Consider the following 228,971-nt stretch of genomic DNA (forward strand, 5'->3'; position numbering starts at 1 on the left):
GCATCGGCACCGAGGCACTGGCGAAGCCACGCCCGCGGACCAGGCAGCACAGACCCCGGGGCTCCGCCCCCGTGACCCCCAACCGCCCCCGCCGCGCGGCGCGCACACCGGCGGCATCGGCACCGAGGCACTGGCGAAGCCACGCCCGCGGACCAGGCAGCACAGACCCCGGGGCTCCGCCCCCGTGACCCCCAACCGCCCCCGCCGCCCGGCGCAGTGTCATACCCCGGCATCGACGCACCAGGGCACCAGGGCACCAGCGCGAAGCCAGCCCGTGCAACCGCCCGGATTCCCGCCGCGCTCGCCGCGCGGCGCAGTGCGCACACCCCGGGCAACGGGCACGGGGCGCCGAGCCACGCCCTCGGACCAGGCAGCGCCGGAGAACGGCACACAACACACCGGGCCGGGCCCCGCAGGGGCACGGGGGCGGACCGGGCCGCACCCGCGCAGGGCGGGCGTACACCGATCGGGTCGGCGGGCCGGGGCGCGGCGCAGCCCTACGGCTGGGCCGCAGACGTCAGTTCGCGGCAGCGCTTCACGTCGTCCGCCATCGCGACCAGCAGCGCGTCGATCGAGTCGAACTTCTCCTGGCCGCGCACGAACGCCAGGAAGTCCACCGTCACATGCAGGCCGTAGAGGTCGAGGCCGACCCGGTCGATCGCGTACGCCTCGACCGTGCGTTCCGTCCCGTCGAACTGCGGGTTCGTACCGACGGAGATCGCCGCCGGCATGCGTTCGCCGTTCGCCGTGAGCCAGCCCGCGTACACGCCGTCCGCGGGGATCGCGGTGTGCGGAAGCGTCTCCACGTTCGCGGTGGGGAAGCCGAGCTCGCGCCCGCGCTGGGCCCCGCGGACCACGACGCCCTCGACGCGGTGCGGGCGGCCGAGGATCTCGGCAGCGCCCGTCACGTCGCCCTCCGCGACCAGGCGGCGGGTCAGCGTCGAGGAGAACGGCTCGCCCCCGCCCGCCTCGCCGGACACGAAGAGGTCGACGACCTCGACCTCGTAGTCGTAAGTGGCGCCCAGCTCGGTGAGGAACGCGACGTTCCCCGCGGCCCTGTGGCCGAAGCGGAAATTCGGGCCCTCGATGACCGCACAGGCGTGCAGCTTGTCGACGAGCACTTTCACGATGAAGTCGGCGGGCGACAGCTTCGAGAACTCGACGGTGAACGGCAGGATGAGCACCGCGTCCACGCCCAGCTCCGCCATCAGCTCCGCACGGCGGTGGTGGGGCGCGAGCAGCGGCGGGTGGCTGCCGGGTCGCACGACCTCGCTGGGGTGCGGGTCGAAGGTGACGACGACGGACGGCACATCCAGCTCCCGCGCCTTCTCCACGGCACGACCGATGATCAGCTGGTGTCCGCGGTGCACCCCGTCGTAGGAGCCGATGGTGACGACGCTGCGTCCCCAGTCCTCGGGGATGTCCTCCAAGCCACGCCAGCGCTGCACTGTGACCGCTCCTCGCCCGAAACCCGTGTACGTCATTAACGATTACGCAGGTCTAAGACTGCCATGCCCGTGGCGCCCGCTTCGCATCGGCACCTGACTGGCGGGCCTCCACAGCGCCCGCCAGGTGTGCGGTCCGGCCACCAGGGCCCATTCCTCCGGATCCTCGGCGAGCCATCGGGCGATCGCGGCGGCGAAGCCGGGCGCGACCCGGGCCAGTTCCACGAGGCGCCGGTCCAGGCGGGCCGCGCCGCCGGGGCTGCGGACGAGCAGGAGACCGGTGCGGTGCAGCAGGGCCCTGTCCGTGGCCTCGTCGCGGAACCCGCAGCCGAGGGCCAGCGCCCGCAGCACGGCGTCGAGCACCTCCAGGTCGCGGGCCTCGTACTGCTCGTAGCACAGCAGCATGTCGAGCAGCTCGGCGCGCAGCGGGCGGGAGGCGGGGCTGCCGGGTGCGGCGAGTACGGGTGCGAGCGCGCTGCGTACGCGGGCGGGCCGGCCGCGCAGCAGGCGGGTGACGAGGGGGAAGAGGACGTCGCGGTCGATGGGCCGGTGCTCCAGGCGGTGCTCGACGTAGGCCGCGGCGTGTGCCGCGCCGCCGGGCCGGTGGTCGACGTACTCGCACACGAGGGCGGCGACGGGCCGGGCGGTGGTGGGGGTGGTGGCCTGGGCGAGTACGTCCAGCAGGTCGCCCGCATCGGTGGCACCCGGCGTCAGCAGCCGGGTCCGGAAGGCGGCGAGCACGGGGCCGGGGTGGGTGGAGAGCGCACCGGTGAAGGCGGCCGGGGGCAGCTGCGGGTCGCCGTCGGCGAAGCGGGCGAGCGCCCGGTCCAGGTGGTGGCCGCGGCTGACGGGGTCGCGGACGAGCAGGGCCAGTGCCGGACCGCTCAGCGGCCCGGGGCGGGCGAGCAGTGCGGCCGCGGCGCTGCGCAGCAGTTCGCGGTCGGCATCGGCGGTGATCGCGGCGTCGGCCGCCCGGGCGTGTGCGGCGGCCGCGGCTCTGCGGTCGGGGCGCGGGTCGCGGGCCCAGCGGTGGACCGCGCGGCAGTAGGCGGCGGGAAGCTCGTCGGCGAGGACGGCGAGCAGTTCGAAGGCCCGGGGGTGCGGCGTGGCGACGAGGGCCTCGGTGAGACCGTCGGCGTCGTGGCCGCGCCGGGCGTACAGCAGGGCCTGCGCGGCGGCCGAGACGGTGGGCCGCACGGCGGCGTCCGGTCCGGCGGCGAGCGGTGTGTCGTCGGTGAACCACCGGCACACCAGCGGCTGTACGGTCCGGGGGTCGGCGGCCAGTCGCTGGGCGGCCAGGTCGAGGTAGCGCGGCGGCGCTCCGCCGGCGCCCGGCATCGGGTCGGCGGGGACGAGGCGGCGCAGGAGGTCGAGGCGGGACGCCTCGCCGAGCGGCAGCCGTGCCCAGAAGGCGGGCCCGAAGTGCTTCCGATCGGCGGGCACGGTGACGACGCGCCGGGCGAGCTGCCGCAGCACTCCTGAATAGGGCTCGGCGTCCGGCACCCGGCCCAGCACCTCGGTGAGCAGCCGCACGGCCCACCAGCGGGCCTCCTGGCCCTCATCCGAGGCGTCGATGCGGTCCAACGTGGCGACGAGGCCGGCCAGTTCGGCGGCGAGCCGGTCGGGGCCGTGCTGCCGGGCGAGGAGCAGCAGGGCCTGCACCACCGGGCCGGTGCAATGGTGCGGTACGGGCGGTGAGGCGTCCGCAGCCCGGTCACGGCGGTGCACCAGCTGGCGCAGCGCGGTGGTGAGGTCCAGGTGGGCGCCCTGGATCCAGTCCGCGAACTCCTGGTGGGCGAAGCGGTAGCCCGCGCCGGCCGGGACGAGCAGTCCCTCGGTGAGCACGGCGGGCGCCCAGCCGGACGCCCAGGGGAAGAGCGCCTCGAAGGACCGGCGGTCCAGTGCGCCCGCTTCCGAGCCGAGGCAGCGCCGTGCGGCCTCGTGCACCTGGCCGGCCACCCTGGTCGCGAGCCGCCGCACCGCGGAACCGCGCAGGGGCGGGCTGCCGGCGGCGGCGACGCGGACCGCGATGCGCAGGCAGAGCAGGTCCAGCCAGGCGTCGAAGATCTCCTCGCGTCCCGGCCGCCCGACTGCCCCTACGGGCAGGGCCCGCCGCACCTCGGCCAGCAGCCGCAGGGCCAGCGGATGCTGTGCGTCCCGCTCGGCGAGTGCCTGCTCGGGCAGGCCGTACCGCTCCCGCATCAGCCGCGCCTGTTCGGGGCCGAGGTCGCCGATCCGTACGGCGGTGGTGTGCGTCGCAGGCGCGCCGGGCGCGTGCGCGCGGTACAGCGGCGCGGCCTGTTCCCAGTGCTCGGGGCCGCAGCCGACGACCAGGTGCACGCCGTGGCTGCCGACCCAGTCCGCGGTGCCAGAGGCCCATTGCGCAAGCCGGTGCGCCAGGGCGGGCGGCATCTCCTCGGGCCCGTCGAGGACGACGAGAAGGGGCCGGCCCGCCTCGCCGGCGAGCTGCGCCGCCCGCCGCGGGGTGATTCCCGCGAGGTCGTCCGTCCCTGCGGCGGCGGCCAGGATGCGAGCCGCGCGCAGCAGCGTCCGCGCCATCGCGTCGGCGATCGAGGTGTCGCCGGGGTGCAGGTCGGCACCGCGCAGCCAGAGCGTGGGGGCCGGTCCGGGACCGTGTGAGCGCCGCCCGGCGAGCGCGGAGAGTTCCGTCGTACGGCCCGTGCCGGGCGCGCCGACGAGCCCCAGCACGCCGGGCGCGGACCGGGTGAAAGCGGTGAGCTCCGCTGCGACCTCCGGCCGTTCGACCGGGTCGGGCCGGGCGCCGGGTCCCGGCGTAGGCGCGAGGGAGACGGCGGCGAGGTTGAGGACGGCGGCGAGGTTGAGGTCCTCGCCGTACGCGGGGACGGTGGCGGCGTTGTGCCGCAGCAGCGCGGCGAGCGGTGCCCCGGCCGGGCCGGGGCGCAAGGGGCGGGCGATCGCCGCCGCGCGGTTGCCGGGCGGCGGGGCGAGGAGGGCGAGGACCGCGCCGGTGGCCGCGTCGAGTACGGGTCCGCCGACTGCCGACCGCTCGCGCCGCAGCGCGTCGCTGCCGTCCGTCCCCATGGCCAGCTCCAGTGCTCCCGCGTCCTCGGCGCCGTGGGCGGCGCCGAGGACGCGGGCCTCGCGCCAGCCGCCCGCGGCGAGCCGTACGTATGTGCCGGGCGCCACCGGGTCACGTGCGCCGATGGGCAACGGGGGTACCGCGAGGCCGTGGGTGCGGACCAGGGCGAGGCCTTGGCCGGGGAGCAGGGTGACGGCCTCGGGCCCGGCAGTGTATTCACGGCCCCCCGGTGCCCTGATGAGCACGGCGTCCGGTCCGTCGACGGCCTCCCGACCGGTGACGACCGTGCCCGATTCGTCGGCGACGAAGCCGGTGCCCAGCGGCCGCCCGGCCAGATCGCAGATCCGTACCAATGTTGCCGAACTACCGCGTTCCATACATCCGACGGTAGGTCGCCGATGATCAGCGCGTGAGGGCTCGTTGCGAACGCGCCCCCAAGTGCGCCGCCAGGTACTCCGAGCGCCTGCACGATGAGGTGAATCCGGGTGGTGCTGTGGACAGACCTCTGGGTGGGGGAAGCGAGGGGGATCGTGGCACGGGCAGCGTCATCGCCCGTGCCACGAAGCGTCCCGCGCGGTCAGGCGAAGACGGCGAGGCTCTTGGCCTTGCCCTTCTGCTCCTCTACCAGCGCCAGGAAGCGTCCGCCGGGGCCGAAGACGGCGACCGGCGACGTGTCGTGGGCCGGCATGTCCAGCCGCACCCCGTTCGTGAGCAGCTTCGCCCGCCGCTCGTCCACGTCCCAGCGGGCGAAGGCGGCCGCGGCGGCCTCGGCGATCGGCATCACGGTCAGCTCCTCCTGGAGCTGATCGAGCGTCTTCGCCGCATCGATCCCGTAGGGACCGACCCGGGTCCGGCGCAGCGCCGTGAGGTGGCCGCCGACGCCCAGAGCCGCACCGAGGTCACGGGCGAGCGCCCGGATGTACGTGCCGGACGAGCAGACCACGGACACGACGAGGTCGACGACGGCCAGGCCGTCCTCGGTGGTCGCCTCCCGCACGTCGTACACCTGGAACGAGGAGACGGTCACCGGCCGGGCCGGGATGTCGAACTCCTCGCCGCCGCGCACGCGCGCGTACGACCGCTTGCCGTCGATCTTGATGGCGCTGACCTTCGACGGCACCTGCATGATGTCGCCGGTCAGCTCGGCGACACCCGCGTCGATCGCCTCCCGGGTGACTCCGGAGGCATCCGCCGAGGACGTGATCTCGCCCTCCGCGTCGTCGGTGACGGTGTTCTGCCCCAGCCGGATGGTGCCGAGGTACTCCTTCTCGGTCAGCGCGAGGTGACCGAGGAGCTTCGTGGCCTTTTCGACGCCGAGGACGAGTACGCCGGTGGCCATGGGGTCGAGCGTCCCCGCGTGTCCGACGCGCCGGGTCCTTGCGATCCCGCGCATCTTGGCGACGACGTCGTGCGAAGTGAAGCCCGACGGCTTGTCGACGATGACAAGTCCGTCGGGCGGTGTGATGCGCTGTGTCATTCCGAGGCTTCGTCCTCGGGCTTGCGGTACGGGTCGGCCTCGCCGGCGTACGCGGCGCCGGACGACGCCTCGCGCACCTTGGCGTCCGAGGCCCGCGCCTTGTCGAGGAGGTTCTCGATCGTCTTGGCGTTCTCCGGAAGGGCGTCGGCCACGAACGTCAGGGTCGGCGTGAACTTGGTGCCCGCCGCCGCGCCGACCGCGGAGCGCAGGATGCCCTTGGCGCTCTGCAGGCCCGCTGCGGCACTGGCCCGGTCCTCGTCGTCGCCGTAGACCGTGTAGAAGACCGTGGCCTCCCGAAGGTCACCGGTGACGCGGGTGTCCGTGATGGTCACATGCGAACCCAGGCGAGGGTCCTTGATGCCGCGCTGCAGCTTCTCGGCGACCACCTCCCGGATGAGGTCCGCCAGCTTCTTCGCCCGCGCGTTGTCGGCCACTGGTCCGTCTCCTTCTTTGCCTTGCGTTCAGTCTTCGTCGCTGTGGAGTCTGCGCCTGACCGACAGCAGCTCCACCTCGGGCCGGGCGGCGACGAGGCGCTCGCACCGGTCGAGTATGTCCGTGAGGTGCCCGGTGTCACCGGACACCACGGCCAGGCCGATCTCGGCCCGGCGATGGAGGTCCTGGCCGCCCACCTCCGCCACGCTCACCGCGTACTTCCGCTGGAGCTCGGCGACGATGGGGCGGACCACGGAACGCTTCTCCTTCAGCGACCGTACGTCGCCGAGAAGCAGGTCGAAGGACAGTGTCCCCACATACATGTATGTCCGGATGTCCCGCCGGTTCGGGGTCTGGGGCCCCGCCGCGGCTGCTTGGCAGGGACATCCAAACCGTACACGCAACGGCCGGGGCCGATCGACGGATATACATCCGCCGACCGGCCCCGGACCGTGCCGTGCGTCAGCCTCGCGGCTTCTCGCGCATCTCGTACGTCGCGATGACGTCGTCGATCTTGATGTCGTTGAAGTTTCCGAGGTTGATACCGCCCTCGAAGCCTTCGCGGATCTCGGTGACGTCGTCCTTGAAGCGACGCAGGCCCTCGATGTTGAGGCTCTCCGCGATGACCTTGCCGTCGCGGATGAGTCGGGCCTTGGTGTTGCGCTTGACCTCGCCGGAGCGGATGAGAACACCCGCGATGTTGCCCAGCTTGGACGAGCGGAAGACCTCGCGGATCTCCGCCGTACCGAGCTCGACCTCTTCGTACTCCGGCTTGAGCATGCCCTTGAGGGCCGCCTCGATCTCCTCGATGGCCTGGTAGATCACCGAGTAGTACCGGACGTCGACGCCCTCGCGCTCCGCCATCTGCGAGGCACGGCCGGCCGCACGGACGTTGAAGCCGATGACGATGGCGTCGGAGCCCATCGCCAGGTCGATGTCCGACTCGGTGACCGCACCCACACCGCGGTGCAGCACGCGGATGTCGACCTCTTCACCGACGTCGAGCTGGAGCAGCGAGGACTCGAGAGCCTCCACCGAACCGGACGCGTCGCCCTTGATGATGAGGTTGAGCTGCTGGACCTCGCCCGCCTTGAGCACCTTGTCGAGGTCCTCGAGGGACACCCGGCGGGTGCGCTTGGCGAACGCGGCGTTGCGCTCACGAGCGGCACGCTTCTCGGCGATCTGGCGAGCCGTGCGGTCCTCGTCGACGACGAGGAAGTTGTCGCCGGCGCCCGGCACATTGGTGAGACCGAGCACGAGGACGGGGGTCGAGGGACCCGCTTCCTCCACGTTCTCGCCCTTGTCGTCGAGCATCGCGCGGACACGGCCGTACGCGTCACCGGCGACCATCGTGTCACCGACGCGCAGCGTGCCTCGCTGGACCAGGACGGTCGCGACGGCGCCGCGGCCCTTGTCCAGGTGGGCCTCGATCGCGATGCCCTGCGCGTCCTGCTCCGGGTTGGCCCGCAGGTCGAGCGAGGCGTCCGCGGTGAGGACCACGGCCTCCAGCAGGGAGTCGATGTTGAGACCCTGCTTGGCGGAGATGTCGACGAACATGGTGTCGCCGCCGTACTCCTCGGCCACCAGACCGAACTCGGTGAGCTGGCCGCGCACCTTGGTCGGGTCGGCGCCCTCGACGTCGATCTTGTTGACCGCGACCACGATCGGCACGTCGGCCGCCTTGGCGTGGTTCAGCGCCTCGATCGTCTGGGGCATCACACCGTCGTTCGCCGCGACCACGAGGATCGCGATGTCGGTGGACTTCGCACCACGGGCACGCATGGCGGTGAACGCCTCGTGACCCGGGGTGTCGATGAACGTGATGGCCCGCCCTTCGCCGTTGACCTCGGTCGCGACCTGGTAGGCACCGATGTGCTGGGTGATGCCACCGGCCTCGCCCGCGACGACGTTCGTCTTGCGGATCGCGTCGAGCAGTCGGGTCTTACCGTGGTCGACGTGACCCATGACGGTCACCACCGGCGGGCGCGAGACCAGGGCCTCGTCGCCGCCCTCGTCCTCGCCGAACTCGATGTCGAAGGACTCGAGAAGCTCGCGGTCCTCCTCCTCCGGGCTGACGATCTGGACGGTGTAGTTCATCTCGTCGCCGAGCAGCTGCAGCGTCTCGTCGGAGACGGACTGCGTGGCCGTGACCATCTCGCCGAGGTTCATCATGACCGCGACGAGCGACGCCGGGTTGGCGTTGATCTTCTCCGCGAAGTCGGTGAGCGACGCACCGCGCGACAGGCGAATGGCTTCGCCGTTGCCGCGAGGCAGCATCACGCCGCCGACCGACGGGGCCTGCATGGCCTCGTACTCCTGGCGCCTCTGCCGCTTCGACTTGCGACCGCGACGCGCCGGACCGCCGGGACGGCCGAAGGCGCCCTGCGTGCCACCACGGCCACCGGGGCCGCCGGGACGACCACCGAAGCCGGGACGACCGCCGCCGAAGCCGCCGCCGCCACCGGGGCCACCGCCGCCGGGACGACCGGCGAAGCCGCCGCCACCGCCACCGGGACGACCGCCGCCGCCACCGCCGCCGGGACGACCGGCGAAGCCGCCGCCACCGCCACCGGGACGACCGGCACCGCCACCGGGACGACCGGCACCCGCGGGACCACGACCGCCGCCACCGGGACCGCCACCAGGACGGGGACCGGCAGCAGGGCGCTGCGGCATCATGCCGGGGTTCGGCCGGTTACCGGCCGGGCCGCCGCCGGGACGCGGTGCCTGCGGACGGGGCATGCCGCCCGGGGTCGGACGGGCACCGCCCTGGCCCTGCGGACGCGGAGCGCCGCCGGGGCCGCCCTGCGGACGCGGGGCACCGGGAACGGCGCCGCCGGGACCGCCGGGGCCGGGACGAGCACCACCCGGACGGGGCGCCTGCGGGCGCGCCATACCGGTGGAGCCACCAGAGGTGAAGGGGTTGTTGCCCGGACGGGGACCGGCCGGACGGCCACCCGGGCGCGGAGCACCCTGACCGCCGGCGGGACGCGCCGGACGCTCGCCGCCACGACCACCGTCACGCTGACCGCCGGCCGGAGCCGGACGGGCCGGGCGCGGACCGGGGGTGGCACCCGCGGGACGCTGCGCCTGCGGGGTGGACGGCTGTGCCGGGGCCGGAGCCGAGAACTCGGCTGCGGGCACCGGAGCCGCCGGAGCGGGCTTGGCCGGTGCGGGCTTGGGACCCGGCGTCGGACGCGGGCCGGGGGCCGGCGTCACGGGCTTCTCTGCCACCGGAGGCTTCGGCGCGGGGGCGCCGGGCTTGGGGGCAGCGGGACGTGCCGCCTGCGCCGATGAGGGCGCGGCAGGCTTGGACGGCGTCGCCTTGCGGGGCGCGCCGGGCTTGGCTGCGGTCTTGCCGGCGTTACCGCCGGGACCCTGCAGCGCGTCAGTCAACTTGCGTACAACCGGCGCCTCGATCGTCGAGGACGCCGAACGGACGAATTCACCGAGTTCTTGGAGCTTGGCCATGACGACCTTGCTCTCCACGCCGAACTCCTTGGCGAGTTCGTATACCCGGACCTTAGCCACTTCGCTCCTTTTAGGTCCGGGTTACCGCCGGACCGTCGCTACTTCATGGGCGTACTCATCGCGTACTCATCGAGTGCTCATCGCAATCTCGACCTACTTCCAACTCGCGAGGTACCTGACCGCACGGGGTTCCGTGCCGTACTTCTTTGTTCTTACGGTGCTGCCTGCTCGACATACCGCCTGACGTCGGCGGTCTCGAGCGGTCCCTTGGCCCGGAAGGCCCTCGGAAACGCCCTGCGGCGAACCGCCAGGTCGAGACAGACCAAGGCGGGGTGCACGTACGCACCCCGGCCGGGCAGCGTACCGCGATCGTCGGGGACGCACTCGCCCCCGATCACCACGATGCGCAGCAGATCGCTCTTGGCCGCTCGCTCCCGGCATCCCACACAGGTTCGCTCAGGGCACACGCGGGCATGCGTCCGACCAGACACGCTTAAGTCTACCTCCCCGCACCGACCTCACCCCTTTGGGGCAAAAATCGAACGGTTGTTGTCCTGATCCGTGCCGACCCATGCGATCACCACAGGGCCGCCCACGGTCTCATTCCTCAGCCCTGGTCGGAGGTCTGCTCCGTGTCGGGGCGGATGTCGATGCGCCAGCCCGTGAGGCGGGCGGCGAGGCGGGCGTTCTGCCCCTCCTTGCCGATCGCCAGCGACAGCTGGTAGTCCGGCACGGTCACGCGAGCGGAGCGGGCGCCCAGGTCGACGATCTCCACCTTGCTCACCCGGGCGGGCGACAGGGCGTTCGCCACCATCTCGGCGGGGTCGTCCGACCAGTCCACGATGTCGATCTTCTCGCCGTGCAGCTCCGCCATGACATTGCGCACCCGGCCGCCCATCGGGCCGATGCAGGCGCCCTTGGCGTTCAGGCCGGAGCGGGTGGAGCGGACCGCGATCTTGGTGCGGTGACCGGCCTCGCGGGCGATCGCCGCGATCTCGACGCTGCCGTCCGCGATCTCCGGAACCTCCAGGGCGAACAGCTTCTTCACCAGGTTCGGATGGGTGCGGGACAGGGTCACGGAGGGGCCGCGCACGCCCTTGGCCACCCGGACCACATAGGTGCGCAGACGCAGGCCGTGGGTGTACTCCTCGCCCGGGACCTGCTCCTGCACGGGCAGGATCGCCTCGAGCTTGTCGTCCAGCTTGACGAGGACGTTCTTCGGGTCCTTGCCCTGCTGCACCTGGCCGGCGACGACATCGCCCTCCCGCCGGGCGTACTCGCCGAAGGTGACGTCGTTCTCCGCGTCCCGCAGGCGCTGCTGGATGACCTGGCGGGCGGTGCTCGCGGCGATCCGGCCGAAGTCCGACGGGGTGTCGTCGAACTCCTTGGGCTCCTGGCCCTCCTCCAGATCGGACGGGTCCTCCTTCGCCCAGACCGTCACATGGCCGGTGTTCCGGTCGAGCACCACACGGGCGTGCCGACGGCTGCCCTCGGTGCGGTGGTACGCGATGAGGAGGGCGGACTCGATGGCCTCGACCAACAGGTCGAAGGCGATCTCCTTCTCCTGTGCCAAGCCCCTCAGGAGCTTCACATCGATATCCATGGCTACGCCTCCTCTTCCTTCTCGTCCTTCTCGCCGTGCTTGTCCTTGCGGCTGAACTCGATCTCGACGCGCGCCTTGGCGATCTCGTCGAACGCGACCCGGCGGGCGGTGGGCTTGCGCCCCTTCACGCCCGGGATCTCAAGGTCGAGCCCTTCGTCGTCCACGCTGAGGATGCGGGCGACCAGCTCCCCGCTCTCGTGCAGCTGCAGTCTCACCAGACGCCCGGTGGCGCGCACGTAGTGGCGGTGCTCTGTCAGTGGCCGGTCGGCGCCGGGGGAGCTGACTTCGAGGACGTACTCGCCCTCGCCCATCGCGTCCGTCTCGTCCAGCTTCGCGGAGAGGGAGCGGCTCAGCTCGGCACACGCGTCCAGTTCCACGCCGTCGTCGGAGTCGACGATGATCCGCAGCGTGCGGCGGCGGCCCGCCCGGGAGAGCTCGATCGCTTCCAGATCCAGTCCGACGGCGCTGACGAGCGGTTCCAGCAGCCCGCGCAGCCTCTCGCTCTGGGTGGTGCTCATCCGGGTGACTCCTCGGCCGCGTGTGCTGTTGTGGGATCGTCGCGTGTCGAAGGAAAGGGTATCCGGTCCCAGAGGGTGTTGCCGTCCACCGGCGCCGGACCCGCGGGTACGCTCGCCTGCGGCGATGATCACCAGAGGGCCGAGGAGACGCGCGTGGGGCGCACCGGGACGACGCGACGAGGTGCGCTGCTGGCGACGGGTGCGGCGGCCGCCGCGGCGATGACCGGCTGTACGGGAGGCGCTTCAGGACAGCGGCCCGCCGCCGGGCCGGCCGCTGATCCGGCACGGGCGGAGAAGGCGCTGCGCCGGCGTCACGCGGCGCGGAGCCAGGCGCTGCTCGATGAATACGACGCCGTGATCGCCCGCCATCCCGCGCTCGCCGAACGGCTGTCGCCGCTGCGCAAGGAGGTGGCCGCACATGTCCCGGCCCTCGCAGGCACCAAGGCGGTGCCGGCCTCCCCGTCGCCCTCGGGTACCGCGCCCGTGGTGGCCGACGGCCCGGCCCCGGACGACCCCGCCGCCGCGCTCAAGGCGCTCGCCGCGGCCGAGCGGCGCACCGCGGACGAACACACCGCGTCGCTCCTGAAAGCAGAACCGGAGCTGGCCCGGCTGCTGGCGTCGGTGGCCGCCGCCGGTGCCGTACATGCGTACTTGCTGACGAAGGGGGACGCGCGATGAGCGCGGTGGACGCCGTACAGGCCGCGCTCGCGGCGGAGCACGCGGCGGTCTACGGGTACGGGGTGGTCGGCGGCCGGATCGACGACGACCGCGCCCGCGAGGCCGCCGCCGCCCATGCGGCGCACCGCGCCCGCCGGGACGCGCTCACCCGCACGGCGCGCGACCTCGGCGCCGAGCCCGTCGTCGCCGAGGCCGCCTACGCGCTGCCGTTCGACGTGCCGGACTCCGCCGCGGCGGTCCGGCTCGCAGTGGAGCTGGAGGAGCGGGTCGCGGGTGTGTGCTCCGACCTCGTACGGGCGGTGGAAGGACCGCTGCGGCAGGAGGCCGCGGCGGCGCTGCGCGAGGCCGCGGTCCGTGCCGTGCGCTGGCGTGGCAGCGGCGTAGCCTTTCCTGGGCTCGCCGAGCGGGCCGCCGGCCGAAGCGGCTGACCTGGTCTGCAATCGGCTGAACCGGAAAGGGAACGCACCACGTATGGCTTTCGAACCGCCGCAGCGGCTGGTCCGGGCACTCGGTGAGAACGACGAGTGGCTCGGGCACCTGCCCAAGACCGTTCAGGAGGCGGTGGACCGGCGAAGGCTGGACGTCGAACGGGTGGTGGTGCCGGGCGGCCGGAGCGCTCTCGTCCTTCTCGTACGCCGTCCCGACGGTGCGCCCGCCGCGCTGAAGCTCGCCCCGCCCGCCGCCGCACCCGCCCTGGAGCGGGCGGCGCTCGCGCACTGGAACGGGTGGGGAGCGGTACGCCTGCTGGAGGGGGACGAGGCCGGGAACGGCCTGCTCCTGGAGCGGCTGCAGCCCGATGTCTCGCTGCGGTCGCTGCCGGAGGCGAAGGCGCTGCTGGAGGCTGCTGGAACGGTTCGCCGACTGTGGGTGGAGCCGCCCGCGGGCCACGGATTCGAGACGGTGGCCGAGCGTACGGCGCGGCAGGCGGAGGCGATGCGGGCCTTCGACGAACCGCTCGTCGCGGCGGCGCTCGCCGTGCGCGAGGAGCTTCTGGCGCTCTCGCCCGAACTGCTGCTGCTGCACGGCAACTTCCGCCAGGGCAAGGTCCTGGCGGGCGAGCGCGCACCGTGGCTCGCGGTGGGCCCGGAGCCGGTGGTGGGCGAACGCGCCTACGACCTGGCGCGCCTGGTCCGTGACCGGGTCGAGGACCTGGTGGCCGCGTCCGGCGGCGCGTCGTCGGCCCGCCGCCGGGTCAACCGCCTGGCGGACTCCCTGGAGGTGGACCGCGACCGCCTGCGCGGCTGGACGCTGTTCCGCGCGGTCGAATCGGGCACGCGGTCGTTGGCGGGGGGCCGGCGCGCGGAGGGTGAGCTGGCGCTGGAGTTCGCGAGCTGGTTGTAACGGGCGCGGCTGTGCCCCCTGCACCGCCCCTTCCCGAACCGGGACTTCGCCCCGGACCCCACGGCTCTGCGCCCTTGCGGGCGCGGCCTTCGGGGGCTCCGTGTCGGACCTGGTACCGCCTGAGTGGCGGCACTCCCCTGGCTTCGCCCGGGGGGGATCCCGGACCGGGCTGGTGTCCCGCAGCGAAATCCAGCCCCGCTGGGGGCGGTACTCCCTGGCTTCGCCGAGGGACGCGAACCCACCGCCGGCCGTAGGGGAATGCCCTCGAACCCACTCGTCTTCGCCCAGGCCACCGGACTGGGATGTTTCGCCCAGCGAAATCCAGCGCCCTGGTACTCCCCTGCCATCGCCGGAGGTCCCGAACCCAAGCGGGCGTCAGCCCCGTAGAGGGGTCCCCCACACCGCAGCGTGCGGGGAGGGCCCTCGGTACGGGCGTCAGCGCCACAGGGCGTAGAGGCAGAAACCCCGGGTACAGGCCTCAGCGCCATAGGGCGTAGGCAGAAGCCCCCGGTACGGGCGTCACCCCCGCAGAGGCGTGGGCCCCATGCCGCAGGGCAATGAGGGGGTGGGGCTCCACACCCCGCACGGCGTGCGGGGAGGGGCCCACGGCTAACGGACGTCAGCCCCGAAGGCGCGCCACCGCCTCCGCCACCGGGAGCTCCTCGCGCTCCCCCGTCCGGCGGTCCTTCAGTTCGACCACGCCCTCGCCCGAGCGGCGGCCCGCCACCAGGATCGTGGGGACGCCGATCAGCTCCGCGTCGGTGAACTTCACGCCCGGCGAGACGCCCGCCCGGTCGTCCACCAGGACGCGCAGGCCCGCGGCGCCGAGCTGCTCCGCCACGTCGAGCGCCAGCTCGGTCTGGAGCGCCTTGCCGGCGGCGACGACGTGGACGTCCGCCGGGGCGATCTCGCGCGGCCAGCACAGGCCCTTGTCGTCCGCGGTCTGCTCGGCGAGGGCCGCCACCGCGCGCGAGACGCCGATGCCGTAGGAGCCCATGGTCACGCGGACCGGCTTGCCGTTCTGGCCGAGGACGTCGAGCTGGAAGGCGTCGGCGTACTTGCGGCCCAGCTGGAAGATGTGGCCGATCTCGATCGCGCGGTCCAGCTTCAGGCCGGTGGCGCACTTCGGGCAGGGGTCGCCCTCCTCGACCACGACGACGTCCAGGTACTCGTCGACCTCGAAGTCGCGGCCGGCGACGACGTTCTTCGCGTGGGTGTCGGGCTTGTTGGCTCCGGTCACCCAGGCCGTTCCGGGCGCGACGCGCGGGTCGGCGATGTAGCGGACCTTGTCGAGGCCCTGCGGGCCGACGTAGCCGCGGACCAGGTCGGGGCGGTCCACGAAGTCCTCGGCGGTGACCAGTTCGACGCTCGCGGGCGCGAGGTGGTCGCCGAGCTTGCCGAGATCGACCTCGCGGTCGCCGGGGACGCCGACCGCGACGATCTCCCCGTCGACCTTGACGAGGAGGTTCTTGAGGGTCGCCGACGCCGGGACGCCGAGGTGCTCGGCGAGCGTCTCGATCGTCGGGGTGTCAGGGGTGTCCAGTTCCTCGACCGGGCCGTGGTCGGCGCTCTCGACGGGCGCGAGCGCGAAGGTGACGGCCTCGGTGTTGGCGGCGTAGTCGCAGGACGGGCAGTAGACGAAGGTGTCCTCACCGGCCGCTGCGGGCGCGAGGAACTCCTCGGACGCCGAGCCGCCCATCGCGCCCGAGACCGCGGAGACGATCTTGTGCTGCAGGCCGAGCCGCTCGAAGATCTTCACGTACGCCTCGCGGTGCAGGGCGTAGGACTCGGCGAGGCCCTCGTCGGAGGTGTCGAAGGAGTACGAGTCCTTCATCTGGAACTCGCGGCCGCGCAGGATGCCCGAACGCGGACGCGCCTCGTCGCGGTACTTCGTCTGGATCTGGTAGAGGATCACCGGCAGGTCCTTGTAGGACGTGCACTGGTCCTTGACCAGCTGGGTGAAGATCTCCTCGTGCGTGGGACCGAGGAGATAGTCGGCCCCCTTGCGGTCCTTGAGGCGGAACAGCTCGGCGCCGTACTCCTCCCAGCGGCCCGTCGCCTCGTACGGCTCCTTGGGGAGAACGGCCGGCAGCAGGACCTCCTGCGCGCCGATCGCGTCCATCTCCTCGCGTACGACGCGGGCGACGTTCTCCAGGACGCGTTTGCCCAGCGGCAGCCAGGACCAGATCCCCGCGGCGTTGCGGCGGACGTAACCGGCACGGACGAGGAGCTTGTGGCTGAGCGTCTCGGCGTCCGCCGGGTCGTCGCGCAGTGTCTTGACCATCAGACGGGACATGCGCTGGACCTGGGCCATGGTGAACTCCTGCTCGGAACGTGTGATGTGCAGGAGGTTAGCCGGGCGGCGGCGGGAGGCGGAAATCAGTTGCCGTGCGGCACTCGCCGCATGGCGGGGCGGCCGGGCCGGCTCACAGCCGCGCGAGCGGCAGCCACGCGCCCATCACCGCGTAGGGACTCGGCGCGCTCGGGAACATGACCCGCCGCGCCAGGTCGTGGTAGCCGAGCCTGCGGTAGAGGGCGCGTGCGGGGCTCTCGGTGTCGATGGCGGACAGGATGGAGCGCGGCTGGCCGGCGGTGTCGGTGATCGTGGTGATCAGCTCACGGCCGACGCCACGGCCCTGGAACGCGGGGTGGACGTGCAGCTCCGTGATCACGAACGAGTCGTCGAGCCAGGTGTCGCTGCCGTTGCCGCGCAGATAGGGCTCCACGACGGTGGACCACCAGTGGGTGCGGTCGTTGGGCATGCCGTAGACGAAGCCGACGAGACGGTCGTCCTCGGTGGTCGCGCCGAGCGCCCGCGCGCCGGCGTTCTTCAGATGCCGCAGCACGATGTAGCGGCGGATGTCGATCTCTTCGTCGCTGAGTCCGAAGGCGAGGGCCTGTACCACGAGGGCCTCGTCGACGCGCGCCGCGAGGTCGAGCGGTCCTACCACGACGCCGGGGTGTGCTGCCATGACGGGAACCCTACTTGCCGCGGCAGGCGGCCGGCGCCGTGTGGTCACAGGCCGCGGCAGGCGTCAGAACAGCACGCTCATGAAGGCTCCGACCTCGCGGAATCCGACCCGGCGGTAGGCGGCCCTCGCGGCGGTGTTGTAGTCGTTGACGTACAGGCTCACGACGGGCGAGACGTCGGCGAGCGCGAAGCGCAGGACGGCTGCCATGCCCGTCTCGGACAGTCCGCGGCCGCGGTACTCCGGTGCGACCCAGACGCCCTGGATCTGGCATGCCTTGGCGGTCGCTGCGCCGATCTCGGCCTTGAAGACGACCTTGCCGTCCTCGATGCGCGCGAACGACCGTCCCGTGCCGACGAGTTCGGCGACGCGAGCCTGATAGAGCAGGCCACCGTCACCGGCGAGGGGCGAGACACCGACCTCCTCGGTGAACATCGCCACGCAGGCCGGCATGATCACGTCCATCTCGTCCTTGCGGATGCGGCGGACGTACGGGTCGGGCTCGATGTCGTCGGGAAGCTTCTCCGTGACCATGAGCGGCTGGTGCGGGCGTATGTCCCTGGCCGGTCCCCAGGTCGGTTCGAGCAGCCGCCACAGCGCGGTGGTGGGTTCGGCGGGGCCGACGATCGACGAGCAGCGGCGGCCGGTCCTGCGGGCCCGGTCGGCGAAGGCACGCACGGCTTCGGGCGTGGCACAGACGGGGACGAGGTTGGCGCCGGAGTAGCAGAGGGAGCGCAGTCGGCCGTCCGCGTACCAGCCCCACATCTCGCCGCCGAGGCGCCAGGGATCGAGACCCGCTGCCTGGACCCGGGCGGTGACGAAAGCATTCGCCACGGGATCGCTCTCGAGGATGGCGAGCGCTGCGCCGAGTTCGCCGGGGTCGAGGACCCGGGTGGTGGTCTGCGTCAACACGAGGGGCCTCACCATGCGGTTTGCTGATCCTGGCACTGTACCTGCCGCCTCGACGTTGTGTCCGATTCCGGGAAAAGGGGCCGGATCCGGCGGCCGCGGCGCTTCCGCGGGAGAAGGCGAGCGGCGGCGCTTCGGCGGGGCGAGGCGAACGGCGGCGCTTCGGCGGAAGAAAGCGAACGGCGGCGCTTCGGCGGAAGAAAGCGAGCGGCGGCGCTTCGGCGGGAGAAAGCGAGCGGCGGCCGCGCCTTCCGCGTGGCACGCGGCCCCGGACAGCAAGAGGCCCCGCCGCCCGGTGAGGGACGGCGGGGCCTTCGGAGGCTTCGTACGCGGTCAGCCAGCGATGGAGATCTGGGGCTCGCCGGACGCGACGCCCTCCTTCTCCATCTGCTCGGCGATCTTCATCGCCTCGTCGATCAGCGTCTCGACGATCTTGGACTCGGGCACGGTCTTGATGACCTCGCCCTTGACGAAGATCTGGCCCTTGCCATTGCCGGAGGCGACACCGAGATCGGCCTCGCGGGCCTCGCCGGGGCCGTTCACCACACAGCCCATGACGGCGACGCGCAGCGGGACCTCCATGCCCTCCAGGCCCGCCGACACCTCGTCCGCCAGCTTGTAGACGTCCACCTGGGCGCGGCCGCAGGACGGGCAGGAGACGATCTCCAGGCGGCGCTGCCTGAGGTTGAGCGACTCCAGGATCTGGATGCCGACCTTGACCTCCTCCGCGGGCGGGGCGGAGAGGGAGACGCGGATGGTGTCGCCGATGCCCTCCGAGAGGAGCGCGCCGAACGCGACGGCGGACTTGATCGTGCCCTGGAAGGCGGGGCCGGCCTCGGTGACGCCGAGGTGCAGGGGGTAGTCGCACTGGGCGGCGAGCTGTCGGTAGGCGTTGACCATCACGACCGGGTCGTTGTGCTTGACCGAGATCTTGATGTCGCGGAAGCCGTGCTCCTCGAAGAGCGACGCCTCCCACAGGGCGGACTCGACGAGCGCCTCGGGAGTCGCCTTGCCGTACTTCTCCAGCAGCCGGCGGTCGAGCGAGCCCGCGTTGACGCCGATGCGGATCGGGGTGCCGCTCTCCCCCGCCGCCTTCGCGATCTCCTTGACCTTGTCGTCGAACTGCTTGATGTTGCCCGGGTTCACCCGCACCGCCGCGCAGCCCGCCTCGATCGCGGCGAAGACGTACTTCGGCTGGAAGTGGATGTCCGCGATGACCGGGATCTGCGACTTCCTGGCGATGGTCGCGAGGGCGTCCGCGTCGTCCTGGGTGGGGCACGCCACCCGGACGATCTGGCAGCCCGACGCCGTGAGCTCGGCGATCTGCTGCAGCGTCGCTCCGATGTCGGAGGTCCTGGTGGTCGTCATCGACTGCACCGAGACCGGTGCGTCGCCACCGACCGCGACGGAACCGACCTGGATCTTCCGGCTGACCCTCCGGTCGGCGAGCTTCGTCGGAACGGACGGAATTCCGAGAGAAATTGCAGTCATCTGCTGTGCAACCCCAAGGTATGGATCGAGGACCCGAGATCGGCGGGCTCCAGCACCTGAGATTACGGCACTGGCGTTCGGCCGGGCACATCCGCCGCCCCGGGTCCCCCCAAAGGTGACGGCCGGACACGAGGGGTGTCCGGCCGTCACCAGGGGTGATCCCGTCAGCTGATCTTCACCGGATTGACGATGTCGGCGACCAGTACGAGCAGGGTGAAGCAGATGAAGATCCCGGCCACCACATAGGCGACGGGCATCAGCTTCGCCACGTCGAACGGGCCCGGGTCGGGACGCCGGAACAGCTTGGCGATCCCCCGCCGCACGGACTCCCACAGGGCGCCCGCGATGTGTCCGCCGTCCAGTGGCAGCAGCGGCAGCATGTTGAACAGGAACAGCGAGAGGTTGAAGCCGGCGAGCAGCATCAGGAACGTGGCGACGATGTTGGTCGTCGGCATGTCGAGGTTGAGCACCTCGCCGCTGAGCCGGGCCGCGCCGACGACGCCGACCGGGGAGTCGTCCTTGCGCTCGCCGTCACCGAAGGCCGCGTCCCACAGGTCCGGGACCTTGGAAGGCAGCGCGATGATCGCCTCGGCGCCGTTCTCGATCATGTCGCCCATGCGGTCGACGGAATCGCCGAAGGAGAGGGGCAGGATCTCGGTCCGGGCGGCGAAGCCGAGATAGCCCGCGGGCTCGTAGCCCTCGACGACCTCACCGTCCGCGTCCTTCTTGACGACCATGTTCTCGATGAGCGTCGCGTTCAGGACCTGCTCCGTGCCGGCGCGGTCGACGGTGATGGTGGCAGGGCCGATCGTCTCGCGGATACGACTCGACAGGGTGCTCCAGTCCTCGATGCGCTCCCCGTTGAAGGCGACGATCCGATCGCCCTCCTTCAGGCCCGCGAGGGCCGCGGGCGACTCGGGATCGCCTGCGGCGCACTTGTCGCGCTTCTCGCTCTGCTCGATCACGCACTTCTGAACGCCCGCCACCTCGGTGGTCTGCGTCGGCGTTCCGAAGGTCATCATCACGCCGAGGAAGATCGCCACCGCGAGCACGAGGTTCATGAACGGCCCCGCGAACATCACGATGACGCGCTTCCACGGCTTGCGCGTGTAGAACAGCCGCGTCTCGTCGCCGGGCTGGAGCTCTTCGTACGCGGCGGAGCGGGCGTCCTCGATCATCCCGCGCCACGGGGAGGTGGAGCGGGCCTCGATCCGGCCGTCCTCGCCGGGCGGGAACATCCCGATCATGCGGATGTAGCCGCCCATCGGGATGGCCTTGATGCCGTATTCCGTCTCGCCCTTGTGCCGTGAGAACAGGGTCGGGCCGAAGCCGACCATGTACTGCGGAACCCGGATGCCGAACAGCTTCGCCGTCGACAGATGGCCCAGCTCGTGCCAGGCGATGGAGACCAGCAGTCCCACGCCGAACAGCACCATGCCGAGAACCGTCAACACCATCGTCATGCGCGAGCCTCCGCAGGCCGTTCTTCGCCGCTGTGTGTGTACGTCGCCGCCGTCTCACGGGCCCGGGCACGGGCCCAGGCGTCCGCCTCGAGAACGTCGGCCACGGTGAGCGAGGTTCCCGGCGCGGGGGTGCCGTGCTCGGAGACCACCTGGGTGACGGTATCCATGATGGCGTTGAACGGCAGCCGCCCCGCCAGAAACGCCTCGACGCACTCCTCGTTCGCCGCATTGAACACCGCAGGGGCCGTGCCGCCCAGCTCCCCCACCTGCCGGGCGAGTGCCACGGAGGGGAACGCCTCGTTGTCGAGGGGGAAGAACTCCCAGGTCGACGCCGTGGACCAGTCGAACGCGGGGGCCGCGTCGGGGACCCGCTGCGGCCAGCCGATGCCGATCGCGATCGGGCCCCGCATGTCCGGCGGGGTGGCCTGGGCGAGCGTGGAGCCGTCGGAGAATTCCACCATCGAGTGGACGTAGGACTGGGGGTGGACGACGACCTCGATGCGGTCGAAGGGGATGTCGTAGAGGAGGTGCGCCTCGATGACCTCGAGCCCCTTGTTGACGAGGGTCGCGCTGTTGACGGTGATCACCGGGCCCATCGCCCAGGTGGGATGGGCGAGGGCGTTCTCGGGTGTGACGTGTGCCAGCTCCGCCCTCGTCCGGCCCCGGAAGGGACCGCCCGACGCCGTGACCACGAGCTTGCGCACGTCGGCGCGGGTGCCGCAGGCCAGCGCCTGGAACAGCGCGGCGTGCTCGGAGTCCACCGGGATGATCTGACCGGGCTTGGCGACCGCCTTGACCAGCGGCCCGCCGACGATGAGCGACTCCTTGTTGGCCAGCGCGAGGGTGCGGCCGGCTTCGAGCGCGGCGAGGGTGGGCGCGAGACCGATGGAGCCGGTGATGCCGTTGAGCACCGTGTGGCAGGGCGAGGCGGCGAGCTCGGTGGCCGCGCCCGGGCCGGCCAGGACGGTGGGCAGGGGCTCGGAGCCGTACTGCGCCGCCAGCGCCTCGCGCAGCGGGGGCACGGCGTCCTCGCGGGCCACGGCGACGGCCTCGACGCGCAGCCGGTGCGCCTGCTCGGCCAGCAGGCCGACCCGTCCGCCGGCAGCGGACAGCGCGGTGACGCGGAAGCGGTCGGGGTTGCGCAGCACCAGGTCGATGGCCTGCGTGCCGATGGACCCGGTCGAGCCGAGGACGACGATGTCCCTGCGTCCTTCCAGCGCGTCGAAGGTCAGATGCGGGTCGGCGAGGGGTGATGGGCTGTCGCTCATCCCCCCATTGTGGCCGTTGATCCTCTCCGCCCGGACAGGGTGCCCCCCTGCGCTCCCACCAGGTGCGGTCGGGCCCCGCTCGCCGATCGCGGTCAGGACCCGCTCCGGGCGGCGGAGAACTTCTTCCACTGGGCGTCGACGATCTCCTGGGGCACGGCCTTGATGTCCTTCGTACCGAGGAAGTCGGCGCGGAAGGAGAGCGTGGTCGATCCGGACCGGACGACGGTCAGGTACTCGTACAGCCTCAGCTTTCCCTTCACATCGAGGACGGTGAACCGGAACGCCACGGCCTCGTCCCCGATCGCGGGCGCCCCGGCGGGCTCGACCTTCAGGACCCTGGCCCGTGCGATGGCACGTTCCTCGGTGTAGCCGCCGGCGCATGCCTCGCCCGCCGCGGCCAGGTCCTTCATGACGGCGGCGGCCCCGTCCCGCGCGTAGGAGCGCAGTTGCACGAGGACGCTCGTCCCGATCATCTCGTCGGCGATGTCCACCTGGCGGTGGACCTCGGCGGCCGGGTCGTGGGCGGTCGCGCCCGCGGCGAGGGAGACGAGCGGCCGGCAGCGGTCCGGGTCGGCGGTGTAGAGGTCGCCGAGCGGGGCCCCGTCCGTGCCCCGTGCCGTGTAAGGGCCGATCCGCTCGCCCTCGGCGAAGGCGACGTCGTTCAGGGCGGCCTCCGTGAGCGCGGTGCCGCCGCGCGCCGGTGCGGATCCGGAAGGGGGGGCCGACCGGCCGGCGCCGCCGCTGTCCGGTCCGCTGTCGTCGGCGCTGCTGCACGCGGCCGTGGTGACCATCAGCCCGGCCAGCACCAGGCCCCAGGCGCGCAGCCGCCTGCGGGCGTGCCGGTGGCCGCTGTTGACGTTTCCCGCCCCGAACATCCGTGCCCCGTTCCCCGGTTGAGCCGTCCGAAGGCCGATTGTGGGTCACGGGGCCGTGCCGCGCCACCTTCACGGGCCTGGGCCGACAGAAGCGGGTACGGCCGGGCGCCCGGCCGTACCCGCGGGTGGCTCAGCGGATCGGCCGGTGCACGTTCTCCCGCTCCGAGGCGCCGGGGGTGGCGTCGGCGATCCAGGGGCCGTCGCCGCTCGGGTCGATGACGCCCTCCTCCAGCCAGGTGTACGCGCCCCCGAGCACGCCCTTGACCACCGCGCGGTCGAGGTCGTCGGTGTTGCTCCACAGCCGCCCGAAGAGCTCCTCGACGCGGATGCGGGCCTGTCGGCAGAAGGCGTCGGCCAGCTGGTAGGCCTCGCGTCCGTGGTCCCCGGTGGTCCGCAGCAGTTCCGCCCGTACACAGGCGGCGCTCATTGCGAACAGTTCGGCGCCGATGTCGACGATCCGGCCGAGGAACCCCTGCTTGGTCTCCATCCGGCCCTGCCACCGGGACATGGCGTAGAACGTGGACCGGGCAAGCTTGCGGGCGGCTCGCTCGACATAGCGCAGATGGGTGGACAGGTCCGCGTGGCCGCGGGGGTGGAACTCGGCGTACGAGCGCGGGAGCTGGCCCGGGCCCGCGACCAGCTTGGGCAGCCAGCGGGCGTAGAAGGCGGTGGCCTGGGCACCGGCCCTGGCCTTGTCGCCGAGGGTCTTGTCGGGGTCGATGATGTCGCCGGCAACCGCGAGATGGGCGTCGACCGCCTCGCGTGCGATCAGCAGGTGCATGATCTCCGTCGATCCCTCGAAGATCCGGTTGATGCGCAGGTCACGCAGCAACTGCTCGGCGGGAACGGCCCGTTCGCCGCGGGCGGCGAGGGAGTCGGCGGTCTCGAAACCGCGGCCGCCGCGGATCTGGACCAGTTCGTCCGCCATCAGCCAGGCCATCTCGGAGCCGTACAGCTTGGCCAGGGCGGCCTCGATGCGGATGTCGTTGCGGTTCTCGTCCGCCATCTGGCTGGACAGGTCGAGCACGGCTTCGAGGGCGAAGGTGGTGGCGGCGATGAAGGAGATCTTCGAGCCGACGGCCTCGTGGTGGGCGACCGGCTTGCCCCACTGCTCACGGACGGCGGACCACTCGCGGGCGATCTTCAGGCACCACTTGCCCGCGCCGGCGCACATCGCGGGCAGGGAGAGCCGGCCGGTGTTGAGGGTGGTCAGGGCGATCTTGAGGCCGGAGCCCTCGGGCCCGATGCGGTTGGCCGCGGGGACACGGACCTGGTGGAAGCGGGTGACGCCGTTCTCGAGGCCGCGCAGGCCCATGAAGGCGTTGCGGTTCTCGACGGTGATGCCGGGAGAGCCTGCCTCGACCACGAAGGCGGTGATGCCGCCCTTGTGTCCCTCGCTCCTCGGCACCCTGGCCATGACGACGAGGAGATCGGCGACGACGCCGTTCGTCGTCCAGAGCTTGACCCCGTCGAGGACGTAGTCGTCGCCGTCGGGGACGGCGGTGGTGGCCAGGCGTGCCGGGTCCGAGCCCACGTCCGGCTCGGTGAGCAGGAACGCCGAGATGTCGGTGCGGGCCAGGCGGGGCAGGAAGGCGTCCTTCTGCTCCTGCGTGCCGAACAGTTTCAGCGGCTGCGGTACGCCGATCGACTGATGGGCGGAGAGCAGCGCACCGATCGCCGGGTTCGCGGAGCCGACCAGGGCGAGGGCCTTGTTGTAGTACACCTGGGTGAGTCCGAGGCCGCCGTACTTGGTGTCGATCTTCATTCCGAGAGCGCCGAGCTCCTTGAGGCCGTCGATCACCGCGTCGGGGATCATGGCGTCGCGCTCGATCTGTGCGCCGTCGACCTTCGTCTCGCAGAAGTCGCGCAGCTTGGCGAGGAATTCCTCGCCGCGCTGCACGTCGTCCGCGGCCGGCATGGGATGGGGGTGGATCAGGTCCAGCCGGAAGCGGCCGAGGAACAGTTCCTTGGCGAAGCTGGGCTTCCGCCAGTCCTGCTCGCGCGCTGCCTCGGCGACCTGGCGGGCTTCACGCTCGGAGACTTTGGGCTTGGTCGGTGCGGACATGAAGGGAGTCACCTCGCCGCGGTGTGGTGGAGTCCGTGGTGGAATCGGTCGAATCCATGGGGAACTACCGGTGGGTGCTACTTGTGAGTCTCTACCCGATCCGGCGGACTCTCACCAGTCCTCGCGCGCAGGCGGACGAAAGGTGACTCATCTGCCGCCCCTCGCCGGATGTCGCGGCACGGCAACGGCTGGAGCCCCCGCGCAGTATGCCCCTTACAGCACCTCTGACCTGGGGTTCCTTCTCCGACCTGCACAAACGCCGCTGTGGGCCGAGGTCACGCGCAGGGACGTGTCGCAGCCGCTTGGCCCTGGGCGCCTTCGATTTACCTCGACGTAGGAAGTCTCGAGAGCACCCTGGTGCTGCTTCGGGACCATGGCTGTCGCTCTGCACGGCGAGGGCTGCCGGGGTGCCGCCGAAGTCCAAGGTCGGTCTGTACGCGGCGATCCGCCGTGGCTCGCGTGCTGCCCTGTCGAGCCGCGCTCCGCAGCGGCAGTACGGCGTCGGCTTCCTGACGGTGGAGAAGGCCCTGATGTGGGCTTGGCCGGAGCCGCGCAAGCAGCGGCACACGGTGAAGCGGATCCTCGATCGGCTGGTGGGCGCGGGGCGTGGGGGCGTGCCTCGTGGGCGCCGCTGGCCTGCTCTACTCCTCGGTCATCAGCTGCAGCAGGTCGCGCAGGTCGCGGCGCTGGTCTTCGTTGAGTGCGGCGAGCGGGTCGCGGGCGAAGCGCAGGCGGCTGCGCAGATCCTGGGCCGCTGCCTTCCCGGCGTCTGTGGTGGCGAGAAGCTTGATTCGCCGGTCGTTGGGTTCGGGCCGGCGTTCCACCAGGCCCCGGTTCTGCAGGCGGTCCACGATGCCGGTGAGGTTGGACGGTTCAGCTCCCAGTCGTTCGGCGACGCGACGCATGGGCAGCGGGGCCTCATCCAGGGCGATCAGTGCCTTCACCTGCTGAGGGGTGAGGCCGTGGTGAGCCGCGGCGGCCTCGTACTCGCGGGTGTAGCGGTCGGTGACCTTCGCGAAAAGGTGGATCACCTCGGAGGTCAGGGGGTCGTCTGCCGTCATTGCTCCAGACTACGAAAAGTTATTCGAGCTGACAAAGGTTGACTACCATAATTATGTCGCATAACTTTATGGCGTGCGGCTCCGGCTGCACACCCGCCTCCATCCGCCACAGCAAGGAGCCACCACATGAAGCAGCGCACCCTGGGCATCGACGGACCGTCGGTCTCCGCCGTCGGACTCGGCCTGATGGGCATGTCCGAGTTCTACGGAGCCACCGACGACACCCAGTCCATCGCCACCATCCACCGCGCCCTCGACCTGGGCGTGAACCTTTTGGACACTGCCGACGTCTACGGCGCCGGCCACAACGAAACCCTGCTGGGCCGCGCCCTCGTGGGCCGACGGCGGGAGGAAGCCGTCGTGGCCACCAAGTTCGGCTCCCGCCTGCACGAGGGCACCTTCACCGTCGACTCCACCCCGCGGTACGCCAAGAAGGCCGTCGATGCCTCCCTCACCCGGCTGGGCCTGGACCACATCGACCTGTACTACCTCCACCGGCGTGATCCCGCCGTTCCGATCGAAGACACCGTCGGCGCCCTGGCCGAACTCGTCGCGGCAGGCAAGATCCGCCACATCGGACTCTCCGAGGTGAACGCCGACACCCTGCGCCGGGCACACGCCGTTCACCCCATCACTGCACTCCAGAGCGAATACTCCTTGTGGGAACGCGGCTTGGAGACCGAGATACTCCCGACCACCCGCGAGCTCGGGATCACCCTCGTCCCCTACTCACCGGTCGGCCGCGGCTTCCTGTCCGGCGCGATCGAGGACACCTCTTCACTCGCCGCAGACGACTACCGCCGCTTCGACCCCCGCTTCCAGGGCGACAACCTGCGCCACAACCTCCACCTGGCCGACCAGGTCCGCACCTTCGCGGCAGAGACCGGCCTCACGCCGACGCAGCTGGCCCTCGCGTGGCTCCTCCACCAGGGCGACGACATCGTCCCCATTCCCGGGACCAAGCGCATCAGTTACCTGGAAGAGAACAGCGCGGCCGCCGACGCCCGTCTCGACGCCGACCACCTCGCCGCTCTGGACGCAGCTCTCCCTCCCGGCGCCGCCGCCGGGCCGCGCTACCCCGATCAGCTCATGGACCGCGTCAACAACTGACTCCAGCCCTCCGGTCCGTCGGCTGCGCCCACCACCCAAGCCCTCAGTGGGGGGTGGGCCCGGGGGTCGCTGGTCTCGGCCTACTCCACGATCGCGATCGGGAACGGCGCACCGTCGGGACGGGGGATGTCCGCGTCCGACAGGGTCGCCCCCTGCTTCCAGGCGCGCCCCTTCGCCCGTGGCCGCATCCCGCAGCGGGCTGAACCGGATGCCGATGCGCTGCCGAGCGGTTTGAAGTCCGGCAGGCGGGCAGACGGATTCATGCAGGATTTATGCGTAGAGAAGGGGCGTGCCATGGGCATCATCAGCTGGATTCTGCTGGGGCTGTTCGCCGGCATCATCGCGAAGTTCCTGATGCCGGGCCGCGACCCCGGTGGCTGCATCGTCACGCCACTCATCGGCATCGCTGGGGGGCTTCTGGGCGGATGGCTCGGCAAGGTTATTTTCGGAGTCGAATCCATTGACGGCTTCTTCGAGCTCTCTACGTGGATCGCCGCCATTGTCGGCTCCCTCATCCTCCTGGGCATCTACAGGCTTGTAGTCCGCGCCAAGGATTGAGTAAACGGAGGTCGAGGGCGGCCGGACTGCGGGGTGTGGCGCGGCGGTGTCGCCACGCACGAGCCCCGACGGCAACAACACAAGCTCGAGGGCCGACGGAAGACCTTTCCGACTTCCGCCAGCCCTCGCGTACCGCTCGCGCCAGGCTCTCGTTTGCCGACGGCCTTGCCGGTGGTCTCCTTCAGTTTGCCCTCGGTGGTCTTCGTGACGTTCTTGATCTTCCTGCCTGCGCCCGCTCTTCTCACCTCCGCGTCTCCTGAGGGGCGTTGGGCTCAGGGTACCGATCCGACGCCGACCTGATATGACGGAGAACACGCCACTACCGAAAAATCGGTGGCTCCGAGGTTTGGAATCGGGTGGGTGGCGCAGACGGATTTATGCGTGGGTGCGCGTCGATAAGAGGCGCTCCATGGGTTTCATCGGCTGGATTCTTATGGGCCTGCCTGCCCGGCGGAATCATCATGAAGGTCCTGATACCGGGTCCGGACCCCGAGTAGATGATCCTGGGTGGCTCGGCAAGGTCACTTCTTTTGGCTGTCTGTCGTCTGATGGCCGACAGGAGGCACGCGTGATGTTCGCCTCGAGGCGGCGCGGACGTAAGAGGCGCAGGCGTCGGGCCCTCGCTCGCTGGAAGCCTCGATCCGTCCGCCGCCGCATGTTCGTGGGATTCGCGGCGTGGGGGGTGCGACTGACGCTGTGGGGCATGGGACTGGCGCTACGGCGTTTGCTGCGCGCCGCGTTTCGTGCCTAGTGGCGCCCGAGGTTCTTGATGGTGAGGGACTGATCGCGCCCATGGTCGTCAGGGGGCGAAGCGACCAATACGGGCGAGGCCAGGCCGGCGGGACCCGTCAGGCATGGTCCCGCCGGCCGCTGGTCAACCTCGGTCCTCAGGGCTGGTGATCTCACGGTGGGCCTGTTCGGGTCGGCCGCGACAATAGACAGCCGCCGCACGGTCCTCAGAACGTGCCCTTGCCCTTCTCCTTGGCCCGCCGCGCTTCGCCCCGGGCTTCCAGGGCGGCGCCCTTGGCTGCCAGGGTCTCCTTACCTATCGAATGGGCGGCCTTTTTCACAGCCTTGCCGGCAACTCGTTCGATCTCAGCCTTGGCTTTCTCTCCAGCACTCATGTCGGGTCCTTTCACGGTCCAGCCGTCTTTGCGTATGTCCGCGTAGCGGGCTCGCAAACGATGCGGACGGCTGGTTCTCGGTCGTCTCACCGTCGTGAGGACGGCACGAGGCGCAGCAGTGCGTGCAAGACGGCGTCGACGCCGTCATGGGCCGGTTCATCGAGGGTCGCGTGGGTGAGCACGCGGGCCAAAGCTCGCAGCAGCGGGGGCGAGGCCATGACGCGGGGGTGGAGGATCGGCCGGAAGCCGGTCTGTGAAAAGCAACGGCCGGAGCCCCCGCACAGTGGGCTCCTCACAGTGCCCCTGACCTGCGATCTTTCTCTCACCTGCAAAAACGCCCGGTGGCTTCGGCCCGCATCTTCGCTCATCCGGCCTAATCTCCCCGCATCCTCGCTCACCCGTGTTCCCGCGGGAACACACTCCGGGACACGCGAGACTCGCAGGCGCCCTTGCAGGGCGGCGCCGTACGTCCGATGCACTGGAGATCGGTACCCGCCAAGTTGTCCTGCGGTGCACGGTCACGCACCGGGCTCACCTTGCGCACCTTCACACGCCAATAGGGAGGACCCGGGAGGAAGGGGTTTCGAGTCGGCGCGCCGTGGTCATGAAGCACCCATGACAAGGTCATATGACCCGTGGAGCTGGGAGTGGCGGCGGCTCCGCTGTCTCGCAGGCTGTGGTGAACCCGTGAAGCGCGCCGTGCATGCGTGGGTGGAGTTGTACGGGACACAGTCGGGCAGTTGGCTCTCTGCGACCCGCATTGACGCAGGGCACGGACTCGCCGACCCTCTTCCGCCACCTCCCGATGAACGGCTGTACATGCTCGGAGCCGCGCACCGGGCGTGCCTGGACCCAGCGGTCGAGTTGCTTCGACAGGGAGTCGCTATTTTCGATCATCCTCTTCAGGAGGCGTTCGTCGACGTACCTCCTCATGGCCAAGCACCCGCGAATTGGCTACCAGCGCAGCGCGGCCGGTGCCCCTTCTGCCAGGACTTGGAGCCGAACCCCACCAAGGAGGACATCTACCCGCAGTGGCTGATCCGGGAGCTGCGCCGACTCGGCGTGAGGAACGGTTCGCCAGATCCACGACAGCGGAAGATCGAATGGCCAACCACTCCGGTCTGCCAGCAGTGCAACAACAACTGGATGTCTGTTCTCGAGAACGACGTCTCTTCGATCTTGCTGCCCATGTTCTTCAGCACGCGTCTCGTGAGTGAGCAAGAGCAGGTGACGCTGGCTCTGTGGGCAGCCATGAAGGCGGTGCTATTCGACTCCGCTGGCGAGGCCGTCATACCTCACGGGTTCGGTCAGAGCCTGGAGCTCTTCCGTCATCCGCACCCCGGTATGCACGTATGGATCGCCGCATACCACGACAGCAACCCGCTATCCCTAGTGGTTCGGCCTATCTACGCAGCCCAGGAGGTGGAAGGGGGCAGTGATCAGCTCGATGGATGGTGCGCCACGTTCTCCGTGCTGCGGGTCGCCTTTCAGGTGTTCATCCCGTTCGCGGAAGGAGACCTCGCTCCGCTCCCGGACTTCCACGGCTCCGTGGTCAAGCTCTGGCCCCCGTCAGGCGAGGTTCTGGACTGGCCGCCGGCGTACTACTTCGACAGCAAGTCCATAAACGGCCTCGCGGCACGGATCAACGACAACCGAGAGGTCATTCAAATGGAGGTCACCCTCACCGAGGCTGTTCGGGAACCCGGACCGCCTGGCCCCGCGCCTACCCCGTAGGCCGGGACCAGGCGGCTCCGGGTCTTCAGCGCAGGGCTTCGAGCACCCGAGCCCGCAGGGTCGCGTTCTCGATCGTGTCCGCGTAGCGCCAAGCCGCGGCCGTGACCTCCTCTTCCTGGAGCTCGACCACGTCGGTGTGGGTCCGGAAGAGGTAGCGGAAGTCGAAGTGGTGGTGACTCGGCTCGTCCTTGGCCGGGTTGGCGGGGATGTGGTGGGCATCGATGTGCAGGGGACGATGGCCGACGGGGACCACCACCGAGGCCGGGATGCCGGTCTCCTCGGTCAGCTCGCGCTGGGCGGCTTCGAGGAGAGTGCCGTCCTGGGGCTCCAGGTGGCCTCCGGGGAGGAGCCAGTGACCCAGCGCGCGGTGCTTGATCAGGAGGACGCGGCCAGCGGGTTCAATGAGGATCGCTCCGGCAGTGAGGTGGCCTTCGAAGGTCTTGCGGCTGGTGACGTCGTGACCGGCGTCGAGGAGCTCGCCGATGGGTGCGAGGCGCCACTTCTCGTCAGGGTGGGCGTCAAGGTACTCGTCGAGCGTCTCGCGGATGCGGGCGGGCTTGATGGGCAAGGCGTCTCCTCAGTGGTGGAAGTGGTCGAGCCACGTCGCGGCGATGGCGGCGCGGTCGGTGGGGCTGATCTCGTGCATGCCGGGCTCCAGGCTGCCGCGGGCAAGGACGGCGGAAGCGGCGAGTATCTCGGCCTGGACGAGGAAGATGAACGGGCCCACGCTGGCACCGTGCAGGAAGTTGACGGCATTGCCGCCGTTGAGCAGGTCGAAGTGGTGGTTGGCGGTCAGATAGCGGGTGACGTGCTCGCCGACATGGACGCGCTGGTATATGGGCGGCAGCCCGGCCAGGTCGAGCTCGTCCTCACTGCTGGTCACCGTGGCGACGTAGGCGCCGGCACGCAGTCGCGGGAAGTCCTGGCCCCGGAGTGCCAGGGAGCCGGTGGCGCACAGAACGAGTCCGGCCTCGGCGAGGCTGGCATCGCGGTCGGAGGTCACCACGAAATCCTGTGAGAGTGCCTGCGTGCGCTTGACGGGGTCGATGTCGTGGACGGTGACCTGTACGCCCTTGCCGTGGAGCAGGCGGGCGATGCTGGAGCCGAGCTTGCCGAAGCCGATGACGAGGGTGGAGCGGCCGATCAGAATGTCGCCACGGGACCGCATGAGGGCCTCGGTCGAGAAGACGATCGACTGTCCGACGAGGTAGTCCTCGGGGTCCTTCAGCGGCGAGCGGGCCACAGAGACGACCGGGCAGGGCAGCTTGCCGAGTTCGGCGTACCGGCGATGACCGTTCTCCGTGTCCTCGACGACGCCGAGGACTTGGCCGGAGAAGCGGTCGCAGAGCGCGCCGAGCGTGTGGGCGAAGTAGCCGCCGACATCGAGCAGGACGACCGGCCGGCCTGCGGCCCGTGCCTCCATGAAGCCGAGGGCCCGGTCGGGGTCGGCGAACAGCTCACGGGACAGTTCGGCGCAGCCGTACCCGTCGTCCTCGATCTGGCGCAGGGCGTGCGGGTCGACCGACTTCGGCTTGGGCAGGACGGTCCGCAGGTCGGTGACGGCGCCCACGCCGCGCACGAAAGCCGGCCGCTCGGGCAGCACGTGCGTGATCAGGACCGAGGCAGGGCGCTCAGCGGGCGTGAAGCGGCTGGCGATGCGCTCGAAGTAGGTGTCGAGACGGGCGCCTTCCAGGGTGTCCATGGCGGTGTCTCCTCCGGTACGGCGGTGAGGTGGCGCAAGGGGTCGGTTTGCTGTGGTTCCAGGGCGCGGCGGAGGGCAGCGGGGTCGGTGAGCGTCTCGTCGTCGGGCAGCTCGCACCATCCGCCGGTGTGCCCATCCGAGCAGTCCGGATCCGGGGCCACGAGCCAGGATCCGACGCCTAGAACGTGCACAGGCAGGTCCAGCCAGAGGCTGGCGCTCCCCGTGGGTACGGCGAAGTACAGGCGCTGGCTCAGGCGGTCGTACAGCACTGGGCCGATTTCCTCCTCGGCGGCCCGGAGCCGGGCGAGTGCGAGGAAGCCGGTCTCTGCCGGTACCCGCACCACGTCCCAGTCCTGGCCGAGAGGAAGGAGGCGGAGATCGGGGAGCTTCTCGACGTGGGCCGCGCCCCTCAGAGCGTCGCGGAATGACATCAGACCCCTCCCCGTTGCCGGACGACCGGCCGTGCCTCGGCGGGGCGCTCCCTCCCCAGTCGGGGGCTGCTTCCGCGGACGACGATCAATGAGGCCCCGGCCTCCTTGATGCGGCGCTCGCGCTCGGCGGCGAGCCCCTTGGGCCCCAAGTGGCTGCGCGAAGGCGCGACCACGCCGTACGTGCCGGCCAGGGCGAGGACGTCGAGGAGGCCGACAAAGGCCGGGGCAAGCGGGTTCGTGGTCGCCTCGCGCTCGGTGAAGACGCCGCGCAGCGTCAACTCGTGCTGGAGGCAGTATTCGGCGAGGGAGTCGACCAGGGCCGTGTGGCGGGCCGCCGAGCCAGTCGTATGGCGCAGGTAGCCGTAGACGTGGACCTCACCGACCTCGCGGTGTTCCGTGATGCGTTCCATGCACTGAGCGTCCCGGCGATTGAACGGCCTCGAAATGACCGCCTGTTGTACTTCCGTTGCACTTCCCGCCCGTCACATGCGCTCGGCGTGCTTCGATACGCGGCGGAGGGAGGTAGCCCATGGTCAGCGTGCAGCAATGGACCGGCCGAGAGGCCAAAGCTCTGCGCTCGGCACTCCGGATGAGCACCCGCGCCTTTGCGGAACACCTGGGCGTGGCGCTGCGCACCGTGGCCAAGTGGGAGAAGCACGGTGCGGATACCCACCCGCGCCCCGACACGCAGTCCATCCTCGACACCGCTCTCGCCCGCGCCGACGAGGCTGCGCACGCGCGCTTCGAGGAGGCGTTGCATGGCCGGCGGATCGCCCCGTCCGTAGATCATGAGGCATGGACGGAGGACATCGACCGCGCCATCGTCTGCCTCAGCCACCAGCGGTTCACCTTCGCCTCGGACCTGCTGAGCAGGTGGCTCAGCCGCCACGAGCCACTCGGTCTCGACGACAAGGGCGCGTACCTCTACGGCCGCTCTCTCGTCCTCCTCGGAGACTTACAGCGCGACCAGGGCGCCATCCTCGGCCCGCTCTCCGCGCGCCACTCCTACCTACGCGCGCACCGCGTGTTCCACGACCTGGCCATCCCCCGGCGCACGGCACAGATCGAGCTCTCCCTCGCCGTGGTCACGGAGATGGCCGGGCAGCTCGAAGCCTCGGCCCGCCAGTACGAACAATTGGCCAGCGACGACCGCCTCAGCCACCGCGACCGGGCCCGCGCCCGTCTCTGGGTGGGCACAGCACTCAGCAAGCACGGCAACAACGAGTACGCCACCAAGGTCATGCGCTCCGCGATCAGGGACTTCGAGGAGCTGGGCGAGCCCGAGGACTGGGCCGTTGCCCACCAAAAGCTCGCCCTCGCGCATCGCGGGGCCGGTGAACTCGGCCAGGCGCTGCACTACATCGACATCGCCCGCTCGACCGGATCCGTCGACTCCCCCATGCAACACGTTCGGCTGGACACCGCGTACTCGCACATCCTTCTGTCCGACCCGGCCACCCGCGATGATGGGTTGACCGTCCTCGACGACGCGGCGCGCATGGCCTCCCAGCACGGCCTGAGCCATCAGCTCCGCAGCATCGAGGGAATCCGGCGGTCGTACGACGACCCGCGGACCCTCGTGTCGAGGTGAAGGCAGCGATGATCGAGGGAGTCCCCCGTGCCGGACCGCGCAGAGCGCACCATCACCGACGAGCAGTGGAACGACGCCGTGCTGATCTGGCGCTATCACCAGATGGGCCACGAGGTACGCCCCTGCTCGGCGGCCATCGGCCTGGGCAGCCATGACCTCGGTGTCGCCACGGCCACCGCCGACCTCTACGACGCTGGCCTGTTTCCCGTCATCGTCTTCAGCGGCGGGAACAGCCCGACCACCGCGGCCCGCTTCCCGCGCGGCGAGGCAGTCCACTACCGCGAACACGCCCTCGACCTGGGCGTGCCCGACGAGGCGATCTTGCTGGAGACCGAGGCCGGGAACACCGGACAGAACATCACCCTGTCCCGTGAGGTGTTGCGCGAGGCCGGCGTGGAGGTGGAGTCGCTGCTCCTGATCTCCAAGCCGTACATGGAGCGCCGCTCGTACGCCACGTGCCGCAAGCTCTGCCCAGAAGTCGAGGTCGTCTGTGCCTCCGAGCCGCTGGAGTTCGACGACTACATCAAGTCCATCGGCGACGAGAAGCTCGTCGTAGACATGCTCGTGGGCGACCTGCAACGGGTGATCGAGTACCCGGCGCTCGGCTTCGCCGTCGAGCAGGACGTACCAGGGGATGTCCATGACGCGTACGAGCGCCTCCTGCGCGCCGGTTTCGACAGCAGACTCATCAGCTCCTGACACCGACACCGCCCCTCCGGGGGCGGTGTGCTCGATCCACCAGCCGAACTTCTTCCCACGGCTGTCCACACTGGCCAAGCTGTTTGCATCGGACGTGTGGATCGTCCTGGACGACGTCCAGGACGCCCGCCGGGACTACCAGCACCGCGCCCGCCTGGCCTGTCTCGCAGACCCTGGCGACAGGCGGTGGCTGTCCGTGGCCACCCACCTGCCGCAAGGCCGCAGCACCCTGATCCGCGATGCGTGGCTTGCCGATCCCGAACGCTCCGGACGGCGGGTCCAGCAGCTCACCCACCAGTTGTACGGGCGAAGCGCGAACTGGCCCGCCGTGAAGGCGGTCGTGGACCGTGCGCTGGAGGAGTTCAACTCCACGAAACGGACGGCTGCTGTCGCCGAGGCATCGACGTTGGCGCTTCTGGCGGCCGTGGGGTGGTCCGGGACGGTCGTCCGCAGCAGTGCACTGACCGCTCGCACCGGCCGATCCACACGCCTCGCGGACCTCACCGCAGCAGCGCACTGCAGGACGTACCTGTGCGGCCGCGGCGGCATGCGCTACGTCGAGCACCGTGCCTTCTCGGACGTCGACTTGGCCGTCGTGCCCTTCCTGCCGCCGGAGAGGTCGGGGCCGCCGTGGGAGCATGCGCAATCCATCAGCGCCCTGTGGGCCTTGGCAGCGGTGGGCGCTCGTGGAGTGCGCCAAGAGTTGCAGGACGCCGCTTCCCGCGCGCGTGGGGCGTAGCGACCGGTCGCGGAAGCAGGCTCACCTTGGCCAAGACCTTTGAGCCGGTGTTCCCACGTGTTCAGGAGATTCAGCCAAGATCCGACTCTTTTCGCAGGTCAGGGCCTGTAAAAGGGGGACGGCCGGAGCCCCCGCACAGTGGGCTCCGGCCGTCGGTCCAGGTGACGTACTACAGGGCCAGGCCCGTGAGGACCAGCACTCGCTCGTACGTGTAGTCGTCCATCGCGAAGGCCACGCCCTCACGGCCGACGCCGGACTGCTTGGCGCCGCCGTACGGCATCTGGTCGGCACGGTAGGACGGGACGTCGCCGACGATCACGCCGCCGACCTCCAGGGCGCGGTGGGCGCGGAAGGCGGTCTGCAGGTCGTGCGTGAACACACCCGCCTGGAGGCCGTACTTGGAGTCGTTGACGGCCGCGAACGCCTCGTCCTCGCCGTCGACCTTCGTCACGGTCAGGACCGGGCCGAAGACCTCCTCGCAGGCGAGGTTGACATCGGCGGGGACGTCGGTGAGGACGGTGGGCGCGTAGGTGGCACCGTCGCGCTTGCCGCCGGCCAGCAGCTTGGCACCGCCTTGGACGGCCTCGTCGACCCAGTACTCCACCCGCTTGGCGGCGTCCTCGCTGACGAGCGGGCCGACGTCGGTCGCCGGGTCGGACGGGTCGCCGGTGACCTGGGCCTCGACCGCCGCGACGATCTTCGGCAGCAGCCGGTCGTAGACGGTCGCGTCGGCGATCACGCGCTGCACGGAGATGCAGGACTGGCCGCCCTGGTAGTTGGAGAAGGTGGCGATACGGGTCGCCGCCCAGTCCAGGTCCTGCTCGCTCGCGAAGTCCGCGAGGACCACCGCCGCGCCGTTGCCGCCCAGCTCCAGGGTGCAGTGCTTGCGCGGGACCGAGTCCATGATCGCGTAGCCGACCTTGTCGGAGCCGGTGAAGGAGATGACCGGCAGGCGCTCGTCCTTCACCAGGGTGGGCATCTGCTCGTTCGGGACAGTCAGCACCGACCAGGAACCGGCGGGCAAGTCGGTCTCGGCGAGCAGCTCACCGAGGATCAGCCCGGACAGCGGGGTCGCCGGGGCGGGCTTGAGGATGATCGGCGCACCGACCGCGATCGCCGGGGCGATCTTGTGGGCGCACAGGTTGAGCGGGAAGTTGAACGGCGCGATACCGAGGACGACGCCCTTGGGGAAGCGGCGGGTCAGCGCGAGACGGCCCTGGCCGCCCGCGTCGGTGTCCAGACGCTGGACCTCGCCGCCGTTGAAGCGGCGGGCTTCCTCGGCGGCGAACCGGAAGACGGACACGGCGCGACCGACCTCGCCGCGCGCCCACTTGATCGGCTTGCCGTTCTCGGCGGAGATCAGCTGGGCGATCTCCTCCGTGCGCTCCACCAGGCGCCTGGAGACGTGGTCCAGAGCGGCGGCGCGCACATGGGCCGGGGTCGCGGCGAACTCGTCGATCACGGCGTGCGCCGCGGCGACGGCCTCCTCGACCTGCGCCTCGGTGGGCACGGAGACCCGGCCGACGAGCCGGCCGTCCCAGGGGGAGGTGACGTCGAAGGCGGCCTCGCCGGTGGCCTGGCGGCCGGCGAGCCAGAAGGCGTGGGTGGAGGTCATGTCCCGGCCCTTCCGAAGTAGATGGGGGTTGGTCTGTGCCCACCGTAGGACCGGCGGCCCACGGATGTGTTTGTCCGGCGTGTAGTGGTGGCCGGGCAGTCTGCGACGCTTTGGCGAGAGGGCGGGGTGGACGGGCCGGTCAGCGCCGTCTCTCGGTGCTGACGATGAGGCAGACACCCGCCACGACGACCGCACCGCCCACGGCGATCGGCCAGGACAGCCGCTCGTCGAGGACGAGTGCGCCCAGCAGCACGGCGACGACCGGGTTCACGTACGCGTAGGTCGCGACGAGGGACAGCGGAGCGGAGTGCAGCAGCCAGGCGTACGCGGTGAACGCGAGCAGCGAACCGAAGACGACGAGGTAGGCGAAGGCGGTCCAGGACCGAGCGGAGACGTCCTCCAGGCGGAAGCCGTGCTGCTCGCCGCGGAGGAGGGCGACGGCCGCACAGCCGAGGCCGCCCGCGACCATCTCGTAGGCGCTGGCCGCGAAGGGGTTGGCGGGCATCGGGATACGGGACGACGAGAAGGAGCCCACCGCCCAAAGAACGGTCGCCACGATCACCGTGAGGACGCCGCCGATCCGCACGTCGCCGCTGAGACCGGGCAGGGTCAGCACGGCGAGTCCGGCGAGACCCAGCAGGACGCCGAGGTAGGCGTCGGGGCCGGGACGTTCGCCGAAGGACCTGCGCAGGACGACCACCCAGGCGGGAACGACGGCGATCATCAGAGCGGTCAGGCCGGACGGGACGGAGGTCTCGGCGAGGACGACGAGACCGTTTCCGCCGAGGAGCAGCAGCAGGCCGACGAGAGCGGCGGAGCCGAGCTGGGCGCGGGTGACCTTGAGCGCCGAGGGCCCGTAGCGCCAGGCGACGAGCGCGCCGAGGACGACGCCGGCGACGACGAACCGGGCGCCCGCGGACAGGAAGGGCGGCATGGTCTCGACGACGACGCGGATACCGAGATACGTGGACCCCCAGACGACGTACACGATGGCGAGGGCTGCCCATACGGCCCCGCTGATGCGCCGCCTTCCGCCCCCACCGGGCACGACACCCTCGAAGGTCGCGTCCTCGCCGGCAACCCGTGCGCCCATCGGTGCTCCTCGCCTCCACGGCGACGCACCCCACGACGTGTGCCGGGGCGCGCCATCACAAGCGAGGAAGATAAGAAGTCACGGGGTGAACTGCAACGATTCTGCCCGGGATCGGGCAGGGAAGCGGGAAATTCTTCGCCGTAGGCGAGGTTTTCGGGTGACGTGGCCGGAACGCCGCGTCGCCGGCGCCGCAGGCGACTCCGTCTGACTCGGGACGGTGGCTACGGTCGCGGCACGGGCCGCGCACGGCGTCCGGCGGGGCCGCGCCACGACCGGGCGGCGGGACGGTGGACCGCTTCGTGCCGGTCGGGCGGCAGGCCGGTTGGACCGCTTCGTGCCGGTCGGGCCGCAGGCCGGTTGGACCGCTTCATGCCGGTCGGGCCGCAGGCCGGCTGCACCGCTTCATGCCGGTCCGGCCACGAGCCGGCTGCACCGCTTCATGCCAGCCGGGCCGCGCTCGGCTGCCGCCGAATGCGGCCCACCGGTCGCGTGCCGGAGGCTTCTTGCCCGGCCGGGGGCCGCCGGACCGGCGTAGTCCCTGCGGACTGTCAGGTCGTCGAGGGCGTCGACGTCGTCTTCAGGGACAGCCAGAGCTCCATCCGGACGTCCGGGTCATCCAGGGAACGGCCCAGTATCTCTTCCACGCGGCGCATCCGGTAGCGCAGCGTGTGGCGGTGCACGCCGAGGTCCGCCGCCGCCGCGTCCCACTGGCCGTGGCGGGACAGCCAGGCGCGCAGTGATGCCACGAGATCGCCCCGGCCCGTGGCGTCGTGCTCGTGGAGCGCGCGCAGCATGCCGTCGGCGAAGGCGCGCACCGCGTCGTCCGCGAGGAGCGGCAGGATCGAACCCGTCGCGAGCTCCTCGTGCTCGACCAGCGCGCGGCCGCGCCGCCGGGCCACCGACATGGCCTGTTCCGCCTGCTTGTACGCCCCAGCCGCCGCTATCGGTCCCGTCGGCGCGGAGAGCCCGACGACGGTCTCCGCGTCCTCGGCCGCCTTGTCCGCGTACGCGGCCGTGCACGAGGCGACGACCGCGCCGCCGTCCGCCGCGAGCACCACCAGGCGGCCGTCGGTGTCCGGAACGACCAGCACCGCCTCACCGGCCCGCGCCGCCGCCGACTCCAGCGATTCGGCGAACTCGGCGAGCGGGCCACCCCCGGCGTCGCCGTCCGTCTCCCCCGAGGCCTCGGCGATCAGCAACCGGAAGGGCGCGTCGAGCAGCCCGCCGTACAGGTCGCCGGCGACCGCACGCGCGTGGTCCGGCTGGCCGGCCAGCAGCATCCGCAGCACGGCGGCGCCCAGGCGCTGTTCCGCGGCCTGGAACGAGCGGGAGCGTTCCGTGGAGAGCGTGAGCAGGGCGACGGCCGAGTGGACCGCGTACCGCTCGGCGGTGCCGAGGGGCGCCCCGGTGCCGACGGCGAGCGCGCCGCGCACCCGGCGGCCGGAGCCGAGCGACTGGAGTTCGACCCGGTCGTCGTCCTCCGCGCCGCCTACGACCGCGCTCGCGGGCGCGGGCCGCTCCCGCAGCCGTTCCACGTCGGCCGTGAAGCGGGCAGCCCGGCGGGCCGCCCACTCGGGCGCGGCGGCCACGACCGCGCCGGAGGCGTCGTACAGGGCGGCCCAGCCCTCGACGTGCGCGGCGAGCCGTGCGACGACCGCCGCCGGGCCCTCGGCGAGCGCAGCGCGAGTCATCTCGCGCTGCGCCTCGAAACCGGCGGTCACGGCCCGGTACTGATCGGCGGCGATCGCCGCGGACACGGCCTTGGATATGGCGATGAACGGTGTACGGCGCGGCACCGCGAGCAGCGGAAGCCGCTCTTCCTTCGCCGCGTCGACGAGGGCGTCGGGCACGTCCTCGTAGTTGACCCCGACCGCGAAGCCGAGGCCGACCACGCCCGCCGCGACCAGCCTGCGCACATAGCGCCGCATCGCCTCGGGGTCCTCGGCGTCCAGGGTCATGGCGGTGACGAGCAGCAGCTCGCCGCCCTCCAGGTACGGCACGGGGTCGGCGAGTTCGCTGACGTGGGCCCAGCGCACGGGGGTCTCGAGCCGGTCCTCACCGGCGCGCACGGTGAGCTTGAGCGCCGAGTGCTGGACGAGCGAGGCGAGGGTGGGCGGCATGGACCTGGGGCCCTTCGAGCAGAGGTGCGGGATTTCGCCGTCCCGTATGAACGACCTACCTCGATTCTGCCAGGTCGTAGCAGTCCGGGGAGCCGCTCAGGTCCGCAGATCGACCAGGAGGGGCGGCGCGTGCTCGCCGCGGACGCTGGTCAGCGACAGGACCGCGTGTCCGGCGGGCAGCCCGTGCGCCAGGTCGGACGCCGACCAGCGGGCCCGCTCGACCTCGCGCACGGTCACCGCCTCCGCGGTGACCGCCCGGCCGGTGACCAGGCGGCGCATCATGTGCAGGGCCTTGGTGAACGGTTCGTCGGAGATGATCTGCCGGTTGGTGACGTCCCGGGTCTGGACCCACTCGGTGCCCCAGGTCTCGGCGAAGTGCCCGCCGTCCCAGGGCGCGAGCCCGGCGAACGCCATACGGCAGCCGACCGCGCCGAGCAGCGGGCCGCGCAGCGCTTCCGGCACGTCCTCCAGCGTCCGCAGCGCGAAAACGACGCCCGCGTTGGCGGTACGCAGGCGTTGCACCGCGCGCACCGAGTCGGCGGTGACCGTGTACGAGGCGTCGTCGAGTACCAGGCAGGCGAACAGCGAGCGGTCGGTGCGGGCGAGCGCGGCCTCGGTGAACTGGGCCAGCACCAGCCGCGCGATGATCCGGGACGCCTCGGCGTGGCCGCGCTCCGGAAGGTCGATACGGACCCGCAGCGGGTGCTCGATGGAACGCAGCGAGAACTGCCGGGCACCGCCGTCGGTGCGGAAGAAGTCCGCGAAGGCGGGCCGGTCCAGGAACGCGATCCGCTCGGCGAGCAGGACGCCGATGTCGTCGCCCCGCGCCGACTGCCGTTCGCGTGCGTCGAGTTCGCGGAGCTGGGAGGCCTCGCCCGCGGCCCGGAGCGCGGAGCGCAGCTCGTCCAGGGCCGAGGGCGCGCCACCGAGGAGTTCACGCAGCTCCGGGACGGCGGGGAAGTGGCCGTGGACGCACTGGTAGGGGCCGATGAGCTGGGCGAGCGCGGTCGCGGCGCGGCGGCTGTCGCCGCCGGGGAGACCGGCCGCGAGGTCGCCGACGAGCGCTTCCGCGAGCATCCGGGCGGCCTCGTCGGGGTCGTCGGCCCCGCCGTACAGGTCGAGATCGTGGGTGGTCCCCGCCCGGCCCACGGAGATGACGAGGTCGAAGTCGCCGTCCGGTGCGACGGCGGCGCCGTAGGCGGTGACCGCGACGACGGCGGCCCGGTTGGCGAGCGCGAGCAGGCACAGCGACTCGACGACGGGCCGCACGAGCCGCACGCTCTTGCCGGAACCGGAGGGCCCGACGGCGAGCAGCGAGGTCCCGAGCAACGCGGGCTCCAGGGCCACGCCGGTGGTACGCCGGGCGTAGGGGTTGCGGCTGTCGTCGACGACGGTGCCGATCTTGACCTGCCCGGTGACGAGATCGTGGGTGGCCGTGCGCACGGGCAGGTCCCGCAGGCCGGAGGGGTGGGCGCAGGCGGCGGGCCCGTGCCTGCGCACGGTGTCGGCGAAGGCGGCGAGCCGTTCGGGCCGGGCGTGGACGCCCTGCCAGGCGCGCCGGATACGGGCGTAGTCGACGTCACCGAGGGCCCCGGACCGGGCGGCTTCGCCCAGCCGCGCGGCCGCGTCGTCGAGGCCGGCGCTGCGCAGCTCGGGCCAGTCGGCGGGGTCGGCCGCGGGCGCGGGCACGGAGGGGGCGGGCTTGTGGCGGCGGACGACGTAGCGGTGCCAGATCTCGGGCACATGGCCGATGCGGGCGAAGAACACCAGCATGCCGCCGCCGACGATCGCGTAGTACACGTAACTGGCGTTGGCCCAGGTGGTGGCGTCGGCGCGCCACGAGTCGGGGGTGAGTGCGAGGAGGGGCCACAGCCAGTAGCGGCCGAGGTAGCCGTTCCACAGCAGGGACCACAGGAGCCAGCCGGTGAGCAGGGAGATGAGCGCGCCGGAGAACAGGCGCCTGGCCGGGACGAGTTCGGGCTCCTCGTCGGGGCGCCGGCGGTGGCCGAGACGCCAGATGCCGGGCTCGGCCTGGGGCCGCGGTGTGCGCAGCCACTCCAGCACGGCGGGGCGGGTCGTGGGCGCGTGTCCCGGCAGGGCCGGCGTGCCCGGCGGCATGGACGGGGTGTGGGACGACGGAGCGTCGGGCCACTCGGCGCGGGCCGGCTCCGGCGACGCTCCGGCAGGTGCCTCGGGCGGCGGACCGGCCGGACGGGGCACGGGATTGGCTCGTGTGCCGCGTGCGTCGAATGTGCCTTCGGATTCCATCAGACCTTCTTTCGAGGCGGCCACCGGATTTTGACCGGTAGGGAAATCGAATCCTTGGAGCGGGCCGTTTTTTGGAAGCGGCAGGGTCCGCTGCATTGTCAGTGGCCGCCAATAGAGTGACGGCATCAGCTTTGAGAGGATGAAATCAGGGGTGGGCCGCGGTGTTGCGCGCGTACGAATTCCTGCTGCGGCCCACCGCCCGGCAGTCCCAGGCACTCGGCGAGATGCTGCGGGATCACCGCTCGCTCTACAACGGGGCGCTGCAGGAACGCCGGGATGCCTACCGGCACGTGACGAAGACGAGCATCAAGTACGGTGACCAGTCCGCGCAGCTCAAGGAGATCCGGGCGTTCGATCCGGAGCGTCAGGGGCAGTGGTCGTTTTCCTCGCAGCAGGCCACCTTGCGGCGGTTGGATACGGCGTTCGCCGCGTTCTTCCGCCGTGTGAAGTCCGGGCAGACCCCGGGGTACCCCAGGTTCAAGGGGGTCGGGCACTTCGACACCGTCGTCTTCCCGAGGGACGGGGACGGTTGTCGGTGGGATTCCACCCCACACGATGCGGTGGTGACCCGCGTCCGGCTGCAAGGTGTTGGACACGTGCGGGTGCACCGGCACCGGCACGTCAAGGGCCGGGTGAAGACCGTCTCGGTGAAGCGGGAGGGCCACCGCTCGTACGCCGTCCTTGCCTGCGACGACGTCCTTGACGCGGGTTGGGGGCTGTTCCTGGGAATCCTGGCGAACAAGGCTGAGAGTGCCGGTCGCCGTGTGATCCCGGTGGAAGCCCGCAACACCTCCCGTACCTGCCCCGCATGCGGGCACGTCGCCAAGGAGAACCGCGTCACCCAAACGAAGTTCGAGTGCGTCAAGTGCGGCCGCGTCGCCAACGCCGACCACGTCGGCGCGCTCAACGTACTCAGCAGGGCCGGGCTGGCCCTCTGCGACGCTGCTCAGCCAGCGACGCAGGAAGCCCGCGACTTCAGTCGTGGGTGGAGTCACGAAACCGCTGCCCCCTGACCAGCCAGGCCCGTTCTGTGCACGACCAATCTAGTGCGTAAGCCGTTGGGCGGGCGGCGGACCGGGTCCACGCTTCCTGGCGTGGGCCCGGTTGTTCCGTATGGCGTCCCCTTGCCCCAAAGCCTCACCTTCGCTTCCGCCGATGGGGCGGGCGCGGGTGGGGCCCTCGCCGCTGTACCGATGTGCGGTCCGCCGAGTGCGGGCTCCCTCCGGACCGGGTGCCGCTCGCCGGGCGGTGTACTCAATCGGTGGTGGGCCAGTCCAGCCCCGTAGGTGATCGAGGCGCGGGGGCACGGGAGGAGCCAGCTGAAACCGGGTCCGGGGCGGAGCCCCGTTTCGGGAAGGGGCGGGGTGGGGGAGACCCCGCGCAGCGGCCACCGGCCCCCGCAACGCCCGGGGACCACACCCCACCGCCTCGCGCCCGCGCCCCGCGGGCCCGCGCGGAGGCGCGACTATGGCCGTCGAGGACAACGACACACCCCCAATACTCCCGAACGGCGCATGCCGCCATCCCTCCCCGGCCCCTAGCCTGCGGAGAAAGACAACAAGCGTCCGGATACACCCCCAGGAGCCCCGCATGACCGCAATCCCGCAGGAGCGCCGCGTCGTCACCGCCATCCCCGGCCCGAAGTCGCAGGAGCTTCAGGCCCGCCGTACGGCCACGGTCGCCGGCGGTGTGGGTTCCGTGCTGCCCGTCTTCACGGCCCGTGCGGGCGGCGGGATCATCGAGGACATCGACGGCAACCGCCTCATCGACTTCGGTTCCGGCATCGCCGTGACCTCGGTCGGCGCCTCCGCCGAGGCCGTCGTGCGCCGGGCGAGCGCCCAGCTGCAGGACTTCACCCACACCTGTTTCATGGTCACCCCGTACGAGGGCTACGTGGAGGTCTGCGAGGCGCTCGCCGAGCTGACCCCGGGCGACCACGCCAAGAAGTCCGCGCTGTTCAACAGCGGCGCCGAGGCCGTCGAGAACGCCGTCAAGATCGCCCGCGCGTACACCAAGCGCCAGGCCGTCGTCGTGTTCGACCACGGCTACCACGGCCGGACGAACCTCACCATGGCGCTCACCGCCAAGAACATGCCGTACAAGCACGGCTTCGGCCCGTTCGCGCCCGAGGTCTACCGCGTCCCGGTCGCCTACGGCTACCGCTGGCCCACCGGCCCGGAGAACTGCGGTCCCGAGGCCGCCGCCCAGGCCATCGACCAGATCTCCAAGCAGGTAGGCGCCGAGAACGTCGCCGCGATCATCATCGAGCCGGTCCTCGGCGAGGGCGGCTTCATCGAGCCGGCCAAGGGCTTCCTGCCCGCGATCTCGCAGTTCGCCAAGGACAACGGCATCGTCTTCGTCGCCGACGAGATCCAGTCCGGCTTCTGCCGCACCGGCCAGTGGTTCGCCTGCGAGGACGAGGGCATCGTCCCGGACCTGATCACCACCGCCAAGGGCATCGCGGGCGGTCTGCCGCTCGCCGCCGTCACCGGCCGTGCCGAGATCATGGACGCCCCGCACGCGGGCGGCCTCGGCGGCACGTACGGCGGCAACCCGGTGGCCTGTGCCGGTGCCCTCGGCTCGATCGAGACGATGAAGGAGCTCGACCTCAACGCCAGGGCCAAGCGCATCGAGGAGGTCATGAAGGGCCGCCTCGCCGCGATGCAGGAGAAGTACGAGATCATCGGCGACATCCGCGGCCGCGGCGCCATGATCGCGATCGAGCTGGTGAAGGACCCGGCGACGAAGGAGCCGAACGCCGAGGCCGTCGGCGCGCTCGCCAAGGCCTGCCACGCCGAGGGCCTGATCGTCCTCACCTGTGGCACGTACGGCAACGTGCTGCGCTTCCTGCCCCCGCTGGTGATCGGCGAGGACCTGCTGAACGAGGGTCTGGACATCATCGAGCAGGCGTTCGCAGGCATCTGACCAGGACCGATCCGGAAGGACGGAGCGGCTCTGTGAAGAAGCTGTGGGGGGCCGATGGCGGGATGGGAATCCGTCTGTCGGTCCCCCCTGCCTCTGCCGTACGGTTTCCGCAGATGGAAGAAACATCCAGCTCGCGGGCGACCGCGGGCGACCCCGGACCGGAGCCTCCCCAGCCCCGACCGGGTCGTGCCACCGCGCACACCGCTGGAGCCTCACGCTCCGGAACTCCTCACCGATCGGATGGCCGCTCGCCCCAAACCCCCCGGGGCGTGCGGCAAACCGGTCCGGCCGACCGCATCGGGACCACCCCCCCTGTTCCGATGCGGTCGGCCTCTCGGCGTTCCCGGGCCGCCGCGCTCGCGCTGTGCGGCACGCTCTTCGCGCTGATCACCTGGCAGGTCGCCGCGCACGGACCGCTGCGCAGGGCGGACGAACGCCTGGGGCGTGCCGTCTTCCGGGATGTGCCCGACGCGCTGACCCAACCGCTCGCCGATCTCGGCAGCATGGCCGTCGCCCTTCCCGTGCTCGCCGCCGCCGTCGCATGGACGCTGTGGCGCGGCAGGCGGTGGCGGCCCGCACTGGCCACCGTGCTCGCCATGGCGGCGGTACCCGCGCTGGTCATTCCGCTCAAGGTGTGGATCGCCCGTCCGGGACCGCTGGAGCCGGGCACGGGCTGGTATCCGTCGGGGCACACCGCGACCGCGACGGTCGCCTACTGCGGTGCCGCGCTGCTGGTCACCCCGTATCTGCGCCGGCGATGGGCGATGCCCGTCGCCGTGGTGCTCACGGTGGCGACGGGCATCGGGCTCGTGCTGCGCGGCTACCACTGGCCGCTGGACGTCCTCGGCAGCTGGTGCCTGTTCGGCGTGGTGCTGCTGGTGCTCAACTCCACCGGTAGGCATCGAAGTTCCGGGAGAATTCCCACTGGTTGAAGCGGTCCCAGTTGATCGACCAGGTCATCAGGCCGCGCAGCGCGGGCCAGGTGCCGTGGGTGGTGTAGGAGCCGCAGTTGGTCTTCTTCGTCAGGCAGTCCAGCGCCTTGTTCACCTCGGCCGGGACGGTGTGGCCGTTGCCGGCCTGGGTGGAGGCCGGGAGGCCGATGGCGACCTGCTCGGGGCGCAGCGCCGGGAAGACCTTGCTCTGGTCGCCCGCGACGGGGAAGCCGGTGAGCAGCATGTCGGTCATGGCGATGTGGAAGTCGGCGCCGCCCATGGAGTGGTACTGGTTGTCCAGTCCCATGATGGGGCCGGAGTTGTAGTCCTGCACGTGCAGCAGTGTGAGGTCGTCGCGCAGGGCGTGGATGACCGGGAGGTACGCGCCGGCGCGGGGGTCCTGGCCGCCCCACGGGCCTGAGCCGTAGTACTGGTACCCGAGTTGGACGAAGAACGTCTCCGGCGCCATGGTCAGGACGAAGTCGGAGCCGTACTTGGCCTTGAGGTTCCTGATCGCCGAGATGAGGTTGACGATGACGGGCGTGGTCGGGCTGCGGAAGTCGGTGTCGCCGGTGTTCAGGGACAGGGAGTGGCCCTCGAAGTCGATGTCCAGGCCGTCGAGCCCGTACTCGTCGATGATCTTCGAAACGGAGGAGACGAAGGCGTCACGCGCGGCCGTGGTGGCCAGCTGGACCTGGCCGTTCGCCCCGCCGATGGAGATGAGGACCTTCTTGCCGGCGGCCTGCTTGGCCTTGATCGCGGCCTTGAAGTCGGCGGCGGACTCGGCGTTCGGGCACTCCGCGACCGGGCAGAGGCCGAAGCGGATGTCGCCGGAGGTGGCGGAGGTCGGTTCGCCGAAGGCGAGGTTGATGACGTCCCAGGAGTCGGGGACGTCGGACATGCGGGTGTAGCCGGAGCCGTTCGCGAAGCTCGCGTGGAGGTAGCCGACGAGGGCGTGGGCGGGCAGGTCCGCGCCGCCGCCACTGCCACCGGGGGCCGTGGTCGCGCTCGCGGCGGCGGATCTCGGCGACTCCCCGGCCTCGTTGACCGCGGAGACCCGGAAGCTGTACGTGGTGGACGCCGTGAGCCCGCCGACGGTGGCCGAGGTGCCGGTGACGGTGGCGACCCGGGTGCCGTCGCGGTAGACGTGGTAGCCGGTCGCACCCGACGACGCCGTCCAGTCAAGCGGTACCGACGTCGTCCCCGGAGCTCCGGCGCGCAGGCCGGTGGGTGCCGCGGGGACGGTGGCGGGGTCGCCGCCGGGGCCGACGAGCGAGATGTCGTCCGCGTGGTAGGCGGAGGTGCCGTACCAGCCATGGGTGTAGACGGTCACCTGTGTCGTCGAGGGGCCGGTGCGGAACGAGGTCGAGAGCTGCTGCCAGCTGGTCGCCGATCCGGTCCAGGTGGAGACGTCGGTGGTACCGGTGCCGGACGCGCCGAGGTAGACGTAACCGCCCTGCACCCAACCGCTGAGCGAGTAGTCGGAGTTCGGTTTGACGGAAACGGTCTGCGAGCACCTGGCGTTGTCGTTGCCGGCCGGGGTGGCCTTGAGGGCGGACGTGCCGCTGTGGGTGGGCGAGGTGACCGCAGCCCCGCTGCCGGCGGTGCAGCTCCAGCCGGTCAGGCCGGCCTCGAAGCCCCCGTTGCGGGCGAGTTCGGTGTCGGCCGCGGTCGCGGAGTGGGCCGTGGCGAGGAGTCCTGAGGCGGCGAGCGCGACTGCCACGAGGGCAGCCTTGAATCCGGTACGGTCCACAACTGCCTCCGGGCATGGGGGATTCGGAGTGGGGCGGCGCGCACAACATGGTCCAGACCAATACGGTTGTCAAGACCTGTGGCACGTTCCGCCCTCACTGTCCTCGTCCGTCCCGTTCCCTTTCGCCACGCGGAATGCCTGCCGCCACCTGGTATCGCGAGCGCCGGCAGCGAGCGTTGTCGAGAGTTCCGGAGCCGTCCGTGGGCCATGGGGATTCAGCTGTCGAAGCCGAGCCCGAGCCGGTCCAGCGTCCGCAGCCACGCGTTGCGCCGGCCACCGTTGGCATCTGCCCTGGCCAGCGACCACTTGGTGAGCCCGATACCGGCCCAGGCGACCGGCTCGGGCGGGAACGGCAGCGGCTTGCTGCGCACCATCTTCAGCTCGGTGCGCTCGGTGCGCGCGCCGGCCAGCAGATCGAGCATCACGTCGGCGCCGAACCGGGTCGCGCCGACGCCGAGACCGGTGTACCCGGCGGCGTAGGCGACCCTTCCGCCGTGCGCGGTGCCGAAGAACGCGGCGAACCGCGAGCAGGTGTCGATGGCACCGCCCCAGGCGTGGCTGAACCGGATGCCCTCCAATTGCGGGAAGCAGTGGAAGAAGTGGCCGGCGAGCCTGAGGTAGGTCTCGGGCCGGTGGTCCAACTCCGGGTCGAGCCGTCCGCCGAACGGATAGACCGCGTCGTAACCGCCCCACAGAATGCGGTGGTCGGCGGTGATGCGGAAGTAGTGGAACTGGTTGGCGCTGTCGCCGAGTCCCTGCCTGCGCTTCCAGCCCACGGAGGCGAGCTGCTCGCTGCTCAGCGGTTCGGTCGTCAGCGCGTAGTCGTAGACCGGGACGGTGTACGGGCGAACCCGTTTGACCAGCGACGGGAACACATTGGTGCCGAGTGCGACGTGCCGGGCCAGGACACGGCCGTACGGGGTGCGTACGGCCATGCCCGGCCCGGACGGAGCGAGTTGAAGTCCCCGGGTGTTCTCGTAGATGCGGACGCCGAGGCCGAGGCAAGCCTGCTTGAGCCCCCAGGCCAGCTTGGCCGGGTGCAGCATGGCGACGCCGTCGCGGTCCCACAGACCGCCGAGGAAGGTCGGCGAGTCCACCTCGGCGCGCACGGCGTCCCGGTCGAGCATCTGCAGCCCGCCGAAGCCGAGCCGGGTCGCCTCCTGGTGCAGCTCGTGCAGTTCGGCGAGCTGGTGTGGCTCGGTGGCCACGTCGATCTCGCCGGTGCGCTCGAAGTCGCAGTCGATCCCGTAGCGGGCGACGGCGTCCTCGATCGCGTCCAGGTTGCGTGCCCCGAGCTCCTCCAGCCGCCCGAGCTCCCGCGGCCAGCGGGCGAGTCCGTTGCCGAGGCCGTGGGTGAGGGAGGCGGCACAGAAGCCGCCGTTGCGGCCCGAGGCGGCCCAGCCCGCTTCGCGGCCCTCGATCAGGACCACGTCCCGCCCGGGGTCGCGCTCCTTGGCGAGCAGCGCGGTCCACAGTCCGCTGTAGCCGCCGCCGACGACGAGGAGGTCGCAGCGTTCGGTGCCGGTGAGGGCGGGCCGGGCGCCGGGCCTGCCGGGGTCGTCCAGCCAGAAGGGGACGGGCCGGGCGTCGGCGAGGGACGGGGCGAAGGGCATGGCGGCCGGGGCCATGGTTTCCACTCCTTCTTCGGGCCCGGGGGCCTATTGGGGCAGCGCGGCCTTCCTGCGCCGCGTGCTGACGATCTGGCCGGTGAGGACGATCAGTACGGCGACGGCGAACATGGCCGTACCGATGACGTTGATCTGCACCGGTGTACCGCGCTGGGCCGAACCCCACACGAACATGGGGAAGGTGACGGTGTTTCCGGAGTTGAAGTTGGTGATGATGAAGTCGTCGAAGGACAGCGCGAAGGCGAGCATCGCGCCGGCCGCGATCCCGGGCGCGGCGATCGGCAGGGTGACCCGCAGGAAGGTCTGGGCCGGTCCCGCGTACAGGTCACGGGCCGCCTCCTCCAGACGCGGGTCCATCGACATCACGCGTGCCTTGACGGCGACCACCACGAAGCTGAGGCAGAACATGGTGTGGGCGATGAGGATGGTCCAGAAGCCCAGCTGCACACCGAGGTTGAGGAAGAGCGTGAGCAGTGAGGCGGCCATGACCACCTCGGGCATCGCCATGGGCAGGAAGATCAGCGAGTTGACCGTGCCCCGGGCCCGGAAGCGGTAGCGCACGAGCGCGAAGGCGATCATCGCGCCCAGGACGGTCGCCCCGACCGTCGCCCACAGGGCGATCTGGAGGGACAGTGTGAGCGATTCGCACATGTCGGCGACACCGCACGGGTCCTTCCAGGCGTCCGTGGAGAACTCCTGCCAGGAGTAGTTGAACCGGCCGGCCGGCTTGTTGAACGAGAACACCATCACGACGATGTTCGGCACGATCAGGTACGCGAGCGTGAGCAGGCCCGCCACCACCACGAGGTTGCGCCTTATCCAACGCATCAGACCAGGTCCTCCGTTCCGGCCCGGCGGATGTAGACGGTGACCGTGACCAGCACGACCGCCATCAGGATGAACGACAGCGCCGCCGCCGTCGGGTAGTCGAGCACCCGCAGGAACTGCGACTGGATGACGTTTCCGATCATGCGGGTGTCGGTGGACCCCAGAAGTTCGGCGTTGACGTAGTCGCCGCTCGCGGGGATGAACGTCAGCAGCGTTCCGGAGACGACGCCCGGCATGGACAGCGGGAACGTCACCTTGCGGAAGACCTTGGCGGGCCTCGCGTACAGGTCCCCGGCCGCCTCGTGCAGCCGCGGGTCGATCCGCTCCAGCGACGTGTACAGCGGAAGGATCATGAAGGGAAGGAAGTTGTACGTCAGACCGGTGACGACGGCGAGCGGTGTGGCGAGGACGCGGTCGCCCTCGGTCATCCCGAACCAGCTGGTGACGTCGAGGAACCCGACGGCGTTCAGGACCTCCACCACCGGTCCGCCGTCGGCCAGGATCGTCTTCCAGGCGAGCGTACGGATCAGGAAACTGGTGAAGAAGGGAGCGATGACCAGCACCAGCAGCAGGTTCCGCCAGCGGCCCGCCTTGAACGCGATCAGGTAGGCGAGCGGATAGCCGAGCAGCAGACACAGGGCCGTGGCCGTGCCCGCGTACAGCAGCGACCGAAGGAACTGCGGGTAGTACTCGGTCAGCGCGTCCCAGTAGGTCGCGAAGTGCCAGGTGACCTCGAAGCCCTCCTCCAGGGAGCCGGTCTGCACGGAGGTCGAGGCCTGGTAGACGAGCGGCAGCGCGAAGAAGACCAACAGCCACACGAGGCCCGGCAGCAGCAGCCAGTACGGGATCAGCCGGCGGCGAAGGGAGGTCTTGTGGACGGGTGGTTCGGCGGGTGCCGGGGCGGCGGGCGGCGACGCCTCGGTGACGGTCATGGCGTCTCCTCCACCGTCTCGACGCCCGCCGCGATGTCCTGGGCGGCGTCCAGCCCGAAGGTGTGCTCGGGGTTCCAGTGCAGGACGACCTCCGCGCCGGGTACGAGTCCTGCCCGGTGCTCCACGTTCTGCGCGTAGACCTCGAGTGCCTTGCCGGCCGGGCTCTCCACCACGTACTGCGTGGACACGCCGATGAAGGAGGAGTCCACGATCCGGCCGGTGACGGCGTTCCGGCCGGCGGCGACGGAGTCCGCCCCTTCGGCGGGGGTGAGCGAGATCTTCTCGGGGCGGACGCCGACGAGCAGCCTGCCACCGGAGCGCACGGCGTCGGGGCAGCGTCCGGCGGGCAGCCGCAGCTTGCCCCCGCCCGCGGTGACGACGACCTCGCCGCCACTGCTGTCGACGACTTCGGCCTGGATGAGGTTGGAGGTGCCGAGGAAGTTGGCGACGAAGGTGGTGCGCGGGTTCTCGTAGAGCTCGGCGGGTGCGCCCAGCTGCTCGACCCGGCCGCGGTTCATGACCGCGACCGTGTCGGCCATGGTCATGGCCTCCTCCTGGTCGTGGGTGACGTGGACGAAGGTGATGCCGACCTCGGTCTGGATGCGCTTGAGCTCCAGCTGCATCTGGCGGCGCAGCTTCAGGTCGAGCGCGCCGAGCGGCTCGTCGAGCAGGAGGACCTGAGGGTGGTTGATCAGCGCGCGGGCGACGGCGACGCGCTGCTGCTGGCCGCCGGAGAGCTGGTGCGGCTTGCGCTGGGCGAAGTCGCCGAGCTGGACGAGGTCGAGCATGTCACCGACCTGCTGCTGCACGGATTTCACGCCGCGGCGGCGCAGGCCGAAGGCGATGTTCTCGTAGATGCTCAGGTGCGGGAAGAGCGCATAGCTCTGGAAGACCGTGTTGACCGGGCGCTTGTGGGGCGGCAGGCCGGTGACGTCGCGGGTGCCGAGCGAGACGGTGCCGGTGGAGGGCTCCTCCAGGCCGGCGATCATGCGCAGCGTGGTCGTCTTGCCGCAGCCGGACGCGCCGAGCAGCGCGAAGAAGGAGCCCTGCGGGACGGTCAGATCGAGCGGGTGGACGGCGGTGAAGGAGCCGTAGGTCTTGCTGATCCCGGAGAGGCGGACGTCGCCGCCCTCTGTCTTTTCAGTCATGGGTCGCGGTCCCAGGTGGTGTCGGGTCGTCAGGACGTGTAGGTCAGGCACCGATGAGCTTGGCGAACTTCTCCTCGTACGCCGTCTCTTCCGCGCTGTCGAGCGAGCGGAAGGAGTGGGACTTGGCCGCCATGGCCTCGTCCGGGATGATCAGCGGGTTCTTGGCCAGCTCGGGGTCGATCTTCGCCAGTTCGGGGGCGACTCCGGCGACCGGCGTCACGTAGTTGATGTACGCGGCGAGCTTCGCCGCGACCGGGAGTTCGTAGTAGTAGTCGATCAGCCGGGTGGCGTTCTTCCGGTGCCGTGCGTGAGCCGGGACCAGGAGGTTGTCGGTGGCCGTCATGTAGCCCGCGGCGGGGATCGTGTAGCGGATGTCGGGGTTGTCGACCTGGAGCTGGATGAGGTCGCCTGCCCAGGCGATGCAGGCGGCGATGTCGCCCTTGTCCAGGTCCGAGGTGTAGTCGTTGCCGGTGAAGCGGCGGATCTGCTTCCTGTCGACGGCCTTCTGGAGCCTGCCGAGGGCGGCGTCGTAGTCGGCGTCGGTGACCTTGACGGGGTCCTTGCCCATGTCGAGAAGGGTCATGCCGACCGTGTCGCGCATCTCGGTGAGGAAGCTGACCCGGCCCTTGAGCCGGGGGTCGTCGAGCAGTTGGGTGACGGAGTCGACCTTGCGGCCGCCGGTCGCCTTGATGTTGTAGGCGATGACGGTCGGGATGCCGGTCCACGGGTAGCTGTAGGCGCGGCCCGGGTCCCAGTCGGGGCTGCGGAACTGCTGGGAGAGGTTGGCGTAGGCGTTCGGCAGCAGCGACGCGTCGAGTTTCTGCGCCCAGCCCAGCCGGATGATCCGGGCGGCCAGCCAGTCGGTGACGTTGATCAGGTCGCGCCCGGTGTCCTGCCCGGCCGCGAGCTGCGGCTGGATCTTGCCGAAGAACTCGACGTTGTCGTTGATGTCCTCGGTGTACTTGACCGTGATCCCGGTCCGCCGGGTGAACTCCTGAAGGGTCGGACGGCTCTTCTCGTCCTCGCTGATGTCCATGTACTCGGTCCAGTTGGAGAAGGTGAGCCGCTTCTCCTTGTCCGAGTAGTCCGTTGAACCCTCGGCTCCGGCCTCGCGCCTGGCGGGCGGGATGCCGCAGGCGCTCAGCAGGCCGGTGCCGCCGACCGTGAGTGCGCCGATGCCGGAAGCGCGCAGCAGCGAACGGCGGGAGAGGGCACCCCGCCCGTTGGTCATGCTGCGACGCATCGCGGCGATCTGCGCCGCCGAGAGGCGCTCGGATTCGTACTGCTCCATGACGCTCTGCCCTTTCGGGTGGGTTCGGCCGCCGGTCGCGCGGCCTGACACCACGCGGCGGTAGCCGCGTGTCGTTACGGTCGGTCCCCGAAGATCGTGCGGTGCCAGTCCTTTCCGGCAATCGCGGTGTTGTCGTACATGACGTGCTTGACCTGCGTGTACTCCTCGAAGGAGTACACCGACATGTCCTTGCCGAAGCCGGATGCCTTGTATCCGCCGTGCGGCATCTCGCTGATGATCGGAATGTGGTCGTTGACCCAGACACAGCCCGCCTTGATCTCGCGGGTCGCCCGGCCGGCCCGGTAGACGTCGCGGCTCCAGGCGGAGGCGGCGAGCCCGTAGGGGGTGTCGTTGGCGAGGGCGATTGCTTCGTCGTCGGTGTCGAAGGGGAGCACGACCAGGACCGGTCCGAAGATCTCGGACTGGACGATCTCGCTGTCCTGGTCGGCGCCCGTGATCAGGGTGGGCCGGTAGTACGCGCCCCGTTCGAGGTCTCCCTGGGGCGCCTCGCCGCCGGTGACGACGGTGGCGTAGGCACGTGCCCGCTCGACGAAACCGGCCACGCGGTCGCGCTGGAGATGCGAGACGAGCGGGCCGAGGTCGGTCGCGGGATCGAGGGGGTCGCCGAGCCGGACCGTGGCCATCAGATCGGCGACGGCCGCGACGAAGGCGTCGTACACCGGCCGCTGCACATAGGCGCGGGTGGCGGCCGTGCAGTCCTGGCCGGAGTTGATGAGGGAGCCGGCGACCGCGCCGTGGGCGGCGGCCTCGATGTCGGCGTCGTCGAAGACCACGAAGGGGGCCTTGCCGCCGAGTTCGAGGTGCAGCCGCTTGACGCTCGCGGTGGCGATCTCCGCGACACGCCTGCCGACGGCGGTGGAGCCGGTGAACGAGGTCATGGCGATGTCCGGGTGGCCGACCAGGTGCTCGCCCGCGTCCTTGCCCGCGCCGTTGACGATGTTGACGACGCCGGCGGGGATCCCGGCCTCAGCGGCCGCCTCGGCGAACAGCAGCGAGGTGAGCGGCGTGATCTCGGCGGGTTTGAGAACGATGGTGTTCCCCGCGGCGATTGCCGGGAGGATCTTCCAGGCCGCCATCTGGAGCGGGTAGTTCCAGGGGGCGATCGAGCCGACCGTGCCGATGGGCTCGCGCCGTACGTAGGAGGTGTGGTCGCCGCTGTACTCGCCGGCCGACTGTCCCTGGAGGTGGCGCGCGGCCCCGGCGAAGAAGGCGGTGTTGTCCACCGTTCCCGGGACGTCGAACTCGGTGGTGAGCTTGATCGGCTTGCCGCACTGGACGGTCTCCGTGTGCGCCAGTTCCTCGGCCCGTTCGGCGAGCACGCCCGCGAACCGGTGCAGTGCGTCGGACCGTTCGCCCGGGGTGGCGCCCGCCCAGCCGGGCTGTGCCTCGCGCGCGGCGGCCACGGCGTCGTCGACGTCCGCGGCCGACGCGAGTTCGTAGCTGTGGACTCTCTCGCCGGTCGCCGGGTCGATCACATCCTGCGTACGGCCCGAGGTGCCGGATCGAAGTCGTCCACCGATGTACTGCGTGCCGGCCGCGAAACGGTCCTGCATCCGGTAATCGTCGCCCATGACGCTCTCCGTTGTCCCAGCGTGAATTGAGTGCTGATCCTGGCAGAGGGTGACCTGCGCAACAAGGGATTCCGTTGTTGCCTTTTGGTTACGCGACGGAATCGGTCGACCTTGTGTCGCGTCACCCCTCCTGTCCCGCGACGGACTGTCCGTGGCGGCTGGCAGACTCGCGTGCATGGGGACGGAAGAACTGATCAAGCTTGCCGCCGAGGGACAGCGAATCAAGTACCTGCACTTCTGGGGCCACTCGCCGCGCCGCGACGGCCGCATCGGAGCGGGCTGCCTCAGTCAGTGGTGGCCTTCGCCGTTCGAGGTCGACGGCGTGCGGTACGCGACCGCGGAGCACTGGATGATGGCGCACAAGGCCCGTCTGTTCGGGGACGCCGAGGCCGAGCGGAAGGCGCTTGACGCGAAGAGCCCCGCCGAGGCGAAGAAGGCGGGGCGGCTGGTGCGCGGTTTCGACGAGGCGATATGGAAGCGCGAGCGCTTCGATGTCGTGCGCACCGGCAGTGTGCACAAGTTCGGCCAGGACGCCGAACTGCGCGACTTCCTGCTGGGCACCGGCGAGCGGGTGCTCGTGGAGACGAGTCCGGTCGACCGCATCTGGGGCATCGGGCTGGCCGCGGACGACGAACGGGCGCAGGATCCCGCGCGCTGGCGCGGGCTCAATCTGCTCGGATTCGCGCTGATGGAGGCGCGTGCGGAGCTGCGGGGCCGGGGGTAGGGCCAGGGGCGGGGCCGGTGGAGCCGGGGACCGGCGCGGTGCAGCCGGAGACCGGCGCGATGGCGGGCCCCGGGGAACCGGGGCCCGCCCGAGTCACCGGCGGGTGTCGTCGACGACCAGGTGGTTGGAGTAGCTGTCGTAGTCGTAGTCGTAGTCGTCCTTGTTCTTCCTGTCCTCGTTGATCGCCGTGGTGATGCCCCAGGCGAGGAGGGCGATGAAGATCAGGCCGAGCGCGATGCCGATGGAGCCGAGGATGATGCCGGACAGGGCCATGCCGCCGTTGGTGGCCTCGCCGCGCTGCGCACGCTTGCGCCCGAGGATGCCGAAGATCAGCGCGAGTACGCCGAGGATGATGCCGACGATCCCGTACAGGCAGAACAGGCACACGGACAGGATGCCGAGCACCATCGCGGTGATGCCCATGCCGTTGGCCGGGGTCTGCGTCCAGCCGGGGGTCGGTCCGGCGTAGGGGGCGTAGCCCGGGTAGGCGGCGCCGTACGGATCCGAGGGGGCGCCGAAGCCTTCCGAAGGGGCCCCGAAGCCGCCGGAGGCGGGGGGCTGGGGCAGGCTTGGGGCGGCCGGGTAGCCGTAGGCGCCCGCTGCGGGCGCGGGGCCGCCGGGCGCGACCGGGGGCGGCGGCGCGGAGCCGGTGTCGCCGGGTCCGGCAATGGGCATCCCGATGACCGTCTGCTGCTCGTGCACGCTCGGCGGCGTGGGCGCGGACTGCGGTTTGTCCAGCGGCACCTTGTCCTGCGGAGCCCCGCCGGCCGGCGGGGCCCACGGGTCGTTCGGCTGGGGCGCGCCCGCCGGCCCGCCGTGGTTGCCCTGGTTGTCAGACATGGATCTCCCCCATAGGTGGTCCGGTCATGCTACGACCTCGCTCCCCGGCCGGACCGGCCGCCTACGATGATCCCCCGACCAGGAGCGGCGCATGGCACACGGAGGTACCACGATGACCGATCTGCACCCCTTCATCGCAGGGCTGCCCAAGGCCGAACTGCACGTGCACCACGTCGGATCGGCCTCCCCGCGCATCGTCGCCGAACTGGCCGCGCACCACCCCGACTCCAAGGTGCCGACCGACCCCGAGGCCCTGGCCGACTACTTCACCTTCACCGACTTCGCGCACTTCGTCGAGGTCTATCTCTCGGTCGTCGACCTGATCCGCACCCCGGAGGACGTACGGCTGCTCACCTTCGAGGTGGCCCGGGACATGGCGCGGCAGAACATCCGCTATGCGGAGCTGACGATCACGCCGTTCAGCTCGACCCGCCGGGGCATCGAGGAGAAGGCGTTCATGGCGGCGATCGAGGACGCCCGCGCGGCAGCCGAGAGGGAGTTGGGGGTCGTGCTCCGTTGGTGCTTCGACATCCCCGGCGAGGCCGGTCTCGAGGCGGCCGAGGAGACCACCCGGCTCGCGGTGGACCTGCGCCCCGAGGGACTGGTGTCGTTCGGGCTCGGCGGCCCCGAGATCGGTGTGCCCCGCCCCCAGTTCAAGCCGTACTTCGACCGCGCGATCGCCGCGGGGCTGCACTCCGTGCCGCACGCCGGCGAGACGACCGGACCGCAGACCGTCTGGGACGCCCTGACCGACCTGCGTGCCGAGCGCATCGGCCACGGCACGAGCTCGGTGCAGGACCGGAGGCTGCTCGCTCACCTCGCCGAGCGGCGCATCCCGCTGGAGGTCTGCCCCACCTCCAACATCGCAACCCGCGCGGTCGCCGACCTCGACGAGCACCCGATAACGGAGATGGTCGCGGCCGGTGTGCTGGTGACGATCAACAGCGACGACCCGCCGATGTTCGGCACCGACCTCAACAACGAGTACGCGGTCGCCGCCCGCCTGCTCGACCTGGACGAGCGCGGGCTGGCCGACCTGGCGAAGAACGCCGTGGCGGCCTCGTTCCTCGACGCGGCCGGCAAGTCCCGTATCGCCGCCGAGATCGACGCGTACACGGCCGCGTGGCCCGCCCGCTGAACGGCGACGGCGGCCCGGTGGGCAACGAGGGCGGCCCGGTGGGCGACGGGGACCGGCGCCCCGTGACCATCGTCGCCCACCGCGGCGACCCCTACCGGGCCCGGGAGAACACCCTTCCGTCGCTCCGGTCGGCGTTCGCGCACGGGGCGGACGCGGTCGAGATCGACGTCCGGCTGACCCGTGACGGCGTGCCCGTCCTGCTGCACGACGACTCGCTGAAGCGCCTGTGGGGGCGGGAGGTGGCGCTCGCGCGGCTCACGTACGCCGAGGTCGCGTCACTGACCGGCGGCGGTGTGCCGACGCTGCGTCAGGCACTGGACGCTGCGGGCCCGCACCGTCTGATGATCGATCTGCCCGGCGCGACCGCGGAGTCGGTGCGCACCGTGGTCGGCACCGTCCGCGACTGCGGTGCTGGTGAGCGGGTGTACTACTGCGCGGGCCCGGCGACCATGCTCGCCGTCCGCTCCGCCGACCCGTCCGCCGAGATCGCCCTGACATGGACGACGCTCGCCCCGCCGCGCCCGGTGCTGCTGGACGCGGTCGCGCCGCGCTGGCTGAACTACCGGTTCGGGCTGATCGGGCGGGAGTTGACCGATCGGGTCCACCGGCAGGGCATGCTGGTGTCGGCATGGACCGCCGACACCCGGCGCACCTGGCGCCGGCTTCTCGCCTGCGGTGTGGACTCGATCACCACCAACCGCGTCGACGCACTCGGCGCCGTACTGGACAGGGCGCGGCATCCGAAGTGACCTCGTGCATGAGCGGAAGGCTTCGCACCGACATCGCGCACGACGCCCGGGTCTGGAACTACTGACTGGGCGGCAAGGACAACTATCCGGTGGACCGGGCGGTGGGCGACCAGATCACCGGGATGTATCCGAGCATCGGCGAAGTCGCCCGCACGGACAGGGCGTTCCTCGGCCGCGCGGTGTCGTTGCCGGCCGGTGAGGCGGGCGTGCGGCAGTTCCTGGACATCGGCACGGGCCTGCCGACCGCGGACAACACGTACGAGGTGGCGCAGCGCATCGCGCCGGACGCGCGCGTGGTGTACGTCGACGACGACCCGATCGTGCCGGCCCACGCCCGTGCGCTGCTGACCGGATCCGCGCAGGGGGCCACGGGGTACGTGGAGGCGGACGCCCACCAGCCGGAGGACATCCTCGACTCCGTCTCGGCGACGCTGGATCTGAAGCAGCCGGTCGCCGTGATGATGCTCGGCATCCTCAACTTCGTCCTGGACACGGGCCGGACGAGGGCGATCGTACGGACGCTGATGGACGCCGTGCCGTCCGGCAGCCGTCTCGTCCCGACGCATCCGACGCTGGAGCTGTGCGGCGAGGGGAACGCCGAGGCGATGGCGTTCTGGAACGAGAACGCGACCCCGCGATCACGGCGCGCACGCGAGCGGAGTTCGCGTCGATCCTGGAGGGCATGAAGATCCTGGAGCCAGGCATCGTCTCGCGCGCCCGCCGGCGCGCGGACGGTAAACAGCCGGCGGTCCCTCGGCTCGGAGCGGTGGGCCGCAAGCCGTAACGAGCGTAGGGACGGACGCTGGTGCTTGCCACACGGGGTATCGGCGAGCGCCGCCCGTCACGCGGCTGCCGGGGCCGGGGCCGACCCGCGCTCCGGCACCGCCAGGGCCTCAAGACGCTTGATCCTGCGGCGCACGGCGTACAGCGGGATGACGCCGAAGACCCCGAAGGACATGTCGATGACGGACCACCAGAAGGGGATCTGGCGGATGGGCCCGCAGATCAGCGCGAGCGGGATGATCCCGGCGCACGCGATCATGCCGAACTCGATCACCCAGATGTTGCGTACGGGGTCACGGTAGGGCCCGTAGAAGGCGACCGCGATCACCAGGTGGGCGAAGGCCAGCCAGTCCGTGCCGTACAGCATGAACGGGTACGCCGCGTCCGTGGCGTCGAGCCCCTCGCGCACCCGCTCGATCCACTCCATCAGGCCGGGCAGATGCTCGGGTACGGGCGAGGCGGCGGCGCCCAGCAGCCTTTCCAGCCAGTGGAGTTCGGTGATCAGGGGGAAGGCGGTCGCGCCGCTCAGCACCAGGCACACGATGAAGAAGACCAGCCACACGCGTATGCCCCGCAGGAGGGCTTGCCGCTCGCTCATACGGGCACCCTACGACAGAAGTGAACGTGTTCAAAACTACTGAGGGCCGCTGATCCTCCGTGCGACGAGGTGGGCGACGACGGTGGCGCCGGCGGCCACCGCCAGACCGGCCGCCGCATCCCGCACCCTGGCGGGCCGCAGCACTCCGGCGCGCCGGAGCCGCCCCCTGGCCCAGAGCGCGAACGGCACCACGATCAGGGGCGAGGTGACCGAGCCGGGGGTGTAGCCCCGCACAGCAGCCGCCTGGGCGATGTGGACCAGGCCGTGCAGCCCGAACCCGTCGACGGCGCCCTGGTAGAAGGCCGACCGGCCGCCGGTGCGGTGTCCGGCGACGGCGGCCGCGCCGACGATCGCAGCCATCACGCCCACAGCCGTGGTGAACTCCCGCTGGTCCACCGTTCCCATCACCCGCCAGAGCCGCTCGGGGACCTGCGGGAACCGCTCGCGGAGCACGGGCACGTTCCGGCGTATCCAGCGAGGCCCGGTGGCCAGCTCCTCCAGGTCGTGCAGTGCCCAGGCGGCCAACAGACCATATGTGACAGTGGCGTTCATGCGGTCATCGCTCATGATCCCCAGTCTGCTCCCGGAGTCATGGCCGTGGGGCGCGCTTGACGTCGGTGTCCCCCACGCGCCGCGCGCCCGGTGCACAGGTGCACCGGGCGCGCGATGTTCTTGTACGGGACGGAACCCGGATCAGCCGTCGAGCGACGTCATCACGTGCTTGATGCGCGTGTAGTCGTCGAACCCGTACGCCGACAGGTCCTTTCCGTAGCCCGACTTCTTGAAGCCGCCGTGCGGCATCTCCGCCACCAGCGGGATGTGCGTGTTGATCCACACGCAGCCGAAGTCCAGTGCCTTCGACATCCGCATGGCGCGCGCGTGGTCCTTGGTCCACACCGACGACGCCAGCGCGTACTCGACGCCGTTGGCCCACTCCAGCGCCTGCGCCTCGTCCGAGAAGGACTGGACGGTGATCACCGGGCCGAAGACCTCGTTCTGGACGATCTCGTCGTCCTGCTTGAGGCCGGAGACGACCGTCGGGGCGTAGAAGAAGCCCTTGTCGCCCACGCGGTGACCGCCCGCCTCGACCTTGGCGTGCGCCGGCAGACGGTCGATGAAGCCGGTGACCTGCTCGAGCTGGTTGGCGTTGTTGAGCGGGCCGAAGAGCACGTCATCGTCATCCGGCGCGCCCGTCTTGGTCTCCGCCGCCGCCTTCGCCAGTGCCGCCACGAACTCGTCGTGGATGGAGTCCTGGACGAGCACGCGGGTGGCCGCCGTACAGTCCTGGCCGGCGTTGAAGAAGCCGGCGACCGAGATGTCCTCGACGGCCTTCGCGATGTCGGTGTCCTGGAAGACCACGACCGGCGCCTTGCCGCCGAGCTCCAGGTGGACACGCTTGACGTCCTTGGCTGCGGAGGCCGCGACCTGCATACCGGCACGTACGGAGCCGGTGATGGACGCCATCGCCGGCGTCGGGTGCTCGACCATGGCCCGGCCGGTCTCGCGGTCGCCGCAGACGACGTTGAAGACGCCCTTGGGCGCGATGGCGCCGATGATCTCCGCGATCAGCACGGTCGACGCGGGCGTGGTGTCCGAAGGCTTCAGCACCACGGTGTTGCCCGCGGCGAGCGCCGGCGCGAACTTCCACACGGCCATCATCATCGGGTAGTTCCACGGCGCGACCTGCGCGCAGACACCGACCGGCTCACGGCGGACGATGGAGGTCATGCCCTCCATGTACTCGCCGGCCGAGCGGCCTTCGAGCATGCGGGCCGCGCCCGCGAAAAAGCGGATCTGGTCCACCATCGGCGGGATCTCTTCGGTGCGGGTGAGCCCCAGCGGCTTGCCCGTGTTCTCCGACTCGGCCGCGATCAGGTCCTCGGCACGCTCCTCGAAGGCGTCGGCGATCTTCAGCAGTACCTTCTGGCGCTCGGCGGGCGTGGTGTCACGCCAGGCGGGGAAGGCGGCCGCGGCGGCCTCCATGGCGGCGTCCACGTCGGCCTGGCCGGAGAGCGGCGACGTGGCGTACACCTCGCCGGTGACGGGGTTGACGACGTCGATGGTCCGGCCGTCGGCGGCGTCCCTGAACTCCCCGTTGATGTAGTTGCGCAGACGACGCAGCTCGGTGGTCACTGTTGCCACCCCTCCTGTCAGATGTCCCGATGGGTGAGACAACCCACCCTAATGTCTTCTCCGACGTTTTCAATAGGCCCGACGTCCAGCAACTTCGGATTCAGTGAATTTCGGCCGCCTCAACAACGGATTTCATCGCTCGGGGCTTGCCAAATCAACGGTACCGGTGCACAGTGAGGTCGTGGCCAGTCGTAGCGCAGACTCCAGGAACCAGGTCGGCAGCGGTTCGTCGTCCCCGACGATCGACGCTGTCTCCCTCGCGATCATCGAACAGCTTCAGGAAGACGGACGCCGTCCCTACGCGGCGATCGGCAAGGCCGTGGGCCTTTCCGAAGCGGCCGTGCGACAGCGCGTCCAGAAACTGCTCGATCAAGGCGTGATGCAGATCGTCGCCGTCACCGACCCGCTCACCGTGGGCCTGCGACGCCAGGCGATGGTCGGCATCAAGGTCGAGGGTGATGTCGACCCCGTGGCGGAAGCGCTCACGGCCATGGCCGAGTGCGAGTACGTGGTGATGACCGCGGGCTCCTTCGACCTGATGGTGGAGATCGTCTGCGAGGACGACGACCACCTTCTCGAAGTGATCAACAAGCGGATCCGTACGCTCCCCGGCGTGCGCTCCACCGAGAGCTTCGTCTACCTCAAGCTCAAGAAGCAGACCTATATGTGGGGAACCCGATAGCCGTGAGCCAGGACCTCTCCAAGACCGCCTACGACCACCTGTGGATGCACTTCACCCGCATGTCGTCGTACGAGAACGCACCCGTGCCCACCATCGTGCGTGGCGAGGGCGCCTACATCTTCGACGACAAGGGCAAGCGCTACCTCGACGGCCTCGCCGGCCTGTTCGTGGTCAACGCCGGTCACGGCCGGCACGAGCTCGCCGAGACCGCCTACAAGCAGGCCCAGGAGCTCGCCTTCTTCCCGGTGTGGTCCTACGCCCACCCCAAGGCCGTCGAGCTCGCCGAGCGCCTCGCGCACCACGCCCCGGGCGACCTCAACAAGGTCTTCTTCACCACCGGCGGCGGCGAGGCCGTCGAGACCGCCTGGAAGCTGGCCAAGCAGTACTTCAAGCTCCAGGGCAAGCCCACCAAGTACAAGGTCATCTCGCGTGCGGTCGCCTACCACGGCACCCCGCAGGGCGCCCTGTCCATCACGGGCCTGCCCGCGCTGAAGGCTCCCTTCGAGCCGCTGGTCCCCGGCGCGCACAAGGTGCCGAACACCAACATCTACCGCGCCCCGATCCACGGCGACGACCCCGAGGCCTTCGGCCGCTGGGCCGCCGACCAGATCGAGCAGCAGATCCTCTTCGAGGGCCCCGAGACCGTCGCCGCGGTCTTCCTGGAGCCCGTGCAGAACGCGGGCGGCTGCTTCCCGCCACCGCCCGGGTACTTCCAGCGGGTCCGCGAGATCTGCGACCAGTACGACGTGCTGCTCGTCTCCGACGAGGTCATCTGCGCCTTCGGCCGTCTCGGCACCATGTTCGCCTGTGACAAGTTCGGCTACGTGCCGGACATGATCACCTGCGCCAAGGGCATGACCTCGGGCTACTCCCCGATCGGCGCCTGCATCGTCTCCGACAGGGTCGCCGAGCCGTTCTACAAGGGCGGCAACACCTTCCTGCACGGCTACACCTTCGGCGGCCACCCGGTCTCCGCGGCCGTGGGCATCGCCAACCTCGACATCTTCGAGCGCGAGAACCTCAACCAGCACGTGCTCGACAACGAGGGTGCCTTCCGCGCCACGCTGGAGAAGCTGCACGACCTGCCGATCGTCGGCGACGTCCGTGGCAACGGCTACTTCTACGGCATCGAGCTCGTCAAGGACAAGGTCACGAAGGAGTCCTTCAACGACGAGGAGACCGAGCGCGTCCTGTACGGCTTCCTGTCCAAGGCGCTCTTCGACAACGGTCTGTACTGCCGGGCCGACGACCGCGGCGACCCGGTCGTCCAGCTGGCACCGCCGCTGATCGCCGACCAGTCGACGTTCGACGAGATCGAGCAGATCCTTCGCTCGGTGCTCACGGAGGCCTGGACGAAGCTCTAGGAAGTGTCCGCAACGCATCGTCGGCCGCCCATGGGGCGGGCCGGGCGAGGCTTGCCGAGACGACCGGGCCTCCCCGCTCCGGCCCAAGCGCGAACGGCCCGGGTACCCCCATCCGAGTGAGATGGGCGGCGCCCGGGCCGCGTGCTTCCCCGGAGCCCGGCGGTGACTCCTTAGCGTGCCCAGTGACCGATCGGCCACGTTTTCGTTCCCCCGTACGGGGGGCCGGAAATCTGATCAGAACCGAGGTGTACGCGATGGTGGCGCCGCCGGACAACGACGTGATCTGGGCTCGTTCCCTGCACCACTCCCACCGCGGCTCACCGGCGCTCGTCGGGGTGTCGCTCGGAGTGCGGGAGGGCGAGATCCTCGCCGTGCACGGAGCGCGCGGCAGCGGAAAGACCACACTCCTGCAGTGCCTGTCCGGGCAACTCGTGCCCCAGCAGGGCGAGGTGTGGTTCAACAGCGCCCCCGTGCACAAGATGTCCCCGCTGCAGCGCGAACGGCTGCGCCGCGACCGCTTCGGCTGGATCGGCCCGGAACCGGCCCTGGTTCCCGAGCTCAAGGCATGGGAGAACGCGGCCCTGCCGCTGCTGCTGCGCGGCGTCTCCCGCCGGGCGGCCAAGACCACCGCCCTGGAGTGGCTGGAGCGCCTGGACGTCAGCTCCGCCGCGGGCAAGCGGCCGTACGCGCTCGTCCGGGCCGAACAGCAGCGCGTCGCCGTCGCCCGCGCGCTTGTCACCACACCGTCCGTGCTGTTCGCCGACGAGCCGACCGCAGCGCTGCACAGCACCGACCGGACCCATGTGCTGCGCACGGTCGCGACCGCCGCCAGGTCCCACCGCATCACCATGGTGCTGGCCACGCACGACGCCGACGTGGCCGCCCTCGCGGACCGCGCGATCATGCTCGCCGACGGCCGCCGGGCGGGCTCCTCTCAGACGGCCGAGCCGGAAGGCCGGGCGGCGTGCTCGCTCTCCGTCTAGCCCGCCGCGGCCACGCCCTCGTACAGCTGCGGCGTCTGCTGGTCGCCGCGGCGTCCGCCGGCGTCGGCTTCCTGCTGCTGTGCACCCTGACGTACGCGCTGTCCCACCCCGGCGACTCCGCGGCAGCCACCCAGCGGCTGCTGTGGTGCCTGTTCCCGCTCCTCGCGGCCGTGTACTTCGCCGTCGCCGTCGCCCGCACCGACCCGAGCACCCGGCCGCGGTCCGCCCTGTCCGCCGTCGGGTTGGGGCCGGCCGGGCTCGCGGTCGTCGCCGCGGCGACGACCGCTCTCGCCACGACACTGGGGAGCACGGTCGCGCTGCTGATCTTCCTGCATCTGCGGGGCGACCTGTCCGGGCTGCCGTTCGACGGGGCGGCGTCCGAGCTGCTCGCGGCTGATGAATCGTTGCCCCTGGGAGCAGCGCTGCTGCTGCTGGCGCTGGTTCCCGTGGCCTCGTCGGCTGCCACGGCGATCGCGCTGCGCCACCGGGCCGTGGTCGAGGACGTACGCGAGCCGGCGTCGGCACCCGCCGGGCTCCCGTGGGGCGTCGCCCTGATCGCCGGCGGCCTCGCCGTCGAGACGTACGCGAGCGGACGGCCCTCCGGGCAGCCGCTTGCCCTGCTTGGCCATACCGCCGGCCACCCGGCCGGGGTCGTGGCGGGCTGGGCTCTGACCGCGGTCGGCCTATGGCTCGTCGGCCCGGCCCTCACGCATCTGTGCGGCCGTCTCGTGCAGGCCCTCCGCCCCGGCTCGACCCGGCTGCTCGCGGGGCGCATCCTCATGGCGGAGGCCCGCCGCATCGGCCGCCCGCTCGGCGTGGTGTGCGCGGTGGCCTCCGGAGCACTCGCGATGAGCACGCTGCACGGCGACGCGGCACGACCCTGGGGCCCGATGAGCGCCCTGGGCACGGCGGTCGTCGTCGCCTGCACGACGGCCACGCTGGTGACGGCGGCGCTTCAGGCGCGGCAGTCGCGCGCCGCCACCACCGAGGCACTGCTGCGCCTGGGGGCACATGCGGCGGTGCTGCGCCAGGCCGCCGCGCTGCGCGCGGGGGCCCTGCTGGCGCTGTTCGGGCCGCTGACCCTGACGGTCGCCGTGCTGGCCGCGGCCCCGCTGAAGGGCTAGGGCCTCGCGGTCGGATCCCGCCCGACTCATGAGGCGCACCATGCGTGCCTATCGTGGGCGCATGACGCTCCACGAGCCGCACACGCGCCGCGAGATCGAGTCACTCGGTGAGTTCGACCGGGTGGTGTCCGAGAGGGCCCTCGGCGGATTCCGCGTCCAGTCCGTCGATCTCACAGGGCGCACGTCCGTGCTGCTCGGCACCGACACCGGCGGCACGGTGTTCCTCGGTTGCCCGATGGAACCCGCGGCGGCGGCCAAGGTCCGAGCCGATGGGGCGCTTGTCTTCCCGCCCGTACCGGACCTGCCGTTCGACCCGTACCGCAGTCGTCTCTACACCGCCGACGTCCTCTACGCCGGGCTCGACGGGGGATACGCGGCAACCCCGGACGCCCTGACGTACGAATGGTTCCAGCGGACCATGACCGACGGCGACATCTTCGCGTCGATGCTGCGCGCGATCCACGACGACACCATCTCCGACGCCCTCGACGAGCGTCTCGCCGGCGCACGGGTGGTGGGCGTGATGGGCGGCCACGCGATGGGCCGGGGTACCGAGTCCTACGCCGGCGCGGCGCGGCTCGGCCGGTCCCTGACCCGGGCCGGGTTCACGGTGGCGACCGGGGGCGGGCCGGGTGCGATGGAGGCCGCCAACCTCGGCGCGTACGCCGCGCCGCACCCGGCACAGATGCTGGACGACGCCCTCCGACTGCTGGCCAAGGCACCCTCGTTCATGCCCTCGGTGACCGACTGGGCGCAGGCCGCCTTCGAGGTCCGCTCGCGCTGGCCGCAGGGCGCGGACTCGGTCGGCATCCCCACCTGGTTCTACGGGCACGAGCCGCCGAACGCGTTCGCGGGGCACATCGCCAAGTATTTCGCCAACGCCACACGCGAGGACGGTCTGCTGGCCCGCTGCGAGGCGGGAGTGATCTTCCTGCCGGGAGCGGCGGGGACGGTGCAGGAGATCTTCGACAACGCGACCCCGAACTACTACGCCTCGCGCGGCGAACCGACCCCCATGGTGCTGGTCGACCGCATCCACTGGACCGACCACCTGCCCGCGTGGCCCCTGCTGCGCTCGCTCGCCCGGGGCAGGGCGATGGAGTCCTGTATCGCCCTGGTGGACTCGGTCGACGAGGCGCCGGAGGCACTGCTGCGGCTCGGGGCGGGCGCGTAGGGAGGAGGACGTTCGGGGCCCGCGCGGACCGGGGCGGCGGGACGCAGGGAGGGCACTCCGGGGCCGCGCGGACCGGGGCAGCAGGACGCAGCGAGGGCACTCCGCGCCCGCGCGGACCGGGGCGGCGGGACGCGTAGGCCGAAACACCACGCGGTGCGACGCGTCAGGTCCCGCAGTCCAGGACCACCACGTCGTCCGCGGCGAAGAGGATGCCGACCCGCGCCCCTTCCCCGGGCGCGTCCCGCAGCGAGCACTCGGCCTCCAGCACCGGCCCGTCGGCGGGCCGCAGGCGCAGGGCGACATGACTGCCGCGGAAGGTGCGCGAGAGCACCGTGGCGGCGAGGCCCTGGCCCGGGTCGGCGAGGTGCACACCGGACGGCCGTACGAGCAGGGTGCGGTCGCCCTGCGGTGAGCCGTCCGGGACGGGGACCTTGCCCCAGGCGGTGTCGGCGACCGCGCCGCTGACCGCAGCGGGGACGACGTTGTCGAAGCCGAGGAAGCGGGCGACGAACGGCGAGGCCGGACGCTGCCACACCTCCAGCGGCGTACCCGCCTGGGCGATGCGCCCGTCCTGCATGACAACGACGCGGTCGGCGAGCGCGAAGGCCTCGCCCTGGTCATGGGTGACGGCGAGGACCGTGGTGCCCAACTGACCGAAGAGTCCGCGCAGTTCGACGACGAGCCGCTCCCGCAGCCCACGGTCCAGTTGCCCGAGTGGCTCGTCGAGCATCAGCAGCTTGGGCTCCGGCGCCAGGGCCCTGGCCAGCGCCACGCGCTGCTGCTCGCCGCCGGACAGCGCGGCCACGGCCCGCCGCTGCGCCTCCGGCAGTCCGACGAGCTCCAGCAACTCCTCTACCCTGCCTGCCCGTTGTGCCGCCCCGCCAGCGCTCGGCGACTTCCCGGGGCCGAGGGGACGCATGCGCAGCCCGAAGGCCACGTTGCCCCCCACGTCGCGCTGAGGGAAGAGCTGATGGTCCTGGAACATCAGCCCCACTCCGCGGCGGTGCACCGGCACCCCGGCCTGGTCGGCACCCGCGAGCAGCACCCGCCCCGCGTCGGCGCGCTGGAGCCCGGCAACCACCCTGAGCAGCGTCGACTTCCCGCTGCCGCTCGGCCCCAGCACACAGACGATCTCGTGCTCGGCGACCTTCAGGTCCACCGCGTCGAGCGCGGTCCGCGCCCCGAACCGTACGGTGACGCCCTCCAGTTCCAGCAGCGCCATCAGAACTCCTCGGAGGTGGTGTCGGTACGGATGCGTTCGAGGAGCAGCAACGCGGCGGCGCACACCACCATCAGGATCGTGCCCAGCGCCATCGCCTGCCCGTAGTTGAGCTCGCCGGGCCGGCCCAGGAGCCGGGCGACGGCGACCGGCAGGGTCGGGTTGTCGGGCCGTGCGATGAAGACGGTCGCCCCGAACTCGCCCAGCGAGACGGCGAACGCGAATCCCGCGGCCACCAGCAGCGCCCTGCTCACCAGCGGCAGATCGACCTCGCACCAGGCCCGCAGCGGCGACGCGCCGAGCACGGCCGCGGCCTCCCGCAGCCGGACGTCCACGGCGCGCAGCACGGGGAGCATGGTCCGTACGACGAAGGGCACGCCGACCAGCGCCTGGGCGAGCGGTACCAGCATCCATGCGCCGCGCAGGTCGAGCGGCGGCTCGTCGAGCGTGATCAGGAAGCCGAAGCCGACGGTCACGGCTGAGACCCCGAGCGGCAGCATCAGCAGGGCGTCGAACCCCCGGACAATGCGGCCTGCCCTGGGGGTCCCCCCGGACGAAGTCCGGGGGAGGGTGAGCGCGGCTGCCGCGAGCCCGCCGATCAGCAACGAGACGGCGGTCGCGACGAGCGCGTACTCCAGCGAGTTGGCCACGGCTTCGATCGGTGGGACGAGGAATGCACCGCCTCGCTCGTCGAGCACGGTGAGCGCGCGGTAGTAGTCGAGGCCGTATCCGCCGGGGGTGTCGAAGGACCGCTCGACCAGCACGCCGAGCGGTACGAGCAGGAGCAGGGCGACGGTGACGAGGACGCCGCCGAGCACGGCCCACTGGGCCGCTCCGCGCGGGCGGCGTGCGGTACGGGAGGGGTCGACGAGCCTGAGTGCGCTCTCCCCGCGGCGTACGGTCCGGGCATGCACGGTGAGAACGACGGCGACGGCCGCGAACTGCAGCATCGTGAGCACGGCCGCGGTCGGCAGGTCGAGCATCTCCGCCGTCTGCCGGTAGATCTCCACCTCAAGGGTGGAGAACGTGGGTCCGCCGAGGATCTGCACCACACCGAAGGAGCTGAAGGTGAACAGGAAGACCATCAGCGCCGCCGCCGCGACGGACGGGGCCAGCGCGGGCAGCGTCACCCGCCGCCAGGCGGTGAGGCGACCGACGCCCAGCACGCGCGCGGCCTCCTCCTGACGTGGGTCGAGCTGCGACCACAGGCCGCCGACGATGCGGACGACGACGGCGTAGTTGAAGAAGACGTGCGCGAGCAGGATCGCCCAGACCGTGGTGTCCAGGCGTACGCCCCACAGTTCGTCGAGCAGTCCGCCGCGGCCGAGCAGCGCGAGGAAGGCCGTACCGACGACGACCGTCGGCAGCACGAACGGCACGGTGACCACGGCGCGCAGCAGCCGCTTGCCCGGAAAGTCGAGGCGGGCGAACACATAGGCGGCGGGCAGTGCGGCGAGCAGGGTGAGCGCGGTGGACGCGAGCGCCTGCCAGGTGGTGAACCACAGGACGTGCAGGATGTCCGGGCGCCCGAGGACCTCGCCGAACCGCCCGAACTCCCACGCGCCGTCGACGCGCAGGCCGCGGCCGACGATCGCGGTGACCGGGTAGGCGAAGAAGACGGCGAAGAACGCGACGGGCCCGGCCATCAGGGCGAGCCGCGCCGCGTTCCCCTTGAGGGACTGCCTTACTTCAGCACGAGCGAGGACCACGACCGGACCCACTGCTCACGGTTCTCGGCGATCGTGCCGGGAGCGACGGTCTCGGGCTTGTCGACGACCACGCCGTGCTCGGTGTACAGCTCGGGCAGCTTCGCGCCGTCGACCACCGGGTTCACGAACATGGTGAGCGGCATGTCCTCCTGGAACTTCTTGGTGATCAGGAAGTCCAGCAGCGCCTTGCCTCCCGCCTCGTTCTTCGCGCCCTTGAGGAGTCCGGCGAACTCGATCTGGCGGAAGCAGGTGCCGGTCGCGACACCGGTCGGCGCCTCGGCCGGCTGGGGGTCGGCGTAGAGCACCTCGACCGGCGGGCTGGAGGCGTACGAGACGACGAGGGGACGGTCGGCCTTGGCCTTCCGGCCGCCGGCGGAGCCGGAGAACTCCTCGTTGTACGCCTGCTCCCAGCCGTCGACGACCTTGACGCCGTTGGCCTTGAGCTTCTTCCAGTAGTCCTGCCAGCCCGACTCGCCGAACGCGCCGACGCTGCCGAGCAGGAAGCCGAGGCCGGGCGAGGACGTCGCCGGGTTCTCGACGACGAGCAGGTTCTTGTACGCGGGCTCCGCGAGGTCGGCGAAGGTCTTCGGCGGCGCGAGCTTCTTGTCGGCGAAGAACTTCTTGTCGTAGTTCACGCAGATGTCGCCGGTGTCGACGGGCGTGACGCGGTGCTTGTCCGCGTCGAGCTGCGCCTCGTCCGCGACCTGGTCGAGCCCCGCGGCCTCGTACGGGGTGAACAGGTCGTTGTCGAGGGCGCGGGAGAGCAGGGTGTTGTCGACGCCGAAGAAGACGTCGCCCTGCGGGGAGCCCTTGGTCAGGATCTCCTTGTTGAGCGCCGCGCCGGCGTCCCCGCTCTTGAGGACCTTGACCGTGTAGCCGGTCTGCCGGGTGAAGTCCTTCAGGACGGCGTCGGACGCCGCGAAGGAGTCGTGGCTGACGAGGGTGACGGTCTTGGACGCGCCGTCCGCGGAGGAGCCGGACTCCTTGGATTCGCCGCCGCAGGCCGCCAGGGCGGTGACGCCGAGGGCGGCAGCGAGCGCGGTGCCGGTGGCACGCCGAAGCTGGCTGTTCATGATGGTGCTGACTCCCTACGCCGGTATGACCCGGATCAGGTCCGAGGGTCTGCGGCCTGTTGGGACATGTCCCGCCGCACTCTCAGCGCTGTCGTGCGCTCCCCTGTCGGAATGTTTCGTTGTTCATTTGTGCGAACGCACAGGGCACAGTATCAGCCGTGGCCGACACCGCCCCCTGGTCACCGCTCCTGCGCCGCCAGCTGCCCGCACGCCCCGTCGATCTCCTGCCCACGGGTGTCCCGGACGGTGACCGGCACACCATGAGCCGCGATGGCCTCGACGAAGGCCTTCTCGTCCTCCGGCCGCGACGCGGTCCACTGCGAGCCGGGGGTCGGGTTCAGCGGGATCAGGTTGACATGGACCCTCCCCCTGGCTCCGCCGGTGGGACCCCCACCCTTGAGGAGCCGGCCGAGCAGATCGCCGCGCCACGCCTGGTCGTTGATGTCGCGGATCAGCGCGTACTCGATGGAGATACGGCGGCCGGACTTCTCCGCGTACTCCCAGGCGGCGTCGAGGACCTCCCGGACCTTCCAGCGGGTGTTGACCGGGACCAGGGTGTCGCGCAGCTCGTCGTCCGGCGCGTGCAGCGAGACGGCGAGACGGCACTTGAAGCCCTCGTCGGCGAAGCGGAGCATCGCGGGCACCAGGCCCACCGTGGAGACGGTGATGCCGCGCTGCGAGAGGCCGAGGCCGTCCGGCTCGGGGTCGGTCAGCCGGCGGACGGCGCCGACGACGCGCTTGTAGTTGGCGAGCGGCTCGCCCATGCCCATGAAGACGATGTTGGACAGCCGGGCGGGGCCTCCGGGCACCTCGCCGTCGCGCAGGGCGCGCATGCCGTCCACGATCTGGTGCACGATCTCGGCGGTGGACAGATTACGGTCGAGACCGGCCTGACCCGTCGCGCAGAACGGGCAGTTCATCCCGCAGCCCGCCTGCGAGGAGATGCACATCGTGACCCGGTCCGGGTAGCGCATCAGGACGGACTCGACGAGCGTGCCGTCGTGGAGGCGCCACAGCGTCTTGCGGGTGGTGTCGTTGTCGCAGGAGATGTGCCGCACGACCGACATCAGATCGGGCAGCAGCTCCGTGGCGAGCTTCTCGCGTGCGGCAGCGGGGATGTCGGTCCACTGCGCGGGGTCGTGCGCGTACCGCGCGAAGTAGTGCTGGGACAGCTGCTTGGCGCGGAACGGCTTCTCGCCGATCGCGGCGACGGCGTCCTTGCGCTCGGCGGGCGAGAGGTCGGCGAGGTGCCGCGGGGGCTTCTTGGCTCCGCGGGGCGCGACGAAAGTGAGTTCTCCGGGCTTGGGCATGGTGCTACCAGTGTCGCAGAGATGCGACGGAGGGCCCGCCGCCCTGTGGACGACGAGCCCTCACGAAGAAGACCGCAGGTCAGACGGCCTCGGGCTGCGGACCGTAGCCGACCGGAGCCGTTCAGCCGCTCGCTGCCCGACGGCCCCGGCGCGTGCCGCCCCGCCGGGTCAGCCGGACCCCACGAACAGCACCAGCAGCAGCCATACCACCGGGGCCGTCGGCAGGAGCGAGTCCAGCCGGTCCATGATGCCGCCGTGGCCGGGGAGCAGGGTGCCCATGTCCTTGATGCCGAGGTCCCGCTTGATCATCGACTCGCCGAGGTCGCCGAGCGTCGCGCTCGCCGCGACCGCGAGGCCAAGCAGCAGGCCCTGCCACCAGGTGCCGTCGTCGACGAGGAACTGCATGCACAGCGCGCCCGCCGTCATCGCGAAGCCCACCGCGCCCAGCAGCCCTTCCCGGGTCTTGCCGGGGCTGATGCGCGGCGCGAGCTTGTGCTTCCCGAATCGCCAGCCGACCGCGTATGCCCCGGTGTCGCTGACGACCGTGAGGACCAGGAAGGTGATCACCCGTTCCGGTCCGTCGTCCGCACTGAGCATCAACGCGACGAAGGTCGCCAGGAACGGCACGTAGAAGGCAGCGAAGACACCGGCCGTGACATCCCTGAGGTAGCCGTCGGGCGGCTCGGTCATACGCCAGACCAGCACCGCGAGCGCGGTCAGCGCCACGGCCACCCAGGCGCCTTCGGCCCCGCGTACGTAACCGGCCACGACCATGGCAGCGCCGCCGACCGCCAGCGGCACCAGCGGCGCCTTGATCTGCTTGCGCTCCTGGAGGCGGGTGGTCAGCTCCCACAGGCCGACGACGACGGCGACCGCGATGACGCCGACGAACACGGCCTTGACGATGAAGAGCGACGCGACGATGACCGCGCCGAGCCCCACACCGACCCCTATGGCCGACCGCAGATCGCGACCGGCCCGCTTCTTCTGCGGCGGCTGAGGTGCGGCCGGCGGCGGGCTGGGCATGGGCTCCTGCGTGTTCTCGTCGCGGAACAGGGGGCCACCGAGCCGTGCGGCCCCCCGGTCACGGTCCTCGCGGCCGGACCGGCCGCCGGGTTCCTCGGGGCGTTCGGCGTCTCTACCTGCGTCGGGATCCGGCACGATGGGCATGGGCTGCGTCTCTGATGTATACCGTGCCTCGTGCCCATCGTAGGCGGGACCCGCCGGGAGGGGCCCCTGGTCGGGCGGCGGCCATGCACCGGCGTATCCGGCGCCGTGCGAGGCCCCCCAGGAAGAGTCGTTCATCAGACCTCGAGCAGCTCGGCTTCCTTGTGCTTGAGCAGCTCGTCCACCTGCGCGACATACTTCGCGGTGGTGTCGTCCAGCTCCTTCTCCGCACGCCGGCCCTCGTCCTCGCCGACCTCGCCGTCCTTGATGAACTTGTCGATGGTCTCCTTGGCCTTGCGGCGCACGGAGCGGATCGAGATCTTGGAGTCCTCGGCCTTCGACTTGGCGACCTTGATGTACTCCTTACGGCGGTCCTGCGTGAGCTCCGGGAAGACCACGCGGATGATGTTGCCGTCGTTGCTCGGGTTGACGCCGAGGTCCGAGTCGCGGATCGCCTGCTCGATGTTGCGCAGAGCGGTCTTGTCGAACGGCGTCACGACGGCCATCCGCGGCTCCGGAACCGAGAACGACGCCAGCTGGTTGATCGGGGTCAGGGCACCGTAGTAATCCGCCACGATCTTGTTGAACATCGCCGGGTGCGCACGTCCGGTGCGGATCGCGGCGAAGTCATCCTTGGCGACCAGGACGGCCTTCTCCATCTTCTCCTCGGCCTCGAGGAGGGTCTCTTCGATCACCACTTGCTCCTGCGTGTCTTGAGTTGGGCCCGGCATCGGACTGGGCCGGCGGAACCTGCGTCGCGTGTTGCCCTGCACGGTGTCCGACCGGCAGGGCTTTGTCCATCCCCGAAGACTCCCCGAGGCCCTCGGGTCAGGCCCGGGTGTCCCGGTCGCTCACGAGCGTGCCGATCTTCTCACCCCGGACGGCCCGAGCGATATTGCCCTCCGTGAGGAGTTCGAAGACAAGGATCGGAAGGGCGTTGTCGCGGCAGAGGGTGATGGCGGTGGCGTCAGCGACCTTGAGGTTGCGGGACAGTACCTCGCCGTACTCCAGCGCGTCGAACTTCACCGCGTCCGGATTGGCCTTGGGGTCGGAGTCGTAGACGCCGTCGACACCGTTCTTGCCCATCAGCAGTGCTTCGGCGTCGATCTCCAGAGCCCGCTGAGCGGCGGTGGTGTCGGTGGAGAAGTAGGGCATTCCCATACCGGCGCCGAAGATGACGACGCGGCCCTTCTCCAGATGCCGTACGGCGCGCAGCGGGATGTACGGCTCCGCGACCTGCCCCATCGTGATGGCTGTCTGCACACGGGAGTCGATGCCCTCCTTCTCCAGGAAGTCCTGGAGAGCGAGGCAGTTCATGACCGTGCCGAGCATGCCCATGTAGTCGGAGCGCGCCCGGTCCATGCCGCGCTGCTGGAGTTCGGCTCCGCGGAAGAAGTTTCCGCCGCCGATCACGATGGCGATCTCGGCGCCGTCACGGACGACCGCTGCGACCTCCCGTGCGATGGCGTGTACGACGTCGGGGTCGACGCCGAGACCGGTGCCGCCGGAGAAGGCCTCTCCGGACAGCTTCAGCATGAAGCGGCCGGCCTTTTTGTCGTGGTTGTCGTCGCCTTGTGCGGCGCCCTGGTTCATGAAGATCTCCTCGTGCACATACGAAGAAGGCCATTGCCGTGGGGTCTTGCTGTCCCTGCCGGCAATGGCCTCCTCGTCAGATCTGCGGTCGTCCGGCGCGAACGCGGCCGACTGCTTCAGACCCTACCGGGGTCCGGGGTCCGTCGCGTACGGACTCAGATGCCGACCTTGATGCGCGCGAAGCGCTTCAGGGTGACACCGGCCTCGTCAAGAATCTTCTGGACCGACTTCTTGTTGTCGAGCGCGTACGGCTGGCCCAGGAGGGTGGCCTCCTTGAAGAAGCCGTTGACGCGGCCCTCGACGATCTTCGGGAGAGCGGCCTCGGGCTTGCCCTCGGCGCGCGTGGTCTCCTCGGCGACGCGGCGCTCGGCCTCGACGAGCTCGGCCGGGACGTCCTCGCGCGAGAGGTACTTCGGAGCGAACGCGGCGATGTGCTGCGCGACACCCTTGGCGATCTCGGCGTTCTCCTTGTCGAGCTCGACGAGAACGCCGATCTGCGGGGGCAGGTCGGGCATGGTGCGGTGCATGTACGCCGTGACGTAGCCACCGGAGAACTGCGCGAAGCGGTCCAGGACGATCTTCTCGCCGAGGTTGGCGTTGGCCTCGTCGACGTACGCCTGCACGGTCTTGCCGGGCTCGATCTCAGAGGCGAGCAGCGCCTCGATGTCGGCCGGGGAGGTGGCGGCGACGTGGGCGGCGAGGGCGTTGGCGACGGCCTGGAACTTCTCGCCCTTGGCGACGAAGTCCGTCTCGCACTTCAGCTCGACGATGACACCGGAGGTGTTGTCGTCCGCGATCAGGGAGACGACGGCGCCGTTCTCGGCGGAGCGGCCCTCGCGCTTGGCGACGCCCTTCTGGCCCTTGATACGCAGGGCCTCGACGGCCTTGTCGACGTTGCCGTCGGACTCGTCCAGCGCCTTCTTGCAGTCCATCATGCCGGCGCCGGTGAGCTCGCGGAGCTTCTTGACGTCAGCGGCGGTGTAGTTCGCCATGAGTCTGAGTTTCTCTCTCGAAGTCTGAAAGATCTACGAAGATCTGGAAGATCTACGGGTGGACGGCGGGGGCAAGCGCGCCCCCGCCGTCGTCAACCGAACCTGTGAAGGTCAGGCCGTAGGTCAGGCCTGCTCTGCCTCGGCGGCCTCGGCGGCCTCCGCGGCCGGAGCGTCGGCAGCGGCCTCGGCCGGAGCCTCGGTGGCCGGAGCTTCGGTGGCCGGAGCCTCAGCCGGCTTGGCCTCGTCCGCCTTCTCGGCGTCAGCCTTCTTCTCGCCCTCGAGCAGGTCGCGCTCCCACTCGGCCAGCGGCTCGCCGGCGGCCTTGTCGCCCGGCTTCTGGTCGCCGGTCGCGGCGCCGGAACGGGCGATGAGGCCCTCGGCGACGGCGTCGGCGATCACACGGGTGAGCAGGGTGACGGAGCGGATCGCGTCGTCGTTGCCCGGGATCTTGTAGTCGACCTCGTCGGGGTCGCAGTTGGTGTCGAGGATCGCGACGACCGGGATGTGGAGCTTGCGCGCCTCACCGACGGCGATGTGCTCCTTCTTGGTGTCGACGATCCAGACGGCGCTCGGCACCTTCTGCATCTCGCGGATACCACCGAGGGTCTTCTCCAGCTTGGCCTTCTCGCGGGAGAGGACCAGGAGCTCCTTCTTGGTGAGGCCGGAGGCGGCCACGTCCTCGAAGTCGATCTGCTCGAGCTCCTTGAGGCGCTGCAGACGCTTGTAGACGGTGGAGAAGTTGGTGAGCATGCCACCCAGCCAGCGCTGGTTGACGTACGGCATGCCGACACGCGTCGCCTGCTCGGCGATGGCCTCCTGGGCCTGCTTCTTCGTACCGACGAACATGATGGAGCCGCCGTGCGCGACGGTCTCCTTGACGAACTCGTAGGCGCGGTCGATGTACGACAGCGACTGGAGCAGGTCGATGATGTAGATGCCGTTGCGCTCCGTGAAGATGAAGCGCTTCATCTTCGGGTTCCAACGACGGGTCTGGTGACCGAAGTGGACGCCGCTCTCCAGCAGCTCCCGCATCGTGACAACGGCCATGGCCGTATCTCCTTGGGTTCTCGGTTGTGTCCTGACGCCCCGACGCGCCGTGCCACAAGGGACCGAGGAGCGCGGCCACCGACCGCTGAGGGTGAGGTGGCGGGGCGTGCGAAGTCGACCCGGTGACCCGGATCGCCAGAAGAAGTGTACGGGACCCGTGACGTGCCGGGTGACGGAGCTGTCCACAACCACCCGGTTTTCCACAGATCCGGGCCATGATCACCGCGGGCGGGCGGAGTCGCGGGACGGTGTCCCCCATGAACTGGGCACTTTGGGTGGACCGGCTGCGCCGCGTGCTCCCCGTACTGCTGCTGACACTGCTGCTGAGCGGGTCGGGGGCGGTACCGGGGGCGGTGGCGCCGCCTGGGGCAGGGCCGGGGTCTCGTCTGACCGGTGTGCCGGCGTCCAGGCCGGCGGGGGTCCCTGCGGCGACCGGATCGGGCACGGCTGCGTACGGGCGGACGGCGACGCTGCCACCGGGCCCGGTCGAACCGACGGCGAGCGGAGGCAACCGGTCGGTGATCGGACCCGCGGCCAACGAAGGCAACCGGGCGGGCGTCGAACACGCGGCCAACGAAGGCAACCGGCCGTTGATCGGACCCACGGTCGACGGAGACGGCCGGGCAGGCATCGGCCCCGTGCAACCTCTGCTGCCGGCATCCGATGCAGCCGGACCCGGCGGGCGCTCGGGGGGACGGAGCTGGCCGGTCGGGCCGCCACGGCCCACCGTCGTCCGGGGCTGGGCCCCGCCCGCGTCGCCGTACGGTGCCGGGCATCGCGGCGTCGATATCGCCGCCCCGCCGGGTACTGCCGTCCGGGCCGCGGCGGCCGGCCGGGTCTCGTTCGCCGGCCGGGTCGCGGGCCGCGGCGTGCTGACCATCAGCCTCACCGATACGGGTGACCCGCCGTTGCGGACCACGTACGAACCGGTCCGGCCGCTGGTGGACGTAGGCGCGACGGTCACCGCGGGCGAGCTCGTGGCAACGGTCGAGGGAGGGCCGTCGCACTGCGCTGGAGGGTGTCTGCACTGGGGCCTGCTGCGGGGCTCGGAGTACCTCGATCCGCTGTCCCTGTTGCCGCCCTGGCTGCTCCGCCGCCCGCCGTCCAGGCTGCTCCCGGTCTTCGGCGTGCCGTTGCCGCGGTCCGCTCCGGCGGCGGGGGCCGGCCCGTGAGCGCCGTCGTCCTTGCCACCGGTCATGGATGGTCCATCGGCCATGGCCTGCTGGGGGCGGCCCACGCGGTGCCGCTCATGGTCTGCGGGGCCTGGGCCCAGCGCGCCCTGGCGGCACAGGCCCGTGCTCGGAGCAACCAGCGCCTCCCCCGGTGTCAGCCCCGCACGCCGCGCAGCGCCATCGCCACCGCCGCGTCCGCGACGGTGGCCGGGTCCTCGGCCGCACCGAGCTCGATCCGGCGTACCGCGGCGTCCACGACGCCCTGCAACAGCATCGCGCCGAGCCGCGGCTGCTCCTGGCCCAGCTCCCCGAGCGCCTCGACGATCATCGCGATCAGCCCCCCGTGCGCGGCCCGGATCTTCTCGCGGGCCCCGGCGTCCAGCTCGCTGGCTGAGATCGCGACGACGGCCCGGTGCCGCCGGTCGCCGACCAGGTCGAGCTGCCGGCGCACATAGGCCTCGACCTTGCCTTCGGGCGTGTCAGCGCGGTCCATCGCGGCCTCGACCTCTGCGGCCCACACGGGGAAGTCCACCGCGCAGAGCTCCTCGACGACCGCGGCGCGCGAGCGGAAGTACTCGTAGACGGAGGACCTCGCGAGCCCTGTGCGCTCGGCGAGTGCGGGGAAGGTCAGCGCCTCCGTACCGCCTTCGGACAGGAGGGAGCGCGCGGCGTCCAGCAGGGCGCCTCGCTGCATCGTCCGGTGCTCGGCCACGGAGGCCGCTCGAATCCTGGGCACGTCACCACTCTACGGATGTGGCCCCGGCGATTCGGCGTCAACGTCCGACGTCGGCCAGCTTCGCCCGCAACTGCAGCACGGACTTGGTGTGGATCTGGCTGACACGGCTCTCGGTGACCCCGAGCACATGGCCGATCTCGGCCAGGGTGAGCCCCTCGTAGTAGTAGAGCGTGACGACGGTCTTCTCACGCTCGGGCAGGGTGTTGATGGCCCGGGCGAGCAGCCGGCGCAGTTCCCGGTCCTCGGCGACCTCGACCGGGTTGTCCGCGGCCGTGTCCTCCAGGGTGTCCATGAGGCTGAGCCGGTCGCCGCCCTCGCCGCCCACGTGCAGCAGCTCTTCGAGCGCCACGACGTTGGCCAGGGACAACTGGCTGAAAACCGAGTGCAGTTCCTCGACCGTGACGCCCATCTCGTCGGCGACCTCCGCCTCCGAGGGCGTACGGCGCAACTGGGCCTCGAGCGTGGCGTAGGCGCGTTCGACGGCACGGGCCTTCTGCCGCACCGAGCGCGGGATCCAGTCCAGCGCCCGCAGTTCGTCGATCATCGCGCCCCGGATGCGAGTGATCGCGTACGTCTCGAACTTGATCGACCGGTCCACGTCGAACTTCTCAATGGCGTCGATGAGCCCGAAGACGCCGGAGGAGACGAAATCCGCCTGCTCGACATTGGACGGCAGCCCCACGCTGACCCGGCCCGCGACGTATTTGACCAGCGGCGAGTAGTGCAGGATCAACTGCTCCCGCAGCCGCTCGTCACCCGTGGCCTTGTACGACCGCCACAGCTCCTCGAGCGACGAGGGAGCCGAGGGCCGCGCTGTGCCACGGGCAGCGGGTGGCACTGCCGCGCGGTCAGACCCGGAGGTGTGCTGGGGCATGCGTTGCCTTGAGCCGTTCTGCTGTGAGGGGGCGGGGAGGGGCGGCCGAGGCCGGAACCTGGTGAGCGTAGCGTGACTACGCCGTCGCGGTGGGCGAGGGAAGCGGAAGGAACCTGCCCGGGTATTCGCCCTCGCCCACACCTTCGATTCGGGGCCGATGCCCTGCGCACCGGCCCCTCAGGCATCACGCACGGGACTCCGAAGGTCATCGCCTTCACCTTTTCACCCGAATGCGCCAGGTCAAGCACCGCCTCGCCGCGCGTTCGAACCGCGGATCGCGCCGGTCGTCAACTTCCATCCCTCGCCGCACCGTTCGACGAAGCCCAGAGAGTGCAGTTCGTACAGCCTGCCGAGCGCATCGTCGCCCGGGACGGCGGCGCGGCGGGCCACCTCGCTGCCGGTGATCGCGACGCGCTGCGCGGGCAGCGCCTCCAGCACCTGCCTGCTGCCGGGGTCGAGCAGGTCCCTGGGCAGGACCGGGCCGGTGCGCTCGGGCGCGAGATCCCCCATGTCACCCACCAGCTCGATCACTTCGGCGGCGTCGGTGACGAGCACGGCATCGCCGCGCAGCAGTTCATGCACTCCCGTCGAGAGGCCGCTGGTCACGGGGCCGGGGACGCCCATGGTGAAGCGCCCGAGCTGCTGCGCCCTGCGGGCGGTGACCAGGGAACCGCTGCGGTGTTCCGCCTCGATGACGACAGTGCCCCGGGTGAGCGCGGCGATCACCCTGTTCCGGAGGACGAACCTGCTGGGGGTGGGATGGTCGCCCGGCGGCAACTCCCCGATGACGAGCCCCTGCTGCGCAATGCGCTTGATCAACTCCAGGTGACCGGGTGGGTATGCCACGTCGACGCCGCAGGCCAGTACGGCGACGGTGGCTCCGTCGGCGGCAAGCGCGCCCCGATGCGCAGCGCCGTCGACCCCGAAGGCCGCCCCGGACACCACGACCCAGCCCCGCTCGGCGAGCCCCGTCGCCAGCGAGCCCGAGACGTGTGCCCCGTACGGAGTGCAGGCCCGGGCCCCGACCACGGCCACCGAGCGCAAAGCCCAGGCACGCAGGTCGGGCCGGCCGCGCACCCACAGGCCGACCGGGCGGGCGTCGCCGAGGTCGTCGAGCTGGGTCGGCCACTCCGTGTCGCCCGGTATGACGAATCTGCCCCCGAGCGCGCGGATCGCGTCCAGCCGCTCCCCCGGCACGACCCCGGCGGCGCGGGCCCGCAGCCCGGTGACCCGGCGCTCGGTGGCACCCGGCAGCGCCCCCTTCTCGTACGCGCCCGCCGTCAGCAGGCTCAGCAGCCCGTGGGCGCCGAACTCCCGTAGCCAGCGGCCGCCCTTCTCGTCACCGGGCTCCAGGATCTGCGTCAGCGCCGAACGCGCCACCCGCTCCGCCTCGTTGCAGGCGTGCCGCCCGGCCGGAGGAGCGTCGTCACCCCCGATGCCGCGGATGCCGTCCCGGCCCCCCACACCCGTCACCGCACCGCCCCCGCGGCCATCGCTCTTTCCCTCGCCCGTCACCGCACCGCCCCCGCAACCGTCCCCGTTCCCCACACCCGTCACCGCACCGCCCCCGCAGCCGCTGGGACGCCTCTGGCGATCCCGGTGCGCAGTTCGAGGGCGAGGGCGACGTCCTGGGCCTCGGGCCGGTCCCGGCCCCCGAGGTCGGCGATCGTCCACGCGATGCGCAGCACCCGGTCGAGGCCGCGTGCCGTCAACAGCCCGCGCTCCACGTCCCGCTCTGCCGCCCTCAGCGCCCCGGGCGCCACGGTCCATCTGGTGCGCAGTTCATGGCCGGGCACCTCGCTGTTCACCGTCCACGGCGTGCCCTCCAGACGGGCCGCGGCTCGCTGCCTGGCTTCCAGGACACGGTCGGCCACGGTCGCCGTGGACTCACCGCCCGGCCCGTGGCCGAGCAGGTCGGAGCGGCTCACCGGCTCGACCTCGATCCGCAGGTCGACGCGGTCCAGCAGCGGCCCGGACAGCCGGGCCTGATACCGCCGGATCACGGAGGAGGGGCATTCGCAGCCCACTCCGAGCAGCGTGTGCCGCCCGCACGGACAGGGGTTGGCCGCGAGCACCATCAGGAACCGGGCGGGCAGCCGCACCACTCCCCCGCTCCTGGCGACCACCACGTGTCCTGATTCCAGGGGCTGGCGCAGTGCGTCCAGGGCCTTGGCCGAGAATTCGGGGGCTTCGTCCAAGAACAGCACCCCGCGGTGCGCCAAGGACACCGCGCCGGGCTTGGGCAGCCCGTTGCCGCCGCCCACCAGGGCCTGCATCGTCGCCGAGTGGTGCGGGGCGCAGTACGGCGCGGTGCGCACGAGCGGCTCGCCGGGCGGCAGGATGCCGGCCACCGAGTGGACCGCCGTGACCTCGAGGGACTCTCGTCGGGTCAGCGGCGGCAGGACGGCGGGCAGCCGCTCGGCGAGCATCGTCTTGCCCGCGCCGGGCGGCCCGGAGAGGAGGAGGTGGTGTCCGCCCGCCGCCGCGACCTCCAGCCCGGTGCGCGCCGCGTGCTGGCCCGCCACATCCGCCAGGTCGGGCCCGTCGCCCTGCGGCCGGTCGACGGCCAGTCCGGTGCCGACGCCCGCGCCCGGGACCAGCAGTCCCGCGAGCATGGCGTCCGGGCGGCCCGCCTCGACGGGCTCCTCGTCCGGGACCGGCTCGTCGGCCAGGACGGCGATGAGCTGGCGCAGGCTGCGCACCCCGAGCACCGAGACCCCCGGCACGAGCGCGGCCTCCCCGGCGGTCTGCTCGGGGACGACCACGTGCTCGTACCCCGCCTCGGCAGCGGCGAGCACCGCGGGAAGCACCCCGCGCACGGGCCGCACCCGCCCGTCGAGTCCGAGCTCGCCGATCAGGACGAGATCGGCGATCTGGCGCGGGTCGATGCGCTCGGCGGCACCGAGGACGGCGCATGCCACAGCGAGATCGAAGCCGCTCCCGCCCTTGGGCACGGAGGCCGGGCTGAGCCCCACGGTGAGCTTCCTCTGCGGCCATTCGCAGCCGGAGTTGACCACGGCCGCGCGCACCCTGTCGCGGCTCTCCACAAGGCTCTTGTCCGGCAGGCCGACGAGAGTGAACGCCGCGACCCCCGGCTCCAGGTCCGCCTGGACCTCGACGACCACGCCTTCGACGCCCACGAGCGCCACCGAACACGCACGGGCGAACCCCATCAGGCCACCCCCCGGGCATGCTCGACGACGGCTGCTCCGCGCCTGGGCAGCAGCACGCCCACCAGGTCGATGCGGACCCCGCCCGGCGGCGGGCCTCCGTGCCGCTCCAGCCAGCAGTCTGCAAGGCGCCTGAGCCGTCTCGCCTTGGCCGGTGTGACTGCGGCCATCGGATGCTCGTAGGAGCCCGCTCTTCGGGTCTTCACCTCGCAGACGACCACCGTGTCGCCGTCGCGGGCGACGATGTCGATCTCACCGGCGCGTCCGCACCGCCAGTTCCTCGCCAGCAGGCGCATTCCGGACCCGACCAGCAGCCGTGCCGCCAGATCCTCGCCGTACCGTCCCAGTGCCCCCGTCGCATTCATTTCGGCACCACCTCCGGCACCGACTCTGATGCACCGGCGCCGGACTTTTGGATCTTGGTGGAAAACCGTGGACAACTGCCCGATTGTGGAAAACTCCGCCACTCGGACGGGCTGCGTTCAGCTGCTGGGCAGCTCCAGGTCGCTCTTGTTGAGCTCCTCGATGTTCACGTCCTTGAAGGTGAGCACCCGCACCTGCTTCACGAACCTGGCCGGGCGGTACATGTCCCAGACCCAGGCGTCCGCCATCGAGACCTCGAAGAAGACCTCACCCTGGACCGAGTGCACCTGCATCTCGTAGTCGTTGGTGAGGTAGAAGCGACGCTCGGTCTCGATCACGAATTTGAACAGCCCGACGACATCTCGGTACTCCCGGTAGAGCTTCAGCTCCATCTCGGTCTCGTACTTCTCGAGGTCCTCGGCGCTCATGGCATGTTCCCCTTCAGCCTTGCGTCCCCCTATTGTGCGCCAGCGTCCTGCATCCCTAGACGATTTCCGGGGCGAGCACCACTGGAACAAGCGGAGGTCCTTCGTCGAGCAGCGTATGCAGCAGCTCGGCGAGCCTGGTCGGGTACACCGTCTCACGGGCCGCCGACAGTTCGGCGGAGGTCCACCACCTCAGGCCCGCGACGCTGCGGCGCTCCAACTCCGTGAGGGAGTGCGGCACCGCGTCGGTCCGGGTGGTACGCGCCAGGAAGTACCACTCGTCCTGGTCCCAGCGCCGCCCGGCGAACGGGAAGGAGCAGTGCCGCTGCCACAGCACGGGGCCCAGTTCCACTTCCGTGATCCCGGTCTCCTCGGCCAGCTCACGCAGCGCGGCCTCCTCGTGGCTCTCGTCGCCCTCCAGGCCGCCGCCGGGGGTGAACCACCAGGTGACGTCAGGATCGTCCGGCTCGAAGCCGTGCATCAGCAGGATCCGGTTCTCGGGGTCGAGCAGGACGACCCGGGCGACCCTGCGCAGTCCGGTCTGCGCGTCCGATGCCTCATGCAGCACCCGCGGTCACCGCCTTCCTGCGCCGCGCCCCGCCGAGCCGGCCGGCCACCGGCCCGTACGCGGCGCCGCCGACGATGAGCACGGCTCCGGCCACGACGGCCGCCACCATGAGGCCCACCGGCCCCGGCTGCGACACCCCGCCGGGCAGTGCGGCGAATCCTTCCGGCCGCGCCACGGCTCCGCCGCTCAGCGGCCAGGCCACGGCGTCCAGCCGTGCCTCCACGGCCGAGCGGGGGACCGAACCCTGCCCGACGTCCTGGAGGTGGGAGCGGGAGTCCAGGGATCCCTTGCGCTCGTCGCCGAGCAGGAACAGCTGCCCCTCGGGAACCTCGGCGGTGAACTGCTCGGCGGCCGGCCCCTCGGTGCGCAGATACGGTTCGTCGACGGACTTGCCGTTGATCGTCAGACGCCCGTCGCCGTCGCAGCAGGCGATCTCGTCGCCCCCGACGCCGACCACCCGCTTGACCATGGGCATGTCGCCCCATTGCCTGTCGCGGAAGACGACCACGTCGCCGCGGCGGACCTCGTCGCCGGATATCCGCTCGGCGAGCACCCGGTCGCCCGCCTGCACTGTCGGGGACATGGAGTCGGTCGGCACCGTGTACGGCTGGTAGACGAGTGCGCCCCAGACGAATCCGCCGAGGAAGAGCACACAGCCGACGGCCACGGCCATACCGGACAAGGCGGCTCCGAGCCTGCCCCGGCCGTCGCCCTCACGTCGTGCACCGCTCATTCCAGCGCTCCCCACCTCGGAGATCCGGTCCCCCGGATGCGGGTCCCGGGATTGCTTCCGGGACGGCACACTACCCGGCGGTATACCCGTCGGTCAGCCTCCTCCTGCGCCACAGCACGATCGGCACGGCACCGGCCAGGCCGAGCGCCGTGGGCGCCGAGGAGAGTGCCGCGGCCGCTCCCGGCTGATCAAAGGCGTCCGGCACAGGAAGCATGGACCAGCGGTTCAGCGGCCAGGCGACGACGACGGCTCGTCCGACCACCTTGCCGACGGGGACGAAGCCGCCGTTGACGTCCTCCATGTGGTACCGGGAGTCCTGCGAGTTCTGGCGGTTGTCGCCCATGACCCAGATCCGGTCCTTGGGCACGGTCAGCGGCCCGAAGGAGGACCGCTCGTCGCACGGAGTGCTGCCCGGGGCGATGTACGGCTCGTCCAGCGCCTTGCCGTTGACCTTCAGCGGGCCGTCCTTCTTGCACTCCACGGTGTCGCCCTCGACCGCGATCGTCCGCTTGATGAGGTCCTTCTCCTCGGCGGACGGCATGAGCCCGATGAAGCTGAGGACCTCCTGCAGCGCGTTCGGCTCCGGGGTGGGCTCGCCCTCGAGCCAGCCGCCGGGGTCGTGGAAGACGACGACCTCGCCGCGCTCGGGCTCCGAGCCGAACCAGGGGGTGAGCTTGTCCACGAGCACCCGGTCGCCGCGCTGGAGGGTGTTCATCATCGATTCGGACGGGATGGAGAAGGCCTGGACCAGGAAAGTCTTGATCAGGAGCGCGAGCAGCAGCGCGATACCGATCAGGAGCGGCAGTTCCTTCCAGAAGGATCGCTGCTTCTTCTGTCCCGTACCGCCGCCTTCCGGCGCTCCGTCGTCGTCCCCGCTCATCGGCACTTCCCCGTCCGTCACGTCCGAGGGCTGCTCGGGAGGTCGCCCCGGCCTCTCCTCTGGATCGTCGTGTCCGGACCGAGCGCCGACCGCCACGTCCCCCACATCCACTCCTCACTCCGCGCGAACCGCCTGCCCCGTACAAGGAACAGGCCCACCACTCCCATAACGAGCGGGAGTTCCGCAGGGGTCGGGAGCAGGACCATTCCGTTCAGATCCTTGGACGACACACTATTCGACTGCGGTGCCGCCGCACTCGCCCCGGCACGCGCGTTGGGCACGGATGCGTAGGTCTCCGGCTCCTCCAGTCTGCGCCAATGGTCCAGCGGCCAGGCGATGAAGACGGCTCTGCCCACGACCCGGTCCTCCGCGACGGTGCCCTGGCCCTCCTCGTCGAGGTGGAACCGGGAGTCGGCGGAGTCGGAGCGGTGGTCGCCCATCACGAAGAGCCGCCCGGCGGGCACCTGCACATCGAACTTCATGGTCGACGGAACGTTTCCCGGATGCAGATAGGGCTCGTTGAGCGCCACGCCGTTGACAGTGACGCGGCCGTTCGCGTCGCAGCACTTCACGGTGTCCCCGCCGACCGCCACGACCCTCTTGATCAGGTCGCGCTCGTCGTCCGACGGCAGCAGTCCGATGAAGGTCAGCATCTGCTTGACCTGCTTGATCACGACCGGATCATCGGTCTGCGGCTTCTCCTGCTGCGGCAGCCAGCCGCCGGGGTCCTTGAAGACGACGACGTCACCGCGCTGCGGCTTCGAGCCGAACCAGGGGGTGAGTTTGTCGACCAGGACGCGGTCCTGGATACGGATCGTCTGCTCCATCGAGCCGGAGGGGATGACGAAGGCCTGCACCAGGAACGTCTTCAGCACCAGGGCGATGACCAGCGCCACGGTGATCAGGAGGGGTATCTCCTTGACGGCCGAGCGGCGGCGTTTGCGCTTGACCTTCTGTGCCAGCCTGCGCCGCTCCGCCCGCCCCGGCAGGGGCCGGCCGCCGTCGGTCGGCCGCGTCCCGGTGGGCAGCCGGGTGTCGGCCCGGTGGCTCGCCCGGCGTCCGCGGTTACCCATGGGCACCGCCGGGAACCCGGCCGGGCTCCGGGACGCCGGCGAAGGCGTCGGTGGCCTCCAGTCCGGACCAGCGCTTCATGGGCCAGCCGATCCAGTCGGCCCGGCCGATCACCTTGTCCACGGGCACCATGCCGCCGCCGGGCTCCCCGAGATGGTCCCGGGAGTCACGTGAGGCGCTGCGGTGGTCGCCCATGACCCAGAGCGCCCCCTCGGGGACGACGATGTCGAAGGCGACCTCCGAGGGCACGCCGTCGGGGTGCAGATATCTCTCGTCGACCGGTACACCGTTCACCTCGACCCTCCCCTCCGTGTCGCAGCAGACCACCCGGTCCCCGCCCGTCCCCACCACGCGTTTGACGAAATCCGTCTCGGCCGGCTCGGCGAGCCCGAGCACAGCGAGCCCCTCTCGTACTACGGAACTGACGGGGTTTTCCGTCAGTTCCTCCTGGACGAAGGAGCCCCTGCCGTCGAAGACGACGACATCCCCCCGTGCGGGCCGTGAGCCGAACCGGTACGCCAGTTTGTTCACCAGTACCCGGTCGCCGACCTGGAGGGCGGGCTCCATGGAGCTGCTCGGGATCTGGAAGGGCTGCACCACGAAGTGGCTGAGCAGCAGCACGAAGACGGTGCAGGCGACACCGGTCAGTGCCGCGGCGCGCAGGGACATCGGGGAGCGGCCGCAACGACGCGCGGAGCGCGACCCCTCTTCCTGAGTCCCGTCGGCGGGTTCGGAAGAGGGGTCGCGCTCCGTGTGCTGTGCTTCGGTGTCCATCTGTGGCAGAGCCTATCCGGCCCCCCGTAGACGCCGGGCGCGCGTATGAGCCGGAGCTCAGTTGTCGCGCTTCTCCTTGATCTTGGCGGCCTTGCCGCGCAGCTCGCGCAGGTAGTACAGCTTGGCGCGGCGGACGTCACCGCGGGTGACGAGCTCGATCTTCTCGAAGATCGGGCTGTGCACCGGGAAGGTGCGCTCGACGCCGACGGAGAAGGAGACCTTGCGGACCGTGAAGGTCTCGCTCACGCCCGCGCCCTGGCGGCGGATGACGACGCCCTTGAACTGCTGGATACGGGAGCGGTTGCCCTCGATGACGCGAACGTGGACGTTCACGGTGTCGCCGGGGCGGAAGGCCGGGACGTCGGTGCGCAGCGAAGCCGCGTTGACGCTGTCGAGCAGGTGAGCCATGGTGGTCTGCTTCCTCGCCGATGCCACAGGTCATCGACGGAATGTCGTGATGAGATGGGGTGCCTCCGCCGGGCGGGCGTCGTTCCCCCTGTGGCAGGGGCGCCGGCCGGACGTACAGCAGCGGCTCATTCTTCCATGGCCTCGGGCCTGCGCCAAAATCGGCCGCCGGGCTCGGGGGCCCAGCCGAGCAGGGAAAGGATCTCCTTGTCCTTCCTGTCGAAGGCCGCGGGGTCGCAACGCTCGATCAGATCGGGCCTGTTGAGGGCCGTACGGCGGAATGCCTCGTCCCGCCGCCACCGCGCGACCTTCCCGTGGTGGCCGCTGACGAGCACGTCCGGGATCGCGCGTCCGCGCCAGACAGGAGGCTTGGTATAGACGGGCCCCTCCAGCAGATTGGCCATGGCTCCGGGCGCGAAGGAGTCGTCCCGGTGCGATTCCGCGTTGCCGAGGACACCGGGCAGCAACCGGGCCACGGCCTCCGTGATGACCAGGACGGCCGCTTCGCCGCCGGCCAGCACGTAGTCGCCGATGGAGACCTCGTACACCGGCATACGGGTCGCGTACTCGTCGACGACCCGGCGGTCGATGCCCTCGTAGCGGGCAGGGGCGAAGACGAGCCAGGGTCGTTCGGCGAGCTCTACGGCCAGCTCCTGGGTGAAGGGGCGGCCGCTGGGGGTGGGCACGACCAGGACGGGGCCGTGGGCGCCCGACTCGTAGCCGCCGGCGAGGATCTCGTCCAGGGCCGCTCCCCAGGGCTCGGTCTTCATGACCATGCCGGGGCCGCCGCCGTACGGGGTGTCGTCGACCGTGCTGTGGCGGTCGTAGGTCCACAGGCGCAGGTCGTGCACGTGGACGCCGAGCTGTCCGCGGGCGCGGGCCTTGCCGACGAGGGACACGTTCAGCGGTTCGAGGTACTCCGGGAAGATCGTGACGACGTCCAGCCGCATCAGGACTCGTCCTCCGACACTTCGCGGCTGGAGGCGACCTCGGCCTCGCTGTCGTCGATCAGGCCGGGCGGCGGGTCGATGACGGCCTTCTGCTCGCTCAGGTCGATCTCGGTGACGATTTCCTCGACGAACGGGATCATCACCTCGCTGCCGTCGGGCCGCTCGACGATGAAGAGGTCCTGCGAGGGCAGGTGGCTGATCTCGGTGATCCGCCCGATCTCCGTGCCGTCGGCGAGGACCACGTCCAGGTCCATCAGCTGGTGGTCGTAGTACTCGTCGGGGTCCTCGGGAAGCTCCTGAGGGTCCACCTCGGCGATGAGCAGCGTGTTGCGCAGCGCCTCGGCGGCGTTGCGGTCGCGTACGCCCTCGAAGCGCAGCAGCAGTCGGCCACTGTGCACCCGGCCCGACTCGATCGTCAGCGGCCCCGCGGCGGCAGGGTCGGTGGCGAGCACCGCGCCGGGGCCGAGCCGCAGCTCCGGCTCGTCCGTGCGCACCTCGACGGTGACCTCGCCCTTGATGCCATGGGCGCGGCCGATCCGTCCCACTACCAGCTGCACGCTTGTCTCTCCTTCGATACGACGACGGGCCTGTGATACGACGACGGGCCGGGGCGGGCCCGAAAGCCCTCCCCGGCCCGAGCCGGTGCTGCGTGGATCCGGGTGCCCCCGGATCCACTTTCACCTTCGATCAGCGGACCTGGTCCACATCGACGAGGTCGACGCGGATGCCACGGCCACCGATGGCGCCCACGACGGTACGCAGTGCGCGCGCGGTGCGGCCGTTGCGGCCGATCACCTTACCGAGGTCGTCGGGGTGGACCCGGACCTCCAGCACGCGGCCGCGGCGCAGGTTGCGCGAGGCGACCTGTACCTCGTCCGGGTTGTCGACGATGCCCTTCACGAGGTGCTCGAGAGCCTCCTCGAGCATGCTCAGGCCTCGGTCGACTCGGCGGGAGCGGCCTCGGCCTCGTCCGCCTTCTTGTCGGCCTTCTTCGCCTTCGGGGTGATGGCCTCACCCTTGGCGTCGTCGCCCTCGAGAGCCTTGGCGAAGGCGTCGAAGGAGGCGCGCTTGTCTTCCTTGGTCGCCGGGGCCAGCAGCGGCTTCTCCGGGGCGGGCAGGCCCTTGACCTTCTGCCAGTCACCGGTGAGCTTCAGGATGGCCAGAACCGGCTCGGTCGGCTGGGCGCCGACGGACAGCCAGTACTGCGCACGCTCCGAGTCGACCTCGATGCGCGACGGGTTCTGCACCGGGTGGTACAGGCCGATCTCCTCGATGGCCCGGCCGTCACGGCGGGTACGGGAGTCGGCGACGACGATGCGGTAGTGAGGCGAACGGATCTTGCCCAGACGCTTCAGCTTGATCTTGACTGCCACGGGTGTGGTGTCTCCTGGTCTTGACGTGGTTGGGCACAACGAGATGCCACGTGGGGTTGCGGTACTCGGGGTGCCCGATGGACGCGTCAGCCGGAGGCGAGAGGGTTCCTGTGCGGCTGTCGAGTACAGCTAGCCATTGTGCCATACAGCCGGGGGCTGGTCTCACCCGCCGGCACACCGAAGCCTCTTTGCCGGCCCTCCCCGCCGGCCGCCCCCGTCGAGGGCAGCAGGAAGCGCAAGCCGGCGGGCGGGCCTGCCCGCCCGTCTGCCCACGGCGCCCGCGGCGCGGGCTCGGTGGTCGGGGCTCCGGGGCGGTCAGCCGGCCGCGCCGACCACTTCCGGGATACGGAACGGCTTTCCGCAGCCCCCGCAGACGATGGGCGCCTGGGCGAGGACCGACGGAACCACTCTCACATTGCGGCCGCATTCGCAGACGGCCTTCACCCGCACCCCTCCACCCGAGGAGCCGTGCCGGGCGGCCGGTCCTCGGAAGGTGCGCTTGGTGTCGGAGGTCGTCGCTGCCGTGTGCGCCTTGAGGGCACGCTGCAGCCGCTCGATGGTGGGGCGGTAGCGCCGCTTGGCCTCGGGGTTGAGCACGACCAAGGAGAAGCCGCTGCTCGGGTGCGGCTCATCCACGTGGTCAAGGCCCATCTCCTCGGCGATCGCGAGGAACCGGCGGTTGTGATAGCGGCCGGCGCGGGAGGTGTCGCGGACGCCTCGCGCGGCGGCGATGCCGTGGACTGCCTCGTGGAGCAGTCGCTCGAAGGAGAGCTCGGCGCCGCAGGCGGACGAGGACTCTCCGATCAGGGACTCGGGCGCGGCAAGATCCGGCAGTTCGGGGTGGTGCCGCTGAATGTCGGCCCACGCCTGTGCCAGCTCTGCGGCGAGAACAGGTGGTGTCGTGCTCACGTCGTGATAACGAGCCGGGAGCCCGCCGGGTTCCATTCCGGGGCATCCCAAATAATTTGCACGTACCCGTCAGTTGCCGTTGATGCATCCGGACGAGGGCGGGTGCGCTGATCTGCGGAGAAGTCTCACAGCTCACACCAAGGTGGTACGTAGCGCACGTGGCGGCCGTGCCACCAAAGGCGTACGCCCCCGGCGCGCGGGAGTTGTTTCGCGCCGGGAGCGTGCTCCCGCAGCGGCGGCGGCACGGTCAGTAGGCGCGGGCCACGATCGCGACAGTACCGGGCGCGTCGTCGGAGTCGGGCACCGACCCGTCCTCCGCGACCAGGCAGCGCACGGACACGCCCTGTTCCGCGAGCGCGGCCTCGCCCTCCTGGCCCAGCGTGGCCCACGGGATGCGGGCCCAGCCGCCCGCCGCCGCGGCCTCGGCAGCCTCCTTCAGCGTCGTCACCTCGCTGGTGCGATCCTCGCGGCGCCTGCGGGACTGCTCCAGCAGGAGCGCCTGGTCGTCGTCGAGGACCTTGGGCAGGAGAGCGGGGAGCGACTCGATCCGCACCGGCTCCTTCCCTCCGGGGATGCGGCGGGCCAGCATCGCGGTACCCGCCTGGAGGTCGCGCGGGCCGATCTCGATCCGTACGGGCACGCCCTTGAGCTCCCAGTCCACCGCCCGGCGGCCGAAGGGCGTGTCCACGCGGTCGTCGACATGCACCCGCAGGCCGGCCGCCGTGAGCGTCTCGCCGATCTCGCGGACCTTCGCGACCGCCTCGTCACCCTTGATCGCCATGACGACGATCTGGACCGCCGCGAGGCTCGGTGGCACGCGCAACCCGTTGTCGTCGCCATGCGACATGATCAGCCCGCCGACCATCCGGGTCGAAGTGCCCCAGGAGGTCTGCCAGACCAGCTCCTGGTGGCCCTCCCTGGAGAGGTAGCGGGTGTTGAAGGCGGTGGCGAAGTTGGTGCCGAGCTCATGGCTCGTGCCCATCTGGAGCGCCTTGCCGTCCCCCATCATCCCTTCCAGGGTCAGGGTGTTGATGGCCCCGGCGAACCGCTCCCTGGGCGTCTTGCGGCCGAGCACGACGTCGATGCCGAGCACCTTGACCATGAAGTCCGCGTAGACCTCCCGGTGGATGTACGCGGCGTAGTCGCGGGCGTCCTCGTAGGTGGCGTGCGCGGTGTGGCCCTCCTGCCAGAGGAACTCCGTGGTGCGCAGGAACACCCGCGGCCGCATCTCCCAACGGACGACATTGGCCCACTGGTTGATCAGCAGCGGCAGGTCCCGGTAGCTCTGGACCCACTTGGAGAAGTAGTCGTTGATGATGGTCTCGGACGTCGGCCGCACCACGACGGGTTCTTCGAGCTCCTTGCCGCCGCCGTGGGTCACCACCGCGAGCTCGGGGGCGAAGCCCTCGACGTGCTCAGCCTCGCGAGTCAGGTAAGACTGGGGGATGAAGAGCGGAAAGTAGGCGTTCTGAGCGCCCGCGTTCTTGATGCGGGCGTCCATCTCCTGCTGCATCCGCTCCCACAGGCTGTAGCCGTACGGCCGGATGACCATGGTGCCGCGCACCGGGCCGTTGTCCGCCAGTTCGGCCTTGTTGATCAGGTCCTGGTACCAGCGTGGGAAGTCCTCCGCCTGGGGCGTCAGGACAGGTGTCTTGGCCATGGCGCGCATGGTACGGCGGCACGGGACCTGAGCGGGAATCGGCCAGGCCGGCCAGGGCGCACGCCTCGGGCGCACAAGCAGTGCCGCACAACCCCTGGACGTGGGGGCGCACGCGCAGTTCCCTGACATACGGGGGGCGCGGCGAACGCACACGGGGGCAGTCCTTCAGGGCACAACCGACTCTCTCGGCGGAATGGGGCGTACAGATGACTTCCACGCTCGTCCAGCACCGACCCCACGCGGCGTCGGCGTCCTCTGCTCAGGCGTGCGAACGGGCCCGTGACTGGGCCGAGATCCAGGAACGGATGCTGGTCCCGCTGTACGAAGCCGTGTACGAGCGCCTGGAGGTCGGCGCGGGCTCCAGGGTGCTGGGCCTCGGCTGCGGATCAGGTCTGGCGCTGCTGATCGCCGCCGCGCGGGGCGCCGCGGTGAGCGGGACCGACACGGACAGCGAGCGGCTGGCCCTCGCGCGGGAGCGGATGAGTGCCCCCGGGTCCGCCGTGTCAGGTGCGCGCCTGTACGACGGCGAGGCGGGCGCGGCGGCGGATCCCGGGCGGCCCGCGTACAACCTGATCACGGTCTTCCAGCCGATCGGCTGCCGCGCCGGCGACGCGGACGGCCTCGGCCCGGCCCTGCGGAGCGCCGTCGGGCTCGCGGAGCGCGGCAGCGCCGTGGTACTCACCGGCTGGGGCCCGCCGGAGCGGTGCGCCACCTCCGGGGTGCTCCGCGTGGCGGAGGGACATGCCGGGCGGACTCGCGCCGAGGGCGAGCGCTGGCGGCCGGCCCTGCGTGACGACCTGGAGGACGTCGCCGCGCGTGCCGGGCTGCGGCCGGACGGATCGGGGCGGGTGGCGTGCCCCTTCGGCTACGCGGACGTGGACAGCGCCGTACGCGGCCTGCTGTCGACGCGCCTGTACGACGAAGCGGTGGCGGAGAGCGACCGGGCCCGGGTGGAGAAGGAGATCGCCGAGGCGCTGCACCCGCATGTGCGTCCCGACGGGACGGTCTGGATGCCGAACGTCTTCCGCTATCTGATCGCCCGCACACCCTGACCCGGATACCCACCCCCCGCGGACGCGCAGGGGCCCGCGACCGGATCGGTCGCCGGCCCCTGCGCGTAGTCAGGCGTCAGCCCATGAACTTCTTGAACTCGTCCGGCAGTTCGAAGTCCTCGCCCGGCTGCCCGGCGGGCAGACCGAACGCGCCGCCCTGCTGGGCCTGCTCGCGGCGGGCCGCGGCCGCTGCCTCCTCGGCCTTGCGCTTCATCGGGTTGCCGCTCTTGCGCTTGCCCTTGGCCTGCTTCTGCTGCTTCTTCTGCCGGCCGGTACCGCCGCCCATGCCCGGGATACCGGGCATGCCGGGCATCCCGCCGCCCTGGGCCATGCGCGACATCATCTTGCGAGCCTCGAAGAACCGCTCGACCAGTGACTTGACCGCGCTGACCTCGACACCCGAGCCCTTGGCGATACGGGCGCGGCGCGAGCCGTTGATGATCGTCGGGTCGTGGCGTTCGCCCGGGGTCATCGACTTGATGATCGCGGCCGTGCGGTCCACGTCGCGCTCGTCGATGTTGTTGATCTGGTCCTTCATCTGCGCCATGCCGGGCAGCATGCCGAGCAGCTTGGAGATGGAGCCCATCTTGCGGACCTGCTCCATCTGGGCCAGGAAGTCGTCGAGAGTGAACTCCTTGCCCTTGCTGCTCGCCAGCTTGGAGGCCATCTTGGCGGCCTCTTCCTGGCTGAAGGTCTGCTCGGCCTTCTCGATCAGCGAGAGCATGTCGCCCATGCCGAGGATGCGGGACGCCATGCGGTCGGGGTGGAACGCGTCGAAGTCGTCCAGCTTCTCGCCGTTGGAGGCGAACATGATCTGCTTGCCGGTGACCTGCGCGATGGAGAGCGCGGCACCGCCTCGGGCATCTCCGTCCAGCTTGGACAGCACCACCCCGTCGAAGCCGACACCGTCGCGGAACGCCTCCGCGGTGTTGACGGCGTCCTGACCGATCATCGCGTCGACGACGAAGAGGATCTCGTCGGGGCTGACGGCGTCGCGGATGTCCGCGGCCTGCCGCATCATCTCCTCGTCGATACCGAGACGGCCGGCGGTGTCGACGATGACGATGTCGTACTGCTTGGTGCGCGCGTACTCGATCGAGTCCTTTGCGACCTGGACCGGGTCGCCGGTCCCGTTGCCCGGCTGCGGCGCGTACACGCCGACACCGGCGCGCTCGGCGACGACCGCGAGCTGGTTGACGGCGTTGGGGCGCTGGAGGTCGCAGGCGACGAGGAGCGGGGAGTGCCCCTGCCCCTTGAGCCAGACACCGAGCTTTCCGGCCAGGGTGGTCTTACCGGCACCCTGCAGACCCGCGAGCATGATCACGGTCGGGGAGGTCTTGGCGAACCGCAGGCGCCGGGTCTCGCCGCCGAGGATGCCGATGAGCTCCTCGTTGACGATCTTGATGACCTGCTGGGCGGGGTTCAGCGCCTGGGAGACCTCGGCGCCGGTCGCGCGCTCCTTGACCTGCTTGATGAAGGAACGGACCACGGGGAGCGCGACATCCGCCTCGAGCAGCGCGATACGGATCTCACGTGCCGTGGCGTCGATGTCGGCCTCGCTGAGGCGGCCCTTGCCCCGGAGGTTCTTGAATGTCGCTGCAAGGCGGTCGGAGAGGGTATCGAACACGGCGGTCGCGGGTCCTCAAAGGTCGGAAGCGGGCGGTCGGTCGCCCACCAGGGTATCCGGCCGGGCAAGTACGCAGCAGACACGGGCACCGCCCGGCCGCAGACCCGCTAGGCGCGCAACGCGCTCTCCAGTGCCTGCGCCACCTGGGCAGCCTCGGACGGGGACAGCGGAGCGCCCTTCGGATCGGTGACGTAGAAGGCGTCCACCGCGTTCGCACCCAGCGTCGAGACGTGTGCACTGCGCACCCGTACCGCGGCGGTCTCCAGGGCGCGGCCGATGCGGTGCAGCAGTCCCGGGGCGTCCTGGGCGCGGACCTCGATGACCGTCGCACGGCGTGAACCGGCCGGTGCGAGCGTGACCCGCGGCGGCGGTGCCGTGACGCCGCGCCGCCGGGGGTAGGCGGCCTCTCGTTCGGCCAGGCGGCTTCGGATGTCCAGGGAGCCGTCCAGAGCGCGGACGAGGTCGGCACGCAGCCGGGTGGCCTGCGGCAGCGAACCGTACTCGGCGGCCACGCGCCAGTCGAGGACGAGGACCGAGCCGTCGCCCAGTTCGGTCGGCAGCTCGATGGCGCGTAGGTCGGCCGCGCGGACGGTGAGGCGGTGCAGCGCGAGGACGCCGGCCACAGCGGGCAGGACGCCGGGCTGGTCGGGCAGGGCGATGAGCAGCTCGACGCCGACCGGTTCGGTCCCGCCCTCCTCCTGCGGCGTCGTGGCCTGGGCGTGCAGGGCGAGGGCGGGCTCCCTGGTGCGCAGGGCCTCGACGGCGAGGCGTTCCTGTTCGGCGGTGGGCGCGGCGTCGTCCGGCTCGGGTGGGGGGTCGCCGGCGAGTACCGCGGCGACGCGCCGCACGAGGTCCGCGACGAGAGAGCCGCGCCAGGAGGACCAGGCCGCCGGCCCGGTCGCGAGGGCGTCGGCCTCGGTGAGGGCGTGCAGCAGTTCCAGGGTGCCGGTGGAGCCGACGACGGAGGCGACGGACGCGACGGTGGCCGGATCGTCCAGGTCCCGCCTGGTCGCGGTCTCGACGAGCAGCAGATGGTGGCGTACGAGGGTGGCGACAACCTCCACATCGGCGCGGTCGAAGCCGATCCTGATGGCGACGTCGCGCGCGATGGTCTCGCCGGCCACGGAGTGGTCGCCCGGCCAGCCCTTGCCGATGTCGTGCAGGAGTGCGGCGGCCAGGAGCAGGTCGGGACGGCCGACGCGGCGGGTCAGGGCGGACGCCTTGACCGCTGTCTCGACGAGATGGCGGTCGACGGTCCAGGTGTGCACGGCGTTGCGCTGCGGCCGGCAGCGCACCCGTTCCCAGTCGGGGATGAGCCTGGTGATCAGTCCTTCGGCCTCCAGTGCCTCCCACACGGGGACGGTCGACTCCCCGGCGCCCAGCAGGGTGACGAGCTCCTCGCGTGCGTCCGCGGGCCAGGGCACCGACAGCGGGCCCGCCGCCTGGGCGAGGCGGCGCACGGCGTGCCGGGAGACCGGCAGGCCGGACTGGGCGGCCGCGGCGGCGGCGCGCAGTGTCAGGACCGGGTCGCGGTCGGGCCGTGCGGTACGGGCGAGCACGACCTCGCCGTCCTGCACGACGACGCCCTCGGCGAGCGGGGTGCGCTCGGGCTGGATGCTGCGCCCGCCGCTCAGCATCGCGCGCAGCCGGGGCCGTACGGCGCGGGACCTGAGCACGCGGCCAACCTCGCGCCAGGTGACGTCGGTGGCGTACGAGACGGTCCGCGCGGCCTCGTACACCAGGCGCAGCAGGGCGTCGGCGTCGAGCAGGCCCAGCTCGGCTGCGACCTGGTCCTGTTCCTGGAGGGAGAGGCGGTCGGTGGCGCGTCCGGTGGTCCGGTGGAGGGCGTCGCGGACGTCGAGCAGGGTGCGGCGGGCCTCGGCGAGGCCCTCGCGGGGCGCGTCGGCGAGCCAGGACGCGGCGACCGCGCGCAGCGCGGTGACGTCCCGCAGGCCGCCGCGCGCCTCTTTGAGGTCGGGTTCCAGGAGGTACTGCAGCTCACCCTGGCGGGCGGCCCGTTCCCGGCACAGCTCGTCGAGTTCGGGCAGGCGCCGCGGCGCCTGGTTGCGCCAGTCCGCGAGCACGGCGGTGCGCAGGGAGGCCACGAGCCCCAGGTCGCCGGCCACGGCCCGTGCGTCGAGCAGGCCGAGCTGCACCTTCAGATCCTCGCCTGCGGTCCTGCGGGCCTCGGCGGGGGTGCGTACGGAGTGGTCGAGGGCAAGGCCCAGGTCCCAGATCGGGTACCAGATGCGGTCCGCGACAGCGGCGACGGCCGCCGGGTCCGCGCTGCCGTCGTGCAGGAGCAGCAGGTCGAGATCGCTGCGCGGCGAGAGCTCGCCGCGGCCGTAGCCGCCGACGGCGACGAGTGCGGCGCCCCGCACCCCTGTCTCCAGGGCCGCGGTGGCGAAGAGGGCGGCCAGCCAGTCGTCCGTGAGCTTGGCGAGGGCCGCACGGCGCGGCGGCCCGGACCGCGCCTTCTCATCGAGAAGGCGCAGCCGGGCCGCCGCATAGCCGCTGGGTCCCGAGTCTTCCGATTCACCGATCACGTCGAGGCTCACCCAGCAGCTCCTGTTCGTCGTGGGGTCAGAGGGCGTCGGGGCCGCGTTCGCCCGTGCGGACCCGCACCGCGGTGTCGACCGGGACGCTCCAGACCTTGCCGTCACCGATCTTGCCGGTACGGGCGGCCTTGACGATCACATCCACGAGCTGTTCGGCGTCGTCGTCCTCGACCAGCACCTCGATGCGGATCTTGGGGACGAGGTCGACGGTGTACTCGGCGCCCCGGTAGACCTCGGTGTGGCCGCGCTGCCGGCCGTAGCCGCTGGCCTCCGTGACCGTGAGCCCCTGGACGCCGAAGGCCTGCAGGGCCTCCTTGATCTCGTCCAGCCGGTGCGGCTTCACGACTGCGGTGATGAGCTTCATGCGTCCACCTTCTTGTTCTCGGCTGCGGCTGCGACGGAGTCCGCCGGTACGGGGGCGGCCTTGCGGGAGCCGGTACCCCCGCCCGCGCCGCTGAAGTCGTACGCGGTCTCGGCGTGCTCGACCTGGTCGATACCGGAGACCTCGTCGTCCTCGTCGACCCTCATGCCGATCGTCTTGTCGAGGACGAAGGCGAGGACCGCGGAGACCACCAGAGAGTAGGCGAGGACCGCGAAGACACCGATGGCCTGCTTGCCCAGCTGGTCGAAGCCGCCGCCGTAGAAGAGGCCCTTCACGTCGGACTGGACACCGCCGGTGGCGAAGAGGCCGACGAGCAGGGAGCCGATGACACCGCCGACGAGGTGGACGCCGACGACGTCGAGGGAGTCGTCGTAGCCGAACCTGAACTTCAGACCGACGGCCATGGCGCACAGCAGACCGGCGATGGCGCCGACCGCGATCGCGCCGAGCGGGGACACGGCGCCGCCGGACGGCGTGATGGCGACCAGGCCGGCGACCGCGCCGGACGCGGCACCGAGGGTGGTGAAGGCGCCGTGGCGGATCTTCTCGTAGATGAGCCAGGCGAGCATCGCGGCGGCGGTGGCGACCTGGGTGTTGACGAACATCACCGCGCCGACGCCGTCGTCGTTGCCGAGCCAGGAGCCCGCGTTGAAGCCGAACCAGCCGAACCACAGGAGCCCGGCGCCCAGCATCACCAGCGGCAGGCTGTGCGGACGCATCGGGTCCTTCTTGAAGCCGACACGCTTGCCGATGACCAGGATGACGCCGAGGGCCGCGGCACCGGCGTTGATGTGGACGGCCGTGCCGCCGGCGAAGTCAATGACGCCCATCTCGAACAGCCAGCCGCCCGCGCCCCAGACCCAGTGCGCGACCGGGAAGTAGACGACGGTGACCCACAGCGTGATGAACAGCGCCCAAGCGGTGAACTTGACGCGGTCGGCGAGGGCGCCGCTGATCAGCGCCGGTGTAATGATCGCGAACATCAGCTGGAAGACGGCGAAGACGTACACCGGGATGGTGTAGCCGTCCCAGAGCTCGGTCACGCCGATGTTGCCGAGGCCGACGTAGTCGGAGCTCCAGCCGACGATCGAGCCGATGTCGGTACCGAAGGCCATGCTGAAGCCGTAGAGCACCCACAGGATGGTGACGATCCCGAGGCTGATGAAACTCATCATCAGCATGTTCAGGGTGCTCTTGACTCGGACCATGCCTCCGTAGAAGAAGGCAAGACCAGGCGTCATGAGCATCACCAGGGCGGAACAGATGAGCATGAACCCTGTGTTGGCGGCAGACAGCTCGGGAGCGTCTGCGGCAAGGGTCGAGATGCCTGGGGGCATCGGCGTCTCCTCGTCGTCGTGCGGCCGCGTGCGGGCGAAGCCAGTGCGGTAAAGGCGGGCCGGTTATGCGCCATGAGGTTGGCGCAGCGCGGTTTCGACAAATGCCGCTCGATGTTTCGCGGCCGTGACGAAGAGGCCCGGGATGTTACGTCGCCATGAACGGGCTGATCGCCGCCGGGGCCGGTCGTATCATCTCGGCCCGGCACAGGACCGGCCGCGACACTCACCCGAAGACCTGGCACAGGGGGAGCCGAGTCGGACAGTTCGGGGGGAGGGCCGCGGCCGGGGTATGAGGCCCGCAGGTCAGACCGCTTCGGCGGTCTCGGGCAGCTGGGCGGTGAGGCGGTCCGTGAAACGGACGACCTCGGGGACGTCGCCGTAGTCCCTGGCCGCCGTGTCGACGGTCTTGCGCAGCCGGGTGTTGACCCGCTCGGAGCGCACCTTCCTGGCGACGACGAGGGCCTGGTCGGCGAAGGCGGTGGCCTGCTCCGGCTCCTTCTTCAGCAGGTGCACGGTGGCCATGCCGATGAGGTTGAGTGCGTACGACCGCTGATGCTCGGCGTCCCGCGCGAAGAGTTCGACGGCCCGCTGCATGACCGGCTCGCTGAGCGAGGCGTAGGTGGGGCTGCGGCCCGCGACGTAGGCGAGGTCACGGTAGGAGTGGGCGTTCTCGCCGTTGAGCTCGGCCTCGGTGAAGAAGCGGATCCAATCCGGCTCCGGCTCGTCGTCGAGTCCGACGTCGGCGAAGGTGTCCTCGGCCATGCGGACGGCCCGCTTGCACTTGCTGGGCTGGCCCATGCCGGCGTAGGCGCGGGCCTCCATCGCATACAGCATGGCCTGGGTGCGGGAGGTGGCGCAGTCGCGGCTGCCGTACTGCGCGAGGTGGATGAGCTCCAGGGCGTCGTCGGGCCGGCCGAGGTGGATCATCTGGCGGCTCATCGAGGACAGGATGTACGAGCCGAGCGGCTTGTCGCCGGCCTCCTTGGAGGCGTGCAGGGCGAGGACGAAGTACTTCTGGGCGGTGGGCTGCAGTCCGACGTCGTAGCTCATCCAGCCGGCGAGCTCGGCGAGCTCGGCGGCGACCTTGAACAGCCGGCGCTCGGTGGCGGCGGGCTGGGGCTCCTGGAGCAGGTCGGTGACCTCGTGGAGCTGGCCGACGACCGCCTTGCGCCGCAGCCCGCCGCCGCACTGGGCGTCCCACTGGCGGAACATGGCGGTGGTGGACTCCAGCAGGTCGAGCTCGGGGCCGGACAGCCGGGCGTGCCTGCGCAGCGGGGTGGGCGGCTCCTGCCGTGCCGCTCCGTCCCCGGGGGTGGGCACGAGCCAGCGCTGCATCGGTTCGACGAGGGCGGGGCCGGCGGCGAGGGCGAGCGAGGTGCCGAGGAAGCCACGGCGGGCCAGCATCAGGTCGCTGCGGGAGAACTCGCTCAGCAGGGAAACGGTCTGTTCACCCGCCCAGGGCAGGTCGACCCCGGAAACGGAGGGTGCCTGGTGAGCGGTGCGCAGTCCCAGGTCCTCGATGGCGACGACGCTGCCGAAGCGCTCGGAGAACAGCTCGGACAGGATGCGCGGGATGGGCTCGCGGGGCTGCTCGCCGTCCAGCCAGCGGCGCACCCGGGAGGTGTCGGTGCTGATGTGGTGTGCGCCCATCTGGCGCGCCCTGCGGTTCACCTGGCGCGCGAGTTCGCCCTTCGACCAGCCGCTGCGCACGAACCATGAGCTGAGCTGTTCGTTCGGGCGCTTGCCGGTGCTCGTACCGTCTGCGCCGCTGCCGCTCACTGGATTGCCCCCATCCGCCGGTGCCCTCTCGCCCGAACGCCTACCAGAATGCCGTGGGTCACGACTGCCCGCTGTCCAGCACACGGTCATCCGGGAAGCCGCATTGCCCCTGGCATACCCACGCCCGTGCGCTGCAATTGCAGGCTCGTGCACTGAAAGTAATCCCACGATCACGTGTCAGCGAAGTGGGATTGCAGAAACGCCACCATTCGCCACCCCTCCGGGTGAAGCCGCCTGCGGTCAGGCGCGATTCACTTGACGCAGCACGATTTGGGGTGGCGCAGTGTCGCACGGGCAGGCGCGCGTCGCATGCCTCACTCCCCCAGAGCCATCGCGCGCTGCCGGACGCCGACTGGCGGCGACGGAGCGTCACCGACGGGCTTCTGGTCGTAACCACCGGCGCGCTCGACCCGTTGGAGGGGGCATGGGCTTCACGATCGGCGGTACCCGGGGGATCAGTCAGATCCGGCCCGGCTCCCGGCGCCGCGGGCGCACGACGGAGGCCACCGCGGTGGCCGAGTACACCGGGCTGTGGGGCTGGTCCGTGATTCCAGGAGCACGCGCCGCAGCCGGCCGCTGCTCCTGCGGCGACACGGGATGTGCCGCACCGGGCGCCCATCCCCTGGACTTCGCGCTGGAGGTCCCGCCCGGAGCCACGCTCGACGAGGCCGCCGAAGCCTGGTCGGAGGTGCCGGGCGCCGCGCTGATGCTGCCCGTGGGCCGTACCTTCGACGTCCTCGACGTGGGCGCGCCGGCGGGCCGCCGTGCGCTGGTGCGCATGGAGCGCATGGGCCTGCGGCTCGGCCCGGTGTCGCAGACGCCCGAGGGCCGCTGCCAGTTCTTCGTCGCGCCGGGCGCAGCCGCCGGACTGCCCCGGCTGCTCTACCGGATGGGCTGGGACGACGCCGATCTGGACCTGCGCTGCCTGGGACCCGGCGACCACATCACCGCCCCGCCGTCCGACCGCGGCGGTCTCGGCCCGGTGCGGTGGCTGCGCGCTCCGTCCCTGGACACGGCGGCGGCACCGCCCGAGGCCCGGCTGCTGCTCGGCACACTGGCGTACATCTGCCACCGCAGCCGCTGAATTCCCGCCCGGCGCAGCCGGTGCGTTCTTGCCCGGCGCACGCGCAGGGGCCCGACCGCTGACGACGCGGCCGGGCCCCTGCGACTGCCGGGATCAGTCCCCGATGAGTGCGTCGACGAAGGCCTCCGGCTCGAACGGGGCCAGGTCGTCCGCCCCCTCGCCCAGACCGATGAGCTTCACCGGTACGCCCAGCTCCCGCTGGACCGCGACGACGATGCCGCCCTTGGCCGTGCCGTCCAGCTTGGTGAGCACGATGCCGGTGATGTCCACGACCTCGGCGAAGACGCGCGCCTGCACCAGGCCGTTCTGACCGGTCGTGGCGTCCAGCACCAGCAGGATCTCGTCCAGCGGAGCGTGCTTCTCCACGACGCGCTTGACCTTGCCGAGCTCGTCCATCAGGCCGGTCTTGGTGTGCAGCCGGCCTGCGGTGTCGATGAGCACCACGTCCGCGCCCTCGGCGATCCCCTCCTTGACCGCGTCGAAAGCGATCGAGGCCGGGTCGCCGGCCTCGGGGCCGCGGATGGTGCGGGCGCCGACGCGCTCGCCCCAGGTCTGGAGCTGATCGGCGGCTGCGGCACGGAAGGTGTCGGCGGCACCGAGGACCACGGAGCGGCCGTCGGCCACGAGCACGCGGGCGAGCTTGCCGGTGGTGGTGGTCTTTCCGGTGCCGTTGACGCCGACGACCATGACGATGCCGGGGGTGTCGAGACCGCTCTCGGTCCTCACCGCGCGGTCCATGTCGGTGCCGACCAGCGTGAGCAGCTCCTCGCGGAGGAGTTTGCGCAGTTCCTCGGGCGTACGGGTGCCCAGCACCTTCACGCGCTCACGCAGGCGCTCGACGAGCTCCTGCGTCGGGGCGACGCCGACGTCCGCCGTCAGGAGGGTGTCCTCGATCTCCTCCCAGGTGTCCTCGTCGAGGTGCTCACGCGACAGCAGCGTGAGCAGCCCCTTGCCGAGGGTGTTCTGGGAGCGGGCGAGGCGCGCGCGCAGCCGGACGAGCCGGCCGGCGGTCGGCTCGGGGATCTCGATCGCGGGCGCGACGGGCTCGGCGACGACCGGGTCCTCGACGGCGACCGGCGTCCCGACGGCCTCCTCGGCCGTCGGGAGGTCGACCTCCTCGATGGTGCGGCGGGCTTCGTCCCGCGGTGCCTCCGCCTCGTCGCCGACGTGCGGTTCGGCGGGCGGAGCAGTGATGGTCGGCGTGCTCGACGGTGCCGAGGGCGGCAGCTTCTTCTTGCGGCTGCTGACCACGAGCCCGCTGATGGCGCCGATGGCGACCAGGGCGATGACTACAGCAAGGATGACGATTTCCATAACGCAACCCAGTATGGCGTGAGCTCTCGCATGTCGGTTCGTTCCCTTAGGGGGTTTCTTCCCCTAAGGGCCGGGCTGGTCCGTCGTCCGGCCCGGCGTCGGCCAGAAGCCCCACGTGGGCGGAGTCACAACGCGTCCAGTAGGCGGTCGCGTCCGATGGGCGCGTGTGCCCGTGTACACCCATGGTCGGCTCAGCCCATGTCGTGGGCCGAGCCGACCGCCGCCGACGCCACGGGTTTTCATCTGACGCTGTGTCAGCTACCGTCCCCTTCGCCATGCCCACATCCGGCGGAGGGGACGACCCATGGCCTTCACGGTGGTCCGGTTCAACCTGGTGGAGCCCGACGGGACACCCGACACGCTCGCCGCCCGCTACCGCGCGGCCCTGGAGATGGCCGCGTACGCCGACGACCGCGGCATCGACACCATCCAGACCGAGGAGCACCACGGGGCCGCGAACAACTGGCTGCCTTCGCCCTTCGTCCTTGCCGGCGCGATCCTCGGCACCACCCGCCGTATCGCCGTCACCGTCTCCGCCGCCATCGGGCCGCTGCACGATCCGCTGCGCCTGGCCGAGGACATCGCCGTGCTCGACCTGCTCGGCAGGGGCAGGCTCGTCACGGTCGCCGGGATCGGCTACCGGCCGCAGGAGTACGAGCGGGCGGGTGTGGAGTGGGGTAGGCGCGGCGCGCTCCAGGACGAGCTGCTCGAAACGCTGCTCGCCGCGTGGACGGGTGAGGAGTTCGCGTACCGCGGCCGCACGGTGCGCGTCACGCCCCGTCCGTACACCCAGCCGCATCCGCTGCTGCTGGTCGGCGGTTCGTCACGGGCCGCCGCCCGCCGGGCGGCGCGCCTGGGGCTGCCGTTCTTCCCGAGCGCGCATCTGCCGGAGCTGGAGGCGTACTACCACGAGCGGCGGGCCGAGTACGGCACTGAGGGCTTCTGCATGATGCCTGCCAAGAGCACGCCGCTGCTGCACATAGCCGAGGACCCGGACCGGGCGTGGGCGCTGTACGGGGAGCACTTCCTGCACGAGGCGCGCACGTACGCGTCCTGGCAGTCCAAGGACATCCGCTCCGCAGTGCGCTCCACCGCGGACACGGTGGAGGGGCTGCGCGAGGAGGGCGTCTACCGGATCGTCACCCCGGACGAGTGTGTGGCCCCGGACGCCGACAGCCTGGTGCTGCACCCGCTGTGCGGGGGCCTGCCGGTGGACGAGGGCTGGCGGAGCCTGCAGCTGATGTGTGAAGACGTACTGCCCCGGCTCACGCGCTGAGCCGGGGCAGTTTCCGTGGTGAGGAGAGGGGCAGCGGGGATTAGCCCATCTCCTCCAACGCCTTGCCCTTCGTCTCCCTGACGTACCTGAGCACGAACGGGATCGAGAGCACGGCGAAGACCGTGTAGATGATGTAGGTGCCGGAGAGGTTCCAGTCGGCGAGGCTCGGGAAGCTCGCGGTGATGGCCCAGTTGGCGATCCACTGGGCCGAGGCGGCGACGCCGAGCGCGGCGGCGCGGATCCTGTTCGGGAACATCTCGCCGAGGAAGACCCACACCACGACGCCCCAGGACAGGGCGAAGAAGAGCACGAAGCCGTGGGCGGCGATCAGCGCGACGACGCCCTGGGTCTCCGGGAGCTTGCCCCCGACGAGGTCGGCGGAGAAGGCCCATGCCTCGAAGGCCAGCGCGATCGCCATACCGGCGGAGCCGATGAGTGCGAGCGGTCGGCGGCCGATCCGGTCGACCAGGACCATCGCGATCACGGTGCCGACGATGTTGATGATCGACGTGGTGAACGAGTAGAAGAACGAGCTGGACGGGTCGACGCCCACCGACTGCCACAGCGTCGCGGAGTAGTAGAAGGCGACGTTGATGCCGACGAGCTGCTGGAACACCGAGAGCCCGATGCCGATCCAGACGATGGGCAGGAAGCCGAAGCGGCTGCCGAGCAGGTCCTTGAAGGTCGACTTGTGCTCGCGGCGCATCGCGAGGTCGATCTCCTCGACGCGGGCGTCGAGGTCGACGTTCTTGCCCTCCACCTCGGCGAGGACCGCCCTCGCCTTGTCGGTCCTGCCGACGGAGATCAAAAAGCGCGGCGATTCGGGGATCGCGAAGGAGAGCAGGCCGTAGAGCACGGCCGGGACGACCATGACGCCGAGCATCCACTGCCAGGCCTCGAGCCCGCCGATCTCACCGCGCTGCTCACCGTCGGCGAGCTGCAGGACGCCGTAGTTGACCAGCTGGGAGACCGCGATGCCGATGACGATCGCGGCCTGCTGGAAGGAGGCGAGCCGGCCACGGTACGCGGGCGGGGAGACCTCCGCGATGTAGGCGGGGCCGATGACGGACGCCATGCCGATGGCGAAGCCGCCGACGATGCGCCACAGCGCGAGGTCCCACAGGGTGAACGGGACGGCGGAGCCGACGGCGCTGACGGTGAAGAGCGCGGCCGCGATCTGCATGCAGCGGATGCGCCCGATGCGGTCGGCGATACGGCCCGCGGTCGCGGCGCCGACGGCACACCCGATCAGGGCGACGGCGATGACCTGGGCGAGCGTCCCCGAGCCGATGTCGTAGCGGTCCCGGATCGCCTCGACGGCACCGTTGATGACGGAGCTGTCGTAGCCGAAGAGGAAACCGCCCATCGCGGCGGCCGCCGCGATGAAGACGACATGCCCGAGGTGTTCGGGGTGGGCCTCGCGGGCACCCGATGGCGGCGGGGGCTGCGCTGTGCTGGTCACGTGTACTCCTGGGGCCGTTCGGCGGCGTCGCCGGACGTGGGGCGAGCCCTTCAAGTGGCGCACAGGTTCTGCGCGCCCACCACTTGAAGATAAAAGCAACGTTGCAGAGACTATGCCTTCAAGTTTCGAAGTCAAGAGGCTCGACTGCATCGATTCGTGACGTCACAATGTTGTCTTGAGTTCAAGTTTTGAAGGTTTTGCAACGGCGGGTGCTCGTACTACGCACGCCCTCCCCGTACGGCCCGTCAGCGCAGCCGCTGACTGATGACCTTGGAGACGCCGTCGCCCTGCATGGAGACGCCGTACAGCGCGTCCGCGACCTCCATGGTCCGCTTCTGGTGCGTGATGACGATCAGCTGGGAGCTCTCCTGGAGTTCCTGCATGATGCGGATCAGCCGCTGCAGATTGGTGTCGTCGAGCGCGGCCTCGACCTCGTCCATGACGTAGAACGGGCTCGGCCGGGCCTTGAAGATCGACACCAGCATCGCCACGGCCGTCAGTGACCGTTCGCCGCCGGACAGCAGGGACAGCCGCTTGACCTTCTTGCCGGGCGGGCGGGCCTCGACGTCCACGCCGGTGGTGAGCATGTTGTCGGGATCGGTCAGCACGAGCCGTCCCTCGCCGCCGGGGAAGAGCCGGGAGAAAACCCCCTCGAACTCGCGGGCGGTGTCCCGGAACGCCTCGGTGAAGACCTGCTCCACCCGCTCGTCGACCTCCTTCACGACCTGGAGCAGGTCGGCCCGCGTCTTCTTCAGGTCCTCGAGCTGCTCGGAGAGGAACTTGTGCCGCTCCTCCAACGCCGAGAACTCCTCCAGCGCCAGCGGGTTCACCTTTCCGAGCTGCTGGTAGGCCCGTTCGGCGGCCCTCAGCCGTTTCTCCTGCTCCGCGCGCACGAACGGCTTCGGCTGGTTGCGCGGATGCTCCGGGTCCTCGGGCAGCTGTTCGCCCTCGGCGGGCGGGGAGGGCGGCACGAGCTGGTCGGGGCCGTACTCGGCGACGAGCCCCGCCGGTTCCACGCCGAGCTCTTCCAGGGCCCTGGTCTCCAGCTGCTCCATCCGCAGCCGCTTCTCCGCGCCGAGCACCTCCCCCCGGTGCACCGAGTTGGTCAGCTTGTCCAGCTCGCCCTTGAGATCGCGTCCTTCGTTACGGGCGGCCGCCAGCTCCCGCTCACGCTCCGCCTTGGCCGCCTCCGCCGACGCGCGTTCCGCCTCGGCCCGCACCAGCGACACCTCGACGTGCGCCAGCAGCTGCCGGGCACCGCTCGCGACGGCTGCGGCGACCTCGGCCTCGTGGCGCAGGCGGGCGCGCCGCTGCTCGGCCCGTGCCCGCGCCTCCCGCTCGGCGCGCGCGCCCCGGTCGAGGGCGTCGGCCCGGCCCGCGAGGCTCTTGACCCGCTCCTCGTGCGTACGGACCTGGAGGCGCGCCTCCATCTCGGTCTGACGCGCGTTGGCCCCGTCCGCGGCGAGCCGGTCCCGCACGTGCGAGTCGGGCTCATCTTCGACGGGGGCCTCTTCCGCGACGAGCAGCCGCTCGGCCAGCTCCTCGGCCTCCTCGGCCGCCCGCTCCAGCGCCTCCTGGGCCCGGGCGGCCGCCGCGCCGGCCCGCTCGGCCTCGCCCGCGGCGCCGCGGGCCTGTCCGGCGAGGCGGCCCAGCTGCCCGGACACGGCCGACTTCTCCCGCTCGGCGGCACGCCTGCGCTCCCCCAGCTCCTCGACGGCCGCGGCACATGCGCCGCGGCGTGCGGCGGCGTGCTGCTGGGTGGCGGTCAGCTCCTCGCACTGCGCGTCGAGTCGTTCGAGCTCGGCGGCGGCCTCGTCGACGGACGCCTGCACCTCCAGCAGACTCGGCGCGCCGGCCGACCCGCCCTGCGCGAAGTGCGCGCCGAGCACGTCGCCTTCGCCGGTGACGGCGATCAGGCCGGGGTGTGTGTATACGACGTCCTCGGCGTCCTCCAGCGTCCCGACGACGACGACGTCGCGCAGCAATCGCCGCACGGCGCCCATCAGTTCGTCGGGGCCCCGCACCAGACCGGCGGCGTACGGATGCCCGGACGGGCCGTTGCCCCGCAGGTCCGGACCCTGTCCTGCTCCCGTCGCGTCGGCCAGGAGCAGTGCCGCGCGCCCTCCGTCCTCCTTGCGCAGCAGCCGGATCGCCTCCGCGGCCGTGGCGGGGTCGGCCACGGCCACCGCGTCGGCGGCGGCCCCCAGCGCCGCGGCCACCGGGATCTCGTGGCCGGGGGTCACGGTGAGCAGCTGTGCGGCCGGTCCGAGAAGCCCTTCGACGCGGTCCCGCGCGGCGAGCAGTGCGCCCGTACCGTCCTTGCGGCGCAGGCCCAGCGCGAGCGCCTCGCGCCGGGCCGCGACCGCCGCGCGCTTGCGCTCCGCGCCGGTGAGGGCCTCGCGCGCTGCGCTCAGTGCTGCCTCGGCGTCGGACAGTTCACGCCGGGCGGCGTCGTGCTGTTCGGCGAGGACCGAGTCGTCCGCGTCCAGGCCGTCGACCTCGGCCTTGAGCTGCTCGTACTCCTCCTGGGCAGCAGCGGCCCGCTCCTGGGCCTCGTCACGTGCGGCAGCGAGACGGTCGATCTCGGCCTGGGCCGATGCCGCTCGGGACCGGGCCGCGTTGACCTGTCCGCTCAGCCGGGCCAGCCCCTCGCGCCGGTCGGCGATGGCGCGGGCGACGTCCTTGAGCCGGCGTTCCTCGAGCATGAGCTGCCGCTCCAGCTCGGCGCGGTGCGCGACCGTGTCCTCCAGCGCCCGCTCGGCGGCCTCCAGCGCGGCTTCCAGTTCCGCTTCCTGCTCTCGGATGCGGGCGGCCTCGCGCTCCATGTCCTCCGGGTCGCGTCCACGCCGCTCCTCCGCGGGTTGGGCGGTGGCGCTCTTGACCCGGGCGTCGGCCAGCGAGATCGTGCCCCGCACCCGTTCGGCGAGCTGCGAGAGCTCGTACCAGGTCTGCTGGGCACGCTGGAGGCGGGGCGCGAGGCGTCGCACCTCGTCCTCCAGTTCGGCCTCGCGGGCGACGGCTGCCTTCAGCCGCGCCTCGGCCTCCCCCTTGCGCTGCTTGAGGGCGGCCTCGTCGGCGATCTCGGCGCGCAGGGCCTCGCGGAGGCTGACGAGGTCGTCGGCGAGCAGACGCAGGCGGGCGTCGCGCAGGTCGGCCTGGATGACGGCGGCGCGGCGGGCGACGGCGGCCTGGCGGCCGAGGGGTTTGAGCTGGCGGCGCAGTTCGTCGGTGAGGTCCTGCACCCGGGCGAGGTTGGCCTGCATGGCATCGAGCTTCCGCAGCGCCTTCTCCTTGCGCTTGCGGTGCTTGAGGACTCCCGCAGCCTCCTCGATGAAGGCCCGACGGCCCATGGGATCGGCGTGCAGGACCGAATCGAGCTGGCCCTGACCCACGATGACATGCATTTCGCGGCCGATACCGGAGTCGGACAGCAACTCCTGGATGTCGAGCAGCCGGCAGGTGTCCCCGTTGATCTGGTACTCGCTGCCGCCGTTGCGGAACATGATCCGCGTGATGGTGACCTCGGCGTACTCGATGGGCAGGGCGCCGTCGGAGTTGTCGATGGTGAGGGAGACCTCGGCGCGGCCCAGCGGCGGCCTGCCGGTCGTCCCGGCGAAGATGACGTCCTCCATCTTGCCGCCGCGCAACGACTTGGCCCCCTGCTCCCCCATGACCCAGGAGAGCGCGTCCACCACATTGGACTTTCCGGAGCCGTTGGGGCCGACGACGCAGGTGATCCCCGGCTCGAAGCGCAGCGTCGTGGCGGACGCGAAGGATTTGAACCCGCGGAGGGTCATGGCCTTGAGGTGCACGCCGCCGGACTCTACCCTTCGCTCGCGGTTTCGCCGCTGAAGGCGCAGGGCACATCAGACGGTAAAGGAAGCATGTACAGGGCGGGGACGGGGAGAGGCGGGGGAAAAGAAAGAAGGGACGCCTGGGCGTCCCTTGCATATCTTCGTGCGCGACGGAGTCCGTGCTCAGGTGAGCGCTGGCTCCCCCTGGTGTACGTCGATGTCGATGCCGTTGAGTAGCGGCTCGCCAGGGTGCTGAGCGACGGCAGCCGTGAGCGCGTCGTTCTCGGACTGGATCCGTACGAGCTCGGACTCCAGATCCTGGACGCGCTGCTGAAGCCGTCGCATCTCGGCGAGGAGTCGCGGGTCGGAACCGCCGACGTAACCGAGAAGCGCCTTTGCCATGATGGATGGTCCTCCACAATGAGTGACCGACCGATGCGGTGTGGGTCGTGAGGGATTCGCACCCGCGGTGCTGACAGTTTTCTCTCGTACTACTGGTGCCCTACTGCGGTTCTTTACTGCCAAACAGCTAAGGTGCGCGCGGCTTCCAGAGTCTCACCAAAAAGTTTGACGGTCAACACGATCACGCCCCGTATCGACGGGCATCCCGGGGGCATACGGCCTCTCCATCGAGTGGCGTGCCTGACCTGCGGGGCCCTGGGGGCGTGGCGATCATCCTTCTCTCCGCAGCCTGGCACGGCAAGCCTCGTCTTGGCAACCACCAGGCTCTTTTCCTCCGGGACCGATGCCGGAGGCACATGCCGAGGCGAGTCGACGGCGCGGCTCGGGCGGCTGGAGAGAGGGCGCTCAGCGGATGACGAAGTCCGCGTAGACGTGGCGCGGGGTGTCCCAGATCTCGGTGACGCCGTCGACGCGTCCGGGTGTGTCGCCGGAGCGAAGCCAGTCCAGCAGACGGTGGCAATTCTCACGTGGCCCCTCAGCGACAACCTGCACCCTGCCGTCCTCCAGGTTGAGGGCGAAGCCTTTGAGGTCTCCGATCTCCAGTGCGTTCGCCCTGGTGAACCAGCGGAAGCCCACTCCCTGTACTCGGCCGCGTACCCACGCGGTGAGTCGCGCATCGTCGTTCATGAGTGCACGGTAACCGTCCGAATGCGTACAGATCACCTCGCCCCCACCGGGCCATGGCGTACAGTCCGGACGCAATGAGCGTCACTCGTTCGGGTGAAGTCGTTGACGTTCGACGCCGAGCACGACGGCGTCGGGGACCAGGAAGGCACACCGCATGGGTCGCCATCGGAAGAAGCGCACGGGTTTTCCCGTACGCACCGGGCTTCTCGGCGTCTCCGCTGCCATGGCGGTAGGCGCCGTGGCCTTCACCTCCGGCATCCTGCCGGGGGGTGACACGTATACGGTCGGCTCCTCCAGCAGCGACCGCCCCGCGGAGATACGCACCGGGGGGCCCGCGCTGCTCCCGCAGGGGGAGGGGAGCATCGAGCCGACGGCCGGTGCGTCGGCCTCGCCGAGCCGGACCGCGGAGCCGTCCAAGCCTCCCGCGAAGCCGTCTTCCTCCAAGTCGGCCAAGCCCGTCAAGCCGTCGGCGACGCCTTCCAAGAAGCCTGTCGAGAAGACCGCCGAGAAGACCAGGACTCCCGAGCCGAAGAAGACCACCTCCGCGCCTGCGCGTGAGGAGTCCCATGAAGCGGACCGGCCCCAGTCGCCCCCGCCCTCCACGGCCGCCGCTGCCCCCTCGGATGCGTCGGCGCACGAGGCCACCGTGCTCGACCTGGTCAACGACGAGCGCGCGAAGGTCGGCTGCGCCCCGGTCAAGGCGAGCACCGCGCTGGCGAACCTGGCGCGCGCCCATTCCAAGGACATGGCGGTGCGCGGGTTCTTCGACCACACCAACCCCGACGGCGCGACGCCGTGGGACCGCGCGGACAAGGCGGGTGTCTCGGACCTCGGCGGCGAGAACATCGCACGGGGCCAGGCCGACGCCGGTGCGGTGATGAACGCCTGGATGCAGAGTGAGGGCCACCGCGCCAACATCCTGAACTGCGACTTCACGACCATGGGCGTGGGTGGGTACCTGGGTGACGGCGGCCCGTGGTGGACGCAGAACTTCGGCTTCTAGACAGTCGGCGCAGTAATGGGCCGGGCCCCTGACACCTCGGTGTACAGGGGCCCGGCCCATTACTGCGCTGCGCCGATGCCGTGCACTGTCCCCTCTGAAGCGCACTCCATCGGTGAGCGCTGCGGCGCAGTAGGGTGGCGACATGGACGACCTGGCGTTCGACGTGTTCTCGCGGCACTGTGCGTCGCGCGGCACGCTGGAGCACGTGACGGGGCGCTGGGGCAGCCTGACCGTGGGAGCTCTGTACGAGGAGAGGCTGCGCTTCAACGAACTGCGGCGTCGCGTCGACGGCGTGAGCGAGAAGATGCTGTCCCAGACGCTGCACGCGCTGGAGCGCGACGGGCTCGTGCACCGCGAGGCGCAGCCCACCAATCCGCCGCGCGTGGACTACGAACTCACCCCGCTGGGCCAGGCCGTCGCCGAACGGTTGCTCGGCCTGATCCACTTGGTGGAGGGCCGGATGCCCGAGGTGCTTGAGGCACGGCAGCGGTACGACGCGGCACGCGAGGAGACCGGCGACCGGTCGGCGTCCCCCTAGGGAAGTCCCGGACGGCCTCGGCAGGATGGCCGGGCAGCGGGCTCAGGCCGTGGTGCGCGGGATGCGCTGGCAGCGGGGGCAGAAGTAGCTGGACCGGTTCATCCAGGGACGGCGCCGCATGGCCGTGCCACAGCGGTTGCAGGGCAGCCCCTCACGTCCGTACGCGTCCAGGGAACGGTCGAAGTACCCCGATTCGCCGTTGACGTTCACATACAGGCTGTCGAAGGTCGTGCCGCCGACCGCGAGGGCGGCGGTCATCACCTCGCGTACATGCCCCAGCAGTTCCACCGACCGGGGCCGGATGAGCGTCGCCGTCGGGCGGTCGTAGTGCAGCCGGGAACGCCACAACGCCTCGTCCGCGTAGATGTTGCCGACGCCGCTGATCAGCGACTGGTCGAGCAACGCCCGCTTGATCGTGGTGCGGCGCGCGCGGAGCGCGGTGTGGAAGGCCGCGTCGTCGAAGAGCGGGTCGAGCGGGTCACGGGCGATGTGCGCGATGACGTCGGGCAGCCCGTCGGGGGTGTTGTCGTGGAGGGAGAGACCGCCGAAGGTGCGCTGGTCGACGAAGCGCAGCTCGGTGCCGAGGGAGTCGTCGAAGCGGAACCTGATGCGCAGATGTTTCTCGTCAGGGGCGTCGTACGGCTGCACGAGCAACTGTCCGCTCATCCCGAGGTGACCGAGGACCGAGGTGTCGAACCCACTGAGCGGCAGCCACAGGTACTTGCCGCGCCGGCAGACGTCCGCGATGCCCTGGCCCTTCAGCCGGGCCGCGAAATCCTCTCCGCCCGCGATATGCCGGCGCACCGCGCGCGGGTGCAGCACCTGCACCTCGGCGATCGTGCGCCCGGCGACCCAGGTGGCCAGGCCGCGGCGTACGACTTCGACCTCCGGCAGCTCGGGCACGGGTCTCCTTCCGCGGTGGTCGGGCGATGCCCGCAGCGTATCGCGCACCGGGGGCCGGGCAGCCGTGAGGCCCCTCGCCGCAGTGACGAAGGGCCTCACACGAACTTCTGGAAGGCGAAGACGCGGCTCAGGCCGAGGCCCGGTCCGGCGGAGCCGGGGTCTCGTCGACCCTTTCGCCGCCGACCGCGTCCGTCTCGGCCGCGGCCTTGGCCGCCGCATTGGCCGCCGCCTTGGCGCGCTCGTCCGCGGCGGCACGGATCTCCCGCCACGCGGACTCCGCCGCCTGCTGCTCCGCTTCCTTCTTGCTGCGGCCGGTGCCGGTGCCGTACGAGACACCACCGACGCGGGCGGCAGCAGTGAAGGTCTTCTCGTGGTCGGGTCCGGTCTCGGTGACGAGATACTCCGGAACGCCGAGCCCCTCGGCGGCGGTGAGTTCCTGGAGACTGGTCTTCCAGTCCAGGCCCGCGCCCAGGTTCGAGGACTTCTCGATCAGCGGGTCGAAGAGCCGGTGCACCAACTCGGACGCCGGCCCGAGACCCTGGTCGAGATAGACGGCGCCGATCACCGCTTCAAGGGTGTCGGCGAGAATGGAGGCCTTGTCCCGGCCGCCCGTGCCCTCTTCGCCCCGGCCCAGCCGGATGAAGGAGCCCAGTTCGAGGCCGCGGCTGACTTCCGCCAGCGCACGCGAATTGACCACCGCGGCCCGCAACTTGGCCAGCTGGCCTTCGGGCAGGTCGGGGTGGGTCCGGTACAGCGTGTCCGTGACCACCAGGCCGAGCACCGAGTCCCCGAGGAACTCCAGTCGCTCATTGGTGGGCAGACCGCCGTTCTCGTACGCGTACGAGCGATGGGTCAGCGCACGCACCAGAAGGGCGGACTCGAGGTGATACCCGAGCCGCCCTTCCAGAAGCGTGTGGGACGAGGCTGCGTTGGCTGTGTTCACTGCGTCTGCCTGCTTCTTGGCATTGGACAGCTCAGACATCGGGCCTCTCACCAGCCGCTCAGACCTCGAGGACCTGGCGCTTGTTGTAGGTGCCGCAGCTCGGGCACGCGATGTGCTGCTGCTTCGGCTCCTGGCAACGCTCACACGAAACCAGGGTGGGGACCGCAGCCTTCCACTGCGACCGGCGGTGGCGCGTGTTGCTGCGCGACATCTTCCGCTTCGGAACAGCCACGGCTACTTCTCCTGCTTCTCGTCGACGCCCGCTTCGGCGCCGCCCATGTTGTCCTTCTCACCGGTCCCGAGTGAATCGGTGAGTCCCTGCAGTGCCGCCCAACGGATGTCGACGGCGTCGTGATGGTGATCCGGGTCGTCGTCCAGCCTGATCCCGCAGTCGGGGCACAGGCCGGCACAGTCCTCCCGGCACACCGGCTGCATCGGCAGTGCGAGCACCACCGCATCACGCAGCACGGGCTCGAGGTCGAACAGGCCGTCCTCGAGGAAAAGAGTGTCCTCGTCCTCGGCATCGTCGACGGGCTCCGCGTGGCGGCCCCGGTCGTCGGTGTCGGGGTACGTGAACATCTCCTGGAAGTCCGCGGCGACCTCTTGGCGCAGCGGCTCCAGACACCTTACGCACTCCCCCTCGGCGCTCGCACGGGCGGTGCCTGTGACAAGCACCCCCTCCATGACGGACTCGAGGCGGAGGTCCAGCTTCACCGGCTTGCCCTCGGGCACACCGATGACCCCTTCGATGCCGAAGTCCTTCGGCGCGTCCACCGTGCGGGACAGCCGCTGGAGCGCACCGGGCCGCCGTCCCAGCTCGTGTGTGTCGAACACGAGGGGATTGCGGTGGTCGAGGCGCGTGCTCACGGCTCTTCCTGCTTTCGGATCGTGGGGAGGGGCCGTCCCGATTCGTGGAGCGAAGCGGGCAGCCGGGATCGCGGAACTACGCGCGACCGAAGAGCCAGGATACTGGAACGGCCGCCGTAGACCCAATCCGGGCCGGTCGGCGGCCCTGGAGAGCGAGGGAGTGTCCGCACAGTGCCGTCCTGCGGCCACAGGGTGGGGCCCACGGCGTCCGGTGCGGGCGTCCCACCCATGCCCGAAGGGCCAAGGGGAGACCGCCAGGCGGCCGGAAACCCTCGTGGCGGAGCTGGTCGGGCCTTCGACCGACACGGCGTGGGGGCCCTTCCGCGCCCGGGCAGGGCTACGGGTTGGGGTCCCTCCCCCGCCGCAGGCCGTCGGGCAGCAGGAGTCGCGGACCGGGCGAGACGTTGCGGGCCTAGCGGCCCTGTTCGTACCGGCGCAGCTGCTCCATGTCGATCATGCTCGTGTCGAAGAGGCTGGTCTCGTCCAGCGCGGCACCCTGCTGGGCGTGCGGCTGGTGCTGCGGCTCGGGCGGCTGGGGCGGCTGGGGCGGCTGGTAGGCGTACGGGTCCTGCTGTCCGTACTGCTGCTGATCCCAGCCCTGGTCCTGGTAGGCGGCATACGGGTCGGGCTGTCCGGCCCCGTAGCCTCCGGCGAAGCCGTCGCCCGCGCCGCCGGCGGCGTACGTCTGCTGTTCCTGGTAGTCGTACGGGGCCTGCTGGGCCGGGATCTGCGGCTCGGCCCGCACCTGCGGCTGCGCCTGGTACGAGGCGTACGACTGCTGCGGCTCGCGCTCCGGGGCCGGGTCGGCCAGCTCGGCCAGGCCCGCCAGGTAGTCGGCGTCGCTCGTGTGCTGGTGACCGCCGCCCGCGGCGTCCTGGGCCGCCATGTGGGCACCGAGATCATCGCTGGCGATCCGGCCGTGCAGCTTCTGCCGGCCGCGGCCGACCGCGGCGAGGGTCTTGGAGAGCACGGCCTCGAAGGCGCCCAGCTTGGCGTCGACGTACTCGTCGGCGCGCTGGATGAGCGTCTGTGGATCACTGCTGTGCTCGGGGGCGTCCTCGTCGGCGAAACCCTGCTCGTCGAGGCCGGGGCCGCGGCCGAGCAGCTTCTCGCGTCCGCGGTCGACGGAGCCGATGGTCTTGTTGAGGACGACCTCGAAATTGGCGAGCTTGGAGTCGACGTAGTCGTCGGCCTCGGCGCGGATCTCCTCGGCCTCCCGGCGGGCCTCGGCGAGGATCCGGTCGGCCCGCTCCTGGGACTCGCGCGCGACTTGGGTGTCGGAGATCAGCGAACCGCGCTCCGCGTGGGCGGACTCGATGATCCGCTCGGCCTCCTTGCGGGCCTGCTCGACGAGCTGTTCACGGCCGCCGATCAGCTCCTGGGCCTGGGCGAGCGAGCCGGGCAGCGCCTCGCGGACCTCTTCGAGGAGGGCGAGCAGCTCGGCCCTGTTGATCACGCAGGAAGCCGACATGGGCATGGACCGGGCGCTCGTGACCGCTTCGACGATCTCGTCGAGCTTCTGCTGCACATCCACTGTGCTTCGCCAATCTTCTTGCCGGGGTTCCGGGGTCGGCCCCCGGGCAGTGCGGCGGAGACGGACGGGACGACTGTAAGGCCAGTCGGCGCCTGCTCGACACCGGATGACGTACCGTCAGGGAACGTGCGGTCCTGACGGAGTCAGTCCTTGTGCGCGAGGCGCTCGACCAAGGCGCGGTGGACCGGTTCGGGCAGGAGGTGGGAGACGTCGCCGCCCCAGGCCGCGACCTCCTTGACCAGACTGGAGGAGAGGAAGCTGTAGGTCGGGTTGGTGGGAACGAACAGGGTCTCCACACCCGTCAGGCCGTTGTTCATCTGGGCCATCTGCAGTTCGTAGTCGAAGTCGCTGACGGCACGCAGCCCCTTGACGATCGCGGGGATGTCGCGCTCCTTGCAGAAGTCGACGAGGAGACCGTGGTGAGACTCCACCACGACGTTCCCGTACTCGCTGGTTACCTGGCGGATCAGATCGATCCGCTCCTCGACCGTGAACAGTCCCTTCTTGGACTGATTGATCATCACCGCGACATGTACGACGTCGTACAGCTTGGAGGCGCGGGCGATGATGTCGAGGTGTCCATTGGTGATGGGGTCGAACGACCCCGGACAGACTGCGCGGCGCAACTGAAGTCCCTCGCTCTCCGGTCCGGTCATGGTGCGTCTTCGCACGTAGAGGCGGCGCGACCGTACCAAAGCGTCCCTTCGCCGTAGCGACGGGCCCGCAACGGCTCAAAACCCTTGGGCCACATGAATTCTCCGCCTCTGGTGCTGCGCTCCACGGTGGCGAGAGCATCGTCGGCTAGCCAGCCCCCGCGGCGGAGTGTGAGCAGAATCTCGCGAAGATCGTCGTCGGTGACGGCATACGGAGGGTCGAGAAAGACCACGTCGTAGCGGTGCTCGGGGGGCGGGCCCGTGACGATCTGTTCGGCCTTGCCGGTGCGGACCTCGGCCCCCGGCAGTCCCAGTGCGCGGACGTTCTCCCGGACGGTGCGTGCGGCGCGGGCGTCGGCCTCCACCAGCAGGGCGTGGGCAGCGCCGCGGGACAGGGCCTCCAGCCCGACGGCGCCGGAGCCCGCGTACAGGTCGGCGATGCGGATGCCCGCGAGGGTGCCGAGCTGGGACTCCCAGCTGGAGAAGAGCCCCTCCCGGGCACGGTCGGAGGTGGGGCGGGTGCCGGTGCCGGGCGGTACGGCGAGGCGGCGTCCGCCGGCCGCGCCGGCGATCACGCGGGTCATCTCGGGCCTCTCTGTGCGGGCTGACGTCCCAAGTCTCTCAGCCCTTGTCGAGGTACTGCTCCCGCTCCTTGTCCAGCAGGGCGTCCAGGGCGGTCCGCAGCTCGGGCAGGTGCTCCAGCTCCGGGTCGCCCTGGACCACGGCCACAGCCTCCTCGCGGGCGGCCGCGATGATCTCCTCGTCGTCGATGACGGCGAGCATCCGCAGCGAGGAGCGCACCCCGGACTGGGCCTGGCCGAGCACATCGCCCTCGCGGCGCTGCTCCAGGTCGATCCGGGAGAGCTCGAAGCCGTCCAGCGTGGCGGCGACGGCGCCGAGGCGGGCGCGGGCCGGGCTGGCCTCGGGCATCTCGGTGACCAGCAGGCACAGTCCGGGTGCCGAGCCGCGGCCCACGCGGCCGCGCAGCTGGTGGAGCTGGGAGACACCGAAACGGTCGGCGTCCATGATCACCATGGCGGTCGCGTTGGGCACGTTCACACCGACCTCGATGACCGTGGTGGCGACCAGGACGTCCACGTCGCCGGCGGCGAAGCGGCGCATCACGTCGTCCTTGTCGTCGGGCTGCATCCGCCCGTGCAGGATCTCGAGACGCAGTCCAGCGAGGGGGCCGCGCGTGAGCTGCTCGGCGACCTCCAGGACGGCGAGGGGCGGTCGCTTCGCCGCCTCGTCCTCGGTCGACTTCTTCTTCGCCTTCTCGTCCTCGTCGTCACCGATGCGGGGACACACGACATACGCCTGGTGACCGCCTTCGACCTCCTCGCGCACCCGCTCCCAGGCGCGCGCCAGGAAATGCGGCTTGTCGGCGGCCGGGACGACATGGCTGGCGATCGGCGAGCGCCCGGCCGGCAACTGGTCGAGCACGGAGGTCTCCAGGTCACCGAAGACCGTCATCGCGACCGTACGGGGAATGGGGGTGGCGGTCATGACCAGCAGATGGGGCGATCTCCTCTCCCCTCGGGAGTGCGCCTTGGAACGCAGGGCGTCGCGCTGCTCCACGCCGAAGCGGTGCTGCTCGTCGACGACGACCAGACCGAGGTCGTGGAACTGCACCTTGTCCTCGATCAGCGCGTGCGTGCCGATCACGATGCCCGCCTCGCCCGTCACCAGGTCGAGCAGCGCCTGACGGCGGGCCGCGGCCCCCATGGACCCGGTCAGCAGCACGACCTTGGTGCCCTGCTCGGCGCCGCCGAGCAGGCCGCCCTCCGCCAGGTCGCCCATCATCTCGACGATGGAGCGGTGGTGCTGCTGGGCCAGGACCTCGGTGGGCGCGAGCATGGCGGCCTGGCCGCCCGCGTCCACGACGGCGAGCATGGCGCGGAGCGCCACCATCGTCTTGCCGCTGCCCACTTCGCCCTGGAGGAGGCGGTGCATGGGGTGCTCGGTCGCGAGGTCGTCGAAGATCTCCTTGCTGACCGAGAGCTGCCCCTCGGTGAGGGTGAAGGGCAGCTTGGCGTCGAAGGCGTCGAGCAGCCCGCCGGGGACCGGCCTGCGGGCGACGGCGGGCAGCTGCGTGTCCGCGAACCTCCGGCGGGCGAGGGCGACCTGGAGGACGAACGCCTCGTCCCACTTCAGCCGCTGCCGGGCCACCTCGATGTCGGCCTTGGTGCGCGGCCGGTGGATCTTGTGCAGGGCGTCGGGGTGGCCGGTCAGCCCGCGACCCTCGCGCAGCGCGGGCGGCAGCGGATCGACCGCGTCCCCCGCGCTGGGCAGGACGGCGTCGACCGCCTTGGCGATCTTCCAGGACTCCAGCTTGGTGGTGGCCGGGTAGATCGGGATGAGCGCCCCGGCCCAGCTGCCCACGGCCTCCTCGCCGTCCTCGCCGCGCAGCAGTTCGTACGCGGGGTGGGCGAGCTGGAGCCTGCGGTTGAACATGGAGACCTTGCCGGCGAACATCGCGCGGGTGCCCGGCAGCAGGTCCTTGTGCGGCTTGTGGACGCCCTTGCCGAAGAAGACCAGCTGGAGCCGGCCGCTGCCGTCGGTGATGGTCACCTCCAGCCGCCTGCCACGGCCCTGGTTGAAGGTCAGGACGCGCGCGTCCGCGACGCGGGCCACCACCGTGACGTGCTCGTCCAGCGGCAGCTCCGCCAGCGACGTCAGCTCGCCGCGCTCCGCGTACCGCCGGGGGTAGTGGTGGAGGAGGTCGCCGAGGGTGTGCAGGTCGAGGTGCTCGGCCATCACCTTCGCGGTGGCGGCACCGAGCGCGTTCTTGAGAGGTTCATCCAGCGCGGGCACGCCATCCATTGCACACCACACCACCGACAGCCGTCGCACACCTGTGGACAACGCGCGTCATTCGGGCGCGTAGGCCTGCGCCACGCCGATCACGCGTACGCCTACTCCACGCCGATCAGCAGCGGCGTCCCGCGTCCGCCGCCCTCGTAGGTGAGGGTGTCCACCGCCAGATACCCCTCGCGCACATGGGCTTCCAGCCGGGCTGCGAGGCTCTCGGGGACGTCGTCGCCGAGGACGAGGGTGACGAGTTCGCCGCCCGAGGAGAGCATCCGGTCCAGCACGGTCAGCGCCGTGTCGGTGAGGTCGCTGCCGATGACGGCGACATCGCCGTCGATCAGGCCCAGGACGTCGCCGGCCTGGCACACGCCCGCCGAGGTCCACGACTGCCGTTCCGCGACGGCGAAATCGGCGTACCGGGTCGCGCCGGCGGCCGCCGACATGGCGACCACGTCCTCGTCGAACCGGCGGTCCGGTTCGTGGACGGCGAGCGCGGCGATGCCCTGGACGGCCGAGCGGGTCGGGATGAGCGCGACCCGTACGCCTTCCGCACGCGCCTGTTCGGCCGCGGCCGCGGCGGTGTGGCGCAGGGACGCGTCGTTGGGCAGCAGGACGACTTCGCGGGCGTGCGCCCGGCGGATGGCGTCGACCAGTTCACCGCTGGCCGGTGGCTCCCCCGGTCGCAGAGGCACGGTCGTCGCGCCAGCCTGGCCGCACAGGGCGAGCAGGCCCTCGCCGGGCACGACGGCGACGACCGCCCGCTGCACCTGCTCGCGCGGCGGCGTGGCGCTCTCGCTGCCGAAGTGGGTGATACGGATCCGGTACGGCCGTCCCGCCTCGACGCCCGCCTCCACGGCGGCGCCCGCATCGTCCACGTGGACATGGACGTTCCACAGGCCGTCACCGCCGACGACGACGAGCGAGTCGCCGAGCCCGTCGAGCCGGGTGCGCAGCCGGGCGACGGCCTCGTCGTCCGCCTCCAGCAGGTAGATCACCTCGAACGCGGGCCCGCCGCCGTCGCACGGCTCGGCGGCGCGCGCCTGGAGCGCCGGCCGGGCCGCCGAGGGACCGGGGGCCACCGGCGCCTCGCCGCACACGGCCTCCACCAGAGCGCCGAGAACCGCGAGCAGCCCCCGCCCGCCCGCGTCGACGACCCCGGCCCGGTCCAGGACCGCCAGCTGGTGCGGGGTGGCGTCGAGGGCGACCCGCGCGCCGGCGTAGGCCGCGTGCAGGGTGTCGGTCGGTGCGCTCTCCGCGGCGTCGGCGGCGGCGTCCGCCACGGTGAGGATGGTGCCCTCGACGGGGTGGGCGACGGCCTCACGGGCCATTTCGGCGGCCCGTCGCAGCGCGCCGGCCAGGTGTCCGCCGGCGCCGATGCGCTCGGCCATGCCCCGCAGCAGCTGCGCGAGGATCGTGCCGGAGTTGCCGCGGGCGCCTATCAGTGCGCCGTGGGCCATCGCGCGCATCACATCGGCGAGCGCGGGCGCGGACCGGCCGGTCTCGTGGGCGGCGAAGACGGCCTCGACGGCCTGCGCGGCCGACTCCGCCGTCAGGTAGAGGTTCGTGCCGGTGTCCCCGTCCGCGACGGGGTAGACGTTGATCGCGTCGATCTCCTCCCGCTCGCGGCCGAGGGCCTCCAGCGCCAGCGAGCACCAGGTGCGCACCGCTTCGGCGTCCATCGTCTGCGGCACCTGGTGGTCCTCCTCGGTCGGCCGTACGGGGCCGTGGACGGCGGGCTGCCTCGCAGCGTAGACCCCGGCCCCCACCAGGCACGGGGGAGGGGGCAGGGGAAGACATGGTAGTTTCGTGTCTCGGACGCAGCCGTTGTATGCTGCTCCGGTTGCCCGATGAGAATCGGGCCATTCCCCCGGCAGGCCACTTCAGATCACTGATTCCGGCACGCCGGATTTCACTGTAAGTGCATCTGAAGTCTTTGGAGTGACCCGTGGCTGCCAACTGCGACGTCTGCGGCAAGGGGCCGGGCTTCGGCAACAACATTTCGCACTCGCACCGCCGTACGTCCCGTCGCTGGAACCCGAACATCCAGCGTGTGCGTGCCGTGGTCGGTCGGACGCCGAAGCGGCTCAACGTCTGCACCTCGTGCATCAAGGCCGGCAAGGTCTCGCGCTAATCGCGACGTTTCGTCGTAGCGCAGCCCCTGCGGTTGCCTTGAAAAGCCGGTCCACCTCGGTGGACCGGCTTTTCGCCGTTTCCGCGGCCGTTCCCTCAGCGGTCTTCGCAGCCGTTCCCGCGGGCGTCTCCGCAGCCTTTCCCGCAGCAGTCTTCGTAAGCCGTTCCCGCGGGCGTCTCCGCAGCCGCTCTCGCGCCGTTCCCGTCGGCCCGTGTCCCGTCACCGCAGGCGCCAGCCGTGGTCGACCGGACCGATCCCCGCGCCCAGGGCGAAGCCGGCCGCGATCGCACCGGTGACGTACTCCTTGGCCTCGCGTACGGCCTCCGGCACGGCCATCCCCATCGCGAGTCCCGCCGCGACGGCCGACGCCAGTGTGCAGCCGGTCCCGTGCGTGTGCCGGTTGTCGTGGCGGGTGGCGCGCAGCCAGTGCTCCTCGCTGCCGTCGGTCAGCAGGTCGACGGCGTCGCCGGACAGATGGCCGCCCTTGATCAGCGCCCAGCGGGGACCGAATCCGAGCACGGCGCCGGCCGCCCGTCGCATGCCCGGCTCGTCGTGCACCTCGATGCCGGTGAGCTGGGCGACCTCGTCCAGGTTGGGGGTCGCCACGGTGGCCCTGGGCAGCAGCTTGGTGCGTACGGAGTCGAGCGCGGAGGCCGCCAGCAGCGAGTCCCCGTGCTTGGAGATGCCGACCGGGTCGACGACCACGGGTGCGTCGGTTGCGGCGAGCAGTTCGGCGACGGTCTCCACGAGTTCGGCGGACGCGAGCATGCCGGTCTTCACGGCATGGACGCCGATGTCGTCGACGACGCTGTGGTACTGGGCCCTTACGGCCTCGACGGGCAGCTCCCACGCGCCCTGCACACCGGTCGAGTTCTGCGCCGTGACGGCGGTCAGCACGCTCATGCCGTGGACGCCGAGGGCCAGCATCGTCTTGAGGTCGGCCTGAATGCCCGCCCCGCCGCCGGAGTCGGATCCGGCGACGGTGAGCACGAGAGGAGGAGACGGAGGCATGGCCCCGAATCTACTGGGCGCCCGGACGCACCGGGCAGCCGGATCTACGGGGCGTCCGGCTGCTTGCCGTCCTCGATGTCCCCGAAGTGGTCCCAGCCGCCCTTGCTCGTCCACGGTGCGCCGTCGACGGTCACCTGGGGCAGCGCGGAGGGATTGAGCACCTCGCCGATCACCTTCCAGCGGGCGGGCAGTTTGACGTCCGGCGGGAATGTCGCGACGATCGCGTGGTCCTCTCCCCCGGTCAGCACCCACTGCAGCGGGTCCACTCCGACGGCCTGGCCGATGTCGCTCATCTGCGAGGGGATGTCGATCAGCCCGGAGCGCAGGTCGATGCGGACCTTGCTGGCCTCGGCGATGTGCCCGAGGTCGGCGACGAGTCCGTCGCTGACGTCGCACATGGCGGTGGCGCCGAGTCCGGCGGCCGCGGGACCCGCGTGGTACGGCGGCTCGGGCCGGCGGTGTGCCTCGACGAAGGCGCGCGGCGAGCGGAAGCCGCGGGAGAGCACGGCGTGCCCGGCGGCGGACCAGCCGAGCCAGCCGGTGTAGGCGACGACGTCACCGGGCTGCGCGCCCGCTCGGGTCACCGGCTCGTGGTTGCGCAGGTCGCCGAGCGCGGTGATCGCGACGGTGATCACGTCGCCGCGTACGACGTCGCCGCCGACGACGGCCGCGCCGGCGACCTGGCACTCGTCCCGGATGCCGTCCATCAGCTCGGTGGCCCAGGTGACCGGGAGTTCGGCGGGGACGACGAGGCCCAGGAGCAGAGCGGTCGGGACCGCGCCCATGGCCGCGATGTCGGCCAGGTTCTGTGCGGCTGCCTTGCGCCCGACGTCGTACGCCGTCGACCAGTCACGGCGGAAGTGCCGGCCCTCAAGCAGCAGGTCCGTGCTCGCCACGACCCGCCGGTCGGGTGCGGCCACGACGGCGGCGTCGTCGCCGGGCCCCAGCCGTACCGCGGGGGTGGAGGTGAGCCGGGAGGTGAGCTCCCTGATGAGCCCGAACTCCCCCAACTCGCCCACAGTGCCCTTCACCGAGGTTCACCTCTCCGCATTGTCGATGTATCCGATGTATCCGATGTGTCTGGTGCGTCGGCCGCCGCGTCGGGCGCCCGTGAACTGCGGTCGCGACCGGTTACTGCCGTGGGTACCGTCAAGAGATACGTCAACTTCTGTTCTCTGTACGCCACGCTGCGGGCGCCGTCAGCCGCGAGGGTCTCCCCGCGGTCCGCGACGACGCGATACCGTGGCGACCCTTCTCCTTGGGATCTCCCCACCGACGGTAGGGGACATGATCCTGATGCCGCCCTGGAGGTTCCGTGGTACAGGCGTACATCCTCATCCAGACCGAGGTGGGCAAGGCGTCGACGGTCGCCGAGAGCATCGGCAAGATCGCCGGTGTGATCCAGGCCGAGGATGTGACCGGCCCCTATGACGTCATCGTGCGCGCGCAGGCCGACACGGTCGACGAGCTGGGCCGCATCGTGGTCGCCAAGATCCAGCGCGTCGACGGCATCACCCGCACCCTGACCTGCCCGGTCGTCCACCTGTAGCCCCCGTCTACCCTTGGCCGGTGACGTCTTTCGACCGCCGGCCCCTCGTCCTGTCCGCCGCCGCGCTCCTGGTGGCCGCCGCGGGCTGCTCCTCCAGCGACGCATCGGCGGCGGCGGCGGTTCCCAGCCCCCCGGCCGGGGAAGCCGCCCTGTGCCGTGCGCTCGACCGAGCGCTGCCGCCGTCGGTCGCGGGGCAGGAACGCAACGATCCCGAGCCCGCCTCCGAACTCACCGCCGGCTGGGGCGATGCCGCGATCGTACTGCGCTGCGGCGTGCCGCGGCCGGACAGGATGTCCGATCCCCAGGCGCAGGGGGTCGAGGTGAACGGCGTCAACTGGCTGCTGGAGGAGCGGGAGACCGGTCCGCGCTTCACCACGACCTACCGCGAGACCTATGTCGAGGTCGCGCTCGCCGAGCAGTACATGCACGACGCGAGCCCACTCACCGATCTGGCCGGGCCCGTCGAGAAGACGGTCCCGGCCACCCTGTGATCCCGGCTGCGGACTAGCGCAGTCCGGTGGAGCGGTTCAGTGCCGCCTGGATGAGGCGGTCCACCAGCTCGGTGTAGGACACGCCGCTCTCCTGCCACATCCGCGGATACATGGAGATCGGGGTGAAGCCCGGCATGGTGTTGATCTCGTTGATGACGAACTCGCCGTCCTCGGTGAGGAAGAAGTCCGCGCGCACCAGGCCCTCGCAGGAGGCGGCGTCGAACGCCTTGACCGCGAGCCGCTGCACCTCGGCCGTCTGCTCGCCGGTGAGCGGCGCGGGCACGAGACCGGCCGCCGAGTCGATGTACTTGGCCTCGAAGTCGTAGAAGTCGTGCGCGGAGACGGGCGGGATCTCGGCGGGCACGCTGGCGCGCGGGCCGTCCTCGAACTCGAGCACGCCGCACTCGATCTCCCGCCCGCGCAGCAGCGACTCCACCAGGATCTTGGGGTCGTGGCGCTGCGCCTCGGCGATCGCGTCGTCGAGTCCGGCGAGGCCGTCGACCTTGGTGATGCCCATCGACGAACCGCCGCGTGCGGGCTTGATGAACAGCGGCCAGCCGTGCTCCCCCGCGAAGTCCACGATCTTCTTGCGGGCGGCAGAGGGGTCGGCGGCCCACTCGCGCGGGCGGATCACCTCGTAGGGGCCGACGGGCAGGCCGAAGGAGATGAAGACGCGCTTCATGTACTCCTTGTCCTGGCCGACGGCCGAGGCGAGCACGCCCGAGCCGACGTAGGGGATACCGGAAAGCTCCAGCAGCCCCTGCAGCGTGCCGTCCTCGCCGTACGGGCCGTGCAGCATCGGGAAGACGACGTCGACCTCGCCCAGCACCTTGGGCACGGAGCCCGGCTCGCTGTAGACGACTTCGCGGTTGCCGGGGTCGACGGAGAGCACCACGCCGCCCTCGTCGGACTCGGCCAGCTCATCGACGTTCGGCGTACGGCGATCGGTGATCGCCATCCGCTCCGGCTCATCGGCGGTCAGAGCCCACCGGCCGTCGCTGGTGATGCCGATCGGCAGCACGTCGTACTTGGTGCGGTCGATGGCGCGCAGCACGGCCCCGGCCGTGACCACGGAGATCCCGTGTTCGGAGCTGCGGCCGCCGAAGACGACGGCTACGCGCGGCTTGCGGAGCGGCTGCTCGGGGCTCTGGGGGAGGTTCTCGGTGCTCATATCGCGATGAGACTACCCGCTGGTCCGAACGGAGTCAGCGCCGCTCGGGCTTGGCGGCGCGGGACATCAGCTCCTTGAGCGCGACCACCGGCGGCTTCCCCTCGTGGACGATTCCGACGACCGTTTCCGTAATGGGCATGTCGACTCCGTGCCGGCGTGCCAGATCGAGCACCGACTCGCAGGACTTGACGCCTTCGGCGGTCTGCTTGGTGACGGCGATCGTCTCCTGGAGCGTCATGCCGCGGCCGAGGTTGGTCCCGAAGGTGTGGTTGCGCGACAGGGGCGACGAGCAGGTGGCGACGAGGTCGCCGAGGCCCGCGAGTCCGGAGAAGGTGAGGGGGTCGGCGCCCATGGCGAGGCCGAGGCGGGTGGTCTCGGCGAGCCCGCGCGTGATGAGTGATCCCTTGGCGTTGTCGCCGAGTCCCATGCCGTCGGCGATGCCGACGGCGAGCCCGATGACGTTCTTCACGGCACCGCCGAGCTCGCAGCCGACGACGTCGGTGTTGGTGTACGGGCGGAAGTAGGGCGTGTGGCAGGCGGACTGCAGCCGCCGGGCCACGGCCTCGTCACGGCAGGCGACCACGGCGGCGGCCGGCATGCGGGAGGCGATCTCCTTGGCCAGGTTGGGGCCGGTGACCACGGCGACGCGGTCGGCGGGCACCTGTGCCACCTCCTCGATGACCTCGCTCATCCGCTTCGCGGTGCCGAGTTCGATGCCCTTCATCAACGAGACGAGGACGGTGTCCGGGGCCAGCTCCGGGGCCCAGGCGGCGAGATTGCGGCGCAGCGTCTGGGACGGGATCGCGAGCACGGTGAAGTCGGCGCCTCGCAGGGCCTCCGCCGCGTCGGTGGTGGCCCGCAGGTTATCCGGGAGCTCGATGCCCGGCAGATAGTCGGGGTTGGTGCGGGTGGTGTTGACGGCGTCGGCGAGTTCGGCGCGGCGGCCCCAGAGGGTGACGTCGCAGCCCGCGTCGGCGAGGACCATGCCGAACGCGGTACCCCACGAGCCCGTTCCGAAGACGGCTGCCTTGACGGGCTGGGTCACTTCACTTCCTCCCCGGCGGCCTTGCGGCGCTGCTCGGCACGCGCTTCGCGCAGATCGTACGGTTTCTCGGGTGCCTTCTCGCCGCGGATCTCCTCCAGGAGCGCGGTGATCGCGGCCATGATCTCCTCGGTCGCGTCCTTGAGCACGTCGGGCGTGGGGTCCTGGCCGTAGAAGCGGGCGAGGTCGACGGGCGGGCCGGCCAGCACCTTCAGCGTCTTGCGCGGGAAGAAGCGGACCTTGTTCTCCGTGGCGTACGGCGGCATCGCCAAGTTGGCGCCCCACTGGGCGATCGGGATGACCGGCGCCTTGGTCTGCAGGGCGGCGCGGGCGACTCCGGTCTTCGCGGTCATCGGCCACTGGCCGGGATCCCGGGTGAGGGTGCCCTCGGGGTAGAAGGCCACGCACTCGCCGCGCTCCACGGCCTCGACGGCGGCGCGGAAGGCACCGACGGCGTTCGAGGACTCGCGGAAAACGGGGATCTGGCCGGTGCCGCGCAGCATCAGGCCGACACCGGGCGCCTTGAAGAGCGCGGCCTTCGCCAGGAAGCGGGGCACTCGTCCGGTGTTGTACTGGAAGTGTCCGTAGGAGAACATGTCCAGGTACGAGTTGTGATTGATGGCGGTGATGAATCCGCCCTCGGCCGGAATGTGTTCCATTCCCCGCCAGTCCCGCTTGAACAGAAGCAACAGCGGCGGCTTTGCGATGACCGCCGCCAGGCGGTACCAGAAGCCGATTCTACGGCGGGACACTCGGACACCTTCCTCTACGACCGGGCTGTCGCCTGGCTGCTGGGGGTCAAGTGTCGCCCCAGGCCCCTGGTCTGTCGAGGACACGGTACGCCCCCGCCGCCGCGCCCGGCCCTCGGTCCCTACGCCGTCCCGAGCCACAATGGGGCCCCGACGCGCACGGACGGAGAGCCCGCCACGGACACCAAACCGACCCTCCTGTGGTCCCTGATCGTCCCGCTGAAGCCCCTCGCGCTCGCCAAGAGCAGGCTCGCGGGCGCCGCGGACGACGTACTGCGGCCGCGCCTCGCGCTCGCCTTCGCCCAGGACACCGTCACCGCCGCGCTGGGCTGCCCCGCGGTACGGGATGTGGTGGTCGTCACGGACGACCCGGCGGCCGCGGCGTCGCTGGCCGCGCTGGGGGCACGGATCGTGCCGGACGCGCCTGCCGCGGGTCTCAACGCGGCGCTGGCGCATGGCGCGCGGTCGGCGCGCGCACGGTGCCCGGCGGCGGCTGTCGCCGCGCTCAACGCGGATCTGCCGGCATTGCGGCCGGCGGAATTGGCGCGGGTACTCGGCGCGGCCTCGGTATTTACCCGGGCATTTCTCGCGGATGCCGCGGGAATCGGTACGACATTGCTGAGCGCGCTGCCGGGCGTGGAATTGCGCCCGGCTTTCGGCGGCCCTTCACGCCGTCGGCATTTGGCATCGGGGGCGGCGGAAATCATGGCCGGCGGGGTGGATTCCGTGCGCCAGGACGTGGATACGGCGGCGGATCTGTCGGCGGCGCTGGCGCTCGGGGTGGGCCCGCGGACGGCGCGGCGGCTGATAGCGGGCGCGCCCGCGCCGGACAGCCTCCATGAGGCTCCGGGGGCGCGATATACGGAAGGGCCCTAGGGGATGCCCGGCGGATCGGACCGGACAGGCCGTGGCCCCTCCGGCGCATGGAGTCTCCCCAGGCCCGCAGGGGCCGAGGGAAGGGGCCTGCCCGGGCCGCCAGGGCCGAGGGGAAGCATCGCAGGGCGTCGGAGTGCTCTGATGGCGGAGCTGTCAGGGCATTTCGGCATCGCGGCGTGGGGCCCCTCCCGTGCGCCGAAGGGCTACGGCGGCGGGGACCCCACGCCCGGGGGTGCATCGTCGCCCCGGCCTCGATCCGCCGAACAACCCTGGGGCGCTTCGGCCCTGATCCGCCCGGCAGGCCACCGCCCCGGCCCCGTAGGCTGGGCGCATGCAGGCGACCTCGTACACGTACGACCCCGAGACCCGCAGCGGAAGTGTGCTGCTCGACGACGGGACCCCGGTGGAGTTCGACCGTGCCGCTTTCGACGCGGGCGGCCTGCGGCTGCTGCGCTCCGGCCAGCGGGTGCGGATCGAGACCGAGGGCGAGGGCGACGCGCGCCGCATCACCCTCGTGACGCTGTACACGTTCTGACGCCGGACGCGCACACGCCGCGGGCCGGTCTCCCAGAGGGAGACCGGCCCGGCGCGTGAGTGGCCCTGTGGCCTCGTACCGCTTGCTCTTCGCCTACTTCTTGCGGGCAGTGGTCTTCTTGGCGGTGGTCTTGCGCGCCGTCGCCTTCTTGGCCGGCGCCTTCTTCGCGGTGGCCTTCTTGGCGGGGGCGGTCTTCTTCGCCGCCGCCTTCTTGGCCGTGGTCTTCGCCGGCGCGGCCTTCTTGGCGGCCGCGGCCGTCTTGGCGGGCGCCTTCTTCGCGGGCGCCTTCTTCGCCGTGACCTTCTTGGCGGGGGCGGCCTTCTTGGCGGGGGCCTTCTTCGCCGTGGCCTTCTTGGCGGTGGCCTTCTTGGCGGCGGCCTTGGCCGTCGTACGGGTCGGAGCCCCGCCGGAAAGGCTGCCCTTCGGGGCCTTCTTGACGGAGACCTCGCCTCCCTTGGGGAGCTTCTTCGTGCCGCTGACCAGGTCCTTGAAGCCCTGGCCCGCACGGAACCGCGGCACGGACGTCTTCTTGACCCGCACGCGCTCACCCGTCTGCGGGTTGCGGGCGTAACGGGCGGGGCGGTCGACCTTCTCGAACGAGCCGAAGCCGGTGACCGACACCCGGTCTCCGGCGACTGTTGCGCGGACGATCGCGTCAAGTACCGCGTCGACAGCGTCAGCGGCCTGCTGACGGCCGCCGAGCTTGTCGGCAATCGCTTCTACGAGCTGCGCCTTGTTCACGTCTTCCCCTTCGGAGACATTTGGCCGGAACGATTGCGTCCAGGCTTTTTCGCACGTTAGGCAGATATATACCGCAAATCAAACACGAAACGGGCTAATCACCCTAGTGCCGCAACGAAGTCGACCTCGGCGGAGTTCTGAGGTCAGTCACCTTCAGGGAATCGGCCCTCGTCGAGGTCCCTCATCAACCGGTCCAGACGCCTTGCCGCGTCCGGGAGATCGTGCTTCGCCGCTGCCGTGACGACCAGCAGCTTCCGGGACAGCGCCATCCTTACGCCCTCCGGGACTTGCAGTTCGCGCACTCTTGTGTGCGCTTCCTTCAATCGGGCCGCGACCGCCTCATAGAGCTCGAGTTGGCTGTCACGTTCCATGCACCGATTGTGCCATCTGGGGCGAGTTGTCGCCCGACGGGGCCTCAACATGCGACTGCGCCCCCCACCCGGAGGTGGAGGGCGCAGTACGGGAAAAGCGCTGCTCAGGCGTCAATCGTACGGGGTTTGAAGGACGGCCGGGCGGCCTCGTACGCCGCGATGTCCGCTTCGTTCTGAAGGGTGAGGCTGATGTCGTCCAGACCGTTCAGCAGTCGCCAGCGGGCGTTCTCGTCGAGCTCGAAGTCGGCGGAGATTCCCGGCGCGATGACCTTCCGCTGCTCCAGGTCGACCGTGATCTCCACGGTCGGGTCCGCCTCGGTCAGCTCCCAGAGCGCGTCGACCGTCTGCTGGTCGAGAACGACGGTCAGCAGGCCGTTCTTGAGGGAGTTACCGCGGAAGATGTCGGCGAAGCGGGACGAGATGACGGTCTTGAACCCGAAGTTCTGCAGGGCCCATACGGCGTGCTCACGCGAGGAGCCGGTGCCGAAGTCGGGGCCGGCGACGAGCACCGAGGCGCCTTGGCGCTCGGGGCGGTTGAGCACGAACTCGGGGTCCTTGCGCCAGGCCTCGAACAGACCGTCCTCGAAGCCGTCGCGGGTGACCTTCTTCAGCCAGTGCGCGGGGATGATCTGGTCGGTGTCGACGTTGCTGCGGCGCAGCGGAACGGCCCGGCCGGTGTGTGTGGTGAATGCTTCCATGGTTCCTCAGACCCCCGCGGGCGTAGAGACATCGGCATCGGACAGGTCGGCCGGGGAGGCCAGATGGCCGAGCACCGCGGTGGCGGCGGCGACCTGCGGCGAGACCAGGTGCGTACGGCCGCCCTTGCCCTGCCTGCCCTCGAAGTTGCGGTTCGAGGTGGAGGCGGAACGCTCACCCGGGGCCAGCTGGTCGGGGTTCATGCCCAGGCACATCGAGCAGCCTGCGTGGCGCCATTCGGCCCCCGCCGCGGTGAAGACCTTGTCCAAGCCCTCCTCGACGGCCTGCAGCGCGACCCGGACGGAACCGGGGACGACCAGCATGCGTACGCCGTCGGCGACTTTGCGTCCGTCCATGATCCCGGCGGCCGCACGCAGGTCCTCGATACGGCCGTTGGTGCACGAGCCTACGAAGACGGTGTCGACGTTGATGTCACGCAGCGGCTGTCCCGCGGTCAACCCCATGTATTCCAGGGCCTTTTCGGCCGCCAGGCGCTCCGAAGCATCCTCGTACGAAGCCGGGTCGGGGACGTGGGCCGACAGGGGCGCGCCCTGGCCGGGGTTGGTGCCCCAGGTGACGAACGGTGCCAGTTCGGCGGCGTCGATGAACACCTCGGCGTCGAAGACGGCGTCGTCGTCCGTGCGCAGCGTCTGCCAGTACGCGACCGCGGCATCCCAGTCCTCGCCCTTGGGTGCGTGATCACGGCCCTGCAGGTAGTCGAACGTGGTCCGGTCCGGGGCGATCATGCCCGCGCGGGCGCCGGCCTCGATCGACATGTTGCAGATGGTCATCCGGGCCTCCATCGAGAGCTTCTCGATGGCGGATCCGCGGTACTCGAGGATGTAGCCCTGGCCGCCACCCGTGCCGATCTTGGCGATGATGGCGAGGATCAGGTCCTTGGCGGTCACGCCGTCGGGCAGCTCGCCCTCCACGGTGATGGCCATGGTCTTCGGGCGGGCCAGCGGCAGCGTCTGGGTGGCCAGCACGTGCTCCACCTGGGAGGTGCCGATACCGAAGGCCAGAGCGCCGAAGGCGCCGTGGGTGGAGGTGTGGGAGTCGCCGCAGACGACCGTGGTGCCGGGCTGGGTCAGACCCAGCTGGGGGCCGACGACGTGCACGACGCCCTGCTCGACATCGCCCAGCGGGTGCAGCCGCACACCGAAGTCGGCACAGTTCTTGCGCAGGGTCTCCAGCTGTGCGCGGGAGACCGGGTCGGCGATCGGCTTGTCGATGTCGAGGGTCGGGGTGTTGTGGTCCTCGGTCGCGATGGTGAGGTCGAGCCGCCGCACCTGGCGGCCGTTCTTCCGCAGACCGTCGAAGGCCTGCGGGCTGGTCACCTCGTGCAGCAGGTGCAGATCGATGAAGAGGAGGTCGGGCTCGCCCTCGGCGCGCCGGACGACATGGTCGTCCCAGACCTTCTCCGCGAGTGTCCTACCCATCGCTTTCCCTCCGGCCGGCTGTGCCGCCGACACAACTAGAGATCTTGTGCAGTGCCCGTTGGTCGCGGGCCGCAACTACAGCGTGGCAAGTTCCACGGAAAATTGAACTTGCGTTTCACAGAGTGAGACGTGAGTATCGTTGCATGGACAACTCTAGCGGCGTCGGTGTTCTCGACAAGGCGGCCCTTGTCTTGAGCGCCCTGGAGTCCGGTCCGGCCACCCTCGCGGGTCTGGTCGCGGCCACGGGACTCGCACGACCCACGGCCCATCGCCTGGCCGTGGCACTGGAACACCACCGTATGGTGGCGAGGGACATGCAGGGCCGGTTCATCCTCGGACCGCGGTTGGCGGAGCTCGCCGCCGCGGCGGGCGAGGACCGGCTGCTGGCCACAGCCGGCCCCGTACTCACACACCTGCGCGACGTGACCGGCGAGAGCGCCCAGCTCTACCGCCGGCAGGGAGACATGCGCATCTGCGTGGCGGCGGCCGAGCGGCTGTCCGGACTGCGGGACACCGTGCCCGTCGGCTCCACGCTCACGATGAAGGCCGGATCGTCGGCCCAGATCCTGATGGCCTGGGAAGAGCCCGAGCGGCTGCACCGCGGGCTGCAGGGCGCGCGCTTCACGGCGACGGCCCTCTCGGGCGTACGGCGCCGGGGCTGGGCCCAGTCGATCGGTGAGCGCGAGCCGGGCGTGGCCTCCGTCTCCGCTCCGGTGCGGGGCCCGTCGAACCGAGTGGTGGCCGCCGTCTCGGTCTCCGGTCCCATCGAGCGGCTGACCCGCCACCCCGGGCGTATGCACGCCCAGGCGGTGATCGACGCCGCCGCGCGCCTCAGCGAGGCGCTGCGCCGCTCCGGCTGACCTCCCTCGCGGCAGCGCCACATCGGCCTGCCGGCCCCTCCAACGCCGCAGGGGCCGGCCGGACGTGCGTGTGACCTGCGGGAGCATGCTCTCCGCCGAGCCCGGACCGGTTCGCGGGTGCAGCATGGAATTACGTGCGGACCGACGGAGGTGTGAGAGCGATGACCGAGTTCATGGACGTGCACCGCGGAATGAAGGGCATCACGAGCGATCAGCTCATGGAGGCGCACCGCGCGGATCTCGCGATCGAGGGCGAGGAGGGTGTGCACTTCAAGCAGGCGTGGGCCGACCCGGACACGGGCACGGTCTACTGCCTGTCGGAGGGCCCTTCGGCCGACGCCGTGCAGCGCATCCACGAGCGCACGGGCCACCCTGCGGACGAGATACACGCGGTCCCGGTCACTGTGTGAGCCCTGCCCGAGCCCCCGTCGCCCGCTGCGACCGGGGGCTCCAGCGTGCCTGCACACGGCCTCCGACGGCCGGCTGGCCCCTTCGCCTGGACCCGGGTGCCAGCGGGCCGTCCGTACGCGCCGGCGGGGCCGTGGGGCGGGCATGCAGCAGGTGATGCACCGGTCCGGGGGCTAGCTCGTGAGCATCCTCGGCATCGCGGACCGACGAGTCCCCTCTGCACCGCTCGCGCCGGGTGGGGCGACGATCCGGGTCGGCCGCGTCCCGGTCGCGACGGTCCGCGAGGTGCTGTCCCACGTCGACGACGTCTTGCTCGGGCCCACGATCCGGCTCGGTGCAGCGACGCGGGCGCTGTCGCAGCACCCCCAGGCGCCCTCGGACGACGATCCCGCGGCGGCCGCTGCGGGGGCGAAGGTCGAGCGGCTGCTGTCGGGGCTCGCGACACCACGCCCGCGACATCGACCTCTCGTCCGTGTACCGCACCTGGTCGCCTCGCTCGCCGGACTGAGCCGGCTGTGCTGTCCCCGAACGGCGTCCGAACTCGCCCCCCGAACTCGCCCCCTGCGCACGGCAGATGGAGGCCATCGCCGGTACGGCGGCGAGCAGGCGCGCGGGAACGCCGAAGGGGCCTCCCACTCGCGTGGGAGACCCCTTCGGTCTCTGTACCCCCGACCGGATTCGAACCGGCGCTACCGCCTTGAGAGGGCGGCGTGCTAGGCCGCTACACAACGGGGGCAAGATCGTGATCCATGTGCTGGATCCGCTGGGCTACCAGGACTCGAACCTAGACTAAATGAACCAGAATCACTCGTGCTGCCAATTACACCATAGCCCATGGTGGTTTAGACCAGTACCCCCGACCGGATTCGAACCGGCGCTACCGCCTTGAGAGGGCGGCGTGCTAGGCCGCTACACAACGGGGGCCCTAGCGATCCCCACCCAGCGGTAGCCGGATGTTGTCACCGTGAGAGCGACCGGGTGCGACCCGACGATCTCACGGGAAGGATCTGTACCCCCGACCGGATTCGAACCGGCGCTACTGCCTTGAGAGGGCAGCGTGCTAGGCCGCTACACAACGGGGGCTTTGCAGATGAGCTCTGCGAGCTGGCCTACCAGGACTCGAACCTAGACTAACTGAACCAGAATCAGTCGTGCTGCCAATTACACCATAGGCCACCAAAACGCAACCCCCTGATGCGGGGATCTTGTTCGGGTTTGCGCTTCCGGTTCCGGGTTTTCGGCCCGCTCCCCTTGGCGCAGGAAGAACATTACCCGAAGGTGGACGGCGCTCCAAAACGGGTATCTCCGCGCAACAGCGGGGGCAGCTCGTCGAGACCGGCGATCCGGATGAGCTCCGGCCTGCCCCCCAGGCCGCCGCGGTCGAGCCAGATACCGGTGAGTCCGGCCTCGACGGCGCCACGGGCATCGATGTCGGGCTGGTCCCCGACATAGGCGACCTCGTGCGGGGCGAGGCCGATGACCTCGCACGCTGCGAGGAAAGCGGCGGCTTCGGGCTTGGAGACGCCGATCTCCACGGCGCACACCACGGCCTCGAAGCGGTCCCGCACGCCGAGGATGCGCAGCTTGCGGTCCTGGTTGTGGATGCTGGAGTTGGACAGGACGGCGTGACGGTAGTCACCGGCGAGCTTGTCGAGCACGGGGATCGTGTCGGGGAACAGCGCCCAGGCGGCCTCGTAGTACTCGACATGCCGGCCGAACCAGGCGTCGGCCTCGTCGTCACTCATCTCCGGCGCCCCGAGGAACTGCCGTACCCGGTCGCGGCGCTGCCCCGGGAAGTCGGTCTCCCCCGCGGCGAAACGGGCCCACTGGATGTCGGTGATCTCCCGCCAGGCGACGAGTGCCTGCTCGACGCAGGCGTATCCGCCGGGCAGGCCCTCGTGCTCAAGGTGCTTGCCCATGCCGATGCGGTCGGCGCTCGCGTAGTCGAAGATCGTGTCGTCGATGTCCCAGAGGACCGCGCGGATCGGCATGCCCCGACCGTACCGCCACAGCGCCGCCCGGCTGGGGGTCCGGGGGTCACCCCCCGATGAACGCTTGCCGATGCCCCAGAGGACCGCGCGGATCGGCATGCCGCCGAGGCCGGCGATCAGGCCATCGCCTCGGGCGGGACCACGAAGAAGTCGGTGACGAAGCAGACGACCTCGCCCGAGGCGCCGCGGCCTATCCAGGTCGGATACGCGCCGTCGCCCCAGCCCGAGCTGAAGGCGACCAGGGTGTGGCCGGTGCCGGGGGCCGTGATGATGTGCGGGCCCAGGTGGGCGTCATCGGCGTCGAAGGCGTCCCACAGCGGGCCCTCGTCGCCCTCGCACTCGGGGAACGACTCGTCGCACGAGGCGTCGTAGAAGCAGCCGGTGCCGGCGTCGACGCCGTAGCCGTAGAACTCGTCGTCGGAGAGCTCCTTCACGTCCTGGCCGGCCTGGAGACCGATCTCCCACGCGACCGGAGGCATGTCCTTGATCACCAGGCGTGCGGCGGCGATCCGCTGGTGCGGGGTGTCGGACGGCTCCTCGTCGGGGCGCGTGAGGGTGGCCACGGCGCACTCCACCCGGTACCGGCCGGGGGCGACCTCGGCCGTGAACGGCTCGGCCTCGCCGCAGCCGAGGGAGATGAACGGGTCACAGGCGACGACACGGCCGGTGGGCAGCCACAGCTCCCCCGCCTCGGCGACCGACATCGTGCCGGTGACCCCGTTCTCCTCCTGGAACCGGTTGTCCGGCGTGAAGTGCCAGGCGAAGTCGGGAGCGGGCATGGGCATGGTGGTCCCCCAGGGGCCGTTGTGGTCCGGATCGGTCCGAACACTAGCCGGGGACTACGACAAACAACCGAGGGGCGGCTGCCGTTACGGCTGCCGCCCCTCGGGACCCGCGGATCAGGCGGTCAACTTCGCCAGTGCCGCGTCGATACGGGCGAGGGTCTTCTCCTTGCCCAGGATCTCCAGCGACTCGAAGAGCGGCAGGCCCACCGTGCGGCCGGTGACCGCGACACGGACCGGGGCCTGGGCCTTGCCGAGCTTGAGGCCGTGGGACTCACCGGCGGCGAGCACGGCCTCCTTCAGCGACTCGGCGCTGGACCAGTCGGCCGTCTGAAGCTTCTCGCGGGCGGTCGTCAGCAGGGCGACGGGGTCGCCCTTCATCGCCTTGGTCCACGACGCCTCGTCCTCCACCGGCTCCTTGAGGAACAGGAAGTCGACGTTGGCGGTGATGTCCGAGAGGACCGTGAGGCGGGTCTGCGCGTATGGAGCGATCGCCTCCCAGGCGGCCCGGTCGAAGTCCTCCGGCGCCCAGTTGGCGTGCGGGGCCTTCAGCCACGGCTCGCACGCCTCGGTGAAGGTCTTCACGTCCAGCATGCGGATGTGGTCGGCGTTGATGGCCTCGGCCTTCTTCAGGTCGAAGCGGGCCGGGTTGGCGTTGACGTCCGCGAGGTCGAACTTCGCGACCATCTCCGGGATCGTGAAGATGTCCTGGTCGGCGGAGAAGGACCAGCCCAGCAGGGAAAGGTAGTTGAGCAGGCCCTCGGGGAGGAAGCCGCGCTCCCGGTAGAGGTTGAGCGAGGCCTGCGGGTCGCGCTTGGAAAGCTTCTTGTTGCCCTCGCCCATGACGTACGGCAGGTGGCCGAAGGAGGGGACCTCCTTGGCGATGCCGAGCTCGATCAGCGCCTTGTAGAGCGCGATCTGGCGCGGGGTGGAGGACAGCAGGTCCTCGCCGCGCAGCACATGGGTGATCTCCATCAGCGCGTCGTCCACCGGGTTGACGAGCGTGTAGAGCGGCGCGCCGTTGGCGCGGACGATGCCGTAGTCCGGGACGTTCTCCGGGGTGAAGGTCAGCTCGCCGCGCACCAGGTCGGTGAAGGTGATCGGCTCGTCCGGCATCTTGAAGCGGACGATGGACTCGCGGCCTTCGGCGTCGTACGCGGCCTTCTGCTCTGCCGTCAGCGTGCGGCACTTGCCGTCGTAGCCGGACGGCCTGCCGGCGGCGCGGGCGGCGTCGCGGCGCGCCTCGAGCTCCAGGGCGGTGCAGTAGCAGGGGTACGCGTAGCCGCCGTCGATCAGCTTCCCGGCGACGTCCTTGTAGATGTCCATCCGCTGGGACTGGCGGTAGGGACCATGGGGGCCGCCGACCTCGGGGCCCTCGTCCCAGTCGAGGCCGAGCCAGCGCAGCGAGTCGAGCAGCTGGTTGTACGACTCCTCGGAGTCGCGGGCCGCGTCGGTGTCCTCAATGCGGAAGACCATGGTGCCGCCGTTGTGCCGGGCGTAGGCCCAGTTGAACAGGGCGGTGCGGACCAGGCCCACATGGGGGTTGCCGGTCGGGGACGGACAAAAACGTACGCGGACGGATCCGTTAGCCACGCTTGATCACCTTGTTGGTGAGAGTGCCGATGCCTTCGATGGTGACGGCGACCTCGTCGCCGACGTTGAGGGGGCCGACCCCCGCGGGGGTGCCCGTGAGGACGACGTCGCCCGGGAGCAGCGTCATGGCCTCGGTGATGTGCACGATCAGATCCTCGACGGACCGGACCATCTCGCTCGTACGCCCCAGTTGGCGCTGTTCGCCGTTGACCGTGCACTGGATCGTCAGATCGGCGGGGTCGAGGTCGGTCTCCACCCAGGGGCCGAGCGGGCAGGAGGTGTCGAAGCCCTTGGCCCTGGCCCACTGCTTCTCGCGCTTCTGGGCGTCGCGCGCGGTGACGTCGTTGGCGCAGGTGTAGCCGAAGATCACGTCCTTGACGCGTTCGCGCGGGACTTCGCGGCACATCCGGCCGATGACGACGGCGAGCTCGGCCTCGTGGTGCAGCTCGCTGGAGAACGAGGGGTACTCGATGGCGTCGCCGGAGCCGATGACGGAGGTGGTGGGCTTGAAGAAGGCGACGGGCAGGTCCGGGACCTCGTTGCCGAGCTCAGCCGCGTGCTCCGCGTAGTTGCGGCCGATGCCCACGACCTTGTTGGGCAGCACGGGGGGCAGCAGCCGGACCTTGCTCAACGGGACCTTGGTGCCCGAGAGTGCGAAGTCTGTGTACGGAATGCCCTTGATGATGTCGAGGAGGAGGCCGTCGGGGCCTTCCTCGACCGCGCCGAAGGCGACATTGCCGTCGATGGAGAACCTGGCGATGCGCACGGGTTGCTGTCGCCCCTCACTACTCACTCGCTGACCGGCCCTGCTCGCTGACCGGAGACTGACGCTCCAGGCTAACGCGGCGGGACGTGCCCGCCTCGCGCATTACGGCGCGGGCGGGTGAGCGGGGCCGTTCACCACGGGGCGCCGTTCACCATGGGGCGAGAGAGCCGGAGGGGCGCGCGGGTGTCGAAAGGGAGTGAGGGCACCACCCAGCGGTAGCTGGGGGGAGCGCGGAGGTCCTGAGGAACGAAGGACCGAGCACGACCGACCGTCGACACACGCCGAGAGCGCCCCGGTGGGGACCCCCCGGCGAAGCCAGGGGGAAACCGAGCCTCAGGAAACAGGCGCGTCCATCAGGATCGTGCGGCGGGGGTTGGCCGTCTGGGTGGGAAGATCGACCGAGTGCTCCGGCTGCTCCGGCGTCCGCAGCTCGTCGGCGTCCTCGAGGTGCGCGAGCGTCGTGCGGCGGGGGTTGGCTATGTTGCGGAACATCATCGTCGTCTTCATCGGCTGCTTCAGACCTTGTCGGAGTAGGGACGCTTCGAGAAGCGCGGTTGACGGACGGACCATCCTTGTAAAGCCTCAGGCTAAACATTCAATTCCCACCGAAAGCCAGGGGAAGAACTCGATCTACGTGTGAGTTTGCTCACGACGAGAGAGTCATTTCCGGCAATCCGGACCATGGGCCTTCCTGGTGGGAACAGACATTCCGCCACTGAATGCGCCATTCCGCTCCTGATCATGAGGACTGGGACACCCCCCACCCCTAAAGGACTCGTGCCGTAAAGTCCGTTTCCTCCGTGAACGGTTTCTACGGTTCGTGACATAACGCTTACAAGGTGTCACCCAGGTCACAGGCCGGTACACGGCCCTTGTTGGAGAACTGGCACTGTGCTGGAATTCCACGCACCGCCGCGGTTTCAGGGCCGGCGCGCATTGGGCGCAACGCAGCGCCGAGTGGCGGCGGGGAAGGGGGAGCAGCGCCGGTCACTCACGACCACCATGGGGCGCGATCGATGCCCCGAGACGCCGACACCGTCCCGCCGTACAAGCGGAGGGGCGCCTGGTCCAGAGGTTGCGACGCTAGTGCAGGGACGTTTCAAGAGGGATGGCATGGGGCGTCCCCAGGCCCGCCAGGGCCAAGGGGAAGCTGCGGCAGAACAGGAGCCGCGCGGTTCTACCGACCGCGGCGCCTCTCCCCAGCACACCCACAACCAGGGACCGGCAGCGCCCGGCGACAGCGGCGAGCGTGCCGCGCGCCCCGGTGCGTCCGCGCACTCCGCGGACGGCGGCAAGGCCCCGTCGACAGGGAAGGGTCCGACGGACACCGGCTCCCGAATAGCGCTGCGCAACTGGCGCATCAGCACGCGTCTGGTCTCCCTGCTCACCCTGCCGGTCGTCGCCGCGACCACGCTGGGCGGACTCCGTATCCAGGAGTCCATGGACGACATGAAGCAGCTGGACCACATGCAGCTGCTCACGGAGATGACCCGGGCGGCGACCGACCTGGCGCAGGCGCTCCAGTCGGAGCGCGACCTGTCCGCCGGACCGCTCGCCAACGGCTCTCCCATCACCGACTTCAAGGTCTCCGGTCCGCGCACCCAGACCGACCTGGTCAAGAAGGCCTTCCTCGACGCCACCCGTGACATCCCCAACACGGATGACGACGAGGCCCTGGAGAGCATCCGCGCCAACGCGAACCAGATCGCCGTCCAGGTCAACAGCCTCAACAAGATCCGTGCCACGGCGTACGAGGGCGACGTCCCGAACTCGCAGACCGTGGAGAGCTACAGCCGGCTGATCGAGTCGCTGCTGAGCCTCTCCCAGGACATGGCCCAGGCGACCAGCAACCCCGAGATGATCAAGCGCACGCGCGCTCTGGCGGCCTTCTCGTCCGCCAAGGAGTACGCGTCCATCCAGCGCGCGATCATCGCCGCGGCCCTGCCAGGCGGTGACAACGCGAAGGCGCCCGGCCTGGCGGAGAACGACCGTCTGTACGGCAAGGCCGCCGTGGAGAACGGCGAGACCGAGCTCAAGGCCTTCAAGGCGATCTACGAGTCCACCGGCGGTGACGCCGAGGAGCTCACCGCCACGCTGGACAGCGGCAACCCGACCATCGCCGCGTCGGAGCTGTACGCCAAGCGCGTACTCGACACCGAGGGCCAGATCGACCGCCTGCCCAAGCGCTCGCACCTGGACTGGACCGACGACTACTCGGTCCGGATCAACGCGATGAAGCAGATCGAGGCCACCCTGCTCGGCCAGATGGAGAGCAAGGCCCGTGAGCTGCGCGAGGAGTCGCAGCGCGAGGCCATCATCAACGGTGCGCTGATCCTCGTCGTCCTCGGCGTCTCGCTCGTCGGCGCGTTCGTCGTGGCCCGGTCCATGATCCGCTCGCTGCGCCGTCTGCAGGACACCGCGACCAGGGTCGCCCAGGACCGGCTGCCCGAGCTCGTCAAGCAGCTGTCGGAGGCCGACCCGCAGGACGTCGACACCTCCGTCGAGTCCGTCGGTGTCCACTCTCGGGACGAGATCGGCCAGGTGGCCGCGGCCTTCGACGACGTGCACCGCGAGGCGGTCCGGCTCGCCGCCGAGCAGGCCCTGCTGCGGGGCAACGTCAACGCGATGTTCACCAACCTCTCGCGCCGGTCCCAGGGCCTCATCCAGCGTCAGCTCTCGCTCATCTCCGAGCTGGAGTCCCGCGAGGCCGACCCGGACCAGCTGTCCTCGCTGTTCAAGCTGGACCACCTCGCGACCCGTATGCGCCGGAACGGTGAGAACCTCCTCGTCCTCGCGGGCGAGGAGCCGGGCCGCCGGTGGACGCGCCCGGTCCCGCTCGTCGACGTGCTGCGCGCCGCCGCGTCCGAGGTGGAGCAGTACGAGCGCATCGAGCTCGCGGCCGTGCCCGCGACAGAGGTCGCCGGCCGCGTCGTCAACGACCTCGTGCACCTGCTCGCCGAGCTGCTGGAGAACGCGACGTCGTTCTCCTCCCCGCAGACCAAGGTCCGGGTCACCGGTCACGCGCTGCCCGACGGACGGGTCCTCGTCGAGATCCACGACACCGGCATCGGCCTCTCCCCCGAGGACCTCGCCGCGATCAACGAGCGGCTGGCGTCGCCGCCCACCGTGGACGTCTCGGTCTCCCGCCGCATGGGTCTGTTCGTGGTCGGCCGCCTGTCCCTGCGGCACGGCATCCGTATCCAGCTGCGCCCGTCGGACTCGGGTGGCACCACCGCGCTCGTCATGCTCCCCGTCGATGTCGCCAACGGCGGCAGGAAGCTCCCGGGCAAGCCGGGTGCGGGTGGCCAGGGCGCGGCTGCGCAGGGCCCCGGCGGCGGCGCTCCCGGCCTCCCGGGCCGTCCCGGTGCTCCGGCGGCCGGCGGCGGGCGTCCCGGCGGCGGCGGTCCCGGCGCGAGCGGTGCGCCCGCGGGCGGCCGGCTCGGCACCGGCGCGCCGCGCGGCCAGGTCGGCGCCCCTTCGGGGCCCCGCGCCGCGCTGCCGGGACGTGACGGTGCTCCGCGTCCGGCCCAGGGTCAGAACGGCTCCCCGCAGGACCCCTCGCGTCAGGGCGACGCGTTCGGCGCGGGCCGTGGCGGCCAGGGTGTTCCCGCGCCCGCCCGGGGCGAGGCCCCGCAGAGCGGCTTCCGTCAGGGTGCGCCGGGCGCGGGCGACCGCGGTCGGCAGCTGCCGCCGACGGGCGTTCCGCGCGCCGAGCTGCCGGGCGGCTCTCCCGCCCGGCGCGAGGAGCCGCGTCCGCAGCGTCCGCAGACCACCAGCTGGGGCAGCGAGCAGCCGCCCGCTCCGCAGCAGCGCCCGGCGGCCGACGCGCCGCGCGGCCACGAGGACCACGACGCCTCGCGCGGCGCCGGTGCCACGGCCGAGTTCGCCCGGCCGGACTTCAACGGCCCCGCGGACCCTGGTTCCACGGGCCAGTTCGTCCGCCCCGACGTGTACGGCGGCCAGAACTCGGCTGCGCCGTCCGGTCAGTTCGCCCGGCCGGACTTCAACGCCCCGAAGCCGCCCGCCCAGGACCCGGCTCAGACCGCGCAGTTCGCCCGGCCCGATTTCCAGGCCCCGCCGCAGCAGCAGGCGCCGCGCCGCCGGGACGAGGGCTTCCCCCCGGCACGGCCGGCGGCCTCCCTGCCCGCTCCGCACCAGCCCGAGGCCCTGCCTCCGGCCGGCCCGGGGGACGGCCGTACGCCGCTGTACGACACGCTGGAGACCAACTGGTTCCACGGGTCGCAGGGCGGTGGCCCGGCCGAGCAGCAGCCGCAGCAGCGGTCCGCTCCGCAGATGCCGCAGCGTCACTCTGTGCCGAACCCGGGGACCCCGGGCGAGGCGCCCTCGGCGAACGGCGCCTCCTGGCGCACTTCGCCCAACGACGAGCTGGTGCGCCAGGCCGAGCGGGTGCGCAAGCCCGCGGCCGGTGGTGTCACCACCTCGGGTCTGCCCCGTCGCGTCCCGCGAGCGAACCTCGTCCCGGGCACCGCGCAGGAGCAGAACCACCAGTCCGGTCCGCAGGTCTCGCGCGCACCCGACGACGTGCGCGGCCGACTGACCAATCTGCGCCGGGGTATCCAGCAGGGCCGGCAGCAGAACAGCCCCACGACCGGCAGCTTCAACCCCGGCCCCAATCACCAGCAGGAGCGATAGTTGAGTCCGATGAGCCAGGCGGCGCAGAACCTGAACTGGTTGATCACCAACTTCGTGGACAACACCCCTGGGGTGTCGCACACGGTGGTGGTCTCCGCCGACGGTCTTCTGCTGGCGATGTCCGAAGGTTTTCCCCGCGACCGGGCCGATCAGCTCGCGGCCGTGGCATCCGGGCTGACCTCGCTGACCGCGGGAGCCTCCCGGATCTTCGAGGGCGGTCCCGTGAGCCAGACGGTCGTGGAGATGGAGCGCGGCTTTCTGTTCCTGATGTCCGTCTCCGACGGGTCGTCGCTGGCCGTTCTCGCCCACCCGGACGCCGACATCGGCCTGGTGGGCTACGAGATGGCTCTTCTGGTCGACCGGGCGGGCAGCGTCCTCACCCCTGATCTGCGCGCCGAGCTCCAGGGAAGTCTTCTGCACTGACATTCCGGCCGTCGGTGACCCCACTCACCGGTCCGGCCGCCGCCACGCACAGACAACCGAACGGCCGCCCAAGGCCCCCCACCGGCCCCATCAGACGGCACAGCCGACCACTTGCTGTCACGCCCGGAGGATTCATGACCCCGCCACCCGCCTCTCACGATCCGTACGGCACGTCATTCGACGCGTACGAGGACGAGGGCGACCAGCCGCTGGTGCGTCCTTACGCGATGACCGGCGGCCGGACCCGGCCGCGCTACCAGCTCGCGATAGAGGCACTGGTCAGCACCACCGCGGACCCGGCGATGCTCGCCGGACTGCTCCCCGAGCACCAGCGGATCTGCCACCTGTGCCGGGAGGTCAAGTCGGTAGCCGAGATCTCGGCGCTGCTGGCGATGCCGCTTGGCGTGGCCCGCATCCTCGTCGCCGACCTGGCGGAGGCCGGCATGGTGGCGATTCACCAGCCGGGCAACGGAGAGGCCGGCGGTACGCCGGATGTGACACTGCTCGAAAGGGTGCTCAGTGGACTTCGGAAGCTCTAGCGGCGGTTCGGCCCGGTCGACGACCTCCGCGAAGATCGTGGTGGCGGGCGGCTTCGGCGTGGGCAAGACCACGTTCGTCGGCGCCGTCTCGGAGATCAACCCGCTGCGTACCGAGGCCGTCATGACGTCAGCGTCGGCGGGCATCGACGACCTCACGCACACCGGCGACAAGACGACCACGACGGTCGCCATGGACTTCGGCCGCATCACCCTCGACCAGGACCTGATCCTGTACCTCTTCGGTACCCCCGGACAGGACCGCTTCTGGTTCATGTGGGACGACCTCGTCCGCGGCGCCATCGGCGCCGTCGTGCTCGTCGACACCCGGCGGCTCGCCGACTGCTTCCCGGCCGTCGACTACTTCGAGAACAGCGGACTGCCCTTCGTCATCGCCCTCAACGGCTTCGACGGACACCAGCCCTACAACCCCGAAGAAGTACGCGAAGCACTCCAGATCGGACCCGACACCCCGATCATCACCACCGACGCCCGCCACCGCGCGGACGCCAAGAGCGCCCTCATCACCCTCGTCGAACACGCCCTCATGGCGCGGCTCAAGTAGACGACGCCATACGGCAGTTGTCGTAGTTGTCAGGTGGCGGGCCGTGTCCTTTGACACGGCCCGCCTCGCTGTTCATAACATTTCGACAGAGAATTGCAGCAGGGCCGCCACCCCATGCACACGCTCGGTGTCACTGTGCTCACATGAGACTCGCCTTTTGATGCGGCTCGTTCTTTATGCCCGTTTTATCAGAGGGTTCGAGCACCCGGAATCCCAGATTCCAAGTGTTTGGAATGGGCGGCTCGGCGTGCTGGAATTCGTCGAACTGCCGAGTAGTACGGCTATGAACGAACCACGGCACAGCGTAGGTGCCGACGCCGAGAGGTTGTTGGTCGAGTGAGGCGAAGCAAGACGAGCTCCGCAGAGCAGCAGGCGCGGGGCAACTTCACCCCGCCGCCGCGCACAGCGGTGACGCCTGCGGATGCGTCGGGTGCTTCGGGCACGTCCCCGACCGCCGGCAGCTCCAGCCGGCTGTCCCCGCGCAACTGGCGGGTGCCCACCCGTCTGAACGCGATCCTCCTCATTCCCGTCCTCGTCGGACTGGTCATGGGCGGCTTCCAGGTCAAGCAGTCGATCGACACCTGGAGCGAGGCGAAGGACGCCGAGAAGACGGCGCTGATCGTGCGCGCCGCGTCGGAGTACGGCCAGGCCCTGCTCAACGAGCGCGACCTCACCGCCTCCACGCTGCTGCTCGCCACCAGCGAGGCGGACCGCAAGAGCCCCGCGGTCACCGAGGCGTACGAGACCACCGACGCCGCCGCGGCCAAGTTCCGCGACGCCGTCGAGGACATGCCCGACGGGCAGGGTCTGGAACGCCGTCTGGAGCTCTTCGACAAGGAGGAGCCCAACCTCGACAAGCTGCGCCAGGCCGCCTACTCCAAGGCCCTGGACCCGGTGCAGACCGAGGAGGGCTACGTCAAGGTCCAGCACGTGCTCATGGAGTTCTCCAACGAGCTCGGCCTCGGCACCGGCAACGTCACCAGCTACGGCCGTACCGTCTACGCGGTCCAGCTCGCCAAGGCGGCCGCGTCGCTGGAGCGCTCGATCGGTATGCACCTGCTGCTCCGGCCCAGCCAGGACAAGACCGTCTTCGCCAAGCAGACGGTGGCGTTCAACTCGTACAACTACCTCGAGCAGATCGCGATCGGCGAGTACGTCTCCGGCGGCACCGAGGCCGACACCGCGAAGCTCAAGCAGATCATGGCCGGCAAGGCCGCCGACGGGGCCAAGCGGCTTCAGGCCGCGGGCCTGAACCCGCCGCAGGGCCCCGACGGCTCCTTCTTCACGGGAATGGCCGGCGCGATCGGCTCGGGCCTGTCCCCGAAGCAGCTCAAGGCCAAGGACGTCACGCCCGAGACGTGGATGGGCGCGGCCACCGCCAAGTTCGACGGCTACACCGAGATCGAGAAGGACCTCGTCGACCGCGCGGTGACCGAGGCCGCCGAGATCTCCGACGACGCCCGCAACGACGCGATCACCAACGGCGCCATCGTCGTGATCGCCCTGCTGGCCGCCTTCATCCTGGCCGGTCTCATGGCCCGCCAGATGAGCCGCTCGATGCGCCAGCTGCGCACCGCCGCCTTCGGCATCGCCGAGCAGCGCCTGCCGATGCTGGTCGACCAGCTCTCGCGCACCGAGCCGGGCCGCGTCGACACCCGCGTCCAGCCCATCCCGATCGACACCCAGGACGAGATCGGCGAGGTCGCCCGCGCCTTCGACCAGGTCCACCGCGAGGCCGTGCGGCTCGCCGCCGAGCAGGCCATGCTCCGTGGCAACGTCAACGCGATCTTCACCAACCTCTCGCGCCGCAACCAGTCTCTGATCGAGGGCCAGCTGACCCTGATCACCGACCTGGAGAACAACGAGGCCGACCCGGACCAGCTGGAGAACCTCTTCAAGCTGGACCACCTGGCGACCCGTATGCGCCGCAATGGCGAGAACCTCCTCGTCCTCGCCGGCGAGGAGCCCGGCCGCCGCTGGAACCAGCCCGTGCCGCTGGTCGACGTGCTGCGCGCCGCCTCCTCCGAGGTGGAGTCCTACGAGCGCATCGAACTCACCGGCGTGCCGGAGACGGAGATCCACGGCCAGGCCGTGACCGACCTCGTGCACCTGCTGGCCGAGCTGCTGGAGAACGCCACCACGTTCTCCTCCCCGCAGACCAAGGTCCGCGTCACCGCGACCAGGCTGCCCGACGGCCGCGTGATGATCGAGATCCACGACAAGGGCATCGGCCTGACCGCCGAGGACTTCGCCGACATCAACCACAAGCTGGCCAACCCTCCGACGGTGGACGCCGCCGTCTCGCAGCGCATGGGCCTGTTCGTGGTCGGCCGCCTCGCCGACCGGCACGGCATCCGCGTCCAGCTGCGTCCCTCGGGCGAGCAGGCCGGCACCACCTCGCTGGTCATGCTGCCCGACGCCATCACCCACGGTGGCGGCGGCGAAGCGCTGCCCGAGGACGACTTCACCGTCTCGCAGATCATCCCGGAGCAGCGGGGCTACGAGCAGCCGTCCTTCGAGACCGCCCCGATGCGCACCGCGGCGGAACTCGGCTTCGACGACTCCCGCTACGAGCAGCCCGGCGACAAGGCGCAGCTGGACCCGGTGGGCCGCTCACTCTTGCGCGAAGAGCGCCGTGCGGCGCTGGAGGCGCAGGCGCAGGGTGGTGACCGCCCGATGTACCGGGACGAGGTCGCCTATCCCGAGCAGGACCAGCAGAACCAGGAGTACGGCTCCGAGTACGGCCAGCAGTTCGGCGCCCAGGGTTACGCCCAGGAGCAGCAGGGCTACGACCAGCAGTCGTACGGGGAGCAGTCCTACGACGGCCAGGGTTACGACGCGCAGGGCTACGACGGCCAGGGCTATGCGGACCGGTCGGGGACGGCCGGTGGCTACCCCGAGCACCAGCAGCCGCAGGAGCACCTGCAGGATGCATATGCGGAAGCCGATTACCAGGCTCCTGACGCTTCCCAGCAGCAGTACGACGGCTCGTACGAGACCCAGTCCCACCAGGCAGAGTGGTCGGATCAGGACAACTACCAGGCCGCCTACGAGCCGGATTTCCGCAGCGAATCGGAATCTGCCCCCAGCGCTCCCGCGAACGGCTCTGAGCGCGTAGGCTTCGACCGTCCGGGACCCACTCCGAGCAGCGGTCATGCGACGACCGCGTCCGGTCTCCCCCGACGCGGCAGCAGCCAGCCGTCGCAGTCTCAGCAGCAGGCCGAACGGCAGTGGCCGCAGTCGGCCGAGCAGGCCTCGCCGGCTCCCCGGAGCAGGCAGGCCGCGGAGAACGGCAGCGGCGACGGGTCCTCCTCCGACGAGTGGCGTTCGACGAACGACGAGCGCTGGCAGCGGGCGGAGAAGCTTCGCGAGCCGAAGGCGGGCGGAGTCACTTCGTCCGGTCTCCCGCGGCGAGTACCCAAGGCGAACCTGATCGAGGGCACCGCGGAGCAGACGCCGCAGGGCGGACCACAGGTCTCCCGCGCCCCTGAGGACGTGCGTGGCAGGTTGAGCAACCTGCGGCGCGGTGTCCAGCAGGGACGCAGCGCGGGAACGGACACGAACGGACCGGCCACCTACGATCAAAACGGTGGCCCGGGTAGTACCTACAACCAGGAGCGTTAGTGTGAGCCCGATGAGCCAGGCGGCGCAGAATCTCAACTGGTTGATCACCAACTTCGTGGACAACACCCCTGGGGTGTCCCACACGGTGGTGGTCTCCGCCGACGGACTCCTGCTGGCGATGTCCGAGGGCTTCCCGCGTGACCGCGCCGATCAGCTGGCGGCGGTCGCCTCCGGGCTGACCTCGCTGACCGCGGGAGCTTCCCGGATCTTCGAAGGCGGTGCCGTCAACCAGACGGTCGTGGAGATGGAGCGCGGATTCCTCTTCATCATGTCCATCTCCGACGGATCCTCCCTGGCAGTTCTCGCCCACCCGGAGGCCGACATCGGCCTGGTGGGCTACGAGATGGCCCTCCTGGTCGACCGCGCGGGCAGCGTCCTCACCCCCGACCTGCGTGCAGAGCTCCAGGGAAGTCTGCTCAACTGACAAACGGACAGTGCATTTCCCGCCACCGCACCATAAGGTGCGGTGGCGCGGCTCCACAGGGACAGGGACCGGCGACCGGCAGTCGGAGGAGGAAACGTGGCAACACCCCCAGGCGGACACCCATTTGACGGTGCTCAACAGCCCCAGGGTGGTGAGCACACTCACAACCGCTTCAATTTTCCTTCGACGCCCAGCAGACACGGCGGCAACCAGCCGTACCAGCAGCCGCAGTCGCCCTACGACCCGTCGTACGACCCCTCGTCGTACGGGCAGCAACAGCCCCGTAGCCAGCCGGTGGCTCCGCGACGGGCCCCCGAGCCCCGGACGGCGTCAGCATCCGGTACGGGCACGGGCAAGCACAACCCCCTGGTGCGTCCTTATGCGATGACCGGCGGCCGGACCCGGCCGCGCTACCAGCTCGCCATCGAGGCGCTGGTCAGCACCACGGCCGATCCGGCCCGGCTGCAAGGGCAGTTGCCCGAGCACCAGCGGATCTGCCGGCTTTGTTTCGAGATCAAGTCGGTCGCCGAGATCTCGGCGCTTCTCACCATCCCCCTCGGCGTTGCCCGGATCCTCGTCGCCGACCTGGCGGAGGCCGGACTTGTCGCCATCCACCAGCCCGGCGGCGACGCGGCCGCCGGCGGCCAGCCGGCCGTGACACTGCTCGAAAGGGTGCTCAGTGGACTTCGCAAGCTCTAGCGGCGGTGCAGCCCGCTCAACCACCAGCGCGAAGATCGTGGTGGCGGGCGGCTTCGGCGTGGGCAAGACCACGTTCGTCGGCGCCGTCTCGGAGATCAACCCGCTGCGTACCGAGGCCGTCATGACGTCAGCGTCGGCGGGCATCGACGACCTCACGCACACCGGCGACAAGACGACCACGACGGTCGCCATGGACTTCGGCCGCATCACCCTCGACCAGGACCTGATCCTGTACCTCTTCGGTACCCCCGGACAGGACCGCTTCTGGTTCATGTGGGACGACCTCGTCCGCGGCGCCATCGGCGCCGTCGTGCTCGTCGACACCCGGCGGCTCGCCGACTGCTTCCCGGCCGTCGACTACTTCGAGAACAGCGGACTGCCCTTCGTCATCGCCCTCAACGGCTTCGACGGACACCAGCCCTACAACCCCGAAGAAGTACGCGAAGCACTCCAGATCGGACCCGACACCCCGATCATCACCACCGACGCCCGCCACCGCGCGGACGCCAAGAGCGCCCTCATCACCCTCGTCGAACACGCCCTCATGGCCCGCCTGCGCTAGACGGTCCCCGGCGGTCCCTGTACGCGCCCTGAGGAACGGCCCCCTCGTCTCCGTGCCGGAGCCGAGGGGGCCGTTCCCGTGTGTGCGGGCGTCCGGCACCGGGGCTGTGTGCGTGCGGGGGCGTGCCGGGGCCGCCAGCGGCCTAGCCGGGGGCTCCGCGCCTCAATCGCCGGCGGGGCTGCATGTGCCACAGCCGCCCCGTCCGGGCGCCCCCGGGCGACTCCAGGGGGAGGTTGAGGCCACCGCACGGCCCGCCTCCCGGATCGCCGGCTGTGGGTGGAGAACCCAGCCCGTCCGACGACAGGTGCCCCGGAACGCAAGGCCGCAGGGGAATGGCCGGGCACGGCCTCCGCCGACCGGACCCACGCCCCGATCGCCGCTGCAGCTCGCAAATCCAACCCATCCGACGACACCCGCCCCGGCGCACAAACCGCGGGGAACGGCCACCACACGGCCCCACGCCCTGATCACTCCTGCGAGCCCGGGAACCCAGCCCGTCCGACGACACGTGCCCCGGAACGCAAGGCCGCAGGGGAGTGACCCGGGCACAGCCCGCCGTCCCGACCACAATCCAGCCCGCCGGGCGTCCCACGGGCGCAGCCCAGGGAGATTGCGGGCACTCCCCTACGCCTGGCGGCGTGGGCCCCACCTCGGGCGGTACCGGTCCGGGCGGAGTCCGGTCTGTGGAAGTACCTCAACCCCCGTGGGAGATTTCGCTGCGCCCCGGACACGGCGGAAGGCCCCACACACAGGTGTGCGGGGCCTTCCGGGTCAGGGCGTCAGCCCTGCCAGCTGTGGGACGGCTGGAAGCCGCGCTGGCGCTCCAGGCGGCGCCAGCCCGCCGTCGTGCGGCGGCGGTGGGTCGGCGCCGCCGCCGGCTGGGACGCGGCGCGGGCCATCAGCACCGCGGTGATCGCCGCCAGCTCCTCGGGCTCGGCGTGGCCCTTCTCGACGCGGACGACGGACGAGGGGTCGGTAGGAGTGCTCATGGGTCGGGCTCCAGTCCTGTCGCAGGGTTACTGCGGGGGGTTGCCGTGCTTGCGGGACGGCAGGTCGGCGTGCTTCGTGCGGAGCATGGCGAGGGAGCGGATGAGCACCTCGCGGGTCTCGGCCGGGTCGATCACGTCGTCGACCAGGCCGCGCTCCGCGGCGTAGTAGGGGTGCATGAGCTCGGCCTTGTACTCCTTGACCATGCGCGCGCGCATGGCCTCGGAGTCCTCGGCCTCGGCGATCTGCTTGCGGAAGATGACGTTGGCCGCGCCCTCGGCGCCCATCACGGCGATCTCGTTGGTGGGCCAGGCGTAGGTCAGGTCGGCGCCGATGGACTGCGAGTCCATGACGATGTACGCGCCGCCGTACGCCTTGCGCAGGATGAGCGAGATGCGCGGGACGGTGGCGTTGCAGTACGCGTACAGGAGCTTGGCGCCGTGGCGGATGATGCCGCCGTGCTCCTGGTCGACGCCCGGCAGGAAGCCGGGCACGTCCAGCAGCGTGACGATCGGGATGTTGAAAGCGTCGCACATCTGCACGAAGCGCGCGGCCTTCTCGGACGCCTCGATGTCGAGGACGCCGGCCAGCGACTGCGGCTGGTTGGCGACGATGCCGACGACCTGGCCGTCCAGCCGGGCCAGGGCGCAGATGATGTTGCGCGCCCAGCGCTCGTGGATCTCCAGGTAGTCGCCGTCGTCGACGAGCTCCTCGATGACCTTGTGCATGTCGTAGGGCCGGTTGCCGTCCGCCGGGACCAGGTCCAGCAGCACGTCCGAGCGGCGGTCGGCCGGGTCCTCGGAGGCGACGGCCGGCGGGTTCTCGCGGTTGTTCTGCGGGAGCATCGACAGCAGGTAGCGGACCTCGGCGATGCAGGTCTCCTCGTCGTCGTACGCGAAGTGCGCGACGCCCGAGGTCTCCGCGTGGACGTCCGCGCCGCCCAGGCCGTTCTGGGTGATCTCCTCGCCGGTGACGGCCTTGACGACGTCGGGGCCGGTGATGAACATCTGCGAGGTCTCGCGGACCATGAACACGAAGTCGGTCAGCGCGGGCGAGTAGGCCGCGCCACCGGCGCAGGGGCCGAGCATCACCGAGATCTGCGGGATGACTCCCGAGGCGCGCGTGTTGCGCTGGAAGATGCCGCCGTACCCGGCGAGGGCGGACACGCCCTCCTGGATGCGCGCTCCGGCACCGTCGTTCAGCGACACCAGCGGCGCACCCGCCGAGATGGCCATGTCCATGATCTTGTGGATCTTGGTGGCATGGGCCTCGCCCAGCGCGCCGCCGAAGATCCGGAAGTCGTGCGCGTAGACGAAGACCGTCCGGCCCTCGACCGTGCCCCAGCCGGTGACGACGCCGTCGGTGTACGGCTTCTTCGCCTCCAGGCCGAAACCGCTCGCCCGGTGCCGGCGCAGCTGCTCGACCTCCTTGAACGAGCCCTCGTCCAGCAGCAGCTCGATGCGCTCACGGGCAGTCAGCTTGCCCTTGGCGTGCTGCGTCTCGGTCGCCCGGTCACTCGGGCCGCGCAGGGCCTCCTCGCGCAGGGCGTGCAGCTCGGCCACACGGCCGCGCGCGTCGGCCGGCTCGCCGGCGTCGGTCGGCTCGCTGGTGGTCTGGTCCAAAACGGTCATGCCTCGACCCTACGGAGAGAGCCAAGAAAACCATGCCGTCGACTCTGTACAGTCTCGCGACCGTTCTCCTGTCGGCCTTTGACAGAACCAATCCGTGCAGAGCACCAACCACCAGCTCGGTCGGGTCTCCCATTGTGCGGGTCCGACAACACCGACCGAGGTGAGCCGGCTCACAGGAAGGTGTCGCGCATGCGCTGGTCGGGTTAATTTCCGGGGCGGGCACCGGCGGCGGACCCACCGTACCGGGCGCGGGAAGACGGCTGTCCCCATCCCGCCGCGCACTGCGGACGGACGGGGACGTGGGGCCGGAGGAAGTGCGGGTCAGCCGCCGCAGTGGAAGCGGGCGGGGCCCCAGTCCGCGTGGTCGTTGCCGTTTCCGTCACCGCCGTCGGCGACGACCAGTTCGACATGGTCGGCGCTGGTCACGTCCGCGGTGAGGGACCAGGCCGGATCGGCTGCCGTCAGCACGGGCGAGGCCGCCTTCCCGGCGCCGTCCGCGAGCACGCTGAACCGGACGGTGCCGCGCGTGGTCTGGACGTCGTCCCCCCCACCGCGGCGGTGAAGGAGGCGCACCGGCCGCCCAGGTAGTAGCGGATCCTGGCGGGGGCGTGGGTGCCGAAGCCCTTCTCGTAGATCACTCCTCCGATCCGCAGCGGGCCTCCGTCCGCCCCGCCGGTCTCCCCGTTGGACCGGTCGCGCTCGACGGGCCCCCAGCCGTTCTGGGCGGATGCCCAGTCCAGGTCACTCGCCCAGGTGTCTGCGGTGGGCGGCGGCGGAAGGGTGCGCACGGACGTCGTGGCGGTCAGCTTCCGGGGACTGCCGCCGACCGTGTACGCGGCCGTCGCGCCGATCGGGTACGTCCGGTACGCGGCGTCCGCCGGCGGCGTCACCTGCCACGTACCGGTGACCTTGCCGCCCGGCGCGACCGATGTGAAGGTCACCGGCCCCACTGGCTCGGCCGTCCAGCCCTCGGGCAGCACGAACGCCAGCGCCACGTCGCCCGCGGCGGTGGCCTCGTCGTTGCCGAACACGGCCTTGACCTCGTTCTTCCTGCCCGGTGCCAGGGTCTTGCGAGCAATCACCGCGAGGGTGCCGCAGGCGGCCTGTTCGGTGGCGGGGCCCAGGTCGGTGACGGTGAAGCCGTCCAGCACAAAGTCCGCGCCGTCCGGGGCGTCCGCGCGCTTGCGCAGGCCCGTCCAGGTGCCGCCGCAGCCCGCGGTGACCGTTTCGGAGAAGTGCCCCGTGGCGCTCCGGGCACCGATCGGCGTACGGCGCCACTCCACGGAGCCACCGGTGGCCCGGTCGTACCCGGTCACCCACTCGTAGGCCCCGGCGTGACTGGACTGGAAGTCGTACGCCACGCGGTAGGTGCGGCCGTGCTTCATCGGCACGGTCCACGGCGCAGTCCGGTAGACGAGTCCGCTGTTCTCGTCGTGCGACTTGAGGGACTCCTTGCCGCCGAGGACGTCGTCGATCGGTCTCTTGTTCCACCCGGCCTGCGTGTACGGGGCGTGCAGTCGGCTGATGTGGGTGCGCGGATCGCTGGCGCCGCCCGCGTCGCCCTTGAGGAACGGACCCCAGCCCTTGTCGACGGCCTCGAAGTCCTCGTGCACGAGCGCGCCCTGCTTGCCTGCGGGCGCGTTCGTGACCACCCGGACGTCATCGACGCGGACACGGGCCGTGCTGCCCGCGGCGGTCTCGACGCGCAGTCGGCGACGGTGACCGCGAGTGGGCCGGAGGTGATGACCGGTCCGGTGCCGGCCGGGGTCACGGCGGGGGGGTCCGTCGGCTCGGGCCGCGGTCGGCTGGAGGGTCCCGGTCAGGACGAGCACGGCGCAGGAGGCGGCGGCCGTGGCACAGGCCGCGCGGAATCTTTGAGGCATGGGGACCTGAGAAGCTCCGGCCCTCGGGGGCGTCAACGCACCGGGGCGCCGAGGGACGCCGCAGTCCAACAACCCCCGTCGGTGAGTCCAAGTCGGCTGGTGACGCGCGGGGCGTCCCTATCCACGCGGCCGTGCTTCCCGCAGGGGCAGAACGACTTCCCCGAAGATGTTGAATATTGAACGGAATAGGTCTACAGTCGATTTCATTGAAGCTTAAACAACACGCCGGAGCCCCTCGCGGCGTTCGTCCCCAAGGAGCAGTCATGGGCCTCTTCACCCGCAGGAACAACGAGTCCGCCACCGCCACCGCGGTCGCCACCGTCGACCCCGCGCTCGCCGCCCTCAGCGGTGACTACACGATCGACCCCGCCCACAGCAGCATCGGCTTCACCGTGCGGCACGCGATGGTGACCAACGTCCGCGGCGGCTTCGGCTCCTACGAGGGCGCGCTGAGCCTCGACGGCATTGACCCCTCGCGCTCCTCGGCGTCCATCGACGTCGACATCGCCAGCGTCGACACCGGTATCGCCGACCGCGACGGCCACCTGCGCAGCGGCGACTTCTTCGACGCCGAGAAGTTCCCGAAGATGACCTTCCGGTCCACCGCCGCCGAGCAGCTGGGCGGCGACAGGTACCGGATCACCGGCGACCTGACCATCAAGGACGTGACGCGACCGCTCTCCATCGACCTGGAGTTCCAGGGCTCGGCCACCGACGTCTACGGCAACGAGCGCGCCGGCTTCGAGGGCTCCACCGAGATCCTGCGCTCCGACTGGGGCCTGACATGGAACGCGGCGCTGGAAGCCGGCGGCGTGATGGTCAGCGACAAGGTCAAGCTGACGTTCGACATCTCCGCGATCAAGAACGCACCGCAGGCGGCCTGACCCCCCAGCACCCTGGCACGACCCACGAGCGCGCCCGCCCTGCCGACCGCTCGGCACGGCGGGCGCTCGGTCGTTGGTGATGAGGTGACAGGCCGCCCGCGTACAGCAGTCGGCGCGCGAGCCGGTGCCCGGCCGGGGCCTCGTCGTCCGGTCGGTCAGCCAGCAGGTGTGCGTTCGACACGTGCTGCCGCCGCATGCCGTACACGCTCCGAAGCGCGCCGCTCCCGTGCGGGCGAGCGCGCCGCGCGCAAGGACGAGAGCGCCGCGCGCAGGTACCAGGGCTCCCGCAGGGGCCAGGGCGCCGGGCTAGAAGCCGCCGCCGTCGAAACCGCCGAAGCCGCCGCCGTCGAAACCGCCTCCGCCGCCGAAGTCCCCGCCGCCGAAGTCCGAGGCGTCGAAGTCGGCTCCGGAGACGTCGCCGCCGCCGTACTCACCGCCGCTGAACTCACCGGCCCCGTAGTCGGCCGCGTACGCGGGTGTGGCGAGCATGTTGCCGAGCATCGTGCCCAGCAACAGACCGGGCAGGATGCCACCACCGAAGTAGCCGCCCACCCACGGGCCGTACGCCGGGCCGGCCTCCCAGTAGGGGCGGCGGCCGTAGCCGGTCTCCACGGTGCGGGACATCGGCTCCATGCCCTCCTCGAGCCGGGCCGCGTCGGCGGCGCACACGGGGACGTCACGGGCCGCGGCGCCGCTCGCGGGCATCCACGAGATGTCCTTGACCGAGGGGCCGTGGCGCGGATCGAAGAAGCACGGCGGGCGGCGTTCGGGCAGGGGGCGCCCTTCACGGCGGGCCGCGAGGACCGCGAGGGAGTGGCGGCCGTCGTCCAGGGCCTCGGTGACTCCGCGGACGTCACCCGGGTGCTCGGCCGCTCCCATGCGCGACTTCGCCGTGTCGTACGCGTCGAGGGCGCGCGTGTAGTCGGCGCGCATGGCGTCGTTCGCGCCCTTCTCGGAGGGGTGGAAGTCCAGCCGGTCGAGCTCCTCACCGAAGGCGGTGATGTCCTCGTCGACGACCACGCGGAGCTTGTCGAGCGCGGCCCGCTCCTCCTCGGCCTTGCGGCGGCGCTTGGTGCGCGCGACCGCGTAGGCGCCCGCGCCGCCCGCCGCGACGACCGCACCCAGGGCGATCAGGGCGCCGGCGTTGACGCCGTCGTCCACGGCGCCCGGGTCCCAGGAGGCCGGCGCACTGCCGCGCACCTGGGTCAGGGCCTGGTCGACGAAGCTCTCCAGCTGTTCGGACGCGTCGGTGGATCCGCCGTCTCGCACCGCTGCGGCGAGATTGTCGACGGCCTGGTTGGACATCACGCTCCGGTCGGCCCCCGCGTCGAAGCCGTCGCCGAGCCGGACCCCGTAGAGGCCGGTGATGCCGGTCTGGGTGCGCAGGTTGACCAGCAGGTTGTCCGGCGGGAACTCCGCGGTGGCGGGGAGGACCGCGACGAAGACGGGCTTGTCCGCCTTCTCGATCTTCTCCGCGAGCGCGGTGGCCTCGGACTGCGAGACCTGGCCGCTCATGGCCGGGTGGACGTAGACCGGCCCCTGCTTCAGGGCGGCGGCGGCGTCGGACAAGCCTGCGGCCCTGGCGGCGGAGGCCGGGACCAGGATCAGGAACAGCATGAGCGTCAGCCCCACGAGGGCCGACACAAGAGTGAACGGCCGTGTCCTCATACATCGAAGCTACCCGAACAGGGGCGAAGGGGACATAGTCCCAGGTCCTCGGTTCCTCGGGCGCGGAGACCGGCGCGGGGGCGGAAACACCGCCGGCGGTGGCATTCCCGGATGTCCCCATTCCCGGGTGCTCCAGCCTGCGGCCGTAGTCAGGCGGTCCGGTGGGCCCCGGCCCGCGGTCGGCTCGGCGCCCGAACCCGTGGGGTCACCGGCCAGCAGCGGATGGTCCGCCTCGGCGAACGGCTTCGCCGACGCCTCGGTGAGGCCAGAGCCGTTGAGCGTGTGTTCGCCGCCGTCCGGAGTGCTGGTCCAGGTGATGAGCCACCAGCCGTACGGGAATGCGGGTCGGACGACGCGTCCCCCACGTTGACCGGCAGCTTCTCCTCGGACCTGAGCCACGTCACGGGAGCTGCCCGGTGAACGGCCGCTTGCCGTACAGGACATCCGCGATGCCGCCGCCCTCGGTGCAGGGCTGAGCGCACACGAGCGGGGCGGGTGGCCCGGTGCACCGGGCCACCCCCTTGCGTGCTACTGCGTCGGCTCGACGCCCGCGCGCAGCAGACCGTAGGTGTACGCGTCCTCCAGGGCCTGCCACGAAGCCGCGATGATGTTGTCCCCCACGCCGACCGTGGACCAGCCGCCGGAGCCGTCGCCCGTGGAGATCAGGACGCGGGTCGTCGATCCCGTGCCGTGACGGCCCTCCAGGATGCGGACCTTGTAGTCGATCAGCTCCAGCTTCGCCAGCTGCGGGTAGATCTTCTCCAGGCCTACCCGGAGCGCCTGGTCGAGGGCGTTGACCGGACCGTTGCCCTCGGCCGTGGCGACGATGCGCTCGCCCTTGGCCCATAGCTTGACCGTGGCCTCGTTGGCGTGGCTGCCGTCGGGGCGGTCCTCGACGATCACACGCCAGGACTCGGTGCGGAAGTAGCGCCGGGCGCGGCCCTCCGCCTCCTCGCGCAGCAGCAGCTCGAAGGACGCGTCTGCGGCCTCGTACGTGTAGCCCTGGAGCTCACGCTCCTTGACGCGCTCCACGACCCGGCCGACCAGGTCGCGGTCGCCGCCGAGGTCGATGCCGAGTTCCTTGCCCTTCAGCTCGATCGAGGCGCGTCCGGCCATGTCGGAGACCAGCATGCGCATGGTGTTGCCGACCAGCTCGGGGTCGATGTGCTGGTACAGATCCGGGTCGACCTTGATCGCGGAGGCGTGCAGTCCTGCCTTGTGCGCGAAGGCCGATACCCCCACATAGGGCTGGTGGGTCGTGGGCGTCAGGTTGACGACCTCGGCGATCGCGTGCGAGACGCGGGTCATGTCGGCGAGCGCGCCCTCGGGGAGGACCTTCTTGCCGTACTTGAGCTCCAGCGCGGCCACGACCGGGAACAGGTTGGCATTGCCCACGCGCTCGCCGTAGCCGTTGGCGGTGCACTGCACGTGCGTGGCCCCGGCGTCGACCGCGGCGAGCGTGTTGGCCACCGCGCAGCCGGTGTCGTCCTGTGCGTGGATGCCCAGCCGGGCGCCGGTGTCCGCGAGGACGGTGGAGACGACGGCCTGGATCTGGGCGGGCAGCATGCCGCCGTTGGTGTCGCACAGGATGACGACGTCAGCGCCGGCGTCGTGCGCGGTCCGCACGACGGCCTTGGCGTACTCGGGGTTCGCGCGGTAACCGTCGAAGAAGTGCTCGCAGTCCACGAACACCCGGCGCCCCTGCTCGCGCAGGTGCGAGACCGTGTCGCGGACCATCTCCAGGTTCTCGTCCAGCGTGGTGCGCAGCGCCAGTTCGACATGGCGGTCGTGCGACTTGGCGACCAGGGTGATCACGGGGGCACCGGAGTCGAGGAGAGCCTTGACCTGCGGGTCGTCGACAGCGGTCGACCCGGCGCGGCGGGTGGCGCCGAAGGCGACGAGTTGGGCGTGCCGGAAGGTGATCTCCTTCTGCGCGCGGGCGAAGAACTCGGTGTCGCGGGGGTTGGCACCCGGCCAGCCGCCCTCGATGAACCCCACGCCGAAGTCGTCCAGGTGCCGGGCGATGGTCAGCTTGTCCGCGACCGTGAGGTTGATGCCCTCGCGCTGGGCGCCGTCGCGCAGCGTCGTGTCGAAGACATGGAAGCTGTCTTCGACCTGGGTGTCCTGGGCGTTGGTGGTCATGCTGTCCTGACTCCTGTCGGATGAGTGGCTCCGGAATGTCTGGCTCCACTTGCCCCCGTCATCGCGTGCGTCTCGCTCCCGGCCATGGGTGAGGCCGAAAAACGAAAAAACCCCTCGCGGGTGCGAGAGGTCTGCGCGCGGGTCTGGGGCACGGTGCCGCCTGCCGCGGGATTTCTGTCCACGGGTCAGCGGTCACTGCGGACCGGCGCGCTGTTGCCGATAATCATGGCGAACGAGAGCACGGTGGCAGTGTGCCACAGGTGGGTGCGGCGCCGGACAGGAGTCTCACGATGCGGTCGCCTCCTTCGCGGGGCGTCGCCCCGGGCCGGCCTCTCAATCGCCGGCGGGGCTGAACCAGCCTCCCCTGCCCTGCCGAAGCCGCACATCCGGAGGACCGCCCGCCCCCAGGGCAGCGGGAGCGGCCCGCCATGCCGGTGGGCAGCCCGGGCGTCCGGTGGAACGGCCGAGGCCGTCCCCGGGGCAGGTCCGAAGCGGGCGAAGCGAAGCCCGGCACGGACGCCGTCCGCCAGACGGCTCCAGGCCCGCAATGCGCCCGAACACGGCGCCGCACCGGTCAAGGTCGAGCCCCGGCAATGGACGCCGCCCGCCGGGCCGCTTCAGGCCCCGCATCGCGCCTGCGGGCGCAGCATCGGGTTCGAGGGCGCACCCCGGTGGCGGAAACGCGCCCTGGGGCGGAGCTCCGGCAGCGCGCGCCGCCCCCAACCGGCCATGGGGGTCTGGGCGGAGCCCCGGGTCCCTCACTCGGACGGGCCGTCACGGCAGCAGCGCGTCCTCGATGAACTCCCGCACATGCGCGAGCACCTGCTCGCGCCCGGTGCCGGGTATCCCCACGGCGACATGGACGCTGAACCCGTCGAGCAGCGCCCGCAGCCGCGCCGCGAACCGGTCGGCGTCCACCGCGCGGAACTCGCCGCGTGAGACGCCCTCCGCGACGAGGGCGACCAGGTCCCGGTGCCAGGCGCCCTCGATGGCCGCCTGCCGGCCGCGGGCGTCGGCGTCGGCGCTCTGGGAGCGGTTCCAGACCTCCAGCCACAGCGTCCAGTGCGGGTCGCGCGGTCCGTCGGGCACATACAGGTCGACATAGGCGTCGAGCCGCTCGCGTGCCGGCGCCTGCCGGGACAGCAACGCGCTGCGCTCGGCGCCGAGCCGGCCCTCGCTCCACTCCAGGGTCTGGAGCAGGAGCTCGTCCTTGGTGCGGAAGTAGTAGAGGAGGTGGCCGCTGCTCATCCCGACCTCGCGCCCGAGCCCGGCCATGGTGAGCCCTTCGAGGCCACGCTCGGCGATGGTGTCCATGGCGGCGGCGAGCAGGGCCTCGCGCGGGGGCGCCACATTGCGGCGGCGGGATGCGGGAGTCATACGGCGACCGCCGGGAAGGATGCGTTCACTCGTACGTTCTACCTGATCGTCCACCCGTCCTCCGCCATCCGTTCCTTCAGGGCCCGGACCTCCTCGGGCGAGGCGCTGCCCGCGTCCGCGGCCAGGTCCGCGAGGCCGGTCCCGAAGGCGGCCTCCACCACGGTGCCGAGCGACTCCTCGTCCACCAGCTCGCGCAGCACGACGAGCAGCGGTGGGATCTCCTCGTCGTCCAGGCAGCCCGAGAACACCACGTACAACTGGCGGATGATCTCCACGAGTCCGGGCGCGAGCCGCATCCAGCCCCGGCAGCGCTCCACCTCGTCCGCGACCCGTTCCATGAAGCGGCGCACCACGTCGTACGGGATGTCCCGGTGGCCCGCCTGCTCGTTGAAGCAGACGGTCGGCTCCCGGCGGGGATCCTCGTCGGGCACGATCGCGGTGAGCAGGTGGGCACCGGCCTCCCACAGTTCCAGGTACCACGCGTCGTCGGTCACGGCGTAGCAGGCCTGGATGCGGTAGGGGTCCGTCGCGGGTTCGACAGCGGGCATGGCCGCAGGCTGACACGCGGCCCGCGGCCGCCGCCAGCGGATATCAGACCTTCGGCTGCTGCTGTGTGATGCAGTGGATGCCGCCGCCGCTCGCGAAGATCGCCCGCGCGTCCACCAGCGTCACCGTCCGGCCGGGGTGGAGCCGGCGGAAGATGCCGGCCGCGATCTCGTCCCGCGGGTCGTCGAAGGCGCACAGCACCACTCCCCCGTTGCAGACGTAGTGGTTGATGTACGAGTAGTCGACCCACTCGCCGTCCTCGTCGCGCAGCACGGTGGGCGCCGGAACCTCCACGACCTCGATCCGGCGGCCCTTCGCGTCCGTCTGCGCCTTCAGGAGCTCGACGTTCGCCTTGCCGAGTTCATGGTCGGGATGCGCCGGGTCGGGCTGGGTGTGGGCGACGACGACGCCCGGGCCGGCGAACGCGGCCACGATGTCGATATGGCCACGGGTGCCGTACATGCCGTAGTCGCCGGTGAGGCCGCGCGGCAGCCATATCGCCTTTGTCGTGCCGAGGCGGGCGTGGATCTCGTCCTCCACCTGCTGCCGAGTCCAGCCGGGGTTGCGTTCGGGGCCGAGCTGGACCGTGTCGGTGAGCAGGACGGTGCCCTCGCCGTCGACGTGGATCGCGCCGCCCTCGTTGACCAGCGGGGAGGCGTGGACGGGGACGTCCACGAGGTCGGCCACATGGCGGGCGATCTTGGAGTCGTGCTCCCAGCGCGCCCAGTCCGCCGCACCCCAGCCGTTGAACACCCAGTCCACCGCCGCGAGCCGCGTGCCGTCGCTGACGAACGTGGGGCCGATGTCGCGCATCCACGCGTCGTCCAGGTCCCGTTCGACGACCTCGATCTCCGGGCCGAGCAGGTCGCGGGCGGAGGACGACTGCCCGGTGCCCGCGATCACGGTGACCGGTTCGAAGCGGCGTACGGCTCTGGCCACCGCGGCCCAGGCGGCCCGGGCCTCGGCCAGGTCCCCGTCGTCTCCGAACGTGGGGTTGGGGCCGGGCCAGGCCATCCAGGTGCGCTCGTGCGGGGCCCATTCGGCCGGCATGCGGAAGGTCACGTCACGTCCTAGAGGAAGTAGAGGCGGTTGAGGGAAATGGCTTCAGCGGGTTCGGAGCGGATCGGTTCGCCGTCCAGCGAGACCAGCCCGGTCCTGCCGTCCACCGACACGTCTCCGATTCGGGAGTTGAGCAGCAGGTCGCGGGGCCCGATGCCGCGCGTGCCGCGCACGGCCACCCGGCGCCGGCGGGTCGGCATCCCGTCGCCCCCGAGGTCGACGGCCGCCTGGGCGACGAACGCCACCGAGATGTCGGCCGGTGTGGCCCCGTACGCGCCGAACTGCGGGCCGAGCACGAGCGGTTCGCAGGTGTCGGTGGCGGCGTTCGGGTCACCGGTGACGCCGTAGGCCGGAAAGCCGGACTTGAGGACCAACTGCGGCTTGGCGCCGAAGAACTCCGGCCGCCAGAGCACGATGTCGGCCATCTTGCCGACCTCGATGGAGCCGATCTCGTGCGCGAGACCGTGGGCGATGGCGGGGTTGATGGTCAGCTTGGCCATGTAGCGCAGGACGCGCGCGTTGTCGTCGTGCGCCCCGTCGCCGTCCATCGGCCCGAGCTCGGCCTTCATCTTCCCGGCCATGGCGAAGGTGCGGCGCACCGTCTCGCCCGCGCGGCCCATGCCCTGCGCGTCCGAGGACGTGATGCCGATGGCGCCGAGGTCGTGCAGCACGTCCTCCGCACCCATCGTCCCGGCCCTGATCCGGTCGCGGGCCATCGCCGCGTCCCCGGGCAGGTCGGTCTTCAGGTCGTGAACGGAGACGATCATGCCGTAGTGCTCGGCGACCGCGTCCCGGCCGAAGGGCAGCGTGGGGTTGGTGGAGGAACCGATGACATTCGGCACGCCTGCCATCTTCAGGACGTTGGGTACGTGTCCGCCGCCGCAGCCCTCGATGTGGAAGGCGTGGATCGTCCGGCCGTCGAGGACGCGCAGGGTGTCCTCGACGGACAGGCATTCGTTCAGGCCGTCACTGTGCAGGGCGACCTGCACGTCGTGTTCCTCGGCCACGCGCAGCGCCGTGTCCAGCGCCCGGGTGTGGGCGCCCATGTCCTCATGGACCTTGAAACCGGACGCGCCGCCCTCTGCCAGTGCCTCCACCAGCGGCGCCGGGTCGGAGGACGAACCGCGCGCCAGGAAGCCGACGTTCACGGGCCAGGCGTCGAAGGCGTTGAAGGCGTGCTGCAGCGCCCAGGGCGAGTTGACGCCCACACCCCACACCGGGCCGAACTCCTGGCCGATGACGGTGGTGACGCCGGAGGCGAGCGAGGCCTCCATGATCCGCGGGGAGAGCAGATGGACGTGGGTGTCGACGGCACCCGCGGTCGCGATCATGCCCTCGCCGGAGACGATCGACGTGCCGGTGCCGACGACGACGTCCACGCCGTCGAGCGTGTCCGGGTTGCCGGCCCGCCCGATCGCGTGGATACGGCCCTCGCGGATGCCGATCGAGACCTTGCGGATGCCCTGCACGGCGTCGATCACTAGGACGTTGCTGATGACGACGTCGCAGGTCTCGCGTACGGCGGCGGCCTTGAGGTGCAGTCCGTCGCGGGCGGTCTTGCCGAAGCCGGCCAGGAACTCGTCGCCGGGCTTCTGTGCGTCCGACTCGACGCGCACGACCAGTCCCGAGTCGCCGAGGACGACCCGGTCCCCGGCGCGCGGCCCGTGCACCGATGCGTACTCGTAGGGGTCCATCAGGGGGCCTCCGTTCCCAGGTAGCCGCAGGCCGCCGCACGCCGCAGGGCCTCTTCCTTCGCACCGGGCGCGTCCAGCGGGCCGTCGACCAGGCCCGCGAAGCCGATGGCGATGCGGTCGCCGCCGATGGGCACCAGACCGACCTCGGCCTCGCCGCCGGGGTCGAAGCGGACTGACGAGCCGGCCGGGACGGCGAGCCGCATGCCGTAGGCGGCGGCCCGGTCGAAGCGCAGGCGCGGGTTCGCCTCGAAGAAGTGGAAGTGCGAGGTGACGCTGACGGGCACGGTCGCGGTGTTGCGCACGGTCAGCCGCAGGGCCGGCTCGGGCTCGTCGTGTGCGGGGCCAGGCAGCAGCGCACCGGGGGCCTGCTCGCCTCTGCCGGGCGCCCCGACGGGGTCGGAGACGACCGCGAGCCGGGAGCCGTCGTCGAAGACGGCCTCGACGTGGACCTCGGTGACGACGTCCGCGACGCCGGGCAGGACGTCGTCGGGGCCGAGCACCGAGCGGGCCGCCTCGATCGCCTGGGCGAGCCGCCGGCCGTCGCGGGCCGCCTCGCAGACGGTGTCGGCGATGAGCGCGGTCGCCTCGGGGACGTTGAGCCGCAGTCCGCGGGCACGGCGCGCACGGGCCAGCTCGGCGGCACCGAACAGCAGCAGCCGGTCCCGCTCGGTCGGGGTCAGTCTCACGTCACCACACCTCCATGTTTGAGTGTCACTCTAACAAGGTGTCACCATCGAACGAAACCGTTGACTTACACCGGGGTATAGCTCACATTGAGCAGCGTTCAATTAGAGCACCACTCAAACACCAAGCGAGAGGCGAGCCGCATGCCGGTGGAACAGCGCGGAGTGGACACCATTCCGGAGTCGGAGCGCACCAGCACCCCCAGGGACCTCATATCGATCCTGCTGGGATCCAACCTCTGCCTGGGGGTGATCGTCTTCGGCTGGCTGCCCGTCTCCTTCGGCCTCGGCCTGTGGCCCGCGGTGACCTCCGTGGTGGCGGGCACCGTCGTGGGCGTCACGGTCACCGCCCCGCTCGCCCTCGTGTCCCTGCGGACGGCGACCAATCTCTCCACGTCCAGCGGCGCGGCCTTCGGCGTCCGTGGCCGCCTCGTCGGCTCTGTCGTCGGTCTGCTGCTCTCGCTCGGATACACGGCCCTGACGCTGTGGATCGGCGGCGACGTGATGCTCGGGACGCTGGCCCGGATCGCCGGGGTGTCCACCGGCGGGGTCGCGCACACCGTGGTCTACGCGCTGCTCGCCGCCTGCACGGTGATCGGCGCGGTGTACGGCTACCGGCTGCTGCTGCGCCTGAGCCGGATCCTCGCGGTCGGCATGACGGTACTGCTGCTCCTCGGCCTGGTGGCCTACGCCCCCGATCTGACCACCGCCGCCCCGCCGGACAACCCCTACCTGCTCGGCTCGTTCTGGCCGACCTGGCTGCTGTCCGCCGTCGCCGCCGGCCTGAGCGGCCCCATCGCCTTCATCACCCTGCTCGGCGACTACACCCGCTACATCTCACCCGAACGGCACAACCCGCGGACAGTCCTGCGGGCGACATGTCTGGGCCTGACGGCCGGCCTGCTCGTGCCGCAGCTGTTCGGTACGTACACCGCGCTCGCCGCCCGCGCCGGGCTGGACTACGCGGGGCCGCTGGTCGCCGCCTCCCCCGCCTGGTACGTCATTCCGCTGCTGATCGCCGCGGCGGCCGGGTCGGTCGGCAACGGCGGTCTGATGCTGTACTCCATGGGCCTCGACCTGGACGCGATCCTGCCGAAGGCGACGCGCACCCGGGCCACGCTCGTCGTCGCGGTCGTCGCGACGGGGTTCGTCTTCGCCGGTCACTTCGTGTGGGACGCGCAGTCCGCGATGACGTCGTTCGTGCTGCTGCTGACCGCGATCGGCACCCCGTGGGCGGTCATCACGCTGATGGCCCACGTCCGCTGCGGCGGCGAGTACGACGCGGAGGCTCTCCAGGTCTACAACCGGCGTGCGCGCGGCGGCGTCTACTGGTTCCGCGCCGGCTGGCACCCGCGCGCCACCGCATCCTGGGCGCTGGGCGCGCTGGTCGGCCTGTTCTCCGTCTCCACTCCGCTGTACGAGGGTCCGCTACTGCCCCTGACCGGCGGTGTGGACTGCAGCTTCATCCTGTCCGGCCTGGTCGGCGGCGTCGCGTACACCGCACTCGGCGCCCGTACGCAGCAGGCCCCGCAGCCTGCGGTGCAGGGTGCGGGGCCCGGGGCGTGAACCGTGCGCCGGCCGAGCTCGTGGCGTCCGGATTCAACCGAGCGCGTGAGCCGACTCGGCCGAGCTCGTGAGCGGACTCAGCCGAGCTCGTGAGCGGACTCAGCCGAGCTCGTGGGTCCAGCCGTGGACGTCCTCGGCCCTGCCCGTCTGGATGTCCAGCAGCGCCTTGCGAAGCTTCATCGTGACCTCGCCCGGCTCGCCGCCGGACTGCGTCCACTCGCCGCCCGCGCACTTCACCCTGCCGACGGGCGTGATGACCGCGGCGGTGCCGCAGGCGAAGACCTCGGCGAGCGTGCCGTTCTCGGTGTCGGTCCGCCACTGGTCGATGGAGACCCGGCCCTCCTCGGACGTGTAGCCGAGGTCCTTGGCGAGCTGGAGGAGCGAGTCACGGGTGATGCCCGCGAGCAGGGAGCCGGTGAGCTCGGGCGTGACGATCCTGTCGCCGTACACGAAGTACAGGTTCATGCCGCCCAGCTCCTCGACCCACTTGTGCTCGACGGCGTCGAGGTAGGCGACCTGGTCGCAGCCCTTGGCGGCCGCTTCGGCCTGGGCGAGGAGGGAGGCGGCGTAGTTGCCGCCGGTCTTGGCGTCGCCCATGCCGCCGGGGACGGCGCGCACGCGGTCCTCGGAGAGCCAGATCGAGACGGGCTTCACGCCGCCGGGGAAGTACGCGCCCGCAGGCGAGGCGATGACGATGAAGAGGTACTCGTTGGACGGGCGGACGCCGAGCCCGACCTCGGTGGCGATCATGAACGGGCGCAGGTAGAGCGACTCCTCCCCGCCGTGCGCGGGCACCCACGCCTTGTCCTGCTCGACGAGCGCGTCACAGGCCGCGATGAACAGGTCGACGGGCAGCTCGGGCATGGCCAGGCGACGGGCCGATGACTGGAAGCGCCGGGCGTTGGCCTCGGGGCGGAAGGTGACGACCGAGTCGTCGGGGCGGCGGTAGGCCTTGAGGCCCTCGAAGATCTCCTGCGCGTAGTGCAGGGTCATGTTGGCCGGGTCGATCGAGAGCGGCGCGTACGGGACGAGCTCGGCGTCGTGCCACCCGCGGCCCTCGGTCCACTTGATCGTCACCATGTGGTCGGTGAAGTGGCGGCCGAATCCCGGATTGGCCAGGATCGCCTCGCGCTCCGCGTCGGACAGCGGGTGCGAGGAGGGCTTGAGCTCGATCGTGGGCGTCGTCATGAGTGCAGTGTCCTTCACCGGTTGTTGTGACGGACCGCGCTCACGCCGACTGCTTGGACGTCCGAGCAATCGCCGACTGACGCGGCCCGCGTTCGATTATCGCGTGCGTGGGACCGGTCGGGGAACGGCGTGGGTGCGGCCCAGGGTCGATGGTGGCACCCGGTGGCCGCACAGGAAAAGCCGCCGGGCGCGGTGGGAATGCGACCCGGCGGCTTCTGGGGGGTCCGGGGACTCCCCGGATGAAGATGGTCCGGCGGGTCAGCTCGCTACTCGTACCGCGAGCGCGTCGCCGATCTCGTCCGTCGTGCGGACCGTGCCGGAGGTGCGCTCGGCCAGGTCGGCGGCTACGGCGTCCTCGACGCGGACTGCCTCCTTCTCGTAGCCCAGGTGCCGCAGCAGCAGGGCGACGGACAGGATGGTGGCCGTCGGGTCCGCCTTGCCGGTGCCCGCGATGTCGGGCGCCGAGCCGTGGACGGGCTCGAACATCGACGGGAACGCGCCCGTCGGATTGATGTTGCCGGAGGCTGCCAGGCCGATGCCGCCGGTCACGGCAGCGGCGAGGTCGGTGAGGATGTCGCCGAAGAGGTTGTCGGTGACGATGACGTCGAAGCGCTCCGGCTGGGTGACGAAGAAGATCGTCGCGGCGTCGACGTGCAGATAGTCGGTGGTGACCTCGGGGTACTCCTGGCCGACCTTGTCGAAGATGTTCTTCCACATATGGCCCGCGTACACCAGGACGTTGTTCTTGTGGACCAGAGTCAGCTTCTTGCGGGGGCGGGCGTTGGCCCGCTCGTACGCGTCACGGACGACGCGCTCGACGCCGTGGGCGGTGTTGAGGCTTACCTCGGTGGCGACCTCGTGCTCCGTGCCGGTGCGCAGGGAGCCGCCGTTGCCCGTATAGGGGCCCTCGGTGCCTTCGCGGACGACGACGAAGTCGATGTCCGGGCGGCCGGCGAGCGGGGTCGCGGTGTTCGGGAAGAGCTTCGACGGACGCAGGTTGATGTAGTGGTCGAAGGCGAACCGCAGCTTCAGCAGCAGGCCGCGCTCCAGCACGCCGGACGGCACCGAAGGGTCGCCGATGGCGCCGAGCAGGATCGCGTCGTGGCCCTTGAGGGAGTCGAGCTCCGCGTCGGGGAGCGTTTCCCCCGTGCGGTGCCAGCGGCGGGCGCCGAGGTCGTACTCCTTGGTCTCCAGCTTCACATCCTGCGGGAGGACGGCGGCGAGGACCTTCAGGCCCTGTGCCACGACTTCCTGGCCGATGCCGTCACCGGGGACTACTGCGAGATTGAGGCTGCGAGACATGCCGGCACCCTACTCCCGGTCCCATTGGTTGACACGCCACGTCCACGATGTGGACGCCTGTGTCGCGCCGGGGCGTCGGCGATCAGTGGCCGGTCGAGCCGCCGTTGTCCCGGCGATCGAGGGCGCGCTGCAGGGCCGCGGCGGCGTTCCTGCGGTCGGTCTCGCTGGTGCGGGAGGAGTGGCGGACGCGGCGGACGGTCTCAGCGGGCATGACGATCGACTCCTTGGAATCAGAAGAGATTTCGAAGGCGCCGGAAGAGGCGGGGAGCGTGCCGCAGGGGTTGCCTGCCTCAGGCACGGGCTCACGGCCGCCATTCGCTGGATCGAGCGAGACGTTCGGCTCCTACAAAGCTAGGCCAGCCACGCGCTCCTGTCTTCACAATTACTCGGACTTCCTACTATCTGAGACGACCACCTCCCGCCGCACGGGTCGCCTTCCTGCCCAGGCGGTGTCGCCGTACGGGCGAACGTGCCGCCGCGGCCGGTCGTTTCTGCCTACCGTCACGATCATGACGACACACACCGCACTGACCGTCCACCAGATCGCCCGCCCCACCGGCTTCCCCACCGGCGCCGAATTCACCTTCACCGAGACGCCGGTGCCCGCACCCGCTCCCGGTCAGGCGCTGGTGGAGAACCTGTACTGGTCCGTGGACCCGTACCACCGCGAGCAGATGGACGGCGGCTGGGCCCTGAACAGCCCGCTGGAGGGACGCACCATAGGCCGGGTCCTCACGTCCCGCGACGCGGGCCTGGCCGAGGGCGACCTCGTCTTCCACCGGGCGGGGTGGCGCACCCACGCACTGGTGACGTCCGACACCGACGGGACCCGCAGGCTCCGGGCGCACCCGGGCGTCCCGCTCCACGCGCACCTGAGCATCCTCGGCGGCACGGGGCTGACCGCGTACGCGGCGCTGACCCGCACGCTGCGGCTCCAGTCGGGTGAGGACCTGTTCGTCTCGGCCGCCGCGGGCGGAGTCGGCACGGCGGCCGGCCGCATCGCCAGGCTGCTGGGCGCCGGCCGGATCGTGGGCAGTGTGGGATCCCCCGCCAAGGTCGGCTACCTGACCGGGACGGTGGGATACGACGCGGCATTCGACTACCACGACGGCCCGGTGGCCGAGCTGCTGGCCAAGGCGGCACCGAGCGGCATCGATGCGTATGTGGACAATGTGGGCGGCGGCCATCTGGAGGGCGCGATCACCTCGTTGCGCGAGGGGGGCCGGATCGCATGGGTCGGCGCGATCGCGCAGTACAACGCCGCCGAGCCGCCGCCCGCGCCCCGCAACCTCTTCGACGTGGTGGGCAAGGCGCTGCGCCTGGAAGGCGTCCTGGTACGCAACCACAGGTCCCTGCAAGGGGAGTTCGAGGACTTCCTCGTCCCGCATCTGCAGAGCGGTGCCGCCGTCCCCGACGTGACGATCATCGAGGGGTTCGAGCGGATCGTGGACGCGTTCCTCGGCATGCTGCGCGGCGAGAACACGGGGAAGATGCTCGTCGCCCGGTCGGGCATGGGGACGACGGTGCCGTAGCGGGAGACACTGCCGGAGCACGCCGCCGCAGCGCGCGGCCGCTGTCAGAGCACGCCGCCGCAGCGCGCGGCCGCTGTCAGAGCACGTCGCCGTCGCGCCAGTCGAAGACGAGAGCGCCCGCGGCCGGTTCGGGCAGCGGGGCGGCGCCTGCCGGGCGGAGGTAGGTGGAGTCCTCCTCGTCCGGGAGGTGCTCGGGCCCTGCGGGGCCGAGCGTCTCGATCCGCCCCCGCCACAGCCGCCAGCCGCGGGCCCGGTAGAGCCCGGCACCGTCGTCCGAGGCGGACAGCGCGCCCAGGTCGTACGCCCCGTCGATCACGGCCTCCAGTGCCGCCATCACCTGCCCGCCGAACCCTTGCCGTCGGCGGTCGGCCCGGACCGCGACGGCCTCGACGTAGCCGACGCGGTACGAACGGCCCGCGTGCAGCGCCCTGCGCATGATCACGCTCCCGTGCGCGGCGATGCCGTGCCGGTCGCGGACGAAGGCGTGCATGCCGCCCAGGCCGTGCGCCCAGTCCTCGGCGCCGAAGTCGCCGTCGAACGCGGCGTCCAGCATCGCCCTGATCTCGCCGAGCACGGTCGGCGGTAGCTGACAGGTGTGCGCGGTGTGCAGCGGGTCGGGCAGGTCCGTCTCTCGGTCGGTCATGACCGCCAGTCTCGTACAGCACGCCTTCACGATGCGGCGGTTCCCGCCCGGCCGGCCACACCCTCACCACTCTAACCATTCAATTCCACTTGACAGGTTAGGCATCCAATGGTCGCCTTGGACGATCAACGGCAACCGCAGGGTGAGGGGCCAGTCATGGCTGAGCAGCGCGTACACCACCGCACGACCACCGTCCGGGGTCACCGGATCGCCTACCGGGAGGCTGGGCCGGCCGATGCGCCCGTCATCCTCCTGCTGCACGGCTTCCCCACCAGCTCGCACATGTTCCGCGACCTGATCCCGCTGCTCGCGGACCGCTACCGGCTCGTCGCCCCCGACCACCTCGGCTTCGGCCGCAGCGCGGCACCCTCCGCGCGGGAGGTGGCCTACAGCTTCGCCGAACTGGCGGGAATCACCGCGGAGTTCACCGAGCGGCTCGGCCTGCACCGGTTCGCGGTCTACGTACAGGACTACGGCGCACCCATCGGCCTGCGCCTCGCCCTCGCCCACCCCGACCGCATCACCGCGATCGTCACGCAGAACGGCAACGCGTACCTCGAGGGCCTCGGCACCGACGCCTGGGAACCGGTCCTCGCGCTGATCGCCGACAGGAACCCGCGCACCGAGGAACCGGTGCGGGCGATCCGCTCGCTCGACGGCATCCGATGGCAGTACGAGACCGGCGTCCCGGCCGAGTACCGCTCGCTGCTCAGCCCCGACGCCTGGCACCACGACGCCGCGCTGATGGCCCGGGAGGGCCAGGACCTCGTCCAGCTCGATCTCATCGCCGACTACGGCACGAACTTCGCCCTCTACCCGGCCTTCCAGGAGTTCTTCCGCACCCGTCAGGTGCCCCTGCTCGCCGTCTGGGGCCGCTACGACGAGATCTTCGTCCCGGCGGGGGCCGAGGCGTTCCGACGGGACCTCCCCGACGCGGAGATCCATCTGCTCCCGACGGGCCACTTCGCGCTGGAGACCCACGCCCCCGAGATCGCCGCCCTGATCGACGACTTCCTGACCAGGAGCGTGAGCACATGAGAACCGCCCCCTTCCTGGTTTGGGGGACAGGAGGGGGCGGTGTCCGAGGGGCGGAGCGTCAGCCCATGTGCGGGTAGGAGTAGTCCGTCGGCGGGACCAGCGTCTCCTTGATCGCACGGGTCAGCGTCCAGCGCATCAGGTTCTGCGGGGCGCCGGCCTTGTCGTTGGTTCCGGAGGCGCGGCCGCCGCCGAAGGGCTGCTGGCCGACGACGGCGCCGGTCGACTTGTCGTTGATGTAGAAGTTGCCAGCGGCGTAGCGGAGCTTGTCCATCGCGTCGGCCGCGGCGGCCCGGTCACCGGCGATGATCGAGCCGGTCAGCGCGTACGCCGAAACGGACTCCATCTGCTCCAGCATCTCCTCGTACTTGTCGTCCTCGTAGACGTGGACGGCGAGGATGGGGCCGAAGTACTCGGTCGTGAAGACCTCGTTCTCGGGGTCCGCGCACTCGATGACCGTCGGGCGGACGAAGTAGCCGACCGAGTCGTCGTAGGTGCCACCCGCGACGATCGTGCAGGACGGGTCGGACGCTGCGCGGTCGATCGCCGCCTTGTTCTTGGCGAACGCGCGCTCGTCGATCACGGCGCCGATGAAGTTCGTCAGGTCGGTGACGTCACCCATCCTGATGCCGTCGACCTCGGCCGCGAACTCCTCCTTGAAGCCCGAGTTCCAGATCGAGGCGGGGACGTACGCACGCGAGGACGCGGAGCACTTCTGGCCCTGGAACTCGAACGAGCCGCGGGTGAGCGCGGTCTTCAGGACGGCGGGGTCGGCGCTCGGGTGCGCGACGACGAAGTCCTTGCCGCCCGTCTCACCGACGATGCGCGGGTAGGAGCGGTACTTCTCGATGTTGTTGCCGACCGTCTTCCACAGGTGCTGGAAGGTCTTGGTCGAGCCGGTGAAGTGGATGCCGGCGAGCATCGGGTGGTTCAGGGCCACCTCCGAGACGGCGATGCCGTCGCCCGTCACCAGGTTGATGACACCCTTGGGCAGACCGGCCTCCTCCAGCAGCTGCATCAGCAGGACGGCGGCATGGGTCTGGGTCGGGGACGGCTTCCAGATGACGACGTTGCCCATGAGCGCGGGCGCGGTCGGCAGGTTGCCGGCGATGGCGGTGAAGTTGAACGGGGTGATCGCGTAGACGAAGCCCTCGAGCGGGCGGTGGTCGAGGCGGTTCCACACGCCGGGCGAGTTCGCCGGGGGCTGCTCGGCGAGCAGGTCACGGGCGTACTTGACGTTGAAGCGCCAGAAGTCGATCAGCTCGCAGGGGGTGTCGATCTCGGCCTGCTGCGCGGTCTTGGACTGACCGAGCATGGTGGAGGCGGCGAGCGTCTCGCGCCACGGGCCGGCCAGCAGCTCGGCAGCGCGCAGGATGATCGCGGCGCGGTCGTCGAACGACATCGCGCGCCAGGCCGGGGCAGCGGCGAGCGCGGCGTCGATCGCGTCCTGCGCGTCCTGCTGGGTGGCGTGCGCGCCGGTGCCGATGACGGCCTTGTGGTTGTGCGGCTGCACGACGTCGAAGCGCTCACCGCCACCGAGCCGCTTGACGCCACCGATGGTCATCGACAGCTCGATCGGGTTCTCGGCGAGCTCCTTGAGCTTGGCCTCGAGGCGGCCGCGCTCGGGGGAACCGGGGGCGTAGCCGTGCACCGGCTCGTTGACCGGCGCGGGGACCTGGGTGACAGCGTCCATGAGTTCGGTGACTCCTTTGCGAGGGTGGGGAGGGCTCGGCCCTCGAATCGGTTCCGGGGTCAGTTCTTGGTGATCAGCGAGCGCACGAAGAACAGCAGGTTGGCCGGCTTCTCGGCGAGGCGGCGCATGAAGTAGCCGTACCAGTCGGTGCCGTACGCGGTGTATACGCGCATCCGGTGTCCTTCGGCGGCGAGCCGGACCTGTTCGTCGCTGCGGATCCCGTACAGCATCTGGAACTCGTACTCGTCCAGTTTGCGCCCGGCGCTGCGGGCGAGCTCCTGGCCGATGGCGATCAGGCGCGGGTCGTGGGACCCGATCATCGGATACCCGCTGCCCTCCATCAGGATCCTCAGGATGCGGACGTACGCCTTGTCGATCTCACCCTTGTCCTGGATCGCGACGGAGGCGGGCTCCTTGTACGCGCCCTTCACCAGGCGCACCCGGCTGCCGTTGGCGGCCAGCCGGCGGGCGTCTTCCTCGGTGCGGTGGAGGTACGCCTGGATGACGCAGCCGGTCTGCGGGAAGTCCTTCCGCAGCTCCTCGTGGATGGCGAACATCGAGTCGAGGGTGGTGTGGTCCTCGGCGTCGAGCGTGACCGTGGTGCCGATCGCCGCCGCGGCCTCGACGACCGGGCGGACATTGGCGAGGGCGAGGTCGTGGCCGCCCGGGAATGCGGCTGCGGGCCCGGAGGGCCCATCGTCGAGGGCGGTGGTGGGCGACGGGAGGGACTGGCCGAACATCGACAGCTTGACGGACATCTCGGCCCGGCTGCCGAGTTCCAGCTCCTTGAGGTGCTCGATGAGCTCCAGGTAGGCGTCCCGCGCGGCGGCGGCCTGCTCCGGGGTCGTGATGTCCTCGCCGACGACGTCGAGCGTGACCTCCAGGCCCTTGGCGGCGGCGTTCCGGACCACCGGGATGACCTGGTCGACCGTCTCACCGGCGATGAACCGGGCGACGACCTGCTTCGTCCCCGGGGCGGCCGACACGAAACGGCGCATCTTGTCGCTGCGGGACGCGGCGAGGATCGCAGGACCCAGCACGGGGCACCTCCACGGAACAGGTGTCGAAGGGGGCCGGCACCGACTGCTGGCGTACGCGTCGGGAACAGCTCGAAGAACCACCGTGAAACTTAAGGATCGCTCCGTTTGCGAGCCATCGACAGCTGTCACGCATCCGTGTCCCGGATCTCAGACATATGTCTGAAGGAATGCGAGAATGGCGGGATGAAGGGCGACTACCAGGACCTGGTCGACGAGATCTCCGCGCTGCTCGCCATGCCGGCGACGCTGGAGAACCGGGACTTCGGGCTGATCGCCTTCGGCGCCCACGACAGCGACAGCTCCTTCGACGAGACCACGATCGATCCGGTGCGCACCCGGTCGATCCTGACCCGGAAGTCCACACCGGCCGTCCGTGCCTGGTTCGAGGGCTTCGGCATCGCGCGTGCGATCGGCCCGGTCCGCATCCCCGCCGCCCCGGACGCGGGCGTCTTCCGTGACCGCATCTGCCTGCCGGTCAGACACCGGGGCGTCGTCCTCGGATACGTGTGGCTGCTCGACGCCGATCCCGGCCCGACCACGGAGCAGCTCACCGCCGCCATGGAGGTGGCTGAGCGGATCGGCACCCTGATGGCGGACGAGGAGCGCGCGGGATCGGACCTGTCGCGTGAGCTACGGGCGGTGCTGGCCGCCGAGCGCGGCTGGCAGTACGACATGGCGGTGGCGGCGCTGCGCACCGCGCTGGGCCAGGACGCCGACGGGACGCACACGGTGGTGTGCGTGACGCCGTGGCCCGCACAGGACGCGCCGTCGGCCCGCGCGCTGCCGGGCACGGCGGCGCTGTGCACGGTGCCCCTGGGGGCGGGTGCGGCGTTCGCGGCGGCGACGCACAGCGCCGACCGGCCGACGGCGGACCGGGCCCTCGCCGCGCTGGTGCGGCTGCGCTCGGCGGACAACGCGGCTCCGGCGCTGGGGGTGGCCGCCCGGCTCCGCGACGCGGCGGGGCCGCCCCCCACGCCGGCGCCCGGCCATGCCTCGGCCGGCGCGGGGGCCGCGGGCGCCGGGGGTGCCGCGGCCGGCGTGGCCGCGGCGCGGCGCGGGCTCGGCGAGCTCGACGCGGCCTGGCGGGAGGCCGCCTCGGCCGCCCGGGCGGTGCTGGCCGAGCCACGGCTCGGCCCGGTCGCCCACTGGCCGGATCTCGGCCCGTACCGGATGCTGACGTCCCTGCCCCAGGACGCGACCGACGACCCGGCCGTGCGGGAACTACTGGCGCCCGCGCACGCCGAACTGGCCCGTACCGCAGAGGTGTTCCTCGACAGCGCGGGTCAGGCGGGGCGTACGGCGGCGACGCTCGGCATCCACCGGCAGACGCTCTACTACCGCCTGTCGCGCGTCGAGGCGCTCACGGGACTGGACCTGGACGACGGCGAGCACCGGCTGCTGCTGCACATGGCGCTCAAGGGCGCCCGGCTACGACGATGACGTCCGGGCGGCGTCGATGACGCGCCGCAGCCCTTCGGTGAGTTCCTCCGCGCGGGTCGCCGTCTGCGGGTCGAACGTCCACTGGGCGATGAGCCCCATCATCAGCGTCATGTAGAACTTGCCGACCGTGTCGACCTGTTCGTCGTCGACGTCGGGCTCCTCGCCGCCCATCAGCATCGGGATGATTCCCCGTGCGCCTTCGCGCTGGGCGCGGGCCAGGTGGTCGCGGACGGCGGGCACCTGGTCGCCCATGACCACGATCTCCATGCTGAGCCGCCACAGCGAGTCGGGGCCCTGCATGGTGCCGATGATGTTCGACCAGACCTCCTCGAACCGCTCCAGTGATCCCGGCCGGGTCCCGGTCGTGGCGCGTTCGCCTGCGTCGAAGTCGTCGGAGACGCCCTCGACCAGCGCGATGTACGCCTGGGCGAGAAGCGCGTCCTTCGAGCCGTAGTGGTACCCGATCGACGCCAGATTCGTCCCCGACTCCTTGACGATGTCCCGCGCGGTGGTGCGCACGAAACCCCTTTCCAGCAGGCAGCGCTTGGCGCCTTCGAGCAGATCCTCTCGATGTCCCATGCGCGCAGCCTAACCGCCGCCCCATACGACCGTCCCATACGCGCGTCCCGGACGCTTGTCCTACACAGCCGTTCTAGACAAGCGTTTAGGACGTGCGTACATTGCTGCGCATGACACATTCCGCCGCATCGCCGGTCCGCGCCGGCCGCCGTGAGTGGACCGCCTTCGTGGTCCTGCTGCTGCCGCTCCTCCTGGTCTCGATGGACGTCTCCGTCCTCTACTTCGCCATCCCCGCGATCAGCCGCGAGCTCGACCCCAGCAGCACCCAGCAGTTGTGGATCTTCGACATCTACGCCTTCGCCCTCGCCGGGCTGCTGATGACCATGGGGTCGATCGGCGACCGCATCGGGCGGCGCAGGCTCCTGCTGCTCGGGGCCACCGCGTTCGGCCTCGCCTCGATCGGCGCCGCGTACGCGCAGAGCGCCGACATGCTCATCGCCGCACGGGCGTTGCTCGGCATCGGCGGCGCGACCCTGATGCCCTCGACCATGGCCCTGGTGCGGAACATGTTCCGGGACGACAGCCAGCGCACGAAGGCGATCGGCATCTGGTCCGGTGCGATGGCCGGCGGTATCGCGCTCGGCTCGGTGATGGGCGGGGTGATGCTGGACCACTTCTGGTGGGGCTCGGTGTTCCTCGTCAACGTGCCCGCGATGCTGCTCCTGCTGGTCCTGGTGCCCGTGCTCGTACCGGAGTTCAGGGATCCGGCCCCCGGCCGGTTCGACCTGCTGAGCGTGCCGCTGTCGATGGGCGCGGTGCTGCCCGTGGTCTACGGGCTCAAGGAGATCGCCTCCGACGGCTACCACCCTGTCGCGGCCCTGTGCATCACGGGCGGGCTCGCGATCGGATACGTCTTCGTGCGGCGTCAGCGCCGACGCGATGACGCGATGATCGGCAAGGCGCTGTTCCGGGCACGCGGCTTCGGATCGGGCGTCGCCCTCATCACCGTCGCCATGTTCGCCATGATGGGCTCCGCCTACTTCACCACGCAGTACCTGCAGTCCGTGCTCGGCATGGGACCGATGGAGGCCGCGCTGTGGAGCACCGCGCCCTCGCTCGCCGTCGGCGTCGCCGCCCCGGTGGCCGGCATGGTGGCCCAGAAGACCGACCGTGCGCACGTGATCGCCGCCGGATTCCTGATCGCGGCGGCCGGATTCGCCCTGCTGCTCTCCTCCGGCACCGACTCGCTGTGGATCGTGCTCGGCGCCGCCGCCGTCATCGGCTGCGGGATCGTCACCGTGATGGCCCTGGTCTCCGACATGGCGCTGGCCGCGGCACCGCCGGAGAAGGCCGGTTCGGCCGCATCGCTGCTCGAGACGGGACAGGAGTTCGGTGGCGCGCTCGGCATGGCGGTACTGGGCAGCATCGGCACCGCCGTCTATCGCCGGGACATCGCCGATCCGGCCCCCGCCGGCCTGCCGCCCGAGGCTCTGGACACGGTCCGCGACACCCTCGGCGGAGCGAGTGCTGTCGCCGCGGAGCTGGGCGGCGGCACGGGGGCCGCGCTCCTCACGCATGCGCGTGAGGCGTTCGTGCACGGGATGCAGGGGGCGGCGGTGGCGGGCGGCGCCCTGATGATCGTCGCGGCGGTGCTCGGCGCCGCACTGCTGCGAGGGCGCGTTTGTGAGCGCCCTCAAGGGCCGGGGGCCCCGGCCGAGGCACTGACGCGCCGTTAGGCAGGTGGGGGTCTGTTCCCCCACCCCGCCCTCCCCCTACGGCCTGGCGGCCGTGGGCGGTACCCCATCCCGAAACCGGGCTCCGCCCGGCCCCGTACCGCCCTTCGGGCGTGGGGACCCCCACGACTCAATCTCCCCCTGCGGCCTGGCGGCCGTGGGAGGTACCCCCAGCGGGGCTGCTTCGCCGCCCGTCCGGCGTTTGAGGACACCGCGCGAGGCGCGGTACGGGCCGGGGGCTTGTCCCGGTTTCGGGAAAGGGCGGGGTAGGGGAAAGCGTCCCCCGGCCACCACGCCTCGCGCACGAGAAAGGGCCCGGTTTCCCGGGCCCTTCTGGCGTCTGGAGGCGGACTGGATCAGTCCGTGAGGTTCACCGAGCGCGCCGACGTCGCGCCGATCTCCTCCGCGATCTCCGTGAGCACCGACTGCGGCACCGTGTCGTCCACGGTCAGGACGACGAGCGCCTCGCCGCCCTCCTCCGCGCGGGAGACCTGCATGCCCGCGATGTTGAGGCCCGCCTCGCCAAGGATGCGGCCGACCGTGCCGACGACGCCGGGACGGTCCTCGTACCGCAGGACGACCATGTGGTCCGCGAGCGCGAGGTCCACGTCGTAGTCGCCGACGGCAACGATCTTCTGGAGGTGCTTGGGGCCGGCCAGGGTGCCGGAGACGGCGACCTCCTCGCCGCCCGAGAGCGTGCCGCGCACGGTGACCACATTGCGGTGGTCGGGGGACTCCGAGCTCGTCGTCAGACGGACCTCGACGCCGCGCTCCTGCGCGAACAGCGGCGCGTTGACGTACGAAACGGTCTCGTCGACCACGTCCTCGAAGACGCCCTTGAGCGCGGACAGCTCGAGCACCTTGACGTCGTGCTGGGTGATCTCGCCGTACACCTCGACGTCGAGACGGACCGCGACCTCGCCCGCCAGCGCGGTGAAGATGCGGCCGAGCTTCTCGGCGAGCGGCAGACCCGGGCGCACGTCCTCGGCGATGACACCGCCCTGGACGTTGACCGCGTCGGGGACGAGCTCGCCGGCGAGCGCCAGGCGCACCGAGCGGGCGACGGCGATACCGGCCTTCTCCTGGGCCTCGTCCGTGGACGCGCCGAGGTGCGGGGTGCAGACGACCTGGTCGAGCTCGAACAGCGGGGAGTCGGTGCACGGCTCCTTCGCGTACACGTCGAGGCCGGCGCCGGCGACCCGGCCCTCCTTCAGCGCCGAGTACAGCGCCGCCTCGTCGACGATGCCGCCGCGAGCCGCGTTGACGATCCGGACGGTCGGCTTGACCTTGTGCAGGGCCTCGTTGCCGATCAGGCCGAGCGTCTCGGGGGTCTTGGGGAGATGGACGGTGATGAAGTCGGAGACCTCGAGCAGCTCGTCGAGCGTGAGGAGCTTGACGCCCATCTGTGCGGCGCGCGCGGGCTGCACGTAGGGGTCGTACGCGACGATCTTCATGCCGAAGGCGGACATGCGCTGGGCGACCAGCACACCGATGCGGCCGAGGCCGACGACGCCGAGGATCTTCTCGCTGAGCTCGACGCCCGTGTACTTCGAGCGCTTCCACTCGCCGTTCTTCAGGGCGGTGTTGGCCTGGGGGATGTTGCGCGCGGTGGCGACGATCAGACCGCAGGCCAGCTCGGCGGCGGTGACGATGTTGGACGTCGGGGCGTTGACGACCATGACGCCGGCCTTGGTGGCGGCGGAGACGTCGACGTTGTCCAGGCCGACACCGGCGCGGGCGACGACGCGCAGCTTGCGGGCCGCGGCGATGGCCTCGGCGTCGACCTTGGTGGCCGAGCGGACCAGGATGGCGTCGGCATCGGCGATCGCGGGGATGAGCTCCGCACGGTCGGCGCCGTTGCAGTGCCGGATCTCGAAGTCCGGACCGAGCGCGTCGACGGTCGCGGGCGACAGCTCTTCAGCGATGAGTACGACAGGTTTCGAGCTCACGTGAGTCCTCACATGTCCAGTGCGGACGGCCGTCCCGACGGCCGCAGGCGGTGGAGGGGGCTAGCCGCGTGGAAGACGCACGACACTGTGGGCCTGACGCGTATGTAGTGATGAGTGTAGTGGTGCACCAGGGTGCGTCTTACGCCTCGGTGGAAGGATCACTCGTCCGTGGCTGGACGAAGTGGCGGGGCGAGGGGGCCGGGCTGCGGCCCCCTCGCCCACCCGGTCACGCCTCGTCGTTGTCGACCCAGCTCATGAGCTTGCGAAGCTCCTTGCCCGTGGTCTCCAGCAGGTGGTTCTCGTCCTGCGTCTTGTACTCGTTGTACTTCTTCAGACCGCCGTGGTACTCATCCATCCAGTTCTTGGCGAACGTGCCGTCCTGGATCTCGGCGAGGACCTTCTTCATCTCGGCCTTGGTGGCGTCCGTGATGATGCGCGGGCCGGTGACGTAGTCGCCCCACTCAGCGGTCTCTGAGACCGACCAGCGCATCTTCTCCAGGCCGCCCTCGTACATGAGGTCCACGATCAGCTTCAGCTCGTGCAGGCACTCGAAGTAGGCGATCTCCGGCTGGTAGCCGGCCTCGGTCAGCGTCTCGAAGCCCGCCTTCACCAGCGCCGCGGTGCCACCGCACAGCACGGCCTGCTCGCCGAACAGGTCGGTCTCGGTCTCTTCCTTGAACGTCGTCTTGATGACGCCCGCGCGGGTGCCGCCGATGCCCTTGGCGTACGACAGCGCCAGCTCGAAGGCCTTGCCGGTGGCGTCCTGCTCGACGGCGGCGATGCAGGGAACGCCGCGGCCCTCCTCGTACTGGCGGCGGACCAGGTGACCCGGGCCCTTGGGGGCGACCATGGCGACGTCGACACCGGCCGGCGGCTTGATGAAGCCGTAGCGGATGTTGAGGCCGTGGCCGAAGAACAGCGCGTCGCCGTCCTTCAGGTGCGGGGCGATGGACTCCTCGTAGACCTGGGCCTGGATCGGGTCCGGGACGAGGATCATGATGACGTCGGCCTCGGTGGCGGCCTCGGCGGGCGTCACCACGCGCAGGCCCTGCTCCTCGGCCTTGGCCTTGGACTTGGAGCCCTCGTGCAGACCGACGCGGACGTCGACACCCGAGTCGCGCAACGACAGCGCGTGGGCGTGGCCCTGGCTGCCGTATCCGATCACCGCGACCTTGCGGTTCTGGATGATGGACAGGTCGGCATCGTCGTCGTAGAACAGCTCGGCCACTGGGATATCTCCTTGGAGTGCTGGTGTTGCGTCCCACCGTACGGCGGGAGGGGACGGGGAGGATTCGGGGTCTCGCCAGGCGAGAAGGCGTGTCAGGCGGAACGGTCCAGGGCCCGCAGCGAACGGTCCGTGATGGACCGGGCGCCGCGCCCTATGGCGATCGTGCCCGACTGGACGAGCTCCTTGATGCCGAACTGCTCGAGCATCTTGAGCATCGCTTCCAGCTTGTCACTCGAACCGGTGGCCTCGATGGTGACGGCGTCGGGCGAGACGTCGACGGTCTTGGCACGGAACAGCTGGACGATCTCGACGATCTGGGAGCGGGTCTCGTTGTCGGCGCGGACCTTCACCAGCACGAGCTCGCGCTGAATGGCGCTGCCGGGCTCGAGCTCGACGATCTTCAGGACGTTGACGAGCTTGTTGAGCTGCTTGGTCACCTGCTCCAGCGGCAGGTCCTCGACATTGACCACGATCGTGATGCGGGAGATGTCGGGGTGCTCGGTGACACCGACGGCGAGCGAGTCGATGTTGAAGCCGCGGCGGGAGAACAGGGCGGCGATCCTGGCCAGGATGCCGGGGGTGTTCTCCACCAGGACGGAGAGCGTGTGCTTGGACATGTGCGTCGTACCTCTTCCTACGGCTCTCAGTCGTCTTCGTTGTCGCCGAAGTCGGGGCGGACGCCACGGGCGGCCATGACCTCGTCGTTGGAGGTGCCGGCGGCGACCATCGGCCACACCTGGGCGTCCTCGTGGACGATGAAGTCGACGACGACCGGGCGGTCGTTGATCGCGTTCGCCTCGGCGATGACCTTGTCCAGATCGTCCGGGGACTCGCAGCGGATCGCGTAGCAGCCCATGGCCTCGGACAGCTTGACGAAGTCCGGGACGCGGGTGCCCGCGCTCTTCTCCATGCCGGTGGCCTCGGGGCCCGAGTGCAGCACGGTGTTGGAGTAGCGCTGGTTGTAGAACAGGGTCTGCCACTGGCGGACCATCCCGAGGGCGCCGTTGTTGATGATCGCGACCTTGATCGGGATGTTGTTCAGGGCGCAGGTGGTGAGCTCCTGATTCGTCATCTGGAAGCAGCCGTCGCCGTCGATCGCCCAGACCGTGCGGTCGGGGGCGCCGGCCTTCGCACCCATCGCGGCCGGGACCGCGTAGCCCATCGTCCCGGCGCCGCCGGAGTTGAGCCAGGTGGCGGGCTGCTCGTAGTCGATGAAGTGGGCGGCCCACATCTGGTGCTGACCGACGCCCGCGGCGAAGATCGTGCCCTCGGGCGCGAGTTCGCCGATGCGCTGGATGACCTGCTGCGGGGCGAGGCTGCCGTCGTCGGGCTGCTCGTAGCCCAGCGGGTAGGTCTCGCGCCAGCGGTTGAGGTCCTTCCACCAGGCGCTGTAGTCACCGGTGTTGCCCTCGGTGTGCTCGGCCTGGACCGCCTGCACCAGGTCGGCGATGACCTCGCGGGCGTCGCCGACGATCGGGACGTCGGCGGTGCGGTTCTTGCCGATCTCGGCCGGGTCGATGTCGGCGTGGACGACCTTGGCGTACGGGGCGAAGCTGTCCAGCTTGCCGGTGACGCGGTCGTCGAAGCGGGCTCCGAGGGCGACGATCAGGTCCGCCTTCTGCAGCGCGGTGACGGCGGTGACCGAACCGTGCATGCCCGGCATTCCCACGTGCAGGGGGTGGCTGTCGGGGAATGCGCCCAGCGCCATCAGGGTGGTGGTGACGGGGGCTCCGGTGAGCTCGGCGAGGACCTTCAGCTCGGCGGTCGCGCCGGCCTTGAGGACGCCGCCGCCGACGTACAGCACCGGGCGCTTGGCGGCGGTGATGAGCTTGGCGGCCTCGCGGATCTGCTTGGCGTGCGGCTTGGTGACCGGCCGGTAGCCGGGCAGGTCGGTCTGCGGCGGCCAGCTGAAGGTGGTCCGTGCCTGGAGGGCGTCCTTGGCGATGTCGACCAGGACGGGGCCCGGCCGGCCGGTCGAGGCGATGTGGAACGCCTCGGCGATGGTGCGCGGGATGTCCTCGGCCTTGGTGACCAGGAAGTTGTGCTTGGTGATCGGCATCGTGATGCCGCAGATGTCCGCCTCCTGGAAGGCGTCCGTGCCGATCGCCTTGGAGGAGACCTGGCCGGTGATCGCGACGAGCGGCACGGAGTCCATGTGCGCGTCGGCGATCGGGGTGACCAGGTTGGTGGCGCCCGGGCCCGAGGTGGCCATGCAGACGCCGACCTTGCCGGTGGCCTGCGCGTAGCCGGTGGCCGCGTGGCCGGCGCCCTGCTCGTGGCGGACCAGCACGTGCCGGACCTTGGTGGAGTCCATCATCGGGTCGTACGCCGGGAGGATGGCGCCGCCCGGAATACCGAAGACCGTCTCGGCCCCTACTTCCTCGAGAGAGCGAATGAGGGACTGCGCACCCGTGACGTGTTCGACGGTGACGGACGGCTGTCCGCCGCTACGGGCCCGCGGCTGAGGATGGTGGGCCCCGGAGGCCTGCTCGGTCATCGGCTTCTCTTCTCGATGCTGAGGGTTTTTGCGAGGGTTTGGTACGTGCCGGTGCAACAAAAAACCCCTCGTGCCGTGAGGCAAGCGAGGGGAGCGCGTCGGGAGGTGTCCGCAGAGCCTGATCGGTGCGGCTCTGCTCAGCCGACGCGCTTTCCAAGTACGAGAATTCGGGTGCGCATGGCACTGACCCTCTCCCCGCCGCGCCGTCACTGTCAAGTGGGTGGGACACGCGTCTCATTATTTGAGCCATTCCGGGCAGGCGGAATGCCCACGGTCAGAACCGGCATCGACATCCCCGCCGGGACCGGGTACTGGTCCCTGACCAGGGCACGGCGCAGCCGGTACTCGTCCAGCGGCCCCGCGAAGGCCATGCCCTGACCGTGCGTGCAGCCCATGGCCCGCAGCGCGAGCACCTGCTCCGGCATGTCCACTCCGTCCGCGACGGACTGCATGCCGAGATCGCGGGCGATGCGCAGCAGCCCGCTGGTGATCTTGTGCAGCCGGGCGGACTCGACCACGCCCTCGACCAGGCCGCGGTCGAGCTTCAGCACGTCCACGGGCAGGCGCCGCAGGGCGTTGATGGCCGCGTAGCCGCTGCCGAAGCCGTCCAGGGCGATCCGTAAGCCGAGTCTGCGCAGAGCGACCAGCCGCTGCTCCAGCTCGTCGAAGGAGATCCGCGGATCGCTGTCCGCGAGCTCGATGACCAGCGCCCCGGAGGGCAGCTGGTGACGGGTGAGCAGCGCCTCGATCGAGCCAAGCGGCAGGGACCTGTCCAGCAGCAGCCGTGCCGACAGCCGCACCGAGACGGGGGTCGGATGGCCGAGTCTGCCGCGCTCGGCGGCCTGCTCCACGGCCTCCTCGAGCAGCCAGCGGCCGAGCTCGGCGGTGCGGTTGCCCTCGTCGGCGACCCGCAGGAACTCGGCGGGGGTGAACAGAATGCCCTGCGCCGAACGCCATCGGGCCTGCGCGGACACGGCGGCGATCCGTCCGGTGGTCAGACTCACCACGGGCTGGTGCAGGAGGGCGAACTCGCCGTCGTGCAGGGCACTGCGCAGCCTGGCGGCCAGCTCGGTGCGGCGCACCACGTCGGCCTGCATCTGGGGCGCATACAGCTCGACGCGGTCCTTGCCGGCGGCCTTGGCGCGGTACATGGCGAGGTCCGCGTTGCGCATGAGGTCGGTGGGGCTGATGCCCGGCTCGGCGAAGGCCACGCCGATGGAGGCGGCCACCCGTACCTCGGCGCCGTCGATGCGGTACGGCTGGGAGAGCATGAGCCGCAGCCGGTCGGCGATCTCGTGCACCTGGAGCTCGCGGGCGGTCCGGTCGTGGGTGCCGTCGCCGACGATGAGCGCCGCGAACTCGTCGCCGCCGAGCCGCGCTGCGGTGTCCCCGGCCCGTACGGAATCGGCCAGCCGGCGAGCCGCCTGGATCAGCAGCTCGTCGCCCGCCTGATGGCCGAGACGGTCGTTGACGCCCTTGAAGCCGTCGAGGTCGATGAAGAGCACGGCGGTGCCCGGGTCGCCGGACCTGCGGCCGGTGAGGGCGCGGCGGACCTGCTCGGCGAACAGGGCGCGGTTGGGCAGGTCGGTCAGCGGGTCGTGCTCGGCGTTGTGCTGGAGCTGGGCCTGCAGGCGCACCCGCTCGGTGACGTCCCGGCTGTTGAAGATCAGCCCGCCCTGGTGGCGGCTGACCGTGGACTCCACATTGAGCCACTCGCCCGTGCCCGATCGGAAGCGGCACTCGATGCGGGTCGTCGGCTCGTCAGCGGCGGCAGCGGATGCGGACGCGGCGAGGAACCGGCGCACCTCGTGGACGACACGGCCGAGGTCCTCGGGGTGGATGAGAGAGGCCAGCTCGGAGCCGACGAGCTCCTCGGCGTCACGCCCGTAGACCTTGGTGGCCGCGGGCGAGACGTAACGCAGGACACCCGTGGGCGCGGCGATCATGATGACGTCGCTGGAGCCCTGGACCAGGGAGCGGAAGTGGTTCTCCTTCTGGGCCAGTTCATGGGTGAGCGCGATGTTGTCCAGGAGCATGATGCCCTGCCGTACGACGAGGGCGAGGACGACCGTGCAGCCGGTGATCACGACCACGCGGTCGACACGGCGGTCCTCGGTGACGCTGTACAGGATCCCCAGCGTGCACACCGCCGCGGCGAGATACGGCGTGAGAGCGGCGAGCGAGCTCGCGAGGGGCCGCCCGGCCTGGCGGGGCTGGCGCGGCGGTCCGCCGGCCTCGGTGGCGCGGCGCGCGCCCCAGGGTGCGTACGCGAGCAGCAGCGAGCCGGCGAACCAGCCCGCGTCGAGCAGCCGGCCCGACTGGTAGCTCTCGCGCAGCAGCGGCAAGGTGAACAGGGCGTCGCACAGCACGGTCAGGGCGAGCCCCGCGATCGCCGTGTTGACGGCGGAGCGGTTGGCCGGAGAACGCCGGAAATGGAGCGCGAGCACCATGCTGACCAGCACGATGTCCAGCAGCGGATAGGCGAGGGACAGCGCCGCCGGAGCCACGCTCTCGCCCTGGGCGTGCGCGGTGTGGGCGAGGGCGAGGCTCCACGACAGGGTGAGCAGTGAGCCGCCGATCAGCCAGGCGTCGAGGCCCAGGCAGACCCAGCCGGCTCTGGTCACCGGGCGCTTGGCGAGCACCAGGAGGCCGATGACGGCCGGGGGTGCGAAGCACAGGAAGAACAGGTCGGCGACGGACGGACTCGGCACCTCGCGCCCGAGCACCACCTCGTACCAGCCCCAGACAGCGTTGCCGGCCGATGCCATCAGCGAGGAGAGCGAGAACAGCAGCCAGGCGGGGCGGAGGCGGCACTCGGGTGTGCGCGCGTAGAAAAGGCACGAGACCGCGGCGACGAGCGCGGCGGCGCTGAGCCCGAAGTCGCCCATGATCAGCGCCAGTTCGCGCGAGCCCCAGCCCAGGGCCGCGCCCACGCCGTACCCGGCGCAGACGGCGGCCAGGGTGAGCTGCGGAAGCAGCGCGCCACCGCCCGAGACGGCGTCCCGGGCTATCACCGCTCCCGGGGCGCTCACCACGCCGCCGCCCTCGGGTGCGTGGTCGGCGGCTGGGGCCTCGCCGGGTGCGTGATCGGCGGGTGCGCCGAGCACGGTCGGCGCACCGGAGTGCGCACCGCCCGGTGGCGCCTGCACGGCGGAGCGCACAGCAGCCGCCGTCGGCGGCCCCGCCGCGTCGGTTCGTCGGTCCATCGACCCTGCATCGCCCGTCGCCCCCCTCAGGTCTGATCGGCCATCACCTCGCGTAGCAGCACCGCCCCTCGCGCCCGGTGCAGCCCCCAGGTCGGGACGATACACCAATATCGTCACTCAGGGACATAGGACCTCTACTCTCAGTGACGACCTGCGAAGATAACGGCACGCGGCGCATTCGGTTGACTTCGCAGAGTGTTCACGAGTCGTCGCGCAGCGGTCAGGTGGCAGTGGTCATCACCACGTTCCGCAGAGGCTCGTCCGCGGTGAACCGGGTGAGCTGATCGGCCAGCAGACGCTTGGCCCGGGGCATGAACGCCGTGGTCGAGCCGCCTACGTGGGGACTGATCAGGACGCCGGGCGCGTGCCAGAGCGGATGGGCGGCGGGCAGCGGCTCGGGGTCGGTGACATCCAGCGCCGCGGTGATCCGTCCGCTCTCCACCTCGGCGAGCAGCGCCTTTGTGTCGACGACGGGTCCACGGGCAACGTTCACCAGGAGCGCGCCGTCCTTCATCCGGGCCAGGAAGTCGGCCCCCACCAGGCCCTTCGTCTGCTCCGTGAGCGGCGTGGAGAGAATCACGACGTCCGCGGCCGGCAGCAGCTCCGGCAGGTCGGCGAGTGCGCGCACTTCGCCGCGCTCCGTTGCCCGGGCAGAGCGCGCGACGCGCGCCACCCGCGCGCACTCGAAGGGCGCGAGCCGGTCCTCGATGGCCGCGCCGATGGAGCCGTAACCGACGATGAGGACCGACTTGTCGGCGAGCGCAGGGTAGAAGCCCGCCCGCCACTCCTCGGCATCCTGACCCCGCACGAAACCGGGGATGCCGCGCAGCGAGGCGAGGACCAGCGCGAGCGCGAGCTCGGCGGTCGACGCCTCGTGCACCCCCCGGGCGTTGCACAGGCGTACGCCATCCGGCAACGACGAAAGCCCCGGTTCCACATGGTCGATGCCGGCGGAGAGGGTCTGCACGACGCGCACGGACCGCATCGCCGCCAGAGGGCGTATGGCGACCTCCATGCCCTTCATGTACGGAACGACGTAGTAGACGCAGTCGGCGGGGTCGGCCGGGAAGTCGGGTCCACCGTCCCAGAACCGGTACGTGAGGCCCGAGCGGGCGGGCGCGGGCAAGCCGTCGATCTCGTCGGCCGGAATGGGCAGCCACACATCAGCAGTCATGGTCAGGAGGCTATGCGAAGGGTTCCGGACAGCATTGGTTAGTTTTGACGACGGCCATGCGGCCCGACGGGAAGGTACGGGGAGTTGGAGCGCAGGACAATCGGTGCGGCGGCCCTCGAAGTGGGCGCCGTCGGCCTCGGCTGCATGCCGATGAGCTGGGCCTACACCAGCTCCGAGCAACTCGGGGAGCGCTCGCTGCGTGCCGTCCACGCCGCGCTGGACGCCGGTTCGACCCTGCTCGACACGGCCGACATGTACGGGCCGTTCACCAACGAGCTGCTGCTCGGCAGGGCGCTGAAGGAACGGCGCCCGGAGGCCTTCGTGTCGACGAAGGCGGGTCTGCTGGTGGGCGACCAGCACATCGTCGCCAACGGGCGCCCGGGATACGTGAAGCGGGCCTGCGACGCGTCGCTGCGCCGCCTGCAGACCGATGTGATCGACCTCTACCAACTGCACCGGGCGGATCCCGAGGTGCCCGTGGAGGAGACCTGGGGCGCGATGGCGGAGCTGGTGTCGGCGGGCAAGGTGCGGGCGCTCGGCCTGTGCGCGGTGGGGGCGCGTGCCGGGCGCCGTTCGGGGGCGGACCTGCATGAGCAAACGATTCGGCAGCTGGAGCGGGTGCAGCAGGTGTTCCCGGTGAGCGCGGTCGAGGCGGAGCTCTCGGTGTGGTCGCCGGAGGCGCTGGAGCGGCTGCTGCCGTGGTGCGAGGCGCGCGGGATCGGGTTCCTGGCGGCGATGCCGCTGGGGAACGGTTTCCTCACCGGGACGCTGACGCCCGGGCAGGGCTTCGAGGCGGATGACGTACGGGCACGGCATCCGCGGTTCACGGCGGAGATGATGGCGGCCAACCAGCCGGTGGTGGCGGGCCTCCGGCGGATCGCGGAGCGGCACGGCCCGGGCACGACGCCCGCGTGCGTGGCGCTGGCCTGGGTGCTCCGGCAGGGGCGGCACGTGGTGCCGCTGCCGGGGACGAAGCGGCCGCGGTGGGCGGCGGAGAACGCGACCGCCGCGGTTCTGGAGCTGACCGCGCGGGACCTGTCCGAGATCGCCGCACTCCCACCGGCGCGAGGGTCCTGGGACTGAGGGGGCGGGGGACGGGCCGGGCCGGGGGGAGCGCGGGCGGGGGGTGCCGGGGCCCGTCGGCCGAGGCGGACGACTGGGCAGCCCCGGCCGAGGTGAACGGCCGGGAGCCCCGGCCGAGGTGGACGGCCGGGAGCCCCGGCCGAGGTGAACGGCCGGGAGCCCCGGCCGAGGTGGACGGCCGGGAGCCCCGGCCGAGGTGGACGGCCTGGCAGCCGGGACCCAGGTGGACGGCCGAGGTGGACGGCGGGGAGCCCCGGCCGAGGTGACGTTCGGGCAGCCGGGACCCAGGCGGACGGCCGAGGTGGACGGCCGGGAGCCCCGGCCGAGGTGACGTTCGGGCAGCCGGGACCCAGGCGGACGGCCGAGGTGGACGGCCGAGCAGCCGGGACCAGGCGGACGGCCGAGGTGGGCGGCCGGGCAGCCGGGGCCGAGGGGCCGCGCCGTGGGCTGCCACGGCGAGCGAACGGACAGCGGGCGGTGCCGACCGGGCCTGCGCAGGCAGGCGGCCGGGCAGCGCGGGCCGGAGCCGCCGCCGCGAGCGGCGGGCGGCGTGCCGGGCAGCGGGTCTGCTCAGGCAGACGGCCGAGTAACGGGCCGGGCAGGCTGGGCCTGCCCGGGCGCCATGCCGTCGGCCGAGGCGCACACGGCCGGACAGGGGCCGAGCGAACCTGCCCAGGCACCGCGCAGCGCGGGCCGGGCTGCCGTCGCGAGCGGCCTGGCCGCTGCCAGGCCTGCCAGGCAGACGGCCGGCGTGCCCAGGGCGCACGGCCGGTCGGACGAGGTGGGCGGCCGGGCAGCCGGGGCGAGGGGCCCGGCAGGAAGGCCCGGCAGGCTGGCCGGCCGGACAGAGGGTCGGCCGGGCTCGCGGGCGCGTGCTCGCGAGCGTTCTGGGGAAGACCGGGAACCTCTGGGCCGGTTGCGGTGTAAGAACAGTAGTCAGGCAGTTCACCCGGCTCGCCGGGCAGCGCAAGCAGCCGTCGAAGGGATCACCACCGTGCACCGTCCTGCATTGACGGCCGTCATGGCCGCCGCCGTGCTCGTTCTCACGGCCGGGTGCTCCTCGGGCGACGGGAAGGATTCGGCGGGCGGTGCCGGGCCGTCCTCGGATGCCGCGGCCTCTCCCACCGGCGGCTCCGCCGGCACCTCCCCCACCCCCTCGGGACCGCCGGCCAAGGGCTCCGTGAAGGTCGTCTCGACCCTGACGGAAGGGCTGGAATCCCCCTGGGGCGTTGCGGCTCTGCCCGGCGGGGACCTGCTGGTCGCCTCGCGCGACGAGGGCACGATCACCCGTGTCGCGGCGGACGGCGGCAAGAAGACGGAGATCGGTTCGGTGCCGGGCGTCGCCCCCGGCGGGGAGGGAGGTCTGCTGGGCCTCGCGGTCTCCCCGTCCTTCGCCTCGGACGGCCAGATCTACGCATACTTCACCACCGCCTCGGACAACCGCATCGCCCGCATGCTGTACGACGAGCAGAAGCCGCCCGGGCAGCAGTTGGGCGCGCCGGACACGGTGCTGCGCGGCATCCCCAAGGGGGTGATCCACAACGGCGGGCGGATCGCCTTCGGGCCGGACAAGATGCTCTACGCGGGCACGGGGGAGACGGGTGACACGGGGCTCGCGCAGGACAAGGAGTCGCTGGGCGGCAAGATCCTGCGGATGACCCCGGACGGCGAGCCGGTGCACGGCAATCCGGACGCCGACTCGGTGGTGTATTCGTACGGGCACCGCAATGTGCAGGGCCTCGCCTGGGACACCGAGAAGCGGCTGTGGGCGGCGGAGTTCGGGCAGAACACCTGGGACGAGCTGAATCTCGTCGAGCCGGGGAAGAACTACGGCTGGCCGGCGGCGGAGGGCAAGGCCGGCAAGGCGGGCTTCACCGACCCGGTGGCGCAGTGGCGGACGGAGGACGCCTCGCCGAGCGGTATCGCCTACGCCGAGGGGTCGATCTGGATGGCCGGGCTGCGCGGCGAGCGCCTGTGGCGGATTCCGCTGTCCGGGGCGGAACCTTCGGCCGAGCCCCAGGCGTTCCTCGAAGAGGAGTACGGCCGTCTGCGCACCGTGCTGTCGGTGGGCGGGGACCAGGTCTGGCTCGTCACCAGCGAGACGGACACCCGGGGCACGCCCGAGCCGGGTGACGACAGGATCCTCCGGTTGGAGGTGAGGTAGGAGGCGGACGGTCCGTGTTCAACACCTTCGAGGAGTTCTTCGCCCCGGGCCGCAGACACACCGACGAGGAGCGGCACCGCCTGGCGCTGACCCGGACCGACGTCGGGGACAGCGACCCCGGCAGCGGCCCGATAGACCTCGCGTCGGGCAGGGTCACGATCCGGGTTGCGCAGGAACCGCCGACTCCTGCGCCGGAGGCTCCGGCCCGTCCAGCAGATCGGTGAACAGCCGCAGGCGGTGCGCCATCGCCGCCGCCTCGCCCCGGCCCGAGACACCCAGCTTGGCCAGGATGTTGGAGACATGGACGCTCGCCGTCTTCGGTGAGATGTAGAGCTCCTCGGCGATGCGTCGGTTGCTGTGCCCGACCGCGACCAGGCGCAGCACGTCCTGCTCCCGGGGTGTCAGGCCGAGCGGCGGGGGCGACGGCGTGGCCTGCGGGGCCGCGGAGTTGTCGGGTGCGGTGCCGGCGAGGGGGATACGGGCGCGCCGGGCGAGCAGTTCGACGTCCTCGGCCAGCAGGCGGGCGCCGAGTCCGGCCGCCGTTTCGCCGGCTCGGCGCAGCAACTCGGTCGCGCGGGCGCGGCGCTCGTCACCCGACCCGGAGGAGCCCGACCCGGAGCCGGACCCGGACCCGGCCGCGTGCAGCAGGGCCTCGGCCCAGCGGTGGCGTACGCGGGCGAGGTCGTAGGGACGTTCCAGTGGTTCGAAGGCGCGCCCCGCCTCGGCCCAGTGCTCGGCGCTGTCCTGTCCCTCGGCACGGAACAGTTCGGCCCGCACCCACCGCTCATGTGCGGACCAGACGGGGACGGCGCTCGCCAAGGAGCGCGCGGCCCCGCGGATGCGCCGCAGGGCGTCCTCGCGGCCCGGCTCCGCCGACGGCAGACCGCGGGCGTCGGCCTCTGCCGTGGCGGCGGCTCGCAGCAGCGGCCAGGCGTAGCGCTGGGTGCCGGGCGGGAATCCGCCGGCGGCGGCGCGGGCGAGTTCCGTCCTCGCGTCCGCGAGCCGTCCCTCGGCCGCGGCGATCTCCACCGCGGCGGTGGTGAGCGGCAGGGTCGTCTGCGGTACGGGGTCGTGCGGGCCGAAGTGGTCACAGGCGCTGCGCAGATGCTCCGCCGCGGCGGTGGTGTCGCCGCGCCCGACGGCGAGGAAGGCGAGGCGCAGGGAGGCGGAGCCACGGGGCTGGGGGCTCGGAGCGATCCGGAGGGTCTGCCGGGCCTCCTCCGCCGCCTCGTCCCAGCGTCCGAGCGACTCATAGGATTCGGCGAGGTTCTGGCGGATCCATGCCTCGCTGTCCAGCAGGCCGTACCGCTGGGTGATGCCGATGCCCTCCAGCATGATCGCGACGGCCTCGCGGGAGCGGCCCAGGCCCTCCAGCACGGAGGGCAGGTTCACATGAATGCGGCCGATGTGGGAGACGTCGAGGGCGGCGGCGCGTTCCTTGACCGCGTACAGCTCGGCGAGCCCGCCCTCGGTGTCGCCGGAGTCGGCCAGGAGGCAGCCGAGAGTGAGCCGGGCCCGCAGTGCGATGTCCTCCTCTCCGACCATGCGGGCGTAGGCGACGGCGCGTTCGGCGGTGGCGAGGCTGGCGGGCCCCGGGTCGTGGGTCATGCCCCAGCGGGCCGCCTCGGCGAGCACCTCGGCATGGACGGCGGACGGCGGCAGTCCACGGACGAGTTCCTGTGCGGCGCCGAGTTCGGCCCAGCCGTCCCCACGGCCGAGGCCGGATATCAGCCGCGAGCGCTGTACGGAGAACCAGGCGGCGCGGAGCGGATCGCCCTCGGCCTCCGCGAGGCGCTGCCCGCGCTTGGCGATCTTCAGTGCGCGTTCGCGTTCGCCGCACAGCCGGCCGGCGACGGAGGCCTCCGCCATCAGGTCGAGGTAGCGCAGGGGCGTGGTGGCCGGGTCACAGCCGCACGGGGGGTAGACCTCGGCGTGGTCGACGGGCCGCAGCCGGTAACGCACCTCCTGGGGCGCGTCGTCCCACAGCTCCATGGCCCGCTCCAACAGGCGCAGTTGCTCGGCGTAGGCGTGACGGCGGCGGGCGGCGACGGAGGCGGCGAGCACGGCGGGCAGGGCCTTGGCAGCGTCGTTCGCCCGGTACCAGTAGGTGGCAAGCCGCGTGGCACGCTCCTCCTCGCGTACGAGCGCCGGATCGGCCTCCAGGGCCTCGGCGTAGCGGCGGTTGAGCCGGGAGCGTTCGCCGGGCAGCAGATCGTCGCTGACGGCCTCGCGCGCCAGGGAGTGGCGGAATCGGTAGCCGTCGCCGTCGGGTGCGGAAAGAACGATGTTCGCGCCGACGGCGGCGCGCAGCGCTTGGTCGAGGTCGTCCTCGGGCAGTCCGGCGACGGCGTGCAGCAGTCCGTGCTCGACGGTGGAACCGCCCTCGGCCAGGATGCGGACGACGCGTTGGGTGTCCTCGGTGAGGGCCTCGATGCGGACGAGAAGGATGTCGCGCAGGGAGTCCGGGAGTCCGGAGCAGGAGTCGTCGCTGATGCTGGCGGCCAGTTCCTCGACGAAGAAGGCGTTGCCGTCGGAGCGTTCGAAGACGCGGTCGACGAGGGCGGGGGCCGGTTCCTCGGCCAGGATGCCGGCCATCTGGCGGCCGACCTCGGCGCGGTTGAAGCGGGTGAGTTCGACGCGCTGGACGGTGCGGGCACGGTCGAGTTCGGCGAGGAAGGGGCGCAGCGGGTGGCGCCGGTGGACGTCGTCCGAACGGTAGGTGGCCATCAGCAGGAGGCGTGCTCGCCGCAGGGTGCGGAAGAGGTACCCGAGCAGATGGCGGGTGGATGCATCGGCCCAGTGCAGGTCCTCGAGGACCAGGACGACGGTGTGTTCGCGGGCGAGGCGCTCCAGCAGGCGCGCGGTGAGTTCGAAGAGACGGGCCATGCCCTCCTCGTCGTGCCGGGGGGCGTCGGACCCCGCGGCAGCGCCCAGTTCGGGCACGAGCCGGGCCAGTTCACCCTCTTGACCGGCGGCGGCCTCGGCGAACTCGTCGGGCAGGCGCCGGTGCAGGGTGCGCAGGGCGGTGGAGAAGGCGGCGAACGGCAGCCCGTCGGCGCCGATCTCCACACAGCCGCCGACGGCGACGACCGCGCCCCTGCGGCACGCCTCGCTCAGCAACTCCTCGACGAGCCGGGTCTTGCCGACGCCCGCCTCGCCGCCGATGAGGAGCGCCTGCGGCTCTCCCCCGGGGCTCCCGTCCTCCGGACGGGAGCCGCCGGCCGCGCGGGTGAGTGCATCGTTGAGCAGTGCCAGTTCGCCGGCGCGGCCGACGAAGACGGGGCTGACGGACCTGGTCTCCACAGTGATGAGCATCGCACAGCCGTCCGGACCCCCGGGACGGCGTATCGCCGCGCTCGCCATCGAGGATCAGGCGGCGCGGGTGTAGCGGCTGCTGTCGACCGCGCCGGACGGCTCCCGCTTCTTGCGGCGAGCATGCCGTCGGCCGGCCCGGCGGACGGCCAGGGCCTGCCGGACGAGGCGCTGGGCGTCGGCCTGGCGGATCAGTTCGGCGCGGTGCTGTTCCTGGAACGCGTAGTGCAGCACGGGGTGCTCCTTCGGGACGAGGTGCCGGGCTCGTGCACGGCTTCTGTCGATGACCTCGACTCTCGTCTCCCAGGTGGCTGTCCCGCATCGGGCGATTGCCGCATGTTCCGGGGGTCGGGGGCCTTAGACCGCATGTTCGGTTCGCGCCGGGCTCAGGTGGCCCGGCACGCTCCCCCACGGCCTGCGGCGTGGAAGGGCCCCAACCCCCGGTGGAGCCCTGCGCGCACGGGAGGGGCCCGCACGCCGCGTTGCCGTCAGTCGCCATGGCTCGGCCACGGTTCTCCCTCGGCATTCGACCGGGAGGTTCCCCGCCCTCCGCATTGCGTTCTCTCCCGTAGCCCTGCGGGCACGGGCGGTGCCACCGGCACCGGACCCTCCCCCTACGCCCTGCGGAATCCCACTCACCGATCCGGCCCGATCCCCACGAATGGCCCTGGAACCGCCTGTTCCGGGATGCCTACGGCTCGTACACGTACGGCGTCGTCGTCGCCAGGGCCCCGAAACCGAGGCGCTGAAGGATGGGGCGACTGTCGTCGGACGCGTCCACCTGGAGGTATCGCATGCCCCGCCGCGCCGCGGCCTCGGCACGGTGGGCGACCAGGGCACGGTAGATGCCGCGGCCGCGCCAGTCGGGATGGGTCCCGCCGCCCCACAGGCCGGCGAAGTCCGTGCCGGGCGTGAACTCGACGCGGGCCGCGCACACCGGCAGGTCCCCCGCCATCGCGACGGTCATGAGGACCCTGTCCGGCGCCTGCGCGAGTTGGGCGAGGAGCTGCTGTCGCAGCCGGGAGCCGTCCGTGCCGAACGCCTGGTCGTGGACCCGCATCGTCAGCTCGACGCCCGCGGCCCCGGTGACCCGCTCCAGCCGTACGCCGTCGGGAAGTTCGGGGACGGACGGCAGGGCGCCCGTCTCGGCGACGAGAACGGTCTCCGCCGGCTCGGGAGTGAACCCGGCCGCGAGGAGCCGGGCGCCGAGGTCCTGCGGTTCGTCATGGCTGTAGAGCTTCCACTCGAAGGCGAGGCCGCGTTCGGTGAAGTACCGCACCTGCTCGGCGATCTCGGCGTCCGCCGTGTCCGCCGTCAGCTCCGAGAAGAGGACACCGCTCCAGTCGCCGTCGGCACCGGTCAGCCGCACGACGCGACCGGCGCGTTCGGTCAGGGGCCCGGCGGTGTCGGGCGTCGTGATGCGGCGGCGCATCTGCTGGTCGAAGAGTGTGAGCACCGCTGCGTCGTCCATGCGCGCATTGGAGCACTCGTATGTCTCCGACACCCAGCGGTTTTACGGCTGCTACGAGGCCGAGGCCTGCAGCCGCCACCACCCCGCCATCGCTACGAGGCGGAGCCGGGCGGTCCCGCGACTCGCGCCACCTACGAGGCCGAGGCCCGCAGCCGCCTCCGACCACGGTGCCGCTTACGAGGCGGAGCCGGGCGGTCCCGCGACTCGGGCCGCCGACGAGGCCGGGGCCCGCAGCCGCCTCCACTCCGGTGCGAGCACCGACCAGACCTCCATGTCGTGCCGTACGCCGCGGTAGAGGTAGCTGCCGCGCAGCACGCCCTCGTGCGTCATCCCCAGCCGCTCGGCGACGGCGATGCTGGCCTTGTTGGCGGTGGAGACCTGCCACTCGATGCGGTGCATGCCGCGCTGTTCCACCGCCCAGTCGATGATCTCGCGCGTCGCGCGGGTGACGAGCCCGCGACCCGCCGCAGAGGGCTCCAGCCAGCAGCCCGCCTCGCAGGTGCCCATGGCGACGTCCATGATGCGGAAGAGCACGCCGCCGACGAGGGTGCCCTCCAGCCAGATGCCGTAGATGCGCCCGGTGTCGGCAGCGGCCTTGTCCGCGTAGCTCTGGAGGAACGCGCGGGCGGCGGCCACGTCCGTGGCGGCATCGGCCAGGCCGACGTACCGGCCTATGTACTCACGGCCCCGCTCGATGTGGGCGAAGAATTCCTCGGCCTGCCATGGCTCCAGTGGACGCAGTTGGGCTCCGTCGTCGCCGAGGCTTCTCGCGAACACTGCGCTCCTCGTGGGTTACGGTACGAGCTCCCCTCGATCGCCCGCACGCTGCACGGGGATCTTCGCACGGGCCGCCTCACGGCACTCGGGCTTTTCGATGCTGATGCGCGGCAGCCAGCGGTCGAGCCGGCGCGGCAGCCACCAGTTCACCCCGCCGAGCATGTGCATGAGGGCAGGGACGAGCAGAGTGCGCAGGACGAAGGCGTCCAGCGCGACGGCGACGGCGAGCCCGATGCCGAACATCGCGATGACGCGGTCGCCGCTGAGGACGAAGGCGAGGAAGACCGAAATCATGATCACGGCGGCGGAGTTGATGACACGGGAGGTCTCGGCGAGGCCGACCCGTACGGCACGCCGGTTGTCCCCGGTCTCCAGCCACTCCTCGTACATCCGGCCGACCAGGAACACCTGGTAGTCCATGGAGAGTCCGAAGAGCACCGAGACCATGATGACGGGCAGGAACGGCTCTATCGGTCCCGCCCGGCCGAGGCCCAGCAGTTCGCTGCCCCAGCCCCACTGGAAGATCGCGACGACGACTCCGAAGGCGGAGGCGACGGCGGCGACGTTCATCAGGGCAGCCTTGAGCGGGATGCCGATGGAGCGGAAGGCGAGCAGCAGGAGCAGGCAGCCGAGCGTGATGACGACGCCGACGAACAGGGGCAGCTTGCCGATGACGATGTCCGCGAAGTCGTCGTATCCCGCGGTGACGCCGCCGACGTGGGCCGTCAGGGAGCTGCCCTGTTCGGCCGCGGGCAGGACCTCGTCGCGCAGCCGGTCGACGAGTTCGCTCGTCTCCCGGGACTGCGGGGAGGTGTCCGGTACGACGGTGAGGATCGCGGTGTCCCCGCTGCCGTTGTAGGCGACGGGGCCGGTGGACGCGATGCCGTCGGTGGCGCGCAGGGTCTGGGCCAGCCGGTCCATCGCGAGTTCGTCGTCGGCGCCGTCGAGTGAGGCGACGACGGTCAGGGGCCCGTTGACGCCCGGGCCGAAGCCGTCGGCTAGCAGGTCGTACGCCTGGCGGGTGGTGGCCGTCGCAGGACCGTTGCCCTGGTCGGAGGTGCCGAGGCGGAGCGAGAGGGTCGGCAGGGCGAGCACGAGCATCACGACGGCGGCGACGGCGCCGAGCCGCTTGGGGTGGCGTTCGACGAACGCGGACCAACGCGCGGCGAGGCCGGTGGGCAGCTCGGGCCGGGGGCCGCGCCTGGCGAGCCGGCGGCGCTCGCGTCGGGTCAGGGCGCGCATTCCGATGAGGGAGAGCAGGGCGGGCAGCAGGGTCACCGACGCGGCGACCGTGAGGACGACGGTCAGGGACGCGGCGATCGCGACGCCGTTGAGGAAGCCGAGACGCAGGATCAGCATGCCGAGCAGTGCGATGCAGACGGTGGCACCGGCGAAGACGACGGCGCGGCCCGTGGTGGCCACCGCCTCGCGCGCCGCCTCGGCGACCGGGAGTCCGCGTTTGAGGCCCTTGCGGTGCCTGGTGACGATGAACAGCGCGTAGTCGATGCCGACGCCGAGGCCGATGAGCATGCCGAGCATGGGCGCGAAGTCCGCCACCGACATGGCGTGGCCGAGGAGCACGGTGCCCGCGTACGCGGTGCCGACGGAGACGAGCGCCGTGGCGATGGGCAGCACACTGGCGGCGAGGGAGCCGAAGGCGAGGAAGAGGACGATGGCGGCGACGGCCACGCCGACGATCTCCGCGATGTGTCCGCCGGGGGCCTCGGTCAGGGCGACGGCGCCGCCGCCGAGCGCGACCCGCAGGTCGCCCTCCTCGGCCGCCTCGGCGGTGTCCACCAGTGCCCGCGCCTGAGGCTCGGGGACTTCGTCGGCCTGCGCGGCGAAGGTGACGACGGCGTACGCGGTGCGCCCGTCGGCGCTGATCTGCAGCGCGCCTTGACTGCCGTAGGGGCTGGTGACGGAGGCGATGCCGTCGAGTCCGGCGACGCGGTCCAGCATGGCGGACACGCGTTGCTCGACGGCCGGAGAGCGGACGCTGCCGTTCTCGGTGTGCCAGACAACGGTGTTGCCGTCGCCGACACGGCCGTCGAAGCCCTCTTCCAGGAGGGCGGTCGCCCGGCCGGATTCCGTGCCCGGTACGCCGTAGTCGCTGGAGTACGCGGACCCGGCGACGCTCGCTGCCGCCGTGGTGCCACCGAGGGCGAGGAGCCAGAGCAGGACGACGACGAGGCGGTGCCTGACGCACCACCGGGCGATACCTGCCACCGGACCCGCTCCCTGGGTGGTTCGTGGATCTTTGACCGGGAACCGCCCGCAAAGAACTCATGACCTGCAGGGAATACTGTCGCAGGCAATAGTGATCTTTTGACCGTTTCGTGGGGTTCCTCACACAGAGGCACGGGCGGTGGTGAACGGCGGGCTCGGCCCCGGCCGGCCGCGGCCACGTGACCGTCGACCCACCAGGGCGACACGACGAGCATCGGGACCCCGATGCCGAGACCGGTGGGCAACGTCGGCCGCCCTCGCCACATGTCGCCGAGAAGACCTGGTGACGACCCCGTGGTGAACGTCCAAGAGGCGGCTCGGCAGACCAATCGAGATCCGGCCACCGACATGTGGTCCGTGAGGACTGGTCGGGGCGTCAGGTGCCCGTAGGGCGGCGGAAATCAGCCTCGGTCCACAAGACGGCCGGAATTGTCGGTGTCCCCTGGCACGATGGCCGACATGGAATACAGGGGGATCGATCAGACGGCACTGACGCCCGCGGACGCGGCGGAATTCGCCCGCATGCTCCACGACGCGCCCGGCCCTCATCTGGGCCGCGCCCCCGTCCCGGTGCTCGTGCACGGGCCCCGCGCCCCGCTCGCGGAGCGCCGCGAGGCGTTCCGCGGGATGTACGAGGCGATCACGGCGCGGATCGGTGAGCCGACGCTCTACGGCGGGTCATCACAGGGCCCCAGTGTCCGCTGGCGCGACAGCCGCCGGGTGGTGCTGCTCGCCGGGGACCACCGGCAGGTGGGGCTGTCGGTCCACGACACGGGGACGCTGGAGGGTGAGGAGCAGCGGACGTTCGAGTGGGGAGGCGCCTGGTCCGGCGACGAGCCTCACGGCCTGGACTTCCTGCCATACGTATGGCAGTTGGACCGCAGCGGCCCGGGAGAGCGCCCCCAGGCGCGTCCCGGTGGCCGGCTCGCCACGAGCCTGGAGGACTTCCGGACCGGTCTCGAAGTGCTCCTCGCCGCCTGGGTGGAGCAGCTGCCGGTGCAGGTGGGCACCGACTGGGCCAGCTTCTGCGTGACCAGCTCCGCCGATCGCGGCCGTCGCATTCTTGTGTCGTACAGCATCGAGGACGGACTGTACGCGTCGGTGGACGACCGCGACGGGGAGGACGGCGAGGAGCAGGCCCTGCAGATGCGCGCCCGCGGCTGGCAGTCCCGCGACCGGGGCTGGTGGCAGACCGAGTTCGCCGCCCCGGAGCGGGAGCACGCGGCGGCGCTGGCGCACCTGGTGGTCACGGAGCTGCGGGCTCGCGGCACGAGGGAACCGGAGGAGTTGCGGGCCCGGGACGTCAGCTGCAAGGACCGCGGCGAGATGTGGCTGCCGGGGCTCGGCATACGCCACTGACGGGCGGGCGTTGTCCTTAGGCGCCGAGGAGTCCGGTGGCCGGCGCGAGCTGGCCGGTGAGCGGGTCCAGGTCGTTCGGCACCCCGGCGAGGCGGTTGAGCCCGGCGAGCTGCTCGGAGGGGGCGGGCACGTTCTCGCGGTGCTCGGATCCCACCGAGTCGGCGGAGATGGTGTCGAGTTCGTTCATCACCGAGGGGATCTGCAGGGCCTCGACGGGGGCGGCGCCCGCCGTCGGCGCGGCGAGCGCGGAGGCACCGGTGGCAAGGGCGAGGGCGGCGAATACGCGCTGTGCGGTGGTCATGCCGTGAGCAACGCAACGACGGATCATCGGTCACGGCCCCACCGCGCCACTCACCCGTGCGGTACGCCGCGACCTGGGCCCATGTGCCACCCACCCGTGCGATACGCCGCGGCCGGGGAGACAGGGCCGCCCGCTCGGTGCCGGCGGATCGGGGCCACCGCGCCGCCCGCCGCAGGGCGGCGCTGCGACCACTGGGGCTCGCCCGGATCACCGCCGCTCCGAACGACGCCCGCGTGAGCGGCACATGGTTCGCCCGGCTCGGCGGGACGGTGTGACCACCGCTCCCAGGGCAGCCCGCCGCCAGGCAAGGCAGCCACAGAACACGCCCCGGCGGCGCGGACGTGCCGGAGGGCGGCGCGCCCGGTGCTTGCGTGCCGCCCTCCCGCAGGGTGTCGTCAGGTCCCCGAGACGCCCAGCTTCTCCAGGATCAGCTCCTTGACGCGCGCCGCGTCCGCCTGGCCACGGGTCGTCTTCATGACCGCGCCCACGAGCGCGCCCACCGCCGCGACCTTGCCACCGCGGATCTTGTCCGCGATCGCCGCGTTGCCCGCGATGGCCTCGTCGACGGCCGCGCCCAGCGCACCCTCGTCCGAGACGACCTTCAGGCCGCGCTTCTCGACGACCTGGTCCGGGTCACCCTCGCCGGCGAGCACGCCCTCGAGACACAAGCGGGCCAGCTTGTCGTTGAGGTCGCCGGCCGCGACCAGCGCCGTCACACGGGCGACCTGCGCCGGGGTGATCGGCAGCTCCTCCAGGGCCTTGCCGGACTCGTTGGCGTTGCGCGCCAGCTCGCCCATCCACCACTTGCGGGCCGCGGCCGCGTCGGCGCCCGCCTCGATCGTGGCGACGATCAGGTCGACCGCACCCGCGTTGAGCATCGACTGCATGTCGTGCTCGGAGATGCCCCAGTCCTCGCGCAGCCGGTTGCGCCGCACCCGGGGCAGTTCGGGCAGACCCCCACGGAGCTTCTCGACCCACTCGCGGGCCGGGGCAACGGGCACCAGGTCCGGCTCGGGGAAGTAGCGGTAGTCCTCCGCCTCTTCCTTCACACGGCCCGAGGTGGTGGAGCCGTCGTCCTCGTGGAAGTGACGGGTCTCCTGGACAATCGTGCCGCCGGACGAGAGCACCGCGCCGTGCCGCTGGATCTCATACCGGGCCGCACGCTCCACGCTGCGCAGCGAGTTGACATTCTTCGTCTCACTGCGGGTGCCGAACTTCTCGGTGCCGTTCGGGCGCAGCGACAGGTTCACATCGCACCGCATCTGGCCCATCTCCATACGGGCCTCGGAGACGTCGAGCGCCCTGATGAGCTCGCGCAGCTCGGCGACGTACGCCTTGGCGACCTCGGGAGCGCGCTCACCGGCGCCGACGATCGGCTTGGTGACGATCTCGATCAGCGGGATGCCGGCGCGGTTGTAGTCCAGCAGGGAGTGGGACGCGCCGTGGATGCGGCCCGTGGCACCGCCGACGTGCGTCGACTTGCCGGTGTCCTCCTCCATGTGCGCGCGCTCGATCTCGACGCGGAAGACCTCGCCGTCCTCCAGCTGGACGTCCAGATAGCCGTTGAAGGCGATCGGCTCGTCGTACTGCGAGGTCTGGAAGTTCTTCGGCATGTCCGGATAGAAGTAGTTCTTCCGGGCGAAGCGGCACCACTCGGCGATCTCGCAGTTCAGCGCGAGGCCGATCTTGACTGCCGACTCGACCGCGATCGCGTTGACGACCGGGAGGGAGCCGGGCATGCCGAGGCAGGTGGGGCAGGTCTGCGAGTTGGGCTCGGCGCCCAGCTCCGTGGAGCACCCGCAGAACATCTTGGTCTTGGTGCCGAGCTCGACATGGACCTCGAGGCCCATGACGGGGTCGTAGGACGCGAGGGCGTCCTCGTACGACACCAGTTCAGTGACGGTCACGATGAAACTTTCCCTCTCAGCCCAGCAGTACGTCGTCGTCGCCGAGCCGCTTCAGCTCGCGGTAGAGGATGGCCAGGCCGGTGACGATGGCGGCGGCGGACACCGCGGCGTCGACAAGCCGCAGGAGGTCACCGTCCTCGCGGGCCAGCTTGGCCTGCTTGGCGACGCTGATCGCACCGAAGGCGGTGGTGCCCAGCGACACGTACAGCCCGGTCTTGGACTTCTTGAAGTTCTTGGCCTTCTTTGCCATGGCACTCACAGCGACGGAGCCTCCTCCAGCAGCGGGTGACCCCAGCGTTCCACGAATGCGGCCTCGACGGCGGCACCGACCCTGTACAGCCGGTCGTCCTTCATGGCGGGGGCGATGATCTGCAGGCCGACGGGCAGGCCGTCCTCGGGCGCGAGACCGCACGGCAGGGACATCGCCGCGTTGCCGGCCAGGTTGGTCGGGATGGTGCACAGGTCCGCGAGGTACATCGCCATCGGGTCGTCGGCGCGCTCGCCGATCGGGAAGGCGGTGGTCGGCGTCGTCGGGGAGACGATGACGTCAACCTGCCCGAACGCCTTCTCGAAGTCGCGCGTGATCAGCGTGCGGACCTTCTGCGCCGAGCCGTAGTACGCGTCGTAGTAGCCGGAGCTGAGCGCGTACGTGCCGAGCATGATGCGGCGCTTGACCTCGGGTCCGAAGCCGGCCTCGCGGGTGAGCGCGGTGACGTCCTCGGCGGACTTCGTGCCGTCGTCGCCGACGCGCAGGCCGTAGCGCATGGCGTCGAAGCGGGCCAGGTTCGAGGAGGCCTCGGACGGCGCGATGAGGTAGTACGCGGCGAGTGCCAGGTCGAAGGACGGGCAGTCCAGCTCGACGATCTCGGCGCCGAGCTCCTTCAGCAGTTCGACGGACTCGTCGAAGCGCTGCAGGACACCGGCCTGGTAGCCCTCGCCGCGGAACTGCTTGACGACACCGACGCGCATGCCCTGGACGGACCCGTTGCGGGCGGCCTCGACGACCGGCGGGACCGGGGCGTCGATGGACGTCGAGTCGAGCGGGTCGTGCCCGGCGATGACCTCGTGCAGCAGAGCCGCGTCCAGGACCGTACGGGCGCAGGGGCCGCCCTGGTCGAGGGAGGAGGAGAACGCCACCATGCCGTAGCGGGACACGCCTCCGTAGGTCGGCTTGACGCCGACGGTCGCCGTGACGGCGGCGGGCTGGCGGATCGATCCGCCGGTGTCCGTGCCGATGGCGAGCGGGGCCTGGAAGGAGGCGAGCGCGGCGGACGAGCCGCCGCCGGAACCGCCGGGGACACGGGTCAGGTCCCAGGGGTTGCCCGTGGGGCCGTACGCGCTGTTCTCGGTCGAGGACCCCATGGCGAACTCGTCCATGTTGGTCTTGCCGAGGATGACGACGTCGGCGGCCTTGAGCTTCTTGGTCAGGGTCGCGTCGTAGGGCGGGATCCAGCCCTGGAGGATCTTGGAGCCGACGGTCGTCGGGATGCCCTCGGTGGTGAAGATGTCCTTCAGCGCGAGCGGCACGCCTGCGAGCGGGCCGAGCTTCTCGCCCCTCGCGCGCTTCTCGTCCACGGCACTGGCCTGGGCGAGGGCTCCCTCGCGGTCGACGTGGAGGAAGGCGTTGACCTTCTCGTCGACGGCGTCGATACGGGCCAGGTGGGCTTCGGTGACCTCGACGGCCGTCAGCTCGCCCGCGGCGATCTTCTCGGCGGTCTCGGCTGCGGTGAGCCTGATACAGCTCTCGATTGTGTTCTTGGCCGTCATGGGATTAGTCCTCCCCCAGGATCTGCGGCACCTTGAAACGCTGCTGCTCCTGGGCCGGGGCGCCGGAGAGCGCCTGCTCAGGGGTGAGCGACGGACGGACCTCGTCCGCGCGCATGACATTGGTCAGCGGCAGCGGGTGGGAGGTCGGGGGTACGTCTTGGTCGGCAACCTCGGAGACGCGGGCGACCGCGCCGATGATGTCGTCGAGCTGTCCGGCGAAGTGGTCGAGCTCTTCGTCCTTCAGCTCCAGACGCGCCAGCCGGGCGAGGTGGGCGACCTCCTCGCGCGTGATGCCAGGCATGCAGCGATCCTCAGGGGTGAGTGTGATGGTTTTGGCCCAATCCTATGGGGCGGGGCGGGGTGACCGTGAAACGGTTTGCTCTCCCCCTCCCCGCCCGTCCCCGCAACCGGGACCAGGGCCCCGTGCCCCGGGCGCGAATCCCGCGTCCGCCGACCCGGGATCGGAGTGAGAGCACGCACGCCTGACGTCCCCCGCGCCGCTGGACCGAGACGGCCCCGGGCGGCCGCGCACGCATCCCGTTCTGCCTCGCACACGGGCTCCCAGGTGCGGCGTACCCGTCATCCTTCGTCCCGGCGAACCGGGGCCGCGCCCCGCCGCTCACCCGTCCGGGCCCGGCCGCCAAGGCCACCGTGCGGCCCACGCTGAACCCGCCCCCGGCTCGGCCACCCGCCCGCAGCCGCCAACGCAGTCCTCTCCACCCACCGGAAGACCCGCGCCCCGTACGCCCCAGGCGCATGCGCGGTGCCGGTCGGGGAACCAGCCCGACCGGAGGCCTGGAGCACCGCCACGGACTGAAGGCCCCGCCGGACCCCGGCCGCGCCGGGGTCGTCGGCGTAAGGCACACCCACCCCGTTACGGCACCGCGTGCCCCCGTGTGTGGCCCGCGCTGTTCGGCGTCGGCGGGCGCTCTCCCGCCGGCAGCGCCGGGCGGTGCCAGCCGCGCTCGCCCCTGGCCAGCAGCCACGCCGTCGTCTCCTGGGGCGGCATCGCCGCCGCCACCAGCCATCCCTGCACCGCGTCGCAGCCCAGGTCCCGCAGCCGCTCCCAGGTCTCGTCGTCCTCGACGCCCTCCGCGACGACGAGGAGGCCGAGCGAGTGGGCCAGGTCGACCGTGCACCGGACGATCTCCGCGTCCTCGGTGTCGATGGCGAGCCGTGCCACGAAGGACCGGTCGATCTTGAGCTCGCTGACCGGGAGCCGGCGCAGGTGGACCAGGGAGGAGTAGCCCGTGCCGAAGTCGTCGAGGGACATCTTCACGCCGTGGTCGGCGAGCCCGGCCAGCGTGTCGGCGGCCCGCTGCGGGTCCTCCAGGAGCACGTGTTCCGTGATCTCCAGCTGGAGCGCGGCCGGCGGGACCCCGTGCCGGGCGAGCCTCGCGGCGACGGCTCCGGCGAAGCCGGGGGTGTGGACGTCGCGGGGCGAGACGTTGACGGCGACCGGGACCGTGAGCCCCTGCGCGCGCCACCGGGCGACCTGTGCGAGCGCCGTTTCCAGCACGTACTCCGTCAGATGCGGCATCAGCCCGGACGACTCGGCGATGGCGATGAACTCGTCCGGGGGGACCCGTCCGCGCTCGGGGTGCACCCAGCGGACGAGCGCCTCGAGCCCCGAGACGTGCCCGTCGAAGCGGACCTTGGGCTGGTAGTGCAGCTCGACGTCGCCCGCGTCCAGCGCCCGGCGCAGGTCACCGAGCAGACCGAGCCGGTCCGGGGTGTTGCTGTCCCGCTTGGACTCGTACACCTCGACGCCCGTACGGTCCCGCTTGGCCTGGTACATCGCCACGTCCGCGCGGCGCAGCAGCCCCTCGGCGTCGAGGGCGTGGTCGGGGAAGACGGCGAGTCCGGCGCTGGCCTCCAGGACGAGGGTGAGCCCGTCCAGGTCGAGCGGCGAGGACAGTTCGGCGACGAGATGACGGGCGACGCGCTGGGCGCTGGTCGTGGAGTCGGCGGCGGGCAGCAGGACGGCGAACTCGTCGCCGCCGAGCCGAGCCGCCTCGGCCCCGCGCGGCAGTGCCAGCCGGAGCCGCTCCGCGATCTGGAGCAGCAGGCGGTCCCCCGCGAGATGGCCGAGGGTGTCGTTGACGGCGCGGAAGCGGTCGAGGTCGATGAGGACGAGCGCCGAGCGCGCTCCGGTGCTCTCGGCGTCCTCCAGCGCGGACCAGGTGCGCTCCAGCAGCCAGTGCCGGTTGGGCAGTCCGGTCAGCGGGTCGCGCAGTTGCTCCTCGGCGCGGGCCCTGGCGATCCAGAGTGTGGAGTCGAGGGCGATCAGGGGGACGGCGAACAGCGGCAGCAGTACGGGCATGGCGACGGCGACGACGCTGATGAGCGGGGCGATGCCGACGAGGGCGAGGGCGACGAGGCCCTGCCGGAGCAGGGCGGTGCGCGCGACGGTGGGCAGCCCGCCGCCCTGGGGGGCGAGGACGTACCACAACAGCAGCCGGGTGACGGCGAGATAGGCGGTGGCGGCGACGATGACCTCGGGGGCGGCCTCGATCCCCCAGCGCAGCGGGTCCCACGGCTGTTCGACGGTCGGTACGACTGAGAAGGCGGCGAGCGCGAGCGCGGCGGCGCCGATGCCCAGGACGTCGACGGCGCCGTGCAGCAGGCCCTGGCGCCACCTGCCCCGGCAGGCGGCGCCGACGAGGGCGACTACGGAGAGACTGACGAGCCCGGCGGGCACCCAGCCGAAGAGGAGCAGGACGGCCAGCGTGAGGGCGGCCCCGGAGCCGGTCCCGCCCCACCAGCGGTCGCGGCCGAGAGCGACGAGATGGCCGACGATGATCCCGGTGAGCAGCGCGAGGGACCAGCCCTCGGTGGAGCCGGGGAACAGGGCGTGCCCTTCGCGTACGGTGGTGACGACTCCGGTCACGAGCACGAGCGCGGCGCACGCGACAACGGCCGTGGGCAGCCCGGGGGTCCGGCCCACCAGGGCCGCGAGTGCACGCGGCCGCGGGACCGGGGCGGCGCTCTCGGTCGGTTTCATTCCCGTCCCTCTCACAGCCGGCGGTGCCGATGCGGCCCTGCCCTGTCGATCCTGCCGGGCCTGATCCCGGGTCTGACCGAACAGAACGGGACCGTGCGATGGCTCCCGTTTGTCATGCCACCACGACTGAAATCCCACCACGCAGCCGTGCACGACAGGCGCACGTCTCAACAGTAGGCCGCAGGAGGCTCGGACGGGCAGCGCTCTACAGCTCTTGCCCGAATGCGACCCAGCCATCCTCATCCATCTGTTATGCGCTGAACGGGTGACCTGCACCGGCCCTTCCACCAGCGCCCCGAGCGTCGCTTTCCGGCCCCCGCGCGCCCCCTCCGAGCTCCCTGTGCGCCCCCGCGGAACCCCCTCTTTCCGTGCGTGTCACGCCTCTTCGGTCACAGCCGCCTCACGAGCCGCGTCCGGGCCCTGATCCAGGAGGACGGCGAAGCCCGCTTCGTCCAGCACCGGCACCTTCAACTGCATGGCCTTGTCGTACTTCGAACCGGGGTTGTCCCCGACCACGACAAAGCTGGTCTTCTTGGAAACCGAACCGGCCACTTTCGCTCCAAGGCTCTGGAGCGCCTCTTTTGCGCCATCTCTGGTGTACTTCTCCAGGGTGCCGGTGACGACGACCGTCAGCCCCTCCAGCGGGCGCGGGCCTTCGGGCTCTCCCGTGGTCTCCGCTGTCAGCGGGACCCCTGCCGCACGCCACTTGCGCAGGATCTCGCGGTGCCAGTCCTCCTCGAACCACTCCTTGAGGGAGGCGGCGATGATCGGCCCCACGCCGTCGGTCGCGGCGAGTTCGGCTTCCGTGGCCTGCTCGATCCGCTCGATGGAGGGGAACTCCCGGGCCAGGGCGGCCGCGGCGACCGGTCCGACATGGCGGATGGACAGCCCGTTGAGGAAGCGGGCGAACGGGCGCTGCTTGGCCGCCTCGATGTTGTCCAGCATCGCAAGGGCGTTCTTCCTGGGGCCGCCCTCCTTGTTCGCGAAGACCGTGACGACCTTGTCCTCGCCCGTTTTCGGGTCCCGCTTGGGCAGTCCGCTGTCCTGGTCGAGGACATACGCCTTGATGGGCAGCAGCTGATCGACGGTGAGGTCGAACAGGTCGCCCTCGTCCTTCAGCGGCGGGTCGGCCGGCTCGAGCGGCCGCGTCAGCGCGGCGGCGGCAACCTTGCCGAACGCCTCGATGTCCAGGCACTCGCGGCCCGCCAGATAGAACAGGCGCTCACGCAACTGGGCCGGGCAGGACCGGGCGTTGGGACAGCGGATGTCGACGTCGCCCTCCTTCATGGCCCGCAGCGGCGTCCCGCACTCGGGGCACTCGGCCGGCATCACGAACTCGCGCTCGGTGCCGTCCCGCAGGTCCACGACGGGCCCGAGGATCTCCGGGATGACCTCGCCCGCCTTGCGCAGCACCACGGTGTCGCCGATGAGGACGCCCTTGGCCTTGACCACGTCCTGGTTGTGCAGAGTCGCGAACTCGACCTCGGAGCCCGCCACCGTGACCGGCTCCACCTGCGCGTAGGGAGTGACCCTGCCGGTGCGGCCCACGCCCACCCGGATGTTGACCAGCTTGGTGTTGACCTCCTCCGGCGCGTACTTCCAGGCGATGGCCCAGCGCGGGGCGCGCGCGGTGGAGCCGAGCCGTCCCTGGAGCCGGATCTCGTCGAGCTTGACGACGACGCCGTCGATCTCGTGCTCCACGGAGTGGCGGTTCTCGCCGAAGTGGGCGATGAACTGCCGCACCTCGTCGAGGGAGCCCACGACTTCACTGTGCCGGGCGACCGGCAGACCCCATTCGCGCATCAGGCCGTACGCCTCGGACAGCCGGTCGATGTCGAAGCCCTCGCGAGCGCCGATGCCGTGGACCACCATGTGGAGCGGGAGCTTGGCGGTGACCCTGGGGTCCTTCTGGCGCAGCGAACCGGACGCGGAGTTGCGCGGGTTGGCGTACGGCTGCTCGCCCGCCGCCACGCGGCGTTCGTTGAGCTCCTGGAACTTCTCCATCGGGAAGTAGACCTCGCCGCGGATCTCCACGAGGTCGGGGACACGGTCGCCGCGCAGCCGGTCGGGGATCTCGGCGATGGTGCGCACATTCGGTGTGATGTCCTCGCCGATGCGGCCGTCGCCCCGGGTGGCCGCCCGGGTCAGGCGGCCCTTCTCGTACGTGAGGTTGACCGCGAGGCCGTCGACCTTGAGCTCGCACAGGAAGTGGTAGCCGGGCGCGCCGACGTCGCGGGCGACGCGCTCGGCCCAGGCGGCGAGCCCGGCGTCGTCGAAGGCGTTGTCCAGGGAGAGCATGCGCTCGCGGTGCTCGACCTTGGTGAGCTCGGTCTCGTAGTCCCCGGAGACCTTCTGGCTCGGCGACTCGGGGGTGCGCAGCGCCGGGTACTCCTCCTCGATCGCCTCCAGCTCGCGCATGAGCCGGTCGAACTCCGCGTCGCTGACGATCGGGGCGTCCTTCACGTAGTACCGGAAGCGGTGCTCCTCGATCTGCTCGGCGAGTTGGGCATGCTGCTCCCGCACATCGGCGGGCAGTGCCGTCTGCTGTTCGCCAGCCACCGTTTCGTCCTTCCGTCTGCCGTGCACCCGTTACTCAGGGTTGTCCGCGAGGGATCTCGCTGCGCGGACGCAGTGGGCGAGCGCCGCGCGCGCGTACGCGGGCGAGGCACCTGCGAGGCCGCAGGCAGGGGTGATCACGACCGACTCGGACAGAGTCCCCGGATTCAGCCCCAGCCTGCGCCACAGTGTCCGTACACCCTTGACGATATCGGCGCCCACCGACAATCCGGCCGATGCGGTCTCGGTGGAGGGGACGACGCCCGCGAAGAGCTTGGTGCCGCACTCGACGGCTTCGCCGATCGCCTCCTCCTCACGCTCGGTGAGCAACCCGAAATCGAACGAGACCCCCTGGGCCCCGGCGCGGCGCAGCAGCGCGAACGGCACCTCGGGCGCGCAGGAGTGCACGATCACCGGGTCGTCGCTGACCGCGACGATGTCCCGCAGCGCGCTCTCGACGACCTGACGGTCCACCGCGCGGTGGGTGCGGTAGCCACTTGCCGTGCGGATCTGCCCGCGCAGCACGGCGGTGAGGGAGGGCTCGTCAAGCTGGAGCACCACCTGCGCACCGGGGATCCGGCGGCGTACGTCGGCCAGGTGACCGCGCAGGCCCTCGGCGAGCGAGGCGGAGATGTCCCGGCAGGCGCCGGGGTCGCCGAGGGCGGCCTCGCCGCCGCGGAGTTCCAGGGAGGCGGCGAGCGTCCAGGGACCGACCGCCTGGATCTTCAGCGGCCCTTCGTACCCCTGCGTGAACTCCTCCAGCGCGTCCAGGTCCTCCCGGAGCCAGGAGTGCGCGCGGCGCGTGTCGCGTCCCGGCCGGTCGCTGACCCGCCAGCCGCTGGGCTCGACATGGGCGTACATCTCGACGAGCAGCCCGATGGTCCGCCCGATCATGTCGGCGCCGGGCCCGCGGGCGGGCAACTCGGCAAGGTGGGGGAAGTCCTCGACGGACCCGGTGACGGTCCTCGCGCTCTCCCGGGCGTCCCCGCCGGGCATGGATCCGACACCGGTCGCCGTTCCCCAGGTGAAGTGCTGTTTCTCGCTCACGCGGGAAGCGTACGTGGCGGGGCGGCGGGGGAGGCGCGGGGCTGCTGCCGGCGCGGGCGGGGTCCCGTCGGCGCTTGCCGGCGCACCGCGGGGCTGCTGCCGGCGCGGGCGGGGCCCCGTCGGCGCTTGCCGGCGCACCGCCGCGTACCTCCGGGTCGGCGCACCGCCGCGTACCTCCGGGTCGGCGCACCGCCTCAGGTCGAGGGGTCAGCGCCCGGCCGCTCATGTCCGGGTCGGCGCCTCGCCGCGTGCCCGACGGGTCAGCGGCCCGCCGCGCGGGGCGGGGTCAGCGGCCCGCCAGGTACGTCCGGGTCAGCCTCGCCCCGGCCGCACCGTCACGTCGTTGATCTCGGCGTCGCGCGGCAGATCGAGCGCGGTGATGATCGTCGTGGCGACCGACTCGGGGTCGATCCAGCGCGACGGATCGAACTCCTTGCCCTCCTGGGCGTGCACCTTGGCCTGCATCGGGCTCGCCGTCCGGCCCGGGTACACCGACGTCACCCGCACCCCGGACGCGTGCTCCTCCTGCCTCAGCGAGTCGGCCAGCGCCTTGAGGCCGTGCTTGGAGGCCGCGTAGGCGCCCCAATCGGCATGGGCGTTGAGACCGGCGCCCGAGTTGACGAAGACCACATGGCCCTGGGCAGCGCGCAGTTGGGGCAGGAAGAGCCGGGTGAGCTCGGCGGGCGCGACCAGGTTCACGTCGAGTTGCTGGTGCCAGATCTTCGGCGTCAGTTCACCGACCGGGCCGAGGTCGACGATGCCGGCGATGTGCAGCAGCGAGTCGACGCGGTCCGGCACGGTCTGGTGGCCGAGCGCCCACGAGATGCGGTCGGGGACGGCGAGGTCGGCGACGAGCGTGCGGGCGCCGGGGAACCGCGCGGTGAACTCCTTGGCGCGGCCCGCGTCACGTGCCACGAGGACGAGATCGTCGCCCCGCTCGTGCAGACGGCGGGCGACCGCCGCGCCGATGCCGGAGCCTGCGCCGGTGATCAGATGGGTAGCCATGCCCGCCATGCTCGCACTACTGGATGCCGGCACTCTCCTCCAGGTAGGCCATGGCGGACGCGCCGTCCTCGGCGAAGAACACCAGGTCGGTCAGGGGCAGCGGCAGGAAGCCCTCGTTCTCCATCCGCTGGAACTGCTCCTTCAGCCCGTCGTAGAAGCCGGCGGCATTGAGCAGGACCACCGGCTTGATGTGGTGGCCGTGCTTCTTCAGTTCCAGGATCTCGGTGGCCTCGTCCAGCGTGCCGGTGCCGCCGACCATGACGACGACCGCGTCGGACTTGGCGAGCAGCAGCGCCTTGCGCTCGGCGAGGTCCCTGGCCACGACCATCTCGTCGGCGGTGGGCCGCGCCTTGGACTGGAGGAACTCCACGGACACCCCGACCAGCCTGCCGCCGGCCTCCGCCACACCGTCCGCGACGACCTTCATCAGCCCGACGTCGGAACCGCCCCAGACCAGGGTGTGACCACCCTTGCCGATGAGCTCCGCGAATTCGCGCGCGGGGCGGGTGTAGCGCTCGTCGAGGTCGGCGGCGGAGAGGAAGACGCAGATGTTCATGGGGCAACCGTACGGGTCGCCGGAAGCCCGCCGCGAAGTCTTTCCGCTCCCGCCGATGGGCTCCTATGAGGGGCCGGTGACCTCTCTCACGGACAACTCGGGCAGGACGCTCAGCAGGGCGGAATTGGCGGACGGTACACGCATCGTCTACCCCTTCGGGGGCACCGCCCGTCGCATGAGTGCGGTTACGGAGTTTCGGTCAGCACCGGCTTCTGAGGCAGCCCGCCATTGTCCTCACACTTCAGCTCCTCGGCCACGGCGAGGGACGCGGTATGGACGACGGTCAGGCCAGCCTCACGGTGCTCCTCGGAGTCCTTCTCGAGGCCGGAATGGAGGCGGAACGCGCCGAGCACCCGCGCAGGGCGCTCGCGCGAGCCCTTCAACCGAGGGCTGACACACTCGAAGTAGAGCCGGGCTCCTCGCGGTCCCGCCTCGGCCTCCGTGCCCATGGCGTAGGCCCGCTCACCTTCGGCACGCCGGCCCGTGCCGATGTCACCCGGCGCGTAGATCGAGAATCTGAGTGACGCTTGACCGGAGATCCCTGAGCCCTTCGGACTTACCGAGCACAGCTCATCCGCATAGCTCCAGGAACGGCCGGATTCGTATCCGCTCTGAACAGCATCAGCCACACGCTCGAGGGCGCCGCGGCCAGTGCTTCCGTACGGCCCGACGCCCATGACGCGCTCAAGTGCCTCTGTGGCTCTCCCCCTGAACACGCCGTCGCACACCTCGGACGCACCCACATAGCGAGGCGGCTCCTGGGACTCCTCACCACCACAGGCCATGGTCCCCGCCCCCAACAGCAGCACCGCGCCGAGAACGGGAGCCCAACTCCTTCTCGTCCGTACGGATCCCACGTGACTTGTCCCTCTCTGCCCGCGACGTTCTCAACCGGTTACGGGGTCCGCGCCCTGTTGGTTCTCACGAGCATTTCCCTTGCCATATCCGACAATCATGGACTCCCTCAGATCCTGGCCCAAATTACTGTTGAATTCGATGCCGTGGTATTGCATGAACTTCTTCGACGGAGCCTCAGCCATGGCCTCTCCCCCCGAGAACACCCTGGTCTTCTCCTCTCGGGTGAGGTCCTCGAACTTCTGCTTGTTTTCGTCGATCGACTTGTCCGAGACGTCTCCGACGACCTGACCGAGGACCTGCCCGACTGCACCACTCGCCGTATCCGTAGCAAGCGGGATGAGCACGGCCGCGGCACCGACGGCGGCGGTCACCGGAAGGAAGGCGACACCTGCGGCCAGGGCGGTCGTGGCTCCAAACTGGACCCAGCCGGCACGCTTCTGCACTTCCTTCTGGTACTCCTCGTGGGCCTTCAGATTGGTCGCCTCCACCTGATCGGCTCGCGACTGGTCGAGCATTCCCTGCACCTCGGCTCCGGTACCCACCGCAGAGCGGGCCCGGCCGGTGTCGATCTTCCCGTGCTCGTCGACCTGCGCCTCGAGCACGCTGGTCGTATAGATCTCATTGGCTTTGGAGACCGTGGCGTACGCGTCGGGGTGCTGGCCGAGCACACTGAGAAGGAAGCGGGCCGTGTCCCTGTCCAGCTTGAGATGACTCTCTTCGTTCCTGTTCGGCGCGAAGACGCTTTCTCTGTGGCCTTCTTGAAGAGCCCAGTTGATGTCGTCGATGTAACCAGCAGTCATGTTGCCCACGCTGTCCGCGAGGGCCTCGTGCTGCTTCAGCAGGGCGCCGTCGGGTGCGTACTTCTCGACCACCTTGTTCATGAGCTCAGCAGTGTCTGCGTCGCGGACCGGCGTCGGGTTCGGGTCGTCCCAGGCGTATCCGAGGGCGCCTGCCTCAAGGGCGTGTCCCAGCGCATCCGGCAGGTCATTGACGGAACTCTTTAGCTCATCCGGGGCAAGAGTGTCAACGTCGCCGAAGGACTTCCAGTCCTTGTCCGTGAAGAAGTCGAGATAATTCGTGAACGAATTCCCGCTCTTATCCTTCCCCAGGTCGGCAGTAGCACCCTTGTTGACAGTCCCGTCCTCGTTGTAGGCCGTCGGCGGATCCGTGAAGAAGTGCTTGGCCGCGTCCGGACTGTGCCCCAGGGCCTCCAACATTGCAACCGTCGGGTCATAACCCGACCCGTTGACGCCGGACGGGTTGAAGGGGTTCTTGAAGAGGCTGTTCACCACCTTGTTCTCGGCGAACAGGTACGGGTTCTTGGCATGCAGCTGCGCCACGTGCTCGGCGATCGGGTTGAGGAACTTCGCGTCGTAGTTCCCGTACCGCATGATGCCGCCGAGCAGTTGGTAGCCGAAGGGCCCACTGTAGTCATGCTTGGCCAGCGGGATGCGCTCGGTGCCGAGCTTGCGCAGTTCCGGTCCCCACTCGGCGGTGAAGTCCTTGTCGTGAGAGGCGGTGGCGAGGGTGAGGCCGAGATTCTTTTGCAAGGCTTGGACGTCCTTGAGGCGCTCCTTGTCGAGCTTGCCGTATTCGTAGGTGTCCGTGGAGAGCTGCCCGAAGAAGGCCAGTGACTTCTCAGGTCCGAGCTTCTCGTAGAAGTTCTTCGAGAACTCCGGCGACTTGCTGTTGTCGTGCAGCAGTTCATTGAGCGCCTGGAGTTCGGTGTGTGTGATACCGCGCCCTTTGGCCGCGAGGGCGGCGGCATGGGCGGCCTCTTCCTGGTCGAGGCTCTTGTACTTGGGGGCGGTGAAGTTGTGGCCATCCGTCACGTTCGCCGCCAGGGCCCGCTTCAGTGAGTCGTCGGCATCCGAACAGTCATCGACGATCTGGTCAATCATCTTCTGCCAGGAGGCGACAGCTTCCTTCTGCTTTCGCACGGCTTCCTGGTACTGGGCGCGATCCGTGTCCTGGCGAGCTGCCTCGTCCTTCTCCACATCGTGCCGAGGCGCGACCTTGCCGTTGGCGTCCACATGGATGCCCGCGGCTGGACCCTCCTCGTCCCTGATCCTGACCAATGCGTCCTTGGCCCTCTTGAACGAGTTGTGCGCGTCCTCTAACAGCAGTTTGATGCCCTTGGCCTGTGCGGCGGCGTCGTCGAACTCCTTGGCTGTCTTGGCGATGAAGGGCCTGGTGACGTCGGAGTTGACGCCCTGCCATTGGGCCTTGTCGGATTTCGCCTTCACACCCTGCCGGGCGTCGTCGGCGAGCTTCTCCAACTTGGCCACCATTTCCGACCAGTCGTCCGCAGCTTGCTTCAGCTTGCCCACAGGCGCGTTGACGACTTCATCAAAAGTCAGCATGGCGTTCCCCCCGCGGACTACTTGAAGTATTCGCTGATCTTGGACACAGAGAGCAGATTGCCGCCGATGTCTGCATCGTTCTTGGCATGGGTGGACTTGGTGTAGTCGAGGTGGTTGGAGATCCGAGCACAGGCGTCCAGGAGCGTCCGCAGCTGCTTGTTCCAGCGATCGTGCACCTTCAGCAGCTCCGACCCGCTGGTGAAGCCGCCGTTCGTCAGGGCGATCGCTGCATTGAAGGTTGCAGGACGGGCGTGATCACCGTCCCGAGAGAGCCGACCGTAGAGCACGTAGGCTTCATGCCCGACTGCTCCGAGATCGTCTTTGTTCACCACCAGATCAGCAGCACCGCCGGAGGCTCCAGGGCCTTCATCAACTCGATTCAGTTGCATCTGTGCCGGCTGCCGCTCAGTAGCCTCGGTCTTGATCTGTTCCCACTCGCCCCAATCCATCATCTGCCCCCGTTCGACCTGTTCTGGTTGTGTGGTGCCGTGTTTGGCGGCAGTGGCGGCTTCGCGTAGTAGGGCTGACCCACTCCGTACGGGTGCGGGGCGACGGCGGCCGGTGCCGGTAGTGCTGTACTGCGGCGCTTCCTGAGCACCGGGATCGCGATCGCCGCGCCGAGCACGACGGCGGCGCCGATGCCCGCAGCGATCCACAGGCCCGTGTTCCCACTCTCGTCGCTCGACGCCGCGGGGGCGGTCGTCGGCTCGTCGTCGGCGGGCTTGGGTGCGGATGCTTCGGGAGACGGGGATTTGGCACCCGCGTAGCTGAAGTCCGGAATCGGGTACTCGTCCGCGGGGCCCGGGGCGCCCGGGTCCTTCAGGGCCACGCGGGGCCGGACGACGCCGTAGCCGACCACGTCGTCCCGGCTGAGGCCCTTCTCGTTGCCGCTGGCGGTCTGCATCAGGACGCGCAGCACCTGGTTGTTGGTCCAGTCCGGGTGCTGCGACCAGAGAAGGGCGGCGGAGGCGGAGGCGAGGGCCGATGCGGAGCTTGTCCCGGTTCCATCACAGAGCTGTGTCCCCTTGGAACAGGCATGGACGATTTCCTCGCCCGGGGCGGCAAGGTCAACCTGAGGGCCCCACTGAGAGTTCTTCAACGGCTTGGCCTTCTCGTCGACACCCGCTACGCCCACGACTCCTTGAGTCGCTGCCGGATAGGAGATCTGGTTGGTCGTGTCACCCTTGTTGCCAACCGCGGCGAATATCAGCTTGCCCTTGCCGAGCGCATACCTGACGGCGCTGGTCAGCTCGGGCGTGTCCACGTCCTTGGTTCCCGGCGTGTTTCCACTGCCCATGGAAACGTTGATGATTCGCGCCTCGGAATCGGCCGCGAATCTAATGGCTTTGGACATGTACTCGGAGAACCTGGCGTTGACATTCACCTTGCCGTAGTCCTCGGTTCCGTACGGCATTCTGATGGGAAGAATCTTGGCGCCGGGAGCCAGGCCATACGATCCGTTCGTCTTCCCCCGCGCTCCTGTAGCTGCGATCAGGGCCGCCATACCGGTTCCGTGGCCCGCCTGATCGGTGTGCTCGCCGCCCTCCAGGCCTGAGTAGTCCACTCCCGCCAGGACCTGGCCGCGCAGGTCCGCAATGCTCTTGTCGACGCCGGAGTCGATCACCGCGACCGTGATGCCCTCTCCGGAGCTGGTCTTCCACATCTCTTCGGCGTGCATGGCGTCGAGATGCCATTGCTGGTCCCGGACGGTCTCGGCATGTGCGGGGACCGTCGCGACGCCTGTCAGCATCAGGACCATGGCGGCCGTCAGGACGTGGCGGAGCCTGGCGGGCTGCCTGCTGCTGGTGCGCATCTCGTACCTCATACGGATTCGGTGCATGGAAGTCACTCGACGACTGGGGGGACGATACGGCGACCGTTCTGCTTCCAGGTCTCCTCGTCCTCGGCGAGGTACTCAGGCCGGCCGCCGCCCCGCTCGTCACGATGGCCTGCCGACGGGTTCGAGGCCGGGGGCGGGGCTGCCGCTCCTCCCCGTCCCGCAGCGGCTCCCGGGACGCCTGGCCGGGGAGAGGATCCGGGTACGGGGCCGGAGCCGCCCGGCGTGATGGGGCGCACCCCCGGCCGACCCGCCTGCTGGGGGTTGCCTCCGACGATGCCCCCCGCCTCGGAGGCGTAACGGCGACCACCAGGTGCACCCGGTCGTGAGGTGCCGTTCCCTGCCCCCATCGCAGGCTGGTGGCCCATCGGGCCCCGGGCGGTCGGCGTCCCTTCCCCGCCGACGACCAGACCACGCGGGATCCCCCGCGCCGGGCCCGTCGTGCTCGGGGGCACCGGTCGTCCGCCGATGATTCCGCTGTCACGCGGCAGACGCCCCGCAGCAGTGGGCCCCAGCGGCCCCTGACTGGGCAGGGCCGGTGGCCGCACGCCGTACTGGCCGGGGCGCCCCGTCACGGGGGGCGCAGACGGCAAAGAAGGCTTGATCTCACCCTTGCCGAACGCAGGGGGAAACGGCGCGGGCGGCAGGACCCGGGGATCAGGCATGCCGCTCGGCGGCGGACTGACAGGGGGCGCGGCCGGAGATGACGGCGGCGCCACCGGCAACACCGGAACGTTATCGATCTCCATACGCGTCGGCGGGTTCAGTCGGGAGCCATCGGCCGACGGTGTGATGCCGCCAGGTTGCGATGAAGCAATGGCTTCAGCGTGTGAGGAGGCCCGAGCCCCGTCTGCAGAAGTACCGCCGGCCATCGCTGCCCCGCCTGTCGCAAAGCTGTCCTGCCCGGGAAGGGCCCGGACATTCTCGGGTTGCCACCACTCGTCCTTCCCCATGAACATGGCCGGCGGCGGAAACGTCGGCGGCGGGACCGCGTTCACCTGCTGTGCCGTGAACTCGTACGTCTGCGCCAGCTTCCGCAGCCGCTGCACCGCCTCGAACCGGGCCGCGTCGATCCGGCCCTGGGCCGCCGCCGCATCCGATTGCGCCCGCTCGGCAGCGCCGCGCGCGTCCGTCTCGTTACGGTTGGCCGGGTCGGTGGCGACCCCGTACGCCTCCTGAGCCTTCCGGAGATCGCCCTGCGCCCGCGTCGTCTCCGACACCGGCGGCATCGCTGCCTTCACCTCGGCGATCGCCTGCGCAACCTCCTCCATCCACCGCGACGCACCCTTGCTGTACTCCCCCAGCCGCAGCGTCACGCTCGCCGTCTGCCCGCCCCACTCGCGGAAAGCGTCGCCGCCCTCGCCGTGCCAGGGCAGGCCCGTCACGTACTCCTTCAGGTCTTCGCCGATCTTCGTGATCGCCGAGGACGCCTGGGCCAGCTTCGTCGAAAGGTTCGACGCACCGGCCGGGCTGGCCGACGCCACCAGCGCCACGAGCTGCTGGTGCGTCATCGACTCGAAGTCCGTGTGCCGGAGCTGCGGCTTCTTCCCACCCATCAGAAGCCCGTCCCCTTGTCCACGTTCTTCTTCGCCGGCCCCTGCTCGACGAACGGGTCACGCTCCCGGTCGTAGTACGACTCCACCTCGGCGTTGACCGCCTTCATGCGGTCACGGATGTCCTGGTCGACGTTCTCGTACCCCACCTGGGAGGAGTGCACCGCCAGGCCCATGCCCTCGATCTGTGCACCCAGAGCCTTCGACAGCTTCTCCAGCTCGTCGTGGACGATGCGGTACGACTCGAACAGGAATTGCGCCTCACCGAAGTCCGCCGCCCCCAGCTGCCCACGCACGAGCCGGTCGTCGCCCATCCTGCCCGGCGCCGCCTCGGAACCGTCGAGCACGATCAGCAAGTCGTCGACCCGCTTCTTGAAGCCCCTCATCTTCTGGGCCTCGATCGCCAAGGCCTGCTGCGGATTCACCGCGTACAAACTGTCGAACGACGCCCCCGTGTCCGGCGACGCCGCTGCTCCATTTCCCCCGCGCTCCACAGCGCCCTCCCCCGTACAGCTGATACACGGAGGGCCATTCTAGGTCGAGACCAGGAAGGGATTCACAGCAGCAACGACGCCAAAACGTAGGCACATCGAGCCAGATTGGCCGGGAGATTCCAGACCCCGGACTCCCCTCCCCGGCGGTGACAGGGGAGGGAGACGCCTCCGCCGGTCGCGATACAGGCCAGGAGCTCAGGCCACCAGCGTGGCCGTGGCCGGTGTCGGCGGGCCTGCGTCGAGACGCAGCACCATGAGGCAGCACTCCGGCTGGAGTTCGGCGGACGCGAGGTCGCCCGACCCCAGCTGGAGCGTCTTGCGGAGGCCGCAAACCGTGCCAACATCACGCTGCTCGTCATCCCGTTCACCGTAGGCGGATTCCATGGCGCAGGACAGTCGGTCCCGTACGCGGAAGGTGCCGTCCCACAGCTGGACACCGTTCAGTTGGACACCGCACTCGGCGCAAACTTCGTCGATGCGCCGGCACCACTCGCCAACTACCGTTCCCTGCTGGACCTGATGGAGGAGTCGGCGCTCCCTCCGGATGATTTCCAGGAGCTCATCCGGTCCATCGCAAGCAGGCTTTGTGAGGACTGCTGGTGAACGGGCACTCGACTGGAAGCGCTCATCGTTCTGTGGCGGCGGCGGCAACTGCGTGGAAGTAGCCGTCTCAGCCGACCGCATAGCCATCCGCGACAGCGTCTTCCCGCGTCAGACGATCAAGGTCGATCGCCACGCATTCGCGATATTCGCCACGCACCTGCCGGATGGCAGCGACTCGGCCGGTCCCCTCCGCTGACGCAGCCCAAGCCCGGCAGCGGCGTCAGGCGACCGCGGCCGCCCGCCGCGTCGTCGCGATCGTCGCCGAGCCCACCACGCGTGTGCCGTCGTAGAGCACGATCGCCTGGCCGGGCGCGACCGCGCGGACCGGCTCCGTGAAGGTGACGTGCAGCTCTCCGTCCACCAGCTCCGCCGTCGCCCCGGTCTCGCCCCCGTGGGCGCGCAGCTGCGCCGTGTACGTACCGGGGCCGGACGGGGGCGCGCCGCACCAGCGGGGCTTGATCGCGGTCAGAGCGGTGACGTCCAGCGCCTCGGCCGGGCCGACCGTCACCGTGTTGTTGACCGGTGAGATGTCGAGGACGTAGCGCGGCTTGCCGTCCGGGGCGGGGTGCCCGATGCGCAGGCCCTTGCGCTGGCCGATGGTGAAGCCGAACGCGCCGTCGTGGCTCCCCAGCCTGTTGCCGGCCTCGTCGACGATGTCGCCCTCCGCCGTACCGAGGCGGTCCGCCAGGAAGCCCTGGGTGTCGCCGTCGGCGATGAAGCAGATGTCGTGGCTGTCGGGCTTCTTCGCGACCGCGAGCCCGCGCCGCTCGGCCTCGGCCCGGATCTCGTCCTTGGTGGTGAGCGTGTCGCCCAGCGGGAACATCGCGTGGGCGAGCTGCTTCTCGTCCAGGACGCCGAGGACGTACGACTGGTCCTTGGCCATGTCGCTGGCGCGGTGCAGCTCGCGGGTGCCGTCCTCCTGGAGGACGACGGTGGCGTAGTGGCCGGTGCACACCGCGTCGAAGCCGAGCGCGAGCGCCTTGTCCAGCAGCGCGGCGAACTTGATCTTCTCGTTGCACCGCAGGCACGGATTGGGCGTGCGGCCGGCCTCGTACTCGGCGATGAAGTCCTCGACCACGTCCTCGCGGAAGCGCTCGGCGAGGTCCCACACGTAGAACGGGATGCCGATCACGTCCGCGGCACGGCGTGCGTCGCGGGAGTCCTCGATGGTGCAGCAACCGCGGGCGCCCGTACGGAACGACTGCGGGTTCGCGGAGAGAGCGAGGTGGACACCGGTGACGTCGTGCCCGGCCTCGGCGGCGCGCGCGGCGGCGACGGCGGAGTCCACACCACCGGACATGGCGGCGAGCACACGGAGGGGGCGCGGGGAAGTCTGAGTCATAGCGATACCAGGGTACGGGGCCGGGGAACCGAAGGCTCGCGCGTATGCGTTGTGATCGGCATGGGGAGCGAAAAGAAGCACGGCAGGGGCGGGTCCGGTCCGAGCCGGCGTGCCGTTCTGATCGGCACCGGTGCCGTGCTCGTGGGCGGCGGTGTCGTGGCTCAGGACGAGTTGCGCCGTGCCTGGTGGCGGCTGCCGGGAATGGCCAGGCCGCGCAAGGCCGGCGAGATCGACCACGCCGGCGCGGAGTGGACCGCCGCGTCCCGGGGGAACTGGCGCCTGGCCGACCGGCCCGAGGACTACGGCATCGACCGCGTGATCATCCATGTCGTCCAGGGCAGCTACCCCACGGCGCTGAAGGTCTTCAAGGACCCGGGCCACGGCGCGGCGACGCATTACGTGGTCCGCAAGGACGGTCATGTGGCGCAGATGATCCGCGAGCTGGACGTCGCCTTCCACGCGGGTAACCGCTCGTTCAACGAGCGCAGCATCGGCATCGAGCACGAGGGCTTCGTGGACCGCCCGCAGGATTTCACGGACGCGATGTACCGCGCGTCGGCGAAGCTGACGGCGGGCATCTGCGCGCGGTACGCGATATCCGTCGACCGTGAGCACATCATCGGGCACGTCGAGGTCCCCGGCACGGACCACACGGATCCTGGGCCGCACTGGGACTGGAAGCGCTATATGAAGCTGGTGCGGGAGGCGGCCGCCGCCTAGGGGCGGCCTGAGCCGTGCGGGCGGGCCTGAGCCCTGTGACAGGTCTCAGCTGAGTCCTGCCGTACGGGCCCGTTCGACGGCGGGCCCGATGGCTCGGGCCACGGCGTCCACGTCGGCCTTCGTGGAGGTGTGGCCGAGGCTGAAGCGCAGAGTCCCGCGGGCCAGGTCCGGATCGGTGCCTGCGGCGAGCAGGACATGGCTGGGCTGGGCGATGCCCGCCGTGCAGGCGGAGCCGGTGGAGCACTCGATGCCCTGCGCGTCCAGCAGCAGGAGCAGCGAGTCGCCCTCGCAGCCGGGGAAGGTGAAGTGGGCGTTGGCGGGGAGCCGGTCGACCGGGTCGCCGCCGAGGATGGCGTCGGGCACGGCATCGCGTACCGCGCGGACCAACTCGTCGCGCAGCGCACCGATGTCACGGGCGAAGTCCTCGCGGCGCTCGGCCGCGAGCCGTGCGGCGACGGCGAAGGACGCGATCGCGGGGGCGTCCAGCGTGCCGGAGCGCACGTGCCGTTCCTGGCCGCCGCCGTGCAGTACGGGCACCGGGCTGTACTCGCGGCCGAGCAGCAGCGCGCCGATGCCGTAGGGGCCGCCGATCTTGTGACCGGAGACCGTCATCGCGGCGAGCCCCGAAGCGGCGAAGTCGACGTCGAGCTGGCCCACGGCCTGGACGGCGTCGGCATGCAGCGGGACATCGAACTCACGTGCCACCGCGGCAAGTCCGCGGACGGGGAAGACCGTGCCGATCTCGTTGTTGGCCCACATGACGGTGGCCAGCGCGACATCGTCGGGGTTGCGCTCGATCGCCTCGCGCAGGGTCTCGGGGTGGACCCTGCCGTACGCGTCGACCGGCAGGTACTCGACGGACGCGCCCTCGTGCTCGGCCAGCCAGTCGACGGCGTCGAGGACGGCGTGGTGCTCGACGGGGCTGGCGAGGACGCGGGTCCTGGCCGGGTCGGCGTCACGTCTCGACCAGTACAGGCCCTTGACGGCGAGGTTGTCCGCCTCGGTGCCGCCGGAGGTGAAGACGACTTCGCTGGGCCGTGCGCCGAGGGCCTCGGCGAGCGTCTCGCGGGCCTCCTCGACGGTACGACGGGCCCGGCGCCCTGCGGCGTGCAGCGCGGAGGCGTTGCCGGTGACGGCGAGCTGGGCGGTCATCGCCTCGACCGCCTCCGGAAGCATCGGAGTGGTCGCGGCGTGGTCGAGGTATGCCATGGTGGCCTCGATTCTACGAGGCACGGTGGGGGCGCGGCTGCGGCGCAGGGGTGCACGGTCGCCCTGCGTGCGTCCCCGGCAGGTGCCGGGGACGCTCTCCCCCGGTGACGGCTCAGCCGCCGAAGCTCCAGACAACGGATCCGTTCACCGTCACGAGGACGGCGAGGACCACGAGGTCGGCGATGCCGAGCGCGAGCCCGAGGAACGCGCGGCCGCGGCGCACGGTTCCGCGCCGCAGGGCGAGTGCGGCGAGCACGACGGCCGTAGGGCCCAGCACGATGTTCATCACCAGCAGCCCGACGAGGCCGAGTACGAAGGCGGCGACGGCCATGCCGTCGGCGTCCTTGCGCCGCTCGCCCCCGCTTACGGGCATGGCGAGTTGCATGAGGTTCTTCTCCTTCGAGGGTCTTGGGGGTCAGTTGCGCCGGGCGCGGAGCTCGCGCACGGCGAAGGCGAGCAGCCAGCAGCCGATGACGGCGCCGGCCACGAGGGAGACGGAGGCGGGGAGTTGGACCACGGCGCCCAGCATCACGCCCATGAGGAGGAGTGCTGCGACGAGGACTATCACGGTCGTCCTTTCGGTGAACTTTCAGAGTACGAGTGTTCACTGACTCACCAGTCTATTCTTCGGTTTCCCCGAGAACGGTTGTTTACTGAATGTCATGAGTCACACCGTCGGCATCCGGCAGGCACAGAAGCAGAAGACCCGTCAGGCACTCCTCGACGCGGCGCTTCGGCTGCTGGAGGAGCAGAGCCTGAGCAGCCTCGGACTGCGCGAGGTGACCCGGGCGGTGGGCGTCGCGCCGACCGCGTTCTACCGGCATTTCCGGGACATGGCCGACCTCGGTGTCGCGCTCGTCGAGGAGACGCTCGGCAACCTCCACGCGACGATCGGCGAGGCGCTCACCGACTCGGCCGACTCCGTGCGCATCGACCGCACGGTGGCGCTCATCGCCGACCTGGTGCGCACGTCGCCCGCACATGTGCGCTTCGTCGCACGTGAACGCCATGGCGGGGTCGCGCCGGTACGGGAGGCGATAGCCGAACAGCTGCGGCGGTTCGCGGACGAGGCGGCAGCGGTGTTCGCGCGGGACCCCGGATCCAAGGGCTGGCGCGAGGACGATCTGCACATGCTCGCGGGCATGTGCGTCGATCACATGCTGATGACGGCCTCGTCCTTCCTGGAGGCGGGCCCGGAGGGCGAGGCCAGGGTGACGAGCACGGCCCGACGCCAACTGAGGCTGATCGCCCTGGGGCGCAGGCACTGGCTGGACTGAGGCGCGGGGCGGCGCTCAGCAGGGAGTGAAAGCTCGTGCCGACGGGCCCGCGGGTTGTGCAAGGTGCGCGAGGAACGCAGCGTGCGCGAGGTGCCCGAGGAACGCGAGGAACGCGAGGAACGCGAGGAACGCGAGCACCGCGGGGGTACGAGGGCATGCGGAACGCCCGGCACGGCGGCACAGGTGCACGGGTGCGACGCGCCAGGAGCCGGGCGCCACGGGGTCCATGGGGGCAGCGCGCCACCCGGCGCGTCAGGCGCGCGGCGCCTTCGCCAGTTGGCGGGACTGGGCCACCAGGCGGTCCGCCGAGTCCCAGACCTCCGCGTCCTCCTCCAGGAAGCCGCCGGCCAGGTTGCGCGTCGTGATCGACACCCGCAGCGGGCCCGGAGCCGGGCGGCAGCGCACATGCGTCGTCAGCTCCACGGTCGGCGTCCAACCCGTCAGGCCGAGCTCGAACGACGTGGGCGGCAGCGCGTCCACCGTGAGCAGCAGCGACAGCGGGTCCGCGTCGCGCCCGTCCGCCAACGCGAACCAGCCCCGCATCTCGCCCTTGCCGGACGGCGCGCCGATCGCCCAGCCGACCGTCGCCGGATCCAGCTTGATGTTCAGGCGCTCGGTGATCGCCGAGCTGCCCGGGATGGGCGCCGGCCCGTCCGAGGGGCCGAGGCAGTGCTCCAGCGGCGGGATCTCGGGCGCCTTCGCCGACGTGCGCACATCGTCGGGGAGCGCGTCCAGGTCGCCGTAGGAGGCGAGCACCCGGATGCGCTCCACCTCCGTGCCGT

At 70.9% G+C, this 228,971-nt stretch carries 202 protein-coding genes, 5 tRNA genes, 4 pseudogenes and 1 riboswitch (1 of these 212 cut by a window edge); of the genes and pseudogenes, 56 read left to right on the forward strand and 155 right to left on the reverse strand.

Annotated features, from left to right (window positions below):
• Positions 1–497 precede the first annotated feature (497 nt).
• The 9 genes from ACH5AF_RS09985 to rimP all read right to left on the reverse strand — a co-directional run bounded on the left by ACH5AF_RS09985 (position 498) and on the right by rimP (position 12,007).
• A complete protein-coding gene (locus ACH5AF_RS09985; RefSeq protein ID WP_398901070.1) occupies positions 498–1,448 on the reverse strand; it encodes a bifunctional riboflavin kinase/FAD synthetase in 951 nt (316 codons plus the stop codon).
• Between the two features lie 42 nt (positions 1,449–1,490).
• A complete protein-coding gene (locus ACH5AF_RS09990; protein ID WP_398901071.1) occupies positions 1,491–4,883 on the reverse strand; it encodes a trypsin-like peptidase domain-containing protein in 3,393 nt (1,130 codons plus the stop codon).
• A gap of 200 nt (positions 4,884–5,083) precedes the next feature.
• Positions 5,084–5,983, reverse strand: coding sequence for a tRNA pseudouridine(55) synthase TruB (gene truB / locus ACH5AF_RS09995; RefSeq protein WP_398901072.1), 900 nt, complete (start codon positions 5,981–5,983; stop codon positions 5,084–5,086).
• Positions 5,980–6,417, reverse strand: a complete 438-nt coding sequence (gene rbfA, locus ACH5AF_RS10000) for a 30S ribosome-binding factor RbfA (protein ID WP_398901073.1) — start codon at positions 6,415–6,417, stop codon at positions 5,980–5,982. The genes truB and rbfA overlap by 4 nt, the downstream gene beginning before the upstream one ends.
• A 27-nt stretch (positions 6,418–6,444) precedes the next feature.
• Entirely contained in the window at positions 6,445–6,738 is a 294-nt protein-coding gene (locus tag ACH5AF_RS10005; protein WP_398901074.1) for a DUF503 domain-containing protein, read from the reverse strand.
• A gap of 139 nt (positions 6,739–6,877) precedes the next feature.
• On the reverse strand, positions 6,878–9,946 hold the full coding sequence (gene infB, locus ACH5AF_RS10010; RefSeq protein WP_398901076.1) for a translation initiation factor IF-2: 3,069 nt from the start codon (positions 9,944–9,946) through the stop codon (positions 6,878–6,880).
• Positions 9,947–10,098: 152 nt separating this feature from the next.
• Positions 10,099–10,377: a YlxR family protein gene (locus ACH5AF_RS10015; RefSeq protein ID WP_398901077.1), complete on the reverse strand. Its 279-nt coding sequence runs from the start codon at positions 10,375–10,377 to the stop codon at positions 10,099–10,101.
• Positions 10,378–10,493: 116 nt separating this feature from the next.
• Complete coding sequence (gene nusA / locus ACH5AF_RS10020) at positions 10,494–11,489, reverse strand: transcription termination factor NusA (RefSeq protein WP_215186919.1); 996 nt, start codon at positions 11,487–11,489, stop codon at positions 10,494–10,496.
• Positions 11,490–11,491: 2 nt separating this feature from the next.
• Positions 11,492–12,007, reverse strand: a complete 516-nt coding sequence (gene rimP / locus ACH5AF_RS10025; protein WP_398901078.1) for a ribosome maturation factor RimP — start codon at positions 12,005–12,007, stop codon at positions 11,492–11,494.
• Positions 12,008–12,160: 153 nt separating this feature from the next.
• Here rimP and ACH5AF_RS10030 point away from each other — a divergent pair, with 153 nt between their 5' ends.
• The 3 genes from ACH5AF_RS10030 to ACH5AF_RS10040 are packed head-to-tail and all read left to right on the forward strand — an operon-like array spanning position 12,161 to position 14,026.
• Positions 12,161–12,685, forward strand: a complete 525-nt coding sequence (locus ACH5AF_RS10030) for a hypothetical protein (protein WP_398901079.1) — start codon at positions 12,161–12,163, stop codon at positions 12,683–12,685.
• On the forward strand, positions 12,682–13,113 hold the full coding sequence (locus ACH5AF_RS10035; RefSeq protein WP_398901080.1) for a DUF4439 domain-containing protein: 432 nt from the start codon (positions 12,682–12,684) through the stop codon (positions 13,111–13,113). Before ACH5AF_RS10030 ends, ACH5AF_RS10035 begins: the two co-directional genes overlap by 4 nt.
• Positions 13,114–13,156: 43 nt before the next feature.
• On the forward strand, positions 13,157–14,026 hold the full coding sequence (locus tag ACH5AF_RS10040) for an aminoglycoside phosphotransferase family protein (protein ID WP_398901081.1): 870 nt from the start codon (positions 13,157–13,159) through the stop codon (positions 14,024–14,026).
• 619 nt (positions 14,027–14,645) lie between these two features.
• Here ACH5AF_RS10040 and ACH5AF_RS10045 read toward each other — a convergent pair.
• From ACH5AF_RS10045 to ACH5AF_RS10085, 9 genes are all read right to left on the reverse strand, one after another.
• A complete protein-coding gene (locus tag ACH5AF_RS10045) occupies positions 14,646–16,340 on the reverse strand; it encodes a proline--tRNA ligase (RefSeq protein ID WP_398901082.1) in 1,695 nt (564 codons plus the stop codon).
• A gap of 112 nt (positions 16,341–16,452) precedes the next feature.
• A complete protein-coding gene (locus ACH5AF_RS10050) occupies positions 16,453–16,998 on the reverse strand; it encodes a GNAT family N-acetyltransferase (protein WP_398901083.1) in 546 nt (181 codons plus the stop codon).
• 63 nt (positions 16,999–17,061) lie between these two features.
• On the reverse strand, positions 17,062–17,922 hold the full coding sequence (locus ACH5AF_RS10055) for a GNAT family N-acetyltransferase (RefSeq protein WP_398901084.1): 861 nt from the start codon (positions 17,920–17,922) through the stop codon (positions 17,062–17,064).
• Positions 17,923–18,237: 315 nt separating this feature from the next.
• On the reverse strand, positions 18,238–19,395 hold the full coding sequence (ispG, locus tag ACH5AF_RS10060) for a flavodoxin-dependent (E)-4-hydroxy-3-methylbut-2-enyl-diphosphate synthase (protein WP_398901085.1): 1,158 nt from the start codon (positions 19,393–19,395) through the stop codon (positions 18,238–18,240).
• A gap of 164 nt (positions 19,396–19,559) precedes the next feature.
• Positions 19,560–20,858, reverse strand: a complete 1,299-nt coding sequence (locus tag ACH5AF_RS10065) for a M50 family metallopeptidase (protein ID WP_398901086.1) — start codon at positions 20,856–20,858, stop codon at positions 19,560–19,562.
• On the reverse strand, positions 20,855–22,126 hold the full coding sequence (gene dxr, locus ACH5AF_RS10070; RefSeq protein WP_398901087.1) for a 1-deoxy-D-xylulose-5-phosphate reductoisomerase: 1,272 nt from the start codon (positions 22,124–22,126) through the stop codon (positions 20,855–20,857). The genes ACH5AF_RS10065 and dxr overlap by 4 nt, the downstream gene beginning before the upstream one ends.
• A 92-nt stretch (positions 22,127–22,218) precedes the next feature.
• Entirely contained in the window at positions 22,219–23,001 is a 783-nt protein-coding gene (locus ACH5AF_RS10075) for a hypothetical protein (protein WP_398901088.1), read from the reverse strand.
• 130 nt (positions 23,002–23,131) lie between these two features.
• The gene (locus tag ACH5AF_RS10080) at positions 23,132–25,066 is read right to left on the reverse strand and encodes an acyl-CoA dehydrogenase family protein (RefSeq protein ID WP_398901089.1); all 1,935 of its coding nucleotides are present in this window, start codon (positions 25,064–25,066) and stop codon (positions 23,132–23,134) included.
• A gap of 641 nt (positions 25,067–25,707) precedes the next feature.
• Positions 25,708–26,127 carry a MarR family winged helix-turn-helix transcriptional regulator gene (locus ACH5AF_RS10085; protein ID WP_398901090.1) on the reverse strand — a complete coding sequence of 140 codons (420 nt, stop codon included), beginning with the start codon at positions 26,125–26,127 and terminating at the stop codon, positions 25,708–25,710.
• 126 nt (positions 26,128–26,253) lie between these two features.
• Between ACH5AF_RS10085 and ACH5AF_RS10090 the strand changes: the two genes are divergently transcribed.
• Positions 26,254–27,237, forward strand: a complete 984-nt coding sequence (locus tag ACH5AF_RS10090) for an aldo/keto reductase (protein ID WP_398901091.1) — start codon at positions 26,254–26,256, stop codon at positions 27,235–27,237.
• A gap of 294 nt (positions 27,238–27,531) precedes the next feature.
• Complete coding sequence (locus tag ACH5AF_RS10095; protein WP_398901451.1) at positions 27,532–27,795, forward strand: GlsB/YeaQ/YmgE family stress response membrane protein; 264 nt, start codon at positions 27,532–27,534, stop codon at positions 27,793–27,795.
• A gap of 956 nt (positions 27,796–28,751) precedes the next feature.
• Here the strand turns inward: ACH5AF_RS10095 and ACH5AF_RS10100 are convergent.
• Together ACH5AF_RS10100 and ACH5AF_RS10105 are read right to left on the reverse strand one after the other, a co-directional pair.
• Positions 28,752–28,919, reverse strand: coding sequence for a hypothetical protein (locus ACH5AF_RS10100; RefSeq protein WP_398901092.1), 168 nt, complete (start codon positions 28,917–28,919; stop codon positions 28,752–28,754).
• 86 nt (positions 28,920–29,005) lie between these two features.
• Positions 29,006–29,137: a hypothetical protein gene (locus ACH5AF_RS10105; protein WP_398901093.1), complete on the reverse strand. Its 132-nt coding sequence runs from the start codon at positions 29,135–29,137 to the stop codon at positions 29,006–29,008.
• A 469-nt stretch (positions 29,138–29,606) separates the two neighbouring features.
• Between ACH5AF_RS10105 and ACH5AF_RS10110 the strand changes: the two genes are divergently transcribed.
• A complete protein-coding gene (locus ACH5AF_RS10110; protein WP_398901094.1) occupies positions 29,607–30,653 on the forward strand; it encodes a hypothetical protein in 1,047 nt (348 codons plus the stop codon).
• 25 nt (positions 30,654–30,678) lie between these two features.
• Here the strand turns inward: ACH5AF_RS10110 and ACH5AF_RS10115 are convergent, their stop codons facing one another.
• Genes ACH5AF_RS10115 through ACH5AF_RS10130 form a run of 4 tightly spaced genes read right to left on the reverse strand, consistent with a single transcriptional unit; the run spans position 30,679 to position 33,196 of the window.
• A complete protein-coding gene (locus ACH5AF_RS10115) occupies positions 30,679–31,221 on the reverse strand; it encodes an NUDIX hydrolase (protein ID WP_398901095.1) in 543 nt (180 codons plus the stop codon).
• A 9-nt stretch (positions 31,222–31,230) separates the two neighbouring features.
• A complete protein-coding gene (locus tag ACH5AF_RS10120) occupies positions 31,231–32,355 on the reverse strand; it encodes an adenosylhomocysteinase (protein WP_398901096.1) in 1,125 nt (374 codons plus the stop codon).
• Positions 32,265–32,786 carry a hypothetical protein gene (locus ACH5AF_RS10125; RefSeq protein ID WP_398901097.1) on the reverse strand — a complete coding sequence of 174 codons (522 nt, stop codon included), beginning with the start codon at positions 32,784–32,786 and terminating at the stop codon, positions 32,265–32,267. Before ACH5AF_RS10125 ends, ACH5AF_RS10120 begins: the two co-directional genes overlap by 91 nt.
• The gene (locus ACH5AF_RS10130; protein ID WP_398901098.1) at positions 32,786–33,196 is read right to left on the reverse strand and encodes a hypothetical protein; all 411 of its coding nucleotides are present in this window, start codon (positions 33,194–33,196) and stop codon (positions 32,786–32,788) included. Before ACH5AF_RS10130 ends, ACH5AF_RS10125 begins: the two co-directional genes overlap by 1 nt.
• Positions 33,197–33,315: 119 nt before the next feature.
• On the opposite strand from ACH5AF_RS10130, the gene ACH5AF_RS10135 reads away from it, so the two are divergent.
• From ACH5AF_RS10135 to ACH5AF_RS10145, 3 genes are read left to right on the forward strand one after another with little or no spacing between them, the layout of a single operon-like run.
• A complete protein-coding gene (locus ACH5AF_RS10135) occupies positions 33,316–34,377 on the forward strand; it encodes a helix-turn-helix domain-containing protein (protein ID WP_398901099.1) in 1,062 nt (353 codons plus the stop codon).
• Between the two features lie 27 nt (positions 34,378–34,404).
• Positions 34,405–35,076 carry a YdcF family protein gene (locus ACH5AF_RS10140; protein WP_398901101.1) on the forward strand — a complete coding sequence of 224 codons (672 nt, stop codon included), beginning with the start codon at positions 34,405–34,407 and terminating at the stop codon, positions 35,074–35,076.
• Positions 35,018–35,815, forward strand: a complete 798-nt coding sequence (locus ACH5AF_RS10145; protein ID WP_398901102.1) for a WbqC family protein — start codon at positions 35,018–35,020, stop codon at positions 35,813–35,815. The genes ACH5AF_RS10140 and ACH5AF_RS10145 overlap by 59 nt, the downstream gene beginning before the upstream one ends.
• 169 nt (positions 35,816–35,984) lie before the next feature.
• Here the strand turns inward: ACH5AF_RS10145 and ACH5AF_RS10150 are convergent, their stop codons facing one another.
• The 4 genes from ACH5AF_RS10150 to ACH5AF_RS10165 form a co-directional block, all read right to left on the reverse strand.
• Positions 35,985–37,430, reverse strand: coding sequence for an aldehyde dehydrogenase family protein (locus tag ACH5AF_RS10150; RefSeq protein WP_398901103.1), 1,446 nt, complete (start codon positions 37,428–37,430; stop codon positions 35,985–35,987).
• Positions 37,431–37,569: 139 nt separating this feature from the next.
• Positions 37,570–38,523: an EamA family transporter gene (locus ACH5AF_RS10155; protein WP_398901104.1), complete on the reverse strand. Its 954-nt coding sequence runs from the start codon at positions 38,521–38,523 to the stop codon at positions 37,570–37,572.
• Between the two features lie 548 nt (positions 38,524–39,071).
• Positions 39,072–40,643, reverse strand: coding sequence for a PucR family transcriptional regulator (locus ACH5AF_RS10160; RefSeq protein ID WP_398901105.1), 1,572 nt, complete (start codon positions 40,641–40,643; stop codon positions 39,072–39,074).
• A 96-nt stretch (positions 40,644–40,739) separates the two neighbouring features.
• The gene (locus tag ACH5AF_RS10165; protein ID WP_398901106.1) at positions 40,740–42,911 is read right to left on the reverse strand and encodes an ATP-binding protein; all 2,172 of its coding nucleotides are present in this window, start codon (positions 42,909–42,911) and stop codon (positions 40,740–40,742) included.
• Between the two features lie 161 nt (positions 42,912–43,072).
• Here ACH5AF_RS10165 and ACH5AF_RS10170 point away from each other — a divergent pair, with 161 nt between their 5' ends.
• The 3 genes from ACH5AF_RS10170 to ACH5AF_RS10180 all read left to right on the forward strand — a co-directional run bounded on the left by ACH5AF_RS10170 (position 43,073) and on the right by ACH5AF_RS10180 (position 46,768).
• Positions 43,073–43,924, forward strand: coding sequence for an RNA-guided endonuclease InsQ/TnpB family protein (locus ACH5AF_RS10170; protein WP_398901107.1), 852 nt, complete (start codon positions 43,073–43,075; stop codon positions 43,922–43,924).
• A 577-nt stretch (positions 43,925–44,501) separates the two neighbouring features.
• Positions 44,502–45,836, forward strand: a complete 1,335-nt coding sequence (gene gabT, locus ACH5AF_RS10175; protein ID WP_398901108.1) for a 4-aminobutyrate--2-oxoglutarate transaminase — start codon at positions 44,502–44,504, stop codon at positions 45,834–45,836.
• 113 nt (positions 45,837–45,949) lie between these two features.
• Positions 45,950–46,768, forward strand: a complete 819-nt coding sequence (locus ACH5AF_RS10180; RefSeq protein WP_398901109.1) for a phosphatase PAP2 family protein — start codon at positions 45,950–45,952, stop codon at positions 46,766–46,768.
• On the opposite strand, the gene ACH5AF_RS10185 is transcribed toward ACH5AF_RS10180, so the two are convergent.
• The 7 genes from ACH5AF_RS10185 to ACH5AF_RS10215 all read right to left on the reverse strand — a co-directional run bounded on the left by ACH5AF_RS10185 (position 46,719) and on the right by ACH5AF_RS10215 (position 55,940).
• A complete protein-coding gene (locus ACH5AF_RS10185; RefSeq protein WP_398901110.1) occupies positions 46,719–48,521 on the reverse strand; it encodes a chitinase in 1,803 nt (600 codons plus the stop codon). The two genes, ACH5AF_RS10180 and ACH5AF_RS10185, sit on opposite strands and share 50 nt — an antisense overlap.
• A 215-nt stretch (positions 48,522–48,736) precedes the next feature.
• Positions 48,737–50,149 carry an NAD(P)/FAD-dependent oxidoreductase gene (locus ACH5AF_RS10190; protein ID WP_398901111.1) on the reverse strand — a complete coding sequence of 471 codons (1,413 nt, stop codon included), beginning with the start codon at positions 50,147–50,149 and terminating at the stop codon, positions 48,737–48,739.
• Between the two features lie 30 nt (positions 50,150–50,179).
• A complete protein-coding gene (locus ACH5AF_RS10195; protein WP_398901113.1) occupies positions 50,180–50,977 on the reverse strand; it encodes an ABC transporter permease in 798 nt (265 codons plus the stop codon).
• The gene (locus tag ACH5AF_RS10200) at positions 50,977–51,909 is read right to left on the reverse strand and encodes an ABC transporter permease (protein ID WP_398901114.1); all 933 of its coding nucleotides are present in this window, start codon (positions 51,907–51,909) and stop codon (positions 50,977–50,979) included. The genes ACH5AF_RS10195 and ACH5AF_RS10200 overlap by 1 nt, the downstream gene beginning before the upstream one ends.
• Positions 51,906–53,057 carry an ABC transporter ATP-binding protein gene (locus ACH5AF_RS10205; protein WP_398901116.1) on the reverse strand — a complete coding sequence of 384 codons (1,152 nt, stop codon included), beginning with the start codon at positions 53,055–53,057 and terminating at the stop codon, positions 51,906–51,908. Before ACH5AF_RS10205 ends, ACH5AF_RS10200 begins: the two co-directional genes overlap by 4 nt.
• Positions 53,058–53,100: 43 nt before the next feature.
• A complete protein-coding gene (locus ACH5AF_RS10210) occupies positions 53,101–54,348 on the reverse strand; it encodes a PotD/PotF family extracellular solute-binding protein (protein WP_398901117.1) in 1,248 nt (415 codons plus the stop codon).
• A 74-nt stretch (positions 54,349–54,422) separates the two neighbouring features.
• The gene (locus tag ACH5AF_RS10215; RefSeq protein WP_398901118.1) at positions 54,423–55,940 is read right to left on the reverse strand and encodes a gamma-aminobutyraldehyde dehydrogenase; all 1,518 of its coding nucleotides are present in this window, start codon (positions 55,938–55,940) and stop codon (positions 54,423–54,425) included.
• 175 nt (positions 55,941–56,115) lie between these two features.
• Here ACH5AF_RS10215 and ACH5AF_RS10220 point away from each other — a divergent pair, with 175 nt between their 5' ends.
• On the forward strand, positions 56,116–56,664 hold the full coding sequence (locus ACH5AF_RS10220; RefSeq protein WP_398901119.1) for an NADAR family protein: 549 nt from the start codon (positions 56,116–56,118) through the stop codon (positions 56,662–56,664).
• A gap of 93 nt (positions 56,665–56,757) precedes the next feature.
• On the opposite strand, the gene ACH5AF_RS10225 is transcribed toward ACH5AF_RS10220, so the two are convergent.
• Positions 56,758–57,504, reverse strand: a complete 747-nt coding sequence (locus ACH5AF_RS10225; RefSeq protein WP_398901120.1) for a DUF4190 domain-containing protein — start codon at positions 57,502–57,504, stop codon at positions 56,758–56,760.
• 112 nt (positions 57,505–57,616) lie between these two features.
• Here ACH5AF_RS10225 and ACH5AF_RS10230 point away from each other — a divergent pair, with 112 nt between their 5' ends.
• From ACH5AF_RS10230 to ACH5AF_RS10240, 3 genes and pseudogenes are all read left to right on the forward strand, one after another.
• Entirely contained in the window at positions 57,617–58,642 is a 1,026-nt protein-coding gene (locus ACH5AF_RS10230; protein ID WP_398901452.1) for an adenosine deaminase, read from the forward strand.
• A gap of 38 nt (positions 58,643–58,680) precedes the next feature.
• Positions 58,681–59,391, forward strand: a complete 711-nt coding sequence (locus ACH5AF_RS10235) for a glycerophosphodiester phosphodiesterase (RefSeq protein WP_398901453.1) — start codon at positions 58,681–58,683, stop codon at positions 59,389–59,391.
• 65 nt (positions 59,392–59,456) lie between these two features.
• Positions 59,457–60,175 (forward strand): annotated as a pseudogene (locus ACH5AF_RS10240) (SAM-dependent methyltransferase).
• 57 nt (positions 60,176–60,232) lie between these two features.
• On the opposite strand, the gene ACH5AF_RS10245 reads toward ACH5AF_RS10240, so the two are convergent.
• The 3 genes from ACH5AF_RS10245 to ACH5AF_RS10255 all read right to left on the reverse strand — a co-directional run bounded on the left by ACH5AF_RS10245 (position 60,233) and on the right by ACH5AF_RS10255 (position 62,905).
• Complete coding sequence (locus ACH5AF_RS10245; RefSeq protein ID WP_398901122.1) at positions 60,233–60,772, reverse strand: hypothetical protein; 540 nt, start codon at positions 60,770–60,772, stop codon at positions 60,233–60,235.
• A 36-nt stretch (positions 60,773–60,808) separates the two neighbouring features.
• On the reverse strand, positions 60,809–61,339 hold the full coding sequence (locus ACH5AF_RS10250) for an HXXEE domain-containing protein (protein ID WP_398901123.1): 531 nt from the start codon (positions 61,337–61,339) through the stop codon (positions 60,809–60,811).
• Positions 61,340–61,465: 126 nt separating this feature from the next.
• Positions 61,466–62,905, reverse strand: a complete 1,440-nt coding sequence (locus tag ACH5AF_RS10255; RefSeq protein ID WP_398901454.1) for a gamma-aminobutyraldehyde dehydrogenase — start codon at positions 62,903–62,905, stop codon at positions 61,466–61,468.
• Positions 62,906–63,071: 166 nt separating this feature from the next.
• Here ACH5AF_RS10255 and ACH5AF_RS10260 point away from each other — a divergent pair, with 166 nt between their 5' ends.
• From ACH5AF_RS10260 to ACH5AF_RS10280, 5 genes are all read left to right on the forward strand, one after another.
• Positions 63,072–63,587, forward strand: coding sequence for an Lrp/AsnC family transcriptional regulator (locus tag ACH5AF_RS10260; RefSeq protein WP_398901124.1), 516 nt, complete (start codon positions 63,072–63,074; stop codon positions 63,585–63,587).
• Positions 63,572–64,951 carry an aspartate aminotransferase family protein gene (locus tag ACH5AF_RS10265; RefSeq protein ID WP_398901125.1) on the forward strand — a complete coding sequence of 460 codons (1,380 nt, stop codon included), beginning with the start codon at positions 63,572–63,574 and terminating at the stop codon, positions 64,949–64,951. The genes ACH5AF_RS10260 and ACH5AF_RS10265 overlap by 16 nt, the downstream gene beginning before the upstream one ends.
• A 254-nt stretch (positions 64,952–65,205) precedes the next feature.
• A complete protein-coding gene (locus ACH5AF_RS10270; protein ID WP_398901126.1) occupies positions 65,206–65,934 on the forward strand; it encodes an ABC transporter ATP-binding protein in 729 nt (242 codons plus the stop codon).
• Entirely contained in the window at positions 65,916–67,058 is a 1,143-nt protein-coding gene (locus ACH5AF_RS10275) for a hypothetical protein (protein ID WP_398901127.1), read from the forward strand. The genes ACH5AF_RS10270 and ACH5AF_RS10275 overlap by 19 nt, the downstream gene beginning before the upstream one ends.
• Positions 67,059–67,119: 61 nt before the next feature.
• Positions 67,120–68,232: an LOG family protein gene (locus ACH5AF_RS10280; protein WP_398901128.1), complete on the forward strand. Its 1,113-nt coding sequence runs from the start codon at positions 67,120–67,122 to the stop codon at positions 68,230–68,232.
• A gap of 163 nt (positions 68,233–68,395) precedes the next feature.
• Here the strand turns inward: ACH5AF_RS10280 and ACH5AF_RS10285 are convergent, their stop codons facing one another.
• The 9 genes from ACH5AF_RS10285 to rpsB form a co-directional block, all read right to left on the reverse strand.
• The gene (locus tag ACH5AF_RS10285; RefSeq protein WP_398901130.1) at positions 68,396–69,454 is read right to left on the reverse strand and encodes an ABC transporter ATP-binding protein; all 1,059 of its coding nucleotides are present in this window, start codon (positions 69,452–69,454) and stop codon (positions 68,396–68,398) included.
• Positions 69,454–71,097 (reverse strand): ABC transporter permease, encoded by a 1,644-nt coding sequence (locus ACH5AF_RS10290; protein ID WP_398901455.1) that lies wholly within the window; start codon positions 71,095–71,097, stop codon positions 69,454–69,456. The genes ACH5AF_RS10285 and ACH5AF_RS10290 overlap by 1 nt, the downstream gene beginning before the upstream one ends.
• 38 nt (positions 71,098–71,135) lie before the next feature.
• Positions 71,136–72,233, reverse strand: a complete 1,098-nt coding sequence (locus tag ACH5AF_RS10295) for a thiamine ABC transporter substrate binding subunit (RefSeq protein ID WP_398901131.1) — start codon at positions 72,231–72,233, stop codon at positions 71,136–71,138.
• Positions 72,229–72,348: riboswitch (TPP riboswitch) on the reverse strand. It overlaps the preceding gene by 5 nt.
• 64 nt (positions 72,349–72,412) lie before the next feature.
• A complete protein-coding gene (gene rlmN, locus ACH5AF_RS10300; protein ID WP_398901132.1) occupies positions 72,413–73,543 on the reverse strand; it encodes a 23S rRNA (adenine(2503)-C(2))-methyltransferase RlmN in 1,131 nt (376 codons plus the stop codon).
• Between the two features lie 168 nt (positions 73,544–73,711).
• On the reverse strand, positions 73,712–74,848 hold the full coding sequence (locus ACH5AF_RS10305) for a phosphatidate cytidylyltransferase (protein ID WP_398901133.1): 1,137 nt from the start codon (positions 74,846–74,848) through the stop codon (positions 73,712–73,714).
• Positions 74,848–75,405 (reverse strand): ribosome recycling factor, encoded by a 558-nt coding sequence (gene frr, locus ACH5AF_RS10310; protein ID WP_215177646.1) that lies wholly within the window; start codon positions 75,403–75,405, stop codon positions 74,848–74,850. The genes ACH5AF_RS10305 and frr overlap by 1 nt, the downstream gene beginning before the upstream one ends.
• Before the next feature lie 133 nt (positions 75,406–75,538).
• Complete coding sequence (gene pyrH, locus ACH5AF_RS10315; protein WP_398901134.1) at positions 75,539–76,303, reverse strand: UMP kinase; 765 nt, start codon at positions 76,301–76,303, stop codon at positions 75,539–75,541.
• Positions 76,304–76,458: 155 nt separating this feature from the next.
• Entirely contained in the window at positions 76,459–77,295 is an 837-nt protein-coding gene (tsf, locus tag ACH5AF_RS10320) for a translation elongation factor Ts (RefSeq protein ID WP_398901135.1), read from the reverse strand.
• A 123-nt stretch (positions 77,296–77,418) separates the two neighbouring features.
• Complete coding sequence (gene rpsB / locus ACH5AF_RS10325) at positions 77,419–78,342, reverse strand: 30S ribosomal protein S2 (RefSeq protein ID WP_398901136.1); 924 nt, start codon at positions 78,340–78,342, stop codon at positions 77,419–77,421.
• Positions 78,343–78,599: 257 nt separating this feature from the next.
• Between rpsB and ACH5AF_RS10330 the strand changes: the two genes are divergently transcribed.
• Positions 78,600–79,514, forward strand: a complete 915-nt coding sequence (locus tag ACH5AF_RS10330; protein ID WP_398901137.1) for a peptidoglycan DD-metalloendopeptidase family protein — start codon at positions 78,600–78,602, stop codon at positions 79,512–79,514.
• A 154-nt stretch (positions 79,515–79,668) separates the two neighbouring features.
• Here ACH5AF_RS10330 and ACH5AF_RS10335 read toward each other — a convergent pair whose 3' ends face one another.
• From ACH5AF_RS10335 to proS, 18 genes and pseudogenes are all read right to left on the reverse strand, one after another.
• Entirely contained in the window at positions 79,669–80,226 is a 558-nt protein-coding gene (locus ACH5AF_RS10335) for a TetR/AcrR family transcriptional regulator (RefSeq protein WP_307717698.1), read from the reverse strand.
• Between the two features lie 61 nt (positions 80,227–80,287).
• The gene (gene whiG, locus ACH5AF_RS10340) at positions 80,288–81,124 is read right to left on the reverse strand and encodes an RNA polymerase sigma factor WhiG (RefSeq protein ID WP_398901138.1); all 837 of its coding nucleotides are present in this window, start codon (positions 81,122–81,124) and stop codon (positions 80,288–80,290) included.
• 240 nt (positions 81,125–81,364) lie between these two features.
• A complete protein-coding gene (dprA, locus tag ACH5AF_RS10345; protein WP_398901140.1) occupies positions 81,365–82,597 on the reverse strand; it encodes a DNA-processing protein DprA in 1,233 nt (410 codons plus the stop codon).
• A gap of 80 nt (positions 82,598–82,677) precedes the next feature.
• Positions 82,678–84,297 (reverse strand): YifB family Mg chelatase-like AAA ATPase, encoded by a 1,620-nt coding sequence (locus ACH5AF_RS10350; protein ID WP_398901141.1) that lies wholly within the window; start codon positions 84,295–84,297, stop codon positions 82,678–82,680.
• Positions 84,297–84,659 (reverse strand): YraN family protein, encoded by a 363-nt coding sequence (locus ACH5AF_RS10355; protein WP_398901142.1) that lies wholly within the window; start codon positions 84,657–84,659, stop codon positions 84,297–84,299. The genes ACH5AF_RS10350 and ACH5AF_RS10355 overlap by 1 nt, the downstream gene beginning before the upstream one ends.
• Positions 84,660–84,776: 117 nt before the next feature.
• On the reverse strand, positions 84,777–85,085 hold the full coding sequence (locus tag ACH5AF_RS10360) for a DUF2469 domain-containing protein (RefSeq protein WP_215177613.1): 309 nt from the start codon (positions 85,083–85,085) through the stop codon (positions 84,777–84,779).
• 55 nt (positions 85,086–85,140) lie between these two features.
• On the reverse strand, positions 85,141–85,650 hold the full coding sequence (locus ACH5AF_RS10365) for an NUDIX hydrolase (protein WP_398901143.1): 510 nt from the start codon (positions 85,648–85,650) through the stop codon (positions 85,141–85,143).
• Positions 85,640–86,383: a signal peptidase I gene (gene lepB / locus ACH5AF_RS10370; protein ID WP_398901144.1), complete on the reverse strand. Its 744-nt coding sequence runs from the start codon at positions 86,381–86,383 to the stop codon at positions 85,640–85,642. Before lepB (ACH5AF_RS10370) ends, ACH5AF_RS10365 begins: the two co-directional genes overlap by 11 nt.
• Before the next feature lie 70 nt (positions 86,384–86,453).
• The gene (lepB, locus tag ACH5AF_RS10375; protein WP_398901457.1) at positions 86,454–87,359 is read right to left on the reverse strand and encodes a signal peptidase I; all 906 of its coding nucleotides are present in this window, start codon (positions 87,357–87,359) and stop codon (positions 86,454–86,456) included.
• Positions 87,268–88,336, reverse strand: a pseudogene (gene lepB, locus ACH5AF_RS10380) (signal peptidase I); the annotation flags it as partial. The gene lepB (ACH5AF_RS10375) and the pseudogene lepB (ACH5AF_RS10380), both read right to left, overlap by 92 nt.
• On the reverse strand, positions 88,329–89,108 hold the full coding sequence (lepB, locus tag ACH5AF_RS10385) for a signal peptidase I (protein WP_398901145.1): 780 nt from the start codon (positions 89,106–89,108) through the stop codon (positions 88,329–88,331). The gene lepB (ACH5AF_RS10385) and the pseudogene lepB (ACH5AF_RS10380), both read right to left, overlap by 8 nt.
• A gap of 57 nt (positions 89,109–89,165) precedes the next feature.
• Positions 89,166–89,516, reverse strand: a complete 351-nt coding sequence (gene rplS, locus ACH5AF_RS10390) for a 50S ribosomal protein L19 (protein ID WP_177151397.1) — start codon at positions 89,514–89,516, stop codon at positions 89,166–89,168.
• A 125-nt stretch (positions 89,517–89,641) separates the two neighbouring features.
• Positions 89,642–90,463: a tRNA (guanosine(37)-N1)-methyltransferase TrmD gene (gene trmD, locus ACH5AF_RS10395; RefSeq protein WP_398901146.1), complete on the reverse strand. Its 822-nt coding sequence runs from the start codon at positions 90,461–90,463 to the stop codon at positions 89,642–89,644.
• Positions 90,463–91,020, reverse strand: coding sequence for a ribosome maturation factor RimM (gene rimM / locus ACH5AF_RS10400; protein WP_398901147.1), 558 nt, complete (start codon positions 91,018–91,020; stop codon positions 90,463–90,465). The genes trmD and rimM overlap by 1 nt, the downstream gene beginning before the upstream one ends.
• A gap of 130 nt (positions 91,021–91,150) precedes the next feature.
• Positions 91,151–91,390, reverse strand: a complete 240-nt coding sequence (locus ACH5AF_RS10405) for an RNA-binding protein (RefSeq protein ID WP_020868149.1) — start codon at positions 91,388–91,390, stop codon at positions 91,151–91,153.
• Positions 91,391–91,392: 2 nt separating this feature from the next.
• Positions 91,393–91,836 (reverse strand): 30S ribosomal protein S16, encoded by a 444-nt coding sequence (rpsP, locus tag ACH5AF_RS10410; RefSeq protein ID WP_215177600.1) that lies wholly within the window; start codon positions 91,834–91,836, stop codon positions 91,393–91,395.
• Positions 91,837–92,151: 315 nt separating this feature from the next.
• A complete protein-coding gene (locus ACH5AF_RS10415; RefSeq protein WP_398901148.1) occupies positions 92,152–92,781 on the reverse strand; it encodes a hypothetical protein in 630 nt (209 codons plus the stop codon).
• A 211-nt stretch (positions 92,782–92,992) separates the two neighbouring features.
• Entirely contained in the window at positions 92,993–94,405 is a 1,413-nt protein-coding gene (gene proS / locus ACH5AF_RS10420) for a proline--tRNA ligase (protein WP_398901149.1), read from the reverse strand.
• A 206-nt stretch (positions 94,406–94,611) separates the two neighbouring features.
• On the opposite strand from proS, the gene ACH5AF_RS10425 reads away from it, so the two are divergent.
• Positions 94,612–95,457: an SAM-dependent methyltransferase gene (locus tag ACH5AF_RS10425; RefSeq protein ID WP_398901150.1), complete on the forward strand. Its 846-nt coding sequence runs from the start codon at positions 94,612–94,614 to the stop codon at positions 95,455–95,457.
• A gap of 76 nt (positions 95,458–95,533) precedes the next feature.
• Here the strand turns inward: ACH5AF_RS10425 and ffh are convergent, their stop codons facing one another.
• The 5 genes from ffh to ACH5AF_RS10450 all read right to left on the reverse strand — a co-directional run bounded on the left by ffh (position 95,534) and on the right by ACH5AF_RS10450 (position 103,140).
• Positions 95,534–97,084, reverse strand: coding sequence for a signal recognition particle protein (gene ffh / locus ACH5AF_RS10430; protein WP_398901151.1), 1,551 nt, complete (start codon positions 97,082–97,084; stop codon positions 95,534–95,536).
• Between the two features lie 107 nt (positions 97,085–97,191).
• A complete protein-coding gene (locus tag ACH5AF_RS10435) occupies positions 97,192–99,642 on the reverse strand; it encodes a [protein-PII] uridylyltransferase (protein ID WP_398901152.1) in 2,451 nt (816 codons plus the stop codon).
• Between the two features lie 25 nt (positions 99,643–99,667).
• Positions 99,668–100,006 carry a P-II family nitrogen regulator gene (locus ACH5AF_RS10440; protein WP_005311372.1) on the reverse strand — a complete coding sequence of 113 codons (339 nt, stop codon included), beginning with the start codon at positions 100,004–100,006 and terminating at the stop codon, positions 99,668–99,670.
• Complete coding sequence (locus tag ACH5AF_RS10445) at positions 100,003–101,361, reverse strand: ammonium transporter (protein ID WP_398901153.1); 1,359 nt, start codon at positions 101,359–101,361, stop codon at positions 100,003–100,005. Before ACH5AF_RS10445 ends, ACH5AF_RS10440 begins: the two co-directional genes overlap by 4 nt.
• Positions 101,362–101,664: 303 nt before the next feature.
• Positions 101,665–103,140, reverse strand: a complete 1,476-nt coding sequence (locus tag ACH5AF_RS10450) for a hypothetical protein (RefSeq protein WP_398901154.1) — start codon at positions 103,138–103,140, stop codon at positions 101,665–101,667.
• A 424-nt stretch (positions 103,141–103,564) separates the two neighbouring features.
• Here ACH5AF_RS10450 and ACH5AF_RS10455 point away from each other — a divergent pair, with 424 nt between their 5' ends.
• A complete protein-coding gene (locus ACH5AF_RS10455) occupies positions 103,565–104,224 on the forward strand; it encodes a bifunctional DNA primase/polymerase (protein ID WP_398901155.1) in 660 nt (219 codons plus the stop codon).
• A 93-nt stretch (positions 104,225–104,317) separates the two neighbouring features.
• Here ACH5AF_RS10455 and ftsY read toward each other — a convergent pair whose 3' ends face one another.
• Positions 104,318–105,538 (reverse strand): signal recognition particle-docking protein FtsY, encoded by a 1,221-nt coding sequence (gene ftsY / locus ACH5AF_RS10460; protein ID WP_398901156.1) that lies wholly within the window; start codon positions 105,536–105,538, stop codon positions 104,318–104,320.
• 304 nt (positions 105,539–105,842) lie between these two features.
• Here ftsY and ACH5AF_RS10465 point away from each other — a divergent pair, with 304 nt between their 5' ends.
• On the forward strand, positions 105,843–106,814 hold the full coding sequence (locus ACH5AF_RS10465; RefSeq protein ID WP_398901157.1) for an LLM class flavin-dependent oxidoreductase: 972 nt from the start codon (positions 105,843–105,845) through the stop codon (positions 106,812–106,814).
• Between the two features lie 40 nt (positions 106,815–106,854).
• On the opposite strand, the gene ACH5AF_RS10470 is transcribed toward ACH5AF_RS10465, so the two are convergent.
• The 4 genes from ACH5AF_RS10470 to ACH5AF_RS10485 form a co-directional block, all read right to left on the reverse strand.
• The gene (locus tag ACH5AF_RS10470; RefSeq protein ID WP_398901158.1) at positions 106,855–108,276 is read right to left on the reverse strand and encodes a sugar porter family MFS transporter; all 1,422 of its coding nucleotides are present in this window, start codon (positions 108,274–108,276) and stop codon (positions 106,855–106,857) included.
• 245 nt (positions 108,277–108,521) lie between these two features.
• Positions 108,522–112,088 carry a chromosome segregation protein SMC gene (smc, locus tag ACH5AF_RS10475; RefSeq protein ID WP_398901160.1) on the reverse strand — a complete coding sequence of 1,189 codons (3,567 nt, stop codon included), beginning with the start codon at positions 112,086–112,088 and terminating at the stop codon, positions 108,522–108,524.
• Between the two features lie 165 nt (positions 112,089–112,253).
• Positions 112,254–112,472 carry a hypothetical protein gene (locus ACH5AF_RS10480; protein ID WP_398901161.1) on the reverse strand — a complete coding sequence of 73 codons (219 nt, stop codon included), beginning with the start codon at positions 112,470–112,472 and terminating at the stop codon, positions 112,254–112,256.
• A gap of 405 nt (positions 112,473–112,877) precedes the next feature.
• Positions 112,878–113,159: an acylphosphatase gene (locus tag ACH5AF_RS10485; RefSeq protein WP_398901162.1), complete on the reverse strand. Its 282-nt coding sequence runs from the start codon at positions 113,157–113,159 to the stop codon at positions 112,878–112,880.
• Positions 113,160–113,313: 154 nt separating this feature from the next.
• Between ACH5AF_RS10485 and ACH5AF_RS10490 the strand changes: the two genes are divergently transcribed.
• Positions 113,314–114,162 (forward strand): CAP domain-containing protein, encoded by an 849-nt coding sequence (locus tag ACH5AF_RS10490; protein WP_398901163.1) that lies wholly within the window; start codon positions 113,314–113,316, stop codon positions 114,160–114,162.
• A 142-nt stretch (positions 114,163–114,304) separates the two neighbouring features.
• The gene (locus ACH5AF_RS10495; RefSeq protein WP_398901165.1) at positions 114,305–114,700 is read left to right on the forward strand and encodes a winged helix-turn-helix transcriptional regulator; all 396 of its coding nucleotides are present in this window, start codon (positions 114,305–114,307) and stop codon (positions 114,698–114,700) included.
• Positions 114,701–114,742: 42 nt separating this feature from the next.
• Here ACH5AF_RS10495 and mutM read toward each other — a convergent pair whose 3' ends face one another.
• From mutM to ACH5AF_RS10540, 9 genes are all read right to left on the reverse strand, one after another.
• Positions 114,743–115,603 (reverse strand): bifunctional DNA-formamidopyrimidine glycosylase/DNA-(apurinic or apyrimidinic site) lyase, encoded by an 861-nt coding sequence (gene mutM, locus ACH5AF_RS10500; RefSeq protein WP_398901166.1) that lies wholly within the window; start codon positions 115,601–115,603, stop codon positions 114,743–114,745.
• A 127-nt stretch (positions 115,604–115,730) separates the two neighbouring features.
• Complete coding sequence (rnc, locus tag ACH5AF_RS10505) at positions 115,731–116,585, reverse strand: ribonuclease III (protein WP_398901167.1); 855 nt, start codon at positions 116,583–116,585, stop codon at positions 115,731–115,733.
• A 19-nt stretch (positions 116,586–116,604) separates the two neighbouring features.
• The gene (gene rpmF / locus ACH5AF_RS10510) at positions 116,605–116,778 is read right to left on the reverse strand and encodes a 50S ribosomal protein L32 (RefSeq protein WP_026165248.1); all 174 of its coding nucleotides are present in this window, start codon (positions 116,776–116,778) and stop codon (positions 116,605–116,607) included.
• Positions 116,779–116,780: 2 nt separating this feature from the next.
• Entirely contained in the window at positions 116,781–117,413 is a 633-nt protein-coding gene (locus ACH5AF_RS10515; RefSeq protein ID WP_398901168.1) for a YceD family protein, read from the reverse strand.
• Positions 117,414–117,825: 412 nt separating this feature from the next.
• Positions 117,826–118,947, reverse strand: coding sequence for an ATP synthase F0 subunit B (locus ACH5AF_RS10520; protein WP_398901169.1), 1,122 nt, complete (start codon positions 118,945–118,947; stop codon positions 117,826–117,828).
• A 143-nt stretch (positions 118,948–119,090) separates the two neighbouring features.
• Positions 119,091–119,603, reverse strand: a complete 513-nt coding sequence (coaD, locus tag ACH5AF_RS10525; protein ID WP_398901170.1) for a pantetheine-phosphate adenylyltransferase — start codon at positions 119,601–119,603, stop codon at positions 119,091–119,093.
• Positions 119,600–120,184: a 16S rRNA (guanine(966)-N(2))-methyltransferase RsmD gene (rsmD, locus tag ACH5AF_RS10530; protein WP_398901171.1), complete on the reverse strand. Its 585-nt coding sequence runs from the start codon at positions 120,182–120,184 to the stop codon at positions 119,600–119,602. The genes coaD and rsmD overlap by 4 nt, the downstream gene beginning before the upstream one ends.
• A 37-nt stretch (positions 120,185–120,221) precedes the next feature.
• Positions 120,222–122,423 carry an ATP-dependent DNA helicase RecG gene (gene recG, locus ACH5AF_RS10535; RefSeq protein WP_398901172.1) on the reverse strand — a complete coding sequence of 734 codons (2,202 nt, stop codon included), beginning with the start codon at positions 122,421–122,423 and terminating at the stop codon, positions 120,222–120,224.
• 92 nt (positions 122,424–122,515) lie between these two features.
• Complete coding sequence (locus ACH5AF_RS10540) at positions 122,516–124,090, reverse strand: DAK2 domain-containing protein (protein ID WP_398901458.1); 1,575 nt, start codon at positions 124,088–124,090, stop codon at positions 122,516–122,518.
• Positions 124,091–124,356: 266 nt separating this feature from the next.
• Here ACH5AF_RS10540 and rpmB point away from each other — a divergent pair, with 266 nt between their 5' ends.
• The gene (gene rpmB / locus ACH5AF_RS10545) at positions 124,357–124,542 is read left to right on the forward strand and encodes a 50S ribosomal protein L28 (RefSeq protein ID WP_003957616.1); all 186 of its coding nucleotides are present in this window, start codon (positions 124,357–124,359) and stop codon (positions 124,540–124,542) included.
• 219 nt (positions 124,543–124,761) lie between these two features.
• Here the strand turns inward: rpmB and thiD are convergent, their stop codons facing one another.
• Together thiD and ACH5AF_RS10555 are read right to left on the reverse strand one after the other, a co-directional pair.
• Positions 124,762–125,553 (reverse strand): bifunctional hydroxymethylpyrimidine kinase/phosphomethylpyrimidine kinase, encoded by a 792-nt coding sequence (thiD, locus tag ACH5AF_RS10550; protein WP_398901174.1) that lies wholly within the window; start codon positions 125,551–125,553, stop codon positions 124,762–124,764.
• A 44-nt stretch (positions 125,554–125,597) separates the two neighbouring features.
• Positions 125,598–126,584: a thiamine-phosphate kinase gene (locus ACH5AF_RS10555; protein WP_215177558.1), complete on the reverse strand. Its 987-nt coding sequence runs from the start codon at positions 126,582–126,584 to the stop codon at positions 125,598–125,600.
• A gap of 284 nt (positions 126,585–126,868) precedes the next feature.
• Between ACH5AF_RS10555 and ACH5AF_RS10560 the strand changes: the two genes are divergently transcribed.
• Positions 126,869–127,102 carry an Lrp/AsnC family transcriptional regulator gene (locus tag ACH5AF_RS10560; RefSeq protein WP_215177556.1) on the forward strand — a complete coding sequence of 78 codons (234 nt, stop codon included), beginning with the start codon at positions 126,869–126,871 and terminating at the stop codon, positions 127,100–127,102.
• 20 nt (positions 127,103–127,122) lie between these two features.
• Positions 127,123–127,593 (forward strand): DUF3515 domain-containing protein, encoded by a 471-nt coding sequence (locus ACH5AF_RS10565; protein WP_398901175.1) that lies wholly within the window; start codon positions 127,123–127,125, stop codon positions 127,591–127,593.
• A 13-nt stretch (positions 127,594–127,606) separates the two neighbouring features.
• On the opposite strand, the gene ACH5AF_RS10570 is transcribed toward ACH5AF_RS10565, so the two are convergent.
• The 3 genes from ACH5AF_RS10570 to ACH5AF_RS10580 are packed head-to-tail and all read right to left on the reverse strand — an operon-like array spanning position 127,607 to position 130,558.
• Positions 127,607–128,764, reverse strand: coding sequence for a D-alanine--D-alanine ligase family protein (locus ACH5AF_RS10570; RefSeq protein ID WP_398901176.1), 1,158 nt, complete (start codon positions 128,762–128,764; stop codon positions 127,607–127,609).
• A 34-nt stretch (positions 128,765–128,798) separates the two neighbouring features.
• Positions 128,799–129,809: an NAD(P)H-dependent glycerol-3-phosphate dehydrogenase gene (locus ACH5AF_RS10575; RefSeq protein ID WP_398901177.1), complete on the reverse strand. Its 1,011-nt coding sequence runs from the start codon at positions 129,807–129,809 to the stop codon at positions 128,799–128,801.
• Positions 129,806–130,558 carry a lysophospholipid acyltransferase family protein gene (locus ACH5AF_RS10580; protein WP_398901178.1) on the reverse strand — a complete coding sequence of 251 codons (753 nt, stop codon included), beginning with the start codon at positions 130,556–130,558 and terminating at the stop codon, positions 129,806–129,808. The genes ACH5AF_RS10575 and ACH5AF_RS10580 overlap by 4 nt, the downstream gene beginning before the upstream one ends.
• A gap of 195 nt (positions 130,559–130,753) precedes the next feature.
• On the opposite strand from ACH5AF_RS10580, the gene cofC reads away from it, so the two are divergent.
• Together cofC and ACH5AF_RS10590 are read left to right on the forward strand one after the other, a co-directional pair.
• A complete protein-coding gene (gene cofC / locus ACH5AF_RS10585) occupies positions 130,754–131,431 on the forward strand; it encodes a 2-phospho-L-lactate guanylyltransferase (protein WP_398901459.1) in 678 nt (225 codons plus the stop codon).
• A gap of 331 nt (positions 131,432–131,762) precedes the next feature.
• On the forward strand, positions 131,763–131,966 hold the full coding sequence (locus tag ACH5AF_RS10590) for a hypothetical protein (protein WP_215177551.1): 204 nt from the start codon (positions 131,763–131,765) through the stop codon (positions 131,964–131,966).
• Between the two features lie 93 nt (positions 131,967–132,059).
• Here ACH5AF_RS10590 and ACH5AF_RS10595 read toward each other — a convergent pair whose 3' ends face one another.
• From ACH5AF_RS10595 to leuC, 4 genes are all read right to left on the reverse strand, one after another.
• On the reverse strand, positions 132,060–132,707 hold the full coding sequence (locus ACH5AF_RS10595) for an HU family DNA-binding protein (protein ID WP_398901179.1): 648 nt from the start codon (positions 132,705–132,707) through the stop codon (positions 132,060–132,062).
• A gap of 143 nt (positions 132,708–132,850) precedes the next feature.
• On the reverse strand, positions 132,851–133,078 hold the full coding sequence (locus ACH5AF_RS10600) for a hypothetical protein (RefSeq protein WP_398901180.1): 228 nt from the start codon (positions 133,076–133,078) through the stop codon (positions 132,851–132,853).
• Between the two features lie 104 nt (positions 133,079–133,182).
• Positions 133,183–133,776, reverse strand: coding sequence for a 3-isopropylmalate dehydratase small subunit (leuD, locus tag ACH5AF_RS10605; RefSeq protein WP_398901181.1), 594 nt, complete (start codon positions 133,774–133,776; stop codon positions 133,183–133,185).
• A gap of 6 nt (positions 133,777–133,782) precedes the next feature.
• Positions 133,783–135,213 carry a 3-isopropylmalate dehydratase large subunit gene (gene leuC / locus ACH5AF_RS10610; RefSeq protein ID WP_398901182.1) on the reverse strand — a complete coding sequence of 477 codons (1,431 nt, stop codon included), beginning with the start codon at positions 135,211–135,213 and terminating at the stop codon, positions 133,783–133,785.
• A 143-nt stretch (positions 135,214–135,356) separates the two neighbouring features.
• On the opposite strand from leuC, the gene ndgR reads away from it, so the two are divergent.
• Positions 135,357–136,073: an IclR family transcriptional regulator NdgR gene (ndgR, locus tag ACH5AF_RS10615; protein ID WP_026278050.1), complete on the forward strand. Its 717-nt coding sequence runs from the start codon at positions 135,357–135,359 to the stop codon at positions 136,071–136,073.
• Positions 136,074–136,234: 161 nt separating this feature from the next.
• Positions 136,235–136,483: an SCO4226 family nickel-binding protein gene (locus ACH5AF_RS10620; RefSeq protein ID WP_398901183.1), complete on the forward strand. Its 249-nt coding sequence runs from the start codon at positions 136,235–136,237 to the stop codon at positions 136,481–136,483.
• 661 nt (positions 136,484–137,144) lie between these two features.
• Here the strand turns inward: ACH5AF_RS10620 and ACH5AF_RS10625 are convergent.
• The 10 genes from ACH5AF_RS10625 to ACH5AF_RS10670 all read right to left on the reverse strand — a co-directional run bounded on the left by ACH5AF_RS10625 (position 137,145) and on the right by ACH5AF_RS10670 (position 142,120).
• Positions 137,145–137,217 (reverse strand) — tRNA-Glu (locus ACH5AF_RS10625).
• Between the two features lie 27 nt (positions 137,218–137,244).
• Positions 137,245–137,316: transfer RNA gene (locus ACH5AF_RS10630), tRNA-Gln, on the reverse strand.
• A gap of 16 nt (positions 137,317–137,332) precedes the next feature.
• Positions 137,333–137,405, reverse strand: a tRNA-Glu gene (locus ACH5AF_RS10635).
• A gap of 86 nt (positions 137,406–137,491) precedes the next feature.
• Positions 137,492–137,564, reverse strand: a tRNA-Glu gene (locus ACH5AF_RS10640).
• A gap of 21 nt (positions 137,565–137,585) precedes the next feature.
• Positions 137,586–137,657 (reverse strand) — tRNA-Gln (locus ACH5AF_RS10645).
• 92 nt (positions 137,658–137,749) lie between these two features.
• The gene (locus ACH5AF_RS10650) at positions 137,750–138,472 is read right to left on the reverse strand and encodes an HAD family hydrolase (RefSeq protein ID WP_398901184.1); all 723 of its coding nucleotides are present in this window, start codon (positions 138,470–138,472) and stop codon (positions 137,750–137,752) included.
• Between the two features lie 116 nt (positions 138,473–138,588).
• A complete protein-coding gene (locus tag ACH5AF_RS10655) occupies positions 138,589–139,257 on the reverse strand; it encodes a DUF4241 domain-containing protein (protein ID WP_398901185.1) in 669 nt (222 codons plus the stop codon).
• Positions 139,258–139,371: 114 nt separating this feature from the next.
• Entirely contained in the window at positions 139,372–140,847 is a 1,476-nt protein-coding gene (gltX, locus tag ACH5AF_RS10660) for a glutamate--tRNA ligase (RefSeq protein ID WP_398901187.1), read from the reverse strand.
• The gene (locus ACH5AF_RS10665) at positions 140,840–141,613 is read right to left on the reverse strand and encodes a fumarylacetoacetate hydrolase family protein (RefSeq protein ID WP_215177538.1); all 774 of its coding nucleotides are present in this window, start codon (positions 141,611–141,613) and stop codon (positions 140,840–140,842) included. The genes gltX and ACH5AF_RS10665 overlap by 8 nt, the downstream gene beginning before the upstream one ends.
• Before the next feature lie 333 nt (positions 141,614–141,946).
• A complete protein-coding gene (locus tag ACH5AF_RS10670) occupies positions 141,947–142,120 on the reverse strand; it encodes a hypothetical protein (protein WP_398901188.1) in 174 nt (57 codons plus the stop codon).
• 606 nt (positions 142,121–142,726) lie between these two features.
• Between ACH5AF_RS10670 and ACH5AF_RS10675 the strand changes: the two genes are divergently transcribed.
• The 8 genes from ACH5AF_RS10675 to ACH5AF_RS10710 all read left to right on the forward strand — a co-directional run bounded on the left by ACH5AF_RS10675 (position 142,727) and on the right by ACH5AF_RS10710 (position 153,099).
• Positions 142,727–146,266, forward strand: coding sequence for a nitrate- and nitrite sensing domain-containing protein (locus ACH5AF_RS10675; protein WP_398901189.1), 3,540 nt, complete (start codon positions 142,727–142,729; stop codon positions 146,264–146,266).
• Between the two features lie 9 nt (positions 146,267–146,275).
• On the forward strand, positions 146,276–146,689 hold the full coding sequence (locus ACH5AF_RS10680; protein ID WP_215177658.1) for a roadblock/LC7 domain-containing protein: 414 nt from the start codon (positions 146,276–146,278) through the stop codon (positions 146,687–146,689).
• 134 nt (positions 146,690–146,823) lie between these two features.
• A complete protein-coding gene (locus tag ACH5AF_RS10685) occupies positions 146,824–147,228 on the forward strand; it encodes a DUF742 domain-containing protein (RefSeq protein ID WP_398901190.1) in 405 nt (134 codons plus the stop codon).
• Entirely contained in the window at positions 147,209–147,790 is a 582-nt protein-coding gene (locus ACH5AF_RS10690; protein ID WP_050791472.1) for an ATP/GTP-binding protein, read from the forward strand. Before ACH5AF_RS10685 ends, ACH5AF_RS10690 begins: the two co-directional genes overlap by 20 nt.
• Before the next feature lie 336 nt (positions 147,791–148,126).
• Complete coding sequence (locus ACH5AF_RS10695; RefSeq protein WP_398901191.1) at positions 148,127–151,414, forward strand: nitrate- and nitrite sensing domain-containing protein; 3,288 nt, start codon at positions 148,127–148,129, stop codon at positions 151,412–151,414.
• Positions 151,415–151,424: 10 nt separating this feature from the next.
• Positions 151,425–151,838: a roadblock/LC7 domain-containing protein gene (locus ACH5AF_RS10700; RefSeq protein WP_005311461.1), complete on the forward strand. Its 414-nt coding sequence runs from the start codon at positions 151,425–151,427 to the stop codon at positions 151,836–151,838.
• Between the two features lie 96 nt (positions 151,839–151,934).
• A complete protein-coding gene (locus ACH5AF_RS10705) occupies positions 151,935–152,537 on the forward strand; it encodes a DUF742 domain-containing protein (protein WP_398901192.1) in 603 nt (200 codons plus the stop codon).
• Positions 152,518–153,099 carry an ATP/GTP-binding protein gene (locus ACH5AF_RS10710; protein ID WP_050791473.1) on the forward strand — a complete coding sequence of 194 codons (582 nt, stop codon included), beginning with the start codon at positions 152,518–152,520 and terminating at the stop codon, positions 153,097–153,099. Before ACH5AF_RS10705 ends, ACH5AF_RS10710 begins: the two co-directional genes overlap by 20 nt.
• 779 nt (positions 153,100–153,878) lie before the next feature.
• Here the strand turns inward: ACH5AF_RS10710 and ACH5AF_RS10715 are convergent.
• The 3 genes and pseudogenes from ACH5AF_RS10715 to ACH5AF_RS10725 all read right to left on the reverse strand — a co-directional run.
• Positions 153,879–154,088, reverse strand: a complete 210-nt coding sequence (locus ACH5AF_RS10715; protein WP_398901193.1) for an acyl-CoA carboxylase subunit epsilon — start codon at positions 154,086–154,088, stop codon at positions 153,879–153,881.
• A gap of 27 nt (positions 154,089–154,115) precedes the next feature.
• Positions 154,116–155,717, reverse strand: coding sequence for an acyl-CoA carboxylase subunit beta (locus ACH5AF_RS10720; RefSeq protein WP_398901194.1), 1,602 nt, complete (start codon positions 155,715–155,717; stop codon positions 154,116–154,118).
• A 321-nt stretch (positions 155,718–156,038) separates the two neighbouring features.
• Positions 156,039–157,435, reverse strand: a pseudogene (locus ACH5AF_RS10725) (NPCBM/NEW2 domain-containing protein); the annotation flags it as partial.
• Between the two features lie 428 nt (positions 157,436–157,863).
• Between ACH5AF_RS10725 and ACH5AF_RS10730 the strand changes: the two are divergent.
• Positions 157,864–158,484, forward strand: a complete 621-nt coding sequence (locus tag ACH5AF_RS10730) for a YceI family protein (protein ID WP_398901195.1) — start codon at positions 157,864–157,866, stop codon at positions 158,482–158,484.
• 306 nt (positions 158,485–158,790) lie between these two features.
• Here the strand turns inward: ACH5AF_RS10730 and ACH5AF_RS10735 are convergent, their stop codons facing one another.
• From ACH5AF_RS10735 to ureA, 8 genes and pseudogenes are all read right to left on the reverse strand, one after another.
• Entirely contained in the window at positions 158,791–160,152 is a 1,362-nt protein-coding gene (locus ACH5AF_RS10735) for a hypothetical protein (protein ID WP_398901196.1), read from the reverse strand.
• Positions 160,153–160,161: 9 nt separating this feature from the next.
• Positions 160,162–160,624: pseudogene (locus tag ACH5AF_RS10740) on the reverse strand (hypothetical protein); the annotation flags it as partial.
• Positions 160,625–160,680: 56 nt separating this feature from the next.
• Positions 160,681–162,294: a citramalate synthase gene (gene cimA / locus ACH5AF_RS10745; protein WP_398901197.1), complete on the reverse strand. Its 1,614-nt coding sequence runs from the start codon at positions 162,292–162,294 to the stop codon at positions 160,681–160,683.
• A 774-nt stretch (positions 162,295–163,068) separates the two neighbouring features.
• Positions 163,069–163,671 carry a TetR/AcrR family transcriptional regulator gene (locus ACH5AF_RS10750; RefSeq protein WP_398901199.1) on the reverse strand — a complete coding sequence of 201 codons (603 nt, stop codon included), beginning with the start codon at positions 163,669–163,671 and terminating at the stop codon, positions 163,069–163,071.
• A gap of 38 nt (positions 163,672–163,709) precedes the next feature.
• Positions 163,710–164,219: a hypothetical protein gene (locus tag ACH5AF_RS10755; RefSeq protein ID WP_398901200.1), complete on the reverse strand. Its 510-nt coding sequence runs from the start codon at positions 164,217–164,219 to the stop codon at positions 163,710–163,712.
• Positions 164,220–164,262: 43 nt separating this feature from the next.
• Positions 164,263–165,279 (reverse strand): agmatine/peptidylarginine deiminase, encoded by a 1,017-nt coding sequence (locus ACH5AF_RS10760; protein ID WP_398901201.1) that lies wholly within the window; start codon positions 165,277–165,279, stop codon positions 164,263–164,265.
• 8 nt (positions 165,280–165,287) lie between these two features.
• Positions 165,288–166,970, reverse strand: coding sequence for an urease subunit alpha (locus ACH5AF_RS10765; protein WP_398901202.1), 1,683 nt, complete (start codon positions 166,968–166,970; stop codon positions 165,288–165,290).
• The gene (gene ureA / locus ACH5AF_RS10770) at positions 166,970–167,656 is read right to left on the reverse strand and encodes an urease subunit gamma (protein WP_398901203.1); all 687 of its coding nucleotides are present in this window, start codon (positions 167,654–167,656) and stop codon (positions 166,970–166,972) included. The genes ACH5AF_RS10765 and ureA overlap by 1 nt, the downstream gene beginning before the upstream one ends.
• 141 nt (positions 167,657–167,797) lie before the next feature.
• Between ureA and ACH5AF_RS10775 the strand changes: the two genes are divergently transcribed.
• Positions 167,798–169,219, forward strand: coding sequence for a cytosine permease (locus ACH5AF_RS10775; protein WP_398901205.1), 1,422 nt, complete (start codon positions 167,798–167,800; stop codon positions 169,217–169,219).
• A 99-nt stretch (positions 169,220–169,318) separates the two neighbouring features.
• Here the strand turns inward: ACH5AF_RS10775 and ACH5AF_RS10780 are convergent, their stop codons facing one another.
• The 3 genes from ACH5AF_RS10780 to ACH5AF_RS10790 form a co-directional block, all read right to left on the reverse strand.
• Positions 169,319–170,407 carry a branched-chain amino acid aminotransferase gene (locus tag ACH5AF_RS10780; RefSeq protein WP_398901206.1) on the reverse strand — a complete coding sequence of 363 codons (1,089 nt, stop codon included), beginning with the start codon at positions 170,405–170,407 and terminating at the stop codon, positions 169,319–169,321.
• 258 nt (positions 170,408–170,665) lie between these two features.
• On the reverse strand, positions 170,666–171,709 hold the full coding sequence (locus ACH5AF_RS10785) for a 3-isopropylmalate dehydrogenase (protein ID WP_398901207.1): 1,044 nt from the start codon (positions 171,707–171,709) through the stop codon (positions 170,666–170,668).
• Positions 171,710–171,791: 82 nt separating this feature from the next.
• Positions 171,792–171,920 carry a hypothetical protein gene (locus tag ACH5AF_RS10790; protein ID WP_285427585.1) on the reverse strand — a complete coding sequence of 43 codons (129 nt, stop codon included), beginning with the start codon at positions 171,918–171,920 and terminating at the stop codon, positions 171,792–171,794.
• A 295-nt stretch (positions 171,921–172,215) separates the two neighbouring features.
• On the opposite strand from ACH5AF_RS10790, the gene ACH5AF_RS10795 reads away from it, so the two are divergent.
• Positions 172,216–173,241, forward strand: a complete 1,026-nt coding sequence (locus tag ACH5AF_RS10795; RefSeq protein WP_398901460.1) for a zinc-binding dehydrogenase — start codon at positions 172,216–172,218, stop codon at positions 173,239–173,241.
• A gap of 76 nt (positions 173,242–173,317) precedes the next feature.
• On the opposite strand, the gene ACH5AF_RS10800 is transcribed toward ACH5AF_RS10795, so the two are convergent.
• On the reverse strand, positions 173,318–173,884 hold the full coding sequence (locus tag ACH5AF_RS10800; protein ID WP_398901208.1) for a GNAT family N-acetyltransferase: 567 nt from the start codon (positions 173,882–173,884) through the stop codon (positions 173,318–173,320).
• A 156-nt stretch (positions 173,885–174,040) separates the two neighbouring features.
• On the opposite strand from ACH5AF_RS10800, the gene ACH5AF_RS10805 reads away from it, so the two are divergent.
• Positions 174,041–174,922, forward strand: coding sequence for an alpha/beta fold hydrolase (locus ACH5AF_RS10805; protein ID WP_398901209.1), 882 nt, complete (start codon positions 174,041–174,043; stop codon positions 174,920–174,922).
• A gap of 58 nt (positions 174,923–174,980) precedes the next feature.
• Here ACH5AF_RS10805 and pruA read toward each other — a convergent pair whose 3' ends face one another.
• Positions 174,981–176,612, reverse strand: coding sequence for an L-glutamate gamma-semialdehyde dehydrogenase (gene pruA / locus ACH5AF_RS10810; RefSeq protein ID WP_398901210.1), 1,632 nt, complete (start codon positions 176,610–176,612; stop codon positions 174,981–174,983).
• Positions 176,613–176,671: 59 nt separating this feature from the next.
• Complete coding sequence (locus ACH5AF_RS10815; protein ID WP_398901211.1) at positions 176,672–177,652, reverse strand: proline dehydrogenase family protein; 981 nt, start codon at positions 177,650–177,652, stop codon at positions 176,672–176,674.
• A 183-nt stretch (positions 177,653–177,835) separates the two neighbouring features.
• On the opposite strand from ACH5AF_RS10815, the gene ACH5AF_RS10820 reads away from it, so the two are divergent.
• On the forward strand, positions 177,836–179,092 hold the full coding sequence (locus tag ACH5AF_RS10820) for a PucR family transcriptional regulator (RefSeq protein WP_398901212.1): 1,257 nt from the start codon (positions 177,836–177,838) through the stop codon (positions 179,090–179,092).
• On the opposite strand, the gene ACH5AF_RS10825 is transcribed toward ACH5AF_RS10820, so the two are convergent.
• Positions 179,081–179,671, reverse strand: coding sequence for a TetR/AcrR family transcriptional regulator (locus ACH5AF_RS10825; RefSeq protein WP_398901213.1), 591 nt, complete (start codon positions 179,669–179,671; stop codon positions 179,081–179,083). The genes ACH5AF_RS10820 and ACH5AF_RS10825 overlap by 12 nt on opposite strands.
• A 110-nt stretch (positions 179,672–179,781) precedes the next feature.
• Here ACH5AF_RS10825 and ACH5AF_RS10830 point away from each other — a divergent pair, with 110 nt between their 5' ends.
• Positions 179,782–181,347: an MFS transporter gene (locus ACH5AF_RS10830; RefSeq protein ID WP_398901214.1), complete on the forward strand. Its 1,566-nt coding sequence runs from the start codon at positions 179,782–179,784 to the stop codon at positions 181,345–181,347.
• A 353-nt stretch (positions 181,348–181,700) separates the two neighbouring features.
• Here ACH5AF_RS10830 and serA read toward each other — a convergent pair whose 3' ends face one another.
• The 6 genes from serA to ACH5AF_RS10860 form a co-directional block, all read right to left on the reverse strand.
• On the reverse strand, positions 181,701–183,293 hold the full coding sequence (serA, locus tag ACH5AF_RS10835; protein ID WP_398901215.1) for a phosphoglycerate dehydrogenase: 1,593 nt from the start codon (positions 183,291–183,293) through the stop codon (positions 181,701–181,703).
• Between the two features lie 226 nt (positions 183,294–183,519).
• Positions 183,520–184,521, reverse strand: coding sequence for a ketol-acid reductoisomerase (ilvC, locus tag ACH5AF_RS10840; protein ID WP_398901216.1), 1,002 nt, complete (start codon positions 184,519–184,521; stop codon positions 183,520–183,522).
• 92 nt (positions 184,522–184,613) lie between these two features.
• Complete coding sequence (ilvN, locus tag ACH5AF_RS10845; protein ID WP_215184797.1) at positions 184,614–185,138, reverse strand: acetolactate synthase small subunit; 525 nt, start codon at positions 185,136–185,138, stop codon at positions 184,614–184,616.
• 26 nt (positions 185,139–185,164) lie between these two features.
• Positions 185,165–187,018 carry an acetolactate synthase large subunit gene (locus ACH5AF_RS10850; protein WP_398901217.1) on the reverse strand — a complete coding sequence of 618 codons (1,854 nt, stop codon included), beginning with the start codon at positions 187,016–187,018 and terminating at the stop codon, positions 185,165–185,167.
• 212 nt (positions 187,019–187,230) lie between these two features.
• On the reverse strand, positions 187,231–190,050 hold the full coding sequence (locus ACH5AF_RS10855; protein WP_398901461.1) for a putative bifunctional diguanylate cyclase/phosphodiesterase: 2,820 nt from the start codon (positions 190,048–190,050) through the stop codon (positions 187,231–187,233).
• 394 nt (positions 190,051–190,444) lie between these two features.
• Positions 190,445–191,398 (reverse strand): 2-hydroxyacid dehydrogenase, encoded by a 954-nt coding sequence (locus ACH5AF_RS10860; protein ID WP_398901218.1) that lies wholly within the window; start codon positions 191,396–191,398, stop codon positions 190,445–190,447.
• 84 nt (positions 191,399–191,482) lie between these two features.
• On the opposite strand from ACH5AF_RS10860, the gene ACH5AF_RS10865 reads away from it, so the two are divergent.
• The 3 genes from ACH5AF_RS10865 to ACH5AF_RS10875 all read left to right on the forward strand — a co-directional run bounded on the left by ACH5AF_RS10865 (position 191,483) and on the right by ACH5AF_RS10875 (position 194,869).
• Positions 191,483–192,481 carry an aldo/keto reductase gene (locus tag ACH5AF_RS10865; RefSeq protein ID WP_398901219.1) on the forward strand — a complete coding sequence of 333 codons (999 nt, stop codon included), beginning with the start codon at positions 191,483–191,485 and terminating at the stop codon, positions 192,479–192,481.
• Between the two features lie 1,021 nt (positions 192,482–193,502).
• Entirely contained in the window at positions 193,503–194,645 is a 1,143-nt protein-coding gene (locus ACH5AF_RS10870; RefSeq protein ID WP_398901462.1) for a PQQ-dependent sugar dehydrogenase, read from the forward strand.
• Positions 194,646–194,659: 14 nt separating this feature from the next.
• The gene (locus ACH5AF_RS10875; protein ID WP_398901220.1) at positions 194,660–194,869 is read left to right on the forward strand and encodes a DUF6191 domain-containing protein; all 210 of its coding nucleotides are present in this window, start codon (positions 194,660–194,662) and stop codon (positions 194,867–194,869) included.
• Here the strand turns inward: ACH5AF_RS10875 and ACH5AF_RS10880 are convergent.
• The 5 genes from ACH5AF_RS10880 to ACH5AF_RS10900 form a co-directional block, all read right to left on the reverse strand.
• Positions 194,799–197,960, reverse strand: a complete 3,162-nt coding sequence (locus tag ACH5AF_RS10880; protein ID WP_398901221.1) for an AAA family ATPase — start codon at positions 197,958–197,960, stop codon at positions 194,799–194,801. The genes ACH5AF_RS10875 and ACH5AF_RS10880 overlap by 71 nt on opposite strands.
• Positions 197,961–198,014: 54 nt before the next feature.
• Positions 198,015–198,191, reverse strand: coding sequence for a hypothetical protein (locus ACH5AF_RS10885; RefSeq protein WP_398901222.1), 177 nt, complete (start codon positions 198,189–198,191; stop codon positions 198,015–198,017).
• Positions 198,192–198,648: 457 nt separating this feature from the next.
• Positions 198,649–199,428 (reverse strand): GNAT family N-acetyltransferase, encoded by a 780-nt coding sequence (locus tag ACH5AF_RS10890; protein WP_398901223.1) that lies wholly within the window; start codon positions 199,426–199,428, stop codon positions 198,649–198,651.
• Between the two features lie 174 nt (positions 199,429–199,602).
• Complete coding sequence (locus ACH5AF_RS10895; protein WP_398901224.1) at positions 199,603–200,205, reverse strand: GNAT family N-acetyltransferase; 603 nt, start codon at positions 200,203–200,205, stop codon at positions 199,603–199,605.
• A gap of 15 nt (positions 200,206–200,220) precedes the next feature.
• Positions 200,221–202,431, reverse strand: a complete 2,211-nt coding sequence (locus tag ACH5AF_RS10900; protein WP_398901225.1) for an MMPL family transporter — start codon at positions 202,429–202,431, stop codon at positions 200,221–200,223.
• A 450-nt stretch (positions 202,432–202,881) separates the two neighbouring features.
• Here ACH5AF_RS10900 and ACH5AF_RS10905 point away from each other — a divergent pair, with 450 nt between their 5' ends.
• Complete coding sequence (locus ACH5AF_RS10905) at positions 202,882–203,790, forward strand: TY-Chap domain-containing protein (RefSeq protein WP_398901226.1); 909 nt, start codon at positions 202,882–202,884, stop codon at positions 203,788–203,790.
• Between the two features lie 16 nt (positions 203,791–203,806).
• Here ACH5AF_RS10905 and ACH5AF_RS10910 read toward each other — a convergent pair whose 3' ends face one another.
• The 17 genes from ACH5AF_RS10910 to ACH5AF_RS10990 all read right to left on the reverse strand — a co-directional run bounded on the left by ACH5AF_RS10910 (position 203,807) and on the right by ACH5AF_RS10990 (position 223,422).
• Complete coding sequence (locus tag ACH5AF_RS10910; RefSeq protein ID WP_398901227.1) at positions 203,807–204,091, reverse strand: hypothetical protein; 285 nt, start codon at positions 204,089–204,091, stop codon at positions 203,807–203,809.
• Positions 204,092–204,486: 395 nt separating this feature from the next.
• Entirely contained in the window at positions 204,487–205,998 is a 1,512-nt protein-coding gene (gene gatB, locus ACH5AF_RS10915; protein WP_398901228.1) for an Asp-tRNA(Asn)/Glu-tRNA(Gln) amidotransferase subunit GatB, read from the reverse strand.
• A 16-nt stretch (positions 205,999–206,014) separates the two neighbouring features.
• Positions 206,015–206,248, reverse strand: a complete 234-nt coding sequence (locus tag ACH5AF_RS10920) for a hypothetical protein (protein ID WP_215185071.1) — start codon at positions 206,246–206,248, stop codon at positions 206,015–206,017.
• 5 nt (positions 206,249–206,253) lie between these two features.
• Entirely contained in the window at positions 206,254–207,765 is a 1,512-nt protein-coding gene (gene gatA / locus ACH5AF_RS10925; protein WP_398901229.1) for an Asp-tRNA(Asn)/Glu-tRNA(Gln) amidotransferase subunit GatA, read from the reverse strand.
• A 4-nt stretch (positions 207,766–207,769) separates the two neighbouring features.
• Entirely contained in the window at positions 207,770–208,066 is a 297-nt protein-coding gene (gatC, locus tag ACH5AF_RS10930; RefSeq protein WP_016642027.1) for an Asp-tRNA(Asn)/Glu-tRNA(Gln) amidotransferase subunit GatC, read from the reverse strand.
• A gap of 573 nt (positions 208,067–208,639) precedes the next feature.
• Positions 208,640–210,769 (reverse strand): putative bifunctional diguanylate cyclase/phosphodiesterase, encoded by a 2,130-nt coding sequence (locus ACH5AF_RS10935; RefSeq protein ID WP_398901230.1) that lies wholly within the window; start codon positions 210,767–210,769, stop codon positions 208,640–208,642.
• A 375-nt stretch (positions 210,770–211,144) separates the two neighbouring features.
• Positions 211,145–213,328 (reverse strand): NAD-dependent DNA ligase LigA, encoded by a 2,184-nt coding sequence (gene ligA / locus ACH5AF_RS10940; protein WP_398901231.1) that lies wholly within the window; start codon positions 213,326–213,328, stop codon positions 211,145–211,147.
• 30 nt (positions 213,329–213,358) lie between these two features.
• A complete protein-coding gene (locus ACH5AF_RS10945; protein WP_398901232.1) occupies positions 213,359–214,372 on the reverse strand; it encodes a methionine synthase in 1,014 nt (337 codons plus the stop codon).
• A gap of 312 nt (positions 214,373–214,684) precedes the next feature.
• Positions 214,685–215,386, reverse strand: a complete 702-nt coding sequence (locus ACH5AF_RS10950) for an SDR family oxidoreductase (RefSeq protein WP_398901233.1) — start codon at positions 215,384–215,386, stop codon at positions 214,685–214,687.
• Positions 215,387–215,393: 7 nt separating this feature from the next.
• Positions 215,394–215,933 carry a TIGR00730 family Rossman fold protein gene (locus tag ACH5AF_RS10955; protein WP_398901234.1) on the reverse strand — a complete coding sequence of 180 codons (540 nt, stop codon included), beginning with the start codon at positions 215,931–215,933 and terminating at the stop codon, positions 215,394–215,396.
• Between the two features lie 185 nt (positions 215,934–216,118).
• Entirely contained in the window at positions 216,119–216,562 is a 444-nt protein-coding gene (locus ACH5AF_RS10960) for a hypothetical protein (protein WP_398901235.1), read from the reverse strand.
• A 258-nt stretch (positions 216,563–216,820) separates the two neighbouring features.
• Positions 216,821–219,154 (reverse strand): hypothetical protein, encoded by a 2,334-nt coding sequence (locus ACH5AF_RS10965; protein WP_398901236.1) that lies wholly within the window; start codon positions 219,152–219,154, stop codon positions 216,821–216,823.
• 17 nt (positions 219,155–219,171) lie between these two features.
• Complete coding sequence (locus ACH5AF_RS10970; RefSeq protein WP_398901463.1) at positions 219,172–219,603, reverse strand: hypothetical protein; 432 nt, start codon at positions 219,601–219,603, stop codon at positions 219,172–219,174.
• The gene (gene mycP / locus ACH5AF_RS10975) at positions 219,603–220,967 is read right to left on the reverse strand and encodes a type VII secretion-associated serine protease mycosin (protein WP_398901464.1); all 1,365 of its coding nucleotides are present in this window, start codon (positions 220,965–220,967) and stop codon (positions 219,603–219,605) included. Before mycP ends, ACH5AF_RS10970 begins: the two co-directional genes overlap by 1 nt.
• 32 nt (positions 220,968–220,999) lie before the next feature.
• Complete coding sequence (locus ACH5AF_RS10980; RefSeq protein WP_398901238.1) at positions 221,000–222,547, reverse strand: hypothetical protein; 1,548 nt, start codon at positions 222,545–222,547, stop codon at positions 221,000–221,002.
• Positions 222,547–222,969 carry a hypothetical protein gene (locus tag ACH5AF_RS10985; RefSeq protein ID WP_398901239.1) on the reverse strand — a complete coding sequence of 141 codons (423 nt, stop codon included), beginning with the start codon at positions 222,967–222,969 and terminating at the stop codon, positions 222,547–222,549. Before ACH5AF_RS10985 ends, ACH5AF_RS10980 begins: the two co-directional genes overlap by 1 nt.
• Positions 222,970–223,233: 264 nt before the next feature.
• Positions 223,234–223,422: a hypothetical protein gene (locus ACH5AF_RS10990; RefSeq protein WP_398901240.1), complete on the reverse strand. Its 189-nt coding sequence runs from the start codon at positions 223,420–223,422 to the stop codon at positions 223,234–223,236.
• Here ACH5AF_RS10990 and ACH5AF_RS10995 point away from each other — a divergent pair.
• Both ACH5AF_RS10995 and ACH5AF_RS11000 read left to right on the forward strand, forming a co-directional pair.
• Positions 223,345–223,641 (forward strand): Scr1 family TA system antitoxin-like transcriptional regulator, encoded by a 297-nt coding sequence (locus ACH5AF_RS10995; RefSeq protein ID WP_398901465.1) that lies wholly within the window; start codon positions 223,345–223,347, stop codon positions 223,639–223,641. The two genes, ACH5AF_RS10990 and ACH5AF_RS10995, sit on opposite strands and share 78 nt — an antisense overlap.
• A complete protein-coding gene (locus ACH5AF_RS11000) occupies positions 223,583–223,837 on the forward strand; it encodes a DUF397 domain-containing protein (RefSeq protein WP_398901241.1) in 255 nt (84 codons plus the stop codon). Before ACH5AF_RS10995 ends, ACH5AF_RS11000 begins: the two co-directional genes overlap by 59 nt.
• 24 nt (positions 223,838–223,861) lie before the next feature.
• On the opposite strand, the gene mnmA is transcribed toward ACH5AF_RS11000, so the two are convergent.
• Complete coding sequence (mnmA, locus tag ACH5AF_RS11005; protein ID WP_398901242.1) at positions 223,862–224,983, reverse strand: tRNA 2-thiouridine(34) synthase MnmA; 1,122 nt, start codon at positions 224,981–224,983, stop codon at positions 223,862–223,864.
• Positions 224,984–225,043: 60 nt separating this feature from the next.
• Here mnmA and ACH5AF_RS11010 point away from each other — a divergent pair, with 60 nt between their 5' ends.
• Complete coding sequence (locus tag ACH5AF_RS11010; RefSeq protein ID WP_398901243.1) at positions 225,044–225,703, forward strand: N-acetylmuramoyl-L-alanine amidase; 660 nt, start codon at positions 225,044–225,046, stop codon at positions 225,701–225,703.
• Between the two features lie 45 nt (positions 225,704–225,748).
• Here ACH5AF_RS11010 and ACH5AF_RS11015 read toward each other — a convergent pair whose 3' ends face one another.
• The 3 genes from ACH5AF_RS11015 to ACH5AF_RS11025 all read right to left on the reverse strand — a co-directional run bounded on the left by ACH5AF_RS11015 (position 225,749) and on the right by ACH5AF_RS11025 (position 227,480).
• A complete protein-coding gene (locus ACH5AF_RS11015; protein WP_398901244.1) occupies positions 225,749–226,912 on the reverse strand; it encodes a cysteine desulfurase family protein in 1,164 nt (387 codons plus the stop codon).
• A gap of 112 nt (positions 226,913–227,024) precedes the next feature.
• Positions 227,025–227,297: a DUF4190 domain-containing protein gene (locus tag ACH5AF_RS11020; RefSeq protein WP_398901245.1), complete on the reverse strand. Its 273-nt coding sequence runs from the start codon at positions 227,295–227,297 to the stop codon at positions 227,025–227,027.
• 30 nt (positions 227,298–227,327) lie between these two features.
• Complete coding sequence (locus tag ACH5AF_RS11025) at positions 227,328–227,480, reverse strand: hypothetical protein (protein ID WP_398901246.1); 153 nt, start codon at positions 227,478–227,480, stop codon at positions 227,328–227,330.
• A 94-nt stretch (positions 227,481–227,574) separates the two neighbouring features.
• Here ACH5AF_RS11025 and ACH5AF_RS11030 point away from each other — a divergent pair, with 94 nt between their 5' ends.
• On the forward strand, positions 227,575–228,189 hold the full coding sequence (locus tag ACH5AF_RS11030; protein ID WP_398901247.1) for a TetR family transcriptional regulator: 615 nt from the start codon (positions 227,575–227,577) through the stop codon (positions 228,187–228,189).
• A 252-nt stretch (positions 228,190–228,441) separates the two neighbouring features.
• Here ACH5AF_RS11030 and ACH5AF_RS11035 read toward each other — a convergent pair whose 3' ends face one another.
• A protein-coding gene (locus ACH5AF_RS11035; RefSeq protein ID WP_398901248.1) for a thioesterase family protein crosses the window boundary here: on the reverse strand, positions 228,442–228,971 show its 3' portion. 325 nt of this gene lie beyond the right edge of the window; 530 of the gene's 855 nt are visible here — the last part of the coding sequence; its start codon lies beyond the right edge, outside the window; it ends in the stop codon at positions 228,442–228,444.

Origin of the sequence: Streptomyces sp. NPDC018833, assembly GCF_044390825.1 — a bacterium.
Classification (GTDB): Bacteria; Actinomycetota; Actinomycetes; order Streptomycetales; family Streptomycetaceae; genus Streptomyces.

Coding starts and splice junctions, on each gene's coding strand:
- ACH5AF_RS09990 (WP_398901071.1), bottom strand. CDS start 4,883: ATGGAACGCGGTAGTTCGGCAACATTGGTACGGATCTGCGATCTGGCC.
- truB (WP_398901072.1), bottom strand. CDS start 5,983: ATGACACAGCGCATCACACCGCCCGACGGACTTGTCATCGTCGACAAG.
- ACH5AF_RS10005 (WP_398901074.1), bottom strand. CDS start 6,738: ATGTATGTGGGGACACTGTCCTTCGACCTGCTTCTCGGCGACGTACGG.
- nusA (WP_215186919.1), bottom strand. CDS start 11,489: ATGGATATCGATGTGAAGCTCCTGAGGGGCTTGGCACAGGAGAAGGAG.
- rimP (WP_398901078.1), bottom strand. CDS start 12,007: ATGAGCACCACCCAGAGCGAGAGGCTGCGCGGGCTGCTGGAACCGCTC.
- ACH5AF_RS10035 (WP_398901080.1), top strand. CDS start 12,682: ATGAGCGCGGTGGACGCCGTACAGGCCGCGCTCGCGGCGGAGCACGCG.
- ACH5AF_RS10040 (WP_398901081.1), top strand. CDS start 13,157: ATGGCTTTCGAACCGCCGCAGCGGCTGGTCCGGGCACTCGGTGAGAAC.
- ACH5AF_RS10045 (WP_398901082.1), bottom strand. CDS start 16,340: ATGGCCCAGGTCCAGCGCATGTCCCGTCTGATGGTCAAGACACTGCGC.
- ACH5AF_RS10050 (WP_398901083.1), bottom strand. CDS start 16,998: ATGGCAGCACACCCCGGCGTCGTGGTAGGACCGCTCGACCTCGCGGCG.
- ACH5AF_RS10055 (WP_398901084.1), bottom strand. CDS start 17,922: ATGGTGAGGCCCCTCGTGTTGACGCAGACCACCACCCGGGTCCTCGAC.
- ispG (WP_398901085.1), bottom strand. CDS start 19,395: ATGACTGCAATTTCTCTCGGAATTCCGTCCGTTCCGACGAAGCTCGCC.
- ACH5AF_RS10065 (WP_398901086.1), bottom strand. CDS start 20,858: ATGACGATGGTGTTGACGGTTCTCGGCATGGTGCTGTTCGGCGTGGGA.
- dxr (WP_398901087.1), bottom strand. CDS start 22,126: ATGAGCGACAGCCCATCACCCCTCGCCGACCCGCATCTGACCTTCGAC.
- ACH5AF_RS10075 (WP_398901088.1), bottom strand. CDS start 23,001: ATGTTCGGGGCGGGAAACGTCAACAGCGGCCACCGGCACGCCCGCAGG.
- ACH5AF_RS10080 (WP_398901089.1), bottom strand. CDS start 25,066: ATGTCCGCACCGACCAAGCCCAAAGTCTCCGAGCGTGAAGCCCGCCAG.
- ACH5AF_RS10085 (WP_398901090.1), bottom strand. CDS start 26,127: ATGACGGCAGACGACCCCCTGACCTCCGAGGTGATCCACCTTTTCGCG.
- ACH5AF_RS10090 (WP_398901091.1), top strand. CDS start 26,254: ATGAAGCAGCGCACCCTGGGCATCGACGGACCGTCGGTCTCCGCCGTC.
- ACH5AF_RS10095 (WP_398901451.1), top strand. CDS start 27,532: ATGGGCATCATCAGCTGGATTCTGCTGGGGCTGTTCGCCGGCATCATC.
- ACH5AF_RS10100 (WP_398901092.1), bottom strand. CDS start 28,919: ATGAGTGCTGGAGAGAAAGCCAAGGCTGAGATCGAACGAGTTGCCGGC.
- ACH5AF_RS10105 (WP_398901093.1), bottom strand. CDS start 29,137: ATGGCCTCGCCCCCGCTGCTGCGAGCTTTGGCCCGCGTGCTCACCCAC.
- ACH5AF_RS10120 (WP_398901096.1), bottom strand. CDS start 32,355: ATGGACACCCTGGAAGGCGCCCGTCTCGACACCTACTTCGAGCGCATC.
- ACH5AF_RS10125 (WP_398901097.1), bottom strand. CDS start 32,786: ATGTCATTCCGCGACGCTCTGAGGGGCGCGGCCCACGTCGAGAAGCTC.
- ACH5AF_RS10130 (WP_398901098.1), bottom strand. CDS start 33,196: ATGGAACGCATCACGGAACACCGCGAGGTCGGTGAGGTCCACGTCTAC.
- ACH5AF_RS10135 (WP_398901099.1), top strand. CDS start 33,316: ATGGTCAGCGTGCAGCAATGGACCGGCCGAGAGGCCAAAGCTCTGCGC.
- ACH5AF_RS10145 (WP_398901102.1), top strand. CDS start 35,018: ATGACGCGTACGAGCGCCTCCTGCGCGCCGGTTTCGACAGCAGACTCA.
- ACH5AF_RS10150 (WP_398901103.1), bottom strand. CDS start 37,430: ATGACCTCCACCCACGCCTTCTGGCTCGCCGGCCGCCAGGCCACCGGC.
- ACH5AF_RS10155 (WP_398901104.1), bottom strand. CDS start 38,523: ATGGGCGCACGGGTTGCCGGCGAGGACGCGACCTTCGAGGGTGTCGTG.
- ACH5AF_RS10160 (WP_398901105.1), bottom strand. CDS start 40,643: ATGCCGCCCACCCTCGCCTCGCTCGTCCAGCACTCGGCGCTCAAGCTC.
- ACH5AF_RS10165 (WP_398901106.1), bottom strand. CDS start 42,911: ATGGAATCCGAAGGCACATTCGACGCACGCGGCACACGAGCCAATCCC.
- gabT (WP_398901108.1), top strand. CDS start 44,502: ATGACCGCAATCCCGCAGGAGCGCCGCGTCGTCACCGCCATCCCCGGC.
- ACH5AF_RS10180 (WP_398901109.1), top strand. CDS start 45,950: ATGGAAGAAACATCCAGCTCGCGGGCGACCGCGGGCGACCCCGGACCG.
- ACH5AF_RS10190 (WP_398901111.1), bottom strand. CDS start 50,149: ATGGCCCCGGCCGCCATGCCCTTCGCCCCGTCCCTCGCCGACGCCCGG.
- ACH5AF_RS10195 (WP_398901113.1), bottom strand. CDS start 50,977: ATGCGTTGGATAAGGCGCAACCTCGTGGTGGTGGCGGGCCTGCTCACG.
- ACH5AF_RS10200 (WP_398901114.1), bottom strand. CDS start 51,909: ATGACCGTCACCGAGGCGTCGCCGCCCGCCGCCCCGGCACCCGCCGAA.
- ACH5AF_RS10205 (WP_398901116.1), bottom strand. CDS start 53,057: ATGACTGAAAAGACAGAGGGCGGCGACGTCCGCCTCTCCGGGATCAGC.
- ACH5AF_RS10210 (WP_398901117.1), bottom strand. CDS start 54,348: ATGGAGCAGTACGAATCCGAGCGCCTCTCGGCGGCGCAGATCGCCGCG.
- ACH5AF_RS10215 (WP_398901118.1), bottom strand. CDS start 55,940: ATGGGCGACGATTACCGGATGCAGGACCGTTTCGCGGCCGGCACGCAG.
- ACH5AF_RS10220 (WP_398901119.1), top strand. CDS start 56,116: ATGGGGACGGAAGAACTGATCAAGCTTGCCGCCGAGGGACAGCGAATC.
- ACH5AF_RS10225 (WP_398901120.1), bottom strand. CDS start 57,504: ATGTCTGACAACCAGGGCAACCACGGCGGGCCGGCGGGCGCGCCCCAG.
- ACH5AF_RS10230 (WP_398901452.1), top strand. CDS start 57,617: ATGACCGATCTGCACCCCTTCATCGCAGGGCTGCCCAAGGCCGAACTG.
- ACH5AF_RS10245 (WP_398901122.1), bottom strand. CDS start 60,772: ATGAGCGAGCGGCAAGCCCTCCTGCGGGGCATACGCGTGTGGCTGGTC.
- ACH5AF_RS10250 (WP_398901123.1), bottom strand. CDS start 61,339: ATGAGCGATGACCGCATGAACGCCACTGTCACATATGGTCTGTTGGCC.
- ACH5AF_RS10270 (WP_398901126.1), top strand. CDS start 65,206: ATGGTGGCGCCGCCGGACAACGACGTGATCTGGGCTCGTTCCCTGCAC.
- ACH5AF_RS10280 (WP_398901128.1), top strand. CDS start 67,120: ATGACGCTCCACGAGCCGCACACGCGCCGCGAGATCGAGTCACTCGGT.
- ACH5AF_RS10285 (WP_398901130.1), bottom strand. CDS start 69,454: ATGGCGCTGCTGGAACTGGAGGGCGTCACCGTACGGTTCGGGGCGCGG.
- ACH5AF_RS10290 (WP_398901455.1), bottom strand. CDS start 71,097: ATGGCCGGGCCCGTCGCGTTCTTCGCCGTCTTCTTCGCCTACCCGGTC.
- ACH5AF_RS10295 (WP_398901131.1), bottom strand. CDS start 72,233: ATGAACAGCCAGCTTCGGCGTGCCACCGGCACCGCGCTCGCTGCCGCC.
- rlmN (WP_398901132.1), bottom strand. CDS start 73,543: ATGCCCAAGCCCGGAGAACTCACTTTCGTCGCGCCCCGCGGAGCCAAG.
- ACH5AF_RS10305 (WP_398901133.1), bottom strand. CDS start 74,848: ATGAACGACTCTTCCTGGGGGGCCTCGCACGGCGCCGGATACGCCGGT.
- pyrH (WP_398901134.1), bottom strand. CDS start 76,303: ATGAACCAGGGCGCCGCACAAGGCGACGACAACCACGACAAAAAGGCC.
- tsf (WP_398901135.1), bottom strand. CDS start 77,295: ATGGCGAACTACACCGCCGCTGACGTCAAGAAGCTCCGCGAGCTCACC.
- rpsB (WP_398901136.1), bottom strand. CDS start 78,342: ATGGCCGTTGTCACGATGCGGGAGCTGCTGGAGAGCGGCGTCCACTTC.
- ACH5AF_RS10330 (WP_398901137.1), top strand. CDS start 78,600: ATGAACTGGGCACTTTGGGTGGACCGGCTGCGCCGCGTGCTCCCCGTA.
- whiG (WP_398901138.1), bottom strand. CDS start 81,124: ATGCCCCAGCACACCTCCGGGTCTGACCGCGCGGCAGTGCCACCCGCT.
- ACH5AF_RS10350 (WP_398901141.1), bottom strand. CDS start 84,297: ATGGGGTTCGCCCGTGCGTGTTCGGTGGCGCTCGTGGGCGTCGAAGGC.
- ACH5AF_RS10355 (WP_398901142.1), bottom strand. CDS start 84,659: ATGAATGCGACGGGGGCACTGGGACGGTACGGCGAGGATCTGGCGGCA.
- ACH5AF_RS10360 (WP_215177613.1), bottom strand. CDS start 85,085: ATGAGCGCCGAGGACCTCGAGAAGTACGAGACCGAGATGGAGCTGAAG.
- lepB (WP_398901144.1), bottom strand. CDS start 86,383: ATGAGCGGTGCACGACGTGAGGGCGACGGCCGGGGCAGGCTCGGAGCC.
- lepB (WP_398901145.1), bottom strand. CDS start 89,108: ATGGACACCGAAGCACAGCACACGGAGCGCGACCCCTCTTCCGAACCC.
- rplS (WP_177151397.1), bottom strand. CDS start 89,516: ATGGCTCACCTGCTCGACAGCGTCAACGCGGCTTCGCTGCGCACCGAC.
- trmD (WP_398901146.1), bottom strand. CDS start 90,463: ATGCGGCTGGACGTCGTCACGATCTTCCCGGAGTACCTCGAACCGCTG.
- ACH5AF_RS10405 (WP_020868149.1), bottom strand. CDS start 91,390: ATGCTCGAGGAGGCTCTCGAGCACCTCGTGAAGGGCATCGTCGACAAC.
- ACH5AF_RS10415 (WP_398901148.1), bottom strand. CDS start 92,781: ATGGAACCCGGCGGGCTCCCGGCTCGTTATCACGACGTGAGCACGACA.
- proS (WP_398901149.1), bottom strand. CDS start 94,405: ATGGCCAAGACACCTGTCCTGACGCCCCAGGCGGAGGACTTCCCACGC.
- ACH5AF_RS10425 (WP_398901150.1), top strand. CDS start 94,612: ATGACTTCCACGCTCGTCCAGCACCGACCCCACGCGGCGTCGGCGTCC.
- ACH5AF_RS10440 (WP_005311372.1), bottom strand. CDS start 100,006: ATGAAGCTCATCACCGCAGTCGTGAAGCCGCACCGGCTGGACGAGATC.
- ACH5AF_RS10445 (WP_398901153.1), bottom strand. CDS start 101,361: ATGCCCCCAGGCATCTCGACCCTTGCCGCAGACGCTCCCGAGCTGTCT.
- ACH5AF_RS10455 (WP_398901155.1), top strand. CDS start 103,565: ATGGGCTTCACGATCGGCGGTACCCGGGGGATCAGTCAGATCCGGCCC.
- ftsY (WP_398901156.1), bottom strand. CDS start 105,538: ATGGAAATCGTCATCCTTGCTGTAGTCATCGCCCTGGTCGCCATCGGC.
- ACH5AF_RS10465 (WP_398901157.1), top strand. CDS start 105,843: ATGGCCTTCACGGTGGTCCGGTTCAACCTGGTGGAGCCCGACGGGACA.
- ACH5AF_RS10480 (WP_398901161.1), bottom strand. CDS start 112,472: ATGGCAAAGGCGCTTCTCGGTTACGTCGGCGGTTCCGACCCGCGACTC.
- ACH5AF_RS10485 (WP_398901162.1), bottom strand. CDS start 113,159: ATGAACGACGATGCGCGACTCACCGCGTGGGTACGCGGCCGAGTACAG.
- ACH5AF_RS10490 (WP_398901163.1), top strand. CDS start 113,314: ATGGGTCGCCATCGGAAGAAGCGCACGGGTTTTCCCGTACGCACCGGG.
- ACH5AF_RS10495 (WP_398901165.1), top strand. CDS start 114,305: ATGGACGACCTGGCGTTCGACGTGTTCTCGCGGCACTGTGCGTCGCGC.
- rnc (WP_398901167.1), bottom strand. CDS start 116,585: ATGTCTGAGCTGTCCAATGCCAAGAAGCAGGCAGACGCAGTGAACACA.
- coaD (WP_398901170.1), bottom strand. CDS start 119,603: ATGACCGGACCGGAGAGCGAGGGACTTCAGTTGCGCCGCGCAGTCTGT.
- rsmD (WP_398901171.1), bottom strand. CDS start 120,184: ATGACCCGCGTGATCGCCGGCGCGGCCGGCGGACGCCGCCTCGCCGTA.
- recG (WP_398901172.1), bottom strand. CDS start 122,423: ATGGATGGCGTGCCCGCGCTGGATGAACCTCTCAAGAACGCGCTCGGT.
- ACH5AF_RS10540 (WP_398901458.1), bottom strand. CDS start 124,090: ATGGACGCCGAAGCGGTGCGCACCTGGTGCTCGCTGGCGCTGGAGGCC.
- thiD (WP_398901174.1), bottom strand. CDS start 125,553: ATGCCTCCGTCTCCTCCTCTCGTGCTCACCGTCGCCGGATCCGACTCC.
- ACH5AF_RS10570 (WP_398901176.1), bottom strand. CDS start 128,764: ATGAGCACCGAGAACCTCCCCCAGAGCCCCGAGCAGCCGCTCCGCAAG.
- ACH5AF_RS10590 (WP_215177551.1), top strand. CDS start 131,763: ATGCAGGCGACCTCGTACACGTACGACCCCGAGACCCGCAGCGGAAGT.
- ACH5AF_RS10600 (WP_398901180.1), bottom strand. CDS start 133,078: ATGGAACGTGACAGCCAACTCGAGCTCTATGAGGCGGTCGCGGCCCGA.
- leuD (WP_398901181.1), bottom strand. CDS start 133,776: ATGGAAGCATTCACCACACACACCGGCCGGGCCGTTCCGCTGCGCCGC.
- leuC (WP_398901182.1), bottom strand. CDS start 135,213: ATGGGTAGGACACTCGCGGAGAAGGTCTGGGACGACCATGTCGTCCGG.
- ndgR (WP_026278050.1), top strand. CDS start 135,357: ATGGACAACTCTAGCGGCGTCGGTGTTCTCGACAAGGCGGCCCTTGTC.
- ACH5AF_RS10620 (WP_398901183.1), top strand. CDS start 136,235: ATGACCGAGTTCATGGACGTGCACCGCGGAATGAAGGGCATCACGAGC.
- ACH5AF_RS10650 (WP_398901184.1), bottom strand. CDS start 138,472: ATGCCGATCCGCGCGGTCCTCTGGGACATCGACGACACGATCTTCGAC.
- ACH5AF_RS10655 (WP_398901185.1), bottom strand. CDS start 139,257: ATGCCCATGCCCGCTCCCGACTTCGCCTGGCACTTCACGCCGGACAAC.
- ACH5AF_RS10670 (WP_398901188.1), bottom strand. CDS start 142,120: ATGAAGACGACGATGATGTTCCGCAACATAGCCAACCCCCGCCGCACG.
- ACH5AF_RS10675 (WP_398901189.1), top strand. CDS start 142,727: ATGGGGCGTCCCCAGGCCCGCCAGGGCCAAGGGGAAGCTGCGGCAGAA.
- ACH5AF_RS10680 (WP_215177658.1), top strand. CDS start 146,276: ATGAGCCAGGCGGCGCAGAACCTGAACTGGTTGATCACCAACTTCGTG.
- ACH5AF_RS10685 (WP_398901190.1), top strand. CDS start 146,824: ATGACCCCGCCACCCGCCTCTCACGATCCGTACGGCACGTCATTCGAC.
- ACH5AF_RS10700 (WP_005311461.1), top strand. CDS start 151,425: ATGAGCCAGGCGGCGCAGAATCTCAACTGGTTGATCACCAACTTCGTG.
- ACH5AF_RS10715 (WP_398901193.1), bottom strand. CDS start 154,088: ATGAGCACTCCTACCGACCCCTCGTCCGTCGTCCGCGTCGAGAAGGGC.
- ACH5AF_RS10720 (WP_398901194.1), bottom strand. CDS start 155,717: ATGACCGTTTTGGACCAGACCACCAGCGAGCCGACCGACGCCGGCGAG.
- ACH5AF_RS10730 (WP_398901195.1), top strand. CDS start 157,864: ATGGGCCTCTTCACCCGCAGGAACAACGAGTCCGCCACCGCCACCGCG.
- ACH5AF_RS10735 (WP_398901196.1), bottom strand. CDS start 160,152: ATGAGGACACGGCCGTTCACTCTTGTGTCGGCCCTCGTGGGGCTGACG.
- cimA (WP_398901197.1), bottom strand. CDS start 162,294: ATGACCACCAACGCCCAGGACACCCAGGTCGAAGACAGCTTCCATGTC.
- ACH5AF_RS10750 (WP_398901199.1), bottom strand. CDS start 163,671: ATGACTCCCGCATCCCGCCGCCGCAATGTGGCGCCCCCGCGCGAGGCC.
- ACH5AF_RS10755 (WP_398901200.1), bottom strand. CDS start 164,219: ATGCCCGCTGTCGAACCCGCGACGGACCCCTACCGCATCCAGGCCTGC.
- ACH5AF_RS10765 (WP_398901202.1), bottom strand. CDS start 166,970: ATGGACCCCTACGAGTACGCATCGGTGCACGGGCCGCGCGCCGGGGAC.
- ACH5AF_RS10775 (WP_398901205.1), top strand. CDS start 167,798: ATGCCGGTGGAACAGCGCGGAGTGGACACCATTCCGGAGTCGGAGCGC.
- ACH5AF_RS10780 (WP_398901206.1), bottom strand. CDS start 170,407: ATGACGACGCCCACGATCGAGCTCAAGCCCTCCTCGCACCCGCTGTCC.
- ACH5AF_RS10785 (WP_398901207.1), bottom strand. CDS start 171,709: ATGTCTCGCAGCCTCAATCTCGCAGTAGTCCCCGGTGACGGCATCGGC.
- ACH5AF_RS10790 (WP_285427585.1), bottom strand. CDS start 171,920: ATGCCCGCTGAGACCGTCCGCCGCGTCCGCCACTCCTCCCGCACCAGC.
- ACH5AF_RS10800 (WP_398901208.1), bottom strand. CDS start 173,884: ATGACCGACCGAGAGACGGACCTGCCCGACCCGCTGCACACCGCGCAC.
- ACH5AF_RS10805 (WP_398901209.1), top strand. CDS start 174,041: ATGGCTGAGCAGCGCGTACACCACCGCACGACCACCGTCCGGGGTCAC.
- pruA (WP_398901210.1), bottom strand. CDS start 176,612: ATGGACGCTGTCACCCAGGTCCCCGCGCCGGTCAACGAGCCGGTGCAC.
- ACH5AF_RS10820 (WP_398901212.1), top strand. CDS start 177,836: ATGAAGGGCGACTACCAGGACCTGGTCGACGAGATCTCCGCGCTGCTC.
- ACH5AF_RS10825 (WP_398901213.1), bottom strand. CDS start 179,671: ATGGGACATCGAGAGGATCTGCTCGAAGGCGCCAAGCGCTGCCTGCTG.
- ACH5AF_RS10830 (WP_398901214.1), top strand. CDS start 179,782: ATGACACATTCCGCCGCATCGCCGGTCCGCGCCGGCCGCCGTGAGTGG.
- ilvN (WP_215184797.1), bottom strand. CDS start 185,138: ATGTCCAAGCACACGCTCTCCGTCCTGGTGGAGAACACCCCCGGCATC.
- ACH5AF_RS10850 (WP_398901217.1), bottom strand. CDS start 187,018: ATGACCGAGCAGGCCTCCGGGGCCCACCATCCTCAGCCGCGGGCCCGT.
- ACH5AF_RS10860 (WP_398901218.1), bottom strand. CDS start 191,398: ATGACTGCTGATGTGTGGCTGCCCATTCCGGCCGACGAGATCGACGGC.
- ACH5AF_RS10870 (WP_398901462.1), top strand. CDS start 193,503: ATGGCCGCCGCCGTGCTCGTTCTCACGGCCGGGTGCTCCTCGGGCGAC.
- ACH5AF_RS10880 (WP_398901221.1), bottom strand. CDS start 197,960: ATGCTCATCACTGTGGAGACCAGGTCCGTCAGCCCCGTCTTCGTCGGC.
- ACH5AF_RS10890 (WP_398901223.1), bottom strand. CDS start 199,428: ATGGACGACGCAGCGGTGCTCACACTCTTCGACCAGCAGATGCGCCGC.
- ACH5AF_RS10905 (WP_398901226.1), top strand. CDS start 202,882: ATGGCCGACATGGAATACAGGGGGATCGATCAGACGGCACTGACGCCC.
- ACH5AF_RS10910 (WP_398901227.1), bottom strand. CDS start 204,091: ATGACCACCGCACAGCGCGTATTCGCCGCCCTCGCCCTTGCCACCGGT.
- ACH5AF_RS10920 (WP_215185071.1), bottom strand. CDS start 206,248: ATGGCAAAGAAGGCCAAGAACTTCAAGAAGTCCAAGACCGGGCTGTAC.
- gatA (WP_398901229.1), bottom strand. CDS start 207,765: ATGACGGCCAAGAACACAATCGAGAGCTGTATCAGGCTCACCGCAGCC.
- gatC (WP_016642027.1), bottom strand. CDS start 208,066: ATGCCTGGCATCACGCGCGAGGAGGTCGCCCACCTCGCCCGGCTGGCG.
- ACH5AF_RS10935 (WP_398901230.1), bottom strand. CDS start 210,769: ATGAAACCGACCGAGAGCGCCGCCCCGGTCCCGCGGCCGCGTGCACTC.
- ACH5AF_RS10950 (WP_398901233.1), bottom strand. CDS start 215,386: ATGGCGGGCATGGCTACCCATCTGATCACCGGCGCAGGCTCCGGCATC.
- ACH5AF_RS10955 (WP_398901234.1), bottom strand. CDS start 215,933: ATGAACATCTGCGTCTTCCTCTCCGCCGCCGACCTCGACGAGCGCTAC.
- ACH5AF_RS10965 (WP_398901236.1), bottom strand. CDS start 219,154: ATGCTGACTTTTGATGAAGTCGTCAACGCGCCTGTGGGCAAGCTGAAG.
- ACH5AF_RS10970 (WP_398901463.1), bottom strand. CDS start 219,603: ATGGATTGGGGCGAGTGGGAACAGATCAAGACCGAGGCTACTGAGCGG.
- mycP (WP_398901464.1), bottom strand. CDS start 220,967: ATGCGCACCAGCAGCAGGCAGCCCGCCAGGCTCCGCCACGTCCTGACG.
- ACH5AF_RS10980 (WP_398901238.1), bottom strand. CDS start 222,547: ATGGGTGGGAAGAAGCCGCAGCTCCGGCACACGGACTTCGAGTCGATG.
- ACH5AF_RS10990 (WP_398901240.1), bottom strand. CDS start 223,422: ATGGAATCCGCCTACGGTGAACGGGATGACGAGCAGCGTGATGTTGGC.
- ACH5AF_RS11000 (WP_398901241.1), top strand. CDS start 223,583: ATGATTTCCAGGAGCTCATCCGGTCCATCGCAAGCAGGCTTTGTGAGG.
- mnmA (WP_398901242.1), bottom strand. CDS start 224,983: ATGACTCAGACTTCCCCGCGCCCCCTCCGTGTGCTCGCCGCCATGTCC.
- ACH5AF_RS11010 (WP_398901243.1), top strand. CDS start 225,044: ATGGGGAGCGAAAAGAAGCACGGCAGGGGCGGGTCCGGTCCGAGCCGG.
- ACH5AF_RS11015 (WP_398901244.1), bottom strand. CDS start 226,912: ATGGCATACCTCGACCACGCCGCGACCACTCCGATGCTTCCGGAGGCG.
- ACH5AF_RS11020 (WP_398901245.1), bottom strand. CDS start 227,297: ATGCAACTCGCCATGCCCGTAAGCGGGGGCGAGCGGCGCAAGGACGCC.
- ACH5AF_RS11030 (WP_398901247.1), top strand. CDS start 227,575: ATGAGTCACACCGTCGGCATCCGGCAGGCACAGAAGCAGAAGACCCGT.